The organism is Streptomyces sp. BK79, assembly GCF_044142145.1.
In the GTDB taxonomy this organism is placed as follows: Bacteria; Actinomycetota; Actinomycetes; order Streptomycetales; family Streptomycetaceae; genus Streptomyces.
The window spans coordinates 115344-341910 of the sequence record NZ_JBHVOC010000002.1 but is presented as its reverse complement, the minus strand read 5'-3'; the positions used below and the strand labels follow the sequence as shown (position 1 = coordinate 341910).

The 226567-nt window shown below is 71.8% G+C and carries 203 protein-coding genes, 6 tRNA genes and 1 riboswitch (2 of these 210 only partly in view); of the genes, 112 read left to right on the top strand and 97 right to left on the bottom strand.

The genetic code is table 11. From position 1 onward, the window contains the following. From ACFIF2_RS03600 to ACFIF2_RS03580, 5 genes are all read left to right on the top strand, one after another. Positions 1-665, top strand: the 3' portion of a protein-coding gene (locus tag ACFIF2_RS03600; protein WP_395570970.1) for a beta-N-acetylhexosaminidase. The gene continues 949 nt to the left of window position 1, outside the view; 665 of the gene's 1614 nt are visible here — the last part of the coding sequence; the start codon falls outside the window, past its left edge; it ends in the stop codon at positions 663-665. Positions 666-919: 254 nt separating this feature from the next. Then, a complete protein-coding gene (locus ACFIF2_RS03595; RefSeq protein WP_395570969.1) occupies positions 920-1813 on the top strand; it encodes an FAD binding domain-containing protein in 894 nt (297 codons plus the stop codon). Continuing rightward, positions 1810-3948 carry a 2Fe-2S iron-sulfur cluster-binding protein gene (locus ACFIF2_RS03590; RefSeq protein WP_395570968.1) on the top strand — a complete coding sequence of 713 codons (2139 nt, stop codon included), beginning with the start codon at positions 1810-1812 and terminating at the stop codon, positions 3946-3948. Before ACFIF2_RS03595 ends, ACFIF2_RS03590 begins: the two co-directional genes overlap by 4 nt. Then, positions 3945-6257 carry a xanthine dehydrogenase family protein molybdopterin-binding subunit gene (locus tag ACFIF2_RS03585; protein ID WP_395570967.1) on the top strand — a complete coding sequence of 771 codons (2313 nt, stop codon included), beginning with the start codon at positions 3945-3947 and terminating at the stop codon, positions 6255-6257. The genes ACFIF2_RS03590 and ACFIF2_RS03585 overlap by 4 nt, the downstream gene beginning before the upstream one ends. Positions 6258-6404: 147 nt before the next feature. After that, positions 6405-6977: an SUKH-4 family immunity protein gene (locus ACFIF2_RS03580; protein ID WP_395570966.1), complete on the top strand. Its 573-nt coding sequence runs from the start codon at positions 6405-6407 to the stop codon at positions 6975-6977. On the opposite strand, the gene ACFIF2_RS03575 is transcribed toward ACFIF2_RS03580, so the two are convergent. Then, positions 6949-7020: transfer RNA gene (locus ACFIF2_RS03575), tRNA-Cys, on the bottom strand. The genes ACFIF2_RS03580 and ACFIF2_RS03575 overlap by 29 nt on opposite strands. 205 nt (positions 7021-7225) lie before the next feature. Here ACFIF2_RS03575 and ACFIF2_RS03570 point away from each other — a divergent pair. From ACFIF2_RS03570 to ACFIF2_RS03555, 4 genes are all read left to right on the top strand, one after another. Continuing rightward, entirely contained in the window at positions 7226-8704 is a 1479-nt protein-coding gene (locus ACFIF2_RS03570) for an MFS transporter (RefSeq protein WP_395570965.1), read from the top strand. Positions 8705-8856: 152 nt separating this feature from the next. After that, positions 8857-10653 carry a DEAD/DEAH box helicase gene (locus ACFIF2_RS03565; RefSeq protein ID WP_395570964.1) on the top strand — a complete coding sequence of 599 codons (1797 nt, stop codon included), beginning with the start codon at positions 8857-8859 and terminating at the stop codon, positions 10651-10653. 303 nt (positions 10654-10956) lie between these two features. Next, positions 10957-11613: an IclR family transcriptional regulator gene (locus ACFIF2_RS03560; RefSeq protein ID WP_395570963.1), complete on the top strand. Its 657-nt coding sequence runs from the start codon at positions 10957-10959 to the stop codon at positions 11611-11613. 210 nt (positions 11614-11823) lie between these two features. Continuing rightward, positions 11824-12603 (top strand): S16 family serine protease, encoded by a 780-nt coding sequence (locus tag ACFIF2_RS03555; protein ID WP_395570962.1) that lies wholly within the window; start codon positions 11824-11826, stop codon positions 12601-12603. Between the two features lie 20 nt (positions 12604-12623). Here the strand turns inward: ACFIF2_RS03555 and ACFIF2_RS03550 are convergent, their stop codons facing one another. The 5 genes from ACFIF2_RS03550 to ACFIF2_RS03530 are packed head-to-tail and all read right to left on the bottom strand — an operon-like array spanning position 12624 to position 16900. Then, positions 12624-13619, bottom strand: coding sequence for a glycine betaine ABC transporter substrate-binding protein (locus tag ACFIF2_RS03550; RefSeq protein ID WP_395570961.1), 996 nt, complete (start codon positions 13617-13619; stop codon positions 12624-12626). Continuing rightward, entirely contained in the window at positions 13616-14458 is an 843-nt protein-coding gene (locus tag ACFIF2_RS03545; protein ID WP_395570960.1) for an ABC transporter permease, read from the bottom strand. The genes ACFIF2_RS03550 and ACFIF2_RS03545 overlap by 4 nt, the downstream gene beginning before the upstream one ends. Beyond that, the gene (locus tag ACFIF2_RS03540; protein ID WP_395570959.1) at positions 14455-15720 is read right to left on the bottom strand and encodes a betaine/proline/choline family ABC transporter ATP-binding protein; all 1266 of its coding nucleotides are present in this window, start codon (positions 15718-15720) and stop codon (positions 14455-14457) included. Before ACFIF2_RS03540 ends, ACFIF2_RS03545 begins: the two co-directional genes overlap by 4 nt. Beyond that, positions 15713-16360, bottom strand: a complete 648-nt coding sequence (locus ACFIF2_RS03535; protein ID WP_395570958.1) for an ABC transporter permease — start codon at positions 16358-16360, stop codon at positions 15713-15715. The genes ACFIF2_RS03540 and ACFIF2_RS03535 overlap by 8 nt, the downstream gene beginning before the upstream one ends. A gap of 39 nt (positions 16361-16399) precedes the next feature. Continuing rightward, positions 16400-16900: an Lrp/AsnC family transcriptional regulator gene (locus ACFIF2_RS03530; RefSeq protein WP_395570957.1), complete on the bottom strand. Its 501-nt coding sequence runs from the start codon at positions 16898-16900 to the stop codon at positions 16400-16402. A gap of 124 nt (positions 16901-17024) precedes the next feature. On the opposite strand from ACFIF2_RS03530, the gene hppD reads away from it, so the two are divergent. Continuing rightward, on the top strand, positions 17025-18170 hold the full coding sequence (gene hppD, locus ACFIF2_RS03525; protein ID WP_395570956.1) for a 4-hydroxyphenylpyruvate dioxygenase: 1146 nt from the start codon (positions 17025-17027) through the stop codon (positions 18168-18170). Between the two features lie 10 nt (positions 18171-18180). Here hppD and ACFIF2_RS03520 read toward each other — a convergent pair whose 3' ends face one another. Continuing rightward, positions 18181-19578 (bottom strand): tetratricopeptide repeat protein, encoded by a 1398-nt coding sequence (locus ACFIF2_RS03520; RefSeq protein WP_395570955.1) that lies wholly within the window; start codon positions 19576-19578, stop codon positions 18181-18183. Positions 19579-19675: 97 nt separating this feature from the next. Here ACFIF2_RS03520 and ACFIF2_RS03515 point away from each other — a divergent pair, with 97 nt between their 5' ends. After that, a complete protein-coding gene (locus ACFIF2_RS03515) occupies positions 19676-21112 on the top strand; it encodes an FAD-binding oxidoreductase (RefSeq protein WP_395570954.1) in 1437 nt (478 codons plus the stop codon). Between the two features lie 76 nt (positions 21113-21188). Here ACFIF2_RS03515 and ACFIF2_RS03510 read toward each other — a convergent pair whose 3' ends face one another. Continuing rightward, the gene (locus ACFIF2_RS03510; protein WP_395570953.1) at positions 21189-21608 is read right to left on the bottom strand and encodes an SsgA family sporulation/cell division regulator; all 420 of its coding nucleotides are present in this window, start codon (positions 21606-21608) and stop codon (positions 21189-21191) included. Positions 21609-21858: 250 nt separating this feature from the next. Here ACFIF2_RS03510 and ACFIF2_RS03505 point away from each other — a divergent pair, with 250 nt between their 5' ends. Together ACFIF2_RS03505 and ACFIF2_RS03500 are read left to right on the top strand one after the other, a co-directional pair. Next, positions 21859-23466, top strand: coding sequence for an RDD family protein (locus ACFIF2_RS03505; RefSeq protein WP_395570952.1), 1608 nt, complete (start codon positions 21859-21861; stop codon positions 23464-23466). Positions 23467-23644: 178 nt separating this feature from the next. Continuing rightward, the gene (locus tag ACFIF2_RS03500) at positions 23645-24421 is read left to right on the top strand and encodes an RDD family protein (protein WP_395570951.1); all 777 of its coding nucleotides are present in this window, start codon (positions 23645-23647) and stop codon (positions 24419-24421) included. Positions 24422-24483: 62 nt separating this feature from the next. Here ACFIF2_RS03500 and ACFIF2_RS03495 read toward each other — a convergent pair whose 3' ends face one another. Further along, the gene (locus ACFIF2_RS03495) at positions 24484-24768 is read right to left on the bottom strand and encodes a hypothetical protein (protein WP_395570950.1); all 285 of its coding nucleotides are present in this window, start codon (positions 24766-24768) and stop codon (positions 24484-24486) included. Between the two features lie 417 nt (positions 24769-25185). Between ACFIF2_RS03495 and ACFIF2_RS03490 the strand changes: the two genes are divergently transcribed. Both ACFIF2_RS03490 and ACFIF2_RS03485 read left to right on the top strand, forming a co-directional pair. Further along, entirely contained in the window at positions 25186-27537 is a 2352-nt protein-coding gene (locus ACFIF2_RS03490; protein WP_395570949.1) for an immune inhibitor A domain-containing protein, read from the top strand. 146 nt (positions 27538-27683) lie between these two features. Then, positions 27684-28028, top strand: a complete 345-nt coding sequence (locus ACFIF2_RS03485) for a hypothetical protein (protein WP_395570948.1) — start codon at positions 27684-27686, stop codon at positions 28026-28028. A gap of 50 nt (positions 28029-28078) precedes the next feature. Here ACFIF2_RS03485 and ACFIF2_RS03480 read toward each other — a convergent pair whose 3' ends face one another. Continuing rightward, positions 28079-28666 (bottom strand): nicotinamidase, encoded by a 588-nt coding sequence (locus ACFIF2_RS03480; RefSeq protein ID WP_395570947.1) that lies wholly within the window; start codon positions 28664-28666, stop codon positions 28079-28081. A gap of 160 nt (positions 28667-28826) precedes the next feature. Further along, entirely contained in the window at positions 28827-30182 is a 1356-nt protein-coding gene (locus ACFIF2_RS03475) for a nicotinate phosphoribosyltransferase (RefSeq protein ID WP_395570946.1), read from the bottom strand. A 109-nt stretch (positions 30183-30291) separates the two neighbouring features. Between ACFIF2_RS03475 and clpS the strand changes: the two genes are divergently transcribed. The 7 genes from clpS to ACFIF2_RS03440 all read left to right on the top strand — a co-directional run bounded on the left by clpS (position 30292) and on the right by ACFIF2_RS03440 (position 35165). Continuing rightward, on the top strand, positions 30292-30609 hold the full coding sequence (gene clpS, locus ACFIF2_RS03470) for an ATP-dependent Clp protease adapter ClpS (protein ID WP_395570945.1): 318 nt from the start codon (positions 30292-30294) through the stop codon (positions 30607-30609). Between the two features lie 41 nt (positions 30610-30650). Further along, on the top strand, positions 30651-31259 hold the full coding sequence (locus ACFIF2_RS03465; RefSeq protein ID WP_395570944.1) for a DUF2017 domain-containing protein: 609 nt from the start codon (positions 30651-30653) through the stop codon (positions 31257-31259). A 373-nt stretch (positions 31260-31632) separates the two neighbouring features. After that, the gene (locus tag ACFIF2_RS03460; RefSeq protein ID WP_395570943.1) at positions 31633-33060 is read left to right on the top strand and encodes an amino acid permease; all 1428 of its coding nucleotides are present in this window, start codon (positions 31633-31635) and stop codon (positions 33058-33060) included. 171 nt (positions 33061-33231) lie between these two features. Continuing rightward, positions 33232-33654: a Mov34/MPN/PAD-1 family protein gene (locus ACFIF2_RS03455; protein ID WP_063482172.1), complete on the top strand. Its 423-nt coding sequence runs from the start codon at positions 33232-33234 to the stop codon at positions 33652-33654. Between the two features lie 79 nt (positions 33655-33733). Then, positions 33734-33829: a putative leader peptide gene (locus ACFIF2_RS03450; RefSeq protein WP_310873142.1), complete on the top strand. Its 96-nt coding sequence runs from the start codon at positions 33734-33736 to the stop codon at positions 33827-33829. A 100-nt stretch (positions 33830-33929) separates the two neighbouring features. Beyond that, positions 33930-34208: a MoaD/ThiS family protein gene (locus ACFIF2_RS03445; protein ID WP_395570942.1), complete on the top strand. Its 279-nt coding sequence runs from the start codon at positions 33930-33932 to the stop codon at positions 34206-34208. Positions 34209-34214: 6 nt separating this feature from the next. Beyond that, complete coding sequence (locus ACFIF2_RS03440) at positions 34215-35165, top strand: PLP-dependent cysteine synthase family protein (protein WP_395570941.1); 951 nt, start codon at positions 34215-34217, stop codon at positions 35163-35165. Positions 35166-35169: 4 nt separating this feature from the next. Here the strand turns inward: ACFIF2_RS03440 and ACFIF2_RS03435 are convergent, their stop codons facing one another. Then, the gene (locus ACFIF2_RS03435; protein WP_395570940.1) at positions 35170-35640 is read right to left on the bottom strand and encodes a type II toxin-antitoxin system PemK/MazF family toxin; all 471 of its coding nucleotides are present in this window, start codon (positions 35638-35640) and stop codon (positions 35170-35172) included. Positions 35641-35843: 203 nt separating this feature from the next. Between ACFIF2_RS03435 and ACFIF2_RS03430 the strand changes: the two genes are divergently transcribed. Continuing rightward, on the top strand, positions 35844-36596 hold the full coding sequence (locus tag ACFIF2_RS03430) for an MBL fold metallo-hydrolase (RefSeq protein ID WP_395570939.1): 753 nt from the start codon (positions 35844-35846) through the stop codon (positions 36594-36596). A 67-nt stretch (positions 36597-36663) separates the two neighbouring features. Here the strand turns inward: ACFIF2_RS03430 and ACFIF2_RS03425 are convergent, their stop codons facing one another. Further along, on the bottom strand, positions 36664-37929 hold the full coding sequence (locus tag ACFIF2_RS03425; protein WP_395570938.1) for a PTS transporter subunit EIIC: 1266 nt from the start codon (positions 37927-37929) through the stop codon (positions 36664-36666). Between the two features lie 273 nt (positions 37930-38202). After that, on the bottom strand, positions 38203-39498 hold the full coding sequence (locus tag ACFIF2_RS03420; RefSeq protein WP_395570937.1) for a PTS transporter subunit EIIC: 1296 nt from the start codon (positions 39496-39498) through the stop codon (positions 38203-38205). A gap of 158 nt (positions 39499-39656) precedes the next feature. Here ACFIF2_RS03420 and ACFIF2_RS03415 point away from each other — a divergent pair, with 158 nt between their 5' ends. The 4 genes from ACFIF2_RS03415 to rdgB all read left to right on the top strand — a co-directional run bounded on the left by ACFIF2_RS03415 (position 39657) and on the right by rdgB (position 41977). Next, entirely contained in the window at positions 39657-39890 is a 234-nt protein-coding gene (locus tag ACFIF2_RS03415) for a glucose PTS transporter subunit EIIB (RefSeq protein ID WP_077801219.1), read from the top strand. Positions 39891-39996: 106 nt separating this feature from the next. Then, on the top strand, positions 39997-40737 hold the full coding sequence (gene rph / locus ACFIF2_RS03410) for a ribonuclease PH (protein WP_395570936.1): 741 nt from the start codon (positions 39997-39999) through the stop codon (positions 40735-40737). 195 nt (positions 40738-40932) lie between these two features. Then, on the top strand, positions 40933-41340 hold the full coding sequence (locus tag ACFIF2_RS03405; protein WP_395570935.1) for a hypothetical protein: 408 nt from the start codon (positions 40933-40935) through the stop codon (positions 41338-41340). 34 nt (positions 41341-41374) lie between these two features. Then, positions 41375-41977 carry an RdgB/HAM1 family non-canonical purine NTP pyrophosphatase gene (gene rdgB / locus ACFIF2_RS03400; protein WP_395570934.1) on the top strand — a complete coding sequence of 201 codons (603 nt, stop codon included), beginning with the start codon at positions 41375-41377 and terminating at the stop codon, positions 41975-41977. Positions 41978-42018: 41 nt separating this feature from the next. Here the strand turns inward: rdgB and ACFIF2_RS03395 are convergent. The 3 genes from ACFIF2_RS03395 to ACFIF2_RS03385 all read right to left on the bottom strand — a co-directional run bounded on the left by ACFIF2_RS03395 (position 42019) and on the right by ACFIF2_RS03385 (position 43204). Further along, positions 42019-42101 (bottom strand) — tRNA-Leu (locus tag ACFIF2_RS03395). A gap of 12 nt (positions 42102-42113) precedes the next feature. Then, positions 42114-42722: an HNH endonuclease signature motif containing protein gene (locus tag ACFIF2_RS03390; RefSeq protein ID WP_395571046.1), complete on the bottom strand. Its 609-nt coding sequence runs from the start codon at positions 42720-42722 to the stop codon at positions 42114-42116. Next, entirely contained in the window at positions 42620-43204 is a 585-nt protein-coding gene (locus ACFIF2_RS03385; protein ID WP_395571045.1) for an HNH endonuclease, read from the bottom strand. The genes ACFIF2_RS03390 and ACFIF2_RS03385 overlap by 103 nt, the downstream gene beginning before the upstream one ends. Between ACFIF2_RS03385 and ACFIF2_RS03380 the strand changes: the two genes are divergently transcribed. Then, entirely contained in the window at positions 43134-43316 is a 183-nt protein-coding gene (locus ACFIF2_RS03380; protein ID WP_395571049.1) for a hypothetical protein, read from the top strand. The two genes, ACFIF2_RS03385 and ACFIF2_RS03380, sit on opposite strands and share 71 nt — an antisense overlap. 82 nt (positions 43317-43398) lie before the next feature. On the opposite strand, the gene bcp is transcribed toward ACFIF2_RS03380, so the two are convergent. Beyond that, a complete protein-coding gene (bcp, locus tag ACFIF2_RS03375) occupies positions 43399-43866 on the bottom strand; it encodes a thioredoxin-dependent thiol peroxidase (RefSeq protein WP_395570933.1) in 468 nt (155 codons plus the stop codon). Positions 43867-43958: 92 nt separating this feature from the next. On the opposite strand from bcp, the gene ACFIF2_RS03370 reads away from it, so the two are divergent. The 3 genes from ACFIF2_RS03370 (at position 43959) to ACFIF2_RS03360 (ending at position 45157) form a co-directional block, all read left to right on the top strand. Further along, positions 43959-44291, top strand: a complete 333-nt coding sequence (locus tag ACFIF2_RS03370; RefSeq protein ID WP_395570932.1) for a DUF3618 domain-containing protein — start codon at positions 43959-43961, stop codon at positions 44289-44291. Positions 44292-44314: 23 nt separating this feature from the next. After that, positions 44315-44671, top strand: coding sequence for a GroES family chaperonin (locus ACFIF2_RS03365; RefSeq protein WP_395570931.1), 357 nt, complete (start codon positions 44315-44317; stop codon positions 44669-44671). A gap of 71 nt (positions 44672-44742) precedes the next feature. Next, a riboswitch (guanidine-III (ykkC-III) riboswitch) is annotated at positions 44743-44805 on the top strand. Positions 44806-44836: 31 nt separating this feature from the next. Next, on the top strand, positions 44837-45157 hold the full coding sequence (locus ACFIF2_RS03360; RefSeq protein ID WP_055417143.1) for a multidrug efflux SMR transporter: 321 nt from the start codon (positions 44837-44839) through the stop codon (positions 45155-45157). A gap of 12 nt (positions 45158-45169) precedes the next feature. On the opposite strand, the gene ACFIF2_RS03355 is transcribed toward ACFIF2_RS03360, so the two are convergent. Continuing rightward, positions 45170-47581 carry a transglycosylase domain-containing protein gene (locus tag ACFIF2_RS03355; protein ID WP_395570930.1) on the bottom strand — a complete coding sequence of 804 codons (2412 nt, stop codon included), beginning with the start codon at positions 47579-47581 and terminating at the stop codon, positions 45170-45172. 246 nt (positions 47582-47827) lie between these two features. On the opposite strand from ACFIF2_RS03355, the gene ACFIF2_RS03350 reads away from it, so the two are divergent. From ACFIF2_RS03350 to ACFIF2_RS03335, 4 genes are read left to right on the top strand one after another with little or no spacing between them, the layout of a single operon-like run. Next, positions 47828-48628 (top strand): ABC transporter permease, encoded by an 801-nt coding sequence (locus tag ACFIF2_RS03350; protein ID WP_395571044.1) that lies wholly within the window; start codon positions 47828-47830, stop codon positions 48626-48628. Further along, positions 48621-49472, top strand: a complete 852-nt coding sequence (locus ACFIF2_RS03345; RefSeq protein ID WP_395570929.1) for an ABC transporter permease — start codon at positions 48621-48623, stop codon at positions 49470-49472. The genes ACFIF2_RS03350 and ACFIF2_RS03345 overlap by 8 nt, the downstream gene beginning before the upstream one ends. Before the next feature lie 14 nt (positions 49473-49486). After that, positions 49487-50506 (top strand): ATP-binding cassette domain-containing protein, encoded by a 1020-nt coding sequence (locus ACFIF2_RS03340; protein ID WP_395570928.1) that lies wholly within the window; start codon positions 49487-49489, stop codon positions 50504-50506. 10 nt (positions 50507-50516) lie between these two features. Beyond that, positions 50517-51353: a DUF1707 domain-containing protein gene (locus tag ACFIF2_RS03335; protein WP_395570927.1), complete on the top strand. Its 837-nt coding sequence runs from the start codon at positions 50517-50519 to the stop codon at positions 51351-51353. Between the two features lie 398 nt (positions 51354-51751). Here ACFIF2_RS03335 and ACFIF2_RS03330 read toward each other — a convergent pair whose 3' ends face one another. Next, entirely contained in the window at positions 51752-53113 is a 1362-nt protein-coding gene (locus ACFIF2_RS03330; protein WP_395570926.1) for an SGNH/GDSL hydrolase family protein, read from the bottom strand. Between the two features lie 203 nt (positions 53114-53316). On the opposite strand from ACFIF2_RS03330, the gene ACFIF2_RS03325 reads away from it, so the two are divergent. The 3 genes from ACFIF2_RS03325 (at position 53317) to ACFIF2_RS03315 (ending at position 56706) form a co-directional block, all read left to right on the top strand. Next, the gene (locus ACFIF2_RS03325) at positions 53317-54684 is read left to right on the top strand and encodes a DUF445 domain-containing protein (protein ID WP_395570925.1); all 1368 of its coding nucleotides are present in this window, start codon (positions 53317-53319) and stop codon (positions 54682-54684) included. A gap of 82 nt (positions 54685-54766) precedes the next feature. Then, positions 54767-56299, top strand: coding sequence for an MFS transporter (locus ACFIF2_RS03320; RefSeq protein ID WP_395570924.1), 1533 nt, complete (start codon positions 54767-54769; stop codon positions 56297-56299). A 44-nt stretch (positions 56300-56343) separates the two neighbouring features. After that, positions 56344-56706 (top strand): VOC family protein, encoded by a 363-nt coding sequence (locus ACFIF2_RS03315; protein ID WP_395570923.1) that lies wholly within the window; start codon positions 56344-56346, stop codon positions 56704-56706. Positions 56707-56726: 20 nt separating this feature from the next. On the opposite strand, the gene ACFIF2_RS03310 is transcribed toward ACFIF2_RS03315, so the two are convergent. After that, positions 56727-57029 (bottom strand): hypothetical protein, encoded by a 303-nt coding sequence (locus ACFIF2_RS03310; RefSeq protein WP_395570922.1) that lies wholly within the window; start codon positions 57027-57029, stop codon positions 56727-56729. Between the two features lie 271 nt (positions 57030-57300). Here ACFIF2_RS03310 and ACFIF2_RS03305 point away from each other — a divergent pair, with 271 nt between their 5' ends. Next, positions 57301-58182: an alpha/beta fold hydrolase gene (locus ACFIF2_RS03305; RefSeq protein WP_395570921.1), complete on the top strand. Its 882-nt coding sequence runs from the start codon at positions 57301-57303 to the stop codon at positions 58180-58182. 133 nt (positions 58183-58315) lie between these two features. After that, positions 58316-58789, top strand: a complete 474-nt coding sequence (locus ACFIF2_RS03300; RefSeq protein WP_395570920.1) for a carboxymuconolactone decarboxylase family protein — start codon at positions 58316-58318, stop codon at positions 58787-58789. A 36-nt stretch (positions 58790-58825) separates the two neighbouring features. Here the strand turns inward: ACFIF2_RS03300 and ACFIF2_RS03295 are convergent, their stop codons facing one another. Both ACFIF2_RS03295 and ACFIF2_RS03290 read right to left on the bottom strand, forming a co-directional pair. Then, entirely contained in the window at positions 58826-60052 is a 1227-nt protein-coding gene (locus ACFIF2_RS03295) for a cytochrome P450 (protein WP_395570919.1), read from the bottom strand. Between the two features lie 408 nt (positions 60053-60460). Next, positions 60461-62044 carry a hypothetical protein gene (locus ACFIF2_RS03290; RefSeq protein ID WP_395570918.1) on the bottom strand — a complete coding sequence of 528 codons (1584 nt, stop codon included), beginning with the start codon at positions 62042-62044 and terminating at the stop codon, positions 60461-60463. A gap of 552 nt (positions 62045-62596) precedes the next feature. Between ACFIF2_RS03290 and ACFIF2_RS03285 the strand changes: the two genes are divergently transcribed. Next, positions 62597-63079: a helix-turn-helix domain-containing protein gene (locus ACFIF2_RS03285; protein ID WP_395570917.1), complete on the top strand. Its 483-nt coding sequence runs from the start codon at positions 62597-62599 to the stop codon at positions 63077-63079. 197 nt (positions 63080-63276) lie between these two features. On the opposite strand, the gene ACFIF2_RS03280 is transcribed toward ACFIF2_RS03285, so the two are convergent. The 3 genes from ACFIF2_RS03280 to ACFIF2_RS03270 are packed head-to-tail and all read right to left on the bottom strand — an operon-like array spanning position 63277 to position 64190. Continuing rightward, positions 63277-63573, bottom strand: a complete 297-nt coding sequence (locus ACFIF2_RS03280) for a DUF6247 family protein (RefSeq protein ID WP_395570916.1) — start codon at positions 63571-63573, stop codon at positions 63277-63279. A 42-nt stretch (positions 63574-63615) separates the two neighbouring features. Further along, entirely contained in the window at positions 63616-63858 is a 243-nt protein-coding gene (locus ACFIF2_RS03275; protein ID WP_395570915.1) for a DUF397 domain-containing protein, read from the bottom strand. Further along, the gene (locus ACFIF2_RS03270; RefSeq protein WP_395570914.1) at positions 63855-64190 is read right to left on the bottom strand and encodes a Scr1 family TA system antitoxin-like transcriptional regulator; all 336 of its coding nucleotides are present in this window, start codon (positions 64188-64190) and stop codon (positions 63855-63857) included. The genes ACFIF2_RS03275 and ACFIF2_RS03270 overlap by 4 nt, the downstream gene beginning before the upstream one ends. Positions 64191-64889: 699 nt before the next feature. Here ACFIF2_RS03270 and ACFIF2_RS03265 point away from each other — a divergent pair. From ACFIF2_RS03265 to ACFIF2_RS03245, 5 genes are all read left to right on the top strand, one after another. After that, on the top strand, positions 64890-69608 hold the full coding sequence (locus tag ACFIF2_RS03265; protein ID WP_395570913.1) for a sacsin N-terminal ATP-binding-like domain-containing protein: 4719 nt from the start codon (positions 64890-64892) through the stop codon (positions 69606-69608). Next, positions 69605-71122, top strand: coding sequence for an NERD domain-containing protein (locus ACFIF2_RS03260; RefSeq protein WP_395570912.1), 1518 nt, complete (start codon positions 69605-69607; stop codon positions 71120-71122). The genes ACFIF2_RS03265 and ACFIF2_RS03260 overlap by 4 nt, the downstream gene beginning before the upstream one ends. Further along, positions 71119-74298 carry a helicase-related protein gene (locus tag ACFIF2_RS03255; RefSeq protein ID WP_395570911.1) on the top strand — a complete coding sequence of 1060 codons (3180 nt, stop codon included), beginning with the start codon at positions 71119-71121 and terminating at the stop codon, positions 74296-74298. The genes ACFIF2_RS03260 and ACFIF2_RS03255 overlap by 4 nt, the downstream gene beginning before the upstream one ends. After that, on the top strand, positions 74279-76081 hold the full coding sequence (drmB, locus tag ACFIF2_RS03250; RefSeq protein ID WP_395570910.1) for a DrmB family protein: 1803 nt from the start codon (positions 74279-74281) through the stop codon (positions 76079-76081). Before ACFIF2_RS03255 ends, drmB begins: the two co-directional genes overlap by 20 nt. Positions 76082-76240: 159 nt before the next feature. Next, positions 76241-76429, top strand: a complete 189-nt coding sequence (locus tag ACFIF2_RS03245; protein WP_032767136.1) for a hypothetical protein — start codon at positions 76241-76243, stop codon at positions 76427-76429. Here the strand turns inward: ACFIF2_RS03245 and ACFIF2_RS03240 are convergent. Then, complete coding sequence (locus ACFIF2_RS03240; protein WP_395570909.1) at positions 76410-77075, bottom strand: very short patch repair endonuclease; 666 nt, start codon at positions 77073-77075, stop codon at positions 76410-76412. The two genes, ACFIF2_RS03245 and ACFIF2_RS03240, sit on opposite strands and share 20 nt — an antisense overlap. Before the next feature lie 301 nt (positions 77076-77376). On the opposite strand from ACFIF2_RS03240, the gene ACFIF2_RS03235 reads away from it, so the two are divergent. The 6 genes from ACFIF2_RS03235 to ACFIF2_RS03210 all read left to right on the top strand — a co-directional run bounded on the left by ACFIF2_RS03235 (position 77377) and on the right by ACFIF2_RS03210 (position 86061). Continuing rightward, entirely contained in the window at positions 77377-78657 is a 1281-nt protein-coding gene (locus tag ACFIF2_RS03235) for a DNA cytosine methyltransferase (RefSeq protein ID WP_395570908.1), read from the top strand. Positions 78658-78928: 271 nt separating this feature from the next. Next, positions 78929-81511, top strand: a complete 2583-nt coding sequence (locus ACFIF2_RS03230) for a Z1 domain-containing protein (RefSeq protein WP_395570907.1) — start codon at positions 78929-78931, stop codon at positions 81509-81511. Between the two features lie 23 nt (positions 81512-81534). After that, positions 81535-82524, top strand: a complete 990-nt coding sequence (locus ACFIF2_RS03225) for a PD-(D/E)XK motif protein (protein WP_395571043.1) — start codon at positions 81535-81537, stop codon at positions 82522-82524. Then, positions 82521-84401 carry a hypothetical protein gene (locus tag ACFIF2_RS03220; RefSeq protein ID WP_395570906.1) on the top strand — a complete coding sequence of 627 codons (1881 nt, stop codon included), beginning with the start codon at positions 82521-82523 and terminating at the stop codon, positions 84399-84401. The genes ACFIF2_RS03225 and ACFIF2_RS03220 overlap by 4 nt, the downstream gene beginning before the upstream one ends. Then, positions 84398-85300 (top strand): hypothetical protein, encoded by a 903-nt coding sequence (locus ACFIF2_RS03215; protein ID WP_395570905.1) that lies wholly within the window; start codon positions 84398-84400, stop codon positions 85298-85300. Before ACFIF2_RS03220 ends, ACFIF2_RS03215 begins: the two co-directional genes overlap by 4 nt. Beyond that, positions 85300-86061, top strand: coding sequence for a DUF6339 family protein (locus ACFIF2_RS03210; RefSeq protein WP_395570904.1), 762 nt, complete (start codon positions 85300-85302; stop codon positions 86059-86061). Before ACFIF2_RS03215 ends, ACFIF2_RS03210 begins: the two co-directional genes overlap by 1 nt. A gap of 81 nt (positions 86062-86142) precedes the next feature. Here ACFIF2_RS03210 and ACFIF2_RS03205 read toward each other — a convergent pair whose 3' ends face one another. The 3 genes from ACFIF2_RS03205 to ACFIF2_RS03195 form a co-directional block, all read right to left on the bottom strand. Further along, a complete protein-coding gene (locus ACFIF2_RS03205) occupies positions 86143-87432 on the bottom strand; it encodes a restriction endonuclease (protein ID WP_308408017.1) in 1290 nt (429 codons plus the stop codon). A 269-nt stretch (positions 87433-87701) separates the two neighbouring features. Then, on the bottom strand, positions 87702-88874 hold the full coding sequence (locus ACFIF2_RS03200; protein ID WP_395571042.1) for a serine hydrolase domain-containing protein: 1173 nt from the start codon (positions 88872-88874) through the stop codon (positions 87702-87704). Positions 88875-88946: 72 nt separating this feature from the next. After that, positions 88947-90290, bottom strand: coding sequence for a transcriptional regulator (locus ACFIF2_RS03195; RefSeq protein ID WP_395570903.1), 1344 nt, complete (start codon positions 90288-90290; stop codon positions 88947-88949). Positions 90291-90541: 251 nt separating this feature from the next. Here ACFIF2_RS03195 and ACFIF2_RS03190 point away from each other — a divergent pair, with 251 nt between their 5' ends. The 5 genes from ACFIF2_RS03190 (at position 90542) to ACFIF2_RS03170 (ending at position 93747) form a co-directional block, all read left to right on the top strand. After that, on the top strand, positions 90542-91036 hold the full coding sequence (locus tag ACFIF2_RS03190; protein ID WP_395570902.1) for an ATP-binding protein: 495 nt from the start codon (positions 90542-90544) through the stop codon (positions 91034-91036). Then, the gene (locus tag ACFIF2_RS03185; protein ID WP_051783696.1) at positions 91036-91344 is read left to right on the top strand and encodes a hypothetical protein; all 309 of its coding nucleotides are present in this window, start codon (positions 91036-91038) and stop codon (positions 91342-91344) included. Before ACFIF2_RS03190 ends, ACFIF2_RS03185 begins: the two co-directional genes overlap by 1 nt. A 155-nt stretch (positions 91345-91499) precedes the next feature. After that, the gene (locus ACFIF2_RS03180) at positions 91500-91667 is read left to right on the top strand and encodes a hypothetical protein (protein WP_158716767.1); all 168 of its coding nucleotides are present in this window, start codon (positions 91500-91502) and stop codon (positions 91665-91667) included. A gap of 89 nt (positions 91668-91756) precedes the next feature. Continuing rightward, on the top strand, positions 91757-92953 hold the full coding sequence (locus tag ACFIF2_RS03175) for a JmjC domain-containing protein (RefSeq protein WP_395570901.1): 1197 nt from the start codon (positions 91757-91759) through the stop codon (positions 92951-92953). After that, positions 92887-93747, top strand: coding sequence for an aldo/keto reductase (locus ACFIF2_RS03170; protein WP_395570900.1), 861 nt, complete (start codon positions 92887-92889; stop codon positions 93745-93747). Before ACFIF2_RS03175 ends, ACFIF2_RS03170 begins: the two co-directional genes overlap by 67 nt. On the opposite strand, the gene ACFIF2_RS03165 is transcribed toward ACFIF2_RS03170, so the two are convergent. The 3 genes from ACFIF2_RS03165 to ACFIF2_RS03155 all read right to left on the bottom strand — a co-directional run bounded on the left by ACFIF2_RS03165 (position 93735) and on the right by ACFIF2_RS03155 (position 96207). Further along, positions 93735-94574: a hypothetical protein gene (locus ACFIF2_RS03165; RefSeq protein ID WP_395570899.1), complete on the bottom strand. Its 840-nt coding sequence runs from the start codon at positions 94572-94574 to the stop codon at positions 93735-93737. The genes ACFIF2_RS03170 and ACFIF2_RS03165 overlap by 13 nt on opposite strands. A gap of 53 nt (positions 94575-94627) precedes the next feature. Further along, on the bottom strand, positions 94628-95086 hold the full coding sequence (locus tag ACFIF2_RS03160; protein WP_395570898.1) for an SRPBCC domain-containing protein: 459 nt from the start codon (positions 95084-95086) through the stop codon (positions 94628-94630). Positions 95087-95184: 98 nt separating this feature from the next. Further along, positions 95185-96207, bottom strand: a complete 1023-nt coding sequence (locus ACFIF2_RS03155) for an SEC-C domain-containing protein (protein WP_395570897.1) — start codon at positions 96205-96207, stop codon at positions 95185-95187. A gap of 181 nt (positions 96208-96388) precedes the next feature. On the opposite strand from ACFIF2_RS03155, the gene ACFIF2_RS03150 reads away from it, so the two are divergent. The 3 genes from ACFIF2_RS03150 (at position 96389) to ACFIF2_RS03140 (ending at position 98584) form a co-directional block, all read left to right on the top strand. Beyond that, positions 96389-96727, top strand: coding sequence for a DUF6412 domain-containing protein (locus ACFIF2_RS03150; protein ID WP_395570896.1), 339 nt, complete (start codon positions 96389-96391; stop codon positions 96725-96727). 102 nt (positions 96728-96829) lie between these two features. Then, positions 96830-97552: a YidC/Oxa1 family membrane protein insertase gene (locus tag ACFIF2_RS03145; protein ID WP_395570895.1), complete on the top strand. Its 723-nt coding sequence runs from the start codon at positions 96830-96832 to the stop codon at positions 97550-97552. Between the two features lie 174 nt (positions 97553-97726). Further along, the gene (locus ACFIF2_RS03140; RefSeq protein WP_395570894.1) at positions 97727-98584 is read left to right on the top strand and encodes a fumarylacetoacetate hydrolase family protein; all 858 of its coding nucleotides are present in this window, start codon (positions 97727-97729) and stop codon (positions 98582-98584) included. Positions 98585-98728: 144 nt separating this feature from the next. Here the strand turns inward: ACFIF2_RS03140 and ACFIF2_RS03135 are convergent, their stop codons facing one another. From ACFIF2_RS03135 to ACFIF2_RS03125, 3 genes are all read right to left on the bottom strand, one after another. Continuing rightward, positions 98729-99625: an LLM class F420-dependent oxidoreductase gene (locus ACFIF2_RS03135; protein ID WP_395570893.1), complete on the bottom strand. Its 897-nt coding sequence runs from the start codon at positions 99623-99625 to the stop codon at positions 98729-98731. 156 nt (positions 99626-99781) lie between these two features. Further along, entirely contained in the window at positions 99782-100240 is a 459-nt protein-coding gene (locus ACFIF2_RS03130; RefSeq protein ID WP_395570892.1) for a heme-degrading domain-containing protein, read from the bottom strand. Positions 100241-100260: 20 nt separating this feature from the next. Next, entirely contained in the window at positions 100261-101340 is a 1080-nt protein-coding gene (locus ACFIF2_RS03125; protein WP_395570891.1) for a Gfo/Idh/MocA family oxidoreductase, read from the bottom strand. 250 nt (positions 101341-101590) lie between these two features. On the opposite strand from ACFIF2_RS03125, the gene ACFIF2_RS03120 reads away from it, so the two are divergent. Next, positions 101591-102877, top strand: coding sequence for an ROK family protein (locus ACFIF2_RS03120; RefSeq protein ID WP_395571041.1), 1287 nt, complete (start codon positions 101591-101593; stop codon positions 102875-102877). Positions 102878-103033: 156 nt separating this feature from the next. Here ACFIF2_RS03120 and ACFIF2_RS03115 read toward each other — a convergent pair whose 3' ends face one another. Next, on the bottom strand, positions 103034-104527 hold the full coding sequence (locus tag ACFIF2_RS03115; protein WP_395570890.1) for a PQQ-dependent sugar dehydrogenase: 1494 nt from the start codon (positions 104525-104527) through the stop codon (positions 103034-103036). 348 nt (positions 104528-104875) lie between these two features. On the opposite strand from ACFIF2_RS03115, the gene ACFIF2_RS03110 reads away from it, so the two are divergent. The 13 genes from ACFIF2_RS03110 (at position 104876) to ACFIF2_RS03050 (ending at position 117527) form a co-directional block, all read left to right on the top strand. After that, complete coding sequence (locus tag ACFIF2_RS03110; RefSeq protein WP_395570889.1) at positions 104876-105655, top strand: hypothetical protein; 780 nt, start codon at positions 104876-104878, stop codon at positions 105653-105655. A gap of 181 nt (positions 105656-105836) precedes the next feature. Further along, positions 105837-106592 (top strand): GntR family transcriptional regulator, encoded by a 756-nt coding sequence (locus ACFIF2_RS03105; RefSeq protein WP_395570888.1) that lies wholly within the window; start codon positions 105837-105839, stop codon positions 106590-106592. A 141-nt stretch (positions 106593-106733) separates the two neighbouring features. Continuing rightward, positions 106734-107858 (top strand): TIGR03364 family FAD-dependent oxidoreductase, encoded by a 1125-nt coding sequence (locus tag ACFIF2_RS03100; RefSeq protein WP_395570887.1) that lies wholly within the window; start codon positions 106734-106736, stop codon positions 107856-107858. A gap of 8 nt (positions 107859-107866) precedes the next feature. Further along, the gene (locus ACFIF2_RS03095) at positions 107867-108598 is read left to right on the top strand and encodes an HAD family hydrolase (RefSeq protein WP_395570886.1); all 732 of its coding nucleotides are present in this window, start codon (positions 107867-107869) and stop codon (positions 108596-108598) included. Then, positions 108598-109662 (top strand): ABC transporter ATP-binding protein, encoded by a 1065-nt coding sequence (locus tag ACFIF2_RS03090; RefSeq protein ID WP_395570885.1) that lies wholly within the window; start codon positions 108598-108600, stop codon positions 109660-109662. Before ACFIF2_RS03095 ends, ACFIF2_RS03090 begins: the two co-directional genes overlap by 1 nt. After that, on the top strand, positions 109655-110524 hold the full coding sequence (locus ACFIF2_RS03085; RefSeq protein ID WP_395570884.1) for a 2-aminoethylphosphonate ABC transporter permease subunit: 870 nt from the start codon (positions 109655-109657) through the stop codon (positions 110522-110524). Before ACFIF2_RS03090 ends, ACFIF2_RS03085 begins: the two co-directional genes overlap by 8 nt. Then, a complete protein-coding gene (locus ACFIF2_RS03080) occupies positions 110511-111308 on the top strand; it encodes an ABC transporter permease (RefSeq protein ID WP_395570883.1) in 798 nt (265 codons plus the stop codon). Before ACFIF2_RS03085 ends, ACFIF2_RS03080 begins: the two co-directional genes overlap by 14 nt. Before the next feature lie 42 nt (positions 111309-111350). Further along, complete coding sequence (locus tag ACFIF2_RS03075) at positions 111351-112403, top strand: 2-aminoethylphosphonate ABC transporter substrate-binding protein (protein ID WP_395570882.1); 1053 nt, start codon at positions 111351-111353, stop codon at positions 112401-112403. Positions 112404-112522: 119 nt separating this feature from the next. Further along, a complete protein-coding gene (locus ACFIF2_RS03070; protein WP_395571040.1) occupies positions 112523-114004 on the top strand; it encodes an alkaline phosphatase family protein in 1482 nt (493 codons plus the stop codon). A gap of 264 nt (positions 114005-114268) precedes the next feature. After that, the gene (locus ACFIF2_RS03065; RefSeq protein ID WP_395570881.1) at positions 114269-115048 is read left to right on the top strand and encodes an HAD-IIA family hydrolase; all 780 of its coding nucleotides are present in this window, start codon (positions 114269-114271) and stop codon (positions 115046-115048) included. A gap of 111 nt (positions 115049-115159) precedes the next feature. Beyond that, positions 115160-115723 (top strand): hypothetical protein, encoded by a 564-nt coding sequence (locus tag ACFIF2_RS03060; protein ID WP_395570880.1) that lies wholly within the window; start codon positions 115160-115162, stop codon positions 115721-115723. Between the two features lie 2 nt (positions 115724-115725). Then, the gene (locus ACFIF2_RS03055; RefSeq protein WP_395570879.1) at positions 115726-116394 is read left to right on the top strand and encodes a class F sortase; all 669 of its coding nucleotides are present in this window, start codon (positions 115726-115728) and stop codon (positions 116392-116394) included. A 98-nt stretch (positions 116395-116492) separates the two neighbouring features. After that, positions 116493-117527, top strand: a complete 1035-nt coding sequence (locus ACFIF2_RS03050; protein ID WP_395570878.1) for a glycoside hydrolase family 6 protein — start codon at positions 116493-116495, stop codon at positions 117525-117527. A gap of 94 nt (positions 117528-117621) precedes the next feature. On the opposite strand, the gene ACFIF2_RS03045 is transcribed toward ACFIF2_RS03050, so the two are convergent. The 3 genes from ACFIF2_RS03045 to ACFIF2_RS03035 form a co-directional block, all read right to left on the bottom strand. Beyond that, positions 117622-119559, bottom strand: a complete 1938-nt coding sequence (locus ACFIF2_RS03045) for a galactose oxidase-like domain-containing protein (RefSeq protein ID WP_395570877.1) — start codon at positions 119557-119559, stop codon at positions 117622-117624. Next, positions 119556-121535: a glycosyltransferase family 2 protein gene (locus ACFIF2_RS03040; protein ID WP_395570876.1), complete on the bottom strand. Its 1980-nt coding sequence runs from the start codon at positions 121533-121535 to the stop codon at positions 119556-119558. The genes ACFIF2_RS03045 and ACFIF2_RS03040 overlap by 4 nt, the downstream gene beginning before the upstream one ends. A 282-nt stretch (positions 121536-121817) precedes the next feature. After that, positions 121818-121891, bottom strand: a tRNA-Lys gene (locus ACFIF2_RS03035). A gap of 197 nt (positions 121892-122088) precedes the next feature. Here ACFIF2_RS03035 and ACFIF2_RS03030 point away from each other — a divergent pair. The 3 genes from ACFIF2_RS03030 (at position 122089) to ACFIF2_RS03020 (ending at position 125363) form a co-directional block, all read left to right on the top strand. After that, the gene (locus tag ACFIF2_RS03030; protein WP_395570875.1) at positions 122089-123405 is read left to right on the top strand and encodes a peptidoglycan-binding protein; all 1317 of its coding nucleotides are present in this window, start codon (positions 122089-122091) and stop codon (positions 123403-123405) included. A gap of 57 nt (positions 123406-123462) precedes the next feature. After that, on the top strand, positions 123463-124617 hold the full coding sequence (locus ACFIF2_RS03025) for an SPFH domain-containing protein (protein ID WP_395570874.1): 1155 nt from the start codon (positions 123463-123465) through the stop codon (positions 124615-124617). 140 nt (positions 124618-124757) lie between these two features. Next, entirely contained in the window at positions 124758-125363 is a 606-nt protein-coding gene (locus ACFIF2_RS03020; protein WP_395570873.1) for a lytic polysaccharide monooxygenase, read from the top strand. A gap of 42 nt (positions 125364-125405) precedes the next feature. Here the strand turns inward: ACFIF2_RS03020 and ACFIF2_RS03015 are convergent. The 6 genes from ACFIF2_RS03015 to ehuB all read right to left on the bottom strand — a co-directional run bounded on the left by ACFIF2_RS03015 (position 125406) and on the right by ehuB (position 129624). Then, positions 125406-125479, bottom strand: a tRNA-Lys gene (locus tag ACFIF2_RS03015). A 122-nt stretch (positions 125480-125601) separates the two neighbouring features. Further along, a complete protein-coding gene (locus ACFIF2_RS03010) occupies positions 125602-126360 on the bottom strand; it encodes an IclR family transcriptional regulator (RefSeq protein WP_395570872.1) in 759 nt (252 codons plus the stop codon). 214 nt (positions 126361-126574) lie between these two features. Next, positions 126575-127360 (bottom strand): ectoine/hydroxyectoine ABC transporter ATP-binding protein EhuA, encoded by a 786-nt coding sequence (gene ehuA / locus ACFIF2_RS03005; RefSeq protein WP_395570871.1) that lies wholly within the window; start codon positions 127358-127360, stop codon positions 126575-126577. Continuing rightward, the gene (ehuD, locus tag ACFIF2_RS03000; protein WP_395570870.1) at positions 127350-128000 is read right to left on the bottom strand and encodes an ectoine/hydroxyectoine ABC transporter permease subunit EhuD; all 651 of its coding nucleotides are present in this window, start codon (positions 127998-128000) and stop codon (positions 127350-127352) included. Before ehuD ends, ehuA begins: the two co-directional genes overlap by 11 nt. After that, on the bottom strand, positions 127997-128698 hold the full coding sequence (ehuC, locus tag ACFIF2_RS02995) for an ectoine/hydroxyectoine ABC transporter permease subunit EhuC (RefSeq protein WP_395570869.1): 702 nt from the start codon (positions 128696-128698) through the stop codon (positions 127997-127999). The genes ehuD and ehuC overlap by 4 nt, the downstream gene beginning before the upstream one ends. Beyond that, a complete protein-coding gene (gene ehuB, locus ACFIF2_RS02990; RefSeq protein ID WP_395570868.1) occupies positions 128695-129624 on the bottom strand; it encodes an ectoine/hydroxyectoine ABC transporter substrate-binding protein EhuB in 930 nt (309 codons plus the stop codon). Before ehuB ends, ehuC begins: the two co-directional genes overlap by 4 nt. 107 nt (positions 129625-129731) lie before the next feature. On the opposite strand from ehuB, the gene ACFIF2_RS02985 reads away from it, so the two are divergent. Beyond that, on the top strand, positions 129732-130229 hold the full coding sequence (locus ACFIF2_RS02985) for a DUF3830 family protein (RefSeq protein WP_395570867.1): 498 nt from the start codon (positions 129732-129734) through the stop codon (positions 130227-130229). Here ACFIF2_RS02985 and ACFIF2_RS02980 read toward each other — a convergent pair. From ACFIF2_RS02980 to ACFIF2_RS02970, 3 genes are all read right to left on the bottom strand, one after another. Then, positions 130207-130698 carry a hypothetical protein gene (locus tag ACFIF2_RS02980; protein WP_395570866.1) on the bottom strand — a complete coding sequence of 164 codons (492 nt, stop codon included), beginning with the start codon at positions 130696-130698 and terminating at the stop codon, positions 130207-130209. The genes ACFIF2_RS02985 and ACFIF2_RS02980 overlap by 23 nt on opposite strands. A 16-nt stretch (positions 130699-130714) precedes the next feature. After that, complete coding sequence (locus ACFIF2_RS02975; RefSeq protein ID WP_395570865.1) at positions 130715-132097, bottom strand: amidase; 1383 nt, start codon at positions 132095-132097, stop codon at positions 130715-130717. Between the two features lie 61 nt (positions 132098-132158). Beyond that, positions 132159-133106 carry a D-2-hydroxyacid dehydrogenase gene (locus ACFIF2_RS02970; RefSeq protein ID WP_395570864.1) on the bottom strand — a complete coding sequence of 316 codons (948 nt, stop codon included), beginning with the start codon at positions 133104-133106 and terminating at the stop codon, positions 132159-132161. A gap of 186 nt (positions 133107-133292) precedes the next feature. On the opposite strand from ACFIF2_RS02970, the gene ACFIF2_RS02965 reads away from it, so the two are divergent. The 6 genes from ACFIF2_RS02965 to ACFIF2_RS02940 all read left to right on the top strand — a co-directional run bounded on the left by ACFIF2_RS02965 (position 133293) and on the right by ACFIF2_RS02940 (position 138191). Then, entirely contained in the window at positions 133293-134162 is an 870-nt protein-coding gene (locus ACFIF2_RS02965; RefSeq protein ID WP_395570863.1) for a decarboxylase, read from the top strand. Continuing rightward, positions 134159-134890, top strand: a complete 732-nt coding sequence (locus ACFIF2_RS02960; RefSeq protein WP_395570862.1) for an aspartate/glutamate racemase family protein — start codon at positions 134159-134161, stop codon at positions 134888-134890. Before ACFIF2_RS02965 ends, ACFIF2_RS02960 begins: the two co-directional genes overlap by 4 nt. 428 nt (positions 134891-135318) lie before the next feature. Further along, the gene (locus tag ACFIF2_RS02955; protein ID WP_395570861.1) at positions 135319-136890 is read left to right on the top strand and encodes a polysaccharide lyase family 1 protein; all 1572 of its coding nucleotides are present in this window, start codon (positions 135319-135321) and stop codon (positions 136888-136890) included. Between the two features lie 156 nt (positions 136891-137046). Next, positions 137047-137400 carry a hypothetical protein gene (locus ACFIF2_RS02950; protein WP_395570860.1) on the top strand — a complete coding sequence of 118 codons (354 nt, stop codon included), beginning with the start codon at positions 137047-137049 and terminating at the stop codon, positions 137398-137400. A gap of 112 nt (positions 137401-137512) precedes the next feature. Further along, complete coding sequence (locus tag ACFIF2_RS02945; RefSeq protein WP_395570859.1) at positions 137513-138127, top strand: bifunctional DNA primase/polymerase; 615 nt, start codon at positions 137513-137515, stop codon at positions 138125-138127. Next, positions 138118-138191: transfer RNA gene (locus ACFIF2_RS02940), tRNA-Lys, on the top strand. The genes ACFIF2_RS02945 and ACFIF2_RS02940 overlap by 10 nt, the downstream gene beginning before the upstream one ends. A 74-nt stretch (positions 138192-138265) precedes the next feature. Here the strand turns inward: ACFIF2_RS02940 and ACFIF2_RS02935 are convergent. Next, positions 138266-139624: a M6 family metalloprotease domain-containing protein gene (locus ACFIF2_RS02935; RefSeq protein WP_395570858.1), complete on the bottom strand. Its 1359-nt coding sequence runs from the start codon at positions 139622-139624 to the stop codon at positions 138266-138268. A gap of 302 nt (positions 139625-139926) precedes the next feature. On the opposite strand from ACFIF2_RS02935, the gene ACFIF2_RS02930 reads away from it, so the two are divergent. Further along, positions 139927-141882 (top strand): putative bifunctional diguanylate cyclase/phosphodiesterase, encoded by a 1956-nt coding sequence (locus tag ACFIF2_RS02930; protein ID WP_395570857.1) that lies wholly within the window; start codon positions 139927-139929, stop codon positions 141880-141882. Here ACFIF2_RS02930 and ACFIF2_RS02925 read toward each other — a convergent pair. Then, the gene (locus tag ACFIF2_RS02925; RefSeq protein WP_395570856.1) at positions 141858-142958 is read right to left on the bottom strand and encodes an LLM class flavin-dependent oxidoreductase; all 1101 of its coding nucleotides are present in this window, start codon (positions 142956-142958) and stop codon (positions 141858-141860) included. The genes ACFIF2_RS02930 and ACFIF2_RS02925 overlap by 25 nt on opposite strands. A gap of 193 nt (positions 142959-143151) precedes the next feature. Here ACFIF2_RS02925 and ACFIF2_RS02920 point away from each other — a divergent pair, with 193 nt between their 5' ends. Further along, positions 143152-143973 (top strand): hypothetical protein, encoded by an 822-nt coding sequence (locus ACFIF2_RS02920; RefSeq protein WP_395570855.1) that lies wholly within the window; start codon positions 143152-143154, stop codon positions 143971-143973. Between the two features lie 142 nt (positions 143974-144115). On the opposite strand, the gene ACFIF2_RS02915 is transcribed toward ACFIF2_RS02920, so the two are convergent. Genes ACFIF2_RS02915 through ACFIF2_RS02900 form a run of 4 tightly spaced genes read right to left on the bottom strand, consistent with a single transcriptional unit; the run spans position 144116 to position 149208 of the window. Then, positions 144116-145489 carry an AAA domain-containing protein gene (locus ACFIF2_RS02915; RefSeq protein ID WP_395570854.1) on the bottom strand — a complete coding sequence of 458 codons (1374 nt, stop codon included), beginning with the start codon at positions 145487-145489 and terminating at the stop codon, positions 144116-144118. Beyond that, entirely contained in the window at positions 145486-147084 is a 1599-nt protein-coding gene (locus ACFIF2_RS02910) for a hypothetical protein (RefSeq protein WP_395570853.1), read from the bottom strand. Before ACFIF2_RS02910 ends, ACFIF2_RS02915 begins: the two co-directional genes overlap by 4 nt. Continuing rightward, positions 147075-148319, bottom strand: a complete 1245-nt coding sequence (locus ACFIF2_RS02905) for a hypothetical protein (protein ID WP_395570852.1) — start codon at positions 148317-148319, stop codon at positions 147075-147077. Before ACFIF2_RS02905 ends, ACFIF2_RS02910 begins: the two co-directional genes overlap by 10 nt. Beyond that, on the bottom strand, positions 148216-149208 hold the full coding sequence (locus tag ACFIF2_RS02900) for a phosphatase PAP2 family protein (protein WP_395570851.1): 993 nt from the start codon (positions 149206-149208) through the stop codon (positions 148216-148218). The genes ACFIF2_RS02905 and ACFIF2_RS02900 overlap by 104 nt, the downstream gene beginning before the upstream one ends. Before the next feature lie 194 nt (positions 149209-149402). Here ACFIF2_RS02900 and ACFIF2_RS02895 point away from each other — a divergent pair, with 194 nt between their 5' ends. Continuing rightward, positions 149403-149999, top strand: coding sequence for a histidine phosphatase family protein (locus tag ACFIF2_RS02895; protein WP_395570850.1), 597 nt, complete (start codon positions 149403-149405; stop codon positions 149997-149999). A gap of 61 nt (positions 150000-150060) precedes the next feature. Here ACFIF2_RS02895 and ACFIF2_RS02890 read toward each other — a convergent pair whose 3' ends face one another. Next, a complete protein-coding gene (locus ACFIF2_RS02890) occupies positions 150061-151503 on the bottom strand; it encodes a hypothetical protein (protein ID WP_395570849.1) in 1443 nt (480 codons plus the stop codon). Between the two features lie 296 nt (positions 151504-151799). Here ACFIF2_RS02890 and ACFIF2_RS02885 point away from each other — a divergent pair, with 296 nt between their 5' ends. Both ACFIF2_RS02885 and ACFIF2_RS02880 read left to right on the top strand, forming a co-directional pair. Then, entirely contained in the window at positions 151800-152183 is a 384-nt protein-coding gene (locus tag ACFIF2_RS02885) for a hypothetical protein (protein ID WP_395570848.1), read from the top strand. A 134-nt stretch (positions 152184-152317) separates the two neighbouring features. Further along, on the top strand, positions 152318-153187 hold the full coding sequence (locus ACFIF2_RS02880) for a spermidine synthase (protein ID WP_395570847.1): 870 nt from the start codon (positions 152318-152320) through the stop codon (positions 153185-153187). Between the two features lie 75 nt (positions 153188-153262). Here ACFIF2_RS02880 and ACFIF2_RS02875 read toward each other — a convergent pair whose 3' ends face one another. Next, positions 153263-153859 carry a hypothetical protein gene (locus tag ACFIF2_RS02875; RefSeq protein ID WP_395570846.1) on the bottom strand — a complete coding sequence of 199 codons (597 nt, stop codon included), beginning with the start codon at positions 153857-153859 and terminating at the stop codon, positions 153263-153265. 120 nt (positions 153860-153979) lie between these two features. Here ACFIF2_RS02875 and ACFIF2_RS02870 point away from each other — a divergent pair, with 120 nt between their 5' ends. Together ACFIF2_RS02870 and ACFIF2_RS02865 are read left to right on the top strand one after the other, a co-directional pair. Further along, positions 153980-154744, top strand: coding sequence for a response regulator transcription factor (locus ACFIF2_RS02870; RefSeq protein ID WP_395570845.1), 765 nt, complete (start codon positions 153980-153982; stop codon positions 154742-154744). Beyond that, positions 154741-156150 carry a sensor histidine kinase gene (locus ACFIF2_RS02865; protein ID WP_395570844.1) on the top strand — a complete coding sequence of 470 codons (1410 nt, stop codon included), beginning with the start codon at positions 154741-154743 and terminating at the stop codon, positions 156148-156150. The genes ACFIF2_RS02870 and ACFIF2_RS02865 overlap by 4 nt, the downstream gene beginning before the upstream one ends. A 106-nt stretch (positions 156151-156256) precedes the next feature. Here ACFIF2_RS02865 and ACFIF2_RS02860 read toward each other — a convergent pair whose 3' ends face one another. The 4 genes from ACFIF2_RS02860 to ACFIF2_RS02845 all read right to left on the bottom strand — a co-directional run bounded on the left by ACFIF2_RS02860 (position 156257) and on the right by ACFIF2_RS02845 (position 161056). Further along, positions 156257-157696 (bottom strand): GH1 family beta-glucosidase, encoded by a 1440-nt coding sequence (locus ACFIF2_RS02860; protein WP_395570843.1) that lies wholly within the window; start codon positions 157694-157696, stop codon positions 156257-156259. Between the two features lie 100 nt (positions 157697-157796). After that, the gene (locus tag ACFIF2_RS02855) at positions 157797-158705 is read right to left on the bottom strand and encodes a carbohydrate ABC transporter permease (RefSeq protein ID WP_395570842.1); all 909 of its coding nucleotides are present in this window, start codon (positions 158703-158705) and stop codon (positions 157797-157799) included. A gap of 12 nt (positions 158706-158717) precedes the next feature. Then, on the bottom strand, positions 158718-159725 hold the full coding sequence (locus ACFIF2_RS02850; protein WP_395571039.1) for a carbohydrate ABC transporter permease: 1008 nt from the start codon (positions 159723-159725) through the stop codon (positions 158718-158720). Between the two features lie 5 nt (positions 159726-159730). Beyond that, positions 159731-161056 (bottom strand): extracellular solute-binding protein, encoded by a 1326-nt coding sequence (locus ACFIF2_RS02845; RefSeq protein ID WP_395570841.1) that lies wholly within the window; start codon positions 161054-161056, stop codon positions 159731-159733. Between the two features lie 364 nt (positions 161057-161420). Between ACFIF2_RS02845 and ACFIF2_RS02840 the strand changes: the two genes are divergently transcribed. Beyond that, entirely contained in the window at positions 161421-162476 is a 1056-nt protein-coding gene (locus ACFIF2_RS02840; RefSeq protein WP_395570840.1) for a LacI family DNA-binding transcriptional regulator, read from the top strand. A 119-nt stretch (positions 162477-162595) separates the two neighbouring features. On the opposite strand, the gene ACFIF2_RS02835 is transcribed toward ACFIF2_RS02840, so the two are convergent. The 4 genes from ACFIF2_RS02835 to ACFIF2_RS02820 all read right to left on the bottom strand — a co-directional run bounded on the left by ACFIF2_RS02835 (position 162596) and on the right by ACFIF2_RS02820 (position 165399). Beyond that, a tRNA-His gene (locus tag ACFIF2_RS02835) sits at positions 162596-162668 on the bottom strand. Between the two features lie 122 nt (positions 162669-162790). After that, the gene (gene orn / locus ACFIF2_RS02830; RefSeq protein WP_395570839.1) at positions 162791-163393 is read right to left on the bottom strand and encodes an oligoribonuclease; all 603 of its coding nucleotides are present in this window, start codon (positions 163391-163393) and stop codon (positions 162791-162793) included. Positions 163394-163492: 99 nt separating this feature from the next. Continuing rightward, positions 163493-164686 (bottom strand): helix-turn-helix domain-containing protein, encoded by a 1194-nt coding sequence (locus ACFIF2_RS02825; protein WP_395570838.1) that lies wholly within the window; start codon positions 164684-164686, stop codon positions 163493-163495. Between the two features lie 386 nt (positions 164687-165072). Beyond that, positions 165073-165399: a hypothetical protein gene (locus ACFIF2_RS02820; protein ID WP_395570837.1), complete on the bottom strand. Its 327-nt coding sequence runs from the start codon at positions 165397-165399 to the stop codon at positions 165073-165075. 298 nt (positions 165400-165697) lie between these two features. Between ACFIF2_RS02820 and ACFIF2_RS02815 the strand changes: the two genes are divergently transcribed. Then, a complete protein-coding gene (locus tag ACFIF2_RS02815; RefSeq protein ID WP_395570836.1) occupies positions 165698-166225 on the top strand; it encodes a universal stress protein in 528 nt (175 codons plus the stop codon). A gap of 159 nt (positions 166226-166384) precedes the next feature. Here ACFIF2_RS02815 and glmS read toward each other — a convergent pair whose 3' ends face one another. The 3 genes from glmS to ACFIF2_RS02800 form a co-directional block, all read right to left on the bottom strand. Continuing rightward, on the bottom strand, positions 166385-168202 hold the full coding sequence (gene glmS, locus ACFIF2_RS02810; protein ID WP_395570835.1) for a glutamine--fructose-6-phosphate transaminase (isomerizing): 1818 nt from the start codon (positions 168200-168202) through the stop codon (positions 166385-166387). Between the two features lie 30 nt (positions 168203-168232). After that, positions 168233-168490, bottom strand: a complete 258-nt coding sequence (locus ACFIF2_RS02805) for a hypothetical protein (protein WP_395570834.1) — start codon at positions 168488-168490, stop codon at positions 168233-168235. A 76-nt stretch (positions 168491-168566) separates the two neighbouring features. Then, a complete protein-coding gene (locus tag ACFIF2_RS02800; protein ID WP_395570833.1) occupies positions 168567-169454 on the bottom strand; it encodes a DUF4429 domain-containing protein in 888 nt (295 codons plus the stop codon). An 89-nt stretch (positions 169455-169543) separates the two neighbouring features. Between ACFIF2_RS02800 and ACFIF2_RS02795 the strand changes: the two genes are divergently transcribed. After that, the gene (locus tag ACFIF2_RS02795) at positions 169544-171154 is read left to right on the top strand and encodes a beta-N-acetylhexosaminidase (RefSeq protein ID WP_395570832.1); all 1611 of its coding nucleotides are present in this window, start codon (positions 169544-169546) and stop codon (positions 171152-171154) included. Between the two features lie 69 nt (positions 171155-171223). Here the strand turns inward: ACFIF2_RS02795 and ACFIF2_RS02790 are convergent, their stop codons facing one another. From ACFIF2_RS02790 to ACFIF2_RS02745, 10 genes are all read right to left on the bottom strand, one after another. Continuing rightward, on the bottom strand, positions 171224-173005 hold the full coding sequence (locus tag ACFIF2_RS02790) for an IucA/IucC family protein (RefSeq protein WP_395570831.1): 1782 nt from the start codon (positions 173003-173005) through the stop codon (positions 171224-171226). Then, positions 173002-173556, bottom strand: a complete 555-nt coding sequence (locus ACFIF2_RS02785; RefSeq protein WP_395570830.1) for a GNAT family N-acetyltransferase — start codon at positions 173554-173556, stop codon at positions 173002-173004. The genes ACFIF2_RS02790 and ACFIF2_RS02785 overlap by 4 nt, the downstream gene beginning before the upstream one ends. After that, positions 173553-174833, bottom strand: a complete 1281-nt coding sequence (locus ACFIF2_RS02780) for a lysine N(6)-hydroxylase/L-ornithine N(5)-oxygenase family protein (RefSeq protein ID WP_395570829.1) — start codon at positions 174831-174833, stop codon at positions 173553-173555. The genes ACFIF2_RS02785 and ACFIF2_RS02780 overlap by 4 nt, the downstream gene beginning before the upstream one ends. Further along, positions 174817-176259 carry a lysine decarboxylase DesA gene (desA, locus tag ACFIF2_RS02775; protein WP_395570828.1) on the bottom strand — a complete coding sequence of 481 codons (1443 nt, stop codon included), beginning with the start codon at positions 176257-176259 and terminating at the stop codon, positions 174817-174819. Before desA ends, ACFIF2_RS02780 begins: the two co-directional genes overlap by 17 nt. A gap of 179 nt (positions 176260-176438) precedes the next feature. After that, positions 176439-177299 (bottom strand): siderophore-interacting protein, encoded by an 861-nt coding sequence (locus tag ACFIF2_RS02770; RefSeq protein ID WP_395570827.1) that lies wholly within the window; start codon positions 177297-177299, stop codon positions 176439-176441. Between the two features lie 29 nt (positions 177300-177328). After that, the gene (locus ACFIF2_RS02765; RefSeq protein WP_395570826.1) at positions 177329-178375 is read right to left on the bottom strand and encodes an ABC transporter substrate-binding protein; all 1047 of its coding nucleotides are present in this window, start codon (positions 178373-178375) and stop codon (positions 177329-177331) included. Between the two features lie 142 nt (positions 178376-178517). Further along, the gene (locus tag ACFIF2_RS02760; protein WP_395570825.1) at positions 178518-179678 is read right to left on the bottom strand and encodes an acyl-CoA dehydrogenase family protein; all 1161 of its coding nucleotides are present in this window, start codon (positions 179676-179678) and stop codon (positions 178518-178520) included. 5 nt (positions 179679-179683) lie between these two features. Then, positions 179684-180631 carry a hydroxymethylglutaryl-CoA lyase gene (locus tag ACFIF2_RS02755; protein WP_395570824.1) on the bottom strand — a complete coding sequence of 316 codons (948 nt, stop codon included), beginning with the start codon at positions 180629-180631 and terminating at the stop codon, positions 179684-179686. After that, a complete protein-coding gene (locus ACFIF2_RS02750) occupies positions 180628-182559 on the bottom strand; it encodes an acetyl-CoA carboxylase biotin carboxylase subunit (RefSeq protein ID WP_395571038.1) in 1932 nt (643 codons plus the stop codon). Before ACFIF2_RS02750 ends, ACFIF2_RS02755 begins: the two co-directional genes overlap by 4 nt. A gap of 38 nt (positions 182560-182597) precedes the next feature. After that, on the bottom strand, positions 182598-184214 hold the full coding sequence (locus tag ACFIF2_RS02745; protein ID WP_395570823.1) for a carboxyl transferase domain-containing protein: 1617 nt from the start codon (positions 184212-184214) through the stop codon (positions 182598-182600). Positions 184215-184311: 97 nt separating this feature from the next. Between ACFIF2_RS02745 and ACFIF2_RS02740 the strand changes: the two genes are divergently transcribed. From ACFIF2_RS02740 to ACFIF2_RS02725, 4 genes are all read left to right on the top strand, one after another. Further along, a complete protein-coding gene (locus tag ACFIF2_RS02740; protein WP_395570822.1) occupies positions 184312-184911 on the top strand; it encodes a TetR/AcrR family transcriptional regulator in 600 nt (199 codons plus the stop codon). A 114-nt stretch (positions 184912-185025) separates the two neighbouring features. Continuing rightward, positions 185026-186183, top strand: a complete 1158-nt coding sequence (locus ACFIF2_RS02735; protein WP_395570821.1) for an acyl-CoA dehydrogenase family protein — start codon at positions 185026-185028, stop codon at positions 186181-186183. A 10-nt stretch (positions 186184-186193) separates the two neighbouring features. Then, the gene (locus ACFIF2_RS02730; RefSeq protein WP_395570820.1) at positions 186194-187066 is read left to right on the top strand and encodes an acyl-CoA thioesterase; all 873 of its coding nucleotides are present in this window, start codon (positions 186194-186196) and stop codon (positions 187064-187066) included. A gap of 5 nt (positions 187067-187071) precedes the next feature. Then, positions 187072-188052 carry a cation diffusion facilitator family transporter gene (locus ACFIF2_RS02725; RefSeq protein ID WP_395570819.1) on the top strand — a complete coding sequence of 327 codons (981 nt, stop codon included), beginning with the start codon at positions 187072-187074 and terminating at the stop codon, positions 188050-188052. Positions 188053-188094: 42 nt separating this feature from the next. On the opposite strand, the gene ACFIF2_RS02720 is transcribed toward ACFIF2_RS02725, so the two are convergent. Together ACFIF2_RS02720 and ACFIF2_RS02715 are read right to left on the bottom strand one after the other, a co-directional pair. Next, complete coding sequence (locus tag ACFIF2_RS02720) at positions 188095-188883, bottom strand: phosphatase (protein WP_395570818.1); 789 nt, start codon at positions 188881-188883, stop codon at positions 188095-188097. Positions 188884-188982: 99 nt separating this feature from the next. Then, positions 188983-190584, bottom strand: a complete 1602-nt coding sequence (locus ACFIF2_RS02715) for a helix-turn-helix domain-containing protein (RefSeq protein WP_395570817.1) — start codon at positions 190582-190584, stop codon at positions 188983-188985. Positions 190585-190794: 210 nt separating this feature from the next. Here ACFIF2_RS02715 and ACFIF2_RS02710 point away from each other — a divergent pair, with 210 nt between their 5' ends. The 3 genes from ACFIF2_RS02710 to ACFIF2_RS02700 are packed head-to-tail and all read left to right on the top strand — an operon-like array spanning position 190795 to position 194970. Continuing rightward, on the top strand, positions 190795-192264 hold the full coding sequence (locus ACFIF2_RS02710) for a sodium:solute symporter (protein ID WP_395570816.1): 1470 nt from the start codon (positions 190795-190797) through the stop codon (positions 192262-192264). A 52-nt stretch (positions 192265-192316) separates the two neighbouring features. Continuing rightward, positions 192317-193288, top strand: coding sequence for an agmatinase (gene speB / locus ACFIF2_RS02705; RefSeq protein WP_030969566.1), 972 nt, complete (start codon positions 192317-192319; stop codon positions 193286-193288). Further along, on the top strand, positions 193285-194970 hold the full coding sequence (locus ACFIF2_RS02700) for a thiamine pyrophosphate-binding protein (RefSeq protein ID WP_395570815.1): 1686 nt from the start codon (positions 193285-193287) through the stop codon (positions 194968-194970). The genes speB and ACFIF2_RS02700 overlap by 4 nt, the downstream gene beginning before the upstream one ends. A gap of 10 nt (positions 194971-194980) precedes the next feature. Here ACFIF2_RS02700 and ACFIF2_RS02695 read toward each other — a convergent pair whose 3' ends face one another. From ACFIF2_RS02695 to ACFIF2_RS02675, 5 genes are all read right to left on the bottom strand, one after another. After that, positions 194981-195790 carry an endonuclease I family protein gene (locus tag ACFIF2_RS02695; RefSeq protein ID WP_395570814.1) on the bottom strand — a complete coding sequence of 270 codons (810 nt, stop codon included), beginning with the start codon at positions 195788-195790 and terminating at the stop codon, positions 194981-194983. A 148-nt stretch (positions 195791-195938) separates the two neighbouring features. Further along, the gene (locus ACFIF2_RS02690) at positions 195939-198200 is read right to left on the bottom strand and encodes an ArnT family glycosyltransferase (protein ID WP_395570813.1); all 2262 of its coding nucleotides are present in this window, start codon (positions 198198-198200) and stop codon (positions 195939-195941) included. Between the two features lie 74 nt (positions 198201-198274). Next, positions 198275-198883: a hypothetical protein gene (locus ACFIF2_RS02685; RefSeq protein WP_395570812.1), complete on the bottom strand. Its 609-nt coding sequence runs from the start codon at positions 198881-198883 to the stop codon at positions 198275-198277. Positions 198884-198977: 94 nt separating this feature from the next. Next, positions 198978-199205 carry a DUF397 domain-containing protein gene (locus tag ACFIF2_RS02680; protein WP_395570811.1) on the bottom strand — a complete coding sequence of 76 codons (228 nt, stop codon included), beginning with the start codon at positions 199203-199205 and terminating at the stop codon, positions 198978-198980. Continuing rightward, positions 199198-199992 (bottom strand): Scr1 family TA system antitoxin-like transcriptional regulator, encoded by a 795-nt coding sequence (locus ACFIF2_RS02675; protein ID WP_395570810.1) that lies wholly within the window; start codon positions 199990-199992, stop codon positions 199198-199200. Before ACFIF2_RS02675 ends, ACFIF2_RS02680 begins: the two co-directional genes overlap by 8 nt. A gap of 162 nt (positions 199993-200154) precedes the next feature. On the opposite strand from ACFIF2_RS02675, the gene ACFIF2_RS02670 reads away from it, so the two are divergent. Next, a complete protein-coding gene (locus tag ACFIF2_RS02670; RefSeq protein ID WP_395570809.1) occupies positions 200155-200481 on the top strand; it encodes a hypothetical protein in 327 nt (108 codons plus the stop codon). After that, entirely contained in the window at positions 200478-200753 is a 276-nt protein-coding gene (locus ACFIF2_RS02665) for a hypothetical protein (RefSeq protein WP_395570808.1), read from the top strand. The genes ACFIF2_RS02670 and ACFIF2_RS02665 overlap by 4 nt, the downstream gene beginning before the upstream one ends. A 15-nt stretch (positions 200754-200768) precedes the next feature. Here ACFIF2_RS02665 and ACFIF2_RS02660 read toward each other — a convergent pair whose 3' ends face one another. Beyond that, positions 200769-201140: a hypothetical protein gene (locus ACFIF2_RS02660; protein WP_395570807.1), complete on the bottom strand. Its 372-nt coding sequence runs from the start codon at positions 201138-201140 to the stop codon at positions 200769-200771. 90 nt (positions 201141-201230) lie between these two features. On the opposite strand from ACFIF2_RS02660, the gene ACFIF2_RS02655 reads away from it, so the two are divergent. The 4 genes from ACFIF2_RS02655 to ACFIF2_RS02640 all read left to right on the top strand — a co-directional run bounded on the left by ACFIF2_RS02655 (position 201231) and on the right by ACFIF2_RS02640 (position 208047). After that, a complete protein-coding gene (locus tag ACFIF2_RS02655; protein ID WP_395570806.1) occupies positions 201231-202232 on the top strand; it encodes an esterase-like activity of phytase family protein in 1002 nt (333 codons plus the stop codon). A gap of 88 nt (positions 202233-202320) precedes the next feature. Continuing rightward, the gene (locus ACFIF2_RS02650) at positions 202321-206052 is read left to right on the top strand and encodes an ABC transporter ATP-binding protein (protein WP_395570805.1); all 3732 of its coding nucleotides are present in this window, start codon (positions 202321-202323) and stop codon (positions 206050-206052) included. A gap of 83 nt (positions 206053-206135) precedes the next feature. Next, positions 206136-206528 carry a hypothetical protein gene (locus tag ACFIF2_RS02645; RefSeq protein ID WP_395570804.1) on the top strand — a complete coding sequence of 131 codons (393 nt, stop codon included), beginning with the start codon at positions 206136-206138 and terminating at the stop codon, positions 206526-206528. 94 nt (positions 206529-206622) lie between these two features. Continuing rightward, the gene (locus tag ACFIF2_RS02640; RefSeq protein ID WP_395570803.1) at positions 206623-208047 is read left to right on the top strand and encodes a S28 family serine protease; all 1425 of its coding nucleotides are present in this window, start codon (positions 206623-206625) and stop codon (positions 208045-208047) included. Between the two features lie 52 nt (positions 208048-208099). On the opposite strand, the gene ACFIF2_RS02635 is transcribed toward ACFIF2_RS02640, so the two are convergent. From ACFIF2_RS02635 to ACFIF2_RS02625, 3 genes are all read right to left on the bottom strand, one after another. After that, the gene (locus tag ACFIF2_RS02635) at positions 208100-208768 is read right to left on the bottom strand and encodes a hypothetical protein (protein WP_395570802.1); all 669 of its coding nucleotides are present in this window, start codon (positions 208766-208768) and stop codon (positions 208100-208102) included. A 126-nt stretch (positions 208769-208894) separates the two neighbouring features. Beyond that, on the bottom strand, positions 208895-210742 hold the full coding sequence (locus ACFIF2_RS02630) for a glycoside hydrolase family 3 protein (protein ID WP_395570801.1): 1848 nt from the start codon (positions 210740-210742) through the stop codon (positions 208895-208897). A gap of 446 nt (positions 210743-211188) precedes the next feature. Continuing rightward, positions 211189-212127 carry a LysR family transcriptional regulator gene (locus ACFIF2_RS02625; protein ID WP_395570800.1) on the bottom strand — a complete coding sequence of 313 codons (939 nt, stop codon included), beginning with the start codon at positions 212125-212127 and terminating at the stop codon, positions 211189-211191. 111 nt (positions 212128-212238) lie between these two features. Between ACFIF2_RS02625 and ACFIF2_RS02620 the strand changes: the two genes are divergently transcribed. After that, positions 212239-213186: an EamA family transporter gene (locus ACFIF2_RS02620; protein ID WP_395570799.1), complete on the top strand. Its 948-nt coding sequence runs from the start codon at positions 212239-212241 to the stop codon at positions 213184-213186. Between the two features lie 14 nt (positions 213187-213200). Here ACFIF2_RS02620 and ACFIF2_RS02615 read toward each other — a convergent pair whose 3' ends face one another. Both ACFIF2_RS02615 and ACFIF2_RS02610 read right to left on the bottom strand, forming a co-directional pair. Further along, positions 213201-214001, bottom strand: a complete 801-nt coding sequence (locus ACFIF2_RS02615) for a sugar phosphate isomerase/epimerase family protein (protein ID WP_395571037.1) — start codon at positions 213999-214001, stop codon at positions 213201-213203. Between the two features lie 297 nt (positions 214002-214298). Further along, positions 214299-215345 (bottom strand): LacI family DNA-binding transcriptional regulator, encoded by a 1047-nt coding sequence (locus ACFIF2_RS02610; protein ID WP_395570798.1) that lies wholly within the window; start codon positions 215343-215345, stop codon positions 214299-214301. A gap of 215 nt (positions 215346-215560) precedes the next feature. On the opposite strand from ACFIF2_RS02610, the gene ACFIF2_RS02605 reads away from it, so the two are divergent. The 3 genes from ACFIF2_RS02605 to ACFIF2_RS02595 are packed head-to-tail and all read left to right on the top strand — an operon-like array spanning position 215561 to position 218732. After that, positions 215561-216712, top strand: coding sequence for a Gfo/Idh/MocA family protein (locus tag ACFIF2_RS02605; RefSeq protein ID WP_395570797.1), 1152 nt, complete (start codon positions 215561-215563; stop codon positions 216710-216712). Next, positions 216709-217869 (top strand): dihydrodipicolinate synthase family protein, encoded by a 1161-nt coding sequence (locus tag ACFIF2_RS02600; RefSeq protein ID WP_395570796.1) that lies wholly within the window; start codon positions 216709-216711, stop codon positions 217867-217869. Before ACFIF2_RS02605 ends, ACFIF2_RS02600 begins: the two co-directional genes overlap by 4 nt. Beyond that, a complete protein-coding gene (locus ACFIF2_RS02595) occupies positions 217866-218732 on the top strand; it encodes a sugar phosphate isomerase/epimerase family protein (protein ID WP_395570795.1) in 867 nt (288 codons plus the stop codon). Before ACFIF2_RS02600 ends, ACFIF2_RS02595 begins: the two co-directional genes overlap by 4 nt. 169 nt (positions 218733-218901) lie before the next feature. On the opposite strand, the gene rbsD is transcribed toward ACFIF2_RS02595, so the two are convergent. The 6 genes from rbsD to ACFIF2_RS02565 all read right to left on the bottom strand — a co-directional run bounded on the left by rbsD (position 218902) and on the right by ACFIF2_RS02565 (position 225516). Next, a complete protein-coding gene (gene rbsD, locus ACFIF2_RS02590) occupies positions 218902-219291 on the bottom strand; it encodes a D-ribose pyranase (RefSeq protein WP_395570794.1) in 390 nt (129 codons plus the stop codon). Next, on the bottom strand, positions 219288-220193 hold the full coding sequence (locus ACFIF2_RS02585) for a ribokinase (protein ID WP_395570793.1): 906 nt from the start codon (positions 220191-220193) through the stop codon (positions 219288-219290). Before ACFIF2_RS02585 ends, rbsD begins: the two co-directional genes overlap by 4 nt. 84 nt (positions 220194-220277) lie before the next feature. Continuing rightward, the gene (locus ACFIF2_RS02580) at positions 220278-222233 is read right to left on the bottom strand and encodes a substrate-binding domain-containing protein (RefSeq protein WP_395570792.1); all 1956 of its coding nucleotides are present in this window, start codon (positions 222231-222233) and stop codon (positions 220278-220280) included. Further along, positions 222223-223758 carry a sugar ABC transporter ATP-binding protein gene (locus ACFIF2_RS02575; protein WP_395570791.1) on the bottom strand — a complete coding sequence of 512 codons (1536 nt, stop codon included), beginning with the start codon at positions 223756-223758 and terminating at the stop codon, positions 222223-222225. The genes ACFIF2_RS02580 and ACFIF2_RS02575 overlap by 11 nt, the downstream gene beginning before the upstream one ends. Then, the gene (locus tag ACFIF2_RS02570; RefSeq protein WP_395570790.1) at positions 223755-224825 is read right to left on the bottom strand and encodes a LacI family DNA-binding transcriptional regulator; all 1071 of its coding nucleotides are present in this window, start codon (positions 224823-224825) and stop codon (positions 223755-223757) included. Before ACFIF2_RS02570 ends, ACFIF2_RS02575 begins: the two co-directional genes overlap by 4 nt. 202 nt (positions 224826-225027) lie before the next feature. Beyond that, the gene (locus ACFIF2_RS02565) at positions 225028-225516 is read right to left on the bottom strand and encodes a carboxymuconolactone decarboxylase family protein (protein WP_395570789.1); all 489 of its coding nucleotides are present in this window, start codon (positions 225514-225516) and stop codon (positions 225028-225030) included. Between the two features lie 172 nt (positions 225517-225688). Here ACFIF2_RS02565 and ACFIF2_RS02560 point away from each other — a divergent pair, with 172 nt between their 5' ends. After that, positions 225689-226567 carry the 5' portion of an RNA polymerase sigma-70 factor gene (locus ACFIF2_RS02560; protein WP_395570788.1) on the top strand. Its footprint extends 27 nt past the window's final position, so 879 of the gene's 906 nt are visible here — the first part of the coding sequence; it begins with the start codon at positions 225689-225691; its stop codon lies beyond the right edge, outside the window.

Here is a 226567-nt window from a genome sequence, read left to right as displayed (position 1 = left end):
GGCGGCGCTCGGCCACCGCGCAGGCGCGCATCGAGGAACTCGGGCTCGACGGCGAGGTCGGACTCCAGGCCTGGTTCGTCCGGCACTTCGACACCTGGCTCGCCGCACGCGGACGCCGGCTGATCGGCTGGGACGAGATCCTGGAGGGTGGGCTGGCCGAGGGCGCGGCCGTGTCCTCCTGGCGCGGGTACGCGGGCGGGATCGCCGCCGCGCGCGCGGGACACGACGTGGTCATGTGCCCCGAGCAGCAGGTGTACCTGAACTACCGGGAGGCGCCGGGCGAGGACGAACCCGTGCCGATCGGCTACGTGCGCACCCTGGAGGACGTCTACCGGTTCGAGCCGGTCCCCCCGGAGCTGACGCCGGACGAGGCCGGACACGTGCTCGGCACCCAGGCCAACATGTGGACCGAGGTGACGGAGGACCAGCGGCGGGTGGACTACCAGGTCTTCCCGAGGCTGGCCGCGTTCGCCGAGGTGGCCTGGAGCGCCCTGCCCGTCCCCGAGGAGCGGGACTTCGCCGCCTTCGAGCGGCGGATGGCCGCCCACTACCGGCGACTGGACGCCCTGGGCGTCGCCTACCGGCCGCCCGGCGGCCCGCTGCCCTGGCAGCGGCGGCCCGGTGTGCTCGGCCGTCCCCTTGAGGGACCGCCTCCGAACGAGTAGGGGGAATGCCCCCAAAACCCCACCGAAGAGTGGCAACTCTCGCTCATCGCGCCTCCGTCGGATTGTCGGAAGATTGCCGTTGATCCTGTGGGAAAACGGCACATCTCGCCTACGAGGTGGGCGAATGCCTCCTAGCGGACCCCCGCGTTCGGGCCCTGCGAAGATGTGCCAGAGTTGCCACGTCCGCCCTGTGAGGTCGTACCGTACGGCCACATGGGCGGGACCAGGTGGGACAGCGGGAAGGGGCAGTCGGTTTGACCACGCACGCACCGCAGGCGGCGCAGGCCGTCACGCTGCCCACGACACTGGACGAGGCGGTGGCGGCACTGGCCGCCATGCCCGCCGCCGTGCCGGTCGCGGGCGGTACCGACCTGATGGCCGCGGTCAACTCCGGGCAGCTCAGGCCCGCCGCGCTGGTGGGTCTCGGCCGGATCAGCGAGATGCGCGGCTGGCAGTACCAGGACGGTCACGCGCTGCTCGGCACGGGCCTCACGCACGCCCGCATGGGCCGCCCCGACTTCGCCGCGCTCATCCCGGCGCTCGCCGCCGCCGCGCGCGCCGCCGGACCGCCGCAGATCCGCAACGCGGGCACGCTGGGCGGCAACATCGCCTCGGCCGCGCCCACCGGTGACGCGCTGCCGGTGCTGGCCGCCCTGGAGGCGACGCTGATCATCGCGGGCCCGGGCGGGGCCCGCCGGGAGATGCCGGTCTCGCACCTGCTGGCCGGCATGGAGATGCTCCGCGCGGGCGAACTCATCGGCCACGTGCGCGTGCCGCTGCTGCACGCGCCGCAGGTCTTCCTCAAGGCGACCGGCCGGACCGGCCCGGGACGCGCGATGGCGTCCGTGGCGCTGGTCCTCGACCCCGCCCGGCGCGGGGTGCGGTGCGCCGTCGGTGCCATCGCCCCGATGCCGCTGCGGCCCCTGGAGGCCGAGCAGTGGGTGGCCTCGCTCATCGACTGGGACAACGGCCGCGCGATCGTCCCGGAGGCGCTGCACGCCTTCGGCGAGTACGTCGCCGCCGCCTGCATCCCCGACGCGGCCCCGGCCGAGGACGGCTCCGTACCGCAGCTCCCGCCGGCCGTACTGCACCTGCGGCGCACCGTCGCCGCACTGGCCCGACGAGCACTGGGGAGGGCGCTGTCGTGACCGACGACCAGCACGACGACCGGCACGGACAGGGCGCGCCCCCGAGCGGCGGCCGCTGGGACCCGCTGCCCCAGGGCGACTACGACGACGGCGCCACCGCGTTCGTGAAGCTCCCCGAGGGCGGCGTGGACGCGCTCCTCGCCTCCGCCGACAGCCCCCTCGCCGCACCCGGCCACGGCTACGTGCCGCCGCAGATCACGGTCACGCCCGCCACCACCGGCACCGACCCGGCGGCCACCGGCACCTGGGCGATGCCGTCCGCGCCCGTGGACGGCGGCCAGTGGCACGTCCCGGACGCGGGGCAGCAGCCCGCCGACCGGCCGGGGTACGCCGCGTACCCGCCGCAGGACCCCTACGGCGGGAGCGCGCCGTACGACGCGAACGCCGGTACGGCGCCGTACGAGGTGGGCGGCGACGCCGCGCCGTACGGCACCGACTCCGGGGCCGCGCCGTACGGTCAGGGCGCCGTTCAGGGCGCCGGTCAGGGCGACCGGTTCACCCACCTCGGGGCCACCGGCCAGTGGGACTTCTCCGGGGCCGCCGCCCCCGAGGGCGCGGGCGGGTCCGACGGCGCGGGCGGGCAGGACGCGACCGGGCAGGACGTGACCGGGCAGTGGTCCATCCCCGTCGCCGACGGCGACCTGCCGGACGAGTCGGGCGAGTTCACCCAGTCCTCCCTGGCCGAGCAGTGGGGCGGCACCGCGCCGGCCACCCTGCCCGGCGGCGCCCCGGCCCCCTGGGCGACCCAGCAGATCGGCCAGCCGTGGAGCGACCGCACGGCACGGGCCGCGCAGGCCGGTCCGGCGGACGCCCCGCCCGCACCCGGCGACGGTCCGTACGCGGAGGCGCCCGCGGAACCCACCGCGGCACCGACGGCCGACGAGACGGCGACCGACGAGACGGTGACCGGCGAGGGGGTGAGCGGCGAGCCGCAGGAGGCCGAGGAGGCCCCCGAGGGGCCCGGGGAGCCCTCGGCGCGGTCCCCCGAGGACGTCGCCGCGCAAGCCGCCCCCGAGGCCGCCGAGGAGCCCGTGGCGGCTCCGGCGCCGGACGCCTCAGGGGACGACGGCCGAGAGCAGGAGCAGGAGCAGGAGCACGGCCCGGAGCAGGCGCGGGAGTTCGCGCATGCCCTGGAGCCGGAGCCGGGGCACGACCCGGAGCCGGACCCGGGGCAGGACACGGCGGCGGAGCCCGACGACGGTCCGCGGACCGACCCCGACCCCGCCCCCGACCCCGGCGCCTCCGCCGAGCGGGCCCCCGCCGGCCCGCACGAGGAGCACCCCCTCGCCTCGTACGTCCTGCGCGTCAACGGCGCCGACCGGCCCGTCACCGACGCCTGGATCGGCGAGTCGCTGCTGTACGTGCTGCGCGAGCGGCTCGGCCTCGCGGGCGCCAAGGACGGCTGCTCGCAGGGCGAGTGCGGCGCCTGCAACGTGCAGGTCGACGGGCGCCTCGTCGCCTCCTGCCTGGTCCCCGCCGCCACCGCCGCCGGCAGCGAGGTGCGTACGGTCGAGGGCCTGGCCGCCGACGGACGGCCGTCGGACGTGCAGCGGGCGCTCGCCCGGCGCGGCGCGGTGCAGTGCGGCTTCTGCGTGCCCGGGATGGCGATGACCGTGCACAACCTCCTGGAGGGCAACCCGGCGCCGACCGAGCTGGAGGCCCGCCAGGCCCTGTGCGGCAACCTGTGCCGCTGCTCCGGCTACCGGGGGGTGTTGGAGGCGGTCCAGGAGGTCGTCGCCGAACGCGAGGCGCACACCGCCGCCGAGACGGACGGGACGGACGCGGACGAGCCCCGCATCCCGCACCAGGCGGGCCCGGGCGCGGGCGGCGTCAACCCGTCGGCCTTCGAGTCCCAGGGCCCGCCCGGCCCTCCGGAGACACCGGCACCGCACGCCCAGGACCCGAACGACCGGCCGTACGACGAGCAGCCCTACGACGAGCAGCCCTACGACGAGCAGCCCCACGACGAGCAGCCCCACGACGAGCAGCCGTACGAGGACCAGTCCTACGGCGACCAGTCGTACCGTGACCCGGCGTACGGCGAGTCGTACGAGGGCGAGCAGTACGACGACCGGCCCTACAGCGACCGCCCGTACGGCGACCAGCCCGACGGCCAGGACGGAGGCCAGGCGTGAGCAACGACGCCGCGACCGCAGAGGCCGCGGGAGCGACCGAGGCGGCTCCCGTCGCCGAGCCGATCCCGCACGGCATCGGCGCGTCCCTGCCGCCCGCCGACGCCCGCGCCAAGACGGAGGGCACCTTCCCGTACGCCGCCGACCTGTGGGCCGAGGGCCTGCTGTGGGCGGCCGTCCTGCGCTCGCCGCACCCGCACGCGCGCATCGTGTCCATCGACACCACCCACGCGCGCGAGATGCCCGGCGTCCGCGCGGTGGTCACCCACGAGGACGTGCCCGGCGCCCCGTTGCACGGACGCGGCCGGGCCGACCGCCCGGTGTTCGCCTCCGAGGTCGTACGCCACCACGGCGAGCCCATCGCCGCCGTCGCCGCCGACCACCCGGACACCGCGCGGATGGCCGCCGCCGCCGTCATCGTCGAGTACGAGGTGCTCGACCCGGTGACCGACCCCGAGCAGGCCTTCGAGGCGGAGCCGCTGCACCCCGACGGCAACCTGATCCGGCACATCCCGCTCAGGCACGGCGACCCGGAGGCGTCCGGCGAGGTCGTCGTCGAGGGCCTGTACCGCATCGGCCGCCAGGACCCGGCGCCCATAGGGGCCGAGGCGGGCCTCGCGGTCCCGCGCCCGGACGGCGGCGTGGAGCTGTACCTGGCCTCCACCGACCCGCACGGCGACCGCGACACCGCAGCGTCCTGCTACGGCCTGACACCCGAACAGGTGAAGATCGTCGTCACCGGCGTGCCCGGCGCCACCGCCGACCGCGAGGACCAGGGCTTCCAGCTGCCGCTCGGCCTGCTCGCGCTGAAGACCGGCTGCCCGGTGAAGCTGACCGCCACGCGCGAGGAGTCCTTCCTCGGCCACGTCCACCGCCACCCCACCCTCCTGCGCTACCGCCACCACGCGGACGCGGAGGGCCGGGTGGTGAAGGTCGAGGCGCAGATCCTGCTCGACGCGGGCGCCTACGCCGACACCTCCTCGGACGCCCTGGCCGCCGCCGTGGCCTTCGCCTGCGGCCCCTACGTCGTCCCCAACGCCTTCATCGAGGGCTGGGCCGTGCGCACCAACAACCCGCCCTCCGGCCATGTGCGCGGCGAGGGCGCCATGCAGGTGTGCGCCGCGTACGAGGCGCAGATGGACAAGGTCGCCAGGAAACTCGGCCTGGACCCGGCCGAGGTGCGGCTGCGCAACGTGCTCGCCACCGGCGACGTGCTCCCCACCGGCCAGACGGTCACCTGCCCGGCCCCGGTCGCCGAACTCCTCCAGGCCGTGCGCGACTTCCCGCTCCCCGCCCTGCCCAAGGACACGCCCGAGGACGAGTGGCTGCTGCCCGGCGGCCCCGAGGGCGCGGGCGAACCGGGCGCGGTGCGCCGGGGCGTGGGCTACGGCATCGGCATGGTGCACATGCTGGGCGCCGAGGGTGCCGACGAGGTCTCCACGGCCACCGTGAAGGTCCAGGGCGGCGTGGCCACGGTGCTGTGCGCGGCCGTCGAGACCGGCCAGGGCTTCACCACGCTGGCCCGGCAGATCGTGCAGGAGACGCTCGGCGTCGACGAGGTGCACGTGGCGCCCGTCGACACCGACCAGCCCCCGGCCGGGCCGGGCTGCCGGGGCCGCCACACCTGGGTGTCGGGCGGCGCGGTGGAACGGGCGGCCAAGATGGTCCGCACCCAGCTCCTCCAGCCGCTGGCGCACCAGTTCGGAATGTCCACCGAGCTGCTCCAGATCGCCGACGGCAAGATCACCTCGTACGACGGGGTGCTGTCGACCACGGTCGCCGAGGCGCTGGAGGGCAAGGAGCTGTGGGCCACCGCCCAGTGCCGGCCGCACCCGACCGAGCCGCTGGACGAGGCCGGTCAGGGCGACGCGTTCGTCGGCATGGCCTTCTGCGCGGTCCGCGCGGTGGTGGACGTCGACATCGAGATCGGCTCCGTGCGGGTGGTGGAACTGGCCGTCGCGCAGGACGTGGGCCGCGTGCTGAACCCGGCCCAGCTGACCGCCCGGATCGAGGCGGGCGTGACCCAGGGGGTCGGCATCGCGCTGACGGAGAACCTCCGCACCCCGCGCGGCCTGATCCGCCACCCGGACCTCACCGGCTACGCCCTGCCCACCGCGCTCGACACCCCGGACATCCGGATCGTGAAACTCGTCGAGGAACGCGACGTGGTCGCGCCCTTCGGCGCGAAGGCGGTCAGCGCGGTGCCGGTGGTGGCCTCCCCGGCGGCCGTCGCCTCGGCGGTGCGCGCGGCCACGGGACGCCCGGTCAACCGGCTCCCGATCCGCCCGCAGGCCGCGGTGGTCACCGCCTGACGCGGCACGGCCGTCCCGCGCGGGAAGCGACGGGTGGGTTCGCGGGGCGGGGGCGTTGTCAGTGGTGGCGCGTAGGCTGCGAAGCGGTGGGGACGACTGCCGCTCCCACCGGCCAGGGCTGGGTCGCGCACACACTCGGGGGAGACGATGCACGGGGTCACGACGGACATGACGACGCGGGCGCCGGCACGGGTGCCGTCGGGGCGCGGGACGCCGCTGCTGTGGACGTCGGCGGCCGTGATCGGCTGCCTGCTCCTGTCGGCGGGCCGCCGCACGGCGTCCGGCCTGGCCGTGGACCTGTCGTACCGCCTGCTGGTGGACGCGTTCGGCCGGGGCCGCGTGGTCCGTTTCGAGGACATCGACTTCCCCCCGGCCCTCACCCACGAGCCCACCCGCCGCTTCCTGCGCGAGACGGGCCTGCCGGAGCACGCGTTCCCGCTCGACACGGACGACGACGGGATACCGCTGCCGACCCTGGCGGAGCACTACGGCGACGGGGCACCGGACGAGCCGGGCGGCCACCTCGTCCGGCTGGGCCGCCTGCCCGACGGCAGCGATGTGGTCGTCGACGGCCCGACGGGCACGGTCCTGACCTGGCACCCGTGCGACGGGAGCCTGCGCCCCCTCACCCCGGACGTCTCGACCCTCGTCCTCACGCTGTGGCTGCTGCGCCGCGCGGGCGCGGCACCGGAGGCCGTGGCGGGATTCGAACCCGCGTAACTCGCTTTGCAGGCGAGCCCCTGAACCACTCGGGCACACGGCCGTGTTCCGCGTTCGGTCCGGTCGGTGCCGAACTCGGTGATCCGACCGTAGAGCGGCCAGGGAAAGGGGCTCAAGGCATCCGGGGGCACCGCAACACGACTGCCACGCCCCGTTCATGAACGGGGGCGGTCGTACGACCAAGGTCCCGGTCCCGTCCCGTCTCCCGACAGGGGTCAAACCGGCCTGCGGCCCTTACCCTGGCGACCATGACCGTCCCTGAACCGCGCGACACCGAGGTCGCCGACACCGCCGACACCGCCGACACCGCCGCCCCCGGCCCGAAGGCCGACCGCGCCGCGCCCGCCGCCGAGACCGTGCTGAGCAGCGCCTACCGGGCGCTGAGCGTCGGCATCGTCTCCGTCGTCGTCCTGATCGCGTTCGAGGCGACGGCGGTCGGGACGGCGATGCCGGTGGCGGCGCGGGAGCTGGACGGGGTGGCGCTGTACGCCTTCGCGTTCTCGGGGTACTTCACGACGAGCCTGTTCGGGATGGTGCTCTCGGGGCAGTGGTCGGACCGGCGGGGGCCGCTGGCACCGCTGACCGCCGGCATCACCGCCTTCGCGGCCGGGCTGGTGCTGTCCGGGACGGCCGGCGCGATGTGGCTGTTCATCCTCGGGCGGGCCGTGCAGGGGCTCGGCGGCGGGCTGGTGATCGTCGCGCTGTACGTCGTCGTCGGGCGGGCCTACCCCGAGCGGCTGCGGCCCGCGATCATGGCGGCGTTCGCGGCGGGCTGGGTCGTCCCGTCGATCGTCGGCCCGCTGGCCGCCGGCGCGGTGACCGAGCAGCTCGGCTGGCGCTGGGTGTTCGTCGGCATCCCGGTGCTGGTCCTGCTCCCGCTGGCGCTCGCGCTGCCGCAGATACGCAGCCGGGCGGCCGGACCGGTGGGCGGGGCGCAGGCGCCGGCGTCGTTCGACCGCCGGCGCATCCGCCTCGCCCTCGCCATCTCGCTGGGCGCCGGCCTGCTCCAGTACGCCGCCCAGGACCTGCGCTGGGCCTCGCTGCTGCCCGGCGCGGCGGGCGTGGCGCTGCTCGTCCCGGCCGTCCTCGGCCTGCTGCCGCGCGGCACCTACCGGGCGGTGCGCGGGCTGCCCTCCGTCGTCCTGCTGCGCGGCGTCGCCGCGGGCGCCTTCATCGCCGCGGAGTCCTTCGTCCCGCTGATGCTGGTCACGCAGCGCGGGCTCAGCCCCACGATGGCCGGGTTCTCGCTGGCCGCGGGCGGGGCGACCTGGGCCCTGGGCTCGTGGTTCCAGTCCCGGCCGCGCCTCGAACCCCACCGCGAGCGGCTGATGGCCCTCGGCATGACCCTGGTCGCGGCGGCCATCGCCACGGCTCCCAGCGTGCTGATCGACGCCGTGCCCGCCTGGACGGTGGCCGTCGCCTGGGGCTTCGGCTGCTTCGGCATGGGCCTGGTGATCTCCTCCACCAGCGTGCTGCTGCTCAAGCTCTCCGCCCCCGAGGAGGCCGGCAGCAACTCCGCCGCGCTCCAGATCTCCGACGGCCTGTCCAACGTCGTCCTGCTGTCGGCCGGCGGAGCGGCCTTCGCCGCCCTCGGAGGCGGCACGGTGAGCCACGGCGCCACGGAGGCGACCAGCTCCCACCCGGCGGCCTTCGCGGCGGTGTTCCTGCCGATGGCGGGGGTGGCGCTGGTGGGGGCGTGGGTGGCCACGCGGGTGCGGCAGCGGTGAAGCGGGCGCTTCCGGCGCTCCGGCGGGGCGGTTGTGACGTCCGTCCCACCCGGGGGTGACCCGCCCCGGTGCGGGCGCCGGCCGTGTCGGGGCGCCGGTAGGGTGGCCCGGTTGTCATACGTGGCCGAGCCGCTCTACCCCCTTCGGAGACCGTGACTACCACCGCCAGCTCCAGCACCTCGCACCACCTCTCCCCGGCCTTCCCCGGCCGCGCCCCGTGGGGCACCGCCAGCAAGCTGCGAGCCTGGCAGCAGGGGGCGATGGAGAAGTACCTCCAGGAGCAGCCCCGGGACTTCCTGGCGGTCGCCACCCCCGGTGCCGGCAAGACGACCTTCGCCCTGACGCTCGCCTCCTGGCTGCTGCACCACCACGTCGTGCAGCAGGTGACCGTCGTCGCGCCGACCGAGCACCTGAAGAAGCAGTGGGCCGAGGCCGCCGCGCGGATAGGGATCAAGCTCGACCCGGAGTACAGCGCCGGGCCGCTCAGCCGCGAGTACCAGGGCATCGCCGTCACGTACGCGGGCGTCGGCGTCCGCCCCATGCTGCACCGCAACCGCGTCGAGCAGCGCAAGACCCTCGTCATCCTCGACGAGATCCACCACGCCGGTGACTCCAAGTCCTGGGGCGAGGCCTGCCTGGAGGCGTTCGAGCCGGCCACGCGACGCCTCGCGCTGACCGGTACGCCGTTCCGCTCCGACACCAACCCGATCCCCTTCGTCACGTACGAGGAGGGCAACGACGGCATCCGGCGCTCCGCCGCCGACTACACCTACGGGTACGGTTCCGCGCTCGCCGACGGCGTCGTGCGCCCGGTCATCTTCATGAGCTACAGCGGCAACATGCGCTGGCGGACGAAGGCGGGCGACGAGATCGCCGCGCGGCTCGGCGAGCCGATGACCAAGGACGCCGTCAGCCAGGCCTGGCGCACCGCCCTCGACCCGCGCGGCGAGTGGATGCCGGCCGTACTGCGCGCCGCCGACCAGCGGCTCACCGAGGTCAGGAAGGCCATCCCGGACGCCGGCGCCCTCGTCATCGCCGCCGACCAGGACTCCGCGCGCGCCTACGCCAAGCTGATCCGCGAGATCACCGGCAGCAAGGCCACCGTCGTCCTGTCCGACGACACCGGCGCGTCGAAGAACATCGACGACTTCAGCGGCAGCACCGACCGGTGGATGGTCGCCGTCCGCATGGTGTCCGAGGGCGTCGACGTGCCCCGCCTCGCGGTCGGCGTGTACGCCACCACCATCTCCACCCCCCTCTTCTTCGCCCAGGCCGTCGGCCGTTTCGTACGGTCCCGGCGGCGCGGCGAGACCGCCTCCGTCTTCCTGCCGACCGTGCCCGACCTGCTCACCTTCGCCAACGAGATGGAGCGCGAGCGCGACCACGTCCTCGACAAGCCCAAGAAGGACGGCGAGGAGGACCCGTACGCCGAGTCCGAGAAGGAGATGGACGAGGCGAACCGGGAGCAGGACGAGGACACCGGCGAGCAGGAGCAGTTCTCCTTCGAGGCGCTGGAGTCCGAGGCGACCTTCGACCGGGTCATGTACAACGGCGCCGAGTTCGGCATGCAGGCCCACCCGGGGAGCGAGGAGGAGCAGGACTATCTCGGCATCCCGGGACTGCTGGAGCCCGACCAGGTGCAGCTGCTGCTCCAGAAGCGGCAGGCCCGGCAGATCGCGCACAGCCGCAAGAAGCCCGACGACGAGGCGGACCTGCTCGAACTGCCCGCCGAGCGGCGGCCGGTGGTCTCCCACAAGGAGCTGATGGAACTGCGCAAGCAGCTCAACAACCTCGTCGGCGCCTACGTCCACCAGAGCGGCAAGCCGCACGGCGTGATCCACACCGAACTGCGCCGCGTCTGCGGCGGCCCGCCCAGCGCCGAGGCCACCGCCGGGCAACTGCGCCAGCGCATCGACAAGGTGCGGGAGTGGGCCACGCGCATGAAGTGAGGGGCGGGGCGTGCGGGCCGCGCCGCGTGCGCTGTACGTATCGGGACAAACACAGGTAGTCCGCACCGGGCGTCGCCCGGATTCTGGACGGAGCCTTCCGCTGAGCGGACCTGGTCGCTACTGTCCCGCTACGCACACGCCCCGTGGCAGCGCCGCCGCGGAGCGCAGCCGTGAAGCGACTGGGCCCGGGCACAAGGCCGGGCCGTCAGCCGATCGGCGGCCTCTGAAGCGCGTCACTGACGGGACTCGGTGACGCATCCCCGCGAGGAGGGCCGCCGACCTCACCACTAAGGAGTGGGCGTCGTGACCGCGGAGACCTCTCAGACGCTCGACCGGGGACTGCGGGTCCTCAAACTGCTGGCCGATACGGACCACGGACTGACCGTCACCGAGCTGTCCCACAAACTGGGCGTCAACCGGACCGTCGTGTACCGGTTGCTGGCCACGCTGGAGCAGCACGCACTCGTACGCCGTGACCTGGGCGGACGCGCCCGGGTGGGGCTCGGGGTGCTGGGCCTGGGCCGCCAGGTGCATCCACTGGTGCGCGAGGCGGCGATGCCGGCGCTGCGGTCGCTGGCCGAGGACATCGGGGCGACGGCCCACCTGACGCTGGTGGACGGGGCGGAGGCGCTGGCCGTGGCCGTCGTCGAACCGACCTGGACGGACTACCACGTGGCGTACCGGGCGGGGTTCCGGCATCCGCTGGAGCGGGGGGCCGCGGGGAAGGCGATCCTGTCCGCGCGGCAGCAGGGGCAGCCCGCCGAGGGGGAGGAGCGGCCCGGGTACACCCTGACCCACGGGGAGCTGGAGGCCGGGGCCTGCGGGGCGGCGGCGCCGCTGCTCGGGGTGACGGGGGTGGAGGGCAGTGTGGGTGTGGTGATGCTGGCGGAGGTCGTGCCGGAGCGGGTGGGGGCGCGGGTGATGGACGCGGCGCGGGAGGTGGCGGAGGCGTTGCGGTGACGTCCCTGGGTTGTGCGGGGCGTGGGGGTGGGCCGGGGGTGGGATGCGCGGCCCGGCGTAACGGGGTGCCGCTGCGCCCACCCGTGCCGCCCCTGGGGGTACCTCCCAGGCCGTCCAGGCACTGGGGGAGGCACGACTGCCCGCAGCTACGGGGGTGGGGTGCGACTGCCCGCAGCTACGGGGGTGGATGCGTCGCGTTAGATTGACTTCGTGCTCTCTCGTCTCACGCGTCCCCAGGTCCTCGCCGTCTGTGCGGTGCCCGTCGTGGCGCTGCTCGCCACCGCCGTGTTCGCGCCGCTGCCGTTCTCCGTGGCGCGGCCCGGGCTGACGGCCGACGTGCTCGGGAAGAACCAGGGCGCCCCGGTGATCACGATCGAGGGGGCGCCGACGCACGAGACGACCGGGCAGCTGCGGATGACGACGATCGAGGCGACCGGCCCCGACGCGAGCGTCGGCCTCGGCGACGTGCTCGCGAGCTGGTTCGACACCGACCGTGCCGTGATGCCCCGCGACGCCGTCTACCCGAACGGCGACGGCGTCCAGGAGATCGAGGATTACAACGAGGAGCAGATGAGGGAGTCCCAGGACGCGGCGACCGCGGCGGCCCTGAACTACCTGCGGCTCGACGAGGACGACGTCGACGTCGAGCTGCGCCTGGAGGACGTCGGCGGCCCCAGCGCCGGCCTGCTCTTCTCGCTCGGCATCGTCGACAAGCTGTCCGCCGGCGACCTCACCGGCGGCAAGGTCGTCGCCGGCACCGGCACGATCACCACCGGCGGCAAGGTCGGCGCCGTCGGCGGTGTGCCGCTGAAGACGCAGGCCGCGCGGCGGGACGGCGCCACCGTCTTCCTGGTGCCGAAGGCGGAGTGCTCGGACGCGCGGGCGGAGCTGCCGCGGGGACTCCGGCTGATCCCGGTCACCACCCTGAAGGGCGCGGTCGACTCCCTGAAGGCCCTGGAGACGGGCAAGGGCGAGGTCCCCGCCTGCTGAGGCCGGGGGGCGGGCGCCGCTCAGCCGCCCTCCTTCACGAAGCCCTTCTCGACCATCCAGTCCAGCGCCACCTGGTGCGGGTCCTCCCCGTCGACGTCGACCTTCGCGTTCAGGGTCCGCGCCACGTCGTTGTCGAGCGCCTTGGTGACCGGGTCGAGGACATCGGCGATCGCCGGCCACTTCTTCAGGACGTCGGTGCGGACCATCGGCGCCGCGTTGTAGTTCGGGAAGAAGTGCTTGTCGTCCTCCATCACCGCCAGGTTCATCGACTTGATCCGCCCGTCGGTGGTGTACACCTCGCCGTAGGTGCAGGCGCCGTCCGCCGTCTGCGTGTAGATGATCCCGGTGTCCATGTCCGTGATGTTCCGGGCCGGGATGTCCATCCCGTATGCCTTCTCCATGCCCGGCAGCCCGTCCGCCCGGTTGGCGAACTCGACCTCCACGCACAGCGTCACCGCCGCCGGGTCGCGCTTGGCCAGCTCCGCCACCTCCGACAGCGTGTCGGTGCCGTACTTCTTGTGGTTGGCCTGGTTCATCGCCAGCGCGTAGGTGTTGTTGAGCCGGGCCGGCGGCAGCCAGGTCAGCCCCTTCCTCAGATCCTCGTCGCGCACCGCCACCCACTGCTCGTGCGGGTCGGGGATCGGCTCGCTGTGCCCGAGGTACGTGATCCAGGCGGTGCCCGTGTACTCGTACGTGGCGTCGGCGTCGCCGTTCTCCACCGCGGCCCGGGTGCCCACGGAGCCCTGGATGCCGGTCCGGTCGAGCACCTCCGCGCCGGCCGCCTGGAAGGCGATGCCCATGATCGCGCCGAGCACGAGCTGCTCGGTGAACTGCTTGGACACCACCGTCAGGTCGGCGCCCTCCAGCGGCCGGCCCTTGCCGATCGTGCCGGGCCCGACGTCGTCGACCATCGGGGAGCCGCTGGTCAGCCCGCACCCGGAGGCCGCCACCAGCAGCGCGGCCACCGCCGGCCACGTACGGCGTCCGCGGCCGCCGCGTCGGGAGCCCGTGCTCATGTCCGCACCTCCAGGCCGCGGGGCCGCAACAGCAGTTCGGCGAGCGAGGCCAGCCAGTCCACCAGCAGGGCGAGGGCGACGGTGAGGATCGAGCCCAGCACCAGCACCGGCATCCGCTGGCTGGTGATCCCGGTGGTGATGAGCACGCCCAGCCCGCCGCCCCCGCCGAAGACGGCCAGGGTCGCCGTGCCGACGTTGAGGACGAGGGCCGTGCGCACGCCGGCCAGGATCAGCGGGACGGCCAGCGGGAGTTCCACCCGGGTGAGCACGCCCAGCGGGGACATGCCGATGCCGCGGGCCGCCTCCAGCAGGGTCGGGTCGTTCGCCTTCAGGCCGGCGATGGTGTTGGAGAGCACCGGCAGGACGGCGTAGATGATGATGCCGATCAGGGCGGCCGTGCGGCCGATGCCGAGCCAGATCACCAGCAGTGCCAGCAGGCCGATCGCCGGGGTCGCCTGGCCCATGTTGGCGAACGCCATCGCCACCGGCGTGGCCCTGCGGAACATCCGGCGGGTGAGCAGGATGCCCAGCGGGATCGCGATGATCAGCACGAAGAAGGTGGAGATCACGGTCAGTTGGACGTGCTGCCACAGCGCCTTGGTGACCTGCCCGTCGGAGAGGGCGTTCTCGCTCAGCGCGTCCAGGTCGGCCTGCCGGAACCACAGCCAGGTCGCCAGCAGCAGGGCGACCAGGAGCGCGGGCAGGAAGGTCAGCTTCCGCCAGCCGACCCGCCGTCCCGTCGCCTCCGGGGACGCCGGGGCCGGCGGGTGCGGCTCGTACTCCGCCTCGTCCTCGTCCCGGCCGGAAGGATCAGGAGAAACGGAAGAAGAGGTGCTCACGCCCTGCCCCCCTCCCCTCCGGGACCGCCGTCGGTGAAGCCCTCCTGCTCGGCGTGGGTCTGCTCGGCCCGCGCCTCCTCCAGGTCGTGCTGGTGCTCCAGCGCGTCCAGCCGGTCGGCCTCCAGCAGGTCCTGCACGGAGTTCATCAGCGTCTCCATGTCGACGACGCCCTCGTACTCGCCGCGCCGCCCGGTGACCGCGACCCGCCCCGCGTTGTCGGTGAGGACCGCCTCCAGCGCGTCCCGCAGCGTCGCGTCCCGGGTCACCGTGTCGTGCACCAGCGTCCCGGCCCGCGCCAGCGAGCCCTTGGCCCGCATCAGGTCCCCGCGCCGCAGCCACTTGTAGGGCCGCCCGCGCCGGTCGAGGAGCAGGATCTCGTTGGTGCCGGCCGCCCGCAGGCGGTTGAAGATGTGCTGGAGCGGGTCCTCGACGGTCACCGTCGGGTAGTCGGTGATGCCGACGTCCCGCACCCGGGTCAGGTTCAGCCGCTTCAGCGCCGCGCCCGCGCCCACGAAGCCGGAGACGAAGTCGTCCGCCGGGTTGGTGAGGATCGCCTCCGGAGTGTCGAACTGCGCGATGTGGGAGCGTTCGCGCAGCACCGCGATCCGGTCGCCCAGCTTGATCGCCTCGTCGAAGTCGTGGGTGACGAAGACGATCGTCTTGTGCAGCTCGTGCTGGAGCCGGATCAGCTCGTCCTGGAGGTGGTCCCGGGTGATCGGGTCGACCGCGCCGAACGGCTCGTCCATCAGCAGCACCGGCGGATCGGCCGCCAGCGCCCGCGCCACGCCCACCCGCTGCTGCTGCCCGCCGGAGAGCTGGCGCGGATAGCGGCCGTGGAACTCCCCGGCGTCCAGCCCCACCAGGTCGAGCATCTCCTCCACCCGGGACCGGATGCGGGCCTTCGACCAGCCGATCATCTTCGGTACGAGGGCGATGTTCTGGGCGACGGTCATGTGCGGGAAGAGGCCGGAGGACTGGATCGCGTAGCCGACCTTGCGGCGGAGCTTCACCGGGTCGATGTCGGTGACGTCCTCGCCGTCGATGCGGATGCGTCCGCCGCTGGGCTCGATCAGCCGGTTGATCATCTTCAGGGTGGTGGACTTCCCGCAGCCCGAGGGGCCGACGAAGATGACCGTCTCGCCGGCCTTGATCTCCATCGACACGTTCTCGACGGCCGGCTGCGGATTGCCGGGATAGCGCTTGGTGAGCGACTCCAGCTCGATGGTCGCCCCGGTGGTGGCGAGGCCGCTGTTCTCAGACACGGATCCCCCTCGGAATGGTCAGCCGTCCGAGCAGGACGTACGCGGCGTCGAACAGCAGCGCCAGGACGATGATCCCGAGCGTGCCCGCGAGCACCTGGTTGAGGGCGTTCTTGCTGCCCAGCGAGGCGATCCCGCGGAAGATCTCGTTGCCGAGGCCCGGGCCGGAGGCGTACGCGGCGATGGCGGCGATGCCCATCAGCATCTGCGTCGAGACCCGGATCCCGGTGAGGATCGGCGGCCAGGCCAGCGGCAGCTCCACCCTCAGCAGCCGGGCCGGGCGGGACATCCCGATGCCCGTCGCGGCGTCCACCAGCGCCGGGTCCACCCCGCGCAGGCCGACGATCGCGTTGCGCACGATCGGCAGCAGCCCGTACAGGGTCAGCGCGGTCACCGTCGGCGGCACGCCCAGTCCCACGATCGGGATGAGCAGGCCGATCATGGCCAGGGACGGGATGGTCAGGATGGTCGACGTGGTCAGCGTCGCCAGGTTCCCCGCCCACTCGCTGCGGTAGGTGAGGACGCCGATCAGGACGCCGATCAGGGTCGCCACGACCATGCACTGGAAGACCGCGCTGGCGTGCTGGCCGGCGTCGGCGAGCAGCTGCTGGTGGCGGCTGGCCAGGAACTCCCAGAAGTTCACCGCCGCTCACCTCCGGGTCGGGCCGGCCCGGGGCCGGTCTCAGTCGCCGCTGTCGCCGATGGCGCCTTGCTCCTCGTCCCGGGCCGCCTGCTCCACCAGCGGGATGATCCGCAGCGGAACGGGGTTCTCCATGACGATCGCCGTGGCGGCCCGGACGATGCCATCAAAACCGACAACCCGGTCGATCACCCGCTGGAGATCGGCGTTCGAGCGGGCCACCAGCCGGCACAGCATGTCCCCGGTGCCGGTCGTGGTGTGCAGCTCCAGCACCTCCGGCACGGTCGCCAAGTGCGCCCGTACGTCGGCCCCTTGGCCCTGCCGGATCTCCAGCGTCGCGAACGCGGTCACCGGGTAGCCGAGCGCCGCCGGGTCCACCTCGGGACCGAATCCGCGGATGACTCCGTTCGACTGAAGCCGGTCGAGCCGCGCCTGCGCGGTGCCGCGCGCCACCCCCAGCCGCCGGGACATCTCCAGCACCCCGATCCGCGGCTCCCGCGCCAGCAGCCCGATGATCCGCCCGTCCAGCCGGTCGATCCCCATCCCGCCCCCTTCCGGCTGGTCATCCTGTACAGATCGCCCGTCCGTAGCGCCGTTTCACTGGTCAGGTTGCCCAGTGAATACGCAAACTATTGCGCACCTTGCAGACGCGGGAGACCCTGCGGCTATGACGCAGACCACACACCACACTCCCGACACCGCCCGGCAGGCCGACCCCTTCCCGGTCAAGGGAATGGACGCGGTCGTCTTCGCCGTGGGCAACGCCAAGCAGGCGGCGCACTACTACTCCACCGCCTTCGGCATGAAGCTGGTCGCCTACTCCGGACCGGAGAACGGCAGCCGCGAGACCGCGAGCTACGTCCTGGAGAACGGCTCCGCCCGCTTCGTGTTCACCTCGGTGATCAAGCCGTCCACCGAGTGGGGCGACTTCCTCACCCGGCACGTGGCCGAGCACGGCGACGGCGTCGTCGACCTCGCCATCGAGGTCCCGGACGCGCGCGCCGCCCACGCCTACGCCGTCGAGCACGGCGCCCGCTCGCTCGCCGAGCCGTACGAGGTCAAGGACGAGCACGGCACCGTCGTCCTCGCCGCCATCGCCACCTACGGCGAGACCCGCCACACCCTGGTCGAGCGCACCGGCTACGACGGCCCCTACCTGCCCGGCTACGCCGCCGCCGAGCCCATGGTCGAGCCGCCCGCCCAGCGCACCTTCCAGGCCGTCGACCACTGCGTCGGCAACGTCGAACTCGGCCGCATGAACGAGTGGGTCGGCTTCTACAACAAGGTCATGGGCTTCACGAACATGAAGGAGTTCGTGGGCGACGACATCGCCACCGAGTACAGCGCGCTGATGTCGAAGGTCGTCGCCGACGGCACCCTCAAGGTGAAGTTCCCGATCAACGAGCCCGCGATCGCCAAGAAGAAGTCCCAGATCGACGAGTACCTGGAGTTCTACGGCGGCGCCGGCGTCCAGCACATCGCGCTGAACACCAACGACATCGTCCAGACCGTCCGCACGATGAAGGCGGCCGGCGTCCGGTTCCTGGACACGCCCGACTCGTACTACGACACGCTCGGCGAGTGGGCGGGCGAGACGCGGGTGCCCGTGGAGACGCTGCGCGAGCTGAAGATCCTCGTCGACCGCGACGAGGACGGCTACCTGCTCCAGATCTTCACCAAGCCGGTCCAGGACCGTCCGACCGTCTTCTTCGAGCTGATCGAGCGGCACGGCTCGATGGGCTTCGGCAAGGGCAACTTCAAGGCCCTGTTCGAGGCGATCGAGCGCGAGCAGGCCAAGCGCGGCAACCTCTGACGTACGCCGGCTACGCGGGCGGGTCCTCCACCGAGGGCTCGCCCAGCTCGTCCAGCGCCCGCCGCGCCTCGGCCGCCCACAGCGGCGAGAAGTACGGGTTGATCACCAGCGCCTCCCGCAGGTGCCGCCGCGCCGGCCCGTACCGCTCCAGCTCCCGCTCGATCAGCCCCCGGTGGAACACGTACAGCGCGCTGCGCACCCCGCCGCCCTTGTCGCCGTCCGTCGCGATCTCGGCGAACTCCAGCGCCTCCTCGTGCGCACCGGTGCGGTGCAGCGCCCAGCCCAGCGCGTCGGCCACCGCGATCCCCGGCTGCCGTCCCCACTCCTCCCGCAGCAGCCGCACGGCCCGGTCCGGGTCCCCGTGGTCCGCCTCCAGGCGCCCGAGCAGCAACCGCTCGTCCACCCCGGCCGCCTCGGCGCCCCGCACCCGCTCCCGCAGCAGGTCGTACTGCACCCGCGCGGCCTGGTCCAGCCCCAGCGACTCGTACAGCTCGCCCAGCTCCAGCGCGTACTCCGGGCTCGGCCGCTTGGCCAGCGCCGCCCGGTACGCCGACAGCGCGTCCGTCGTCCGGCCCAGCGCCGCCAGCACCCGTCCCTGCCCGGCCTGCGCGGCCCGCTGGTCGGGGTCGGTGCGCAGCGCCTCCTGGAAGAACCGCAGCGCCTCCTCGCGGTCCCCGCGCTCGAACGCCAGCCGCCCGGCCTGCTCCAGGTACGCCGCCCGCTCGGCCGGCGCCCGGGCCGCCGCGGCCGCGTCGGAGATCCGCGCCGCCGCGTCCTCCCGCCAGCCCTTGTCCCGGTAGACGGCCGCCGCCCGCGCGCTCACGGCCGGCGTGCCCGGCCGCAGCTTCATGACCTTCTCCAGGGCCCGCCCCACGGCCTCGTCGTCGCCGAGCCCCGTGTAGGCGTCGATCAGCACCGCGTGCGCCGTCCACCGCTTCGGGGCGGCCTTCACCGCGCTCTCGCCCCACTTCTTCGCCGCCGGGAAGTCCCGCCGCGCCACCGCCAGCGCCGCCAGCCCCTCCAGCGCCTGCGGATTCCTCGCCGCCCCGACCTTCAGCGAGGTGCGCAGCGCCTTGTCGGCCTTCGCCCAGTTCGCCATGTCCGCCGTACGCCGCCCCTGTTCGACGTAGGCCGCGCCCAGCACCGCCCACGACGCACCGTCCAGCGGGTGGGCCCGCAGGTGCCGCTCCCGGTCACCGATCAGCACCGCCAGGTCCGGCAGCGCGGTCGGCACCCCCGTGGTCACCGCACCGCGCGCCAGCGCCGCGGGGCCGGGCGCGGGCGGGGAGGCGTCGCCCCCGTCCCACGGCAGCAGCACCAGCACCCCGCCGAGCACGGCGGCCCCGGCGACGGAGGCGATCAGCACCCGGTTCCGGCGGCGGGAGCGCCGCCCGCGTTCGATCTCCATGGCGCCTACTGTGCGCCCGTACGACAAGCACACCGCGGCTTGCGCCGGGTGCCGCCGACGGGTTCACACCGATGGCCCCGGGTGCGAACCTAAGATCATGAGCCGTATCGAAGCGCCTCGCGACGAGGACGACGCAGCCCGCGAGTCCGGCGCGGCCCCGGCGGCCGGCGGCCCCCTCGTCGACCGGCTGCTCGCCGGACTCCCCGCCGACTCCGTCCTGACCGACCCCGACGTCACCGCCTCCTACGCCAACGACATGGCGAGCTTCTGCCCGGCCGGCGCCCCCGCCGTGGTCGTCCTGCCGCGCACCGTCGAGGACGTCCAGCACGTCATGCGCACCGCCACCGAGCTGCGCGTCCCCGTCGTCCCGCAGGGCGCCCGCACCGGCCTGTCCGGCGGCGCCAACGCCACCGACGGCTGCGTGGTCCTCTCCCTGACGAAGATGGACCGCATCCTGGAGATCAACCCGGTCGACCGGGTCGCCGTCGTCGAACCGGGCGTCGTCAACGCCACGCTCTCCCGCGCGGTGAACGAACACGGCCTGTACTACCCTCCCGACCCCTCCAGCTGGGAGATGTGCACCATCGGCGGCAACATCGGCACCGCCTCCGGCGGCCTGTGCTGCGTCAAGTACGGGGTGACCGCCGAGTACGTCCTCGGCCTCGACGTCGTCCTCGCCGACGGCCGCCTGATGTCCACCGGCCGCCGCACCGCCAAGGGCGTCGCCGGGTACGACCTCACCCGCCTCTTCGTCGGCTCCGAGGGCTCCCTCGGCATCGTCGTACGGGCCGTGCTCGCGCTGCGGCCCAAGCCGCCCGAGCAGCTGGTGCTGGCCGCCGAGTTCGCCTCCGCGTCCGCCGCGTGCGACGCGATCTGCGCGATCATGGAGGGCGGACACGTCCCGTCCCTCCTCGAACTGATGGACCGTACGACCGTCAAGGCGGTCAACGACCTCGCCCACATGGGGCTGCCGGAGACCACCGAGGCCCTGCTCCTCGCCGCCTTCGACACCGCCGACCCGGCCGCCGACCTCGCCGCCGTCGGCGCCCTGTGCGAGGCGGCCGGCGCCACCCAGGTGGTCCCCGCCGACGACGCGGCCGAGTCGGAGCTGTTGCTGCAGGCACGGCGGTTGTCGCTCACGGCGCTGGAGGCGGTCAAGGGGACCACGATGATCGACGACGTGTGCGTGCCCCGGTCCCGGCTCGGCGACATGCTGGAGGGCATCGAACGCATCGCCGCGAAGTACGGCCTGACCATCGGCGTCTGCGCCCACGCGGGCGACGGCAACACCCACCCCACCGTATGCTTCGACGCCCAGGACCCCGACGAGTCACGGCGGGCCCGTGAGTCCTTCGACGAGATCATGGGCCTCGGCCTGGAACTCGGCGGCACCATCACCGGCGAGCACGGCGTGGGCGTCCTGAAGAAGGAGTGGCTGGCGCGGGAGATCGGCCCGGTGGGCCTGGAGATGCAGCGGGCCGTGAAGGACGTCTTCGACCCGCTGGGCATCCTCAACCCGGGCAAGCTCTTCTGACCCACGCGTTCCGCGCGGGGGTTCTCCGGGCGGCGTACGCGTTCCGCACGGCGGTTCCTCCGGTGCGTGCCGCGCCTCACCGGGCGAGCAGGTCGGCCAGCCCGTCGTCGAGGCCGAGCCGCCCGCTCTCCGTGCCCGGCGGCACGGCCCGCAGGGTCCGCTCCAGCCAGGCCGACACCTGCGCCGACGGCGCCTCCAGGAGGGCGTCCCCGTCGGGGCTGCTCAGCGCCATGAGTACGACGCTGCGGCCCTCCGCCTTCGACGGCCACACCCGCACGTCCCCGTGCCCGCACGGCCGGAACACCCCCTCCACCAGCAGGTCGCGGGCGAACGTCCAGTGCACCGGGTGGCCGGAGTCGATGTGGAAGGTGATGTGCACGGCGTAGGGGTCGTCCATGTAGTAGCCGAGCCTGGCCGGCACCGGCAGGCAGTGCTCGGGCGACAGGACGAGCCTCAGCTCCAGTTCGCGTTCGACGACCGTGGGGTTGGCGTGCATGGCGGGTGTCCTCTCTCGTACGGTCCGCACGGGCCGCCTGGAACGGGCCCGCACGAGTGAGAGCGGCCGGGGCCGTGAGCGTTACGCGGGTTCGCGGAACTTTTTTCCCGCCTCTGTCCCGCGAGTGAAGGTCATGCACGAGGTTGCCCGGAAAGGGGTGGGTCCTGCGGGACCGGCGGTGCGGATTGCGGCCGTCTGATAGATGTTGAGGCCCCCCTATCAACCCCCGAGCAGATACGGGACGACGGACATGAGCGCCCCAACCCCGGCCCCCGGCGACGACAGGCCCCGCGAAGGGTATTACCCGGACCCCTCCATTCCTGGATACGTCCGGTACTGGAACGGCGCCTCCTGGGTGCCGGGCACCAGCCGGCCCGCGCCCAAGGACGGCGAGCCGCTCGCGCCGCCGCCCGGCGCGCGGCCCTCCGTGGAGGAGACCGGCCCGCACTTCTTCGACGAGGACCCGGCCGAGGACCCGGCCGAGGCGCCGCCCGCCGCGTCCCCGAACGCCGGGCCCCAGCACGGCAGCCGTCCGGAGCCCGCCACGGCCTGGGGCGCCGACCGCGCCCACCCGGCCGGTCCCGCCGGCGCCCCGCAGCAGGGGGTGGCCTGGCCGGGTCCCGCCCAGGGCGCGGACCCGAGGGTCCCGCACGCGCGGAGCGCGGGACCGTCCGGGGGAGCGGCCCCCGCGGGTGGGGACGCGGGTGCGGGAGTGGTCGGCGGTGCCGACGGTGCCGGTGCCGGTGCCGGTGCGGGGGCAGGGGCGCAGGGGGCCGGGCGTGCCGGGGCGGCCGGCGGCGGCGCGGAGGGTGGCCGGCCCGCGCGGGGCGACGACGCCCGCGCCGCGCGGACGGACGCCGCGGCGGGCTCCGTGTCCGGACAGACGGAGGCCGGGTCGGGCAACACCTTCGTCTTCCGCCGCCCGACGGCCGGCCAGGGGGGCGGCGCCCGGACTCCCGAAGGTGCCGCCGAGGACGAGGGCACCATGACCTTCCGCGCCGTCCCCCCGCGCGCGGGCGGCCCCGGCTTCGGCGCGGGCAAGGCGGCCGCGGCCCGCGCCGCCGCCGCGCCCGCGGCCCCGTCCGGCCCGCAGCAGACGGGCGCCCCGGCCGGGCCGGGCGTTCCCCACCAGGGCGCCGCGCCTCACACCGCCGCGCCTCACACCGCCGGGCCCCAGCCCGCCGCCGCGTCCCAGCAGCCCGCCGCGCCTCAGCCCGCCGCCTCCGCCCCGGTCGCGGCCGGTCCCGGCGGCGGTCAGTCCTCCTGGGCGCAGCAGGTGCACCGGCTGGCCGGTGCCGGTGGCGAGGAGCAGCCCGTCGCGCCGTGGAAGCCGCCGGTGGAGGACGTCTTCCAGGCCGCCGCCCGGCGCCAGGCATCGGCCCGCCCGGCAGGGCTCGGCAAGCGGCTGGCCGCCCGGCTGATCGACACCGCCGTCCTCGCGGGCGTCACCGCCGTGGCCGCCGTGCCCCTCGGCACCAAGGCGGTCGACCACGTCAACGGCAAGATCGACGAGGCCAGGCTCTCCGGTGAGACGGTCACGGTCTGGCTGCTCGACGGCACGACATGCACGTACCTGGGCATCGTGCTGGCCGTCCTGCTGCTCTTCGGCGTCGTCTACGAGGCGCTGCCCACCGCCAAGTGGGGGCGCACCCTGGGCAAGAAGCTGCTCGGCCTGGAGGTGCGGGACATCGAGGCCCACGAGCCCCCGTCCTTCGGGGCGGCCCTGCGCCGGTGGCTGGTCTACAGCGTGCCGGGGCTCCTGGTCGTCGGGCTGGTCGGCGTCGTGTGGTGCCTGTTCGACCGCCCTTGGCGCCAGTGCTGGCACGACAAGGCGGCCGGCACGTTCGTCGCGGGCTGACCTCGCGGGCTCACGCAGTTTTCCCCGCTGCGGAGCGCGTCCACCGGAGCCGCCTCAAGGGGCGCGGGGAACAGCGCGACCGGCCTCCACCCCCGAGGGCGTCGGCCCGGAGGCACCCCGTACTCCGGACGGCCGCTCGCCGGATGCGTGACACGAGTGTTCGCGGTCGACTCGGGCCATGAGCAGCGAACCGCCCCCCGGCTCCGGCGGGCAGCCGCCGGAGGACGACCCCTTCAGGAAGCCTCCCCCGTCCCCCGGACCGGGCCCCGACCCCGGCCCCGGTTCCGGCGCCCCGCCCCCCGGCGGCGGCCCGTACGGCGCCCCGCCCCCCGGCGGCGGTGGTGGTGGTCCTTACGGCGCCCCGCCTCCCCCCGGCGGTGGTGGTCCCTACGACGCCCCGCCCCCCGGCGGCGGCGGCCCGTACGGCGCCCCGCCCCCCGGCGCCGGTGGCCCCTACGGCGGGGATCCTTACGGCGGCGGCCCCCACGCCGGTGATCCGCTCGCCGGCATGCCCCCGCTCGCCGACAGCGGCCGGCGCACGCTCGCGCGGATCATCGACATGATCCTCGTGGGCATCGTGGTCTGGCTGCTGAGCTGGGCCTTCGACGTCCAGGAGTACCAGGTGGACGGCGAGGACATCTCGGTCGGCAAGTCCTTCGGGCAGTCCCTGATCGCCGCCGTGCTCTACATCGCCTACGACACCTACCTGACCGCCAGGACCGGGCAGACCCTCGGGAAGAAGTGGCTGGGCATGCGCGTGGCCAACCTGGACAACGGCGCCACGCCCTCCGTGCAGACGTCCCTGATCCGCGCCCTGGTGCTGTGGATCCCGTTCGCCTTCTGCTGCGCCTGCGTCTGGACGGTCATCGCCGGAGGCTGGAGCTTCTTCGACCGCCCCTACAAGCAGGGCCTGCACGACAAGGCGGCCAAGACGGTGGTCGTCAGCGCCCGTTGAGACGGGTCAGGGCGAAGGCGCCGGGGTGGACGCGTCAGGGCGAAGGCGCCGGGCAGGACGCGTCAGGCGGCACGGCCCCGGGCCGGTTCGCCCGTCCCGGCGGAGACCCGGGCCGCGGGAACCGGCTCGCGGCCGGCGGCGGGCCGACGGGCCGGCACGGCGGTCACCGTGCGCGCCCTGGGCGCGGGGACCGTCACGGCGACCAGCAGCCCGAGGGCGAGCGCCGCGACGGCGATGACAGCGACTCCGGGACCCGAACTCGTCTGTGACAGCAGCAGCATGGCGAGCGTCGACATGATCACGGTGCACGAACCGTAGGCGAACTGTGCGGCGGTCGGACGGGGCATGGCCATCGTGTCCTCGGAAGACAATCTGGGGGTGAGTCCGGCTGTCGGCCTGGCTTTCCGCCGGCTTCCGGGCGTTCCGCCAAGCGACTCTAACCGGCTGTGTGCCCGAGTGGAACCAGGAGTAAGCACTACCTAACCGACAAGGCCGATGCACGGGGGGCGCACGGATTCATGACGTCCGGGAAGTGGACGGTCCCGCGCGCCTGTCGGGTGCCGCGCCGGCCCAGGGGCAGGTGTTCGTAAAGCGAACCTCGACTCCGCATAGTGCAGTTGTCCTGCTCAAGTCAAGGTCTGTCTTTTCCGGTGAACCTCTAGTCAAATGTCGTCACTTGACTACACGCGTTGATCACGTGTGCGCGGACTCTGCCCTGTCCTTGTCCCCCCATCCGCGCGCGTGGACGCGGGGGAGGAACTCAAGTGACCAGCAGATCCTGGACGTTCAGAACGGCGGCGACCACCGTCGCCCTGGCCGCCGCCACCGCCACGCTCTCCGCGGCGGGCGTGGCGCAGGCGGACTCGCCCGCCCGGCCGCAGGCCGTGGACCGGCACGACCCGCACCCCGCGAAGGGCACGCACTCCCACGACCTCAAGGGCCCGCTGAGCGACACCCAGGAGGCCCAGCGCGAGGAGGCCCTGAACCAGGTCATCTCCGGCAAGGCCTCGGTGAAGAAGAAGGACGGCTCGAACGTCGTCCAGCTCAAGGGCAAGAAGGGCGACAGCAAGTACGTCGAGCTGGGCCGGGAGAAGACCGACAAGATCTTCACCATCCTGGTCGAGTTCGGGGACAAGGTGGACAGCCGCTACGGCGGCGACCCGGGCCCGCTGCACAACCAGATAGCCAAGCCGGACCGCAGGACGGACAACTCGACGGCCTGGAAGGCCGACTACGACCAGCAGCACTTCCAGGACCTGTACTTCGGCTCCGGCGAGGGCGTCGACTCGGTCAAGACGTACTACGAGAAGCAGTCCTCGGGCCGCTACTCGGTCGAGGGCGAGGTCTCCGACTGGGTCAAGGTCCCCTACAACGAGGCGCGTTACGGCAACAACGCCTGCGGCGACACCAACTGCCCCAGCGTGTGGAACGTCGTCAGCGACGGCCTCAACGCCTGGGTCGAGCAGCAGAAGGCGGCCGGCCGCACCGACGCCCAGATCAAGGCCGACGCCGCTCGCTTCGACGAGTGGGACCGCTACGACTTCGACGGCGACGGCGACTTCAACGAGCCCGACGGCTACATCGACCACTTCCAGATCGTGCACGCCGGCGAGGACGAGTCCGCGGGCGGCGGCGCCCAGGGCACCGACGCGATCTGGGCCCACCGCTGGTACGCCTTCGGCACCGACGCCGGCGCCACCGGCCCCGAGCAGAACAAGCTCGGCGGCTCGCAGATCGGCTCCACCGGCGTCTGGGTCGGCGACTACACCATCCAGCCGGAGAACGGCGGACTCGGCGTCTACGCCCACGAGTACGGCCACGACCTCGGTCTGCCGGACCACTACGACACCGCGGGCGGCGACAACTCCACCGGCTTCTGGACGCTGATGTCGTCCGGCTCCTGGCTCGGCACCGGTCGCAACGAGATCGGCGACCTGCCCGGCGACATGACCGCCTGGGACAAGCTCCAGCTCGGCTGGCTGAACTACGACACCGCCAAGGCCGGCGTCGACTCCTGGCACAAGCTGGGCGTGGCGGAGTACAACACCAAGCACAAGCAGGCGCTGGTCGTGAACCTGCCGAAGAAGGCGGTCACCACCGAGATCGTCACCCCCGCCGAGGGCGCCATCCAGTGGTGGAGCGGCAGCGGCGACAACCTCAAGAACACGCTGAGCCGTTCGGTCGACCTCACCGGCAAGGCGAAGGCCGAGCTGACCTTCGACGGCTGGTACGACATCGAGGCCAACTACGACTACCTCTACACCGAGGTCTCCACCGACGGCGGCGCCAACTGGACCGCCATCGACGGCACGGTGAACGGCCAGCCGGTCCCGCGCGACGCCGCCGACAAGCCGGCCCTGCACGGCACCCTCGAAGGCCACCAGAAGTTCGCGTACTCCCTCGACGCCTACGCGGGCAAGAAGATCGACCTCCGCTTCCGCTACCAGACCGACGGCGGCGTGGCCCAGAAGGGCTTCACGGCCGACGCGATCTCGGTCACCGCGGACGGCCGGGCGCTCTTCACGGACAACGCCGAGACGGCGGACGCCGCTTGGACGGCCACCGGCTTCTCCCGGGTCGGCGCGTCCTTCACCAAGGACTACGCGCAGTACTACATCGCCGAGAACCGGCAGTACGTGTCGTACGACAAGACGCTGAAGACCGGCCCGTACAACTTCGGCTTCACCTCGCGCCCGAACTGGGTCGAGCACTACGCGTACCAGAACGGCCTGCTGATCTGGAAGTGGGACACCTCGCAGGCCGACAACAACACCAGCCAGCACCCGGGCACCGGTCTGCTCCTGCCGGTCGACTCCCACCCGACCGCGCTGAAGTACTCCGACGGCACCCTGATGCGCAACCGCATCCAGTCCTACGACTCGCCGTTCAGCCGCTACCGCACCGACGGCATGACGCTGCACAAGGGCGACGTGGCGACCTGGATCCCGGGCTCGAAGGGGGTGCCGGTCTTCAACGACCGCACCGGCGACTACTACGACGAGTCGAACCCGACCGGCGGCGTCAAGGTCACTGACACCAACACCAGGATAAAGATCGTCAAGGAGGCCAAGAACGGCTCGACGATCGAGCTGGAGGTCGGCCCCGCGGGCAGGTAAACAGCATCTGCCCAGGTCAGAGCATGATCGGCGGTGACCCCCTGGCGGGTCGCCGCCGATCCGTGTTTAGGTGCGTCCTGTGACGCTCTTATTGACACCCGGTCCGGCGTCCGGACCGGAACCGGCTGACACGGGGGTATGACCGCATGGCCGCAGGAGGCTTCTGCAAGCTGCCGAACGGCACGGTGGTGGTGGCACTGAACCTGCCCAGCCCCGCCGCCCCGGCCGGCGGCAGCGTGCGCTTTCTCGTCCACGCCCCCAACCGGGCGCGCGCCCTGACCAGGCTGCGCAACCTGGGGCTGCGGTCGGTCTACCTGCGGGGCAACGCCGCCCCGCCGACCCCGGACGAGATCACCGCGGTCCTGCACCACCCGGACGGGCTGATATGGCGCACCGCCCCCGTGGCCGGCGTCCCGGGCGGACCGGAACGCGCCCAGGAGCTGTGGCACCCGATCCGGGCCCTCCTCAGACGCCCGGCGCCGCAGACCTAGCGCAGACCCAGCGCGGTCGGGCGGGGCCACCGGGCACCGTCGGGCGGGGGCTACTGGACGACCGGCTTCCCGGACAGTTCCACCCCCGCCTCGCGCAGCTCCTGGAGCGCCCGCTCGGTGGTCTCCGGGGCCACTCCGGCGGTCAGGTCGAGCAGCACCTGCGTACGGAAGCCCTCGCGGGCGGCGTCCAGGGCGGTGGCCCGCACGCAGTGGTCGGTGGCGATGCCCACCACGTCGACCTCGTCGATCTCCCGGGCCCGCAGCCAGTCGGCGAGCCGGGTGCCGTTCTCGTCGGCACCCTCGAAGCCGCTGTAGGCCGCCGCGTACGCCCCCTTGTCGAAGACGGCGTCCACCGCGCCGGAAGCGACGGCCGGGGCGAAGTTGGGGTGGAAGCCGACCCCCTCCGTGCCGGCGACGCAGTGCGCCGGCCAGGAGTGGACGTAGTCGGGGTTGTCGGCGAAGTGGCCGCCCGGCGCTATGTGGTGATCGCGGGTGGCCACGACGTGGCGGTAGCCGGCGGGCGCCTGCCCGATCAGCTCGGTGACGGCGGCGGCCACGTCGGCACCGCCGGTCACCGCGAGGCTGCCTCCTTCGCAGAAGTCGTTCTGCACGTCTACGACGATCAAGGCGCGGCGCATGGGCGGTGTCCTTCGACTGGGTCGGCTGTGGGGTCGGGACGGTGGACGGGGACGGTGGACGGGGACGGTGGACCGCGACGGCCGGGACGGTGGTGGGGCCCCGGGGCCGGTGGGGGACGGGCGGGCGGCTGGTGCGGGGCCCGGTCGGGGCGCACCAGCTTTAGCTACCCGAGCCCCCGTGCGCGTACTCCGTCGGAATGACGGGTTCCCCCCGGGAGAGCTGCGTCGCGGACAGCGGGAGGTTCGCCCGCGCGGCCGCGTGCCGGTCCCGGGCGGCGTCCAGCGGCTCGCGGGCGACCACCTCCCCGCCCTTGACCAGCTGCACGAGGAGCTGCCGGTCGGCGAGGTCGTCGGGCACGGGCCCGGTGCCGATCACCTCGGCCTCGGCGTACCCGTCCGCGTCCAGCCGGCGGGCGGCCCACTTGCGTCCGCCGATCGAGGTCTTGCCGCCGCTGGACTTCTTCGCCACGGACACCAGGGGCGCCTCTTCGTCGGCGGAGTCACCGGACTGGGCGCGGGCGACGAGCTTGTAGACCATGGAGGCCGTCGGGTGCCCGGAGCCGGTCACCAGCTGGGTGCCGACGCCGTACGCGTCCACGGGCGCCGCCGCCAGCGAGGCGATGGCGTACTCGTCCAGGTCGGAGGTGACGACGATCTTCGTCTCCGTGGCGCCCAGCTCGTCCAGCTGCTGGCGCACCCGGTGGGCGACCAGCAGCAGGTCGCCGGAGTCGATGCGCACGGCGCCCAGCTCGGGCCCGGCGACCTCCACGGCCGTCCGCACCGCCTCGGTGACGTCGTACGTGTCCACGAGCAGCGTCGTGCCCCGGCCCATCGCCTCCACCTGGGCCCGGAAGGCGTCGCGCTCGTTGTCGTGGAGCAGCGTGAAGGCGTGGGCGGAGGTGCCGACGGTGGGGATGTTGTAGCGGAAGCCGGCGGCGAGGTCGGAGGTGGTCGCGAAGCCGCCGACGTAGGCGGCACGGGCGGCGGCCACCGCGGCCAGCTCGTGGGTGCGGCGGGCGCCCATCTCGATCAGCGGGCGGTCCCCGGCGGCCGAGGCCATCCGGGAGGCGGCGGCGGCGATCGCCGAGTCGTGGTTGAGGATGGAGAGGATCACCGTCTCCAGCAGCACGCACTCGCCGAAGGTGCCCTCGACCCGCATGACCGGCGAGCCCGGGAAGTACACCTCGCCCTCGGGGTAGCCCCAGATGTCCCCGCCGAAGCGGTACTCGGCGAGCCAGTCCAGGGTCTCCTCGTCGACGATGCCCTTCTCGCGCAGGAAGCGCAGGACGCCCGCGTCGAAGCGGAAGTTCTCCACCGCGTCCAGCACCCGCCCGGTGCCCGCGACGACGCCGTAGCGGCGCCCGTCCGGCAGCCGCCGCGTGAAGACCTCGAACACGCTGCGCCGCTCCGCCGTCCCCGCCTTCAGGGCGGCCCGCAGCATCGTCAGCTCGTACTGGTCCGTGAAGAGCGCCGTCGACGGGACGTCCACCGGCAGCCCAAGGTCCGCTGTGTTCATACGACGGATCGTACCCCCATTTCGTCAGTCTGACGATTTCGATCCCGGCCGGGTTCGCGTGGCGCCCGCCACAGGCCCGTTTGTGCGGGTGCCCCCCTGGGGTGGCAGCATGGGCCTTGTGACGGCAGCCGCACCCATGGAGATCGAGAAGACCGAGTCGGCGGAGGAGGTCTTCGCCGTACCCGAGCCCGACGTGCCCTGGGTGACGATCGTGCACAACGACCCCGTCAACCTCATGAGCTACGTGACCTACGTCTTCCAGTCGTACTTCGGCTACTCCAAGGACAAGGCCACCAAGCTCATGCTCGACGTCCACCACAAGGGCCGGGCGGTCGTCTCCAGCGGCTCGCGCGAGGAGATGGAGCGGGACGTCCAGGCCATGCACGGCTACGGTCTGTGGGCCACCCTCCAGCAGGACCGGAAATGACCCACGCCCGCCCGCAGGACGGAAGTAGCTGAATCACCTCCATGCCAGGACAGTTTCAACCGCTCCCCGGCGGCGGCGCGGCCGTCGCCCTCGACGACGTCGAGATCTCCATCATCCGGTCCCTGGCCGTGCAGCTCCTGGAGCTGATCGGCCCGGGCCCCGCCGAGGACGCCTCCGACGACCCGCTCGCCGAACTCTTCGCCGACGGCCCGAGTGAACCGCCCTCCGACCCGGTGCTGCGCCGCCTGTTCCCGGACGCCTACGGCGACCCCGGCGCCGCCCCGCAGGCCGCCGAGGCGGAGGAGCAGCGGGCCCACTCCGCCGAGTTCCGCCGCTACACCGAGAACGACCTGCGGGCCGGCAAGCGCGACAACGCGCTCGCGGTGATCCGCACCCTGGACACCCTCGCGTCGGCGTCGGCGGGCGAGGAGGGGGCGGTGCTCGAGCTGTCGCCCCAGGAGTCCCAGCAGTGGCTGCGCGCGCTGAACGACCTGCGCCTGGCGATCGGCTCCCGGCTGGAGATCACCGACGAGGACGACACCGATCTGCTCTACCGGCTCCCGGACGAGGACCCGCGCAAGCCGATGGTGATGGCCTACCTGTGGCTCGGCGGACTCCAGGAGTCGCTCGTCGCGACCCTCATGCCCTGAACGTCGCGACCGTTATGCCCTGAACCAAACGGTTCGATCACCCTCCGTGTCCGCTCAGCGGAGCCTCAAATCCGGATAACGATCCCGTCAAAACGACACCCATGTTTGCTCGCAAGGGCGTCTTTTGTCCGTTTATGACTATGGGACACGTCACAGGGCGCCTCTGTGATCAGCGCCGCGGTCGTGGTAAATCTTCACGACCGCCCGGCGAACACCACCCGAATGTTCGGCCGGGTGCGCCACCGAGCCGGCGGACCGCCGGCCAGGCACGAGCGGGACGTGAGGCCCGCTCAGCTCCATCATCCGGGGGGATCGAGACCCGATCCGAGGCCGACGAAAGGCCCGGGTCGGCATGGAGAAAGGCGCACCACACATGACCTCTGCGCAGGTCGACACGGAGAAGGCCCCCGAAGAGGGCTACGAGCGCGGACTCAACAGCCGCCAGGTCCAGATGATCGCGATCGGCGGCGCCATCGGCGTCGGCCTCTTCCTGGGCGCCGGGGCCAACATCGCCAAGGCCGGCCCCAGCATCATCCTCATGTACGCCATCGCGGGCGTGATCATCTTCTTCATCATGCGGGCGCTCGGCGAGCTTCTGCTCTACCGTCCCGTCTCCGGCTCCTTCGCCGAGTACTCGCGCGAGTTCCTCGGTCCCTTCTTCGGCTACTTCACCGGCTGGACGTACTGGCTGATGTGGGTGGTCACCGGCATGGCGGAACTCACCGCCGCCGCCATCTACATCCACTACTGGTTCCCGCAGATCCCGCAGTGGGTCTCCGCCCTGGTCTTCCTGGTCCTGCTGTTCCTGGCCAACCTGATCTCGGTGAAGCTGTTCGGCGAGATCGAGTTCTGGTTCTCGATGGTCAAGGTCACCGCCATCATCGGCATGATCGTGATCGGCGTGGGCGTGCTCACCCTCGGCTTCAGCCAGGCCGGCGACACCGCCGCCGTCTCCAACCTGTGGGCCTTCGACGGCTTCTTCCCCAAGGGCATCGGCTCGTCCCTGATGACCCTCCAGGGCGTCATGTTCGCCTACCTCGCCGTCGAGTTGGTCGGCGTCACCGCCGGTGAGTCGGAGAACCCGGAGAAGACCCTCCCCAAGGCGATCAACACCCTGCCCTGGCGCATCGCCCTCTTCTACGTCGGCGCCCTCACCGTCATCCTCGCCGTCGTGAAGTGGACCGAGTTCGCCGAGGGCGTCAGCCCCTTCGTGAAGGCCTTCGCGGTCATCGGCATCCCGGCCGGCGCCGGCATCGTCAACTTCGTCGTGCTCACCGCCGCCCTGTCGTCCTGCAACTCCGGCATGTACTCCACGGGCCGCATGCTGCGCACCCTGGCGGACAACGGCGAGGCGCCGAGGATCTTCAGCCGGCTGTCGTCGACCAAGACCCCCGCCATCGGCATCGGCATCTCGGTGATCTTCATGGGCATCGGCGTGGTCCTGAACTACGTCGTCCCCGAGAAGGCCTTCGGCTACGTCACCTCCATCGCCACCGCCGCCGGCATCTGGACCTGGCTGATGATCCTCGTCAGCCACGTCCGCTACCGCCGCAAGGTCGTCGCGGGCCAACTGCCCGCCTCCTCCTTCCCGGCGCCGGGCGGCTCGGTGTGCTCGTACATCGCCATCGCCTTCCTGCTCTTCGTCACCTGCCTCATCGCCTACGACGCCGACGCCCGCGTCTGCCTGTACGTGATGGCCGGCTGGGCCGCCGCCCTCGGCATCGGCTGGGCCGTGCTCAAGAGCCGCAACCCGGAGGTCACCGAGCGGCGCGGCGAGCCGGACCTGGAGAAGATCGTCTGACGGCCGGCGCCGTCGGCCGACGCTGACCAGCGCGTTCGCGCGCACCGTGGACGTCCGGCCGCACGGGGTGCTCGTGGCACCCGGCGCGGCCGCCGCTCAGGATGTCCGGCATATGGGCCGGTCCGTACCACCCACCGGTACGGACCGGCCCTTCTGCTTATCCTGGGCCGCATGCTGACCATCACCCAGGCCCTGTACGACCAGATCGTCGCCCACGCGCGCGAGGACCACCCCGACGAGGCGTGCGGCGTGGTGGCCGGTCCCGTGGGGGAGGGCCGCCCCGAGCGGTTCGTCCCGATGCTGAACGCGGCCCGCTCGCCGACCTTCTACGAGTTCGACTCGCAGGACCTGCTCAAGCTCTACCGCGAGATGGACGACCGCGACGAGGAGCCGGTGGTCATCTACCACTCCCACACCGCCACCGAGGCATACCCCTCCCGCACCGACATCACCTACGCCAACGAGCCCGGCGCCCACTACGTCCTCGTCTCCACGGCGGACACCGACGGCGCCGGAGACTTCCAGTTCCGGTCGTTCCGGATCCTGGAGGGCGAGGTGACGGAGGAGGAGGTCAAGGTCGTGGAGGCGTACTGATCCCGCACCGCGGACGGAAATCGTCCACGAGGTGAGATCACACTCCGGATGCCGGACCGGGAATCGATACGATGAGCGCATGGTTCTTCTCGACGTGAGTGAAAAGGCGCCGGGCACACTGCTCGTGGCGCGGCTGCACGTCGACCTGTGCAGGCTGAACAGCGCCATCTGTTGATCTTCCGCCGCCGCCGTACGGCCGTCGGCCGCGGCGGGCTGCCGTGTGCCGCCGCGCGCCCCACCGAACCCACGACACCTTCCGACAGGAGCCCTCAGCCATGGCCATCGAGGTCCGCATCCCGACCATCCTCCGCCAGTACACCGACGGCCAGAAGGCGGTGGAGGGCTCCGGGGACACCCTCGCCCAGCTCTTCGCCGACCTCGAGACCCGGCACCCGGGCATCCAGGCCCGCATCGTGGACGGCGACCAGCTGCGCCGCTTCGTCAACGTCTACCTGAACGACGAGGACGTCCGCTTCCTGGACGGCATCGACACCAAGCTGACCGACGGCGACAGCATCACGATCCTGCCGGCCGTCGCCGGCGGTATGGCCTGATCGCCGATGCGTTACGACTCCCCGCTGGCCGCGGTGGGCAACACCCCCCTGGTGCGCCTGCCGCGGCTGTCGCCGTCCGACGACGTCCGCGTCTGGGCCAAGCTGGAGGACCGCAACCCGACCGGCTCGATCAAGGACCGCCCCGCGCTCCACATGATCGAGCAGGCCGAGAAGGACGGCCGTCTCACCAAGGGCTGCACGATCCTCGAGCCCACCAGCGGCAACACCGGCATCTCGCTCGCCATGGCCGCCAGGCTCAAGGGCTACCGCATCGTCTGCGTCATGCCCGAGAACACCTCCCAGGAGCGCCGGGACCTGCTCGCCATGTGGGGCGCGGAGATCATCTCCTCCCCGGCCGCGGGCGGCTCCAACACCGCCGTACGGGTCGCCAAGGAACTCTCCGCCGAGCACCCGGACTGGGTGATGCTCTACCAGTACGGCAACCCGGACAACGCCGGCGCCCACTACGCCGGCACCGGCCCCGAGATCCTCGCCGACCTGCCCTCGATCACGCACTTCGTCGCGGGCCTGGGCACGACCGGCACGCTCATGGGCGTCGGCCGCTACCTGCGCGAGCACAAGCCCGACGTGAGGATCGTCGCCGCCGAACCGCGCTACGACGACCTGGTGTACGGCCTGCGCAACCTCGACGAGGGCTTCGTACCGGAGCTGTACGACGCCTCCGTGCTGACCACCCGCTTCTCGGTCGGCTCGGCGGACGCCGTGACCCGCACCCGGGAACTCCTCCAGCAGGAGGGCATCTTCGCGGGCGTCTCCACCGGCGCCGCCCTGCACGCCGCGATCGGCGTCGGGAAGAAGGCGGTCAAGGCCGGCGAGAGCGCCGACATCGTGTTCGTCGTCGCCGACGGCGGCTGGAAGTACCTCTCCACCGGCGTCTACACGGCGGCCACCACCGAGGAGGCCATCGAGACCCTCCACGGCCAGCTCTGGGCCTGAGCGCTCACCGGGCGAGGTGACGCACCTGGTCCCACAGGGCCGGGTCCACCTCGCCCACCCGGCGCCGGAAGTCCCGCACCGGCACCTGGCGCAGCTCGTCCGTCTCCAGGAAGCTCGTCCGCCCCCGCGCGTCCCCGACCGAGCCCGGCGGCAGCGTGATCACCCCGGCCCGCTCGTCCCGGTACCGGCTGGTGATCTTCGCGACGAGCGCGCGCCGCCCGCGTACCGAGATCACCAGACACGGCCGGTCCTTCGCACCCGGCGCGTCCTCGTACGGCACGTTCGCCCACCAGATCTCCGCCGGCCGCGGCCGGGCCGCCCGTCCCCGCGGCCCCGTGGGCCGTCCCGGCGGACGCCGGCCGCCGGCCGGCCGTGACCGGGACGGCCGCCGTCCCCGCCCCCAGCCGTCGACGACCACCGCGACGAACGCGAGCAGTACCACCGCCGCGAAGGCGAGCCACCAGGACGTGTCCATACGACGACGGTACCGGCGCACACCGCGCCCGCGCGCCCCCTCAACGTCCCCGCGCGCCCCTGGTCCAGCCGAACCGGTGACACCACAGGTGAGTTCGCCCACAACGGCCCCTGGTGGAGGAGCGACCCGAGGTTTCGCGCCTTACGCTCGACAAACCGCACGACCCCCGTCTCTCCACACGCGCCAGCGGAGGTTTCTGCTTCATGAAGCTCACCGTCGTCGGCTGCTCGGGGTCGTTCCCGTCCGCGGAATCGGCCTGCTCGAGCTACCTCGTCGAGGCCGACGGCTTCCGGCTGCTCCTCGACATGGGCAACGGCGCCCTGGGCGAGCTGCAGCGCCACTGCGGTCTCTACGACCTCGACGCGATCTTCCTCAGCCACCTGCACGCCGACCACTGCATCGACATGTGCGCCTACTTCGTGGCGCGCTACTACCGGCACGACGGCGGCCGCTGCGCCCCCCTGCCGGTCTACGGACCCGAGGGCACCGAGCACCGGCTCACCACCGCCTACGCCGACACCCCCTCCGCCTCCTCCATGAGCGAGGTCTTCGACTTCCACACGGTCAAGCCGTCCACCTTCGACCTCGGACCCTTCACCGTGCACACCGACCGCGTCGCCCACCCCGTGGAGGCCTACGCCATCCGCGTCGAGCACGGCGGCCGGTCGCTGACCTACTCCGGCGACACGGGAGTCACCCCCGTACTGGACGAACTCGCCCGGGACACCGACCTGTTCCTGTGCGAGGCCGCCTTCACGCACGGCAAGGAGGACATCCCCGCCCTCCACCTCAACGGCCGCGAGGCGGGCGAGACCGCCGCCCGCGCCGGCGCCCGCAGCCTCGTCCTCACCCACATCCCCCCGTGGACCGACCCCCAGGTCAACCTGGCCGACGCGCGCGAGGTGTACGACGGGCGGGTGGAGGTCGCCGCGGCGGGCGCGGTGTACGAGGTCTGACGCACGACGACGGAGGCGGACCCGGTCCAGGTGACCGGGCCCGCCTCCGTGCGAGGTGCGTGCGGGGCTACTTGCCCTCCGCCTTCTGCAGCTCGGCGATCTCCTCGTCCGACTCACGGCCGGGCGTGGGCAGGTTGAACTTGGTGATCGCGAACCGGAAGACCACGTAGTAGACCGCCGCGAAGCACAGGCCCACCAGGGCCAGCCCCCACGGGTTGCTCGCGATGCCCAGGTTCAGGAAGAAGTCGACCGCGCCGGCCGAGAAGCCGAAGCCGTCCTTCATGCCCAGCGCCCAGGTCAGTGCCATCGAGACACCGGTGAGCACCGCGTGGATGGCGTACAGCACCGGCGCGATGAACATGAACGTGAACTCGATCGGCTCGGTCACACCGGTGACGAACGACGTCAGCGCGAGCGAGAACATCATGCCGCCCACGACCTTGCGGCGCTCGGGGCGCGCGCAGTGCACGATCGCCAGGCAGGCGGCCGGCAGCGCGAACATCATGATCGGGAAGAAGCCGGTCATGAACTGGCCCGCGGTCGGGTCACCGGCCAGGAAGCGGGCGATGTCGCCGCTCTTGCCCTCGTACGAACCCGCCTGGAACCACGGGAAGGAGTTCAGCAGGTGGTGCATGCCGATCGGGATCAGCGCACGGTTGGCGACACCGAAGATGCCCGCGCCGACCGCGCCGGAGCCGACCAGCCACTCACCGAAGTTGTGCAGACCCGTGCCGAGCACCGGCCAGATGTAACCGAAGACGATGCCGAGGACCAGGCCCGCGAAGGCCGACAGGATCGGGACCAGGCGGCGACCACCGAAGAAGCCCGCCCAGTCGGGCAGCTTGGTCCGGTAGAAGCGCTGGTACAGCAGCGCGACGACGAGACCCATCACCACGCCGCCGAGGACCTTGGCGTCCACGGGCGCGTCCGTCATGACGACCTTGCCCTCGACGACCTGCGCCACCTGCGGGAGGTTCTTGTCCGTGAACGTGGCGAGCACGTTCTTGAAGACCAGGTAGCCGACGACCGCCGCGAGCGCCGTCGAGCCGTCCGACTTCTTGGCGAAGCCGATGGCGATGCCCACGGCGAACAGCAGCGCCATGTTGTCGAGGATGGCGTTGCCGCCGGCGGCCATGAACCCGGCGATCTTCGTCAGGAACTCGGGGAACTCCGGGCGGCCCAGCATGTCGGTGTTGCCGAGGCGCACCAGCAGAGCGGCGGCGGGCAGTACCGCGACCGGCAGCATCAGGCTGCGGCCGATGCGCTGCAGCACGGCCATCACGCCGGCGCCCTTCTTCTTCTCGGCCGCGGGCGCGGCACTGGGCGTGGTCACAACATCCTCCAGGGGGCAGGGCGCGCCGCCCGGTCGCACGGGAAGAAGGGGACGGCGTCGTCGCAGGTCTAAACCACTGAGTGGTGTAGACCTGTTGTAGCACGATGAAGGCCGCGTAAGGAACCCGCGATTCCGTGACCGGAGCACTACGCGCCGCGCCGGATCAAGTCCCCAGGCCACACCCCCGCGAGGGCGCGCCGAAGGCCCCCGGACCGGCGGTCCGGGGGCCTTCGTGAGACCACCCTCAAAGGGTACGTGAGGGACCCGAGAGGTCTACACCTTCGTGACGTCCTCCACCTCGTCCTCCGGCTCCCGCCCCGGCGTCTTCAGGTCGAACTTCGTGATCGCGAACCTGAAGACGGCGTAGTACACCACCGCGAAACACAGACCGATCGGAATGATCAGCCACGGCTTCGTCGCCAGGTTCCAGTTGATGACGTAGTCGATCAGCCCCGCCGAGAAGCTGAACCCGTCCTTCACACCCAGCCCCCACGTCACCGCCATCGACACACCCGTCAGCACCGCGTGCACCGCGTACAGCAGCGGCGCGATGAACAGGAACGAGTACTCCAGCGGCTCCGTGATCCCCGTCACGAACGACGTCAGCGCCACCGACAGCATCAGACCGCCGACCTCCTTGCGCCGGTGCGGCTTGGCGCAGTGCGTGATCGCCAGCGCGGCGGCCGGCAGCGCGAACATCATGATCGGGAAGAAGCCCGACGTGAACTGACCCGCGTTCGGATCACCCGCCAGGAACATGTTGATGTCACCGTGCACCACCGTGCCGTCCGGCTTCGTGTACGAGCCGAACTGGAACCACATCGGCACGTTCAGGAACTGATGCAGACCGATCACCAGCAACGCCCGGTTCGCCAGCCCGAACACACCCGCGCCCCACGCGCCCAGCCCCGTCAGCCAGTCGCTGAAACTCTCCAGCGCCTCACCGATCGGCGGCCACACCCACAGGCACAGCGCCGCGAACGCGATCGCCACGAACGCCATGATGATCGGCACCAGCCGGCGCCCGTTGAAGAAGCCCAGCCAGTCCACCAGCCTCGTGCGGTGGAACCGCTGCCAGAAGTACGCCGTCGCCAGCCCCATCACGATGCCGCCGAAGACACCCGGGTTCTGGAACGTGAACGCCGTCACCGTCCCCGACCCGTCGGTGAGCTGGCACCCGATCTGCGGAACCGCCCTCGACCCCTCCGGGCAGTCCTCCGGGAACTGCCGCAGCACGTTCCAGTACACGAGGAACCCCGCCACCGCCGCCAACGCCGTCGAACCGTCGGCCTTCTTGGCCATCCCGATGGCCACACCCACACAGAACAGCAGCGGCAGCCCCAGCGAACCGTCGAGCAGCGCCCCGCCCGCGCCCGTCATCACCTTCGAGACGTTCGTCCAGCCCAGCCCGTCGTCCCCGAAGACGTCCGGCTGCCCCAGCCGGTTGAGAATGCCCGCGGCGGGCAGGACCGCGATGGGCAACTGAAGACTGCGCCCCATCTTCTGCAGCCCCTGGAACGCCGTGTTCCATCGGGCCCGAGCGGGGCTGACCGCGCTGTCGGCACTCATCCGGTCTCCATCCGGTCGCCGGTACACTGGTGTAGACCAGTTGACAGACGGCTCAGCCGCCGTGACGCCATCATTCGGCACACACCGCATGACCGCTCGCGAAGATGGGCCAACTGTGGGTTACTGCGACAAAGCGGTCCGGATCAGGGAGAAGCAACATGGCCAGCAAGGCTGAGAAGATCGTCGCCGGCCTCGGCGGCATCGACAACATCGACGAGATCGAAGGCTGCATCACGCGCCTCCGCACCGAGGTCAACGACCCCGCGCTGGTCGACGAAGCCGCCCTGAAGGCCGCCGGCGCCCACGGCGTCGTCAAGATGGGCACCGCCATCCAGGTCGTCATCGGCACCGACGCCGACCCCATCGCCGCCGAGATCGAAGACATGATGTAACGCACCACCGAGCGCACCGCGCACCCGCGCACCCGCGCACCGAGGGGCCCTTCCCGCCGCACACCACGGGAAGGGCCCCTCCGCGCGTCCCGCTAGGCTCACCCGCATGTCACGCATCGACGGCCGCACCCCCCAGCAGCTCCGCCCCGTCACCATCGAACGAGGCTGGAGCAAGCACGCCGAAGGCTCCGTCCTCGTCTCCTTCGGCGACACCAAGGTCCTCTGCAACGCCTCCGTCACCGAAGGCGTCCCCCGCTGGCGCAAGGGCAGCGGCGAAGGCTGGGTCACCGCCGAATACGCCATGCTCCCCCGCGCCACCCACACCCGCGGCGACCGCGAGGCCGTCAAGGGCCGCATCGGCGGCCGCACCCACGAGATCAGCCGCCTCATCGGCCGCTCCCTGCGCGCCGTCATCGACTACAAGGCGCTCGGCGAGAACACCGTCGTCCTCGACTGCGACGTCCTCCAGGCCGACGGCGGCACCCGCACCGCCGCCATCACCGGCGCCTACGTCGCCCTCGCCGACGCCATTACCTGGGCCCAGACCACCAAGAAGCTGATCAGGCCCAGCCGCAAGCCCCTCACCGGCACCGTCTCCGCCGTCTCCGTCGGCATCGTCGACGGCACCCCGCTCCTCGACCTGTGCTACGAGGAGGACGTCCGCGCCGACACCGACATGAACGTCGTCTGCACCGGCGACGGCCGCTTCGTCGAGGTCCAGGGCACCGCCGAGGCCGCCCCCTTCGACCGCGACGAACTCAACACCCTCCTCGACCTCGGCGCGGCCGGCTGCACCGAACTCGCCGACCTCCAGCGCAAGGCCCTCGACACGGTCCTCGACAGGTAAAGGGGACACCAAGGGCGCATCGGGAAAGGCGGCCGGGACACGCAACTCGGCCGCCCGCCACGGCGTCCCTAGCAATACAGAGCAGGACAGCAGTACGGAAGCACCACGGGCGTACGGCCGACACACTCGCCGTACGCCCGACGCCGCACCGCACACGGGCCGACCGGCCCTGTCCCAAGGGGAGGACCGAGACCCATGGCCGCGAGCCGCCACCGCCGCCTTCGCCGCACCACCGTCACCGCCGCCACCGTGGCGGCCATCGCCCTGACGGCCGGACTCACCACCGGCTGCGACGCCGTCGACAAGGCCCTCGACTGCGTCCAGACCGCCGACGCCATCGCCGACAGCGTCACCGAGCTGCAGCAGGCCGTGGAGGCCGCCTCCAACGACCCGACACAGCTCGAGGAGTCCCTCGACTCCATAGACAAGAACCTCGACAAGATCGGCGACCGGACCGACAACACGGACGTCGAAAAGGCCGTCGACGACCTCGGCACGGCCATCGGGAACGTCCGCACCTCGGTCGAGAACGGCGACGAGACCCCCGACCTCAGCCCCGTCACCGACGCGGCGGGCGAACTGACGAAGGTCTGCACCCCGTAAGCGACGGGCATCGGGGATGCGGATACTGGACCCCATGACCCGCCTGATCCTCGCCACCCGCAACGCCGGAAAGATCACCGAACTGAGGGCGATCCTCGCCGACGCCGGTCTGCCCCACGACCTCGTCGGCGCGGACGCCTACCCCGAGATCCCCGACGTCAAGGAAACCGGCGTCACCTTCGCCGAGAACGCCCTGCTCAAGGCCCACGCCCTCGCCCGGGCCACCGGCCTGCCCGCCGTCGCCGACGACTCCGGCCTCTGCGTGGACGTCCTGAACGGCGCCCCCGGCATCTTCTCCGCCCGCTGGGCCGGCCGCCACGGCGACGACAAGGCCAACCTCGACCTCCTCCTCGCCCAGCTCGGCGACATCGCCGACGAACACCGGGGCGCGCACTTCGCCTGCGCGGCGGCCCTGGCCCTCCCCGACGGCACGGAACGCGTGGTCGAGGGCCAGCTGCGCGGCACCCTCCGCCACACCCCCGCCGGCACGGGCGGCTTCGGCTACGACCCGATCCTCCAGCCGGACGGCGAGACAAGGACCTGCGCGGAACTGACGGCAGCCGAGAAGAACGCCATCAGCCACCGCGGCAAGGCGTTCAGAGCACTGGCGCCGGTGGTACGGGAACTGTTGGGCTGACAAGTGAGGGCCGTCCATGGCGGACGGCCCTCACCGTGGGGTGCGGCCGATGGGAGTCGAACCCACATGGGCAAATGCCCCGAGGCACCTAAAACCTCTGCTTATACCATTCAGCAACGGCCGCATTGCGGCCATGCTACCGGTCGTCGGTCCTGTGCCTACCGCGGCCGCCGCGACACCAGGTGTCCGTGGAGGCGTGACAGTTGGGGCACAGCAGCCTCAGATTGGCAGCGCGATCATCGCTCCAGTCCCCGTTGACATGGTCGACTTCCAGCGTCATGGGCTTGCCGCGCCATTCCGGGCCGGTGCCGCATTCGGCGCACTCCTCGGGCAGGCCGATCTCGCGTAGCGCCCGGCGCAACAGCACGCTCCGCGTGCGCCGTTCACCGTCGTGTCTGACCAGGATGTGCTCGGCCCGCCTCAGCGGGGTCGTACCAGGCTCACCCCGTCGGTGCGCCTGGCCGAGGAAGTGCGCCGTCGAAAGGCCCTCCTCGTCGACCCAGCGGCGCAGCAGGGCTCGTTGCGTCCCGTTGTCGGGACGGCCCAGCTTGCGAAGAGTCGCCGCGACTGAGATGGATCCTGAGACCGCGGAGCGCAGATCCGCCGAGCTGGGGCGTGTACGCGTGTAGGGCAGGTAGTCGCTCATGGGCGGGTGCGTCCCTTGCCTCGCCCCCGGTAGGTGTCGGTCGCGGAGTGGCAGTTGGGGCACAGGAGCCGCAGATTCTGGAGACGGTTGTCCCTCCAGTTGCCGTCGACGTGATCGACCTCCAAAGGGAGCGACCGTCCTCGCCAGGTGGTGCCGGTATCGCACACGGCGCACTTTTCCTGTACACCCATGGCGGTCATCGCCCACTTGATCCGGTCGCTCGGAATGCGGCGCGCGCGGTCGGGCGGTTGCTCGATCAACAGCCCTTCCGGCGTTCGGGGCCGCCAGGGCTTGCCCTTGCGGGAGGACGCCCTGAAGTGCGACGTGTCGATGCCGTACGCCTTGATCCGGCGGCTGATGTGCGTGTGATGTCCGCCGACCACCTCCAGCCCGAGACGCCGCAACACCTCGCACATGTTGGTGGAGGCCGAAACCGCCTCCTGAAGGATCTCCCTGGTCCACTTCACCCCCTCGCGCTGGAAGTGGGACACGTCCACCCCGAGCTTCCTCATGCGCCCGAGCACGTACCGTCGCGTCGAGCTCTTCGGGTCCACCCCCAACCGCACCAACGCCTCCGACAACGTCCGCGCCCCCCGGGCCGCCTCCTCCAGCCGCTCCCGGCTGTACGCACTGCTCCCCATCGAAACCGTCCCCTCCGTACCGGCCACCCGTTCGTGGCTTCGTACGGAGTAACGAACCGGTTATCGGACAGTCACGCACGATAAACGGAAGGGGCCGTACCGGTCGTGCGGTACGGCCCCTGTGAGGACGGGTCTCAGATGCCCAAGTCCTTGATGATCTTGGCTACGTGGCCCGTCGCGCGGACGTTGTACAGGGCTCGTTCGACGGTGCCGTTCTCGTCGACGACGATCGTGGAGCGGATGACGCCCAGGTAGGTCTTGCCGTAGTTCTTCTTCTCGCCGAAGGCGCCGTACGCGTCGAGGACCTTCTTGTCCGGGTCGGCGAGGAGGGTGACCTTCAGGGACTCGGTGTCGCGGAACTTGGCCAGTTTCTCCGGCTTGTCGGGGGAGATGCCGATGACGTCGTACCCGGCGCCGGCCAGCAGTTCCAGGTTGTCCGTGAAGTCGCACGCCTGCTTCGTGCAGCCGGGGGTAAGCGCGGCGGGGTAGAAGTAGACGATGACCTTGCGGCCCTGGTGGTCGGAGAGGGACACCTCGTTGCCGTCGGCGTCCGGGAGGGTGAAGGCGGGGGCCGGGTCCCCGGGCTGGAGTCGCTCGCTCATCGATCCAGCGTAACCGGGGGTCCTGACAGTGCGGAGCAGCGAGTAGCTGACAGACTGTCCGGGACAGTGTCGGAAGACTTCGGAGGCGTACGGTGGCGGACACGTCGGACATCAGAACCCCGGCGCAGATCGAGGCGGACATCAAGCGCCGCCGCGAGGTGCTGGCCGAGACGCTCGACGAGCTCGGGATGCGGGTGCACCCCAAGACGATCGTGGGCGACGCGAAGGCCAAGGTCGCCTCCAGCGTCGATCACACGCTCGGGCGGGCCTACGTCCAGGTCAATCGGGTGGTCAGCGACGTGAAGTCGCAGTTCGTGGACGAGGAGGGCGCGCCCCGGCTGGAGCGGGTCGTGCCCGTCGCGCTGGTCGTGGTCGGGGTCGTGGGGCTGCTCGCCCTGGGCGGTACCCGGCGGCGCGGGCGCTGAGCCGGGGCAGGTAGGTTCAGGGCGTGAGCGCCAAGAGAAACGAGCACAGTTCCCCGGACGACAAGCTGCCCATCCGGATGCTGCACGACCGCGTCCTCGTGCGGCAGGACACCAGCGAGGGCGAGCGGCGTTCCGGGGGCGGGATCCTGATCCCCGCCACGGCGGCGGTCGGCCGGCGGCTGGCCTGGGCCGAGGTCGTCGCGGTGGGGCAGAACGTGCGGACGGTGGAGGCGGGCGACCGGGTGCTGTACGACCCGGAGGACCGCGCGGAGGTCGAGGTGCGGGGCACGGCGTACGTGCTGATGCGCGAGCGCGACCTGCACGCCGTGGCCGCGGACCGGTTCGAGGGGTCGGAGGATACGACCGGGTTGTATCTCTGATCTCTGAAACAGGGTTCGCAGAGCGCCAAAGGGGTCGGTGACCGAGGTCACCGGCCCCTTTCCCATGGTTTTGCTACCTTGGAGGGACCCCGACGAGACGCGCCGTACCGGGCTGAAGGAAAAGACGACGCACCCCGTTCAGTTCGCTACACGGAGGTGCCTGTCATGGCCTGGGTTCTGCTGCTCGTCGCCGGTCTGCTCGAGGTCGGCTGGTCGATCGGGATGAAGTACACGGACGGTTTCACCCGTCTCGTGCCCTCTCTGTTCACCGGCGCCGGGATCGTCGCCAGCATGGTGCTGCTGTCGTACGCGGCCCGGACGCTGCCCATCGGTACCGCCTACGGCGTGTGGGTGGGCATCGGGGCGGCCGGTGCGGCGGTGCTCGGCATGGTGGTGCTGGGGGAGCCGGTGACCGCCGCCCGGATCTTCTTCATCTGTCTGCTGCTGGTCGCCGTCGTGGGTCTGAAGGCGACCTCCGGGCACTGACCCGCCGCGCGGTCACTGGCGGCGGGGGATGACGGGGATGCCGGAGGCCGTCCCCCCGGTGCCGTCGTCACCGCCGCCGCCCGCGCCGGCCGTGTCGCCGCCGCCCTCGGTGGCGCCGCCGTTGGAGGAGTCGTCCTCGCCGCCGTCGCCGCCGCCGGTGGGGCCCGGCTCGGTGCTGGCGCCGCCGGAGGTGGGGCCGTTGGTCCCCGGGTCGGCGGTGTCGTCGCCGCCGGTGTCGCCCGGCGGGGTGCTGGAGCCGCCGCCGGTGCCGCCCGGGGTGGTCTCGCCGCCGGTGTCCTCGTCGCCGCCCGGCTCGTCGCCGGTGTCCGCGCCGCCGCTCTCGTCGCCCGTGCCGGGTTCGTCCGAGGAGTCGTCGGACGGGGACGCGGTGACGTCGGCGCCGGTCTGGAGCTGGAGGTCGAAGCCGCTGACCGGCTCGCCCTTCAGGGCGTCGCGGGTGTACTGGCCCCAGATCTCGGCGGGCGCGCCGCCGCCGTTGATGCGGGGCAGGCCCATCGCGCCGTAGAGCGACTTGTGGGCGGCGGTCTCGGGGTCCTGGCCCATCACCGCGATGACGGTGGCGAGTTCGGGGGTGTAGCCGGCGAACCAGGCGGCGGTGTCCTCCTCGGCGGTGCCGGTCTTGCCGGCGGCGGGGCGGCCCGCGGCCTGGGCGGCGGTGGCGGTGCCGTTCTGGACGACGCTGCGCAGGACGGAGGTGGTGGTGTCGGCGGCCTCGCGGCTGACGGCCTGGTGCTCGCGCCGCTCGGGCAGCTCGACCTCGTGCTTGCCGTCCTTCATGACCTTCTCGACGAAGGTGTACGTGCCGTGCCGGCCGTGGTTGGCGAGGGTGGCGTACGCCTCGGCCATGTCGAGGGGGCTGGCGGTGGCGACGCCGAGGGCGATGGAGGGGGAGGGGGTCAGCTCGGGGGTGTTCTTGGACAGGCCGAGGTCGATCGCGGTCTGCTGGACCTTGTCGGAGCCGACGTCGACGGCCATCTGGGCGTAGACGGCGTTGATGGACTTGTCGGTGGCCTCGCGGACGGTGACGTCGCCGTAGTCGCGGTGGTCCTCGTTCTCGGGGGCGTAGCGGCCGCCGCTCCAGCCCTGGACGGGGCGTTCGCTGGTGCCGTCGTAGGTCGTGTTCGGGTTGATGGTGCGGCCGTCCTGCGTCTCGGCGTGGTTCTCGACGGCGGAGGTGAACACGAAGGGCTTGAAGGTGGAGCCGACCTGGAAGTCCCGGCGGGTGGCGTTGGGCGTGTACTGCTTCACGTAGTCGATGCCGTTGTACATCGCCACGACCTTGCCGGTCCTCGGGTCGACGGAGGCGCCGCCGGCGCGGACGTAGGAGTCGACCTTCCGGTCCTTGTCCAGCTTGGACATCAGCTTGTCGTCGACGGCCTCGACGAAGGCGTCCTGCTTGTCCTTCTGGAGGGTGGTGGTGATGCGGTAGCCGCCGCGGTCGAGTTCCTCCTCGGCGACGATCTCGTTCTCGACCAGGTAGTTCTTGACGATGTTGACGACGTAGCCGCGCTGTCCGGACATGCCGGTGGAGACGGTGTTCTCCTTGGGCATGGGGAACTTCTGCGCGGCGCGTTCGGCGGGGGTGAGCCAGCCCTTGTCGACCATGCCGTCGAGTACGTAGTTCCAGCGGGACTGGGCGGCGCCCTTGTTCTCGGGGTGGGCGACGACGTCGTACTGGCTGGGGGCGTTGAGCAGGGAGGCGAGGTAGGCGCCCTGGGCGGCGGTGAGGTTCTTGGCGTCGATGCCGTAGTACGCCTGGGCGGCGGCCTGGATGCCGTAGGCGCCGCGGCCGAAGAAGCTGGTGTTGAGGTAGCCCTCGAGGATCTCGTTCTTGCTCTTCTCGCGGTCGAGCTTGATCGAGATGAAGAACTCCTTCACCTTGCGGGTGACGGTCTGCTCCTGGGCCAGGTAGTAGTTCTTGACGTACTGCTGGGTGATCGTGGAGCCGGACTGCTTGCCCTCGCCGGTGGCGGTCTTCCAGCCGGCGCGGACCATCGCCTGGGGGTCGATCGCGGACTCGGTGTAGAAGTCGCGGTCCTCGGCGGCCAGGACGGCGTGCTGGGCGTCCGCGGAGATGCGGGCGAGGGCGACGCTCTCGCGGTTGACCTCGCCGTCGCGGGCGAGGACGCTGCCGTCGGCGTACAGGTAGACGTTGGACTGCTTGGTGGCGAGCGCGTTGGCGGCCGGGATCTGGACCAGCTGGTAGCCGAGGAAGAAGCCGCCGATCAGCAGCAGGACGCCGACGACGAAGGCGCTCAGCGTCATGCGCCAGGTCGGGATCAGCCGGCGCCATCCGGTGCGCCTGGGCCTCTTCGGCTTCTTCGCCGTTCCCTCGCCGGCCGCCTGGGGCTCTCTCGGCGCCCAGCCCTGGTCCGGCTGCTGCGGCTGCGGCTCGTCGCTCATCTCGTGCACGGACTCCTGTTTCGCTTCGTACGGTTCTTCGCGCCGTACGGTCTGGTCTCGTACGGTCTGGTCTCGTACGGTCTGGTCTCGTACGGCCTCGTACGCTTCTGCGCCCTCAGGAGAAGACTCTCGCACCGGGCGTTCCGTTCCCACTCGGCGGCGCTCCCGTGAAATTGCTTGGCACGGGCGGTGTCCGTCGCACTAGGCTCCTGCGCTTCGGTGCCGATCGGTGGAGGGGGCGGGTTCGTGGGCTCGGGGCGGTTGTACGCGGCCGTCGCGGCGGGGGGATTCCGACGGTACGCGACGTATCGGGCGGCCACCGCCGCCGGGGTGTTCACCAACACGGTGTTCGGGCTGATCCTGGTCTCCACCTATCTGGCCCTGTGGGACGAGAAACCGCAGCTCGGGGGTTACGACCAGGCGCAGGCGGTGACGTTCGTGTGGCTGGGGCAGGCGCTGCTGGCGGCGCTGGCGATCGGCGGCGGCGGGTTCGAGGACGAGCTGATGGAGCGCATCCGTTCGGGTGACATCGCCGTCGATCTGTACCGTCCGGTGGATCTCCAGCTGTGGTGGCTGGCGGCGGACGTGGGGCGGGCGCTGTTCCAGTTGCTGGGGCGGGGCGTGGTGCCGTTCGTGTTCGGATCGTTGTTCTTCCCGATGGCGCTGCCGGGTGAGGCGTCCACGTGGGTGGCGTTCGCGGTGGCGGTGCTGCTGGGGGCGCTGGTGGGTTTCGCGCTGCGGTATCTGGTGGCGCTCTCGGCCTTCTGGCTGATGGACGGCACGGGGGTGACGCAGATGGCGTGGCTGGCGGGGCTGTTCTGTTCGGGGATGCTGCTGCCGCTGAACGTGTTCCCGGGCGGGCTCGGCGAGGTGGTGCGGGCGCTGCCGTGGTCGTCGCTGCTCCAGGCGCCCGCGGACGTGCTGCTGGGGGAGGCCGATCCGCTGGGGACGTTCGTCTTCCAGGGGGCGTGGGCGGTGGCGCTGCTGGCGGTGGGGCGGCTGGTGCAGTCGGCGGCGACGCGTCGGGTGGTGGTGCAGGGTGGCTGAGACGGCGGGGGCGACCGAGTGGGCGCGGCCGCGCGGGCGGGTCGTCGAGGGGGTGCGCGCGTACGGGCTGATCGCCGCGATGTGGATCCGGTCGACGATGGCGTACCGGGTGTCCTTCGCGCTGACGACGTTCGGGAACTTCGCGATGACCGCGCTGGACTTCGTGGCGATCCTGCTGATGTTCTCCCGCGTCGACGCGCTGGGCGGCTGGTCGCTGGCGGAGGTGGCGTTCCTGTACGGGCTGTCGGGGGTCTCCTTCGGGCTGGCCGACCTGTCGATCGGCTCGATGGAGCGGCTGGGGCGCCGGGTGCGGGACGGGACGCTGGACACGCTGCTGGTGCGTCCGGCGCCGGTGCTGGCGCAGGTGGCGGCGGACCGGTTCGCGCTGCGCCGGCTGGGCCGAGTGGTCCAGGGGCTGCTGGTGCTGGGGTACGCGCTGGTCGTCGTGGACGTCGACTGGACGGCGGCGAAGCTGCTGCTGATGCCGGTGATGCTGCTGAGCGGGGCGGGGATCTTCTGCGCGGTGTTCGTGGCGGCGGCGGCGTTCCAGTTCGTGGCGCAGGACGCCTCGGAGGTGTCCAACGCGTTCACCTACGGCGGTACGACGATGCTCCAGTATCCGCCGACGGTGTTCGCGCCGGACCTGGTGCGGGGGGTGACGTTCGTGGTGCCGCTGGCCTTCGTGAACTGGCTGCCGGCGGGCTTCGTGCTGGAGCGGCCGTTCCCGCTGGACCTGCCCGGGTGGGTGGCGTTCACGCCGCCGCTGGTGGCGGTGGCCTGCTGCGGGCTGGCGGGGCTGGCGTGGCGGGCGGGGCTGCGTTCGTATCGGAGTACGGGGAGTTGAGGGAGTTGGGGACGATGGCCGGGGTGGACACCGCGGGGCCGGACGCCGCGGCCTTCATCGAGCTGGACGGGGTGGAGAAGGTCTTCGACGTACGCAAGAGGACCGGCTTCCTGAAGCGGGAGCGGCGGCGGGTGCGGGCCGTGGACGGGCTGTCGTTCACCGTGGCGCGCGGTGAGATGGTCGGCTACATCGGTCCGAACGGCGCCGGGAAGTCGACGACGATTAAGATGCTCACCGGCATCCTGACGCCGAGCGGCGGCCGGCTGCGGGTGGCCGGGATCGATCCGTCCCGGGAGCGGACCCGGCTGGCGCACCGCATCGGGGTCGTGTTCGGGCAGCGTACGACGCTGTGGTGGGACCTGCCGCTGATCGACTCCTACCGGCTGGCGCACCGCATGTACCGCATCCCGGACGCCCGTTACCGGGAGAACCTGGACCGCTGCGTGGAACTCCTGCGGCTCGGGGAGCTGCTGGACGTGCCGGTGCGGCAGTTGTCGCTGGGGCAGCGGATGCGCGGTGACATCGCGGCGGCGCTGCTGCACGATCCGGAGGTGCTCTACCTGGACGAGCCGACGATCGGCCTGGACGTGGTCTCGAAGGCCAAGGTGCGGGACTTCCTGCGGGACTTGAACGCGGAGCGCGGCACCACGGTGCTGCTGACCACGCACGACCTCCAGGACATCGAGCAGCTCTGCTCCCGGGTGATGGTCATCGACCACGGGCGGCTGATGTACGACGGTGCGCTGGCGGGGCTGCACGAGGCGGGGGAGAGCGAGCGGACGCTGGTGGTGGACCTGGAGCGGGAGTTGCCGCCGATCGAGGCGCCGGAGCCCGCCCGGGTGGTGCGGGTGGAGGGGCCCAGGCAGTGGCTGGCGTTCCCGGCGACGGCGTCGGCGGCGGGGCTGGTGGCGGGGATCGCGGACCGGTATCCGCTGGTGGACCTGTCGGTGCGGGAGCCGGACATCGAGCAGGTGATCGCGAAGATGTACGCGGAACGCACGGAGCGCGTAGTGCCGGGCGCACCTACCTCGTAGGCTGCTGTACATGACCGACGACGCCCCGGAACTCCGCGCATCCGACGCCGACCGTGAACGAGTCGCCGAGGTCCTCAGGGACGCCCTCGCGGAGGGCCGTCTGGACATGACCGAGTTCGAGGAGCGGCTGGACGCCACGTACAGCGCGCGGACCTACGGGGAGCTGGCGCCGATCACCCGGGACCTGCCGGTCGGCGGGGAGGGCGCGGCGCCCAGGGTGTCGATGACCAAGCGGCCGGCGGCCTCGGGGGAGTGGTCGGGCCGGGTCACGGGCGGCGAGGGGTCGTCGACGTGGGCGGTCGCGGTGATGTCCGGGTTCCAGCGCAAGGGGCACTGGACGGTGCCGAGGCGGTTCAACTCCTTCGCCTTCTGGGGCGGCGGGGAGATCGACCTGCGGGACGCGAACTTCGCGGACGGCGAGGTCGTGATCAACTGCGTGGCGATCATGGGCGGAATCGACGTGATCGTGCCGCCGGGTGTCGAGGTGGTGGTCCGCGGCGTCGGCGTCATGGGCGACTTCGACCACCGGGAGTCCGGCGTCCTGGGCGACCCGGGTGCCCCGCGCGTGATCGTGACGGGCTTCGCCTTCTGGGGTGGCGTCGGTGTGCGCCGCAAGGTGACGCGGGCGGAGAAGCTGCGGATCAGGGAAGAGCGCCGGCAGGAGAAGCTGGACCGCAAGGCCGCGCGGGGGGAGCTGCGCTCCTCCGTCCGGGACGACGTGGCCGACGCCCACCACCGGATGCTCGACGGACACCGGGACATGCTCCGCGAGCACCGCGACGAACGCCGCGAGCAGCGCGAACTGCGCCGCGAGGACCGCGACCGGCGCAGGCGGGGCGAGGACTGACGGTCCCGGGGCCCGGACGCCTGGGCGCGGCGTGGTGCGCGGGGGCGTGGGGCTGGGGCGCTGGGGAGTTTGGGTGCGTTCCCCGTTGGGCGTATGGCGGGGCGTTCCCTGCCGGGAGCCGGGAGCCGGGAGCCGGGAGCCGGGAGCCGGGAGCCGGGAGCCGGGAGCCGGGCTTGGTGCCTGCGCGCTGGGCGCGTGGGCGCGTTTTGCCGTCGGGCGCGTGATGCGGGGCGTGCAGCGGTGCGTCCCTGCCGGGCGCGGCCCATCGGGGCGGTCGGGCAGCCCTCCCCGGGGGCTCCGCCGTCAGCCGGGCCGGCCGGGCAGCCCACGGGGCTCCGCCCTCCGCCCGGCCCGTCCGCCCGGGGGCCGATGGCGCCGTCGCCGACGGGGTCGCCCCGTTACAGCTGGACCGGTGCCGCGCCCTTCAGGTCGTCCAGGTCGAGGTAGCGGCCCATCCGCGCGTACCCCTGGTCGCTGGGGTGCAGGTGGTCGCCGCTGTCGTACTCGGCGCGCAGGCGGCGCGGGTCGTAGGGGTCGCGCAGCGCCTTGTCGAAGTCGACGACCGCGTCGAAGAGGCGGCCCGAGCGGATCTCCGCGTTGACCTCCTGCCGCATGGTCTCGCGGGCCTGCGTGTAGCCCTTGTAGCCGCCGAACGGCATGATCGTCGCGCCGACGACCTTCAGCCCCCGGCCGTGCGCCTGCTCGGTCATGGTGCGCAGGCCGGCGAGGAGCGTGTCCCGGTCGGCGAGGCGCGGGCTGTTCAGGATGTCGTTGACGCCGAGGACGATGACGACGGCCTTGACGCCGGTGCGCCCGAGCGCGTCCCGCTCGAAACGGCTCAGCGCGCTCGGGTTGTCGGCGGGCCGGCCCGCCCGGGAGGTCAGGACACGGTTGCCGCTGATGCCCTGGTTGACGACGCTGTAGCGGGGGGCGTCGCGCCCGTCCCCGGCCGCCTCGTGCAGCCGCTCGGCGAGGACGTCGGTCCAGCGGTGGTTGGCGTTCGTCTCGGAGCCGAAGCCGTCGGTGATCGAGTCGCCGATCGCGACGACGGTGCCGTCGGCCTCGTGGCTGAGCACGTCCAGCGCCGTCAGGTAGCGCCAGTACGGCGTCTCGGTCGTGTACGCGACGGCGGTGACGTCCGAGGTGTGGTCGCCCTCGGCGAGGTAGCTGATCTGCTGCGCGCGCGGGTGGTGGGTGACCGGGCCGGACGGCACGGGGGAGTACGTGGTGACCAGGACGTCCGCGCCGTACGGGACGGCGATGCGGGCGATGTCGCTCATCACCTGCCCGCCGGCCGGGATGACGACCTGGGGGCTGCCGCCGAAGGTGAGCCGGCGCATCGTGCCGGCGAGCGCGGCGGCCGTGCCGGGGCCGTCGGCCAGGGCGATGGAGGCGTGCGTGACGGTCAGCGGGGACTGCCCGTAGAGGTTGGACAGGGTGATCCGCGCGCTCGTGCCGGCGATGCCGGCGTGCACGACGTTGCGCACCGAGCGGCCCGCCATGCCGGTCGTCTCGGTGCCGGGCTCGGCCGCGGCGGGGGAGGCGGACCAGGCGCCGACCCAGGAGCCGGTGGAGGCGGGGGCGGCGTCGCCCCGGAAACGGCCGCTCGCGAGCGGTGCGCGGTCCTTGGTGCCGTCGTCGGCGGACGCTCCGGCGTATATGGCCGCGGAGATCGCCACTATCAAGGTGACGATCGCCGCTAGCAGGGCACGGTGCTTGGTGGGAGGCACCCCCGCACCTCCGTCACGACCCCGGGTCATGCTGTGCTGTTCTCCTCGGGCGAGGGGAGCCCCAGGATCAGGCTCCGGTCCGATCAACCCATGATGCGTCATGGGCCGGGGAAAGGCCGTACGACCCCCGGGCGTTCCCCCTCCCGGACAGACGCCGGGAACTTGTGTTCCGTTCCGGGAGTCGGTCAGGAAGGGACAATGTGTGGGCGACGCAACAGTGAACGGTGGAGTGGATGGAACGCGTGAAGGCCGAACTACCTGACGGTTCCGGGCCGACCGGGGAGGGCGCCGGGGCGGGCGGAGGGCGCGGCGCGCCCGGTGCCGTCCGCGACCGTGCCATGACGTCGTTCAGCGCGGCCGACGAGGAGAAGCGGCGCGGCGTGCGCCGTATGAAGCTCACCGCGACGGGCCTGCTGCTGTTCGTCGCCGTGGTGTACGTCCTGGCCGAATGGGCCGCCCACCGGGGCGCGGGCGCCTGGGCGGGCTACGTGTCCGCCGCCGCCGAGGCCGGCATGGTCGGCGCGCTCGCCGACTGGTTCGCGGTCACCGCCCTGTTCCGCCACCCGCTCGGCCTGCCCATCCCGCACACCGCGATCATCCCGAAGAAGAAGGACCAGCTGGGCGTCTCGCTGGGCGAGTTCGTCGGCGAGAACTTCCTCTCCGAGGACGTCGTACGCCAGCGGCTGCGGGCCGTCGGCATCGGCAGCCGCCTCGGCGCCTGGCTCGCCGTGCCCGAACACACCGACCGGGTGACGGCCGAGCTGTCCGCCGCCCTGCGCGGCGCCCTCACCGTGCTGCGCGACTCCGACGTGCAGGCGGTCGTGGGGGAGGCGATCACCCGGCGGGCCGACGCCCAGGAGATCGCCCCCGGCATCGGCAAGCTGCTGGACCGGATCGTCACCGACGGCGGCCACAAGCGCGCCGTCGACCTGATCGTCTCCCGCGCCCACGACTGGCTGATCCTGCACGGCGACTCCGTGATGGACGCCGTCCAGGGCGGGGCGCCCGGATGGACGCCCCGGTTCGTGGACAAGAAGGTCGGCGAGCGCGTCTACAAGGAGCTGCTGCGCTTCGTCACCGAGATGCGCGACATGCCCGCCCACCCGGCGCGCGGCGCCCTCGACCGCTTCCTCGGCGACTTCGCCTCCGACCTCCAGTCCGACACGGAGACCCGCGCGCGCGTGGAGCGGCTGAAGACCGAGGTGCTGGGCCGCGGCGAGGTCCAGGACCTGATCGCGTCCGCCTGGACGGCCGTACGGTCCATGATCGTCTCGGCGGCGGAGGACGAGCGCAGCGAGCTGCGGATGCGGGTGCGGGCCTCGCTGCTGTCGCTGGGTGCCCGGATGGCCTCCGACGCCAGGGTGCAGGGCAAGGTCGACACGTGGGTGGAGAGCGCCGCGGTGTACGTGGTGACCACCTACCGCAAGGAGATCACCTCCCTGATCACGGACACGGTGGCGAGCTGGGACGCCGAGCACACCACGAAGAAGATCGAGGCGAACATCGGCCGCGACCTCCAGTTCATCCGCATCAACGGCACGGTCGTCGGCTCGCTGGCCGGGCTGCTGATCCACACGGTCTCCCGCATGCTGGGGGCGTAGCCTCCCGGGCGCGGCGACGCGGCGGGCGTGTCCCGGTCCGTCCAGGGCACAAGGGAGGCGTTCGCTCGACGGAGAGGGAGCCATGACAGCAGATTCGTCGTCCTCGGCCGCGGTGCCCGCCTCCACCGGAACCGTCACCACGGCCGTCCCCGCCCGCCTGGACCGCCTGCCCTGGTCACGATGGCACTGGATGATCGTGATCGGCCTGGGCACGGTCTGGATCCTGGACGGCCTGGAAGTCACGATCGTCGGCAACGTCGCCGGCCGCATCGCCGAGGACGGCAGCGGCCTCGACATCAGCTCGGCCCAGATCACCGGCCTCGCCGCCGCCCTGTACGTGGCGGGCGCGTGCTGCGGGGCCCTGTTCTTCGGCTGGCTGACGGACCGCTACGGCCGCAAGAAGCTGTTCATCACGACGCTGGTCGTGTACCTGGCGGCGACCGCGCTGACCGCACTGTCCTTCGAGTCCTGGTGGTTCTTCCTCTTCCGCTTCCTCACCGGCTTCGGCATCGGCGGCGAGTACGCGGCCATCAACTCCGCGATCGACGAGCTGATCCCGTCCCGCTACCGGGGCCGGGTCGACCTCATCATCAACGGCAGCTACTGGCTCGGCGCGATCGGCGGCGCGCTGCTGTCCATCGTGATGCTGGACACCGACATCTTCCCCAAAGACCTCGGCTGGCGGCTCAGCTTCGCCCTCGGCGTGGTCCTCGGCCTGGTCATCCTCCTCGTACGGCGGCACGTCCCGGAGAGCCCGCGCTGGCAGTTCATCCACGGGCAGGGCGAGAAGGCCGACGGGCTCGTGACCTCCGTCGAACAGGAGATCGAGCGGGAGAAGGGCGAGAAACTGCCGCCGCCGGCCGGTGAGATCACCATCCACCAGCGCAAGAGCATCGGCTTCGGCCTGATCGCGAAGACCGTCTTCGGCCGCTACCCGCGCCGCGCCGTCCTCGGCCTGTCGCTCTTCATCGGCCAGGCCTTCCTCTACAACGCCATCACCTTCGGCTTCGGCACCATCCTCATCACCTTCTTCGACGTGCCGACCGGCTCCACCGGCTACTACTTCGCCGTCATCGCCGCCGGCAACTTCATGGGCCCGCTTCTGCTCGGCCACCTCTTCGACACGGTCGGCCGGCGCATCATGATCTCCAGCACCTACCTGCTCTCCGGCATCCTGCTCTTCGGCACGGCGTACCTCTTCGACCGCGGCTCGCTCACCGCCACGACGATGACCGCCTGCTGGTGCGTGGTGCTGTTCTTCGCCTCGGCGGGCGCCTCCAGCGCGTACCTGACGGTCTCCGAGATCTTCCCGATGGAGACCCGCGCGATGGCCATCGCCTTCTTCTACGCCCTCGGCACCGCCGCCGGCGGCATCAGCGGCCCGCTGCTCTTCGCCGACCTCACCGAGTCCGGCGTCGTCGCCGACACGGTCCTGGCGTTCCAGATCGGCGCCGGGCTGATGTGCGCGGCCGGCCTGGTCGCCGCCTTCCTGGCGGTGAAGGCGGAACGCCGGTCGCTGGAGGACATCGCGGAGCCGCTGTCGGCGGTACGGGCGGACGCGGCGGCCCCGGCGAAGTCGGCCGGAACCCCGGGCTCCGGCACGGCGGGCGCGTAACGTCGGTCCGTACGTCCGTCATTCCGTCCGGGAGGAGCCGCCCCATGACCGTCCGCAGGATCGTGCCCGACCTCAAGGTCCGGGACGGGGAGCAGCTCCGCGCGAGCAGCGACTTCTACGGCCTGCTGGGGCTGGAGGAGGTCATGGCCATGGGCTGGGTGACCACCCTCGCCTCCCCCGCCAATCCCACGGCCCAGATCAGCCTGTTCACCGAGGAACGCACCGCGCCGCTCGTCCCCGACCTCAGCGTGGAGGTCGAGGACGTGGACGCGGTGTACGCGCGGGTGACCGCTTCGGGAGCGGAGGTCGTACGGGAGTTGCGGGACGAGGAGTGGGGCGTACGCCGCTTCTTCGTCCGGGACCCGGGCGGCCGGGTGGTCAACGTACTGACGCACCACCGGACCTGAGCCCCGCCCGGGACGGACGCTCAGGCCCTCCGGTCGGCGACCGCCCACGAGGCCAGGGCGACGGCGCCCGCGACACCGAGGACGGACGGCCAGGCGCCCACCTTCCTGGCCAGCGGGTGCGACCCGGCGAAACCGGCGACGTACGCCGCCGTCAGCGCGCCCGCCGCCTTCTCGCCGGCCCGCGCCCGCCACTGCCGCGCGGCCGCGGCGCCCGCGACGGCGAGGACGGCCCCGCCCAGCTCCCGCTTCTTCGTCCACCGGGCCACGCCGTACCCGCCGACCAGACCGCTCGCGGCGACCACCGCGCTCGGAACCCTCGCCATGTCTGCCTCCTGTCGCACCGACGGGTGCACCGACGGACGAGCCGACGGGGATACCGACGGGCGGGCCGGCGCACCGATCAACCGCAGCCGAGGCTAGCCCCCGCCGGGCGGGGCTCCCGCCCCGGGGTGAGGACCGGCCCGCCGCCCCGCCGGCGGCCCGAACCGCTCCACCGGCCGAATCCGCCGCCCTGCCCGTGACGCTCCCGGGTATGCGCTCAGTTAGGAACCACGACGGACGGTGAACGTACGAACCGAGGGAGCTGGAAGCGACATGAGCACGCAGAGCCCGGACACGGGCCGCACCCGCGCCCGGCCGGTCCTGGTGGACGGAGCCCGCCTGGCCTGCTGGGAGTCGGGACCCCCCGACGCCGAACCGGTCCTCCTCCTGCACGGCTACCCCGCGGACCACCAGTGCTGGCGCCACCAGGTGCCGCCCCTGGCACGGGAACACCGCGTCATCACCCCCGACCTCCTTGGGTGGGGAGACTCCGACCGCCCCCTGCACCTGCCCTTCGACTACGACACCGAGGTCGCGCGGCTCGGCCGGCTGCTGGACGCCCTGGAACTCGACTCGGTGAACCTGGCCGGCCACGACTACGGCGGCTTCCTTGCCCTGGGCTTCGCCCAGCGCCACCCCGAGCGCGTACGCCGGCTGGCCCTCCTCAACAGCCGCGCCCATGCCACGTTCACCCGCCCGTGGTACGCCGCCTTCAGTCTGCTCGGCCTCCTCGCCCGCACGCCCGCCCTCCGGCCGGCGGCGACGCGTGTGCCGTACGCCGCCCTCCACCGCCGGGCGCTCGTGCCGCTGGTCCGCGCGGGCCACCTCGACGCGGAACTCCTGCACACCTACGTCGACTGGATGGACACGGCACAGGGCCGCGGCTGGCTGCTCCACTACTTCCGCGACTACCGCACGCGGGTCCGCCCCGAACTGCGCCGGCGCCTGCGCGACATCGCCTGCCCGACGGCGGTCGTCTGGGGCCGCGAGGACCCTTACCTGAGTCCGACGATCGCGACCGAGCTGGCCGCGTCCGTCCCCGGCGCCGAACTGACGATGCTGGACGGCACCGGCCACTGGGTGATGGACGAACGCCCGGCCGAGGTGACGGCGGCACTGGAACGGCTGCTGTCCCGAGCCACTCCGACGGCGTGAGACGCAGGTCACACCGTACGACTTCCCGGGTCTGTCACATCGCGTCCGCGCGCTCCGTCGTAGCTGTGTACGGCCAAGAACGAACCGCCGGCAACGGCTGACCGGCACGATGACCACGACGGAGGAACCCACCATGGAAGCTCGTCTCGACCTGTTCACCAACCCGACCGCGGGCAAGCTCGTGCGGCACTTCAACTCGGCGGGCAAGGTCGTGTCGGACTCGACGCTCCCGGCCGCGGTCCAGGAGCTGGTGAAGATCCGCGCCAGCCAGATCAACGGCTGCGGCTTCTGCCTCGACATGCACACCAAGGACGCCGCGAAGGCGGGGGAGACCGCGCTGCGGCTGAACCTGATCGCGGCGTGGCGGGAGGCGAAGGTCTTCACCGACGCCGAGCGCGCCGCCCTGGAACTGACCGAGCAGGGCACCCGCATCGCCGACGCCGCCGGCGGCGTCACCGCCGAGGCGTGGGCCCAGGCGGCGAAGCACTACGACGAGGAGCAGCTGGCCGCCCTGGTGGGCCTGATCGCCCTCATCAACGCGTACAACCGCGTGAACGTCATCCTCCAGAACCCGGCGGGCGACTACGAGCCGGGCATGTTCGGCTGACGCCCCGGGTCCCGCCGCGCGCCCGCCGCCCGCCGTTCAGCGGGCGTGCAGCAGGACCGGGAGCCGCTGGTGGCCGTTGCTGATCAGGGACGGCACGGGCGGCAGCTCCCGCGCCGGGTCGGCGAGGCGGAGGTCCGGGAAGCGGCCGAAGAGGCTCTCCAGCGCGAGGGTGACCTCCATGCGGGCCAGCGGCGCGCCCAGGCAGTAGTGGACACCGTGACCGAAGGCCAGGTGGTCCTTGACCACGCGGGTGGCGTCGAAGGTGTCGGCGTCCTCGTGCCAGTCGGGATGGCGGTTGGCGGCGGCGTACGAGGCCAGGATGGCCTCCCCGCGCGCGATGGTCCGCCCGTCCGGCAGGGGGATGTCCGTGACCGCGTACCGCAGCGGCAGATGCTTGACCGCCGGTTCGTGGCGCAGCGTCTCCTCGACCACGTCCGCCCAGGTGACCACGCCCTCGCGGACCAGTTCGAGCTGGTCGGGGCGGGTCAGCAGGGTGTGGGTGGCCTGGTCGATGACGTTGACCGTGGTCTCGTAGCCGGCGCTGATCATCAGCAGCAGGGTGTCGCGCAGCTCCTGGGAGGAGAGGCTGGCGCCGTCCCCCTCGTCGTCCCGCGCGGCGATGAGCAGGGACGTCATGTCGTCGCCCGGGGTGGCGCGTTTGTCGGCGATGAGCTGGTCCATGACCTCGTACAGGCGCACGGTGTTGGCCTGCGCCTCGGCCCGGTCCAGGGTGGTGTCGAAGACACCGTCCACGAGGGCCCGGAAGCCCTCCCGCCGGTCCTCGGGCACGCCCATGAGGTGACCGATCACGGCGATGGGCAGCGGATAGGCCAGCTCCTGCCGCAGATCGACCGGTTCGCCGGCGGGGAGGTCCGCGAGCCGGTCGACGAGTCCTGCCACCGTCGCCTCGACGGCCGGCCGCATCGCGTCGACCCGGCGGGCGCTGAAGGCCGGCGCCACCAGCCGCCGCAGCTTGCGGTGGTGGGCCCCGTACGCGGTGAACATGTTCTCCACCGCCACCCACAGGGCGAGCGGCCAGGTGCCGACCACCTCACCGTAGGCGGGCCAGTGCGCGCGGGCGTCCTTGGAGACGTCCGGGCTGGTGAGCAGGTGCTTGAGGAGGACCGGGTCGCTGACCGACCAGACCCGGACCCCGAGGACGTCCACGGGGGTGGCCGGGCCGCGCTCCCGCAGGGCGCGGTGCTCGGCGTGGCGACCGGCGCCGGTGGGGTCGAGGACGAGGGCGGGCTGCTGGGTCGCCATGGCCTGGCTCCTTGGGGTGCGGCTCGCGGAGTCGGCGACGCGCACGCGAGGCGGAACGGACCGTGTGCCGACCCGGCCCGCCCCTCCAACTCCCTTGTCCGCGAGCGGTGTTCGCTTGCGGCGTCAGGAAGTGGACCATACCGCCGGCGCCCGGCGCGCGCTCACGGGTCGTGCCGGCCTCGGGACGATGGGCCAGAACCGGCCGGGTTTTGACGCGAAAGGAGGCCCCGGCGGGTCACCGCGGGTTACCCCGGGTCACCGCGGGCCCGTGGACAGCGGGTCTCCCGATTCGTGGGCGGCCGGCCTCCCGGTTCGTGGGCGGCGGGCCTCCCGATTCGTGGATGACCGGCCTCCCGGTTCGTGGACGGCGGGCCTCCCGGATCGTGGACGGCGGGCTTCCCGGTTCGCTCACCCGGAGGCCAGCTGTTCCGCGATCTCCTGGATCCAGCCCGCGGTCTTCGACGGATCGTTGAGGCTCGCCACCCAGGCGTCCTGCTCCAGCTTGTGGTCGGCGGGGCCCGCCTTGAGCGCGACGAGCAGGGCCATGCCGGACTGCCGCATCTCCTCCGTCGTCCCGCCGCTGCCGGGGATGTCGGGGCCCGCGGCCAGGGCGTAGATCTCGCGCGCCATGGCCTGGCGTTCGCCCTTCGACACCTTCTTCCAGAACTTCAGGGCGTGCTTCAGCGACTCCGAACGGGACGCCGCCTCCGCCGGGGTCTCGCCCTGCGGCGCCCAGCGGTCGGGGTGGCGGACCTCTTCGTAGCGCTTCGTGGCGGCGCGCAGCGCCTTGTACAGGGTGGCGCCGAGGACGAGTCCGGCCCCGGCCCCGGCGAGGCCCCATCCGACCGGGTTGCTCGCCAGGCCGGCCGTCCCCGCCGCCACCGCCGTCACGACGCCGGCCGCGGCCTTGGTGGACTCGCCCAGCGCGCCGCCGACCGTCTCCTTGCCGATCTTGGTGAGCTGCTTCTTCTTCGCGTACCCCTGCGCCGTGCTCAGCTTCTCCACGTCCCGTTCGGCGCGCTGGAGGGTCTCGGCGGCGTCCCGGGCCTCACCCATCGCCTCCCAGGCGGCGTCGACGGCCTCGCCGATCAGCTCCAGCCGCCCCTCGCCCTCATGTTTCCAGTACGCGTCCAGCGCGACGTACGCCTCCGCGGCGGCCCAGTCGGCCTGCTCCCGGGACTCGTTGAGGCGGGCCAGCGACGCGGCGTGGACGAGGTGCGGATCCCCCAGCTCCTTCACCTTGTGATACTTGCGGGCGGCGCCCCCGATGCGGAACACGGCCCGGGCGCTCTTCAGCGCGGCGACGGAGGCGCTGGCGATACCGCTCGCCTCGGAGGCGACCGCGGCGTCCGCCGCCTTCTGGATCTTGGTCACTTCCTTGGCGATGGCGGCACTGTAGGCCCCCGAACCGGCGGCACCGACGACCGCGTCCGTCCCCTTGGTCCTGGCCTTCTTGTTCGCCGTGTGATGGCCGGCACCGGTCCCGTGCTTCCGGGCGTCCTTCATGTTCTTGTACGCGTCCATGCCGCTGACCACCGTTCCGGTGGCCTCGGTGAGGAGGTTCCCCGACGCGGCGGAGGTCCCCGAGGCGGCGGCGGAATGCTTGAGCCCCTCGTTGGCCGCGGCGGCGGCCTGCTGGCTGAAGCCGGCGTTGGCGGGGGTCTGGACGCCCTTGATGAAGGTGTCGATGGGCTCGAGATTCTTCTTGAACCGGTCGAGTAGCCCGGCGATCCGGTCGCGGTAACTCTTCCTCTCCGCCCCGGCGGACGCGCCCTGGTTCTCCGCGCCCCCGCCCTCCGCCTCCCTGGCACGCTGCACCGCCGCGGTCGCCGCCCGGTTGCCGACGCGGGCCTGCATCCCCAGCAGGGCCCGCTCCGCCGACGTCGCGGACGACCCCCCGACCCGGCCCCCCTCCCGCCGCTGCCGCGCCGCGGCCAGCGTGGCGACGGACGGCGATGCCGAGGTGCGGTCGACCGGGGTGCGGGTGCTCATGGACGTACCTCTCCTGCGCCGGACCGAGGGAGGCGACGGTAGCGGGGGGTGGCTAACGGGAGGGGGGCGGTGGGGAAACTTCGTGGGGATGGTGGGGGGCGTGTTGTGGTGGGAGCGGGACCTGATCTCCGCTCCAGGAGACCTCAACCGCCGAAAGCCCGCCACGACGGCGGGAGCGCGGGACGATCACCCGTCACGTGTGCCACCCGAGCCCCGGACCGGCACAAGCCACGCTTCCTCGTTGATCGCGCGCCTCACGCCCACCCGACGGCTGAGCCCGGTGCCCCGCCGACGCTGCCAAGGGGCGGAGGTACGGCGGGCCACTTCACCTATTAAGACGCGTCAGGGAGGGCAGGCCGCTGACCTGCGGAATCGGTGAGGCTATGTTCCAGTTTTGGATTCGCCCATTCAGGACTGAATAGATCTCCTAAGCTATGCACCACAGAATCAGCCGACGCAGCACTGGCTCTTTCCAGTCAGCGCTGCATGCTTTCCATTCACCCTTGGGAGTACTCTGTGCGTGCGGCCCGGCGAGTGACCCGGATCGAGACCGTGAACAAGCGGACGGGTGAGGTGAACGACTTCACTCTGCACTCGTCGGTCTCGGCCGCGCACGGTCTCTGGTTCAGGGGAGGTGGCTTCACCACCATGGGATACGCGGCTCACAACGCCCTGGCGGACGCGGACCTCAGCGTCAGCGCGTACAAGCTGTTCCACAAGATGTGCGCCCTCCAGAACCGCAAGGACCACGGCCTCGTGCTCATCGAGAGCCAGTCGAAGTTCGCCGAGCAGGTGGGGATGTCGCAGGCATCCGTCTCGCGCGGCCTCAAGCAGCTCGCCGACCACGGCTTCATCTACGCCGATGGCCGCAACTGGCGTATCAGGCCCGACTTCGTCTTCAACGGGAACGGCGCGGCGCAGGGCGAGGCCGTTCGCAACATCCCCGCCGGCACTCCCGACCCGTACGCCGGTGGGCGCACGGACCTCACCGTCATCGAGGGCGGGGGCGAGGAGCAGGCCGACGGCCGGGCGTGACGCGCCGCCGCCCCGCGTCATGAGGTCTGCGGAGCTACTCTTGCGTACCTCTATGCCGTCCTGCAGGCGAAGGCCCAGCAGCACTCCGAGTCGAGGCACCAGCTCCAGCTCCCGCCGCAAGGTCTCCAGTGCCTGCTCCGCGCCGAGATCCTTCGCCCGTTGAGCCGCTCGCGCCGTCACGACAGCGATGACACCGGTCATTCGCCCCGCGCCTCCCGCTTCAACCGCGCAGTCAGGTCGATGCCCTCCTGGAGGGCGATGTCGAAGTCCGGGTCCTGATAGAGGCGGATCCTGCCCCGGTAGTCGACGATCACCGTGGCCACGGCCTCGAGGTCCGTCTCCGTCGATGCTTCGAGCGCCCGCTGGAGATCGGCCTCGAAGCTCTCCCTGTCGCCGGGAAAACCGTGCCCGGAGCGCAGAGCGGCTCTTATGTCGCCGATGGTCCTCAACGGCAGCGATGCAGGAACACCGGTCTCCGCGTGCTGGGCGCTCACGATCATCCGCTCCTCGGTCTCCTCGGTTCTGCTTGGAGTCTCCTACAGGTCCTGGCAGGCTGCGGGTCCGATCCGACGCCTCACGCCCTGCCCCACGGCACGTGTGAAGGCGCGCCATGCCGGTGCCCTCACCTCGGTGATCACCTGGTAGCCGATCTTCGTGTCGCGCACGAACACCAGGTCATCGACAGGGGCGCGCTCGACGCATTCACCTCCCGTGCCATTGCTGTAGGAGGACTTGATCCACGTGCGTGGCGGCTCTGCGCCACCGATTTCACTGTTCACCGTGAGTGTTCCTTCACGTGTTCCAGTTGAGCCCGCATCCGTGCTCGATCGCCGAAGACTCTGCGTACGGCCCTCAAGCTCACGACGAACCAACAGTCCGGCCCTCGAGCCCTTGAGCATCGTCTGCCGTTCCATCCTGACGCGTACGGCCCGGTCGATGTCCTAGAGCGACATGCAGGAGCCGCAGTGTGGAGTTTGCGGATGTACGCCCTCGGTCTTGAGGAGTCCGGGCAGGACTTCGCACCGGTACTGTCCGCGGTGTGGCGGCGGGCCCCGGCCTCGGACGCCTTGGCGTCTTCCCGGGACTTGTACGTGTCGCTGCCACTTACCACGGCGCCAACGGCCTCCGTGAGCAGGTTCCCCGACGCGGCGGAGGTCCCCGAGGCAGCGGCGGAGAGCTTAAGCCGGTCGTTGACCGTGGTGGCGGCCTGCTGGGTGAAGCCCGCGTTGGCGGGGATCTGGACGCCTTACCACGGACGTCCGTGCCGGGGTGCGGTGAACCGGGGTGCTCATGGATGCGCCTCTCCCGGACCGGACCGAGAGAGGGGCAGGTGACGGGGCCAGCGGACGGGGGGCGGGGAGCTTTTGCTGGTGCTCGGGATACGTGTTCTCATCCCGTGACCAAGACAGGAGTCGCTCTTGCCTGGCTTCATCCGGTTCCTGCCCTGCCCGCGCGAGCACTTCCACGCCTGCGACGGTTGGGTACGTCCTCCCACTTGAGTCGACCTCAAGTGTTACTGAGCCACTGGCATCCTGGAACTCGCTGAGTGACCGTGGACACCGACCCGTGATGTACCTGCGCCTTACAAGTTGTGGAGATTTGACGTAGGTTCTTAACCCCCTGCCTCGGAGACTGATCCAGTGATAACTGGTCGGGTTGTCAGTGGATGCGTCTACAGTCCGTGGCAGGTCGGCGGTGTGGTGCGTGACACATCGTCGGTGAACATGGTGATCGACGTTTCAGGAGCCATGCAGATGCGGCTTTGGCAGTGGTGCGTTGCTGTGTGAGCGGGGGGGGCGGTGTAAGCGTGGTGACGAATCGAGCCGGTTGGATTCCCGACGAGCGTCTGGTTCGCGAGGTCGACGACCTCTTCGAGCGGGCTACCAACTCGTATCGTGCTAACTCGAACCTGATCGCAGAACATGCCAATCAGGAGGAGTCCATCCGAGTCGGCGGTTACTCGAACCGCACGCTACTGGAGCTGGTTCAGAACGCGGCCGACGCGATGTCGGGAGCCGTCGAGCACGAGGAGGGGGCCGGGCGGGTCGAGATCGTCCTCGACCTCGATCGCCAGACCCTGTACTGCGCGAACGCCGGGCGTCCGTTTTCGCGTAGCGGCCTCACCACGCTCGCCCACGCGCACCTCAGCGGTAAGAGAGGTGATGAGATCGGGCGCTTCGGACTCGGGTTCAAGTCGGTGCTCGCGGTCACCGACGCTCCGCAGGTGTTCAGCCGGTCGATCGCCTTCGAGTTCAACTCTCCCAAGGCGAAGGCGGCGCTCGCGGCGATCGCCCCCATCTCCAAGAGGCTGCCGGTCCTGAGGACCCTGACGCGGATCGATGCCGACGCCGAGTTCGCCGAGGACCCGATCCTGGCCGAGCTGGCGGAGTGGGCGGTGACGATCGTCAGACTGCCGCATGCGTCGAGGTTGGAGAACCTCCGGAAGGAGATCGAGGAATTCCGCTCCGAGTTCCTCCTTTTCGTCAACTCGGTGCGCGAGGTCCGGCTCCGGGTCGTCGGTTCCGACGCCGACTTCGTGACGAGCCACGTGTCGCGTGACCTCGGTGACGGTAGGTTCCGCATCGAGCGCCCCGACGGTGACCACGACGAGTGGTACGTCGAAAACCGGATGCACGCACCCAGCCCCGAGGCGCGGACCGAGGTCGGTGAAGCGGTGTCGCGTGACCGGATGAAGGTCACCGTCGCCGTGCCGGCACGGTTCGCCCAACTGAGGACGGGCGAGTTCTGGTCGTATTTTCCGCTCCAGGACAGGACGTCGGCGTCCGCCCTCTTCAACGCCCCTTGGAGCGTCAACGACGACCGCACCACGCTGCTCGCGAACACGTACAACCGGGAGATCCTCGTGACTCTCTCCGGGATGTTCCTCGACATGTTGCCGAAGGTCTCGTCCGTCGACGATCCTGCGGCGCACTTGGACTACATGCCTGCACGTGGTCGCGAGACCCACTCGTTCGGCGATGAGATCCTCTGCGCTCATATCCCGCAGCTCGGATGCGAAAGGGCTCTGATCCCCGACGCTGCAGGTGCACTGCGCACGCCGCCGGAGCTTCGTCCTCTCGACTTCCGCGTCAGCGAGGCGTCCGAGCGCGACCACGAAGAGTGGATCAGGTCGCCCCACACCAGCGACGATGTGCCGCACTGGCGTTGCTACGCCAGCAATCAGCGTATGACCCGTCTGCGGACGCTTTACGTGTGCAGTGTCTCCTCCGCCTTCGTCGACTCGCGGCCGAGGGATGAGGCGAAGGCGCTGGAGAAAGTACGCAAGAGAGGCGTCCTGTCGTGGCTGCGCGAGTGGGCGGAGGGGACCGACACGGCCTCTGCCGCGAAGGCGCTCGACTTCGTGCTGCGGAATCCCAAAGTCGACGGCATCGGATCCGCGAAGGTCATACCCACGACCGACGGCATGAAGTCCGTCAAGGATCGCGGTCAGGTCTTCCTCCATCGTGTGGAGGGCATCGAGGTCGCAGGATCGTGCTTCGTCGATCCGGATCTTCTAGCCGTTCCCGGCGTCGAGAAGAAGCTCGGTGACAGGGGTTTCCGGGATCTGGACCCGCTCGCGATGTTCGAGGCCAGGATGGCCAAGCTGTCGCCGGAGTCGGAGGACGACGAGCTTGCGAAATTCTGGGACGCGGCCATCGACGTGCCCATCGCGCAGGCGCAGAAGGTCGTGGCGGGCAACAAGACGGGTGTCCTCAAGGTTCCGACACGCGACGGCGGCTGGGCGGCGCCCGAGTACGTGCTGGACGTCGACGGACTCGGTGACGGCATTGCCGACCGAGTGTTGGACAGGACGACGTGCGTTCCCCAGGTCGCCCATGCAGCAGGCGTCATCACAGAACCTGTGGCTTCGTACTCGGTCGAAGACGAGGTCCATTTCGACGACTACTGCCAGTACGTCCTGGACGAGCTGAACCGGAGGCTGGGGCCCGGGGAGCGCCCCGTCGAAGAGGTCGAGTTCGATAGGGGCGATGGTCCGGGTCCGTTCTCGGCGCTCCTGATGCTGAAGGAGACGGAGGCGCCCGAGGGTATCCGCGAGCATTGGACGGAGAGGCTGCTCAGGCTCGACGAGACGGGGCACTGGCTTTGCACGGACGTCGACACGAGCCTCACTCATCGGGTCGTCTCCCCCGTGCGATGGGCGGTGGGCCAGGCCGGCCTGCTGAAGTCGACCCGCGGTTACCTGGCTCCGGGGCACGTCGTTTCCGCGTCGCTCGTCGAGTACGAGGCCCTGCTGCCTCTCTTCCGCGGACCGCGCCACGTCGAGGACGCGCTGGCACTGCCGAAGGCACTGGACGAAGTCCCGGCGGAAGTCATGCGCGAAGCGCTCCTCGCGGAGGTCACCAAGCCGATCAAGAACGGGGCCTTGACGGGGTTCGTCCTCACTGCCGGCAGGATCGCATTCCCGGAGGGGCGTCCGGCACTCATCCCCGCCAGGGTGGGACGTGTCATCGAGGCGAGGCGACCCGACGCGGTGTACTTGGCGACGACGGAGGAGGAGCGCGCGTTCCTCAGCATGAGGCAGAAGCCGTACCTCAAGGCGGACCCGGACGAAGCGGAGCTGCTCGTCGAGGCGGTCGGATGCCGCCGGTTCGAGGACAGCTTCTCTTTCTCGCTGTTGGTCGACGGCCGGCAGGGCGAGGAGCGCGTCATCGACTTGTACGCCGGGCTGCGTTCGACGTTCGTCGAGGACAAGGTCGTGAACGCGACCGTGGCGAAGGCCGTCCAGATCACGAAACGCGTGACCACCGAGGACGGCGTCGAGGACCAGACGCTCGAGTGGCATCTCGAGGGGCTGACTCTTGTGGTCCATGCCGACCTCGACGAAGAGCGCGTTCTGCAGATCGTCAACGGCGCGTTCGACCTGCGTCTGTCGAACGCCGAGCTGAACAACATCCTCCGAGCACGTGCAGACCAACGTCTGGAGGAACAGCGGCAAGCCGCCCGGGCTGCAACCGGTGATGCGGAGCGCCTGGAGATCTTCTTCGGCGACGACACGCTGAAGGAGTGCCTGCCGAAGGGGCTCTGGCAGGCACTCGAAGGGCAGGGCCTGGTGGACGACTCCACGTCCGTTGCGGAGCTCTTCCTGACGGTCTACGGCAGCGACTCGATCAGATTCCTCAAAGATCAATTCAGCGTCGAGGGGTACACGGACGTTCCCACGGCGTGGGCGGGGGGAGCGTCGACCGTCGCCTGGCTCCGGAAGATGGGATTCGGCACCCAGTATGCCGGACGCCGCAGTCGGCACCAGGACGAGGAGTTCGTCGTGCCCGGTGCCGTGAGGCTCAACCCTCTGCACGATTTCCAGAAGGAGATCAGCCGGGAGCTGAAGGAGGTTCTGACGTCCCGGGAAGCGGACGGGCGCGCACGCAAGGGCATGGTGGAACTTCCGACGGGAGCCGGAAAAACTCGCGTCGCCACCGAAACCGTGCTGCGGCTCTTCGTCGACGGCGACGTGAGCGGAACCGTGATCTGGATCGCGCAGTCGGAGGAGCTCTGCGAGCAGGCGGTGCAGACGTTCGAGACCGTCTGGCGATGGCTCGGCGACGAGCGTCCGTTGACCATCGGCAGGCTCTGGAACTCCAACGTGGTCCACGAGCCCGACACCGAGTTCAGCGTGGTCGTGGCCACCGACGCCAAGCTCGACAGGGTTGCCGACACCCCCGAGTACGAGTGGCTCAGTCGCGCGTCCGCGGTGTTCATCGACGAGGCGCACCGGGCGGGCGGGTCGAAGATGTACACGAAGATCCTCAGGTGGCTCGGAGTCGACGGCCGTAGCTGGGAGCGGCCTCTGGTGGGCGTCTCGGCCACCCCGTTCAAGGGGAAGAGCGACGTCGTCACCAAGCCGACGGAGGAGCTGGCGGCCCGCTTCGGCCACCACATCATGAGGGCCTTCGGAGGCAACGCCTACGAGGAGCTGTCGAAGAGGGGCGTCCTCGCGCGGGTTCGACACGAGGTGCTGAAGGGCGTGGACGTCGCGCTGAAGCCGGATGAACTCGAGCAGGTGCAGTCGTGGCGCAAACTCGAGCCCAAGGTTCTCGACCGCATCGGGCGGGACCAGGCCCGCATGCGGATCCTCGTGGAGGACATTCTTCGCCGGGACCCGGAATGGCCGATCCTCGTGTTCACTCCGAACGTCCTGTCCGCCCAGGTCCTCGCCGCCACGCTTCGTTACCGGCAGGTCGCGGCCGAGGCGGTCAGCGGCCAGACCGGACGGCAGGCACGCCGTGACGTAATCGAGAAGTTCAAGAAGGGGGAGATCCGGGTCCTGGCCAACTGCGATCTGTTGATCCAGGGCTTCGACGCACCGGGTGTCCGGGCCCTGTACATCGCGAGGCCGACGTTCAGCCCCAGCGCGTACATCCAGATGGCCGGCCGCGGGCTGCGCGGACCCGCGAACGGCGGCAAACCGGAGTGCCTCATCGTGGACGTCGCCGACAACTTCGGGGCGGTCAACGATTTCCTGGGATACCGCGCGTACGAAGACCTCTGGCGAAAGCAGGGAGCATGATCCTGGTACCGGATCTCGCCGACGTCGAGACGACGACCACCAGCAACGCCGAACGGCGGGTGGCGCGACTACTGCGGGCGATCGACGGGCCCCACGGGGCGGTCGCCTTCCACTCGGTGAAGCTGCGGAGTCATGCCGTCAAGCAGCAGGGGGAAGCCGACTTCGTCGTGCTCTGGGACGGTGTCGTCGTCATCGTCGAGGTCAAGGGCGGGGGCGTCAGGAAGTACGACGGCGTCTGGTACTCGATCGACCGCCACGGTGACTGGAAGAAGCTGCGCGAGTCCCCGATGGACCAGGCGCAGTCGGCGATGTACGCGTTGCGCGGCATTCTTCAGGAGGAAGGCGTCGGTTGGTTCGCGACCGAGGCCGTCGCCCTCACCCCCGACATCGACGCGCCTCCGGCCGCGGTCGAGTGGAAGGGGAGCCACTGGTGGGCCAGGGACCAGATGACCATCGCGGCGATGACGGAAGCCTTCGAGAAGGTCGCCGATGAGGCCAGGACCGCACCCTTCGGAGTCAGGATCGCTCGGTCCGAGACCCTGCGGGCGCGCCTCTTCGGCGAGTTCACGCGGATGCCCGTTATCGATGCACAGCGGGGCGCCGTCCTGGAGGAGCAGAACCGGGCGACCGAGGGGCAGGCACGGGTCCTGGCCGCGCTCTCCCGAAACCCGAGGATGCTCGTCTTCGGCGGTGCGGGCACCGGAAAGTCCCTGGTGCTGGTGGAAGGCGCGAAGCAGGAGGCGGGCGAGGGAAAGTCGGTTCTCATCACCTTCCACTCACCCGCCCTCGTCGACTTCTTCGGTCCGCGGATCGAGGGCAGAGACATCGATCTTCTTCCGTTCGCGGACTTGTCAGGTGACAAGCAGTACGACGTCGTCTTCGTCGACGAGGCGCAGGACCTTATGAACGCCGAGGGTATGGACGCACTGGACTCCGTGATCCGCAGGGGTCGCGAGGGCGGTCGGTGGAGGATGTTCCTGGATCCGAACAACCAGGCGCGCGTCGACGGCGAATTCGACCCTGATGTCTGTGAGCTGGTCCAGCAGGAGGCGCTCCAGTACGACCTGGACCGGAACGTCCGCAACACCCGGGCGATCGTCCACGTCGTGCAGGAATACCTGGGCGCCGACGTCGGAGACCCGGGCATCGTCCACGGTGACCGAGTGGAATGGCGGTGGTCCGATGAGACGGCCGACGTCGACGCGGCGGAATCCGTGGCCCGGGACCTCGTCGCGGACGGCGCCCGTCGTCAAGACATCTGGATCATCAACGTCTCCGAGGGCACCGAGCCTTATAGAAGCGAGGCCGGGTTCCTCGTGACGAACCCGCGGTTCGCCAAGGGGCTGGAAGCAGAGCACGTCATCGTCTGCGGCCTGCCCCGTGAGTACGACGATCGGGGCCTGGCCGCCTTCTACGTGGCAGTCACGAGGGCGCGGGTCACGCTCCACGTGATCGCGTCCAAAGAAGACAAGAAGCGGCTCCAGGCTCTTCTTCGGAAGCAGGTCTGCAAGTGAACCTCACCGTGGCTCAGAAGAAGGCCCTGGAACACCTTCGAGAGTCCTACGTAGGGCCCGAGGCGGGCGATGACGAGGTCACGACGAACCTGCCTCACCGGCAGTACGCCGTCGGCATGCTGTTCCCGGTCGAGGCCGGGAATCGAGGGACTCACGGCGGCGGAGACACGGACGAAGACGTTTCCGCCGACGTCCCGGACGGCGAGGTGGAGGAGAGCGGCGCCGGGGTCCCCCTGGCAGAGGACTGGAGGCCCTCGTCCGTCGCGATCTCCTTCGTCACCGACGGCGATTCCGTCGACGTCGACTTCTCGTGCGGCACGTACGCCGTCGTCGACGGGGACGGGCCACCCGGATGGCGGCGTACTCCGTTCTCCGCCGGCGTCATCGAGCTCCGGCGGGAGAAAAAGATTGAGCGCCTGTCCGTGGGGGGTGTTTCGGTCGAGGTCGGATCGCGCTGGCGAGTCTTCGGGGGAAACTCGTTGGTCACCGTCCATGTACGGGTTCTGACCGAGTCCACGGGTGACGACCGTCTCGACATCCCCGGGATGCTGTTCCAGGTCCGTCTGGCCGTCACTCCGCCCGCTGGTGCAGAGATCCTGGAGTACGACACGACGCGTTCGTTCGACGCCGATCCGGAAGCCGCCGAGCTGCGTCTGCGGTACCGCAACCGAAAGGTCTACGCGGTCGGGCATGGAATGGCCGCGGACTGGGAGTTCACGGCTGGCCGTTGCACACGGATCTTCCTCGAACCCGTCCCGGCGTTCGTGGTGCCCGCCGTCGAGACCACGGGGTTCGACGAGGGGACGGCCGAAGCCGGGGCCTTGGAGCTGAGGCACCTCCAGCAGATCGACGAGGACCCCGGAGCGGTACTGCAATCGTTGGACGCCTTCGTCGAGGCGTTCGCCGGCTGGGCTTCCCGGCAGATGGAACGGGCGGAAGCGTTCGGCGACGACAAAGCCGTGGCCGTCCGTATCGCCGAACGTTCGGAGAACACGGTCGGCAGGATGAAGAAGGGCGTCGATCTCCTCCGGTCACCGGAACAGCAACATCTCCGAACGGCATTCTCACTCGGCATGGCCGCCATGCGCCTTCAGATGCGGCAGGGGGCGATCAACCGTGGGGAGCCGGAGGACCAGGTGCGGGAACCGGAGTGGCGGCCGTTCCAACTCGGCTTCCTGCTAGTCTCGCTGGCTTCCACCGTTGACGAGAGGCACGAGGACCGGGGACTCGTCGACCTCATCTGGTTTCCGACCGGTGGTGGTAAGACGGAGGCATACCTGGGTCTCGCCGCGATCGAGGTCTTCCGCCGACGGCTCGACCACGGTACGGCCGGTGGGGGAACCGCCGTCATCACCCGCTATACCCTGCGGCTCCTGACCGCTCAGCAATTCCAGCGGGCCGCGGCATTGGTCTGTGCGATGGAGAGGTTGCGGGCCACGGACGGCCGGGCGAAGGGGATGGCGCCCTTCTCGATCGGTCTGTGGGTCGGCAACGAAGTCACCCCCGGTACGCGTGGAGAGGCGCGTGACGCGCTCAAGCGTCTTCAGAAGGCGGCGCGTCCGGAAGAGGCGAACGAGTTCCAGGTCGAGAGCTGCCCGTGGTGTTTGACGCCGATGGTGCCGAAGCTCAGGAGCGACAAGCCGCATGACTACGGCATGCGTCTGGTAGGACCGGACGTCGTACTCCATTGCGTCGACGAGTCGTGCGAGTTCACCGACGGGCTTCCGCTCGCGGTCGTCGACGAGGTGCTGTACGAGGAACCGCCCACGATCCTGCTGGCCACCGTCGACAAGTTCGCACGTCTTCAGTTCAAGCCGGAAGCCGGGAGGCTGCTCGGTCTCGGGACCATTTTCAAGCAACCGTCCCTGATCATTCAGGATGAGTTGCACCTGCTCTCGGGGCCGCTCGGGACCACCGTCGCCGTTTTCGACGCGGTGATCCAGCTCCTGCTGAGCCGGTCGGGGGTCAGCCCCAAGATCGTGGCTTCGACGGCCACCATCCGCGCGTCCGAGGAACAGGTGGGAGGGCTCTACGGACGAAAAGTCGCCCTGTACCCGCCGTCGGGGCTCGACGACGACCGGACGTTCTTTTCCCGCCCCGTCGAGAGCGGAGAAGGGCGTCTCTACGTCGGTTTGATGCCGCAGTCGGTCTCGCAGCCGTCGGCCGTCATCGCCGCCGTCACCCCCATGGTGGAGATGCCGGAGGCACTCGCCGCCCGCGCTCCGTCCGCCGCGCCACGGGACGCGTACTGGACACTGGTCATGTACCACAACAGCCTCCGCGAGCTCGGGCGTACCGGAACGCTGGTCGTCGACGACGTCAACGGCCGTCTGGAGCCTCGTGCCGAAAGGCTCGGTTTCCCGCTGCGTCCCGTCAGGGCCGGAAAGGTCCTCGAACTGACGAGTCGCCGCGGAGCGGAGGAGCTGCCGAACGACCTCCGTGCGCTCCGGATCGGGGTCGACGATTCGTCGGACGCCGTGGACGTGGTCCTCTCGTCGAACATGCTCTCCGTGGGCATCGACATTCCGAGGCTCGCGCTGATGCTCATGGTGGGGCAGCCGAAGACCACGGCCGAGTACATCCAGGCCACCAGCCGTGTCGGGCGGGGAGACACGCAAGGCGTCGTCGTCACGCTGTTCCGGTCGAGCAGGGCCCGCGACCGATCGCACTTCGAGACCTTCCGCGGTTATCACGAGGCTCTTTACCGGAGCGTAGAGCCCACGAGTGTCACGCCGTGGTCGTTGGCCTCGCGCAACCGCTCGCTCGCGGGCGCACTCGTGGCGCTGTTGAGGCAGTCGTTCAGCGCGCTCGCCCCGAACGACGCCGCGGGTCGGCTCGACCTCGGGGACGACAAGATCCGCGAAGCGGTCGACCGACTCGTCGACGGGTTTCTCGGTTACGTGACGCGCGCCGACGGTCTCGAAGCGGAGGAGACGCGCTCTGCGGTGGGCAGCCTTCTAAGGGATTGGGACCGGCGGGCGGCACAGGCACGCGAGGCGGACGAGCCGCTGTACTACCAGCGCACGAAGAAGGATCAAGCAGCTCTGTTGAAGAGGTTCGGTCAGCCCGGAGAAGGGTGGCTCGTCGGAGACTCGATGAGGTCTGTGGAGCCAAACGTGGCGGTCGAGGTCCAGGAGCCGCAGGAGGAGGTGCACCGTGGAGAAGATCAGGCATGACCTGCGCCTCTCCGAGACGATCTCGCCGTTCGGTGTGGGAGCGATCGTCGACGTCCGGGGTGAGTCGCTCATGGCGCCGGACACGTCCTGGTGGGACAAGAGATTCGCCCATGAGATCAGCTGTGAGCGTCTGATGGCGCGCCTCGGTGCCGGCGTCCTCAGGCAACCGCCGGAACATGCGGGTCGCGCCGGCAAGGACACTCCCGCGTTGCCCTACTGGCGCTTTCCCGCTTGGCGGTTCTGCGAACGCTGCGACAACCTCTCGAAGCTGACCGGGAAAAAGAAAGGTAAGTGGAGTAACGCCTGTGAGTGTGGCGGCGTGCTCGTACCGATGCGCTACATCGCCGTCTGTGAGAAGGGCAGCCACGCCCAGGACGTCAACTGGTTCAAGTGGGCGCATCGTGGGCGCGGGGCGAGCCTGAGCGAAGCGGTCCGTTTCTGCCGCGATTACAAGGCGCTCAGGTTCCACAAGCTGGCCACCCGTGGCGAAGGTCTCGCGGCGTTGGTGGTGAAGTGTTATGGATGCGGAAACGAGCGCAGGCTCGCGGAACTCGTGACGAAGGGGGCTCTGCACCGGGACGGGATCCGTTGCGCGGGGCGGCAACCCTGGGAGCCGGAGGACTCCGTCAAGAAGCCCTGCCCGTACGAGCTGGTCGCCGTTCAGCGCGGTGCCACGGGCAACTACATCGCCGAGAGGATCTCGGCTCTCGACATACCGGAGGAACGTCCGCAGTCCGCGGAGGCGTCCGACAAGATCCGCGGACACGTGTTCTTCGAGAAGGTGGTGACGGACAACGGCGGGCCCCTGTCGGAGCAGGTGGCGGAGTGGATCGCCGACGATCTCGGAGTTATGCCGGAAACCGTCCTCGCCGTGGCGGCGGGGGAGGAGACCGCACCGGACGAGATGCTGCTCGATCTCAAGGATGGTGAGTGGGCGGCGTTCCTGAAGAAGCTGGACGGTGGACGCGACGGTTCGGGAAGCGACTTCGTCGTCGACGGACGAAGCCTCGGAGGCGTCACAGGACCGCAGAGTCTGCTCGGCAAGATCAGCGGCATCGGGCAGGTGCGCAGGGTCCGTGAGGTCCGTGCTCTACGAGGATTCCGGCGTCATGACGCAGAAGCGGCGATGATCAGCGTTGATCTGGGCTCGGACCAGCGGCGTTGGCCCACCTACCCGGCGATCGAGCTGTTCGGGGAGGGGATCTTTCTGCGGTTCGACGAGCGGAAGCTCGCCGAGTGGGAGGCGCAACCGGAGGTGGAGGCACGCGCCGGCATTCTCAAGGAGCGCAGGGCCGACTCTCCCTGGGCCGGCCGCCTCGACATGCCGGAACCCAGGTACATCGCCCTGCACACGCTGGCGCACCTGCTTATCCGGCGACTGGCGTTCGCAAGCGGTTATGCATCCGCCGCGCTGCAGGAGCGGATCTACGCGAACTCCGACCGTACGGACAAGACCGCCGGGATCTTGATCTACACCGCGGCGGGGGACGCTCAGGGGACCCTCGGCGGCCTCGTCAGACTCGGGGCCCCCGAGAAGTTGATCCCGCTCCTGGTGGCCGCTCTGGACGACGCGGATATCTGTTCCAACGACCCGGTCTGCATCGAGAGCGATCGGCAGGGAGCCTCGCAGCTGAACCTATCGGCCTGCCACGGTTGCTCCCTGGTGAGCGAGACTTCCTGCGAAACCGGAAACCGGCTGCTTGATCGACAGCTGGTGCTGGGCGGAAGCGATGTGAGGGGACTCTTGGACGATGTTCTGGCGGAGGTCCGACAGCCAAGTTGATGTGGCGGCCGTCCTGTGACGCGCAACGTAGGACGGGCTGTAGTGGCTCGTTGCGGTTTGCGAACCCGTGCAGAGCGACTACGGGGTCTGGTCACTCTGGATGCGCCTGCCGCCCCAGGAGGAACAACGGGGGTGGGAGCGGCGTGCGATCCTGGCGGCATGATCCGAGAACCGGCTGAGGCCCTGGTGCGTGAGGACGGCTCCGTAGAACTTCCCATGGGGATTCTCGTCGAGGCCGGCCTGGCCCCCGGCGCCCGGCTCCTCGCCTACAGCGACGGAGACGGGCGGATCGTACTGCGAAGGGAGGTGGACGCCCTGGACGATCTACTCAACGGCCGTCCGCTCTGAGCACACGGGCGGTGCGTTCTTCTTTGGACTCCTCCAGTCCGAGTCGTACGAGGGCGGCCGCATCGTCGATCGGCGTGTGCTCCCAGACTCGGACCACGAACCAGCCGTGTTCCACCAGGAGGCGGTCCGTCTCTCTGTCACGGCTCTTGTTGCCTTCGATCTTCGACACCCAGAAGTCCCTGTTCGTCGATGGGATCGACCGGTGAGTGGAGCACCCGTGCCAGTAACAGCCGTCCACGAACACCGCCACCTTGTGCTTGGTGAAAAGTACATCCGCGGTTCGGCGCAACGTGGCCACCGGCCTGGCGTTCACCCTGAAGCGCAGCCCTTCCCGATGCAGAGAGGAGCGGAGCCTGAGCTCGGGCTTGGTGTCGCGTGCTCGATTAGAGCGCATCGACGCCCGGGTACCGCTCGACGAGGCCCAGGAGTTCCCTATCTCCTCCGCCACCAGGAGCCCGGCTTCGTCGGCCAGGAGCCAAGCGGCACGAAGGTTCGCACTCCGGGTGGGATGGTCCACTTCGCCGAGGAAGTATCGGCGTCTGCGTCCTGCGACAGCCCATTCGAGTCTGGCGACGACGTGCCCCGTCCTTCGAGACTCGGTCAGGACGACGGTGGCGGGTACTTTGACGCCGGACTCGTCGCTCACGAAACGCTTGGCGTGACCTCCGGCGGCCCGATCCTGTTCACGTTTGCGATCAGTCCTCGTCATGTCGGCCCTTGGGCGCCAAGCGCGGGAGGGCGGGCGGTCGGCAGAGGTGCGCCGTCGGCTCGCGGGGCCGTCGGATGATCCGCGTGAAGGGTGCCCAAGGTCCACTCCTCGAGCTTAAGGTGCTGCATGACCTGATCGAGCAGTCCGAAAGGACCTGATTGGGGGCCGGCGCGAAACGCTGTTGAGCTGTAGAGTCGGGAGATTGCCTTCCGGCCTGGTGGCCGGCTACAGTGCGCCAATGCGCCAACCACACAATGAAGTCGACGCCTCCGAAGTGGAGGCGGGGGATCCCTGTCTCGCTCCGCTGAGGACGATCGACCTCTTCGCCGGCTGCGGTGGGCTGACGCAGGGCTTCGTGGACGCGAGGTACGGCGGTCGTACGGTGTACCGGCCCGTCGCAGCTGTCGAACTCGATCGAGCAGCGGCGGCTACGTACGCGGTAAACTTTACGGACAAGTTCGGGGCGCATATCTACCAAGGAGATATCGCGGACTGGGTCGACAGGCCCGGAGGACTCCCGGACGCCGACATCGTGTTGGGCGGTCCGCCCTGCCAGGGGTTTTCGAGGCTTGGAAACCAAGATCCGAACGATGCGCGCAACCAGCTTTGGCGCCATTATCTGGATGTGGTTTCAACCGTCCGGCCGATGGCTTTTGTTATGGAGAATGTCGACGCCTTCAGGAATTCTCCCGAATTCGAACTTTTGCGCAGAGAAGTGCGTGATGGGGGTGCTCTCTCTGAGTACTTCATCTACGATGATCTCCTCAATGCTGCCGATTATGATGTCCCGCAACGACGCTTTCGTGCGATCGTCGTCGGAATCCGTAGAGATCTACGATCCGCCGCGGACTCGAATCGTCTAATCGATGATCTGACGGACATGGAACTACAGGCTGCGCTCATCCCTACTCCGGCTGCCGGGCCCGAACGCACCGTATGGCAGACGATTTCCGACCTCGTGCTGCGGAAGCTCTCTACCGATCTACCCACCCGCGAGGTGTCCGCGAACGGGCGTAAGATCGCCGGCCCGTTCCGTATGGACGAGCTTCATCTACGCCGAAACGGCATAAAGCCGATCTCCATGGCGCGCTATCGTTCCATTCCCGAGGGGGGAAACCGGTTCGACATCCCCTTCGAGTTGCTTGCGCCTTGTTGGAAGAAGCACAAGAGCGGTTCGGCCGACGTCATGGGGCGACTGTACCGAGACAAGCCGTCGGTCACCATCCGTACGGAGTTCTTCAAACCGGAGAAGGGTCGTTACCTGCACCCGTGGCTGCATCGGCCCATCACGCACCTGGAAGCGGCCAGACTGCAGGGCTTCCCGGAGTCGTTCCAATGGTGCGGAAGCAGGAGCGACATCGCACGGCAGATCGGTAACGCCGTGCCCGTCGGCCTGGGACGGGCCATCGCCGAGCACCTCGCCCCGCTGCTACTCGCTCAGCGGGACCTTCAGGCAACGACCACGGTGAAAGCTCCCCGTCCACCGAAGCGGCGACGAAAGCTGGCGGCGGCTGCCTGATCGGTCCTGCGCAGAACGTTCGGTGACTCCGTACGGGGAACTTCCCGCATCCGGGCCCGGATGCCGGTGCGCGCGGATATAGACTTGTTTCATTGGACACCGACGCCGAGGCCTCAGCCGTTGATTCACCTAGGGGAGGGTGAGCGGTGGTGGCCGTGGCCGACCTGACGTCCGCGGCCGACGGGCGCGCGGGTCGGACGCCGCTCGTATGGCGGTCGACCTGTAGGCCACCCCTACGATCGCGGTACGCCGTGTATCCGAGGGGTGGGGCTTGCAGGAGTTCGAGGATCAGTACGAGGCGTTCAAGCGCCTGATCAAAACGCACACGCCCGAACAGGCGTTGGCGACGATCAAGCTCTTCGGTATGTCCGACGAGCTCGCCAAGCGCATTGCGGAGCGTCATCAGCAGGAGACCATCGCCGTCCGCGAGAAGCGGGAGCCCGGTTCCGTCGTCCGGAACAACCGTGAGACTTGGTACGTCGGCCCCCAGGACGACGACAGGTGCTGGCCCGCTCTCAGGAACCTGCTGGCGAAACAGTCGTGGGACGAGGACAGCCTGCGCGGCCTCGACTCCGCTTCGACCAAGGTCGTTTCTATGCTCGACCACCCCCTAGAGAGCGCCTTCTCTACCAGAGGGCTGGTCGTCGGCTACGTGCAGTCGGGTAAGACCAGCAACTTCACCGCGCTCATCGCGAAGGCGGCCGACGCCGGATACAAGTTCTTCATCGTCCTCGCCGGCGTCCACAACGGGCTGCGATTGCAGACCCAGCTCCGACTCGAGCGGCAGCTCGTGGAGCCGGTGATAGACCAGTGGCACCCGCTCACCGGTCGCGTCGGGGACTTCGAGCCTCCCGCGGGCAACCCGGCGGCCTTCTTCGGCGACAAGAGTCAGCAGCACGTCCTTTGCGTGATCAAGAAGAACGTGCCCAGGCTGCGGAAGCTCAAGGCGTGGTTGGAAAAGGCGCCCGACTACCTGCGCAACTGCCCGACACTGATCATTGACGATGAGGCCGACCAGGCGAGTGTCGCGTCACGTAGCACCAATCCGCTGATCCGGGAGATCATCGATCTGTTCCCCCGCGGGGGATACGTCGGTTACACCGCCACGCCCTTCGCCAACCTGCTGATCGACCCCGCCGCCAAGGACCTCTATCCGGAGGACTTCGTCGTCAATCTGCCGAAGCCATGCGGACACTTCGGCACCGAGGTTCTGTTCGGCCGGGACGCTTTGGACGGCGAGGACCCCCAGGAGGTACCGGACGGATACGACATGATCCGCACGGTCCCTGACGAGGAGGTGCCCCTCGTTCGACCGGGACGAGACGAGATCGAGGGGTTCGTACCCGAGATCAGCGGTGCCTTGAGGACGGCAGTCCTGTACTTCTGGCTCGTCACGGCCGCCCGACGGGTGCGTGGTACGGGGGTTCCCCACTCCACGATGCTCATCCACACGAGTGTCAGCACCGTCGTCCACGAGAGCTTCGAAAGGCCCTTGGAGGCGTTTCGCAAGCGGACGACGGGGTGGCTCGATGCCGCGGACGGGGAACTGCTCGAGGAGCTGAGGCGGCTCTGGGAGGCCGAGATCGCCCGTGTCCCCGGTAACGAGCCGGACCTCGGGGAGACGCCCGTTCCCTTCGACGCTCTCCTTCCGTTGCTGGCCGGTGTGGTGGACGACTGTCGCATCATCCTGGACAACTCGAAGAGCGTGAAGCGATTGGACTACGAGGCCGGCCCGGTCGTCGCCATCGCCGTGGGCGGCAACACTCTGTCGCGTGGCTTGACCCTGGAAGGGCTCGCCGTCAGTTACTTCGTGCGAAACGCCACGACGTACGACTCTTTGCTGCAGATGGGCCGCTGGTTCGGCTTCCGCGAAGGGTACGCAGACCTGCCGCGCATCTGGATGACGGACGGGATGCGCGACTGGTTCAGGCACATCGCCACCGTCGAGTCGGAGATGCGTCGGGACATCGATGTGTACATGGTCGAGGACAAGACGCCCAGGACCTTCGCCGTCCGCATGCGGACCCACCCGTCACTCCGTATCACGGCGGCGGGCAAGATGCGGGACGCGGTGAAGGCGAGTGCGGCGTACGGAGGGCAGCGTGTGCAGACCCGCTACTTCCGTACGCGGGACGCCGAGTGGTTGCGGGCCAACCGGCAGGCCGCCCACGACCTCGTCGACCGCTCCCTGCGATTGGCGGGAGCCCGACACCAGGACAACGGAATGCAGGGCAGGCACATCCTCCGAGGTGTGCCCTACGACATCATCTTGGACTTCCTCGACGAATACCGCTTCCACGGCAAGTCGTTGGAGTGCGACGCGGGTCTGTTGCGCAGTTACGTAGAGCGTCGGGTGCGGTCCGGGGGCGGCGGTTCGCTGAAGCGCTGGAACGTGGCGATCATCGGCAATCCGCTCAGCGATGATCCGGAAAAGCGGTACGAGTTCGGCCCCGGGCTCGCCGTGGACCGCGTCATCCGAGCGAAGCTCGGCGAGAGCGGAGGCGACGCCGCCGACATCAAGACCCTGATGAGCCGTCGCGATGCCGGCGTCGATCTCGACCTCGGTGCGCTGACGGAGATCAACGAGGCGGCGCTGAAGAACGCCAGGCGCGAGCAGGCGCCCGACACCGCGTTGCTGACCCTGTACCCGATCGACGCTCTATCGCCGTCACCGACGAACCGCGAGAGGCGTGCCCCGCTCGATGCCGTCGACCACGTGATCGGCGTCGGTCTGGTCTTCCCGATGCCTCGGGGTGAGGACAGTGAGGTGGAGTACTACAGCGCCGACCTGTCCCGCGTACAGGACGACGAGGAGGAAGACCTGTCGTTGCTCTTCGAGGAGGACGGCAGTTGAGCGGGGGCGCCGATCTGCGGCGTGTGCTCGACCGGCACTGGGCCGAGTTGGATCTCGCCCCACTCGGCCCAGGAGCTGCTCTCAGGACCTCTCCGCTCCCCGTCGTCACCGAGCACGGGGCGGTCGCTGCGGCTACCGACGGTGACTCGTTGCGTCACTTGCTGATCCCCCTCCGGGGACGTCGACGTATCCTCACCGGGCGGATCGGCGGAACACTCCGCGTCATGGAGCGGGCGTTGCAGGACGACGAGACCTACGGACGTTTCGCGGATATCGTCTGCACCCGCAGGGATCTCGACGACGTCTTCACGGGGCTGTGCGCCGACGTCCTCGTGGCACTGGAGGCGGACGGGCGGCAGCCCTACCGCACTACGCTGGCGGTGGTGAACCGTTGGCGTCAGCTCTTCAGCGGCATACCCCGCACGCTCACCGAGACGCAGGAGATCGGCCTCATCGGCGAGTTGTCGGTCCTCCTCCGCCTGCTCGTCAAGGACCCGGGCGCCGTGAGGTGGTGGACCGGCCCCGAGGGAGGACGGCACGACTTCTCCGACGGCCTCCGCGCCGTGGAGGTGAAGAGCACGCACACGACCTCGGAGCGTAGGACTTTCGACGTCCACAGACTCGACCAGCTGGAGGCACCGCAGGACGGTCGTCTGATGCTGGCCTGGCAGCGGTTCGAAAAGAGCCCACGGGGGCAGACCGTCGGTGAGCTCGCCGCGGAGGCGGCCCGGATGTGCGACGACGAGTCGGAGCTGTGGCTTCGACTGGCACGTGTCGGCTATCGGCACGGACAGACGGACGACGAAGGCGCACTGCGCGTGTCACCGCTTGAAGAACGTTGGTACGAGGTCGACGCGGCCTTCCCCCGCCTCACGGCGGCTTCGCTGACGGAGCCGGTACCCGACGCACTCCTGGACGTTCGCTACACCGTCGACCTGGCCGGTGTCCACTCGCCGGTGCTGGACGACGCGGCCGTGGATGCCTTCCTCGACGAGCTGGGGTGGACGCCATGAGCGCGGAATCCCCGCGTTGGTCGTCCGAGCCCTACGCCCCCGGCGGCGGAGGGACGGCCGAGGGTGCCTTGAAGAACCTCGACGGCACCGAGCTCGACCCGCTGACACTTCTGGTGAGGGAGTCGGCTCAGAACAGCTGGGACGCACGAACCGGGGACGGTCCGGTGAACTACCGAGTGGAACTGCGCACCCTCGGACCCAGTGAGGCTCCGGTGTGGCGCGAACTCCTGGCCGCGGGCGCGCCTCAGCTTCGACACCTCAAGCTCCGGGCCTCGCTGGCACGTCCCGCCCCGCGCATCCTGACCGTGACCGACACGGGGACGAGGGGACTGGGCGGACCCACCCGCGCCGACGTCGCGGTTCCCGGGCAGTCGGACTTCGCGTCGTTCGTCCGCAAGACCGGCAGCTCCAGCAAGGTCACCGGCCGTGGCGGCACCTACGGTTTCGGGAAGGCGGTTTTCCACCTCCTCTCCGCATCGCACACGGTGATCGTGCACACGCGCTGTCGGGTGGACGACCGATTGGAGACCCGACTCATCGGGTGGGCGGTCCACGAGAGCTACACCGTGGAAGGCGACGACGGTGCGAAGACGTTCACCGGCCGCCACTTCTGGGGAAGGGTCCGCCGCGGTTACGTCGAGCCGCTGGTCGGGGATGAAGCGGACGAGGTCGCCGGAAGTCTCGGCCTGAACTCCCTCCCCGACGGCGACACCGGGACCTCCGTCGCGATTCTCGACCCGGTCTTCGGCGAACGCGACGACGCCGAGGCCATGAGGTGGATCGTCGACGCGATGGTCTGGAACCTTTGGCCGAAGATGCTCCCGGAGGGAGGAGACGCCCCCATGCGCTTCTCCGCCCACCACGAGGGCCTGGCCGTCCCCGTTCCCAGGCCGTCGGAGGTGCCCCACCTGCGACCGTTCGTCTGGGCCTACGACGACATGACCCGTCTCGTCGAGCACAAGTCCATGGGGCGCGTCCTCGGCCGACTCGGTATGCGGAAGTTCATCTCCCCTCAGGGAAGGCCCCCTCGGGTGGCGCAGGAGGCGGGTATCGGGGACCGGCTTCACCACACGTGCCTCATGCGGCCGGTCGACCTGGTGGTGAAGTACCTCGAAGGTCCCCCCTTCTTCGAGGAGAGCGGGGGTTACGCCGCGGTCTTCCGTGCCGACGCCGCAGTGGACCGGATCTTCGCGGCGGCGGAGCCCGCATCGCACGACGCCTGGTTGGTGGACAAGCTCAGTGGCGACGACCAGCGCCTGGCCAAGCACGCCCTCCGGAAGATCAACGACGCCATGAAGGAGGCTTCCGGGCCGGCCCGGGTGGCGAACGAGGCGGGCGAAGGCGTCTCCCTCGCGGGGATGAGCCGACTCATGGCTGGACTCATGGCGGGTACGGCGGGGGAGGGGGCGGAGGCAGTTTTCGCCGCGGGTACGACGCCCCCGGGGGGTTCCTCGGGCGCCGGACGGGGCTCCGGAGGGCCAGCCGGAGCCGGTGGGATCCCCGGTCCCAGAGGAGGATCGAGCGTCCCCTCCGATCGCAGGCGCGTTCTGTACGACGGAGCCCCCGAACACGACGTGGTGGAGGGTGAAGCCGTCATCGTCCAGCGATTCACCCTGCCCGACGCGGGCTCCTACGTCGTCCACGGTCGCCCCGCCGTCGCGTTGGGCGATGGACGCGGTGTCGAGACGGAGCCGCCCATCGGAGCGTCGATCCCCACGGTGCTGGGATGGCGTGCGGGGAGCGGACCCGTGACTGACGGGTCCTCGTTGCACACGGTGGGCGGTGACGGCACGGTCTGGTCGCTGGTCGTCCGGCCAGCCCCCGACACCATGACCGAGGTGACGGTCGTGGCCGAGGCAGGGGGTGACGATCGGTGAATCGTCGCGCCTACCCCTATCGCAGCGCGGCCGTCGGGTCGGTGACGATGTCCGAGTGGTCCCTCAAGTCCGAGGACGGGGAAGCCGTTCCGCTGCCCTCCTTCATACCCGACTGGGACTTCCAGAGAGACCTGTCCCTCGAGACGGTGGTCGAGGTCGACCTCGACGCAGTCAGGGCTTCGGCCGGACTCCCATACGAGGCCGAGCTCGCCCTCTCCGCGATCTGGAGTTCCACCGGCAGCGGCCTCCGGCGACTGGCCCACCGAATCACACTGCACGGTGGGGGCACCCGATCGGCACAGCTCTCGTTCACCGTGATCGGACGCGACAGCGGCGGCCGATTGTCCCTCGACACCCAACTGGTTCTCGCGAAGGCCCTGGACAATCCGGATCCGACCGGCCCCCGACGCGCGGGGTCCGTGCTCTGGCAGCACCGGGCCGGGGTGCGGCTGCAGGGCGACGCGTCGCAGTTCCCCATGGCCGTGGTCGACTTCAAGAGTGCTGGCTACCCGGAGAACGCTCCCTGGTACCTCGACGTCGGTCCGAACCTGGAGGCGGCGACGATGGGCGCCGTCGTGCTGCTCGTGAACAGCGGCACGCCGGTCGTGCTCAACGCGCTTCGCCGCGCGGAGAAGGCGTCATACGCGGAACGGCTCATCCAGTCCGCCGTCCGACAGGACGTCGTCCGCCTGATGATCGAGCGGGCCGTGTCCGACGAAGAGCTGACGGACTCGTCCCGGTTCGAGCCGGACACGCTCGGTCACACACTGCTCGGCCTTCTGCGTACCTTCCTCCCCGGTACATCCCTCACCTCCCTGCGCATGACACGTCGCACTGATCCGGCGCTCTTCTCGGCGAAGATCCAGCACGCCGTCGGCCTCTTCTCCAAGGAAACGTGATGGTCCACCTGTATCCGCGGCTTCTGCCCGCGGCCGCGGCCAACCTCCGGGAGGAGTGCCTACACCGTTCCGTCGAGTATCTGCGTGATCGTTCGGCTCTCTCCCACCCGGCCATGTTCTACGCGGCCACCGGCGGGTCCCGTCTTCCCGAGCGGAGCCTCGGCTCCCTACGCGAGGCGGTGCTCGCGTGCGCCACCGAACGCGGCTATCCCGCCAAACCCGGCAGGAGGCAGGCGGCGGGTTTCGACATCGACGTGGCGACGGTCCTCCACCGAGACTCGGGCATCGTTCCGGCGGAGGCGGTCGCGGGTGACCTCTGGGCCTTCCTCTCCCTCGTCGTCCTGCCGGACGTGTCCGCGTGGAGATTCGCGGACCTGCATCGCGACCGGGTGCTGGGGACCGACGTCACACGCCACGTCTTCGGCCGGCTGTGGTGGCGAGCACACCTTCTGTACGACGAGGACGGAGGGAGGGAGGACCTCTACGCCTCGTTGTCCGTGCTCAACGAGTCGGACTTCGACCAGATCTACGCCCGACGCACCTCGATCGGCGGGAGCCCGCATCTGGTGCGGGCGATCGTCAGGGTGTGGCAAGCGCTCGACGTTCCGCCCAACGCGGAGAGGCGGGTACTCCGCGATTTCCTCATGCGTGTGCTCAGGCTCAACGCCTTCATCTCCTTCGACTCGCTGCCGGCGGAAGTACTCGACGAGGAGCTGGAAGGCGTGTTCCGGGAGTCGCTGTCCGTGGTGGCCGGAGGGTGAATCCCCGAGTGCCGTCAGGCGCGTTCACCCTGGAAGAAGAGCTGCCGGGGTTCACCGTGCGTAAGGACGGCCGGTGGCCGGCTACTGCAGCAGGATTTCCTCGGGGCGTCGGTTCGTGATCGCGACCTCCCGTCCGGCGAGGACGTGCTCGATGCACGCCGCCAGGTCGCCGCCGTGGTCGTCCCTGGCCATGCTCCGCAGTTCCGCGACCAGGCTCGTGCCGTTGAGGAGGATGATCGGATACTGATCCTCCACCATCTCGGTCTGTGCCGACTCGGAGTAGGCGCCGGTGGTGACGTAGACCCCGATCCACCCGCGTCGGAGCCGGGCTACCACCCGGGCGATCTGCTCCGCCGTGATGAGTGTGTCGGGTTTGACGCACTTCGCCTGCCCGAGCACGACGAGGCTCGTGCCCGCCAGGCCGCTTCCGCCGCCGAGGTCGAGACGTCCGACGAAATCGGCTCCGCCGTCACCCGACCGACGTGTGAGCCAGCCTTCCACGTACCCGTGACCCGCCCCACGCAGTACACGAGCCGCCACCGCGGCGGCCAGAGCCTCGAAGTCGTGCTTGCGGCCGTCGAAGTACTTGTAGATCGTTTCCAGGTCCGCCGCTTCACCACTGCCTGGCTTCGGGCGCTGATCACGCACCTTGGCCACCTGAGCCCGGGCGACCCGGCGACGCAGTCCCGGGAGGGCCGAGGAACCGTGCTTGACCCACTCCCGCCATGCCCGTGGCGCGAGGTCGAGTGCTTGAGCGTGGGACACGCCCTTGTCCCTGCGGGCCCCGATCCATTCCCAGTCGACCGTGTCGTCCTCGGAGGTCAGGTCGATGAGGGCGATGTCGTAGACGTAGTTCACGAACGGGGTGTGCTCGCGGCCTCCCCATTGCACCAACCGTTCGGTCCGCTCGATGACGCCGAGCCCACAGAACGCCACATGGCCCTTTGGCTTGCCGTTCCGGGGCACTGCGCGGAACAGCAGCAGCGGCGTGGCGGCGGCTCGTTCATCGGCGGTACGCCCCTGGTGGTCGGTGAAGGCGTCGAGTAGGGCGGCGTTGCCGGTGGTCGTGCCGGGCGGAACGCTCGAACCGGCCTTGTGATCGCCGAAATAGCGGACGTGGCCGTTGTCCATGTCGAAGACGTCGTGCCAAGGCGTCTGCTCGGTGCCGGCCTTCCAGGGACTGGAGCGGATGAGGATCGCCGGGCGCCGTATGCCGTCGGGGGTGGAGACCTTGGCCATCCCGTTGATGCCGGCTTCCAGAAGAGCCCGTTTGTGGCCCGACGAGTGCGTCACGTGGTGGAAGTTCGGGAAGCCGTCGAGCGACTCCGGCTTCGGGTCCTTGCCGCTCGCGTAACGGTAGACCTGTCCCACCCGCAGCTTCCCACCCACAGCCGGCCCTCTCCCTGGACTCGCTCCCTTATGCGTCATCACGACAGTAGCGGCGGGTACTGACAGAGCGGTGTGCTTGCTCCGGGGCCGAGGCTCTCGGAGGTTCCCGCCGGCGGCAGACGGGCGCGCTACGGCGATGCCCGGCTGACGCAGGTCGGGTCGAAGGGCGGTGCCTGGCGTCCATCGTCCCGGGTGGCCAAGCGGATGCCCGAAGAATCTCCCGCGGTCTCACCGCCAGGGACGCCGACCGACTACGCGAGAGCCTCGCGCACCGTCTCGACCAGGGAGGACGCACGCACATCGTCGATGCCCCCGACGATGTTGTTCATCGCATACCCGAAGCCGACATCGTGCTCCGGATCGGCGAAGGCGAGCGACCCTCCTCGACCCGTGTGGCCGAATGAGCTTGACCCCAGCATCGGGTTGCTCTCGGTGGGCAGCATGTACCCGGCGCTGAAGCGGCTGGGAATCAGCATGACCTGATCTTTCCCGCCGGCCTGCTCCTCGGCCGCCGACGCCAGGACGGCCGAGGAGAACAGGCGCACGCCGCCCACCTCACCGATCAGCGCGGCGTACATGCGGGCAAGCGCGCGGGCCGTACCGATGCCATTGGAGGCCGGGAGCTCCGCGGCCTGTACCTCCGGTGAGTCGAAGTCGATCGCGGCTGGGTCGGTGACCGCGTAGGCCCGGTTGCTGAATGAGTTCGGGTCCCGCCAGGCGGCGACCTGTTCGCGGAGTTCTTCGGGGACCGACTCGGCGGGCAAGGTGGTGAGATCGACGTCTGGCCGCTGGTACGCCATGCGGCTGACTCGGTCGCGTTCGCCGGCGGGCAGGCCGATGAAGAAGTCCAAGCCCAGTGGAGCCGCGATCTCGTCGGCGAAGAAGCGTCCCGGCGAGCGACCGGATACTCGTCGGATCACCTCGCCGACCAGCCAGCCCCAGGTCCGGCCGTGGTAGCCGTGCGCCGTACCCGGAGTCCAAAGGGGGCGTTGAGCGGCCAGTGCCTCCGCCATCGGGTGCCAGGCCAGCGCCTCCTTCAACGGCACTGGGTGATCCAGCGCGACCAGGCCGGCCTGGTGGGACAGGAGCCAGCGCACGGGGATGTCCGCCTTGCCGTTCGCGGCGAACTCCGGCCAGTACTTCGCGACGGGTGCGTCCAGGTCGAGCGCTCCGCGCTCGACCAGCATGTGAACGGCGGTAGCGGTCGCCCCCTTGGTCGCCGAATAGACCAGTTGTAGCGTGTCCCGCGTCCAGGGACGGCCGGTTTGGGCGTCGGCCACGCCTCCCCACAAGTCCACCACCGGGTGGCCGTTCCTGTACACGCACACCGCCGCGCCGAGGTCGCCGTGCCGGGTGAAGTTCTCCGCGAACGCCGCCCGTACCGGCTCGAATCCGGGTGCCACCTCGCCGTAGATCATCGTCATGTCGGCCATCCTGGCAGTCTCGCAGCCGTCCTCACGGAGACCGGCTCTTCCCCGGTGGTCAAGTAGTCGACCTCAGGCGGCGACGGACAGTTCCAGTAACCGTTCGCGGAACTCGCGGACGGAGGGTACTGACCTGTGTGGCTCCAGCTTCGTGGAGAACTCTCTGAGGCGGTCCAGGGCCCGAATGGAGCTGACGCTGTCCTCCAGGAGCGCGGCGCCGTAGTTCGCGGCGTCCAATGCCCCCTCCAGGTCACCGCCGGCGAGCCGCGCCTCGGCGAGACGGCTCGACCGTACCGCCTTGTCCCGGGGAGCAGCTTTCGTCACGGAAGTCTCCAGGGAACTGGTCGCGCGCTCCAGCTGCCCCGAACGCAACAGCACCTTCCCCTCGGTCGACCGCAGCTGTGCCTCACCGAACCAGTCGAGCCAGTCGGGGTTGTCGTCCGTCCCCCTGTGCTCCCACAGCGAGGTGGCACGGTTGAGGGCCGTGCCCGCCTCGCGGTGCGCGCCGTCTCGTGAGAGGGCCTCCGCCTTGTGCAGGTAGAGGAACGACCGGGTGCAGGGCGACAGGGAGTGTGGCGCATTGTCGATTGCGGTCGAGACGAGACCGACACGCTCGGCGGTGCGTCCCGCCTCGGAGACGTGCACCCCCATCTCCGCGAGGATGAAAGCGCCGAAGGCGTCGTCGCCGGTGGTGCGGGCACTGCGCAGGGCGCCGACGTAGTAGCGCTGGCCCGCGGAACGTAGGCCGGCGTCGTAGGCCATCCAACCGGTCAGGTGCGACACCCGGGCCGCCAGCGCGTACAGCCGGATCCTGACCGCGTCGGTGTAACGGCCACCGCCGAGGAGACCGGTGACCAGAGCCAGGTCGCCTCGCGCCTGTTCCAGCAGTCGAGCACCGCCGAGCTGGTCGTCGAGTGTGCGGAGAGTACTGATGCGCTGCTCGATCGTCGAGACCATCGTGTCCGTGACCCGGTCACCGTTGAGCGCCGCGGCCATGGCGGAGGGCGCCTCCACCCAGCTCGCCGCAAGACTGTTCAGGGCGGCTCCCGTGATGGTGAGGAAGCCTCTGCGATCCATCCGTCCACTCCCGACCAGATCGGACAACGCCTCGACGGTACCGGCCTCCGTCCACGGGGCGGTGAGCCCGGTCACCTCCCAGACGGGGAGCCAGCGGGGCCACCCCTCCGCGCGCGCCTGCTCGTACGGCACGCCCAGCAGGTCTGCGAGGACGCGCTGGGCGTCCGCGTCCGGCTCCTGGCCCTGTGCCCATTTCCATACAGTCGTCCGGTTGGTTGCGAGCGGGAGACCGAGCTTCCTCCCGTGCTCCTGCATGAGCCGGGCGAATTCGGCCTTGCCCCACCCGCGCGTCTGGAGGAGGAAGGTCAGCGGGTGGACTGCTAACGGCTCGGTAGGCACGTCATCACTCCTGTCGTCCGCTCAAGGCGTAGTTGGAAGGCTACTTCCCGTGTCCGAGTACGGGGAGGGCGTCCCCGGCAGAAACCCCCTAGAAACGTTCCGGTGGGCCGAGACGCGCCGTTGACTGGGTATCAGCCGTCGGCGAGCGAACTCGGTTGGGCGCTCGCGGAGAGGCTCCTCAGATCGGCGGTTCCATTCCCGCGTCCCCGTCGGGGATGGAACCGCTCTCCAGCTCTTCGGAGGCGTCCGCCATGCCCACGCTCGTCCATCGGTTCGTCCTCACGGGTACCGCATCCGAGGTGCCCCCGGCTCGACGCGAGATCGTCGACAAGGTGCGCGCATGGGGTGTGCCACTGGACGAGGAGACCGCCGACGCTATCCGACTGGTCGCCTCCGAACTCCTGACCAACGCCGTCGTCCACGGGACGGGGCCGATCACCGTCGGGCTGTCCGGCCGACCCGGCCGCTTGGTCATCGACGTCCTGGACGGCCACCCGGCGGTCCCGCGGAGCCGTTGTGCACAAGCGGACGACGAGAACGGGCGCGGCTTGGCGTTGGTCCGGCTACTCGCGACGCGCTGTGCCTGGGAGTCCGTCGGCCCCGGTAAGCGGGTGTGGGCGGAGATGGCGCTGCCCATGGCGGTGGAGGTGGGCCCTGCCGAAGCCGGGCCGCGCGACTTATCCGCGATGCGGGCCGAGGGCCGGGTCGGACCCAAGCCTGAGTCGCCGCGGTCGGCAGTCGCGTGATGGGAAGGCACGCAGTGCGAGCGGGTCCGCTGCCGGACCGCGACGTGGTCTTCCGCCCCACCCGCCGCGACATCGACCCCGTCACCGGGGAGCCGACGGCGTATGCCCTGTGGGACCGGCACGGATGGCAGGAGCACGGCGAGTGCTGGCTGTGGTGTGGCCGCGACGACGTCGAGGTGACGTGGATCGGGCCCGTTCGGTCGAGCGGCATACACGCGGATCTCTTCGCGTGCCGCGCATGCCTGTACGAACTGGACCAGCGCGTCCTGGAGGCCAACATGCGCCGGGACGTGGCCGTCCTCCCGTGAGCAGCCGAGCCGCCTGGCCGTAGGCGCAGAGCTGCGGCTCACCGTGCCACCCGATAGACCGGCGCCTCACGGAACCCGTCTCCCCCAGGGCCGTGAGGCGGCCATGACCTCCCGCCGGGCCCCTGGTGGGAGACCCGAAGAGGAAGGAGCACGAGGTGGAAGAGCGCACGGCGTCACAGCCGGCCCGTAGCGGCCTGCTGATGGCGGTCGAAGAGCTGACCGCCGTGCACGACCGGTACGACGGTCTCCGTTCCGACAACTCCGGAAGTTCCGGCGACGCGCCGTGGCCGGGCGGCGACGGCAACCTGCACGACGGCGAGTAGGTACGCACGAGCGGCTGGGGCCGTCACGGATGGCCGTGCCGGCCCCAGCCGTGTCCGCATCAGGTGACCACACCGTTGGAGGCACAGCGATGGAACATCGGTTGATCGAAGCGATCGAGACGGCACTCGGGTGGGGTGGGGCCGCGGAGCTGGGCAAGGGCTTCGCGCGGGGCGAGCTGGACGACTCCGCACTGCTCTCCCGCCTCCTGACCCCCAACCGGCTGCTCGACATCGCCATGCGCAGAAGCCTGAACCGCCCCCAGTTCCGGTGTTTCCAGAACGGCGTGGAGGTGCACCCCGCCGTCTACTACACCGACAGCGTCAGCCCCCGAGGCCAGAGCATCCCCATGGTCAACATGCGCAGCCTCGGGAACCTCCAGCGAGACGGCGCGACGCTCATCCTCGACCAGGCCAACGTCTTCGACCCGACGATGGAGGTCGCGTGCCGAGCGCTGCAGTGGTGGTCCCAGGAGCGTGTTCAGGTCAACGCGTACCTGACGACGAACGACGCCGCCGGATTTCCCCTGCACTGGGACGACCACGACGTCCTGATCGTGCAGCTCGCAGGCGAAAAGGAATGGGAAGTGCGAGCCGCCTCCCGCAAGGTCCCCATGTACCGGGACTCCGACCCCAACAACACCCCGAGTGACGAGATTATCTGGTCCGGCGTGATGAGGACGGGCGACGTCATGCACATCCCCCGAGGCCACTGGCACCAGGCGACCCGGACCGGCAGCGGCTCGGGGAAGAGCCTCCACGTCACCTTCGGCATCACGAAACGCACCGGCGCCAATTGGCTCGCCTGGCTTGCCGATTGGTGCCGCGAGCGCGAGATCTTCAGGCACGATCTCGACCGCTGGCGAGGTCCCGACGGCGCGTCTCTGACCGAGGCCGCGGCGACACTGCTCGACGCGCGCTCCCCGGCCGACTACTTGGTCGCGTACGAACAGGAGACGACACTGCCTCGGCACGTGCCGTTTCTCGACATACTCGGGCCGCTCGACGCCGTGGTGTGCACCACCCACTTCCCTCCGCGGATCCGGGAGAGCGGGGAGACCGTCGACGTCTTGGCCGCGGGGAAGAAGCTGACCCTCGCGGCCAAGGCTTTGCCGGCGCTGCGTCTGCTCTTGAGCGGTAGGCCGGTCGTGCTGGAACACGCCGTGGCCGTAGTCGGGGCCGACGCGGCAGAAGTCGCCGGGATCCTGGTGGAGGAGGAGCTGTGCGCGGTCCTGACCCCCGAGTTGTCCTCGGGCTACACCGGTCTCGTCACGAGCGCCGGCTCCTGACCGGAGCGCTGGATCTGGGCGTCACCGCGCTCGACACCAGCACCAACTACTTCGGCTTCCGCTCGCACCGGATCCTGGCCGGGATCGCCGATGACCTGCTGCCGAAGTTCACGGTCTCCACGAAGGTCGGTTACTTCCCAGGGCACGGTGGGGCGGAGCACTCACTGGATCCCCTACGGCTGACCTCGGCCGTGGAAGACCTGGCCAAGGACCTCGGTCGGGAGCCGGATCTGGTGTTCCTGCACAACCCGGAACATTCGCTCCGGGAAACTGGCCCGCACCACAAGGAGGCGCTCGCCGCGGCGTGTACCGCCTTGGAGGACGCCACAGAGAAGGGGCTGTGCGCTGCATGGGGCGTGGCGTCGTGGGATCCCTCCCCGCTGCTGAGTCTGGTCGACGTGACCGTGCCGAGGCCGTCGGTTCTCATGGTCCGCGCCGGCTTGCTGGTCGGTGCGAAAACGCTGGACGCATCGGACACCCTCGTCGACGCGTGGGACCTCAATCGCGGTGAGGTTTGGGGCATGAGCGCCTTCGGGGGCAGCACGAGTGCCCCTGTGTGGGACAAGGTCGACCCGCGCCTCTTCCTTCAGGACGGCGGCCGGTTCTCCCCCGTCCAGGCGGCGTTCAGGACCGCCTACCACCTACCGCGAGTCGCCTCCATCACTGTGGGCACCGACGAACCGGCTCACCTGGGGGAACTCCTCGGAGCCTTGGCAGGCCAAGTGGAGGAGCGGACCGTCCAGGAGTACCGCAGACTCCTCCGCGTCCGCATCGCACGTGATCAGCCTGTCTGAAGCTCCTTGATGATCTGCTCGGCCATACGCCGCGCGGGCTCCAATCGAGGATCCTCCGGGTGCGCGTACGGTCCGAGGATCTTCGAGCAGACAAACAGCGTCATCAGCTTGCCGTCCCGACTTTCGAAGTCCTGTCGACGCTCCTGCCGTACACGGTCGGCCAGAGACGGAATGGCGAGCGAACTCCCCCATAGAGAGGCGGAGTCCAACCCCTGCGGAGCGTTTCCCCAGTCCTCCCAGTCGAAGAGAGTGAACACCGGCGCTGTCACGTTGGCCCAGTTCAGGTCCGCATGGGCTGGCACCCAACGCTGGACGGTTGTATCGAAGTCGCTGGAAAAGACAGTCCGAATGGACTCGGTGACCGACCTTTGGTTGATGGTCTCGGTATCGGGTGTAGCGACCCGCCCGGTCCGATGCGCTGCCAGCGCTCCCAGGGAGGTGTTCAATCCATCCCACCACTCGTTCGGGATCTCGGGGGCCTCGCTCAGAATGGCGTTACCGACGGGAGGGGCCGGCAGGAGGTCGGTCTCGTCGGCCCGCCACATCGCCGGGGCGTTCGTGTCCCGCCAGACCATGCATCCCCGCCATGTCGGCTGCGCGACGCCATGCAAGCGGGAGGCGCACTCCGCGCCGTTCCAGCCTTGATCGGTGATCTTGTCGAGCAGCCGTCGTTCGACACGGACCCAAGTCTTATGGTTTGTCCGAGCGCCCACGGACCGGCGCTTGCGTACCACCGTGTCCGGGAGGAAACGCACCTGAAGAGACCGCGCGACGCGGTCCAGCACCTCGTCGACCGGCTGTAAACGGAGGTCAACAGCCTGGCTCATGGACTTGGTAGCCGGTGATCCGGTAAAAGGCGATGCCCTGTGACGTGCCCCCTTCATTCAGCCCTCCGCCCGTCCTTCAGGAACGTCTCCAGCCCGTCCAGCAGCATCCCGCTCCCTTGTTCCGCCATGTCCCGTTCCTCTGCCGTGTCGCAGGTCTGGGTGAGGGTGAGCACGGTGTTGCGGGGGCCTTCCTCAGCGAGGTTCACGGTCATCAGGGTCGGGTCGGGGCGGCCCGGGATGTCCATGCCGAGGACGAGGTGGCGGGGCTCGTCGACCTCGACGTAGGAGCCGGTCAGGGGGAACTCGGCGCCGTCGGGGGTGCGCATCGTGGACTTCCAGGCGCCGCCGGGGCGGACGTCGAGTTCGACGGAGCCGGGGGCGGCGTGGGCCCACTGGGCGTACTGGTCGGGGGTGGTCCAGGCCTGCCAGACGCGGGCCGCGGGGGCGTCCAGGGTGCGGGTGAGGGTGTAGGAGTAGCCGTCGGCGGGGGCGGAGGTCTGCTCGGTGCTCATGTCGGTCGGTCTCCTCGGAATGGTGAGGGGCCCGGCGCTTCGGGTTCCGCGCCGCGCTGTCGTACCGGTAGACGTCCGCCCGCGCGGGAACTCATCGGTCAGCGGCCGTGGCACTCGCCGTACGGCTGGTCAGAACCGCACCAGCACGCCGCCCCCCGCTGCGGAGGCCACGCCACCGCGCGTCCCCGGGCCGCCAGGGTCGTCGCGTACTGGGGGAGGAGGGCGGGGTCGGCGGGGGACGCGTGCTCCGAGGCGGCGAAGGCCTCGTAGGAGGGGACCGTGCCCCGGACCACGCCCAGGTTGGGGGTGCCGGAGGAGGCCAGCTCGCGCAGGGCGGACTCTATGGTCGCCAGGTGCTCGTCGTAGGACGGGTACTCGGCGGACAGGGGCGGGTACGCCTCCAGCAGTTCCGTCAGTTCGTCGGCCGGCCAGTGGAGCATCGCCACCGGGAAGGGCCGGGACAGGGCCTCGCGGTAGGCGCCCAGCTCGGCGCGCAGGCGGGAGATCTCCGCCTCCAGGTCCGCCGGGTCGTTCGAGCCGAGGGACCAGACGCGCTTGGGGTCGTGCAGCTCGTCCAGGGAGACCGGCATGGTGTGGAGGCTGTCGGCCAGGGTGTCCCACTCGTCGTGGGGCAGGCCCAGCATCCGGCGGACGCGGTGGCGGCCGTAGAGGAGGGGGTGGGTCGTGTACGGGGGTTCCGGGACGTCCGTCAGGAGCAGGCGGGCGCCCTCGGTGAACGTCTCGTGCGCCGCCTCCAGCTCGTCGTGGGCCTCCAGGGCCTCGGCCACGATCACCCAGGGGGCCGGGTCGCGCGGTGCCGCCGCGCGGACGCCGTCGATGATCGCCCGGGCCTCGGCCTCGTGGTCGTACTCCCACAGGTTCGAGGCCTTGAGGGCGCGGACCAGGGACGGATTCTCCAGACCGGAGGGGCCGGCGTCGGACGGCGACAGCAGGCGGTCGTAGAGCTTGGTCGCGGCGGGGCGGTCGCCGGACAGTTCCAGGTGGGCCGCGGCGCGCAGGAGCAGGGCCTCGGTGTCCTCGGGGTAGAGGCCGGCGGTCCGCTCCAGGCGTGCCGCCTCGGCGGCGTGGTCGACGTTCTCGGCGGGCGTGTCGGGGCGCATGGGTGACACCGTACTGCCGGGAGGTGACGAAGGTGAGACACCGGGGGCGGCGGGGGCCCGGGCCGGGTGGGGGTGCCGGGCGGGGTCCGCTCGCGGCCTGCGGTGCCCGTACCGGGTGTCGTAGGGCTCCTGTATAACTGGGGCGAACGCGCGCACGAGAGGACGGGAGGGGGAGCCGCCGATGAGCCGTGACCGAGCCGCCCCGCGTCCCCCGTACGCACCGGGCCTCCTGCGGCACGTGCTCGTGCTGCTGCTCGTGCTGCTTCCCGTCGCGCTCGTCGACGTCGGCAGCCTCTCCGCCACCGTCGCGCTCGCCGCGACCGCCGCGGTCGGTTCGGCGCTCGCCGTCTGCGCCGTCATCGCCGCCCGCTGCGTGCCCGCCGTGCCGCCCACGAGGGTGCGCACGGCCATCAGGGACCGGGACCTGCGGACGGCCTTCCTGCCCCAGCGCGATCCCGACGCCCGAGGCCGCCGCCGGCCCCGAGCACCCGGACACGCCCTCCCGGCGACCGCCGCGTAGGGCACACCCCCTCAGTCAGAGGTACGCCCCGCGCGGGTCGTGTCGTCATGCCGCCGTTCCCTCACCCCGGCACGACGAGACCCCCGGAGGGCTCACCCACCCATGTCCGTTTTCGCCAGCCTGGTCGACGGCCTTGCCGACCTGCTCCAGCCGCTGTTCGGCGCGTCCGCCGCGGCCGCCGCCATCGTCCTGTTCACCGCCCTCGTACGGCTCCTCGTCCACCCCCTGTCCCGGGCCGCCGCACGCGGGCAGAAGGCGCGGGCCGCGTTGCAGCCGAGGATCGCCGAACTGCGCCGCAAGCACGCCAGGAACCCCGAGAAGCTCCAGCGGGCCGTCCTCGACCTGCACGCCGCCGAGAAGGTGTCGCCGCTGTCGGGGTGCCTGCCGAGCCTGTGCCAGCTGCCCGCCTTCTTCCTCCTCTACCACCTGTTCTCCAGCTCCGAGATCGGCGGACGGGCCAACGGACTGCTCGCGCACCAACTCCTCGCCGCCCCCCTCGGCGGACGGTGGGCGGACGCGCTCGGTGACGGCGGGGCGTTCGGGGGCGCCGGGCTCGTGTACGTCGCGCTGTTCGCGTTCGTCGCCGGGGTCGCCGCCTTCAGCTACCGGCTCACCAAGCGGACGATGGCCCGGCAGCCGATGGTGCCGGCCGGCGGCGCCGACGCCGGGGAGCAGGTGCCGGGGCTCGGCGCGATCACAAAGGTGATGCCGTTCATGTCCTTCTTCACGCTCGTCACCGTGGCCGTGATGCCGCTGGCGGCCGCGCTGTACGTCGTCACCAGCACGACGTGGAGCGCCGTCGAACGGGCGGTCCTGTACCGCTGAGCGCCGGGCCGGCCGCGCCTCCCGCGCCCGTGGTTACGGTCCAGTACGTGAACGGGGTATTGCGGAGTGGAACCCGACCTTGGACGATCGAACAGTCCTCCGATGGATCGCGTTACTGCCGCATCCAGATCGCACTCATCGGGCGGGCTGCCCGCGATCGAGGAGTTGGGGATCATGAAGCTGTTGCGAGTCGGTACGGCGGGGTCGGAGCGACCCGCGCTGCTCGACGCCGACGGGACCCTGCGAGACCTGTCGGGCGTGGTGGCGGACATCGACGGGGCGCTGCTCGGCGACGACGCCGCGCTCGGCCGGGTACGGGCCGCCGCCGAAGCCGGTGACCTGCCCGTCCTGGACGCCACCGGGCTGCGGATCGGACCGCCCGTGGGGCGCGTCGGCAAGATCGTGTGCATCGGGCTCAACTACCACGACCACGCCCGCGAGACCGGGGCCGAGCCGCCCGCCGAGCCCGTCGTCTTCTTCAAGGCGCCGGACACGGTGGTCGGGCCCCACGACACCGTGCTCGTGCCGCGCGGGTCGGTCAAGACCGACTGGGAGGTGGAGCTGGCGGTCGTGATCGGGCGTACGGCCCGCTACCTGGACTCGGCCGAGCAGGGGCTCGCGTGCGTCGCCGGGTACGCGGTCGCGCACGACGTGTCCGAGCGGGAGTTCCAGATCGAGCGGGGCGGGACCTGGGACAAGGGCAAGAACTGCGAGACGTTCAACCCGCTGGGCCCGTGGCTGGTGACCGCCGACGAGGTGCCCGACCCGCAGCGGCTGTCGCTGCGCCTGTGGGTGAACGGGGAGCTGAAGCAGGACGGGACGACGGCGGAGCAGATCTTCCCGGTGGGGGAGGTCGTGCGGTACGTCAGCCAGTTCATGGTGCTGCGCCCAGGTGACGTCATCAACACCGGGACGCCGGCGGGGGTGGCGATGGGGCAGCCGGAGCCGAAGCCGTATCTGCGGGCGGGTGACGTGGTCGAGCTGGAGGTCGAGGGGCTGGGGCGGCAGCGGCAGGAGCTGAAGAGCGCGTAGGCGCTCCGCTGGGGGGAGGGGAGGGGAGGGGAGGGGCGCCGGGGAGCGCGGTTCGTTGTCGGCCGCGGGTCGGTTGTGGCTGGGCGCGCCCGCGCGGCGGAGCCGCACATGTCACTGCCCCGCGCCCCTTTCAGGGGCGTCCAGTCACGTCAGTAGTGAAGCGAGTCGGCGCCAGCCCTCCCTCGGGAGGCGGGTCATGTCGTCCTCCACCAGTTGGAGGGCGACGTGGTCGGCGCCCGCGTCGTGGAAGGCGTCGATGCGGGCGCGGATCGTGGTCTCGTCGCCCCACGCGAAGACGGCGTCGATGAGGCGGTCGCTGCCGCCGCCGGCGACGTCCTCCTCGGTGAAGCCCAGGTTCAGGAAGTTCTTGGTGTAGTTCGGCAGCCTCAGGTACATCGCCAGGTAGGCGCGGGCCGTCGCGCGGGCGCGGGACGGGTCGGAGTCCAGGACCACCTTGAACTCCGGGGCCAGCAGCGGGCCCTCGCCGAGGCGCTCGCGGGCCTGCGCCGTGTGCTCGGGGGTGACCAGGTACGGGATCGCGCCCGCCGCCCGGTCCCGGGACAGCTCCAGCATCTTCGGGCCGAGCGCCGCCAGCACCCGGTGACCGGCCCGCAGGCCCGCCTTGTCGAGGTCGTCGAGGTGGCCGACCATCGTCGAGTACGGGCGGTGGTACCCCTCCACCCGCGGACCGTGGCTCACGCCGAGGCCCAGCAGGAAGCGGCCGGGGTGGGAGACCTCCAGCTCGGCGAAGCGGGCCGCCGTCTCGGACGCCGCGTGCTCCCAGATGCTCTGGATGCTGGTGCCGACGACGATCCGCGACGTCGCCTCGATCAGCGGGGCGGCGTGCCGGGCGTCGCTGTTGCCACCCAGCCACAGGGCGCCGTATCCGAGCCGCTCCAAGTCGGCGGCGGCCTCGGCACGTTCGGAACCGCCTGACGGACCATCAGGGCGCAGTAGGGCGGTCCAGACGCCGTACCGTCCGACCGACTCCTTCAGGGAGTGCTGCGGAGTGTGCTGCGGGGAAGCCGTCGCGTCGTTCATCGGTCGTGATCCCTCCGGTGGGCGCCGTGATCATCCTGCGTACCTGCGTGCCAACCACAGGTACCCGCCGGCGATTCCCGAGTACGCCATCCGCCCCCGATCGGGGCCGATCGGGGGCGGGGCGGGGCCGTACGACGCCGTACGGGACCGTACGGGCTACTCGCCCAGGAACCGCTCCAGCGCCTCGACCACCAGCCGGTGGTCCTCCACCTGCGGCAGCCCGGACACCGTCACCGAGCCGACCACTCCGACGCCGGCCACCGTGACCGGGAAGGAGCCGCCGTGCGCGGCGTACGCGTCGGGGTCCAGGCGCGAGGACTCCTCGAACGTCGTGCCCTTGGCCCGGAACCGGCAGCCCACCAGGTACGACGCGGAGCCGTACCGCTCCACCACCCGGCGCTTGCGGGCGATCCAGGCGTCGTTGTCGGGGGTCGAACCGGGCAGGGCGGCGTGGAAGAGCTGCTGCCCGGCGCGGTGGATGTCGACGGCGACCGGCGCCTCGCGCTCCCGGGCCAGCTCGACCAGGAGCGAGCCCAGCGCCCAGGCGTCGTCGTTCGTGAACCGGCGGAAGACCAGGCGGCGTTCCTGCTCCTCCAGCTCCTCCACGGTCGGCACGGGTGCTCCGGCAGCGGGGCTCACAGGGTCACCACCACGGCGTCGCGGGCGGACCGGCGGGCCGCCTCCAGCACGTCCAGGGCGGCCGCCGCCTCGCGGGCGTCGACCGGGTTCGGGCCGCCCTTCAGCAGGGCCTCGGCCACCGCAGCGTAGTAGGCGGGGTAGTCGCCCGGGACGGTCTCCTGAACGTGTCCGCCGCCGGTCACCGGGGACTCCCCGGAGCCCACGCGGCCCCACAGCGACTCGTCCTCCTCGCCCCAGCCGGGGCCGGGCCGCTTGCCCTCGCGCAGCGCCGCCTCCTGCGGGTCGAGGCCGTGCTTGACGTAGCCGGCCTTCGAGCCGAGGACGCGGAAGCGGGGGCCGAGCTGGGCGGCGGTGGAGGAGACGTAGAGGTGGGAGCGGACGCCGCCCGCGTGCGTGATCGCGATGAACGTGTCGTCGTCCGCCTCCGCGCCCGCGCGCCGGACCAGGGCCTCGGCGTACACCTGCGTGGCGGGGCCGAAGAGGACGAGCGCCTGGTCCACGACGTGGCTGCCGAGGTCGTACAGGAGACCTCCGATCTCTGCCGGGTCGCCGGACTCGCGCCAGCCGCCCTTCGGCTGGGGCCGCCAGCGCTCGAAGCGGGACTCGAAGCGCCATACGTCGCCCAGCGCGTCCTCGGCGATGAGCCGCCGCAGGGTCAGGAAGTCGTTGTCCCAGCGGCGGTTCTGGAAGACGGAGAGCAGCAGGCCGCGCTCCTCCGCCAGTGCCGCCAGCTCCCGGGCCTCGGCCGCCGTGCCCGCGACCGGCTTGTCCACCACGACCGGCAGACCGGCCTCCAGGGCCCGCTTCGCGAGCGGCACGTGGGTCTTGTTCGGGGACGCGATCACGATCAGGTCCAGCTCGGTGGCCCGGTCGAACAGCTCGTCCGGCGTGGCGACCGTCCGCACGTCCGGGAACTCGTCGCGGGCCTGCCGCTGCCGCTCGGGCCGGGAGGTGACCACCGTGTCCAGGGCCAGGCCCTCGGTGGCGGCGATCAGCGGGGCGTGGAAGACGGAGCCCGCGAGGCCGTAGCCGACGAGGCCGACGCGCAAGGGGGTGCCGGGGGGAGTACCAGTCATACGTCCACTTTCGCAACGCCGTTGCCAAAGTGCAAGCGCGGGGGACAATGGGGGCGTGAACAGCACGAACGGCGGAGGCACGGAGACGGGCGCGAGCCCCGCGGAGAGCGGCGGCGGCACGGAGGGCGGCGGCGCCACGGGGGGCGCGGAAAGCACGGAGGGTGCGGCGGCGGACGGTAGGCGCGGCGCGGTGGACGGCGGTGCGGGGGCCGCGGCGGGCGGCGGTGTACGGGACGAGGCGGGCGGCGGGGTGCGGGGCGCGGTGGGCGGAGGAGTACCGGGCGCGGCGGGCGCTGCCCACCTGCTCGCGCCGCGCAGTCACAACACCGCCCTGGTGCTCGACCTGCTGCGCACCGCCGGTGCCGAGGGCATCAGCCGGCTCGAACTCGCCGAGCGGACCGGACTCACCCCGCAGGCGGTCAGCAAGATCACCGCCCGGCTCCGCGCGGACGGCCTCGCCGCGGAGGCCGGCCGGCGCGCGTCCACGGGCGGCAAGCCGCGCACGGTCCTGCGCCTGGTCCCGGGGGCCGGGCACGCGCTGGGCGTCCACCTGGACCGGGACGAGCTGCGGGCGGTGCTGGTCGAACTCGACGGCACGGTGGTGGCGCAGCGGCGTGCCCCGCTGGACCTGGGCGCGGGCGCGGACGCCGTGGTGGAGGGGGTGGCGCGGGCGGCGGAGGAGCTGGCCGCCGATGCCCTGCGACCGTCGGGCGATGCCCTGCGAGCGCCGGATGGCGCCACGCGATCGTCGGACGGCGCCCTGCGGCCGTCGGGCGATGCCCTGCGGCCGTCGGACGATGCCCTGCGAGCGCCGGGCGATGCCCTGCGAGCGCCGGCCGGCGGCCTGCGCGCCGCTCCCACCCTCCTCGGGCTGGGCGTCGCGCTGCCGGGGCCGCTCGACCACGTCCGGGGCGTGCTGCACCGGGTCACCGGTTTCCCAGAGTGGGACGGCTTCCCGCTGCGGGACGCGCTGGCGCGGCGCCTGGACGTGCCGGTCGTCGTCGACAAGGACACCAACGCGGCGGCGCTCGGCCTCGCGGTCGCGGGCGAGGGGGCCCGGGGAGGCGCGGGCTCCTTCGCCTACCTGCACCTCGGTACGGGCCTCGGCGCCGGTCTCGTGATCGGCGGCGGCGTGCACCGGGGCGCGCGGACCGGCGCCGGGGAGTTCGGGCACCAGGTGATCCAGCTCGACGGACCGCCCTGCACCTGCGGCGCCCGCGGCTGCCTGGAGGCCCTGTGCCTCGGTGCCGTGGCCCGCGGCGACCTCGACGAGGCGGCCAGGGTGCTCGGCGCGGGCGCCGCGAACCTCGCCGGACTGCTGGACATCGACCTGGTCCTGCTCGGCGGCCGTACCGTCGCCGCCGCGCCCGAGGCCTTCGTCCAGGGGGTCGGCGCCGTGCTCGACGCCCGGGCCCGGCGCGAGGGCGGCCAGGGCGGCGGCGTACCGGTGCGGCTCGCGCCGGGCGGGACGCGCGGGGTCGCGGAGGGCGCGGCCCAGCTGCTGCTGGCGCCGCTCTTCGGGCGGGGGGACGCCTGACGCGGGGCGCCTCGGCCTCGCGTCAGGCCCTCTCCGGGGCGGCCTGCGCTTCCTGCCCGGCCTCCGCGCCCGGCCGGCCGGCCTCCGGTTCCGGCCGGGCCTTCGGTTTCGGCCCGGCCTCCGCGCCCGCCCCGCGTTCCACCCCGCCCGCTCGGCTCACGAGCCGATGGCGCACGCGTCCCCGTTGAGCGTGAAGCGCGGTGGCGGTGACGCGTCGCCCGTGTGCTCGGCGAGGTAGCCCAGGGTGACGCTCGCCCCCGGCGCGAGCGTGGCGTTGTGCGGGGCGTTGACCGCCGAGACCGTGTTGCTCCCCTGGGTCAGCGTCGTGTTCCAGTCGGACACCACGGTCTGCCCGAGGGACAGCGGGAACGCGAGCGTCCAGCCGTTCACCGGGGTGCCGCCGGTGTTGGTGACGGTGAGGTCGACCGTCGTGCCGGTGCCCCAGGCCGTCACCGCGCGGTCCACCCGGCAGGTCGGCTCCTCCCGCTGGAACGACACCCGGTGCAGGCCGCCGGGCAGGTCGTTGACCACGTAGAACTCCCCGTCGACGGTCGTCCCGATCGACGTCACCTGGGTGGGCATCTTCCCGATCTCGGCCTGCTCGTAGCCGCCCCGGCCGTCGGGGCGCAGCGCCCAGACGGTGGACGAGCAGTAGTCGGTGGCGATGTACGTACCGCCGGCCAGGTCGGCGTAGTCCCGGCCCCGGTAGACGTGACCGCCGATGACCGAGCAGCCTCCGGTGTAGGGGGAGTAGGTGAAGACCGGCTCGGTGTACCGGGCGTCCGGGTCGCAGTCGCCGCCCTCGAACCTTTCCAGGCCCTCGTAGCAGGACCAGCCGAGGTTCAGCCCGCCCCGGCCGGGGGCGAGGTGGTCGATCTCCTCCCAGCGGCCCTGGCCGACGTCGCCGATCCACAGCGACCCGTCGGCGCGGTCGAAGGAGAAGCGCCACGGGTTGCGCAGCCCGTACTGCCAGATCTCCGCCCGGGCGCCCGGGGTGCCGGCGAACGGGTTGTCGTCCGGGACGCAGTAGGCGAGCGGGGCGCAGGCGCGGCGCACGTCGATGCGCATGATCTTGCCCAGCAGGGTGTCCAGCCGCTGCCCGGCGTCGAAGGGGTCCCCGGAGCCGCCGCCGTCGCCGATGCTCCAGTACAGGTTGCCGTCGGGGCCGAAGGCGAGCTGGCCGCCGTTGTGGTTGCTGTACTCGGCGTGCGGCTGGGCGAGCAGGGGTTCGAGGCGGGCCTCGTCGAGCCGGTAGCGGGCGAGGGTGACCGCGCCGTCGGGCAGCGCCGTGTACGCCAGGTACAGGTCCTGGCTGTCGGCGAAGTCGGGCGGCAGGGCGATGCCGAGCAGGCCGCGCTCGTTGCCCGACTCGTCCACGGCCGAGGTGATGTCGGCCAGCGGGGCCGGGGCCAGGCCGGTGTCCGGGTGGTAGACGCGGACCCTCCCGGACTTTTCGGTGATGAACAGCCGGTCCGTTCCGTCGTCGGGGGCGGTGACGGCCGTGGGCCGTCTCAGTCCGGAGGCGACCTGCGTGGTGGTGGCCCGGAGCGACGGCAGGGGGACGGGGGCCGCGTCCGTCGCGGCGGGCGTGGGCGTGGGCGCGGCCGCGGCGGGTGAGGGGGCGAGGGTGCCGAGCAGGAGGGCCGACACCGCCAGGAGGAGGGTGCTCAGGAGGAGCGTCCGGCGCTGTATTGCATGTATATGACAAGTCAGGGGTCGGCGCATCGGAATCATGAAAGTCCCTTCCGTGGGTGTGGGAGCGCTCCCGCTCCTCAGGCTGGGGCCCACCGGGCGGAGCGGCAACGCGCGATCGCGCCACTTTCCCGCCGTCTGGCGCGAACGGTGCCGTGCGGCGCCCTGACCGGGCCGCCAGGTATGCCCGGTCCGTCGGCGGGCCCCGACCGTGCCGCCGGCCGGGGGACGCCTGTCCGCCGTCCGGGCGTCATGGCTCGAATGGCGGTGCCACCGCCCGCGATCCGTCGGCACGCTCATGTGCTTATGCGACTGTTCACGCCCGCGTCCCCCCGCCTGGTGGCGGCAGCCGCCCTCCTCGCCGCCGCCTCGACGGCCGTCCCCGCGTACGCGGACCCGGCCCCGCTGCCCGCCTGTACGGCCCCGGACGACCACACCTTCCCCCTCACCACCCGTATCCACGGCGGCCCCGCCGGTTACCAGGCCGGGGGCGGCTACGGCACCTGGAACCTGGAGCTGACCAACACGACCTCCCGCACCTGCGAGGGCATCCACCCGGTCGTCGTCCTGTATGACGAGCACCGGGCCCTGGAGCCTTCGCAGCCCCGCCTGGAGTTCTACGACGGGGCCCGGCCGCACGCCGTGGCCTTCGAACGGACCGACCGCGACGAGCTGGTCGGGGCGTTCGGCGAGGGCGGCGGAAGCGGCGGCTTCCCCGGCTTCACCGTCGGCCCCGGCAAGACCCTCACGGTCAAGGTGCGGCTGGCGCTCGCCTCGGACGCCGTGCCGGGCGAGGTCACCGCCAACGCGGCGGTCGTCCAGCGCCGCGGCGGCGACGGTGAGTGGATCGGCCAGTCGAACGACTACCGCTTCCGCATCGGCTCCGGCGAGTCGCCCGCGCCGGGGGACACCGACCCCGCCACGCCCTCCGTCGCCGCCACCCCGGACGGCGGGGGCACCGGCTTCCCCTTCGCCGAGGAACTGGCCGGCACCGGTCTGGGCAGGGTGGAGGCCGCCCTGGGGGCCACCGCCCTGCTCCTCGGCGCCGGCGCCACGGCCGTACTGCTGGCCCGCCGACGCCGCTGACGTCCGCGCCGGTCGCGGGGCGACCCGGGACACCCCGCGCCCCCCCGGGTCAGCCCGCGCCCCCCCCGGGTCACCCCGAGCCCCCGGGTCACCCCGAGCCCCCGGCCACCCCGCGCCCCCGGCCACCCCGCGCCCCCGGCCACCCCGCCGCCCCGCCACCCCCATCTGCGACGATCCCTGCGTGGACTACCCGAACGACCAGGCCCCGGGCGCCCCCGTCCGCTCCGGGATCCCGGAGCACGGCCGCGTGCCGAAGTACTACGCCGTCAAGGCGCGGATCGACCGTCTGGTCGGCGAGCTGGGGGAGGGCAGCGCCATCCCCACCGAACGGGACCTCGCCGAGCGGTACGAGGTCGCCCGCGAGACCGTGCGGCAGGCCCTGCGCGAACTCGTCCTGGAGGGCAAGCTGCGCCGGCAGGGGCGCGGCACCGTCGTCGCGGGCCCCAAGCTGGAGCAGCCGCTGTCGCTGGCCAGCTACACCGAGGGCGTCCGGCGCCAGGGCCGTACCCCCGGCCGTGCGCTCGTCACCCTGGACCGCTTCCCCTGCCCCGACGCGCTCGCCGCCGAGACCGGCCTCACGCGCGGGGAGCCCGTCTGGCACCTGGAGCGCGTGCTGCTCGCGGACGACGAGCGGGTCGGCCTGGAGAGCACGTACGTCGCCGTGGCCCGCATCCCGGACCTGGACACCGCGTTCGACCCGGACTCGTCCTTCTACGCGCACCTCGCCGAGCAGGGCATCGCCTTCGGCGACGCCGACGAACGCATCGAGACCGTGCTCGCCACTCCGCGCGAGGCCCTCCTCATCGGCACCCCGCCGGCCCTCCCGATGCTGCTGATCCACCGCGTCTCCCGGGACACGGGGGGCCGTCCGCTGGAGCGCGTGCGGACGCTCTACCGCGGCGACCGCTTCTCCTTCACCACCCACCTGCGCGGCTGAAAATCGCCCTCGCGGACCCCTTCACACGCCCCGCTCGGATCACGAAAAGGTAACGGGTCTAGCCCAAACGTGTCGGCCAGTTCACCCTCTCGTTGTCAGCCGGATTCTTCCGGTTCCCCGATGACAAGGAGTGTGGCGGTCGTGAGAGTGATAGTCGTCGGAGCCGGCGTGGTGGGCACCATGCACGCCTGGCACGCAGTGAACCGCGGCCACGAGGTCGTACAGATCGAGCGCGAGACCGAGGCGCGCGGCGCCTCCCTGCGCAATTTCGGCCAGATCTGGGTCAGTGGCCGTGCGAGTGGAGAGGAACTGGAGACCGCGCTGCGGGCGCGGGAGCTGTGGGAGGAGATCGGCGGCCGGGTCCCGGCGCTGGGCTTCCGCCCGAACGGCTCCCTGACCCCGCTCCGCGGCGACCTGGAACGCGCCGTCGCCGAGGCGGCCGTCGCCCGCCCGGACGCCGCCGCCCGCGGCCACAAGCTGCTCACCCCCGGTGAGGCGCGGGCCCTGAACCCGGCCCTGCGCGGCGAGTTCGACGCCGCCCTGTACTGCGAGCGCGACGCGGCCGTCGAGCCGCGCACCGCCCAGCTCGCCCTGCGCGCGGAACTGAGCAAGTCCCCGCGCTACACCTTCCTGCCCGGCCGCGAGGTCCGCGACGTCATCGGCGAGAGGGCCGTCCGCGACGACCACGGCGACACGCACACCGGCGACGTCGTCGTCCTGTGCACGGGAGCCTGGCTGGGCGGCCTGGTGCGCGAACTGGCCGGACCCGACCTGCCCGTGCGCCGGGTCCGGCTGCAGATGATGCAGACCGACCCCCTCGGCGAACCGCTGACCACCTCGGTCGCCGACGCCGACAGCTTCCGCTACTACCCCGCCTACGGCTCGCCCGCCCTGGACGAGCTGAACGCGCGGCAGCCGCAGCCGGCCACGGCGGCGGAGCACAAGATGCAGCTGCTGATGGTGCAACGCGCCGACGGCGGCCTGACCATCGGCGACACCCACGAGTACGAGCACCCCTTCGCCTTCGACACCCTCGAAGACCCCTACGAGCACCTCACCGGCGTCGTCGAGTCCCTCCTCGGCCGTCCGCTGCCGAGGATCCGCCGCCGCTGGGCCGGGGTGTACGCGCAGTGCACCGACAAGAGCCGCGTCGTGCACCGCCAGCGGGTGCGCGACGGCGTGTGGCTGGTCACCGGGCCCGGCGGGCGCGGCATGACCTGCTCACCCGCGATAGCCGAGACCACCGCGAACGAACTGGGCTGGTGAAACCCCCTATGACCACCCCCGCGACCACCGCCGCGACCACCCCCGTGGTCCCCACCGACATCCGCCTCGTCGTCCTCGACATGGCCGGTACCACCGTCGCCGACGGCGGCCTCGTCGAGCGCGCCTTCGACACCGCCGCCCGCGACCTGGGCGTCGAGCCGGGCACCCCGGACCACGCCGAGAAGCTGGACTACGTCCGGGCCACCATGGGCGAGTCCAAGATCTCCGTCTTCCGGCACCTGTTCGGCGACGAGGACCGTGCCCAGCGCGCCAACGCCGCCTTCGAGAAGGCGTACGGCGAACTCGTCGACGGCGGTCTCATCGCCCCGCTCCCCGGCGCCCGCGAGGCCGTCGAGGAGCTGACGGCCGACGGCCGCACCGTCGTCCTGACCACCGGCTTCGCCCGCGTCACCCAGGACGCCATCCTGGACGCGCTCGGCTGGCGGGAACTGGTGCCGCTCACCCTGTGCCCCGCCGACGCGGGCGGGCGCGGACGGCCGTACCCGGACATGGTGCTGGAGGCGTTCCTGCGCACCAAGGCCGCCGACGGCGTCCACCAGGTCGCCGTCGTCGGCGACACCTCGTACGACGTGCTCAGCGGTGTCCGGGCCGGCGCCGGCCTGGTCGCCGGGGTGCGCACCGGGGCCCACGGCGACGACGCCTTCCGCGAGGCGGGCGCCGGCCACGTGCTGGACTCCGTCGCCGGCCTGCCCGCCCTCCTGCGGGGAGCGGCCGGCTGATGAGCACCGCAAGCAGCGGCATCCGCTTCGACTCGGTCACCGTCGCCTACGACGGCAACGTCGTCCTGGACGCCCTCGACCTCACCGTCGAACCGGGCGAGGTCATGGCGCTGCTGGGGCCGTCCGGATCCGGCAAGACCACCGCGCTGCGGGCGGTCGCCGGGTTCGTACGGCCCGCCTCGGGGCGGGTGTTCCTCGGTGACCGCGACGTCACCGACCTGCCCCCGCACCGGCGGGGCATCGGCATGGTCGTCCAGCAGTACGCCCTGTTCCCGCACATGCGGGTCGAGGACAACGTCGCCTTCGGGCTGAAGGCCCGCAAGGTCGCCAAGGCCGAGATCCGCACCCGGGTCGCCGAGGCGCTGGAGATGACCGGCATGGGCGCCTACGCCCGCCGCTACCCCCGCGAACTCTCCGGCGGCCAGCAGCAGCGCGTCGCCATCGCCCGCGCCCTCGCGATCCGCCCCGACGTCCTGCTCCTCGACGAGCCGCTGTCCGCGCTGGACGCCCAGCTCCGCTCCGGGATGCTCGCCGAACTGGCCCGCCTGCACCGCGAACTGCCCGACGTGTCGATCCTCTACGTCACCCACGACCAGGTGGAGGCGCTGACCCTCGCCGACCGGATCGCGGTCATGGACAAGGCCCGCCTGCAGGCGTGCGGCACGCCCCGGGAGCTGTACCGGGCGCCGGCCAACGAGTTCACCGCGTCCTTCGTCGGCAACGCGAACCTGCTGCCCGTGACGGTGGGCGCCCAGGGAGTGGCCTTCGGCGGCGCCGAGATCAAGGTCGACACGGCGGACGCCGCGCCGGGCGCCTTCGCCACCCTGTGCGTACGGCCGCACCTCGTCGGACTCGGCGACGGCCCCAACCGGCTCACCGGCACCGTCGGCGAGATCCAGTGGCGGGGCGCCACCCACCGGCTCTACGTCGACGTGGACGGCCACCGCGTCATGGCCGACCTGCGCGAGCTGCGGGAGCCGCCCGCCCACGGCGACGAGGTCACCCTGCACTTCGCCCCGGACGACGCGGTGCTGCTCACGGCCGAGGTGGGTGGACATGGCTAGCGCGACGATCAGCACCCCGGCCGGGACGGAACGGGCCCGGCCGGGGACGCCCGCCTGGGTGTGGGCCCTGCCCCCCGTGGCCCTCCTCGCCCTCGTCTTCCTCTACCCCCTCGCCCTCGTCGTCCAGCAGTCCTTCCAGCCCGACACCGGCGGCACCTCCCTGGAGCCCTACGCCGACGTCTTCGCGTCGGGGGCGTTCCGCGAGGCGCTGTGGACCACCGTGTGGCTGGCGGTGGCCGCCACCGTCGGCTGCCTGGTGCTCGGGTTCGCGCTCGCGCTGGTCATCGCCTTCGTGCCGTTCCCGGGGGCGAAGGCGGTGGCCCGCTTCATCGACGTCTTCCTGTCCTTCCCGTCCTTCCTGATCACGCTCGCCCTGCTGTTCATCTACGGCACGGTCGGCATGGCCAACGGCGCGTGGACCGACGTCACGGGCGCCGCCCAGGGGCCCTTCCAGTTCCTGACCACGCCGTGGGGCGTCCTGCTGGCGGAGATCACGTACTTCACGCCGTTCGTGATGCGCCCGCTGCTCGCCGCGTTCTCGCAGCTGGACACCGGGCAGCTGGAGGCCGCCAGTTCGCTGGGCGCCCGCGCGCCGCGCATCATCCGGCGGATCATCCTGCCGGAGGCGCTGCCCGCCCTCGCGGCCGGCGGCAGCCTGGTCCTCGTCCTGTGCCTGAACGAGTTCGGCATCGTGCTCTTCACCGGCGCCAAGGGCGTCACGACCCTGCCGACGATGGTCTACGGCAAGGCGATCCTGGAGTCCGACTACCCGGGCGCCTGCGTGGTCGCCGTCGTCAACGTCCTGATCTCCGTGGGCCTCTACGGCCTCTACCGGGTGGTGAGCCGCCGTGCTGGTGCATAACCGCGGGGCGAGGTGGGTCGTGTGGGCCCTCTTCCTGCTCCTCTCCCTGCCCCTGTTCGCCCTTCCGCTCCTCGTCGTCCTCGCCGCCTCGTTCGCCACGAACTGGTCCAGCGTCCTGCCCTCCGGCTTCACCACCGCCCACTACGAGGCGGCGACCCGGGGCGAGGCCCTCCAGGCGCTCACCACCAGCCTGGTCACCGCCCTCACCGCCAGCCTGCTGGCCCTGGCCGCCGGCACCTGGGCGGCGCTCGCGGCGGCGGCGCTCGGCAAGCGGTCCCGCAAGGTGCTCGACGCCCTGTTCGTGCTGCCGGTCGCCGTGCCCTCCGTCGTCGTCGGCCTCGCCACCCTGGTGGCCTTCTCCCAGCCGCCGATGCTGCTCAACGGCACCCGCTGGATCGTGATCATCGCCCACTCGGTGCTGGTCACCGCCTTCGCCTACCAGTCCGTGTCCGCGGCGATCACCCGCCTCGACCCGGCCTACGAACAGGCCGCCGCGTCCCTCGGCGCCTCCCCGGCGTACGTGCTGTGGCGGGTGCGGCTGCCGCTGCTGCTGCCGTCCCTGACCGCCGCCGCCGGCCTCTGCTTCGCCCTGTCCATGGGCGAGCTGAGCGCCACGATGATGCTCTACCCGCCCGACTGGACCCCGCTGCCGGTCCTGATCTACGCCTCCACCGACCGCGGCGCCCTGTTCACCGGTTCCGCCATCGCCGTCGTCCTGATGGCGGCGACCCTGCTGGTGCTGCTCGCCGTCTCCCGGATCCGCACCCGCGCCTCCTACCGGTAACCACCCGCTCCCGCCCCTGCCACGCAAGGAGTTCACCTCGCCATGCGCAAGAACGCCCTCAAGCCGATCGCCGCCCTCGCCGTCCTCGCCGCCGCGCTGACCGCCTGCTCCGGCACCTCCGCCGCCTCCGACGAGAACGTCGTCACCGTCTACAGCGCCGACGGCCTCAAGGGCGAGAACGGCGACGGCTGGTACGACCAGGTCTTCAAGGACTTCGAGAAGGAGACCGGCATCAAGGTCGAGTACGTCGAGGGCGGCTCGGGGGAGATGGTGCAGCGCGCCACCCGCGAGAAGCGCAACGCCCAGGCCGACGTACTCGTCACCCTGCCGCCGTTCATCCAGCAGGCCGATACCAAGGGCCTGCTCCAGAAGTACTCCCCGAAGGGCGCCGACCAGGTCAGCGGCGCCGACAAGGCCGCGAACGGCACCTGGACCGCCGTCGTCAACAACTACTTCGGGTTCATCCAGAACAAGAAGGAGCTGAAGCAGGCCCCCGCCACCTGGGAGGACCTGCTCGACCCGAAGTACAAGAACAAGCTCCAGTACTCCACCCCCGGCGTCGCCGGCGACGGCACCGCCGTCCTCATCAAGGCCATGCACGACTTCGGCGGCGAGAAGCCCGCCATGGAGTACCTGAAGAAGCTCCAGGCCAACAACGTCGGCCCGTCCGCCTCCACCGGCAAGCTCGCCCCCAAGGTCGACAAGGGCGAGCTGCTGGTCGCCAACGGCGACGTGCAGATGAACTTCGCCCAGTCCAAGTCCATGCCGAACCTCGGCATCTGGTTCCCGGCCCGCGAGGGCGGCAGGCCCACCACCTTCGCCCTGCCCTACGCCGCCGGCCTGGTCACCGACGCCCCGCACAGCGAGAACGGCAGGAAGCTCCTGGACTTCATGCTGAGCCAGAAGGCGCAGCGGCAGGTCAGCGAGATCGGCGGCGGCTTCGCGGCCCGCCAGGACGTCAAGGCCACCGACGCCAACGCCGTCGCGCTCACCAAGCTGATGGACGGCGTCGAGGTCTTCGAGCCCGACTGGGCCGACATCGAGAAGAACCTGACCTCCTACATCGACTCCTGGAAGTCGGCCACCGGCAACTGACCGGCCGGCTCCGGCCCCCGCCCACCGCACCGCCCCTGGCACCACCACCGGGGGCGTTGCCATGCCCTGCCCGCACGCCCTCACCCCGTCCCGCACCGGAGGACCACGTGTCGCACCGCATGTCCCGCCGCTCCCTGCTCCTGTCCGCCGCCGCCCTCGCGGCCACCGCCGGCCCCCTCGCCGCCACCGCCCGCGCCGCCGCCAGGACCCCCAAGGTCCTCGTCATCGGCCTCGACGGCGCCCTGCTCACCCGCATCAAGGACGCCACCGCACCGCATCTCGACGCCCTCATGGCGGCCGGCCTCACCGCCCCCAGCAGCATCTACGCGAACCCCCTGGCGCCCACCGTGTCCGGACCCGGCTGGTCCACCCTCATCACCGGCGTCTGGCCCGACAAGCACAACGTCAAGGACAACTCCTTCACCGGGCACAAGCTCGCCCAGTACCCCGACTTCCTCACCCGGATCGAGACCGCGAAGCCGTCCCTGTCGACGTACGCCGTCTCCTCCTGGGCCCCGATCACCGACACGATCTTCTCCCCGAAGGCCGACACCCGCGTCTCCACCCCGGGCGCCGAGTACGACACCGGCACCACCTCCCGCGCGGTCGCCCGGCTCAGGGACGCGGACCCCGACGCGGTCTTCGTCCAGCTCGACAACATCGACCACGCCGGGCACAGCCACGGTGCCGCGAGCCAGGTCTACCTGGACGCCGTCCGCACCGCCGACGCCCAGGTCGGCCAGATGGTGAACGCGGTGAAGTCCCGCGCCTCGTACGCCGCCGAGGACTGGCTGATCATGGTCACCGCCGACCACGGCCACACCGACGCCGGCGGCCACGGCGGCTCCACCCTCGCCGAACGCCAGACCTTCCTGATCGCGACCGGCCCCACCCTCGCCCCCGGCTCCGTCCGGTACGACGTGAAGATGCCGGACGTCGCCGCCTCCGCCCTCGCCCACCTCGGCATCGCCATCGACCCGGCGTGGGACCTGGACGGCCGCCCCGTCCAGCAGCCCCAGCCCGACGACTTCGACGCCCTGCGCGCGCGGCTGACCGCACGCACCGACGAGACCGGCATCCCCGCCACCGTCCTCGGGTACACCCACACCCCGCCCGCCGGCTGGTCCGTCGACAACTCCGCGATGGGCACCGGCGGCGTCACCGAATGGCGCGGCTGGTCCTTCACCACCGACGAGTTCTGGACCGCCGCCCAGCGCGACCAGGCCCGCGAGTCCAACGTCCGCGCCCGCGGCGTCTTCGCGGTCGCCGACGGCGACGAGTGGCAGGACCGGACCTTCACCGGCACCTTCGACTCCACCCTGGTCAGCCCGGCCTACCCGGTCACCGGAGGCCGCACCGCCACGCTGACCTACACCACCTACTACCGCCACGAGTCCCCGCAGAAGGGCGAGGTCCTCGTCTCCTACGACGGCGCCGCCCCCGTCACCGTCCGCACCTACACCGCCGACGTGCCCTCCCGCACCGAGACGGTCACCCTCCAGGTCCCGTCCGGAGCGAGCACGGCCCGCGTCCGCTTCCGCTACACCGGCGGCAACAACTGGTACTGGGTGATCGACGGGGTTCGTCTCACACAGTCCTGACCAGGGCCTGCCTTTCGGATCATGCCGGGGTCGCGGGGTCTGGCACGCGCATCTGCGGCGTTGTCGTCGGTTGCCAGGGCTCCGCTCTGTCGCCCTCCTCCGCCTTGCAGCCGCACGCACCAGACCCCGCTCGAGTCGGCCAGGAGGTGCCGTAGATCGGAGCCGGCCTGATCCGAAAGGCAGGCCCTAGGCTGGGGGGCGTCGGTACGCCGTGGTTCCGGCGCCCCGCCCATGCCCCACCGCACGCCAGGGAGTTCGTTGCACATGGCAGACCGCAAGCCCGTCGAGTCGTGGCTCACCGACATGGACGGCGTCCTCATCCACGAGGGCGTGCCGATCCCCGGCGCCGACGCCTTCATCAAGAGGCTCCGCGAGTCCGGCAAGCCCTTCCTGGTGCTCACCAACAACTCGATCTACACCCCGCGCGACCTGCACGCCCGGCTGCGGCGCATGGGCCTGGAGGTGCCGGTCGAGTCCATCTGGACCTCGGCGCTGGCCACCGCCAAGTTCCTGGACGACCAGCGGCCCGGCGGTTCGGCGTACGTCATCGGCGAGGCCGGCCTGACCACCGCCCTGCACGACATCGGCTACATCCTCACCGACCACGAGCCCGACTACGTGGTCCTCGGCGAGACCCGCACCTACTCCTTCGAGGCCATGACCAAGGCGGTCCGGCTGATCAACGGCGGCGCCCGCTTCATCTGCACCAACCCCGACGAGACCGGCCCCTCCACCGAGGGTCCGCTCCCGGCGACCGGCGCGGTGGCCGCCCTGATCACCAAGGCGACCGGCAAGCAGCCCTACTTCGCGGGCAAGCCCAACCCGCTGATGATGCGCACCGGCCTCAACGCGATCGGCGCCCACTCCGAGACCAGCGCGATGATCGGCGACCGCATGGACACCGACGTGCTGGCCGGCATCGAGGCGGGGATGCAGACCTACCTCGTCCTCACCGGCCTGACCCGGCCCGAGCAGGTCGAGCACTTCCCGTACCGCCCCTCCAAGGTGGTCGACTCGATCGCCGACCTGGTCGAACAGGTCTGAGACCGGTAAACCCGGCATCCCCCGGTATGACCCGTTCGGAGCAGTGGGGCCCCCGCGCAGGATGCGGGGGCCCCTGACGCGGGGGAGCCTCCAGGTAACTGGAGGTACACGATGGGCTCACTGAAAGTCACTCTCTGTGCCGGTGCCGCGCTCGCCGCGGCCCTCGCACCGATCGCGCCGATCGCTTCGGCCGCGCACGCGGTGGACGGGGGAGGCGTCTCGGTGTCTCCGTCCGCACCCGCCCCCGGCAGCGACGTCAGGCTCCGCGTGGCCGACTGCACCGAGAAGACGGCCGTCGTCGGGTCGGCGGCGTTCGTCTCGGACGTGAAGCTCTCCCTGTCGGCTTCCGACGGCGTCCTCGTCGGGGCGGGCACCGTCCGCTCCACCGTGACGGCCGGCGCGTACACCGTGCGGGTCAGGTGCGGGGACGAGGCCCGCGAGGGCACCCTCACCGTCGGACAGCACCGGCACCCCGGCGCCCACGCCTCGCCCGTAGCCCCCGTCGACGCGGGCGGCGGCGGCACCGCACGGCTGGCCGCCGCGGACACCCGGGACGAGGCCCGCCCCGAGCCTCCCGGCACGGCGCACACCGTGACCGGCCTGGTCCTCGCGGGCATCGCCGCCGTCGCCGTCGCGCTGCGCGGCGTCCGCAGCCGGAGCCGCGGGACGGACTGACCATGTCACGACAGGACCGGCCCACCGTCGGCCCGGGCCGCCTGGTGACCGGCACCGCCTGGGTGGTGCTGCTCCTCGGGCTCTGGCTGTGGGGCCGCGAGGCCACCGACGTGCGCGAGGGCATATCCCGGCCGGCCACCGGCGACATGGCGGCGGCCGGCCGGCCCCCCGACGTACCACTGCCACCCGCCCTGGAACCCCTCGGCGCGGCCGCCCCGCAGCGGCTCGACATCCCCGGACTCGGCATCCGGGCACCGGTCGTGGCCCGCGGCCTCGACGCCAAGGGCGCGATCGAACCGCCGCCCTTCGACCGGCCCGGCTCCGTCGGCTGGTACGCGGCCGGAGTGGCCCCCGGAGCCGCCGGGACCGCGCTGATGGTCGGCCACGTCGACACCGAGACCCGGCCCGCCGTCTTCTACGAGGTCAGCACCCTGGAGCCCGGCGAGACGATCCGCGTGCTCCGCGACGACGGCGAGCGGGCCGAGTTCACCGTCGACGACGTCCAGGTCCTCACCCGCGACGGCTTCGACGCCCAGCAGGCCTACGGGCCCCGCACCACGGGCCGGGCCGAACTCCGCCTGATCACCTGCGGCGGCACCTTCGACCGCGCCACCGGCACCTACACGGCCAACGTGGTGGTCTCGGCGTATCTCACCGGCACCGGTTCCTGAGCGGCCCTGGGGCGGGTGCGCCGGTGCCCGGGGCCCTCGTGGGTGCCGGAGGCGTATGTCAGGATTGAGCCTTGGAACAGTGCACCCAGGGGGGTCGGATGTACGGCAGCAGGGGGGCCGGAAGCATGGTGTCCACGAGGCGGGCGACCGCGGTAGCGCTGGGGGCGGCGCTGCTGCTCGCGGGCTGCTCCTCGTCGTCGGACGGCGAGGGCGGGGACCAGGAGAAGAACGCGGGCGCCGGGATAACGCAACAGCCCAAGGAGGCCGACCCGTTCTGGGTCAATCCGGACGGCAACGCGGCCCAGCAGCTGGCGGCCCTGGAGAAGTCGGACAAGAAGGACCAGGCGGAGCAGATCCGCAAGATCGCCCAGCAGCCCACCGGCGAGTGGATCAGCCCGGAGAACCCCGAGGAGCAGGCCCGCGGCTTCACCGAGGCCGCCGACAAGGCCGGCCGCACCGCGCTGCTCGTCCTCTACAACATCCCGCACCGCGACTGCGGCCAGTACTCGGGCGGCGGCGCCGCCGACGGCGACGCGTACCGCGCCTTCGTCGACGGGGTCGCCAAGGGCATCGGCGACCGCTCCGCCACGGTCGTCCTGGAACCGGACGCGGTCCTGCACCTGGTGGACGGCTGCACCCCGGAGCAGTTCCACGAGGAGCGCTACGACCTCCTCAAGGGCGCCATCGGCAAGCTCACCGCGCTGAAGAACACCAAGGTCTACCTGGACGCGGGCAACGCCGGCTGGGGCAACCCCGACCAGATCTTCGAGCCGCTGAAGTGGGCGGGCATCGACCAGGCCGACGGCTTCTCGGTCAACGTCTCGAACTTCTACACCACCGAGGACTCCATCGCCTACGGCAAGGAGCTGTCCGCCAAGGTCGGCGGCAAGCACTTCGTCATCGACACCAGCCGCAACGGCAACGGGCCCTACACCGAGGGCGCCCCGGACGAACGCTGGTGCAACCCGCCGGGCCGCGCCCTCGGCGAGACCCCGACGACGAAGACCGCCGACCCCCTCGTGGACGCCTACCTGTGGGTCAAGCGCCCCGGGGAGTCGGACGGCGAGTGCAAGGGCGGCCCGAAGGCCGGCGAGTGGTGGCCGGAGTACGCCTTGAAGCTGGCGCAAGGATAGACGCCCCAGGGGCGCGGGGAACTGCGCGATCAACCACAACGCTCCCCGCGCCCGACGACACACCCGCGGGAGCGCTACGGCCCCCGCGGGAGCGCTACGGCACCCGCACCCACTGCGCCTTGGAGGGCGTCCCCTCCCCGTCCGTCACGAACATCATGTACCAGCCCGCCTGGACGAGGTTCTTGTTCTCCGGCACGGTCACCGTCAGCTTGTCCCCGTCGGCCTTGAAGTCCAGCGCGATCGACCGCTGGTCCACGTCCGTGACGTGCGTGGAGGCGCTCGGCCGGATCAGCCGCACCTTCTTCACCGAAGCCGCCGCCCGGGACGTGAACGTCCCCGACTCCCCGCGCGCGATGGTCTGCGGCCCCCCGGAGAGGTCCGGCCGGGAATCCCGGTACAGGTACGGCGGCGTGTAGATCTCGATGCGCTGCTCGAACTTGCCCGGCTTGGTGTTGGCCTTGTCGGCGTAGAGCGAGTCCGACCCGAAGAACATCAGACGCCCGTCGGGCAGCAGGATCGAACCGGAGTGGTAGTTCCGGCCGACCAGCGGATCGGCGACCCGGTCGAACTCGTTGGTGTCCGGGTGGTACAGCCGGGCCTCGAGGATGTTGGAGTCGCTGCGGCCCCGGTAGTCCTCCGAACCGCCGGAGACCAGCACGCTGTCGTCGGGCAGGATCGAGGCCTGCGGGTAGCGCGTGCCCTTGTCCATCGGCGGCCCGTCCACGAACTTCGGGTCGTCCGCCTTCAGGTCGACGATCCGGGTCTTCTCGCTGGACAGCTTGGACTCGCCGACCCCGCCCCCGCCGATCACCATGTACTTCTCGTCCTGCGCCGGCGGCAGCAGCAGCGAGTTGGCGGTCTCCAGCATGTCGGCGTCGCTCAGCCCGGGGACCTTGGTGAACTCGTTGGTCTCCACGTCCCAGACGCCCGGGTCGCGGCCCACGTCGTCGGGGCCGTAACCGGCGTTCGCCCCCGAGTAGAAGACCTTGCCGTTCTGCATCAGGAACAGCGCCGGGTACGTCGGGAACTGGCGGACCTTGTCGGTGTAGGTCCACTTCTTGGTCTCGGGGTCGTAGATCTCGTTCTTGCCCGGGACCAGCTGGCCGATGTCGTCGAGGCCGGAGACGCTGAGGATCTTCCCGTCGCTCAGCGTGGTGAGCGTCGGGTACCAGCGGGCCTCGTGCATCGGATCGACCTTGATGTACTTCTCGGCGACCGGGTCGAACTCGAAGGCGTCCCGGATGCCCTGGAAGTCCTTCTTGTCGAGGGCGAGCTTCTGCGCGATGCCGTACGTGTTGCGGGCGTCGTCGCCCGACAGTCCCTCGACGGTGTAGTTGTCCTGGGTGCCGGTCTCGTACTGCCGGCCGCTCTTCTGCGCCTCGACGTAGATCCGGCCGAGGCCCGGGTCGTTGCGCAGGAACTCGCCGGTCGCCTTGTCGAAGACCTTCTTGGCGCGGGGCACCAGCACCGGGTCCTTGGAGACGAACGTCTTGCCGTTCTCCTTGCCGGTGAACCTCGTGCCCGCCGGCAGCGTGATCGGCTCGTCCGGGTTCTCGTTGTGCACGATCATCAGGCCGCCGGCCTTGGTGACGTCACCCTTGAGCTTCTCGTACCGCTTGGTGCCGCCCGCGATGAGCAGGTTGCCGTTGGCGAGCTGGGTGTGGCCGGTGCAGAACAGGTCGGTGGGCGTCGGCACCGTCTTGATGGTGCCCTTGACCGGGTCCCAGATCCGGGTGTCGAACTTCTTCGCGTCGAAGTTGTCCTGGTTGTTGCCCGACCCGGCGACGAGCAGCACCTTGCCGGTGCGCAGCAGCGCCGCGTGGATGGTGTTCTGCCGGTACTTCTCGGGAAACTCGATGATCTCCCACTTGCCGTTGGCGGCCTTGTACTCCGGCTGGTCGATCTTGTACTGGTGGTATTTCTCGGTTCCGAAGCGGTAGAGCCACGGCCCGTTCATCCCGGCCAGCGCTACTACCACCGCCGTGCCTATCGCGAAGCGACGGGCGCGGCGGCGGCCGGCACGGTCTTTCATTCCTTACGTCCCCCAAGTCCACCAAGGGCGATCTGCATGGTCTGGTCGTTGCCCCCGTCGGCGGGAGCCGCCCAGCTGGGCTTCTGCTGCGGCGCGTGCGGCGCGTACGCCTGGTCGGGCGCCTGCTGCTGCGCCGGGACCCGCGGCGCGGGCTCCTCCGTCGCGGCCGGCGGCCGCTTCTTCGCCTTCCGCATCTCGTGACGCCAGGCGAACATCGGCGAGGCGGTGATCAGCAGGGCGAACGTCGCCCAGATGATCATCGCGGGGTGCGAGTGGCCGAAGACGAAGCCGGCCGTGATCGAGCCGGCGAAGATCACGATGAAGTACCAGTGGTACCGGAAGGTCCCGAACCAGGTGTCCGGGCTGGCGGAGTCGCCCTTCGGCGTCACCACGAACTTGCTCTTGCGGCGCAGCACCGAGTCGATGAGGGCCTTGGCGTACAGCGGCGCCGACAGCGCGGACATCACCATGCCGGCCACCCCGCCGGAGCCCTCGGGCTCGTGCGGCGAGACGTTGTGGCGGCGGTTCCAGACGTACAGGCCGATCTGGAGGGCGGAGGCGTTGCCGTAGAGCATCAGCCAGACGGCCGGGTCGATGTTGACGCCCGAGGCGCCCAGGCCCAGGAACAGGCAGCAGCTCAGCGCCGCCAGGATCCAGTTCAGGGCCGACATCGGGTAGAAGATGATCATCATCGTGTAGTTGAAGAGCTTGCTCGGCGGCAGCGAGTACCAGCCCTTCCAGTACTGCTTGAGGATCGTCTCGTACGTCCCTCGCGACCAGCGCATCTGCTGGGTGAAGAAGTCCGTCCAGGCGTTCGGGCCCTCGCCGACCGCGAGCACGTCCGGCGTGTAGACCGAGCGCCACTTGCGGCCGGTGGCCGGGTTCCTGTGGCGGTGGATCTCGAAGCCGGTCGCCATGTCCTCGGTGATCGAGTCGTACAGACCGCCGATCTGCTTGAGCGCGCTGATGCGCACCGCGTTCGAGGTGCCCACGAACATGGGGGAGCCGTAGCGGTTGCCCGCGCGCTGGATCAGGGCGTGGAAGAGGAACTGCTGAGACTCGGCGGCCTTGGTGATCGGGTTGTCGTAGTTGCCGTAGACCTGCGGGCCGATGACGAAGCCGACGTCCGGGTCGCGGAAGAAGCCGAGCATCCGCTCCAGGTAGTTGGGCAGCGGCACGTGGTCGGTGTCGACCGAGGCGAAGAAGTCGTAGGCGTCGCCGTGCGCGTCGAGCCAGGCGTTGTAGTTGCCGTGCTTGGTCTTGGCGCGGTGCGGGCCCTTGGGCATGTTCCACTTCGCGACGCCCTTGCGGGAGAAGTGGCGCACGCCGAGGCGCTCGCAGACCGCCTTCACCTCGGGGTCGTCGCCCTCGTCGAGGAGCCAGACGTGCATGACACCGCGGTGGCGGATCTTCACGGCCGCCTCCAGGGTCTTCGTCACCATCTCCAGCGGCTCCTTGCCGGGCACGAAGGAGGTGAGGAAGGCGACCCGGGTGCCGGTCTCGGGCACCACCGGGACCGGGTCCCGGGCGACCAGCGTCGCGTGCGCGTTCGACAGCACGTTCAGGCAGCGGAACAGCTCGATCAGGCCGATCGACACGAGCATCACGATGTCGAGCGTGGGCAGCCAGTCGAAGGCCGGGTAGTCGCGCTCGGTCCAGTGCGTGGGCTGGAGCAGCCACACCAGCAGCACCACCGACAGCAGCGGCGCCGCGGCCAGCATCAGGGCGACCCGGATGCGGTGCGGCTCCTGCGAGATCAGCGAGCGGTACTGCACCTGGTACGGCTTGTGCGGGTCGGGCTGGGTGAGGGGGCCCGCGAGGCGGCTGTAGTGCTCGTAGTCGTACCGCGGCAGGGTCTTCTTTATCCGGCGGAACGAACCGGTGTTCCAGGTCCGGTGCGAAGGCACCCGGAGCTGGGTGGTCTGGGACGGGTCCTGGTCGTGGTCCTGCCCGGCGCCCGTCGGCGTCGACGTCATGAGTCATCCCCCCACACGCGCGTCACGCGTGTTTCGTCGCTTACTTCGTCCGCTCCGGTCCCCCTCGACCTTCACGCACGTCACAGTGGTGGGTTGCTGTCACCACGGCATCCACACCTTATATAGACATGGAACGGCGACCCCCGGTTGCATGATGCCCCCCTCGGCATCCGGCCCCCCAACCGGACCAGGGTTCTACGGCGTTCCTCATGATCGCAAGATGCCCGTGGACCGGGCACGCCGAAGGCCCCCCGTGTGCTACGGGGGGCCTTCGACCGTCGGTGCGCCGCCAGGGACTCGAACCCCGGACCCGCTGATTAAGAGTCAGCTGCTCTAACCAACTGAGCTAGCGGCGCCTGCTGACCTGCACAACTCTACCCGATCCCGGACGGTGCTCCGGACCGCCCGCGAGCCGCCCCGGCGGGTGCGGGTGAGGCCGGGTACATCATTCGGACCGTCAACATGCGCGGGAAGAAGACAGTTGAGAAACTGACCGACATGTACCGAAGTGCACCGCCGCGGACATTTTCACCGGGAGTGTGAGGGGAATCGCATGGAGGCTCCCGTATTCGAGGAGATCGATCCCGCGAGCGACTGCGACTGTCCCGGTTGCCGTCACTGGCGCCGGGTCCTGCCGCATTCCCGGGCCGGCCGCGCCCTCGCCCATCCGGCGGCCCACCGCGCGCTGATCGTGGCCACCGCCGCGGCCTCCGCGCTCGGCGCCGGCCAGGCGGCGGCGGCCCCGGCCGCCGCCTGGCACCCGGCGGACCGGCCGGGCGTCCCCGCGGGCGACCCGCCCGACACCCCGCAGGGCCCCCGGGCCCCGCTGCACGGCCCGGCGGGCCAGCCGGCGACGCCCCCGGCCGGCACGGCACTGGCCGCGATCACCCGTACGGAGATCATCGACCGGGCCAGGACCTGGGTCACCGCGAAGGTGCCCTACAGCATGACGGCCTACTGGTCCGACGGTTACCGGCAGGACTGCTCAGGCTACGTCTCGATGGCCTGGAAACTGCCCACGAACGAATGGACGGGCAGCCTCGGCGCCTTCGCCGACCGCATCACCAAGGAGGAACTCCAGCCCGGCGACATCCTGCTGTTCCACAACGCGGCCGACCCCCAGAAAGGCTCTCACGTGGTGATCTTCGGCGGCTGGACGGACGCCGCGCGCACCGCCTACACGGCCTACGAGCAGACCCCGCCCCACGCCCGGAAGCTCGCCACCCCCTACGCCTACTGGAGCGACTCGGCCAAGTACCTGCCCTACCGGTACAAGGGACTCGCGCCCGGATCGACCGGCTCCACCGGATCGACCGGCACGAGCGGCACCGCCAACGGGGCGCCGGCCGCCACGGCCTACCCGGGGGCCGCCTCCTTCGGACCCGGCGCGCGGGGCGAGCACGTCACCCGGCTGGGCCGGATGCTCGCCGCCCGCGGCGCCGCACGCTTCTACGCCTCGGGGCCCGGTCCGCGCTGGACGGAGGCGGACCGCAGGGCGACCGAGGCGTTCCAGCTGGCCCAGGGCTGGCGGGGCCGGGACGCCGACGGACTGCCGGGGCCGGGGACCTGGCGGCTGCTGGTGACCGGCCGGGGCGAGGACGTCACCGCCGCGCCCCCCGCCTCGCACGGGGTGGCCGGCTACCCGGGACGCGCCATGTTCCGGCCGGGCGCGAACAACCCGTACGTCACCCGGCTCGGCAGGCAGCTGGTGAGGAAGGGATTCGGCACGCACTACACGACCGGACCGGGTCCGCGCTGGGGCGAGGCGGACCGGCGGGGCGTCGAGGCCTTCCAGCGCGCCCAGGGGTGGCGCGGCGGGGCGGCGGACGGCTACCCGGGCCCGGAGACCTGGCGGCGGCTCTTCTCCTGACCGTCCGCCCGGTGATCACCCGTTCATGACGCATCTGGCGCGGAGGCTGGAGCACGCATGAGTACGACCTCTTCCACGAACCCGGACACCGAGCCGCCGGCCGCCGTGGGGCCCGGAGCCCTCGACGCGGCGGCGGAGGCGGGCCACCGGCCCGCCCGGCTCATCCACAACGAGGCCACCACCGAGATCCCCGTCCACCTGCTGTTCCGCGACGACCCCGCCCCGGCGCCCGTGCCGCTGCGGCCCGCGGTCGTCGCCCGCCGGCAGGGCACGGGGGAGCAGCCCCGGACCCGGCGCCCGGTCACCGCGCGCGCCCGCCCGGTGCCGAGCGTCGACCCGGAGCTGACGGAGCGTCCGGCGCGGGTGCTGCCGGGCGCCGCGGGCGTGGCCGCCGGCGCCTGCGGGGCGGCCGGCTGCGCGGTCACCTCCTGGTGGGCCGGGCTGGTGCCGCCGCTCGCGGCCGAGGCGCTGGGGCTGCCGGCGTTCGGAGGCGCCGGGCTCGGTCCCGCGCAGTGGGCGGCGTACGCGGCGGCCGGGGCGCTGGGGCTGTTCGGGTTCGGCGGGCTGGCCCGGGGCCGGACCGGACGGGCCTGGGTGCTCGGTCTGTTCGGCCGCTACCGGGGCACCGTGCGGCGCACCGGCCTGATGTGGGTCAACCCGCTGCTGCTGCGCCGCCGGGTGGACGTGCGGCTGCGGCACTGGCGCAGCGAGCCGATGCCCGCGGCGGACGGCAGCGGGGTGGCGCTGAGGGCGGTGACGCTGGTGGTGTGGCGGGTGCGGGACACCGCGAAGGCCACGCTGGGCGTCGAGGACCACGAGACGTACCTGCGCGCGTGCGTCGAGGCGGCGCTCGCCCGGGTCCCGGTGGAGCCGCTCGGCACGGTCCGCAGCTCGGCGGACGTGGCCGGGGAGACGCTGACCCGGCTGGTGGCGGCGGACGCGGCGCCGGTCGGCCTGGAGGTGTTCTCGGTGCGGCCGGTCCGGGTGGAGTACGCCCCCGAGGTCGCCGCCGCGATGCACCGGCGCCGGATCGCCGCGCTGGACGCGGCGCAGCGGGCCAGCGTGCTCACCTCGGTCGTGGACTCGGTGGAGGACACGGTGACCCGGCTGACCATGCGCGGGCTGGTCGAACTCGACGACTACGAACGCAAGGTGCTGGTGAAGGACCTGACGGTGGCGTTCTGCGCGGGGCGGGGGGACACCGGGGCCTGACCGGGGCGCGGGCCGCCCGGGACCGGGGCGCGAGCGGGTTCGGTGATTGGTATGGACATGTTCAACTGACGGCAATAATCTGAACTTGGTCTAGACCTGCACGGCTCACTGAACCTCCCCCACGTCACAGGAGCAGCAGTATGCGCACACGGACCAAGTTGTATGCCGCCGCGGTCGGCATGGCGACCACCGGAGCCCTCGTGCTCTCGTCCGGTGGGGCCACCGGCCACGGCTACACCGACCTGCCGGTCAGCCGCCAGAAGGTCTGCCAGAACGGCACCGTCAGCGGCTGCGGCTCCATCCAGTGGGAGCCGCAGAGCGTCGAGGGGCCCAAGGGCTTCCCGGCCGCCGGACCGGCCGACGGGAAGATATGTTCCGCGGGCAACGGGCCGTTCGCCGCGCTCGACAGCCCCAACCAGCCGAACGGCCAGGCCTGGCCGACCACCAAGGTGAACGGCGGGCAGAGCTACAGCTTCCGCTGGCAGTTCACCGCCCGGCACGCCACGACCGACTTCCGGTACTACGTCACCAAGCCGGGCTGGAACCAGAACCACGCCCTGTCCCGGTCCGACCTGAACCTCACCCCGTTCTTCACCGTGCCCTACGGCGGCAAGCAGCCGCCGGCCACGCTCTCCCACAGCGGCACGCTGCCGTCCGGGCTGAGCGGGCACCACGTGATCCTCGCGGTGTGGACGGTCGCCGACACGGGCAACGCGTTCTACGCCTGCTCGGACGTCACGTTCTGAGACGGGAGAAGGCCCCTCGCCTGGGCGAGGGGCCTTCTTCTGTGCGCCGCCAGGGACTCGAACCCCGGACCCGCTGATTAAGAGTCAGCTGCTCTAACCAACTGAGCTAGCGGCGCGTGACTCCCGCCGTCCGCTTCCCGCGGCCGGCGACGACGAAAATACTACCTGGTTCCCAGGGGTGCTCCCGACCATTCACCCGGCGGCCACCTCCGGGCCCCGCGGACACCCCGGGCGCCCTCTAGATCGCCAGGGACAGCAGGACCGGCGTCGCGCTCCGGTTCAGCTCGTCCGCGGCCTGGCGCAGCCGGTGGGCGTGCTCGACCGGCAGGGACAGGGCCAGGCAGCCCACCGAGGAGCCGGCGGTGATCGGGACGGCCGCGCAGACCGTGCCCACCGCGTACTCCTGGAGGTCCAGCACCGGCACGGTGGGCGGCTGGGACTCCAGCCTGGACAGCAGCAGGCGGTCGCTCGTGATCGTGCGCGAGGTCAGCCGGGCCATCTTGTGCCGGGCGAGGTGGTCGCGGCGGCCGGCGTGGTCGAGCTGGGTCAGCAGGCTCTTGCCGACCGCGGTGGCGTGCGCCGAAACGCGGAAGTCCACCCACTCGTTCACCTTGGGCGTGGCGGGACCGTCCGCGTACTGGGTGACGCTCACCTCGCCGTCGACGTACCGGCTGATGTAGACGGCGGCGCCCACCGAGTCGCGCAGCCGGTCCAGGGTGTGCTGGAGCTTCTCGCGCAGCGCCTCCTCGCGGCCGTGCGCCGAACCCAGGCGGGCCAGGGCCTCTCCGGTGACGTACGCGCCGTCGGCGGTCTGCTCGACGTAGCCCTCGCGGCGCAGCATGCGCAGGAGGGCGGTCAGCCGCTCCCCGTCGAGGGCGGTGTGCCGGGCGAGCTCGGTGTCGGTCACTCCGGTCGGGTGCCGCGTCACCGTCTCCAGGACGCGCAGGGCGTCCTGGGCCGAGTGGTGCGGCGCGGTCGGCTGGTGCTGCAGCGCCACGGTGGTCTCCCCCTGCGCTTGGCTGGTAGGCCCCTGCCCCTGTCCCTGCCTGTGCCCCCGGTGCGGACAGCGGATTCCTTCACGATAGCCGCCAAGAGGGCCGGTGGGAGGGGGTGTTGGCCAGATTTCGAAGCCCTCAGCTGCGACGCTGACCCGCTGGCATATGCCGTCGGCGTGCCCCAACGCGCCGACCTCGGGCGTTGGGGCGGCGATGTCACAGCACCGCGCTGAGGAACTCCCGGGTCCGGTCGTGCTCCGGCTCGCTGAAGATCTTCTCCGGCGGACCGGCCTCGATGACCCGGCCCGAGTCGAACATCAGGACCTGGTCCGAGATGTCCCGGGCGAAGTTCATCTCGTGGGTCACGCAGAGCATCGTGATGTCCGTGCTGCGGGCGATGTCCCGCAGCAGGTCGAGGACGCCGGCGACCAGCTCCGGGTCCAGCGCCGAGGTCACCTCGTCGAGCAGCAGCACCTTCGGCCGCATCGCCAGCGCCCGGGCGATCGCCACGCGCTGCTGCTGGCCGCCGGAGAGCTGGGCCGGGCGGGCGTCGCACTTGTCGGCCAGGCCCACCATGTCGAGCAGCCCCTTGGCCCGCTCCACCGCCTCGTCCTTGGACATGCCGAGCACCGTGACCGGCGCCTCGGTGATGTTGCGCAGGACGCTCATGTTCGGGAACAGGTTGAACTGCTGGAACACCATCCCGATCTGCTTGCGGACCTCGCGGCGCTCCTTCTCGCTCGCCGGGAAGAGCTGCTGCCCGTCCACGGTGATCGTGCCCTCGTCGGGCTTGAGCAGCGTCATCAGCAGCCTGAGGATCGTCGTCTTGCCCGACCCGGACGGGCCGATCAGCGTGACGTGCTTGCCGGCGTCGACGGAGAAGTCCAGGTGGTCGAGGACGGTGTTGTCGCCGAACCGCTTGGTGACCTGCTCCAGGCGGATCAGCTCGCCGGTGCTGCGCTCGGGGCTCTTCTCGGGATTGGGGAGAGTGTCAGTGGGCAAGGCGTCGCTCCAGGGCTCGCAGGGCAAGGGAGGCCAGGTAGGAGATGACGATGAAGGCCACGCCGATCACCGTCAGGGGTTCGGTGAACTGGAAGTTCTGCTGCGAGAACAGCCGCGCCTCGCCGAGCATCTCCAGCACCGTGATCGCCATCAGCAGCGGCGTGTCCTTCAGCATGGAGATCACGTAGTTGCCGAGGGCCGGCACCACGCGGCGGATCGCCTGCGGCAGGATCACGGCCGTCCAGGTCCGCTTCAGCGGCAGGTTCAGCGCCGTCGCGGCCTCCCACTGGCCGACCGGCACCGCCTCGATGCCGGCCCGGTAGACCTGCATCGTGTACGTCGAGTAGTGCAGCCCGATGGCGAGCACACCGGTGGTGAGCGCCGAGGCGGTCACGCCCCACTCGGGCAGCACGTAGAACAGGAAGAAGAGCTGCACCAGCAGCGGAGTGTTGCGCACGAACTCGGTGACCGCGCCGACCGGCCAGGTCACCCAGCGGGACGGCACCCGCATCAGCAGCGCCCACACCAGGCCGAGGACGAAGGAGACCAGCGACCCGAGGACCAGGATCTGCAGGGTGACCAGCAGACCGTCCCAGAAGTGCGGCATGAAGTCGGAGACCGCGCTCCAGTCCCAGTTCACGACACACCACTTCCCTCGGGCACGCGCACGGCGGCCGCCGTCTTCTTCGGGGCCTTGCCGACGCCCGCCTTCAGCTTCTTCTCCAGGCCGCGCATCACCCGCGTGAGCAGGAACGCGATCACGAAGTAGATCAGCAGGATGTACGTGTAGATCTCCGCGCTCTCCTGCAGCGCCAGGCGCACCAGGTTGCCGCTGAACGCGAGGTCGCCCATGCCCATGATCGACACCAGGGCGGTGCCCTTGAGCAGCTCGATCAGCAGGTTGGAGAAGGGCGGGATCATCTCCGGCACCGCCTGCGGCAGCAGGATCAGTCTCATCCGCTGCCAGGGCGTGAAGCTGAGGGCGATGCCGCCCTCCTTCTGCGCCGGGTCGACGGCGCCGAGCGCGCCGCGCACGATCTCGGAGCCGTATGCCCCGTAGGTCAGGCCCAGCGCGAGCGTGCCCGCCCACATCGGCACCAGCTGCCAGCCGAAGGCCGGCGGCAGCACGAAGAACACCCAGAAGATCATCACCAGCGCGGAGGTCCCGCGGAACACCTCGGTGTAGACGCCCGACAGGAAGCGGACGATCCACAGCCGGTGGGTGCGCGCGACGCCGATCACGAAGGAGACGGCCGTCGCCAGCAACGAGCTGAAGAAGAGCAGCTGGAGCGTGACCCAGACACCCTGGAGTACGAGTTCCCACAGTCCCGAGGTCATCCGCCGCACAGCTCCTTCGCGGTCAGATCGGTCATCTCGTTCTCGGTGAAACCGAAGGGCTTGAGGATCCGCAGCAGTTCGCCGCTCTTCTTGAGCTTGTGCAGCTCGACGTTGAAGGCGTCGCGGAGGTTGGTCTCGGTCGGCCGGAAGGCGAAGCCGCCGCCGTCGACGTGCGGTTCGCCGTCGACGATCGGTGCGAACGCTTCGGTCACCTCGGCCTTGCCGGACTTCTTCACCACCTCACGGGTGGTCAGCGCCGTGCCCGCGAAGACGTCCACGCGCCCGGACTCGACCGCGTTGAGCCCGGCCACCTGGTCGGGGACGATCAGGATGTCGTCCTCCTCGTACCCGTGCTCCACCGCGTAGGCGATCTCGGCGTAGCCGGTGCCGGTCGCGAACTTGGCCTTCTTCTTGACGACGTCCTCGTAGTTGCGCAGACCCATCGGGTTTCCCTTGCGCACGATGAACGCGTCGAGCATCTGGTAGTCCGGGTCGGAGAAGATGACCTGCGCGCAGCGGTCGGGGTTGATGTACATCCCGGCCGCCACGACGTCGAACTGCTGCGACGCCAGACCCGGGATGAGGGAGCCGAACTCCGTCGGCACCGGCTGCACCCGGTCCACCCCGAGCCGCTTGAAGATGACCTTCGCCAGCTCCGGCGCCTCGCCGGTCAGCTCACCGTCCCTGTCGATGTACCCGAAGGGGATCTCGCCCGCGATGCCGAGCCGGGCGACGCCCTGTGCCCGGAGCCGGTCGAGGAGGTCACCGCCCTCGACGTCGGACGCGGTGGCCACCCGCGAGCAGCCGGCGGCCCCCAGCGCGCCGAGCGCCGCGACCCCCGCGAGCAGCGACCGGCGCGTGGGCCCGGCCGTCCCGGACCTTCGGTCGGATATACCCCCTGGAGGGGTTCTGTGTGGTGGAGCCATGGGCGCGCAGCTACCCGAAGCCCAGGAGGTTATGCCGATCTTTTTCAGTCCGATACGCAGGCCCGGCACCCTTGACCCGGGCGGCCCGGGGCACTGCCATGGAGGGCATGGCTGATCGCTACATCGAAGTGTCGCTGGTCAAACGCGGAATCACGTGCACGGCCCAACTGCTGGACGACCGGGCCCCGCTCACCTGCGCGGCGGTCTGGGACGCGCTTCCCCTCGGCGGCGACGTGTACCACGCCAAATACGCCCGCAACGAGATCTACGCCCTCTTCCCGCCCTTCGCGGCATCCGAACCACCGCTGGAGAATCCGACGGTGACGCCCATTCCGGGCGACCTGTGCTATTTCGCCTTCGCGGGCGCCGAGTTGGGCACCAAGGCGTACGGCTACGACCGCGAGGTCCGCCCGGGCACCACGCTCGTCGACCTCGCCCTGTTCTACGAGCGCAACAACCTGCTGCTCAACGGCGACGTCGGCTGGGTGCCCGGCACCGTCTGGGGCCGCGTCACCGAGGGCCTGGAGGAGATGGCCGACGCCTGCAACGACCTGTGGCGCACCGGAGCGGCGGGGGAGACGCTCAGCTTCCGTCGGCGGGCCTAGCCGACGTCACGGAGAAACCCTCACCGCCGTACAACGACTCGTACTCCACCTCGATGACGAGCCGCCGGTCGAGCAGGCTCCAGAACTCCTGGAGCCGGCCGGCGTCGTCCCCGTCCAGGCTCACCAGGAACGTCTCCTGCCCGGCGAGCACGACGGAACCCGCCCGCAGGGAGTACGACTTCGGCCACAGGCCGGGAGAGAAGAGGATCTCCTTGACCTCCCGGCTCCACTCCCCGGCCACCACGCCGTCCAGCAGCACCGCGCTGCGCGTCACGACGGCCGGCCCCAGCCCGGCGTTGACCAGCTTCAGGCCGACCAGGCCGTCCTGCCGTATCCGCCGGATCTGCAGCAGCGGCCGGACCGACTGCCGGTTGTGCAGCCGGGTCGCCCTGGTCTGCGCCCAGCTGACCCAGAGCGACCCCAGCGCGATGACGGTGGCCGCGGCGGCGACGACCGTCTCCGCGCTCACCCGGCTCTCCGTACCGTCACGAGGCGGCACCCGCCTCGTACAGCGCGTGGGCCGCCCGCAGGACCAGGTCGTCGCGGTGGCGGGCGGCGACGAGCTGGAGCCCGACGGGCAGCCCGTCCCCGTCCGTCCCCACCGGCACCGTCGCCGCCGGCTGCTGCGTGAGGTTGAACGGATAGGTGAACGGCGTCCACCCCGTCCACCGCCGCAGTCCCGACCCCTTCGGCACCTCGGCCCCCGCCTCGAACGCCGTGATCGGCAGCGTCGGCGTGACCAGCAGGTCGTACGCCTGGTGGAAGCGGCCCATCCGCCGGCCCAGCTCCATCCGGACGTCGACCGCGGCCAGGTACTCCAGCGCCGAGTACCGCGCCCCCGCCCCGACGATCTCCCGCAGCCCCGGGTCGAGCAGCGCCCGCTGCCCCGCCTTCAGATGCTGCACCACGCGCGCCGCCCCGCTGAACCACAGGGTGTGGAAGGCGTCCACCGGGTCCGCGAAGTCCGGGTCGGCCTCCGTCACGTACGCGCCCAGCTCCGCCAGCCGCTCCACCCCCCGGCGCACCGCCGTCGCCACCGCCCCACGCACCGCCACCTGCCCGCCGAGCGAGGGCGAGTACGCCACCCGCAGCCCCCGCACCCCTTGCGCCAGGGCGTCGGTGTACGACCCGGGTGCGGGCCCCAGCGCCGACCAGTCCCGGGCGTCCGGGGTGCCGATGACGTCCAGCAGCAGCGCCGCGTCCGCCGCGTCGCGGGTCATCGGGCCGACGTGCGCGAGGGTGCCGAACGCGCTCGCCGGGTAGAGCGGCACCCGGCCGTACGTCGGTTTCAGGCCGAAGATCCCGCAGAAGGACGCCGGGATGCGCACGCTGCCCCCGCCGTCCGTGCCGAGCGCCAGCGGCCCCGCCCCGCGTGCCACGGCCGCCGCCGCGCCCCCGCTGGAGCCGCCCGCCGTGCGGCTCGGGTCGTGCGGGTTGCGGGTGACGCCGGACAGCGGCGAGTCCGTGACGCCCTTCCAGCCGTACTCGGGCGTCGTCGTCTTGCCGAGGAACACCGCGCCGTGCTCGCGCAGCCGGGCGACGGAGGGCGCGTCCTCGTCCCAGGGCCCGTCCGGCGAGACGGCCCGGGAACCGCGCAGGGTCGGGTGGCCCCGCGTCAGCAGGATGTCCTTCACCGTGACCGGCACCCCGTCCAGCCGTCCGCACGGCTCCCCGCGCCGCCACCGCTCCTCCGCCCGCCGTGCCCGGTCGAGCGCCTCCTCGCCGGTCAGCCGGACGAACGCGTTCAGCTCCGGCTGGATCCGCTCGGCCCGCTCCAGGGCCGCCCGGGTCACCTCGACGGGGCTGAAGTCGCCCTCGCGGTAACCGTCGACGAGCTGGACCGCGGTCAGCTCGGTGAGGTCGGTCATGCACCCTCCCGCTGTCAGGGGCGTCGATGTCCGGGCCCGGAGCCCGGGACCTGGTGGGACGTCAGTGTCCGGGCACGTATCCGCGCTTCTTGTCGACGACGTTCGCCAGCGGACCGCCGGCCGCCCAGCTCTCGAACAACTCCACGAACTGGACGCCCAGTTCGTCCCGCCAGCCGACCGTGTCCCCGCTCATGTGCGGCGAGACGATCAGGCCGGGCACCGTCCACAGCCGGCTGTCGGGCGCCAGGGGCTCCTCGCTCAGCACGTCGAGCGCGGCCCCCGCGATCCACCGCCGGGTCAGCGCCTCGGCGAGGTCGTCCTCCACGACCAGCTGGCCCCGCCCCACGTTCACGAACCGCGCGGAGGGCTGCATCATCCCGAACCGCCGCGCGTCGAACATGCCGCGCGTGTCGTCGGTGAGGGGCGCCGCCGCCACCACCCAGTCGGCGCGGGCCAGCAACCGGTCCAGTTCGCCCGGCCCGTGGACGCCGGGGCGGGCGGTGCGGCCGACCAGCGCGGTGGTGATGCCGAGCGCCTTCAGCGTCCGCGCGATCGCCCGCCCGATCGGCCCGGACCCCACCACGCAGGCGCGCGTTCCGGCCACCCGCAGCGACTCGCGGTGCCGCCAGGTCCGCTCGTCCTGCAGCCGCAGCGTCGTCGGCAGGTCCTTGGCCATCGCCAGGACCAGCGCGGCGACGTACTCGGCGATCGGCTGGTCGAAGACGCCGCGCGCGTTGGTCACCACGGTGTCCGACGCGGCCAGTTCCGGGCACATCAGGTGGTCCACGCCCGCGCTCGCCGTGTGCACCCAGCGCGGGCGCGGACCGCCGCCGGGCCACGCCTCCCGTACGGCGGGCGAGGTGAAGTCCCACACGAGCAGCACGTCGGCGTGCGGCAGCCGGTCGGCGAGGGTCGCCTCGTCGGCGTGCTCGATCCGCGCCCGGCCGGTCAGCCGGCCCAGGCGGGGGAGGGGCTCGGCGTCCAGGACGAGGAGCGTGGGCAGGGTCATCGGCAGCCTGTCTCCGGTGGGTCGACGCGGGGCGGATCAGGTGGTGACGGTGAACTTAACCGGCTGTTGACCTGGGAGTGACGCGGGCGGATTGACCACGCTCGCACCCCAACCTACCTTCGTCAACACGGCCGTGCGTAACGGTGCGTTGTCCTCCCCTCTCCCAGTGTGAGGCCGGTGCGTGCCATGGACATCTCCTTTCTCGGCGGACCCGCTCCGCAGCGCGGGGTCGGCGTGGTCGCCCCGTTCGACTTCGCACTCGATCGCGAGCTGTGGCGATGGGTGCCCGACGACGTCTCCCTGCACATGACCCGCACCCCCTTCGTACCGGTCGAGGTCAGCCTCGACCTCGCGCGCATGGTCAGCGAGCACGAGACCCTCGGGGAGGCGGTGCGCACCCTCAACGCCATCGCGCCCGAGGTCGTCGCCTACGCCTGCACCTCGGGCAGCTTCGTCGGCGGCATCGCCGGTGAACGCGCGATGTGCGAGGCGATGACCTGGGCGGGCGCGGTCCCGTCCGTGACCACCTCCGGCGCGCTGCTGGACGCGCTGACCGAGCTGGGCGTACGCCGGGTCGCGCTGGTGACCCCGTACACCGTCTCCGTGACCCGGGCGCTGGAGGCGTACGTCGCCGAGGCCGGCGTCGCGGTCACCGGCTGCGCCTTCATGGGGCTGACCCGGCACATCTGGAAGGTCCCGTACCGCGACGTGGCCGACATGGCACGCCGGGCGGTACCGCGTCCCGGGGCGGCGGACGCCCTGTTCATCTCCTGCACCAACCTGCCCACCTACGACGTCATCCCGCAGCTGGAGGCCGAGCTGCGCATCCCGGTGATCTCGGCCAACCAAGTGACGATGTGGGCAGCGCTGCGCCGACTGGGTACCCGTGCCGTGGGGCCGTATCAGGCGCTGACCGATCCGTCCGCGCGGACCGGTCCCGCCGTGCCGGGGCCCGCCGGTCCCGCGGTGGCGGGTCCGGTCGGCCCCCCGGTGGCGGACCTGCCGGGCGTCGCGGACGGCCCGGACACGGAACAGCAGCAGGAAGGGTGGACATGACAGCACTGGGATTCCTGTACCCGGGCCACTCCGGCGAGGACGACTATCCACGCATCGAGCAGCTCCTGGGCAGCGACATCCGGGTGGACCTGGTGCACACGGACATCGGCGAGGACGCGCACCGGGTCGACGCGCTGCGCGAGATGGGCGCGCCGTCGCGGCTCGCGGCGGGCGTCGAGGAGCTGCGGCTGGCCGGCGCCGACGCCGTGGTGTGGGCGTGCACCAGCGGCAGCTTCGTGCACGGCTGGGAGGGCGCCCAGGAGCAGGTGCGCGCCCTGGCCCAGGCGGCGGGCATGCCGGCCTCCTCGACCTCCTTCGCCTTCGTGCACGCGGTGCGGGAGATCGGGGCGCGGCGGGTGGCGATCGGCGCGACCTACCCGGACGACGTGGCCCGGCTCTTCGCGGACTTCCTGAGCGCGGCCGGCGTCGAGACGGTGGACGTCGTCAGCTCCGGCGTCATCACGGCGGCCGAGGTCGGCACGTGGACCGAGGCGGAGGTGCTGGCCCTGGCCCGCGCCGCCGACCGCCCCGAGGCGGAGGCGGTGCTGCTCCCGGACACCGCCCTGCACACGGCGGCCCACATCCCGGCCCTGGAGAAGGAGCTGGGCAAGCCCGTCCTGACCGCCAATCAGGTCACCGTCTGGGAGGGGCTGCGCCTGGCGGACCGCCGGGTCAACGCCCCCGAGCTGGGCGCGCTGTTCACCCGGGAGCCGGTGGTGCAGGTCTGAGCCGGGGCGGCGGGCGGCCGCGACACGGAAGAACCCCGGTTCCGCGAAGGCGGAGCCGGGGTTCTCGTCGAGCGCTGGGCAGGCCTTGCACCTGCATTTCCCCACGGGAAGTGGGGCGTCTTTCCTTGGACCACCAACGCACTGCCGTCCGCCGGGGGTTGGCCCCCCGCGAGCTGGCAGGATGATCGTATCGCAGCTTCGCCCGGAGTGCACATCGGCGCCGCCGCGCCGGGGTGAACGTCCTTCTCGCGCACCCTTAGCGTTCACACACATGTCCGGTGATCGTCATTCTGAACCTGTCCGATCCCTTGTCAGCCCCCTGGCGTCACCCTATTCTCACGGCGGGAAAGCGCTTTCCGCCCTGTCGGATTGACATGATCGCGACAAGGCGTTCGTTCCGGCACGTGAAGGCGAAGGGGAGACCGACGATGAGACGACCAGTCGCGCTGCGACTCCACGCGGCGCTGGGCACGCTGGCCCTCGCGGCCGCGACCGGTGTGGTGCTGACGCTGCCCGGGGAGGCGGCCGCGGCCGGCGGCGCCACCGGCTACGCGACCCAGAACGGCGGCACGACCGGCGGCGCGGGCGGACAGACCGTGCGGGCCACCACCGGAACCGCGATCCACCAGGCCCTGTGCGGCCGGGCCAGCAGCAGCACCCCGATCACCATCCAGGTCGAGGGCACCATCAACCACGGCAACACCACCCAGGTCTCAGGCGGCAGTTGCAGCACCGCGGCCGACAAGATCGAGCTGAAGCAGATCAGCAACGTCACGATCGTCGGGGTCGGCGGCGGTGCCGTCTTCGACCAGCTGGGCATCCACATCCGGGACTCCAGCAACATCATCATCCAGAACGTGACGGTCCGGAACGTCAAGAAGTCGGGCTCGCCCACCTCCAACGGCGGCGACGCCATCGGCATGGAGAGCAACGTCCGCAACGTATGGGTGGACCACACCACCCTGGAGGCGTCGGGCGGCGAGTCGGAGGGCTACGACGGCCTGTTCGACATGAAGGACAACACCCAATACGTGACTCTGTCGTACAGCGTCCTGCGCAACTCCGGCCGCGGCGGCCTGATCGGCTCCAGCGAGAGCGACGTGTCGAACGGCTACGTCACCTTCCACCACAACAAGTACGAGAACATCGACTCCCGCGCGCCCCTGCTGCGCGGCGGCGTCGCCCACGTCTACAACAACCACTACGTGAGCCTCAACGAGTCGGGCATCAACTCCCGCGCGGGCGCGAAGGCGAAGGTCGACAACAACTACTTCGAGGACTCCAAGGACGTCCTCGGCACCTTCTACACCGACGCGGCCGGCTACTGGCAGGTCAGCGGCAACATCTTCGACAACGTGACCTGGTCCGAGCCCGGCGAGGACACCAACCCCGCCGGCCCCGACCCGAAGTCCAACACCACGGTCTCCATCCCCTACTCCTACGACCTCGACGACGCCTCCTGCGTGCCGGACGTGGTGAACAGCACGGCGGGCGCGGGCAAGGGCCTGCGGGTCTCGGACGGCAACTGCTCGCCGCAGACCCCGACCCCGGGTCCGACCAACCCCACCCCCACCCCCACCAACCCCACCCCGACCCCGACCGGCCCGACGCCCGGCCCGACGGACCCGCCCACCGGGACCAACCTCAGCCTCGGCGCCGGCGCCGACGGATCCAGCAAGGCCGACGGCACCAGCTACGGCAACGTCCGTGACGGCAACATGGGCACCCACTGGTCGCCGGCCGGTTCGACCGGCTCGATCTCGGTCAAGTGGGGCTCCGCCACCACCGTCGGCAAGATCAACATCCGGGAGGCGGCGGGCTCCGAGGGCACCATCGGCGCCTACCGGGTCCTCAACCCCGCCACCGGCGCCGTCCTGGCCACCGGCAGCGGCGCGGGCGTGATCAGCTTCGCGCCGGTCTCGCTGGAGAAGGTCACCTTCCAGATCACCGGCGCCTCGGGCACCCCGAAGGTCGCCGAGTTCGAGACCTACGCCCGCTAGCGCGCGCGGCACCCGTCCCACCCGGCGTCCGGCCCGTCGATCCACGGGCCGGACGCCCACTTGCGCGGGCGCGGGACAATGGACGGTGGCCCACTCCACCGGGGTGCCCCCGCCCCGCGCGAGGGAGGCCGTCGTGACGTACGAGGAGGAGAAGACATGGCGGAGCCCGCGCCGCGTCGGAACGAACCGCGGCTACGCCCCGCGCCCCTGCTCTTCGAGCCGGCGGAGGCGGCCGCCGATCCGGAGCACTTCTTCGACCTCGAGTCGATCGACGACCCCCGCGCGCTGCTCGACCGGGCGACGGAGCTGACCCAGGCCTTCCGGGCCGCGGCGGACCGGGCGATGGAGTTCCAGGCGATGGCGGCCGCCCAGCTGGCCGATCCGCGCCGCTTCGACCGGCTGACCACCGCGGACATCGCCGAGCGCGCCGAGTGGACCGAGGACTACGCCAAGAAGATGGTGGAGTTCGGGCGGGACCTGATGCGCGGCGGCGAACAGGCTTCCGACTAACCGGTCCGCATATGCCACGCGGGTGGGCAAGATACCTCCTGCCCGCCCTTCCTGTCCCGGTTTCCCGCAACCCAGCGGAGCGGACCCCTCACGCACGGTAGATGTATGCGGCATGAGCAGCAGCACGCACCACGTCTTCCGCACCGCCGCCCCCCGCGCCTCGGAGGTCACCGCCGAGGGCGCCGCCTGGCTGGCCTCGGCGGGCGCGTACCCGCGCAGCACGCTCGCGCTCTGGGAGGAGCGCCCCGACCTCCCGGTCGTCCTGCCCTGCGGCTCCGCGTTCGACGTGGTGAGCGTCCCCGCGGTCTTCGGGCGCCGGATGCTGGACCGGATGTGGGACGAGGGGCCGGGCTCGGGCCCGGTGGCCGAGTTCCGCGGCCGGATGCTGCTGTTCGCGGCGCCCGGCACGGCCCAGCGGCTGCCGTCGCTGCTGGAGTGGGAGGAGTGGAGCGCGCGCGGACGGCGGGGCGGCCGTACGGGGACGGTGCCGGCGCTGCTGTGCCACGGCGCCGGGGACGCGGTGACCGTGCCGCCCCCCGTGGGCGTGGCGCCCGCGCGTTCCGGCTCCCGCTGGCTGGTCGCCCCGGACACCCGCCGGCCGTGGCTGCCGGGCCCGGAGATCCTGCTCTGGGCCGCGGTGCGGGCGGCCCGCGCGGCGGTGCGGATTTCGATTTTTCCTCCCGCCGACCAGGATGCTAAGGTCTACGACGTCAGCAGGCGCCGCTAGCTCAGTTGGTTAGAGCAGCTGACTCTTAATCAGCGGGTCCGGGGTTCGAGTCCCTGGCGGCGCACAGACAACGAAAGGCCCCTCGCTCAGGTGAGGGGCCTTTCGCGTGCTCCAAAGCGCCGGGTGGGGCGCCGGGGCTCACCCCGGCGTGATCTGCACCGTCCACGCGCCCGACACCGTCCGCCCCTCCACCTCCACCCGTACGCCCTCCCCGGGCACCGTGAAGCTCTCGCCGAGGGCGACCGGGGCGTCGGCCAGCGGCGGGTAGACCGAGTCCTCCCAGCAGGCCTCCGTCCGGGGGTGGGCGTCGACCACCTCGACGGGCCCGCCCCCGGACTGAGCCCCGCTGCGCACCCGGTACACCAGCACCCCCGCCCGGCAGGCGGCGGCGTCGTTGCCGACCGGACCCCGCGCCTCGAACGCGAGCACGCTGTCCGGGCCCGTGCGCACGACCGCCAGCTTCGTGCCGCGCCCGAGACCGAAGGCGGGCGCCCCGGCCGCGCCGGCCACCTCCACCCCCGGCCCCGCGCCCAGCGGCTCCAGCGTCAGCCGGGTGGGCCCGCCGCCCCGCACGCACGCCACCTGCCGGGGCTCCAGCCAGCCCAGCTTCCACTTGTGCCAGCCGAACAGATCCGGCGCCAGTCCGAACTGGCTGCCCATCAGGTCCCAGTCGCCGACGTGGGTGTCCCAGTCGCCCTCGCCGTCCGCGGGCCGGTGGTACAGGTCGGGCAGGTCGAAGACGTGCCCCGTCTCGTGGGCCAGGACCAGCCGGTCCGGCGGATGGTTCTCGAAGACGGTCACGACCCGCCGGATGTCGGTGCCGTCGGCCCGCATCGGGGTGTCCAGGTTGACGACCTTCGTGGCGTCGGAGTCCACGCCGGGCGCGTCCGGGTCGGCGACGAAGTAGACGATGTCGTAGCGGGAGAAGTCGACGTGCCGGTCGGCGGCGGCGAGCGCGTCGCGCAGGTAGGCGGCCCGGTGCGCGGGGCTCCAGTCGCGCTGTATGTCGTACGCCGTCGACGGGCGCGGCATCGGGATCCAGTCGGGCCGCGGATGCGGGCGGAGCGTGAACGTGCCGTAGGAGGCGCGCTGGAAGAAGCGGGTCGTGGCCGGGAAGTGGTCGGCGGCCAGCTCGGCCGGCCCGGTCAGCGGCTGGGAGTCGGGGAAGGACAGGAAGACCATCACCGCGTCCAGGGAGCGGGCGGGCCGGGGATAGGCGGCGTTCCAGGTGTCCAGGCCCTCGGAGTGGTGCACCTCGGTGCGCTGGAGCGCGCAGGGCTTTGGGGAGAAGGGCTCGGCGACGGAGGGGGCGGTGACCAGGGAGGTCGCGGCCAGCGCCGACATCGTCGTGCACAACGCCGCCGTGCTGCGCAGGCGGGGCCGGGCCGTGCCCGCCGTCCGCGGGCCCGCCCAGAGCGCCTTGAGGGCCTCCCGGGGAAGTCGCCTCAGGGGGAGCTGGCGCGGCACGGGGACCTCCGGGTGCGGTTGACGGGACACCGCACCCAGCTTGTGCATGATTGTCGTACTGCGCCCTGTTTGTCTGCACCGGATGGGTGAGCCGCCCGGAATTTCGCCGGAAGCCTCCCGGCCGTCCTCCGCATGACACTCACGGAACGTCACAACTGGTCGGGGGCATGAAGAACCCGTCCAGGTGTGAGCAGAAACGATCTGCCGGAGGGGTCACTCGGTCCCGAACGCGGAACGGCGGCTGGAAGGGCCCTGTGCCAGCCTCTATGATCGGCACACTTTCCTGCACGAACAGAGCACGAACAGAGATCGAGGCACTGCGGGAGCGAGCGGTGAACGGAACCTCCGAAGGGCCGGCGCCCGTGGCAGACCTCGACCGGTCGGCCGTCACGGAAAGTGACAACGAACTGGCTCCTCGTACGCCGGGTGCGGGGTCCCCGACCTATCGCTCGGCGTTCACGGCGGCCCCCCTGGCCATGGCCGTCGTCGACTCCGACGGCCTGGTCGTCAGCGCCAACGACACGCTGGGCGCCCTGCTCGGCACCGACCCGGCCGCGCTGACCGGCCGCCCCGCGGCCGACCTCGTCGACCTGGGCTCCGACGCGGGCACCTGGCACGCCTACCGGGAGGTGCTGCGCGGCCGCAGGAACCGGCTGCGCTGCACCCGGCACCTGAAGGGGGCCGACGGGCACTCCTTGTGGGCGCAGGTCACCGTCGAGCCCCTGACCGAGTCCGGCGCCGGGTCGGCGTCCGAGTCCGGAGCCGCGCCCGGGTCCGGAGCCGCGTCCGGAGCCGGGTCAGGGTCCGCGTCCGGCCTGCTGCTGTCGGTCGCCGACATCAGTGCCCGGCGGGAGCTCCAGGCCCGGCTGCGCCACCTCCAGATGCACGACCCCGTCACCCGGCTGCCCAACCGCGCGCTGTTCTTCGAACGCCTGACGGCCGCGCTGGAGGCGGAGTCGTACGAGCACGGCGGCACCGGCCGGATCGGCGTGTGCTACCTCGACCTGGACGGCTTCAAGGCCGTCAACGACACGCTCGGCCACCGCGTCGGCGACCGGCTGCTGGCCGCCGTCGCCGAACGCCTCACCCGGTGCGCCGAGGGGGCCGCCCACGCCCGGTCCGGCGCCCCGCTGGTGGCCCGGCTCGGCGGCGACGAGTTCGCCCTCCTCGTGGAGGACTCCACGGGCACCGACCAGCTCGCCGACCTGGCCGAATCCGTCCTGGCGGCCCTCCAGGCGCCCTTCGAGCTGTGCGACCGGCGGCTGTCGGTCACCGCGTCGGTCGGCGTCGTCGAGCGGCACACCGCCGGCACCACCCCCACCGCGCTGATGCAGGCCGCCGACACGACCCTCTACTGGGCCAAGGCCGACGGCCGGGCCCGCTGGACGCTCTTCGACCCCGAGCGCAACGCGAACCGCATGACCCGCCAGGCCCTCGCCGCCACCCTGCGCCCCGCCATCGAGCGCGGCGAGTTCGCCCTGGAGTACCAGCCGCTGGTCGGCATGGAGGACGGCCGGGTGCGGGGCGTCGAGGCGCTCATCCGCTGGAATCATCCTCAGTTCGGCGTACTGGCGCCGAATCGGTTCATCGCACTGGCGGAGGAGGACGGTTCGATCGTTCCCCTCGGCCGCTGGATCCTGCGCACCGCCTGCCACCAGGCCCGGCGCTGGCAGCTGGCCCACCCGGACGACCCGCCGATCTTCGTCAGCGTCAACGTGGCGGTCCGCCAGGTCTGGGACTCCGACCTCGTGGCGGACGTGGCGGCGACGCTGGAGGAGACGGGCCTGGCCCCGCACCTGCTCCAGCTGGAGCTGACCGAGTCGGCGGTGATGGGCTCGGCCGGCCGCCCCCTGCAGGCCCTCAAGGCGCTCAGCGACATGGGCGTCCACATCGCCATCGACGACTTCGGCACCGGCTACTCGAACCTGGCCTACCTCAGCCGGCTGCCGGTCTCGGTCCTCAAGCTGGACGGCGCCTTCGTGCGCGGCTTCCAGTACGACGGGGTCCGCGACGCCGGGGCGGACGCGGGCCCCGACGCGGCCGTGGCGAACCCGGCCGACGAGGTCATCGTCGAGGCGATGGTCCAGCTCGCCCACCGCCTCGGCCTCACCGTCACCGCCGAGTGCGTGGAGACCTCCGCCCAGGCGACCCGGCTGCGCCGCATCGGCTGCGACACCGGTCAGGGCTGGCTGTACTCCCGGCCGGTGGCGCCGGACCGCATCTCCGCGCTCCTCGGTTCCGCCGGGCCCGGAACCGCCGGGGTTCAGGCTGGCGTCGGCAACCCGTAGGCGTCGGCGATCAGCTCGTAGGAGCGCAGGCGGGCGTCGCCGCCGTGGGCGTTGGCGGTGAGCATCAGCTCGTCGGCACCGGTGCGCTTGTGCAGGTCGTCGAGCCCGGCGCGGACCTCGTCGGCGGTCCCGTGGATCACGTTGGCGTTCCAGGACTGGACGAACTCCCGCTCCATCGGGCTGAAGTCGTACGCCTCCGCCTCCTCGGGCGTCGGCACGAGACCGGGGCGCCCCGTCCGCAGCCGGACCATGTTCAGGGCGGCGGCCAGCACCTGCCGGCGGGCCTCCTTCTCGTCGTCGGCCGCGAGCGCGGAGACGCCGATCAGGGCGTAGGGCGCGTCCAGGACGGCGGACGGCCGGAACGACTCCCGGTACAGGTCCAGCGCCGGGATCGTGTTCTGCGCCGAGAAGTGGTGCGCGAAGGCGAAGGGCAGCCCGAGGGTGCCGGCCAGCCGGGCGCTGAAGCCGGAGGAGCCGAGCAGCCACACCGGCGGCCGGTGCGCCGACTGCACGCCCCCGGGGGAGGTGGCCTGCACCGGGCCTGGGACGGCGTGGATGCGCCGGTAGGGGTGCCCGTCGGGGAAGTCGTCGTCCAGGAACCGGATCAGCTCGGCGAGCTGCTGCGGGAAGTCGTCGGCGCCCTCGTTCAGCCGGTCGGTGCGGCGCAGGGCGGCGGCGGTGGCCCCGTCGGTGCCGGGGGCGCGGCCGAGGCCGAGATCGACGCGGCCCGGCGCCATCGCCTCCAGCGTCCCGAACTGCTCCGCGATCACCAGCGGCGCGTGGTTCGGCAGCATGACGCCGCCCGACCCGAGCCGGATGCGGTCGGTGTGGGCCGCGAGATGGGCCAGGATCACCGCCGGCGAGGAGGACGCGACGCCGGGCATCGAGTGGTGCTCGGCGACCCAGTACCGGTGGAAGCCGCGCGTCTCCGCGAGGCGGGCGATGTCCACGCTGGTGCGCAGCGCGTCGGTCGCGGTCCGGCCGGCGCCGACGGTCACCAGGTCCAGTACGGAGAGGGGGACGGGCGCGGTGCCCTGGGCCGTGCCCCGGATCTCCTCTGCGGCGTCTGCGGCCATGGTGCGGTGCCTCCTGTGTCGTGACGTGCGCTGCGGTTCGCTGCGCGACGTAACAGGAGGCGGCCTCCGGTTATTCCCGGGGCATCCCGCGACCGGAGGTTCACCCCCCGTACATCCGGAGGGGCGCGGGTGATTCGTAAGATCATCGCGTACGGGCGGTGCCGCGTGCCCGACCATGACCCCTGGAGTCCACATGCGCCGTCCGCTTCTCCTCGCCGCTGCCGCCGCGCTGCTGTGCGGCGGCTGTGCCACGGCCGCTCCGGAGAAGGACGAGAAGCCCGCGACGGCACCCTCGGCCTCCCTGTCCTCGGCCTCCCCTTCCGCGGACCCCGCCGCCGCCGTACGGGCCGCCGTCACCGCCGTCGGCGGGCAGACGGCCCGGACCGAGCAGAAGGTGGAGATCGAGGGCGAGGGCGACACGTACGTGCTCACCGTCACCGGCGGCTTCGACTTCGCGAAGGACCGGGGGCGGCTCGCGGTCGACTTCCCCGGGGGCGCCATCAGCCACACCGACGAGGTCTTCGCGGACGGCAAGATCTACGTCAGTGAAGGGGCCGGCCTCGACGAGGGCAGTTGGGGAGTGATCCCCCGCGAGGAGGCGGAGGCCCACTACCTGCTGCGCGCTCCCCTCAACGACCCGGAGCACGTCCTCGGGCAGATCTCCGAGATGCGCCAGGTCCGCCGCGAGGGCGAGGAGACCGTCCGGGGCGTGCGCACCGTGCACTACCGCGGCGTGCTCGACCACGAGACCCTCACCCTGCGGATGGCCGAGGACGTGCGGGAGAAGACGCGGGAGGCCCGCGACCTGCTGGGCAGCGACCTGCCGGTCTACGCGGACGCGTGGGTGGACGACCGGGGGCGCCTGGTGCGGACGCGTACCGCACTCGATGTGCCCGGTGTCGGGGTGACGGTGACCATGGACCTCTCGGACTTCGGGAAACCGGTGCGCACGACGGTCCCGAGGCCCGAGGACGCCCTCCCGGTCAGCGGCTTCAGCGGCGTGCTGCTGGGCTGACCGCCCCGACCGCCCCTGGTCGACCGCGCGGTTACGGCGCGACGTCCTCCAGCGTCCGGCCGCTCGTCCGGCGGGTGGGGTGTCCGGCGGGTGGGGCGTCGGGCTGGTGGCCGGTCCGGCGGTGCGGCCCCCGGTGGCCCGGTCAGGGCTGCCACGGCACCCGGTGTTCGGCCAGGTGGGCCAGTACCGCGTGGTTCGCCTCCCAGCCGTCCGGGAACTTCACCAGCGTGCCCAGCTGGACCGGCTCCGTGGACGGGAAGTCGTCCAGCAGCTCGTCCACTCCCTCGCGGCAGACCACGATGCACGCGTGCCGGTGCCGGGAGGCGAGGACGCACAGGCGGCCCGTCTCCAGGTGGAAGGCGGTGGCGTCGGGGCGGCCGGAGAGCGGGTGCAGGACGACGGTGACGTCGTACTCGCGGCCCTGGAGCCGGTTCGCCGTGTCGACGGTCACCTCGGTCACCCCGAGGGCGGCCAGCGCGGCCCGTACCGCCGCCGCCTGGTCGCGGTGCGCCGTCCCGACGGCGACGCGGCCGGCGGTCAGGGGGGCGGGGTCGGGGGAACGCTCGGACGTGGCCGCGCCTTCGCGGTCCAGGAGCCGCCGGACCACTTCCGCCACCGCCCGCACCGCCTCCGGGTCGGTGCGCGGGGTGTGCCCGGCGGGCAGCTCCAGCAGACCCCAGCCCGAGCGCGCGGCCTCGTCGATCACCCGGTCGGGACCCGAGCCGTCCGACGCCACGGCGAAGGCCAGACTCCGGTCGCCGTGGCCCGTGCCGCTGCGGAACGGCGTGAACGGGTAGAACGCGTCGGAGACCAGCGGGGCCGCCGACGCCGGGAGCCGCCACGACACCGGCAGCCGGTGCTGCGGCAGGCCCGGGTTGTGCGCGAGGAGCGTGGTGACCGCGGACGCCGACGGGTCGTACGACAGGCCCGCCCACTGCTCGCTGCCCACCGTCGCGAACGGGTCCAGCTGCCCCGGGTCGCCCACGAACAGCGCCCGCTCGAACAGCCCGGCGACCGCGAGCAGCGCGTCGGAGCGCATCTGGTACGCCTCGTCGACGATGGCGTGCCGCCACGGCTCGTCCACCGTGACGTGCGCCCACTTCGCGGCGGTGGACAGGACGACGGCCTGCCCGGCGAGGTCGGCGGCCTTCGCCGACTTGCGGACGTTGTCCAGGGCGTCGAGCGCCTTGTCGTACGGGTCGGCGTCGCTGCTGTGCAGGCGGCCCACCGGCAGGTCGGGGTTCTGCTCGGCGAGGCGCAGGACCAGGTCGTCGACCTGGGCGTTGGTCTGCGCCACGACCATCAGGGAGCGGCCGGCCTCGGCCAGCTCCAGCGCCGCGCGGACCACGAGCGTGGACTTCCCGGCGCCGGGCGGGGAGTCGACGACGACACCGCGCTCGGTGCCGTGCAGGGTGTCGTGGAGGATCGCGGAGGTGGCGCGGGCCGCCTCCGCACCCGGGTCGAAGGCCGGCTCGGCGGACCGCCCGACGGGCGCGGTGGTGGTCTCGGCGGTCACAGGACGTCCTCCTCCGTCTGGGCGTCGGCGGGCTCCGGGACGGCGGCCGTCTCGCCGGGCGGCCCGCCGTGCGTCCACGGGGTCTGCTCGGGGTCGGGGAGCTTCGCGCCGCCGCGCTGCTCGTGCTCGAAGAGCGTGAAGCAGAGCCGGTCGCCCTTCTCCGGCACCGAACCGGCCTCGGGCTCCTTGCCGCGGCCCATCCTGTCCACGATCCGCAGCACGAGGATCCCCTCGTCCTCCTGCCCGACGAACTCCGCCGCCTGCGGTTTGCCGTCCAGCGACCGGTACACCTTGACCCGCTCGCCCAGGTGCGGGCGGTCGTCCGTGCGGACCGTGACCAGCGGACGCGGGCTCGGCCGCTTGCTCTCGCTGTACGCCATCACCACGTCGACGACCTCGCCGGCGAACGCCTCCCCGGACAGCCGCCGCCCGGCCATCACCAGCGGGTCGTCCAGAGCCTCCTGCGCCTCCAGCCGGGCCTGCTCCCGCTCACGGGTGGCGAGCTTGTTCGCCGCGGTCACCGCGTCGTCGCGGCGCGGCTGCGGGGGCTCGCCGGCCAGGACGCGGTCGCGGTGGGAGGTGAACGACCAGCGGTCCCGGGTCCACCGGTCCCCGACGTGCGCCCCGGCGGGCAGCTCCCGCAGCAGGTCCAGGCCCCGCCACACCGCGTCCCAGGTGGGCCGCGTACGGCTCTCGACCAGGGCGCGGATCTCCCGCTCGGCCGCGGTCAGCGCGCCGAGCCGGTCGTCGGCCTCCACACCGTCCTCGGCGGTCCGCAGGGCGGTGCGGGCCCGGTCGTAGCGCTCGATGGCGGGGGCGAGCAGCTTGTTGTCGAAGGCCGGGTCGGTCGCCGGGCCGGCGGGCGGGCACAGCAGCTGGCCGTCGGCGTCGCGGGCCAGTTCGGCGCGACGGGCGGCCTCGGCGCCGGTCAGGTCCGCGTCCTGCGGGGCGATCCACGCGAGCAGCGCGCCCAGGTGCTGGTCCTCCAGCGTGGACTGACCGGTCGCCCAGTGCCGGCCCAGCAGGTCGGTCATGGCGAGCAGCAGCGAGGAACCGGGCACGCGGGCCCGCTCGCCGTAGTGGGTCAGCCAGCGGCCGAGCAGCGGAACCCTCGGCGGCGCGGGGTGCGCGGCCTCCGGGTCCTGCTCCGCCGTGCGCCGGAACCGCATGGACCGGCCCAGCAGCCGGACGAAGTCGACGCCCGCGCGGCTCGGCACGATCAGCTGCGCGGCGTCCGCGCACAGGTCGACCTCGACCTTGACCCGCTTGCCCGTCTCCGGGTCGGTCTCGGTGCGTTCGGCGGCCTCGACGGCGTCCGCGTGGGCCTCGACGTGCGGCAGCACGACGTCGGCCAGCTGGGCCAGGAACGCGAAGCGCAGGTCGCGGTCGCGGGGCTGCGGGACGACCAGCAGGTGGGGCGCGTCCCGGTCGGTGCCGACCAGGGCGCCGAGCGGGGCGCCGGCCTCACCGGCCGTGATCAGCGGTACGAGGACGAGCGGCCGGTCGGACAGGTGCCGGTGCCGGACGGTGGCGGCGGGCTGGGCGCGGCCGGTGCGCACGGCCTCCAGCCGGGCGAGCGTGGTGATCAGCGACACCCCGCCACCCCGCTCCCCGTCCCGGCACCGACGGCGGCGGCGCCGGCCGTGGCGAGGGCTTCCGCGCGCAGTTCCGCCGCCCGGCGCAGGGCCGCCACCGCCGGGTCGTCCGGGTCGCCGGCCTCCCCGCGGGCCGCGGCGAGCACGTCCTCGACCGTGGACAGGCCGCCCAGCTCCGCCCGCACGGGTCGGCCGAGCGCCGTCACCGCGCCGGCCTCACGGGAGCGGGCGCGGCAGTGGAAGGCCAGCTCGCAGGCGGACAGGCACTCGGGCGCGTACGTCGCCGGGACCGCCTCGACCGCGGCCGTCAGCTCCGGGGCGGGCAGCTCGGGGGAGAAGCACAGGCCCTCGGGGAGCGCGTCGGCGATGTCCTCGATCCGGGTCAGCCGGGCCAGCTGGCGGTCGGTGACCGCGCGCTGCTTGCGTACGTCGACGGCGGAGGCGGTGGGCAGGTTGGAGAAGTCCTTGGGGCAGACGAGGAGCACGCGGTGACGCACGCGCGGGGCGGGATCCAGCCGGGCGGCGACCCGCTCCAGGGCCAGCACGTACACCGCGGCCTGCCGCGCGGCGGCGCCGACCTTCGCCGGGTCGGCGGAGCCGTCCAGCATGGGGAAGGACTTGATCTCCACGACCGTCCAGCCGCCGTCCGGGTGCACCACCACCGCGTCCGGCTCGAGGAAGGCGGGGGAGCCGGCGACGTCGAGGGCGAGCATCGGGTGGTCGAGGAGCGTCCAGGTGCCCGGTGCCGCGGCGCCGCCGGGGACGGTGGGAGCCGTCGCCTCCCGCAGGGCCAGGGCGGTGCGGGCCGCGCGCCCCTCGGGGCCGGTCGCGGAGAGGTCGGGCACGTGCGCGGCGGTGGGCGGCTCGGCGCCCGGGTCCAGCTTCTCGTGCACCAGCCGCAGCAGCTCGGCCCCGCCGTCCGCCTTGACCCGCGCCTCGAAGGCGTTGCCCCGCGTGAACGCGAACTGCGACTGTCCGAAGACCGACGGGGAGCCCAGCGCGCTCGCCAGCGACGCCTTGTCCACCCCGGCCCCGTCGAGGATCGCGCGCCGGCGGCAGCCCGGGTTGGCGGCGAGGGCGGCCAGGGCCCGCGCGTCCAGCGCCTTGGCCGGTACGTCGGGACCGCGCAGCTCAGCGAGCCGGTGCCGGAGTCTCGTCCCCCGCGTCCGAGGGGGAGGGGTCCGGCTCGGCTCCCGCTGTGAACCGCTGCTCGCGCTGCCGTGGAAATCGCTCACCCGCGGAAGTCTGGCATCCGCCACTGACAATCGGGGAACCAGCGACCTGCGGGGCGGATGCGGCGGCCGCGTCCGGGGCCGGTGCGACGGCCGCGGCGGAGGCGCGTCGGGTGGTGAACCGCACCCGCGTCCGCACCCGGTCGGCGGCCCTCAGGACGAACGGCGTCAGCAGCAGTCCCGCGCCCATCACGGCCGCGCCCGCGACCGCGTCGAGGAAGTAGTGGTTGGCGGTGCCCATCACCACGATCGTGGTCACCAGCGGATAGACGACGCCGGCCACCTTGGCCGCGCGGGTGCCGCCGTAGCGCCACAGCATCACGCCGCACCACAGGGACCAGCCCACGTGCAGGCTCGGCATGGCCGCGTACTGGTTGGTCATCCCGCCCAGCCCGCGCGGCGCGCTCGCCTCGCCGCCCCACCAGCCGTACGAGCTGTACTGGGCCATCGTGTCGACGAAGCCGTGTCCGGCGTCCAGCAGCCGGGGCGGGCAGGTGGGCAGCAGGGTGAAGCCGATGAGTCCTATGAAGGTGGACGTCATCAGCCAGGTGCGGGCCGCCCGGTAGCGCACGGTGCGCGAGCGGAAGATCCATATGAGGAGCGCGGGGGTGACCGCGTAGTGCAGCGACGCGTACCAGAAGTCGGCCGGTATGCCGATCCAGGGCTCGCGGGTGAAGAGGCGGTTGAGCGGGTGCTCCGCGTTGAGGAAGAGCGCCTTCTCTATCCGCAGGATGGCCAGGCCGTGGTCGACCGCGTCGGACACGTCGCCGCGCACGAGGAGGCGGCCGGCGGAGTAGCAGGCGTACACGAGGACGATGAGCGGCAGCTCGGTCCACCAGCGCAGCCGAGTCGTCGGGGCCGCCTCGGTGCCCGGTGTCTCGGTGTGCGGCAATCCGATCGCCCTCCCCCTTCACTCTCGCGCGCGCCTGATCTGACACGGACGTGACACTCTACGGCCTTGGCGCGCCCGCTTCACGGGGCGCCCTCGGCCCTGATAGACGCCCGGATCGCCCCCCGGGTTGCCCGTCGCGGGGGTGCGCGATGATGGAGGGGTCCCTCCGACATTTCTCCCGGAAAGGCCCCTTCATGGCACCGCGCATCCTGCTGGCCCGGCACGGACAGACCGAGTGGTCACTGTCCGGAAAGCACACCGGCAGGACCGACGTGCCGCTCCTGGAGGAGGGCCGGCGCGGTGCCAAGCTGCTGGGCGAGCGGCTGCACCGGGCGCCGCTGGACGGACTGCCCGGCGTCGAGGTGCGCACCAGTCCGCTCTCCCGCGCGCGGGAGACCTGCGAACTCGCCGGCTTCGGTGAGCGCGCGACCGACTGGGACACGCTGATGGAGTGGGACTACGGGGCGTACGAGGGCATGACGCCGGACGAGATCCAGGCCGTCCGCCCCGGCTGGCTCATCTGGCGGGACGGGGTCCCGGAGGGGGAAGGTCTCGCGGACGTCACCGCGCGCGCGGACGAGGTCGTCGCGTGGGCGCGGGAGGCGGACCGTGACGTCCTGGTCTTCGCCCACGGGCACATCCTGCGGTCGATCGGGGCGCGGTGGCTGGGACTGCCGCTGGACTTCGCGGCGCGGATACGGCTGAACCCGACGTCGCTGTCGGTGCTGGGGTGGGCGTACGGGGAACCGGCGCTGGAGAACTGGAACGACGTGGGGCACCTGGTGGGCTGACGCGGTGCTCCCCGCGCCCCCTGGACGCGGCGTTCAGGTCGCCGCCCTCCCCGGGCGCCCCCTAGGCCGGTCTGGGCAGGGCGGCGTGGCGGTCCAGGAAGGTGGAGACCCCCGAGGCGCGGCGGTGGGGGAGCAGGACCCGGGCCGTGGCCGCGAGCATCGTGTGGATGCGGGAGGACTGGACCTCGCCGAGCAGGTCCAGGACCCGCAGGCCCGCCCCCGCCGCTTCGTCGGGACGGCCGCCGCGGGCGAGGTCGTCCGCCAGTTCCGCCGAGTACAGCGCGAGGTTCCGGGTGAAGTGCCGATCCTGGAGCGCCGCCGCCCGGCGTGCGTGCCGGGCGGCCCGGGGCCAGTCGCCCAGGGTGGACCAGCACTGGGCCTCCAGCCCTTCCAGCTCGGCCTCGCCGTAGAAGCTCATCCACTCGGGGTCGGCGTCCGAGCCGCCCCGCCCGAAGTAGGCCTGCGCACGGGCCAGTGCCTGCTCGCAGCCGACGCGGTCGGCGAGCCCCGCCCAGCCGCCCGCCTCGCGCAGCGCGAGCAGGGACAACAACCGGGCCGAGCCCAGCGGGCGGGCGGCGCGCTGCGCGGCCTGGGCCGCCCGTACCGCCTCGCGCGGGCGGCCGGCGTCCCGGGCCAGGAAGGCCATGTTGCAGAAGGCGTGCGCCTCCAGACCCGGGTCGCCGGTCATGCGGGCGGTGGCGAGGGCCTCCGCGTAGTGCGAGCGGGCGTCGTCGAAGCGCCCGGAGTCGTGTGCCAGCCAGCCCACCGAGATCGCCAGCTCCCCGGCGCCCGCGTACAGCCGGTCCGCCGTCGCCTGCCGGGTCGCGCCCGCGTCCAGCAGCGCGTACGCGGTGCGCAGCGGGGTCGCCGCGCGCCGGTACAGACCGTCCGCGCCGTGCCGGTCGTCGAGCAGCCGGATCCGGCGGACGGCCTCTTCGAGCGCGCCGGCGTCGCCCGCCCCGGCCCGGCGCACGGGGTGCCCGGCCGCCGCGGCGTCGAGGGCGAGGCCCAGGGGGCCCAGCGAGGCGGCCACCGTGGCACCGCTCGTCATGAATGCGCGACGCAGCACGTCGCTCTCCTCGTTGTCGTCCTGCTTGTCGTACGGGTCCTGCGGGTCCTGCGGGTTCTGCGGGTCCTGCGCTTCGTGCGTGTGCTCCTTGTCATACGGCTCACCCGCCTCCCCTGTCTCACCTGCGGCGGGGACCGGTGCCCGGCGTCCGCGTACCGACGAGCGGGGCGCGAACCCCAGGTCGGTGAGCGTGCGGCCGGGGAACATGTGGAGGAACACCCGCTCGTACGCGTAGTTGGGGCAGCGGATCTCGCCCGCCTCGACCCGGCCGACGTAGCGCGCGTCACAGCTGACCCGCTCGCCGATCTCCCGCGCGGCCCTGCGCACCGCCGCCGCGAACTCGGCCGGCGAGCGTGTCCCGCGCAGGCGCCGGAAGGCGAGGTTGGGCCGCGGTGGCCGGTCGGAGGGGGCGGAGGTCAGCGTTGACGACACCATGGCCGGGTCCTCTCGTGCGAACCGTCGAACCATGCCGGGACAGGGGCGCTTCGGGGGATTCCTCCGTCTGTCGCCCTTGTGTCCGGCGGGCAAGAACGTACCGGCTGTGACGGAGTGGCCACGCAGTGTTTGGCTACAAACCGGATATCTCATCCACGATCTGCCATGAAGTGCCATCCTTTGCGGCGGACTTGTGCCGTAGCCGTTGACAGTCCGTGGCGTTGGACCCTGTGGACCGGGAGGCCCCCGACTCCCGACCCGCTCGTCCAAGGAGGAGTTCCGTGGTGGAGGCCGGGATGGAGACCAGTCGGATCAGTGATCCCCCCTGCGACGCCTGTGACGTCGTCACCGTGCCGACCCGGCAGGGTCTGGAAGCGGTCGACATCCTCAGGCGGGGTGCCGGTGAGGCGGTGGGCCCGGTGATCCACGACGACGGCTGCGACACCCTCGGATTCCTGGTGCCCCCGGGTACGGCCGCCGCCTGGGACGTGCCGGGGAGCACCTGCACGGAGACCGACGGCCGCGGGCTCCGGCTGGACCTGGCACCCGAGCCTCCCGTCGCCGGCTCGGACTGGCTGCTGCCGCCGGGCGAGGCGGACCTGGCGACCGACCCCGCCGTCCTGCGCGCCGCGCTGGGCGAGGCGGCCCGGCTGATCGAGGCCGCGGACAGCTGCCGCTGAGCCGACGGGCCGCCGGGCCGCCGGGCCGCCGAGCCGACGGCAGCCGGGCCGACCGTGCCGGGTGGCTCCGGCGTGCGGCGTCCGGAGTCCGGCGTCCGGCGTCCGGCGTACGCCGATGGTCCGATAATGGGCCGATGGGAAAGTCCAGGAACCCCCGCCGCGGGCGCGCTGCCGCCGAGACCGTCGTCGAGAACGTCGACGGCGGGCGCGCCGAGCTGATCCCCGACCGGGAGCGGCCCCGGGCCTGGACGCTGCTGATCGACGGTGCCCCGCAGTCGCACGTCGACCTCGACGATCCGGCGTACCTGGCCTTCGAGTACCAGCGCCGCATCGGGCACGTCATCGACCTGGCCGCCCCGACGGGCAAGCCCGTCCAGGCCGTGCACCTCGGCGGCGGTGCCTTCACCCTCGCCCGCTACGTCGCCGCCACCCGCCCCCGCTCCACCCAGCAGGTGGTCGAGCGGGACGCGGCCCTGGTCCAGCTGGTCCGCCGGGAGCTGCCCCCGGACCCCGGCGCGCGGATCCGGGTGCGCTCCACCGACGCCCGCGCCGGGCTGGCCAAGGTGCCCGACGGCTGGGCGGACCTGGTCGTCGCGGACGTGTTCAGCGGGGCCCGCACGCCCGCCCACCTGACGTCCCTGGAGTTCCTCGACGAGGTGCGGCGCGCCCTCGCGCCCGGCGGGGTCCTCGCCGCCAACCTCGCCGACGGGCCGCCGCTCGCGCACCTGCGCGGCCAGATCGCCACCGCCGCCGCCCGCTTCCCGCACCTCGCCCTCGTCGCCGACCCGGCCGTGCTGCGCGGCAGACGCTTCGGCAATGCGGTCCTGGTCGCCTCCGACCACCCGCTGCCCGTCGCAGAACTCACCCGCCGCGCCGCCTCCGACCCCCAGCCCGCCCGCGTGGAACACGGGCGCGCGCTGACCGACTTCACCGGCGGCGCCGTACCCGTGACGGACACGGCGGCGGTCGCCTCCCCGGCACCCCCGGCCTCCGTCTTCCGGTGACGCCGTGATCCGGGGGCGTCGTGACCCAGTGACGCCGTGATCCAGGGGCGTCGTGGGCCCCGGGGCGCCGGCGGCTCAGTAGCTGCCGATCTCCACCCGCGGCGGCCCGTCGTGCCAGGTGCAGAACACGGACACGCGGTCCCCGCCGGAGGTGAACTCCACCCGGATCCAGGACTCCGTCTTCCACACCTGCATCGACCAGCCCGCGCCCGGTGTCGCCGACACCAGGGACGCGGAGGACGGACCGAGGTCGAACACCGCGCGACCGCCGTCCGTGTCGTAGCTCCTGACCCGGCCGGACGTGGCCGGGGAGTCGTCCGCCGGGCCCTCGGGAGCGGTGGACGGCGCGGTCCGCGACGGGGAGGGAGCCGGCGCGCGTGGGGTCTCGCTCGGCGCCGGCGACGGACTCCCCGACGGCGACGGCCGCCGGGTGGACGACGCCCGTGACTCCGAGCCGTCCGCCCCCGCCGCGTCCTCCGCGCCTTCCGCGCTCGCGGAGCCGTCCGCGTCGCGCGCGTCCCGCACGGACGCGTCGCCCGCCGTGATGGGCAGCGCGCGGGGCGCGTCGTAGGCCGTGCCCGTCATCACCGTGTGGACACCCCACCACGACAGCGTGACCGCCGCGCCGGTGGCGAGCAGCCAGGCCAGTACGTGTACGAGTCCTCTGCGCATCGCGGGCCATACTGCCCCACGCGTCCCACACGTGTCGCCCGAACCCCTCTGGAAGGGGGCCGGTCCGGAGTTGTCCACAGGCCCGCACCGCTTTCCGGCGCATGGCGTACGGTGCCGCCCATGGCAAGTGTGCTCGTGGTCGAGGACGACCAGTTCGTACGCTCGGCGCTCATCCGGCACCTGACCGACGCCGCGCACACCGTGCGCAGTGTGGGTACGGCGCTGGAGGCGCTGCGCGAGGTCGCCCATTTCCGTTTCGACGTGGTGATCCTGGACCTCGGACTGCCCGACCTGGACGGTTCCGAGGCCCTGAAGATGCTGCGCGGCATCACCGACGTACCGGTGATCGTCGCCACCGCCCGGGACGACGAGGCGGAGGTCGTACGGCTGTTGAACGCGGGCGCCGACGACTACCTCACCAAGCCGTTCTCCGTCGAGCACCTGTCGGCCCGGATGGCGGCCGTCCTGCGCCGCGCCCGGTCCGGGCCCGCCGAGGCGGCGCCGTCCACCGTCATCCGGGTCGGCGGCCTCACCGTCGACCCGCTGCGCCGGCAGGCCGAACTGGACGGTAACCGGCTCGACCTGACCCGCCGTGAGTTCGACCTGCTCGCCTTCCTGGCCGGCCGTCCGGGCGTCGTCGTCCCCCGCAAGGAGCTGCTCGCCGAGGTCTGGCAGCAGTCCTACGGCGACGACCAGACCATCGACGTCCACCTGTCCTGGCTGCGGCGCAAGCTCGGCGAGACCGCGGCCCGGCCGCGCTATCTGCACACCCTGCGCGGAGTCGGCGTGAAGCTCGAACCGCCCACGGAACCGCCCGCCGGGCCACCCACGCAGCCGTCCGCCGGGCCGTCCGCCGGTCTTCCCGGAGCGGAGCCGCCGCGATGAGGTGGGCCCTGGTCAAGGTGTCGCTCGCGGTGACCGCGATGGTCGTGGTCGCCTTCGCGGTGCCGCTCGGGCTGGTCATCCGGGAGATGGCCCGGGACCGCGCCTTCTCCAACGCCGAGCGGGAGGCGGCGGCCGTCGCCCCGGCGCTGTCCATCACCACCGACCGCGAGCAGCTGGAACGCGTCGTCGCCTCCGCCGGCTCGGACACCGCGATGGCCGTGCACATACCGGCGTCCGGTGGGGAGGGCGATGCGACCGACCTCGGCCGGCAGCGAGCCACCGACGAGGACATCGCCGCCGTACGGGAGATGGGCCGCGCCTCCACCACAGAGGTGCGCGGCGGCTCCACGCTGCTCCAGCCCGTCGCGCTCAGCTCCGGCGAGATCGCGGTCGTCGAGGTGTACGTCCCCGAGTCCGAGGTCACCAACGGCGTCGGCACGGCCTGGGCGGTGCTCGCCGCGGTCGGCGCCGCACTGATCGTCGGCTCGGTCGCCGTCGCCGACCGGCTGGGCCTGCGGATGGTGCAGCCGGCCCGGCGCCTGGCCGACGGCGCGCACGAGCTGGGGGAGGGGAAGCTCGGCGCGCGGGTGCCGGAGGAGGGGCCGAACGAACTGCGCCTCGCGGCGGCCGCGTTCAACTCGATGGCGGACCAGGTGGTCCAACTCCTGGCCAACGAACGGGAACTGGCCGCGGACCTGTCCCACCGCCTGCGCACCCCGCTGACCGTGCTGCGGCTCAACGCGGCCTCGCTCGGGGACGGACCGGCGGCCGAGCAGACCCGGGCCGCCGTGGAGCAGCTGGAGCGCGAGGTCGACACCATCATCCGTACCGCCCGGGACGCCAAGCCGCAGACCGCCGCGGCCCCTCCCGGCGCCGGGTGCGACGCGGCCGAGGTGGTCCGGGAGCGCATGGCGTTCTGGTCCGCGCTCGCCGAGGACGAGGGCCGCAAGTGGCGGGTGGCCGGCGCCGACCGCCCGGTGCGCATACCCGTGGCCCGCGCCGACCTCGCCGCGTCCCTGGACGCCCTGCTCGGCAACGTCTTCCGGCACACCGCCGAGGGCACCGCCTTCGCCGTCGACCTGCACAACGGCGAGGACGCGGTGATCGTCCTCGTGTCCGACGCCGGCCCCGGCATCCCCGACCCCCAGGCGGCGATGGCCCGCGGCCGGGGCTCGGGCAGCGACGGGTCGACCGGGCTCGGCCTGGACATCGTGCGCCGGCTGGCGGAGTCGACCGGCGGGGACGTACGCATCGGTGCCTCCGTGCTCGGCGGCACCGAGGTGCGGATCTGGATCCAGCTCGACGGGCGGGCGGCGCCCGCGCGGCGCGGGCACCGGGGGACCGTCCGGCGCCGCCGCGGCCCCCGGCTGGTCGCCGGCTTCAACCGGTCCCGGTCCCTCCCCTGACCGCGCACGCAGGAGGGGCGCGGCACCCCCCGTGGCATGCCGCGCCCCCCTCCTCGCCCCCGTACCGGCGCCCCGCCTCGCTCGCCCGGGCAGGGCGGCCGGCCGCCTACTCCGCCGAATCCACCGGCGGCAGCGTCCCGGTGCGGGCCGCGCGCCCGTACCACAGGGCGCTGGACTTCGGGGTGCGCTGCTGGGACGCGTAGTCGACGTACACCGCGCCGAACCGCTTCTCGTAGCCGTAGGCCCACTCGAAGTTGTCCAGCAGGGACCACAGGTAGTAGCCGCGGACGTCGGCGCCGTCGGCGATGGCCCGGCGGACCGCCCGCAGGTGGCCGTCCAGGTAGGCGACCCGCTCCGGGTCGTGCACCGTGCCGTCCGCGCCGGGCTTGTCGTCGTAGGCGGCGCCGTTCTCGCTGATGTACAGCGGCAGTCCGGGGGCCTCACGGTGGTAGCGCATGATCAGCTCGTGCAGGCCGGTCGGGTCGACGGTCCAGCCCATCTCCGTACGCTCGCCCGGCGGCTGGTGGAACGCCACGTCCTCGGCGGCCGGCCACGGCGAGTGGTCGCTCTCGCCGTGGCCGTCGGCGCGCGGGGCGCGCGAGTCCGCGTCGGCCGCCGACACCACGGTGGGCGTGTAGTAGTTGAGGCAGACCGCGTCCAGCGGCTGGCGGATCAGGCCCAGGTCGCCGTCCTCGACGTACGACCAGTCGGTGACCGGCGCCGTCGCCTCCAGCAGTGTTCGCGGGTAGGCGCCGTGCAGGATCGGGCCGTGGAAGACGCCGCCGGACAGGTCGTCGATCTTCTGCGCCGCGGCCAGGTCCGCCGGGTTCTGCGACAGCGGACGCACGACGGAGGTGTTGAGGCTGATCGCCACCGAGTTGCGGGCCGGCATCACCGAACGCAGCGCCACCGTGCCCAGGCCGTGCGCCAGGTTCAGGTGGTGCGCGGCGCGCAGCGAGGCCGCCGGGTCGGTCCGGCCGGGAGCGTGCACTCCGGAGGCGTAGCCCAGGAACGCCGCGCACCACGGCTCGTTCAGCGTGATCCACTGCTCCACGCGGTCGCCGAGCGCCTCGCCGACGATCTGGGCGTACTCGGCGAACCGGTACGCGGTGTCCCGCTCGGGCCAGCCGCCCGCGTCCTCCAGCTCCTGCGGCAGGTCCCAGTGGTAGAGGGTGACGGCCGGCTTGATCCCGGCGGCCAGCAGCTCGTCGACCAGACGGCGGTAGAAGTCCAGGCCGCGCTGGACGGCGGGGCCCCGGCCGGTCGGCTGCACCCGGGGCCAGGAGACGGAGAAGCGGTAGGCGCCCAGCCCCAGCTCCTTCATCAGCGCCACGTCGTCGCGGTAGCGGTGGTAGTGGTCGACAGCGATGTCGCCGTGGTCGCCGCCGGCCGTCTTCCCCGGCGTATGGCTGAAGGTGTCCCAGATCGAGGGGGTACGGCCGTCCTCTCGCACCGCGCCCTCGATCTGGTACGCCGAGGTCGCGGCGCCCCACAGGAAGGCGGGGGGGAAGGTCACCGGCGTCACCGGCGTTGCGGACTCAAGCATGGAAGCGCTCCCATAGCGGGTCGGGAAAGACCGACGCGTAGTGATGACGAGGGGGGAAGGCGGGGCCGGGGCGGCGGTGACCCGGCCCCCGATGGAGAGGTCAGCCCTTGACGGCGCCCTGCATGATGCCGCCCACGATCTGCTTGCCGAAGATCGCGAAGACCAGCAGCAGGGGCAGGGTGCCGAGCAGCGCGCCGCCCATGATCAGGGCCTGGTCCGGGGTGAAGCCGCGACCGAGGCCCGCCACCGCCACCTGCACGGTCGGGTTGCCGTTCTGGGTGAGCACCAGGAACGGCCACAGGAAGTCGTTCCACACCTGCACGAAGATCAGCATGCCCAGCACGGCCATCGCGGGCCGCGCGGCCGGGAACACCACGTGCCACACCACGCGCCAACTGCTGGCACCGTCCACGCGCGCCGCCTCGATGATCTCGTCCGGCAGCGCCTGGAGCAGGTACTGCCGCATGAAGAACACACCGAACGCGCTGACCAGCGACGGGAAGATCACCGCCTGGAGCTGGTCGGTCCAGTCCAGCTTGGCCACCATCATGTACAGCGGGATGATGCTCAGCTGCGGCGGGATCATCATCGTGCCGACCACGATCAGCATCAGCGCGTTGCGGCCCCGGAACTTCAGCTTGGCGAAGGCGAAGCCGGCGATCGTCGACAGGAAGACGACGGTGACCGCCGAGATCCCCGCGACGATCGTGGTGTTGAGGATCGCCTCGCCCATGTTGGCGTCGGACCAGGCGATCTCGATCTTGTCGAAGAGGTTGCCGCCGAACCAGAACGGCGGCGGCGTCTGGGCCAGCCGCTGGTTGTCGCGGGAGGCGGCGATCGCCGTCCACACCAGCGGGAACAGCGACCCGATGGTGAACAGCACGAGGATGATGTACGCGATCGGACCGGCGTGCAGCTGCCCGCCGGCCCGGGCGGCCTTGGACCGCGGGCCCCGCCGGGGCGGCTCGGGCACCGGGTCCGCCGGGGGTTTCGTCAGGGTCGTCGTCACGGCCGGTTCTCCTTAACTACTGGCGCGCAGCCGGCGCGAGATGACGTAGTTGACGATCCCGATCACGATGAGGATCAGGAACATCGTCCAGGCGATCGCCGAGGCGCGGCCCAGGTGCTGGTTGACCCAGCCCTGCTCGTACAGGTAGAGGCCGAGCGTCTGGAACTGGTGCTGGGAGCCGCCCGACGCGCCCTTGTTGGCGTCGAACAGCAGGGGCTCACCGAACAGCTGCGAGGCGCCGATGGTCGACACGACGACCGTGAACAGGATCGTGGGGCGCAGCTGGGGCAGCGTGACGTGGATGAACTGCCGCCACCGGCTGGCACCGTCCAGCGCCGCCGACTCGTACAGGTCCTGCGGGATCGCCTGCATCGCCGCCAGGTAGATCAGCGCGTTGTAGCCGGTCCAGCGCCAGATGACGATGGACGAGACGGCGATCTGGGACGGCCACTTGTCGTTCTGCCAGTCGATCTTGTCCAGGCCGACCAGGTCCATGGCCCAGTTGATCATGCCGTAGTCGCGGCCGAAGAGCAGCACGAAGACCAGCGAGGCGGCGGCGATCGACGTCGCGTACGGCGCGAGCATCACGACGCGGTAGAAGGTGGAGCCGCGCAGCTTGTAGTTGAGGATGTGCGCCAGGCCCATCGCCATCATCAGCTGCGGCACCGTCGAGATGATCCCGATGGTCAGCGTGTTCTTCGCGGCGTTCCAGAAGAACTCGTCGTCGAAGATGCGGGTGAAGTTGTCCAGGCCCGCCCACTGCATGTCGGTGGGCGCGGTCAGCTCCACCGTGTGCAGCGAGGCCCAGCCGGTGTAGATCAGCGGGAACAGGCCGAACGCGGCGAAGAGCAGGAAGAAGGGGGAGACGAACGCGTACGGGCTCCAGCGCAGGTCCCGCTGCCAGCGGCGGGACAGCCTGGCCCGCTTGCGCTCCACCTGGGCGGATGCCCCGGAGGGCGGGCCGCCCGGGGCCGCGCCCCCCTTCGCGGGGGGCGCGGCGGTGTCGTGCCGGGTGGTCATTCCGGTCACTTCTCCAGGTTGTTGTCGATGGTCTTGGTGGCGTTCTCCCAGGCCTCCTCGGGCGACTTGCCCTGGGTGACGAGGATGACGCCGTTGTCCGTCAGACCCTGCTGGATGATCTGGTCCTTCGGGCCGATCACCTGGGCCGGGATGGACTCGGCGGCCTTGGCGAAGATGGAGCCGATCGGCGAGTCACCGGTCATCTCGTTCTTCGCGCCCGTGACCTGCGGCAGCTTGTACGCGGCCGGGGCGCTCGGGAAGCTGCCCTGCACGGCGAACAGCTTGGCCTGCTGCTCCGGCGCGGTCAGCCAGGCGACGAACTTCTGCGCCTCCTCGACGTTCTTGCCGCTCTTGGGCACGCCCAGGAAGGAGCCGCCCCAGTTGCCGGACTTCGGCGCCGCGGCCACGTCCCACTTGCCGGCCGCGTCGGGCTGCGACTTGCCCTTGATGGTGCCGATCATCCACGGCGGGCAGGCGACGGTGGCGAAGAGGTTGTTGGAGATGGTCTGTTCCCAGGCGGGCTGGAACTGGGTCTGCGCCTGGACGAGGCCCTTCTCGGCGGCCTCCGCGGTCAGGTCGAAGGCGTCCTTGACGGCGGGGTTGGTCTTGTAGACGACCTTGCCGGAGGCGTCGTAGAACTTCTCCTCCTCACTGCTGAGGATGGCGTTGATCAGGCCGCCGGGGGAGTCCATGAAGTAGGTGTCCTTGCCGGCACCCTTCTTGTACTTCTCGCCGGCCTCGACGAACTTCTTCCAGTCGCCGGCCCACAGCGCGCCGACCTCGTCGCGGTCGGTGGGCAGGCCCGCCTTCTCGAAGAGGTCCTTGCGGTAGCAGATGGCCATCGGGCCGATGTCGGTGCCGAGGCCGACCGCCTGGCCGTCCTTGGTGACGCCCTGCTTCCACTTCCAGTCCAGCCAGCTGCTGGGCTGTACGCCCTCGACCTTGGCCATGTCCACGAACTTGTCCGCCTGGGTCTCGACGACCTCGGCGATGTTGCCGACCTCGATCGCCTGGACGTCCTGGAGGCCGCTGTTCGTGGTGAGGTGGTTGACCAGAGCGGGGTAGTAGTTCTCGTTCCGCTCGGTGACGGTCTCCTCGATGTTGATGTCGGGGTTGAGCTTCTCGTACTCCTCGTAGAGGCCCGCCTCCTTGAAGCCCATGGTGCCGAACAGGCCGAGGGTGATGGTGGTCTTGCCGCTGCTGTCGCCCGACGACGTGCTGTCCTCGTCGTTGCCGTCGTCGGCACAGCCGGCCAGCAGCCCGGCGCCCAGCGACGCGACGGCCGCGATGACCACCGCTCTGCGGGCGGATCGTGTACGTGCTGCTCGCATTGCGTCCTCCTGTTGCCCTGACGTGCCGACCCCCCGGCCAACTACATGGTTGGACCCGCTGCTTCATGTGGTTCGTTCGACGCTGCGGCTCGGGCGGGGAACGTGCGGGATGTGTAAGTGCCAGGTAGTGTGGGAGCGCTCCCACAAGTGATGTGTTGAAGAGTCGTCGGTCCGGGCGGGGGTGTCAAGGGAGCGGACGCGACGAAGTGCGTTCAGTTATCGGCCTGTTAACTGGACGCTACGGACGGCGTGCGGAGACCTCCGCGCGAGGGGTGGCGGACCCGGAGCCGGTCATTACACCCGACCGGCCTGTTAAATTCCAGGCCAGCCGCAGAGTGCGGGGTGTCGACGGGAGGCGGAGCCGATGGCAGGCCACGGAGCGCGGGGGCGGAGCGGTGGCCGGCCCACCCTCGAAGAGGTGGCGGTCCGGGCGGGCGTCGGCCGCGGCACGGTCTCCCGGGTGATCAACGGCTCGCCCCGGGTGAGCGACGCGACCCGGGCGGCCGTCGAGGCGGCGGTCGCGGAACTCGGTTACGTCCCGAACACGGCGGCCCGCGCGCTGGCCGCCAACCGCACGGACGCCATCGCCCTGGTGGTGCCCGAGCCGGAGACCCGGTTCTTCGCGGAACCGTACTTCTCGGACATGCTGAAGGGCGTCGGCTCCGCGCTCTCCGACACCGAGATGCAGTTGCTGCTGATCTTCGCGGGCAGCGACCGGGAGCGGCGGCGGCTCGCCCAGTACCTGGCCGCCCACCGGGTGGACGGCGTCCTGCTGGTCTCGGTGCACGCCGACGACCCGCTGCCCGACCTGCTGGCACAGCTGGAGATCCCCGCGGTGATCAGCGGCCCGCGCTCGGCCGCGGAGTCGCTGGCGTCCGTGGACTCCGACAACTACGGCGGCGCCCGCTCGGCCGTCGAGCACCTGCTCTCCCGCGGACGCCGCAGCATCGCCCACATCACCGGCCGCCTCGACGTGTACGGCGCCCAGCGGCGCGTCGACGGCTACCGCGAGGCCCTGCGCGACGCGGGGCACGCGCCGGACGAGCGGTTGATCGAGGCGGGGGACTTCAGCGAGGAGGGCGGGCACCGCGCGATGGTGGAGCTGCTGCGCCGCCGCCCCGACGTGGACGCGGTCTTCGCCGGCTCGGACGTCACGGCGGCCGGCGCGCGGCAGGCCCTGCGGGAGGCGGGCCGGCGCATCCCGGACGACGTGGCGCTGGTCGGCTACGACGACTCGGCCATAGCCCGGCACATGGATCCGCCGCTGACCAGTGTGCGGCAGCCCATCGAGGAGATGGGGCGCGCGATGATCGACCTGCTGCTGGCCGAGATCGCGGACCGCCGTCCGGCGGCCTCACGGGGGCTGGAGCGGCATCAGGTGGTCCTGGCGACGGAACTGGTGGAGCGGGCGTCCTCGTGACGGGACGGCGGCCCGGGCGCGCGTGATCCGGGCCGCCCGGCCCCACCGGGCACGGCACACCGCCCCGGAACGCCGTCAGCCGGTGACCTTCTCTTGAAGGTCACCGGCTGACGGATCAGGGTGAGTGACGGGACTTGAACCCGCGGCATCCTGGACCACAACCAGGTGCTCTACCAGCTGAGCTACACCCACCAAGGCCGGTTGTCGAATCCCGCGTGGCGGGGTTCCCCGACCGGCTGAGAAAAAGTGTACAGGGTCCGAAGGGGTGCTCGCGCACGCGTTTCGCGACGCCGCTCCCCGGCGGGCCGGCGCCGCTACTGGGCGGGCAGGACGTGCTTGGCGGCGATCGCCTTCGCGGTCTCGGAGTCGGGGCCCGGCTGCGGGACGAAGACGGCTTCCCGGTAGTAGCGCAGCTCGGCGATCGACTCGCGGATGTCGGCGAGCGCGCGGTGGTTGCCGTTCTTCTCGGGACTGTTGAAGTAGGCCCGCGGGTACCAGCGGCGGGCCAGCTCCTTGATCGAGGAGACGTCGACGATCCGGTAGTGGAGGTAGTCCTCCAGCGTGGGCATGTCCCGCAGCAGGAAGCCGCGGTCGGTGCCCACGGAGTTCCCGCACAGCGGGGCCTTGCCGGGCTCCTTGACGTGCTCCTTCACGTACGCCAGCACCCGCGCCTCGGCGTCCGCCAGCGTCGTGCCGCCGTCGAGCTCCGCGAGCAGGCCGGACGCGGTGTGCATCTGACGCACCACCTCCGGCATCGTCTCCAGGGCCCGCGCGGGCGGGCGTACGACGATGTCGACACCGTCACCGAGGATGTTCAGCTCGGAGTCGGTGACGAGGGCGGCCACCTCGATGAGCGCGTCGTCGGACAGCGAGAGGCCGGTCATCTCGCAGTCGATCCACACCATGCGATCGTTCATGCGGACACCCTACGGCCGACGTCGGCGGTCCGGTCCCCCGGCGTCGGTGTGGGCCTCCACGCCGGACGGGCTGAGATGCCCGTCCGGCGTTTCGCGGGTTCACGGCGCGCTGCGCTGCCCCGGCAGGCTCCCGGCCGCCGCCGGCATCGGGGCGGCCGTGCGGCGGGTCTGGAACGGCACCGCGCCGTCCGGTGACACGGCGGCCGGCTCCGGGGCGGCGGGGGAGCGGGCCGGCCCCGCCAGGCCGGCGTCCGGGTCCGCCTGCCGGTCGCCCTGGGGGCGGCGGGCCCGGTACGCGGCCCGGTAGGCCGCCGGGGACGAGCCGAGCTGGCGGCGGAAGTGCCCGCGCAGGGCCACCGGCGAGCGGAAGCCGCAGCGGCCCGCGACCTCGTCCACCGAGTAGTCGGACGTCTCCAGCAGCCGCTGCGCCTGGAGCACCCGCTGGGTGATCAGCCACTGCAGCGGCGCGCTGCCCGTCAGCGAACGGAACCGGCGGTCGAAGGTGCGGCGGCTCATGTACGCCCGTGCCGCCAGCGTCTCCACGTCGAACTGCTCGTGGAGGTGCTCCAGCGCCCAGGCGACGACCTCGGCCAGCGGGTCGGCGCCGATCTCCTCCGGTAAAGACCTGTCGAGGTAGCGCTCCTGGCCGCCCGAGCGGCGCGGCGGGACCACCAGGCGGCGGGCCAGCGCGCCGGCCGCCTCGTTGCCGTGGTCCGTGCGCACGATGTGCAGACACAGGTCGATGCCGGCCGCCGTGCCCGCCGACGTGAGCACGTCGCCGTCGTCCACGAACAGCTCGCGCGGATCGACGTGCACCGACGGGTAGCGCTTGGCCAGCGTCGGCGCGTACATCCAGTGGGTGGTCGCGGGGCGGCCGTCGAGCAGGCCCGCCGCGGCCAGGACGAAGGCGCCGGTGCACAGGCCGACGATGCGGGCACCCTCCTCGTGCGCCCGGCGCAGCGCGTCGAGCGCGTCATCGGGCGGCGGCGAGGTGATCGACCGCCAGGCCGGCACGACGACCGTCCCGGCCCGGGAGATCGCCTCCAGCCCCTGGGGCGCGGTGAGTTCGAGGCCCCCCGTGGTCCGCAGCGGGCCCTCCTCGCCGGCGCACACCAGCAGTCGGTAACGCGGCACGCCGGCGTCCTGGCGGTCGATCCCGAACACCGACAGCGGTATGGAACTCTCGAAGATGGGGCCGCCGCTGAACAGCAGCACCGCGACGATCTCCTTGCGGCGTCGCCCGGAGAGCTTCCGGGCCGCGGCTTCCGGCGCGGCGGTGGAGTCGTGGCTCATCCTGCTAAGCCCCCCTTTGTGGTCGCGGCGCCCTGATCCCTTCGGGTCTGTCGCTCCAACACGTTTCCCCTCGGTCCTGCACGAGTCCCCCGCCGTAGACAGTCAAGATCGAATCTACTGTGTCCCGTCGCGCCACAGTGGCCGGTTCGGCACTTGGGACATTGTCGACATGGCAACTTGGCGTGAAGCAGTCGATCACGAAGCGTTGCACTCTGGGGCGCCGCAGGGAAGTGCGCCTTGTCGGGGTGGCCAATCCACGTAGGGTGCGCGGGGTCCCCGATGCCCTGTCCGTGCAGGTGGAACGGGGGATGGGGGGTGGTGGGGGCCGGGGATGAGCCACCCTGGGAAGTTGGCTGAAAAGAGGCGCACGCGTGCGCGGAAACCGGTCAGTCGACCGGTGTGTTTTCCGCTGTGTGACGTCCACCCCTATGGGCGCCCCTGCCCGCCGGGGGACCGGCCCGGTGCCGGCGGCCGGGCCGCGGCCCGGGATCCGCGCCGGGCGGCCGGGCGGCGAGGCGCTCGGAGCGGCGCAGCAGCACACGGCACGCGCCGGTGACCGCGGCCAGACCGAGGGCGGTGCCGGCGGCGCCGGCGAGCGAGGTGCCGCACCACAGGAGGACGACCGGGACCAGGAAGCAGCTGAAGGCCGCCCAGCGGACGAGGTCGGTCACACCGTCCCGGGGCGGGGCGGCGGGCTGGCGGGGTCCGGACATGCGTGCTCCCTGGGGCCGGCGGCAAGGGGATCAACGCCCGGGGGGCCGGGCGGTCACGACCGGTCACGGACAGTTGAATCCCGCGCAAACCGCCTGTACAGCGCAGCAACCATTGCGTTACGGGCGCCCCCTCGGGCATGCTCCGGGGAACCCGCGGCGGACCGTACGCGGGATCCGGGCGAAGGAGGCGTGGCGCCGTACCCTTGGGGGTATGGGGTTGGGAAGACCATTCCCGGACACACAGAAGCTCCGCCGCCCACTGTTGTCCCCCATAGAGGATAAAAACGCCGAGACAGCCATGGCCGGTCACGAATTCTTCGAACCCGCGGACCGCAAGCGGCCCGTCGCCGAACCTACGGCGGCCGAGCCCCTGGCGGCCGGAGAGCCACGCCAGTCGTGCGACCCAGCCTTCAAGCACGGTGTCGTCGTCGGCTTCGACGGCTCCACATCAAGTGAGCGTGCCCTCGCGTACGCCATCGGCATGGCTCGCCGGCTCGCTTCGGGCCTGGTGATCGTGCACGTCGCCAACCGGCTGCCCACCACGGTGTGGGCCGGCTGCGAGCCCCCCGTCTTCGTCGACGTGCCGGACCACCGCACCGAGGTGCTGGGGCTGGAGCTGGCGTGCGCGGACTATCTCGCCGAGGTGCCCTGGATCCTGGTCGAGCGCGGCGGCGACATCTGCCACGAACTCGAAGAGGTGGGGCGGGAGTACGAGGCGGACGCCATCGTCGTCGGCTCCAGCCACGGTCTGGTGGGGCGCCTGTTCGGCTCGGTCGCCGGCCGGCTCGCCAAGCGGGCGCAGCGGCCCGTGGTGGTCATCCCGTAGCCGCCTCGGCGGCCTGAGGCGGTCCTGCTGCTCGCGGTCGCCCGGTACGCGGCGACGGCGGTTCTGGCGCACCGGCACACGGGTGTCTCGCGACGCGCCGCGGACGGCCCCCCACGTGTTGGTGGCACATGTGGGGGGCCGTCCGGTTGATCGGTCGCCCTACTCCACCGTCACCGACTTGGCGAGGTTGCGGGGCTTGTCGATGTCCCGGCCGAGGGCCAGGGCCGTGTGGTAGGCGAGGAGCTGGAGCGGGATGCCCATCAGGATCGGGTCCAGCTCGTCCTCGTTCTTCGGGACGACGATGGTGTGGTCGGCCTTCTCCTGCTCCTGGTGGGCGACGGCGAGGATCTGGCCGCTGCGGGCCTTGATCTCCTCCATCGCCGCGCGGTTCTTCTCCAGCAGGTCGTCGTCCGGCACGATCGCGACCGTCGGCAGGGCCGGCTCGATCAGGGCGAGCGGGCCGTGCTTCAACTCGGAGGCCGGGTACGCCTCGGCGTGGATGTAGGAGACCTCCTTGAGCTTCAGGGAGGCCTCACGGGCGACCGGGTAGCCCCGGACGCGGCCGATGAAGAGCATCGAGCGGGCGTCGGCGTACTGCGCGGCCAGCTTCTTGACGTCCTCCTCCTGCTTCAGCATCTCCTCGATCTGCGCGGGCAGCTTGCGCAGGCCCTCGATGATCCGCTTGCCGTCGCGCACCGACAGGTCGCGGGTGCGGCCCAGGTGCAGGGCGAGCAGCGCGAAGGCGACGCAGGTGTTGGTGAAGCACTTGGTGGAGACGACGCACACCTCGGGCCCGGCGTGCACGTACATGCCGCCGTCGGCCTCGCGGGCGATCGCCGAGCCGACCACGTTGACGATGCCGAGGACGCGGGCGCCCTTGCGCTTCAGCTCCTGCACGGCGGCCAGCACGTCGTACGTCTCACCGGACTGGGAGACGGCGATGTACAGGGTGTCGGGGTCGACGACCGCGTTGCGGTAGCGGAACTCGGAGGCGGGCTCGGCGTCCGCGGGGATGCGGGCCAGCTCCTCGATCATCTGGGCGCCGATCTGGCCGGCGTGGTACGAGGTGCCGCAGCCGAGGATCTTCACGCGGCGCACGGCGCGCGCGTCGCGGGCGTCCAGGTTGAGGCCGCCGAGGTGCACGGTGGAGAAGCGGTCGTCGATCCGGCCGCGCAGGACGCGGTCCACGGCCTCGGCCTGCTCGTGGATCTCCTTGTGCATGTAGGTGTCGTGGCCGCCCATGTCGTAGGAGGCGGCCTCCCACTCCACGGTGGTGGGCTCGGCGGTGGTGCGGGTGCCCTCGGTGGTGTACGTGCGGAAGTCGTCCGCCTTGAGGGTGGCCATCTCGCCGTCGTCGAGGGTGACTATCTGCCGGGTGTGGGCGACCAGCGCGGCGATGTCCGAGGCGACGAACATCTCCTTCTCGCCGATGCCGAGGACGACCGGGGAGCCGTTGCGGGCGACGACGATGCGCTCGGGGAAGTCGGCGTGCATCACCGCGATGCCGTACGTGCCCTCGATGACCCGGAGGGTCTCGCGGACCTTGTCCTCCAGCTTCTCGGCCTCGGAGCGGGCGATGAGGTGGACGAGGACCTCGGTGTCGGTCTCGGAGAGGAACTCGACGCCGTCCGCCTGCAGTTTGCGGCGCAGGTCGGAGGCGTTGTCGATGATGCCGTTGTGGACGACGGCGACCTTGTTGTCGGCCGACATGTGCGGGTGGGCGTTCACGTCGGACGGGGCGCCGTGGGTGGCCCAGCGGGTGTGGGCGATGCCGGTGGTGCCCTTGAAGCGTGCCGGGACCTTGGCCTCCAGGTCGCGGACCCGGCCCTTGGCCTTGACCATCTTCAGGCCGGCCGCCTTCGGGGACGTGACGACGATGCCCGCCGAGTCGTAGCCGCGGTACTCCAGGCGCTGGAGGCCCTCCAGGAGGAGGGGAGCGACGTCACGCTTGCCGATGTATCCGACGATTCCGCACATGTATACGTAAACCTGTCCCTCTTCGGCTTCTCAGCCGTAGACGATGCGGCGCAGCTGGCGGAGCGACAGCTCCGGCGGTGCGACCGCCCGGTATTTCAGTTCCGCCGCGATCCGTTCGAAGATCGTCGCGTTGACCAGGCCCTGGGCCTGGAGCTCGCGGTGGCGGCGACGGACGAATTCCTCGGTCGTCTCGTCGAAGTAGGCGAGCACGTCCTGGACCACACGCAGCGCTTCGCCCCGGCTCAGGGGGGTGGAGCGCGTCAGATGATCAACGAGTTCGTCGTGCACCCGGTAGATCCTGGAGTACGGGTGAGGGATTCGCAAGAATCCTGCCCGATTTCGGGCAGGGCTCTCGCGGCGGCCCCTACATGCGCTTCAGCACCGCCTGCTTGGCCAGGGCGAACTCCTCGTCCGTCAGCACCCCGGAGCGGTGCAGTTCGCCCAGCTCCCGCAGCCGCCGCAGCAGCGCGTCGTGATCGTCCTCGGCGGCGGCCGGGGCGGCGGCGGGCGGCGCGCCCTCGGCCGGCCTCGCGTCCGCCAGGGCCGCATGGGCGGCCGGGTGCGGCAGGCGGGCCTGCACGGCCGCGGCCACCAGGGCCATCAGCGGGTCCTTCTTGAAGCCCCACAGCTCCACCGCGTTGGGGTCGTACTTGGGCGGCGCCTTGGTCGACGCGCCGCGCACGGTGAAACGGAGGTGCCCGTTCTCCAGGCCGACCGACGGCTGCCACTTCACCGCGACGATGTCCGACAGGGGGAGGGTGCGCGTGCCGGCGGCCGACTTGGCCTCCTCCGTGTTCCACTTCCACTCCAGCCGCACCCGCTCCCCGTCGAAGCTCGCCACGCCGTCCCCGGCGGACACCGAGAGCGGCACCGAGGGCCCGGGCAGCAGGTAGGCGTCCACCGGGCCGGAGGGAACCTGGTCCAGCAGCAAGGCGTTGCGCACCTCGTCCACCAGATACTCGGCGACGCCGTACCGGTCGGGCTCCACGGTCAGCTGGTACGGGTCGTGCGGCTCGGTCAGCCGGCCGGCGGCCACGTGCAGCAGAGGATCGGCGCCGTCGCGCAGGCGCAGCCGCAGCCGCCCCGACTTCTTGCCCTGCTCGAACGATATGCCCGCCAACGCGGCCAGCGGGACGAGCAGTTCACCCAGCTCCCGGCGGAGCAGACCGACGTTCTTGTCCCGTCCGGGAGTCAGCCGCAGGGTGTCGCCGTCGAAGACCCACGTTCCGTCCTTCTGGATGATTTCCGCCATGCGGGGATTGTTCCACCGCTTCTGCGCACGGCGGTTGTGAGGGAGAGTGGTCAACGCCCATGGTGAGCACCAAGGTGAAGGGAGCGCACGTGAGACCTGTTCGACGGCACCACAGAACGACTCCCCGGCTGACCCGGATTCTGGGATCGCTGCTGCTGGTGGCGGCGATCGGCGCCATGACCACCGGCGCGGCACCAGGCCGGACGACGGCGACGACGACCCCCCTGGACCAGGTGATCCCGGCCCCCGCCTCGGTCGACCCGGGCGGCGCGCCCTACCGCATCACCCGCGGCACGCACATCCGCGTCGGCGACTCGCGCGAGGCCCGCCGCGTCGGCGACTACCTCGCGGACCTCCTGCGGCCCGCCACCGGCTACCGACTCCCCGTCACCTCCCAGGGGAACGGCGGCATACGGCTCCGCCTGGCCCAGGGCCCCTACGGCGACGAGGGCTACCGCCTCGACAGCGGCCGCGACGGCGTCACCATCACCGCGCGCGAGGCGGCCGGCCTCTTCCACGGCGTCCAGACCCTCCGTCAGCTCCTGCCCGCCGCCGTCGAGAAGGACTCCGTGCAGCCCGGTCCCTGGCTGGTCGCGGGCGGCACCATCGAGGACACCCCGCGCTACGGCTGGCGCGCCGCCATGCTGGACGTCTCCCGGCACTTCTTCACCGTCGACGAGGTCAAGCGCTACATCGACCGGATCGCCCTCTACAAGTACAACAAGCTCCACCTGCACCTCAGCGACGACCAGGGCTGGCGCATCGCCATCGACTCCTGGCCGCGCCTGGCCAGCTACGGCGGCTCCACCGAGGTCGGCGGCGGCCCCGGCGGCTTCTACACCAAGGACGACTACAAGGAGATCCTCCGCTACGCCGCCTCCCGCCACCTGGAGGTCGTCCCCGAGATCGACATGCCGGGCCACACCAACGCGGCCCTCGCCTCCTACGCCGAGCTGAACTGCGACGGCGTGGCGCCCCCGCTCTACACCGGCATCAAGGTCGGCTTCAGCTCGCTGTGCGTCGGCAAGGAGATCACCTACGACTTCGTCGACGACGTCGTGCGCGAGATCGCCGCGCTCACCCCGGGCCGCTACCTCCACATCGGCGGCGACGAGGCGCACTCCACCCCGCACGAGGACTTCGTGACCTTCATGGACCGCGTGCAGCCCATCGTCGCGAAGTACGGCAAGACGGTCGTCGGCTGGCACCAGCTGGCCGGCGCCACGCCCGCCGAGGGCGCGCTCCTCCAGTACTGGGGCCTGGACCGCACCGGCGACGCGGAGAAGGCCCAGGTCGCCAAGGCCGCCCAGAACGGGGCCGGGCTGATCCTCTCCCCGGCCGACCGGACGTACCTGGACATGAAGTACACCAAGGACACCCCGCTGGGTCTGTCCTGGGCGGGCTACGTGGAGGTGCGGCGGTCCTACGACTGGGACCCGGCCGCCTACCTGCCGGGCGCGCCGGCCGCCGCGGTCCGGGGCGTCGAGGCGCCGATGTGGACGGAGACTCTGGAGACCCCCGACCAGCTCGACTTCATGGCCTTCCCGAGGCTGCCGGGCGTCGCCGAGCTGGGCTGGTCCCCGGCGAAGACCCACGACTGGGACACGTACAAGGTGCGGCTCGCCGCGCAGGCCCCGCGCTGGGAGGCGCTGGGCATCGACTACTACCGCTCGCCGCAGGTGCCCTGGCCCACGGGCTGACCCGCGACGCCCGACGGGCACCCCGGAGGACCGTCTCCGGGGTGCCCGCCCGTCTGTGCGGGGCCGTCGCTAGCGGCCCGCGATCGGGTTCTTCAGGGTGCCGACGAGCTGGAGCGCGCCGGACGGGTCCGCGAGGTCCACCATCTGCTCGTTGTTGCGCAGCTGGAGCCGGTTGAGGCAGGACAGGGAGAACTCGGGCGCGAACATGTCGTACCGGTCGAACTTGTCCGCCAGTTCCGGCACCGACTCCTGGTACTCCCGGGTGACCTCGGCGACCGTGCGCCAGAAGTCGTCCTCCGTCACGATCCCCTCCTCGGCGAGGTTCGCGGCGAGGAAGCGGAAGAAGCAGTCGAAGACGTCCGTGAAGATCGACAGCAGCTTCTTGTCCTCGGGCACCTCGACCGCGATCCGGGAGACCTCCGGCGGCAGCACCGCGTCCGGGTCCATCACCGCGATCTCCTCGGCGATGTCCTTGTAGACCGCGCGCCGCACCACCCCGTCCTCCAGGACCAGGATCACGTTCTCGCCGTGCGGCATGTAGACCAGGTCGTAGGCGTAGAAGCTGTGCAGCAGCGGGACGAAGTACGCCCGCAGGTAGTGCCGCAGCCACTCGGTGGGCGCGAGTCCCGACCGCTCGATCAGCGCGCCCGCGAAGGAGGCGCCCTGGTGGTCGACGTGGACGAGGGAGGCCATGGTGGCGAGCGTCTCGCCGTCCCTCAGGGACGGCACCGGGCTCTCGCGCCACAGCGCCGCCAGCATCTTGCGGTACGGCGAGTAGCGGTCGGTGGCCTGCTCGTACTCCAGGTGCCGGTAGCCGACGGCGGCCCGCTCCCGGATGATGCTCAGCCCCGTCGACTTCAGCACCGGGTCGCTCTCGATGAGCTGCGCCAGCCAGTCGTTGATGGCGGGGGTCGCCTCCATGTACGCCGCCGACAGGCCGCGCATGAAGCCCATGTTGAGGACGGACAGGGCCGTCTTCACGTAGTGCTTCTCGGGGTGCGAGGTGTTGAAGAAGGTGCGGATGGACTGCTGGGCCAGGTACTCGTCGTCGCCCTCGCCGAGGCAGACCAGGTGCCCGCGGGCGACCTCGGCGGCGAAGGTGACGGTGAGCTTGTTCCACCACTGCCAGGGGTGGACCGGGATGAACAGGTAGTCGGCCGGGTCCAGGCCCCGTTCGCGCAGGACGCCGTGGAAGCGGTCGACGGTCGCCTCGCCCAGCTCGTCGCGCACGAAGGACTCGTACTCGATGCCCACGCCCGCCGTGAACGCCGCCCGGGAGCGGTGCGCGGCCAGCCACACCAGCCGGACGGGGCTCGCGGTCTCGGGGGCGTACGACAGGTACTCGTGGATGCCGAAGCCGAGCCGTCCGTTGTTGGCGACGAAGCAGGGGTGGCCCTCGGTCATGCCGGTCTCGACGGCCTGGAAGTCGCTCCGGGCCAGTTCGGCGGAGGTGAGCTTCGGCTTGGTGAGCTTGTAGCAGGTGCCGGAGAGGGTGGAGGAGACCTCCTCCAGGTAGACCGGCAGGATCGCGTCGCTCAGGCCCAGCGACTCCTTCAGCTCGACGAAGAAGTCCAGCGCGGCGAGCGGCAGCTCGGTGCCGTCGCGGTGGCGGGTGATCGAGGCGGCGTCCACCTGCCAGTGGTCCAGGGCGCGGACGGTGGCGGTGAAGCGGTACTCGGTGGTGCCGTCGTCGGAGCGGACGACGTACGTGTCACCCGTGTCACCCGTGGACCGTTCCGGTGTGAGCAGCCGCTCGTGGGTGAACTCGGCCAGGGCCTTGCGGACCAGGAGGCGGTTGGCCTGCTCCCAGCGCTCGGGGGAGAGGTGGGCGACGGCGTCGGCGAGGCTCATGCGGACACCGCCTTCTCGAACTGCTCGCGGGTGCAGAAGCTCAGCAGCGCCTTCTTCTCCGGCTTCTGGATCTCGCGCTCGGGCACGAAGCCGACGGCCGCGTTCAGGGCGTGGACGGCCTTGTTGTCGATGTCGGGCTCGACGACGACACGGGCGGTCGCCGGGTCGGCGAACAGCTCGGCCATGACGGCGGTGATCACGGCGCGGGTGAAGCCGTGCACGGGCCGATCGGTGGGGGCGACCAGGAAGTGCATGCCGACGTCGCCCGGCTCGGGTTCGTACAGGCCGGTCAGCTCGCGGTGGACCGGGTCGTACTTCTCCATCAGGAAGGCGGGGACGCCGTCGTGCAGGCCGAGGTAGGCGTGGTGGTGCTCGTCGGCGGCTATCTCCATGTACGCCCGCTCGACGTCCACGAGCGTGGCGTCCTGCATCATCCAGAACGCGGACTTGGGGTGCGTGACCCAGTCGTGCAGCAGGCCGGCGTCCTTCAGGGGGTCGAGGGGGCGGATGGTCAGGGCGCCGAGCCCGGCGGCCGTGGTGGGGGTGGTCATACGCTGAACTCCTGGAACGCGATCGACTTCTCGACCGGGTAGTACTCGGTGCCGAGCAGCTCTCGGATGATGTAGCTGTTGCGATAGGCACCCATGCCCAGATCGGGGCTGGTGATGCTGTGCGTGTGGACACCCGCGTTCTGCAGGAACACGCCGCTTCCCGTGACGTCGACGGCGTAGTTGCGGGCCACGTCGAGGTTGCCCCGGGAGTCGTAGCGCAGCCGCTCCCGGACGGGCTTGAGGAACTCCGGCTCGGCGTACCGGTAGCCGGTGGCCAGGATCAGCCCCTGGGTCTCGATCTCGAAGTCCGTGCCCCGCTCCTCCTGCCGGAAGCCGAGGGTGTACGTGCCGTCCGCGTACCGGGCGTCGGTCAGGGCCGAGTTGGTGAGCAGGCGGGTGGGGACGGGGCCGCCGAGTCTCTTCTGGTAGAGCAGGTCGAAGATCTCGTTGATCAGATCGCCGTCGATGCCCTTGAACAGGCCCTTCTGCTCGGCCGTGAGCCGGTAGCGGGTGTCCTCGGGCAGCGCGTGGTAGTAGTCCACGTACTCCGGTGAGGTCATCTCCAGCGTGAGCTTGGTGTACTCGAGGGGGAAGAAGCGCGGCGAGCGGGTCACCCAGTTGAGCTGGTAGCCGTGGACGTCGATCTCGCCGAGCAGGTCGTAGTAGATCTCGGCGGCGGACTGGCCGCTGCCGACCAGCGTGATCGACTCCTTCTTCACCAGCTCCGCCCGCCGCTGCACGTAGCGCGAGTTGTGGAGGAAGTCGCCGGACAGGCCCCGGCAGGCGTCCGGGATGTGCGGCGGGGTGCCGGTGCCGAGGACCAGACGGCGGGCGCGGTAGGTGTCGCCGCCGGTCGTGGCGACGGCGTACAGCTCCTCGCGCTCGTCGTACGTCACCTCGGTGACCGTGGTGGAGAAGCGGACGCTGCTCAGTTTGTTCGCGGCCCAGCGGCAGTAGTCGTCGTACTCGACGCGCAGCGGGTAGAAGTTCTCCCGGATGTAGAACGAGTAGAGCCGGCCCTTCTCCTTCAGGTAGTTGAGGAAGGAGTACGGGGAGGTCGGGTCGGCGAGGGTGACCAGGTCCGACATGAACGGGGTCTGGAGGTGGGCGCCCTCCAGGAACATGCCGGCGTGCCACTCGAAGTCCGGCTTGGACTCCAGGAAGACGCCGTTCAGCTCGGCGATGGGCTCGGTGAGGCAGGCGAGGCCGAGGTTGAAGGGGCCGAGGCCGATCCCGACGAAGTCGTACGTCGTGGTGGACTCAGGAAGCGCGGTCAAGGGACTCTCCCAGGTACTGCTCGGCGTGGCCGGCGATCAGGTCGAGGACGGCGGCGATGTCGGCCGTGGTCGTCTCGGGGTTGAGCAGGGTGAACTTCAGGTAGTGGCGGCCGGCCACCTTGGTGCCCGCGACCACGGCGTCGCCGGAGGCGAACAGGGCCTTGCGGGCGTACAGGTTGGCGCGGTCGATCTCGGCGGGGTCGGTGACGGCCGCCGGGATGTAGCGGAAGACCAGCGTGGACAGGCTCGGCCGGACGACCACGTCGTAGCGCGGGTCGGCGGCGAGCAGCTGCCAGCCCTCGGCGGCCAGGTCGCACACCTCGTCGAACAGCTGCCCGATGCCGTCGGCGCCCATCACGCGCAGCGTCATCCACAGCTTGAGCGCGTCGAAGCGGCGGGTGGTCTGGAGGGACTTGTCCACCTGATTGGGGATACGTTCCTGCACCATGCGGCGCGGGTTGAGGTACTCCGCGTGGTAGGTGGCGTGGCGCAGCGTGGCCGCGTCCCGCACCAGCACGGCGGACGAACTCACCGGCTGGAAGAAGGACTTGTGGTAGTCCACGGTGACCGAGTCGGCGCGCTCGATGCCGGCGATGCGGTCCCGGTACTTCAGGGAGGCGAGCAGTCCGCAGCCGTAGGCCGCGTCCACGTGCATCCACACGCCGTACTGCTCGCACAGCCCGGCGATCTCCGGCAGTGGGTCGATGGAGCCGAAGTCGGTGGTGCCGCCGGTGGCGACGACGGCCATGGGGACCAGGCCGTCAGCCGCGCAGCGCTCCAGTTCGCGGGCGAGGGCGACGGTCTGCATCCGCTTGTCGTGGTCGACGGGGATGGTCACGACGGCGTCGGGGCCGAGGCCGAGCAGTTTCGCCGACTTCTTCACGCTGAAGTGGCTGACCTTGGAGGCGAACACGCGCAGTTTCGTGAAGTCGTCGCTCTTGGCCTCCTCGCGGGCCAGCAGCAGCGCCTGGAGGTTGGACTGCGTGCCGCCGGAGGTGAAGACGCCGTCGGCCGCCGGGCCGAGACCGATGCGGGCGGTCGTCCAGTCGATCAGCTTCCGCTCGATCAGGGTGCCGCCGGCCGACTGGTCCCAGGTGTCCAGGGAGGAGTTGACCGCGGACAGCACCGCCTCGCCGAGCACGGCCGGGATGACGACCGGGCAGTTGAGGTGGGCGAGGTAGCGGGGGTGGTGGAAGTAGACCGCGTCGCGGAGGTAGACGTCCTCCAGCTCGTCGAGGACCGCGGCCGTGTCGTGCAGGGGCCGGTCGAGGTCGATCGCGTCGATGCGGGGAGAGAGGGCGTCGACCGTGACGCCGGTGAACGGGCGGTCGGTGGTGGCGATTCTGGCGGCCACCCGCTCGACTCCTTCGGTCACCGAGCGGCGGTACTGCTCCGCGGTGGCGTCGTTGAGCAGGTGCGAGCGCATGTGGGGGTCCTCCGGTGGGGACGGTCCGAGAGGGACGGGAGAGGGCGGGCGCCCTCGCTTCGACTTAGGTTAGCCTAACCTAAGTCACTCAGATCAAACGCGTACCGGTACGTGACTGCCGTCACTTACGCCTCAACTAGCCCGCGCAGGGGACGAGTTGAGGAGGACGGTCCGATGTCTCAGCCCTGCTCGCGCAGTTGTTCCTCCGTCAGGCCCTGTCGCCAGTAGCCGACGAAGGTGACGCGGCGGCGGTCGACGCCGCGTTCGCCCACGAAGTGCCGGCGCAATTGCTTGACGCGGCCGGACTCGCCGGCGATCCAGACGTACGGGTGCTCGGCGGGCGGCAGTTCGGCCGCGCGGAGGGCGGCGAGGGTCGTCGCGGGGCCGTCACCGGAGTCCTTGACCAGCCAGGTGACCTCGGCGTCCGCGGCGGTCGCGAGGCCCTGCACGTCCTCGGCGTGCGGCACCTCCAGCCACACCCGGGCGCGGGTGCCGGCCGGCAGTGCCTCGACGATGGCGCAGGCGGCCGGGACGGCGGTCTCGTCGCCCCAGATCACCACCAGGTCGGTGTCCTCGGGCGGCCGGAAGCGGATCGCCCGGTTGTCGGCGACCGCCGGGCCGATCAGCAGCACCCGGTCGCCGGGAGCCGCGCCGGCGGCCCAGCGGGCGGCGGGGCCGGCCTGGACCGGCGACTCCGGTTCGACGCCGTGCAGCACGAAGTCGATGTCGATCTCGGCCGTGTCCCCGTGGGCGTCCCGGCGCAGGGCGCGCAGGGTGTACGAGCGCATCACCGCCCGCACGTCGTCGGGCAGTTCACGCCAGCCCTGCCACCACCCGTCGCCCAGCTCGACGGGCACGGCGGGCTCCGGCTGGCCCGGGTGCGGCAGGAACAGCGACAGGGACTGGTCCCGCCCGTCGGAGTGGAAGGCGCGCAGGTCGGGCCCGGCGAAGGTGACCCGGGCCAGGGACGGGCCGAGCCGCCTCGTCCGTACGACCTGGAGGGAGAAGAAACGGAACGGGGCGGCCACGGCCGTCGTCATGAAGGGCTCCGGGAGGGAGAGGGGGAGGGTCAGCCGACCTTCTTGGCGTTCTCGATCGCCTCGGCCAGGTTGTCGAGCAGCGGCGTGCACTTGTCGTAGGACAGGATCGGCTCGGGGGAGCGGGCGATGACCTGGCCGGCCTTGACCGCGGGGAGCTGCTTCCAGGTGCCCTCGGTGATGTCCGCGGGCTGGATGGTGGAGGCGCGGTCGTCCATGATGATGATGTCGGCCGGGTACTTGTCGGCGTTCTCCCAGCTCAGGGACTCGAACCAGCCACCGGTGGCCTTCTTGGCCGCCTCCGAGGGCTCGACGAAGTTCACGCCGAGGGCCTTGTAGTACTCCAGGTCGACCGAGAGGTTGGTGCCGGAGACGTAGAAGAGTTCGGCGCTCGCGGAGCCGGCCAGCACCCGGATCTCGGGCTTGGCCTTCGCGGCGGCGCGCAGCCGGGCGGCGGCCTTCTCGAAGGCGGCCTTGGCGTCGGTGACCTTCTTGGCCTTCATGTCCGCGCCGAGCGACTCGGCCAGCTCCCACATGCGCTGGAGCGGCTGGGTGAGCTGGCGGTCGAAGACGGAGATCGCGACGCTCGGGGCCAGCTTGGCGATCTTGTCCTTGGAGTCCTCCGGGACGGACCACAGGGTGCCCGCGGTGTCGAAGGTCGTGGTGATGAGCACCTCGGGCACGAGGGCGGCGTACTTCTCGACGTTGAGCTTGCCCCACTCGTTGCCGAGCACGGTCACCTTGTCGACGTCGAGGTCGCCGGCCTGGACGTCGGGCTTGCCGTCCTTGGTGGTGGTGGGACCGAAGACGCCCTTGACCTGGACGCCGTAGTCATGGAGGGCGGCGGCGACACCGGTGAAGGCGACGATGTTCGCCGGCACCTTGTCCAGCTTCACGGTGGTGCCGCGGTCGTCCTTGAAGGACCAGGGGCCGGACTTGGCGGCGCCCGTGTCCTTGCCGCCGTCGCCGCTGTTCGCGTCGTCGTCACCGCAGGCCGCGAGCACGGCACCGAGGCCGAGGGCACCGCCTGCGGCGAGGATTCCACGGCGGGTCGGACGGGTAGCTCTGGCGTTGAACATGGCGTGGCTGCTTTCGAACGGTGCGGAGCATCCGCGGGACAAGTCGAAGGTAGGTTAGCCTAACCTCAGATCTTGTCCAGAGGGTGGCCCCGCGGAGCGCCGGGGCGGAGCCGGCACAGGCCCCGCCCGAGCGGCCCGCGCCTCAGCTCACCAGGCCCAACTCCCGCGCGATCAGCATCCGCTGGACCTCGCTGGTGCCCTCGCCGATCTCCAGGATCTTCGCGTCCCGCCACATGCGGGCCACGGGGTACTCGTTCATGAAGCCGTAGCCGCCGTGAATCTGGGTGGCCTCACGGGCGTTGTCCACGGCCACCGTCGACGAGTACAGCTTCGCCAGGGCCGCCTCCTTCTTGAACGGCTCGCCCGCCACCAGCCGGGAGGCCGCGTCCCGCCACGCCAGCCGGGACGTGTGCGCCTTCATCTCCATGTCGGCGATCTTGAACTGGATGGCCTGGTTGGCGCCGATCGGCCTGCCGAAGGCGTGACGTTCCTTCGCGTACTTGACGGACTCGTCCACGCAGCCCTGCGCGAGCCCCGTGCCCAGCGCGGCGATGGCGACGCGCCCCTCGTCGAGGATGCGCAGGAACTGCGCGTACCCGCGGCCCTGTTCGCCCAGCAGGTTCGCCGCCGGGACCCGGACGTCGGAGAAGGACAGCTCACGGGTGTCCGACGCGTTCCAGCCGACCTTCGAGTACGGGGCGGCCACCGTGAAGCCCGGGGTGCCGGACGGGACGATGATCGCCGAGATCAGGGGCCGGCCGTCCGGCTTGCGTCCGGTGACCGCCGTGACCGTCACCAGACCCGTGATGTCCGTGCCCGAGTTGGTGATGAAGCACTTGGTGCCGTTGATGACCCACTCGTCCGTCGCCTCGTCGAGGCGGGCCGTCGTCCGCGTCGCCCCCGCGTCCGAGCCGCCGTCCGGCTCGGTCAGACCGAAGGCGCCCAGGATCTCGCCGGAGCACAGCCGGGGCAGCCACGTCCGCTTCTGCTCCTCGGTGCCGAACAGGTGGATCGGCATCGCGCCCAGCGAGACGCCCGCCTCCAGCGTGATGGCCACCGACGAGTCGACCCGGGCCAGTTCCTCCAGGGCGATGCCGAGGGCGAGGTAGTCGCCGCCCATGCCGCCGTACTCCTCCGGGAAGGGCAGGCCGAACAGGCCCATGCGGCCCATCTCCCGCACGATCTCGTACGGGAACTCGTGCCGCTCGTAGAAGTCGCCGATCTTGGGCGCCACGACGTCGTGGGCGAACTCCTCGACCGTGCGGCGGAGTTCGTCAAGTTCGGGGGAGAGGTGGTGGTCCATGGCTGTCACTGCTCCTGGTGGGAGAGGGCGCGTACGGTGCGGGACGGGCTGGGTCGGCCCAGGTGGGCGGCCATCCAGACGCTGGTGGCGACGAGACGGCCGAGGTCGACCCCGGTCTCGATGCCGAGGCCGCGCAGCATCCACACGAGGTCCTCGGTGGCGAGGTTGCCGGTGGCGGACTTGGCGTAGGGGCAGCCGCCCAGGCCGCCGGCGGAGGCGTCGACGGTCCGCACGCCGTGCCTGAGGGCGGTGCAGGTGTTGGACAGGGCCTGGCCGTAGGTGTCGTGGAAGTGCACGCCGAGCGCGTCCACGGGGACGCCGGCGCCGGTGAGGGCGGTGAGCAGGGCGCTCACGTGGCCCGGGGTCGCCACGCCGATCGTGTCGCCCAGGCTCAGCTCGTCGCAGCCCATGTCCAGCAGGGCGCGGCAGACCCGCACCACCTGCTCGACGGGGACCGCGCCCTCCCACGGGTCGCCGAAGCACATCGACAGGTAGCCCCGGACGTGGACGTCCGCGTCCTTCGCCCGCGCCACCACCGGCTCGAACATGGCCAGCGCCTCGTCCACCGTCCGGTTCAGGTTGGCCTTGGCGAAGGACTCCGTGGCACTGGCGAAGACCGCGACCCGGCGGGCGCCGAGCGCGAGGGCGCGGTCGAGGCCGCGTTCGTTCGGCACCAGGACGGGCAGCTCGACCGGCAGGTCGGCGACGGCGGGGAACAGCTCCTCCGCGTCCGCCAACTGCGGCACCCACTTGGGGTGCACGAAGCTCGTCGCCTCGATGGTCGTCAGGCCCGTGCCGGCCAGGCGGCGGACGAACTCCGCCTTCACCGCCACCGGCACGGTCGCCTTCTCGTTCTGGAGGCCGTCGCGCGCGCCCACCTCGTGGATGCGGACGCGGGCGGGCAGTCCTTCGGCCGGTACGGCCATGGGCAGGCCCAGCTCGGGGGCGTTCACGACGTCTCCTCCTCTACCGGGGCGATGACCGCGAGCACCTGGTCCATGGCGACGGTCGTGCCCGGCGCCACGTCCAGCTCGGCGACGGTGCCCGCGTGCGGGGCGGAGATGACGTGCTCCATCTTCATCGCCTCCACCACCAGCAGGCTCTGCCCGGCGCTCACCTCGTCGCCGACGGCGACCTTCACCACCGTCACCGTGCCCGGCATCGGCGCGGTCAGCGAGTCGGCGCCCGCGTGGGCGGCGCCCGAGAGGGAGGCGGCGACCGGGTCGTGGTCGCGCACGTGCCAGGCGTCGCCGTCGCGGCCGAGCCAGTCGGCGGCGCGGTGGAAGGTGTGCCGGACGCCGTCCACCGTCACCGACACGCGGTCCTCGGTGACGGTGTGCGTGCCGCGCGGGGTGTGCTCCACCGGGTCGGTGACCCGCAGGTGGAAGGCGACCGGCTTCGGCTCGCCGCCCATGCGCCAGCCGCTGGGCACCGAGAACGGGTCCGTCCAGCCGTCGCCGCGCGGACGCAGCGCGTCCAGCCGTACGGCCGCCGCCGCCTCGTACACCTCCTCCGGCACGTCGGTGGCGACCAGGGAATCGACCTCCCGCTCCACCAGCCCCGTGTCCAGCTCGCCCGCCACCACCGCCGGGTGCGCGAGCAGCCGCCGCAGGAACCCGGCGTTGGTCTGCACGCCCAGTGTCACTGTCCGGGCGAGGGCCGCCCGCAGCTTGCGCAGGGCGGTGGCGCGGTCGGGGCCGTACGCGATCACCTTGGACAGCATCGGGTCGTAGAGGCTGCCGACCTCGGTGCCCTCGCTGAGCCCGGAGTCGGTGCGCACGCCGTCGCCCTCCGGCTCGTGCAGCCGCAGCACCGTGCCGCCGGAGGGGAGGAAACCGCGCGCCGGGTCCTCCGCGCACAGGCGGGCCTCGATCGCGTGCCCGGTCAGCCGTACGTCCTCCTGCGCGAACCCGAGCCGCTCGCCCGCCGCCACCCGCAGCTGCCACTCCACCAGGTCCAGGCCCGTGACCAGCTCGGTCACCGGGTGCTCCACCTGGAGGCGGGTGTTCATCTCCATGAAGTAGTACTGCGAGGGGTCCTCGCCCGGCACGATGAACTCCACCGTGCCCGCGCCCCGGTAGCCGCAGGAGCGGGCCGCCTGCACGGCCGCCTCGCCCATCGCCGCACGGGTCGCCTCGTCGAGCAGGACGCTCGGCGCCTCCTCGATGACCTTCTGGTGCCGGCGCTGCAGCGAGCACTCGCGCTCGCCCAGGTGCACCACGTTCCCGTGGCCGTCGGCCAGGACCTGGATCTCGATGTGCCGGGGCCGGTCGATCCACCGCTCCACCAGCAGCGTGTCGTCGCCGAAGGAGGCGCGCGCCTCGCGGCGGGCGGCGGCGATCTCGTCGGCGAGCAGGGCCTCGTCCCGCACCAGCCGCATGCCCTTGCCGCCACCACCGGCCGACGGCTTCAGCAGCACCGGCGTCCCGATCTCGCGGGCGGCCTGCGCGAGCTGCGCGTCCGTCAGGCCGCTGCCGCTGGAGCCGGGGACGACCGGCACCCCGGCCGCCTGCACCGTCTCCTTGGCCCGGATCTTGTCGCCCATCAGGGCGATGGCGTCGGCGGGCGGCCCGATGAAGACCAGCCCCGCCTCCTCGCAGGCCCGCGCGAAGCCGGCGTTCTCGGCGAGGAAGCCGTACCCCGGGTGGACGGCCTGCGCCCCCGTCCGGGCGGCGGCCTCCAGCAGCCGCTCGACGGAGAGATAGCTCTCCGCCGCCGGCGCCGGACCGATCCGTACCGCCTCGTCGGCCTCCCGCACGTGCCGCGCGTCCGCGTCGGCGTCGGAGAAGACCGCCACCGAGCGCACGCCCATCGAACGCAGGGTCCGGACGACACGCACCGCGATCTCACCGCGGTTGGCGACGAGCACGGTGTCGAACATGCGTGGCGTCTCGTTCGTGTTCTGCATGGGTCCCCTCCTCACATCCGGAAGACGCCGAACTGGGGGTCGCCCAGTGGCGCGTTGGCACACGCGGTCAGGGCCAGTCCCAGCACCTGCCGGGTGTCGGCGGGCTCGATCACCCCGTCGTCCCACAGGCGGGCGGTCGCGTAGTAGGCGTTGCCCTGGTGCTCGTACTGGGCGCGGATCGGCGCCTTGAAGGTCTCCTCCTCCTCGGCCGGCCACTCCTCCCCGCGCGCCTCCAGCTGGTCCCGCTTGACCGTGGCCAGCACGGACGCGGCCTGCTCGCCGCCCATGACGGAGATCTTGGCGTTGGGCCACATCCACAGGAAGCGCGGCGAGTACGCCCGTCCGCACATCGAGTAGTTCCCGGCGCCGTACGACCCGCCGACCACCACCGTCAGCTTCGGCACCCGGGTGCACGCCACCGCCGTCACCATCTTGGCGCCGTGCTTGGCGATGCCGCCCGCCTCGTAGTCCTTGCCGACCATGAACCCGGAGATGTTCTGCAGGAACACCAGCGGGATGCCGCGCTGGTCGCACAGCTCGATGAAGTGGGCGCCCTTCTGGGCCGACTCGGCGAACAGGATGCCGTTGTTGGCGACGATGCCGACCGGGTGGCCGTGGACGCGGGCGAAGCCGGTGACGAGGGTCTGCCCGTACTCGGACTTGAACTCGGCGAACCGGGAGCCGTCCACCACCCGCGCGATGACCTCGCGGACGTCGTAGGGGGTGCGGGAGTCGACCGGGACCACGCCGGACATCTGCTGCGGGTCGACCTTGGGCTCGACGGCGGGCTCCACGCCCCACGGGAGCGCGCCGCGCTCGGGCAGTGTGGAGACGATCTGCCGCACGATCCTGAGCGCGTGCGGGTCGTCCTCGGCCAGGTGGTCGGTCACCCCGGAGACGCGGGAGTGCACCTCGCCGCCGCCCAGCTCCTCCGCCGTGACCACCTCGCCGGTGGCCGCCTTCACCAGCGGCGGGCCGCCCAGGAAGATCGTCCCCTGATTGCGGACGATCACCGCCTCGTCGCTCATCGCCGGGACGTACGCCCCGCCCGCCGTGCAGGAGCCGAGGACGGCGGCGATCTGCGGGATGCCGGCGCCGGACATCCGGGCCTGGTTGTAGAAGATCCGCCCGAAGTGCTCGCGGTCGGGGAAGACCTCGTCCTGCATCGGCAGGAAGGCGCCCCCGGAGTCCACCAGGTACAGGCACGGCAGCCGGTTCTCCAGCGCCACCTCCTGCGCCCGCAGGTGCTTCTTCACCGTCATCGGGTAGTACGTGCCGCCCTTGACGGTCGCGTCGTTGGCGACGATCACGCACTCCCGGCCGCTGACCCGGCCGATCCCGGCGATCACGCCGGCCGCCGGGGCCTGTCCGTCGTAGAGCCCGTCGGCCGCGAGCGGCGCCAGCTCCAGGAACGGCGAGCCCGGATCGAGCAGCGTGTCCACGCGGTCGCGCGGCAGCAGCTTGCCGCGCGCGGTGTGCCGGGCCCTGGCCCGCTCACCGCCGCCGAGCCGGGCCGCGGCGAGCTTGGCGCGCAGCTCCTCCACGAGGACGCGGTGCGCCTCCTCGTTGGCCCGAAAGGCCTCGGACGCGGGATCCGCCGCCGTCGTCAGCTCCGGTGCCTCGTGCATCCTGCGGTCCCCTCACCCAGTGATCGACCAGTTAATGAGCGTTAACGCATTTCCCTCAGGTTAACGACCGCTAACCTCCCTGTCTAGAATCGATCCCATGGCCACGAGAACCGACGCCCCCACCCGCCGCGAGCAGATCCTCAAGGAGGCCGCCCGGCTCTTCGCCGAGCGCGGCTTCCACGGCGTCGGCGTCGACGAGATAGGCGCCGCGGTCGGCATCAGCGGCCCCGGCCTCTACCGGCACTTCGCCGGCAAGGACGCGATGCTCGCCGAGCTGCTGGTCGGCATCAGCGACTCGCTGCTGACCGGGGCGAAGCGGCGGCTGGCGGAGGCGGACGGGGTGACCGGTCCGGAGGCCGTCCTCGACTCGCTCATCGAGGGTCACATCGACTTCGCGCTCGACGACCGCCCGCTCATCACCCTGCACGACCGGGAGCTGGACCGCCTCCGGGACGCCGACCGCAAGATGGTGCGGCAGTTGCAGCGCCAGTACGTCGAGCTGTGGGTCGGGGTGGTGCGCGACGTCTATCCGGGGGTGGCGGAGCCGAACGCCCGCTCGGCGGTGCACTCGGTCTTCGGCCTGCTGAACTCCACCCCGCACCTCGGCCGGCCCGGCTCCCTGCCGGGCCGCACGACGACGGCGGCGCTGCTGCACCGGATGGCGCGGGGGGCGTTCGCGGCGGTGGCCGCCGACTGAAAAGGGTGGGGGAGTGACGAGGGTTACCCACGCCCCGCTCTGGACGCTCCTCCCTACCCGCCGGTACGGTGAAGTCTGAGCAAGCGCTTAGATACGTACCTTGGAGGTGGCGCGGTGCGCCGTACGGTGTTCAACGAGGACCACGAGGCGTTCCGGGAGACCATCCGCGCCTTCATCGAGGCCGAGGTCGTCCCCGTCTACGACGAGTGGTTCGCCGCGGGCCAGGCGCCGCGCGAGTTCTACTACAAGCTCGGCGAGCTGGGCATCTTCGGCATCAACGTGCCCGAGGAGTTCGGCGGCGCGGGCATGGACAGCCACAAGTTCGAGGCCGTCCTCTACGAGGAGACCGCCCGCGCGGGCGTCCAGTTCGGCGGCTCCGGCGTGCACGTGCTGCTCGCCCTGCCGTACATCAAGATGCTGGCCACGGACGAGCAGAAGAAGCGCTACCTGCCGAAGTTCGTCACCGGTGAGGAGATGTGGGCCATCGCGATGACGGAGCCGGGCACCGGTTCCGACCTCGCGGGCATGAAGTCCACCGCCAAGCTCTCCGAGGACGGCACCCACTACGTCCTCAACGGCGCCAAGACCTTCATCACCGGCGGCGTGCACGCCGACAAGGTGATCGTCTGCGCCCGCACCGCCGCGCCCACCGCCGAGGACCGCCGTCACGGCATCTCCCTGTTCGCCGTGGACACCAAGTCCGAGGGCTACTCGGTCGGCCGCAAGCTGGACAAGCTGGGCCTGCGCACCTCCGACACCGCCGAGCTGGCCTTCGTCGACGTCAAGGTGCCCGTCGAGGACCTGCTCGGCGAGGAGAACAAGGGCTTCTCCTACCTCGGCCACAACCTGGCCTCCGAGCGCTGGGGCATCGCCTTCGGCGCCTACGCCCAGGCCGCCGCCGCCGTCCGGTTCGCCAAGCAGTACGTGCAGGACCGCACCGTCTTCGGCAAGCCCGTCGCCGCCTTCCAGAACACCAAGTTCGAGCTGGCCGCCTGCCAGGCCGAGGTGGACGCCGCCGAGGCCGTCGCCGACCGCGCGACCGAGGCCCTGGACGCCGGCGAGCTGACCCCCGCCGAGGCCGCCAGCGCCAAGCTGTTCTGCACCGAGGTCGCCCACCGCGTCATCGACCGCTGCCTCCAGCTGCACGGCGGCTACGGCTACATGAACGAGTACCCGATCGCCCGTCTGTACGCCGACAACCGCGTCAACCGCATCTACGGCGGCACCAGCGAGGTCATGAAGATGATCATCGCGAAGAACATGGGCCTGTGACCCTCGGGGCATGAGCGAAGCACTCCAGTCCCTCCTCGACCTGCTCGACCTCGAGCGGATCGAGGAGGACATCTACCGCGGCCACTCCCGTTCCGCCGTCGTCCCCCGGGTCTTCGGCGGGCAGGTGGCCGCCCAGGCGCTGGTCGCCGCCGGACGCACGGTCCCCGCGGATCGGCTCGCGCACTCCCTGCACGCGTACTTCCTGCGTCCCGGCGACCCCGGCGCGCCCATCGTCTACAACGTCGACCGGCTGCGCGACGGCCGCTCCTTCACCACCCGCCGCGTGGTCGCCGTCCAGCACGGCAAGCCGATCTTCGGCCTGTCGGCGTCCTTCCAGACGTACGAGGACGGCCTCGACCACCAGGCCCCGATGCCGGCCGCCCCGGACCCGGCGACCCTCCCCACCGGCGAGGACCGGCTGCGGAGCTATCCGCACCTGCCCGCCGAGACCGTGGAGCGGTTCCTCGAGGCCCGCGCCGCCGTCGACCTGCGCTACGTCGACGACCCGCCGTTCGGTGACTTCGGCACCCCGCGCGAGCCGCACTCCCAGGTGTGGTTCCGCACCAACGGCAAGCTGTCCGACGACCCCCTGCTGCACGTCGTCCTCGCCACCTACGTCTCCGACATGACCCTCCTCGACTCGGTGCTCCTCGCGCACGGCCGGGGCGGCTGGGCCGTCGGGGACGTCGTCGGCGCCTCCCTGGACCACGCGATGTGGTTCCACCGGCCCTTCCGCGCCGACGAGTGGCTGCTGTACGACCAGCAGTCGCCGTCCGCGTCCGGCGGCCGCGGCCTGGGCCAGGCCCGGATCTACACCGAGGACGGAAGGCTGGCCATCTCGGTCATCCAGGAAGGCGTGGTGCGCGTACCTCGGGAACACTGAGGGGCATGGCGGAACCTGCGCGCGGGAAACGAGAGGCGAACGGCGGCGAGAGCACCTTCACGGTGCTGGTCGCCGCCTTCGCCAATCTGGGCATCGCCGTCGCCAAGGCGGTGGCCGGCGTGATCAGCGGATCCAGCGCGATGCTGTCGGAGGCCGCGCACTCGGTCGCCGACACCGTCACCGAGGTCCTGCTGCTGACCTCCCTCAAACGCAGCGCACGCCCCGCCGACGAGGACCACCCCCTCGGCCACGGCCCCGAGCGCTACATCTGGGCCCTGCTCGCCGCCGTCGCCACCTTCGTAGGCGGCGCCGTCTTCTCCCTCTACGACGGCGTCCACACCCTCACCCACGGCGAGGAACCCGGCGACCCGCTCATCGCCTACCTCGTCCTCGCCGTCGCGTTCCTCCTGGAGGGCTACTCGCTGCGCACCGGCCTGAAGCAGGCGCGCGGCGAGGCCCGCCGCCACAAGGTGCCCTTCGGGCGCTACCTGCGCCGCACCCCCGACACCGCCGTGAAGGCCGTCGTCATGGAGGACTCCGCCGCCCTGGCCGGTCTGCTGCTGGCCGCGGGCGGACTGCTCGGCGGGCAGCTCACCGGCTCCGGCGGCTGGGACGGCGTCGCCTCCCTGTGCATCGGCGCCCTGCTGCTGTACGTCGCCTGGGTGCTGGGCCGCTCCAACGCCGAGTTCCTCATCGGCCGCCCGCTGCCCCGCACCGTGCGCGAGCGGATCCGCGCGGAACTGATGGGCGTCGAGCACATCGAGGCCGTACTGGAGCTGACCACCCTCGTGCAGGGGCCGCGCGAGGCACTGGTCGCCGCCAAGGTCGACTTCCGGGACGTGGCGACGGCGGCGCAGATCGAGTGGGCGTGCGAGCGGGCCGAGCAGCGGCTGCGCGAGGAGTTCCCGGTGATCCGCCGGGTCTACCTGGACCCGACGCCCGGGTTCGCGCAGCGCCGCTCGGAAGGGCTCAACCCCTGGCCGTGACGGCGGGCGGGCTGAGGGGCAAGGTGCTACTTCGGCAAGGGGCTACTTCAGCCCCGCCTCCGCCAGCAGGTACGCCGTCATCGGGTCGTAGTGGCGCGGGCTGACCACGTGGTCGTCCAGCGGCACCGCGACCTGGAGGGTGCCCTCGGACTCGGCGAGGAAGAGCGCCGGGTCGTTGCAGTCGGCGTAGCCGACGGAGTCGACGCCGTGCTGACCGGCGTACCCGGCCCAGCCGTGGTCGGCGACCACCAGGTCGGGCAGCGGGCGGCCCGCGCGCTCCAGGCCGGTCAGGATGGCCTTCATGGGCTCACCGGAGTGTGTGTGCCACAGCGAGGCGCCGTGCTCCAGCACCGCCACGTCCGCGAACTGCTGGACGTATCCCTCCTCCGTGGCCAGCCCCTCCGGGATCACGACGATCTCGCAGCCCGCCGCCCGCAGCGCGTCGGCGGTGGCCCGGTGCACGTCGAGCAGGCCGCCCGGATGGCCGGTCGCGAACAGCACCCGCTGCCCGCCGTCGGCCGCCTTGCGCAGCCGGCCGGCCATGCGCTCCAGCGCGGCCACCGTCAGCTCCGGGTCGATGGTGTCCTGGCCGTACCGGTACTCCGGGTCGTCGTTGACGCCGACCCGCTCCGCCATCACCGCGAGCACGTCCTGCTCGTCGGTCCAGCGGTCGCCCAGCTCCAGGCCGAGCCAGAAGCCCCGGTCGCCGTTGGCGAGCTTGCGGTAGTGGGAGAGGTTGTTCTCGCGGGGCGTGGCGACGTCGCCCGCGATGCGCGTTCTGACGAGGTGTTCGGCGAGTTCGGCGCGGCTGGGTGTCCCGGGTATCGGCATGGCTCCATTGTGGGGCAGCCGCCACGCGGCGTCTTCGGCATGTCACCCGCTGGGACACGGGTCACGCCGCCTGCGTCTCCCGCTCGTTCACCCGCTCGTTCAGGTGCGCCGCAGCGCGAACCACAGCTCCATCCGCACGTCCGGGTCGTCGAGGTCGGCGTCGAGCAGGGCCGCGCAGCGGGCGATGCGCTGCCGGACGGTGTTGCGGTGCACGGACAGGGCGACGGCGGTGCGGTCCCAGCTGCCGTGCAGGGAGAGCCAGGCGCGCAGCGTCTCGGTGAGCGCCGGCACGGCGGCGACGGGTTCGAGCAGGGCCCGCGCGTGCGCCTCGGCCTCGCCGTCCGGCACGAGGTCGGCGAGCGCGGGCCGCCCGCCGTGCCGGACCACGGGCGCGCGCGTGGCCCTGGCCCTGGCCAGCGCACGGGCCGCCTGGGCGTCGCCCGCCGCCCACTCGGCGGGGGTGACGGGCGCGCTGACGCCGAGCGTCCAGCCGGACTGCGGCGCGGGTCGGGGGTCGGCGGTGCCGCCGGGTCCGGTGGACGCGGCGGCCGTCCCGGAGGCGCCGGCCCGCGCCCGCGGCTCGTCCCCGGCAGCCGCCCCCGCGTCGGGGTGCGGTCCGGCCGGGACGAGCACCCGGACGACGTCGCCGGCCGGGTCGACCAGCGGGGAGCCGAGGGCCGCGCCCAGGGCGGAGGCGGCGACCGGGTCGGGGGAGCCGGTGGTCGGGCGGGCGTGTACGACGTGCCAGCGGGCGGCACCCGCGCCGTCCCCGTCCCCGGCACCTCCGCCGAGCAGGGGTGCCACCTCCTCGGGCCGGGCGCCCAGCAGCAGCCGTACCAGCGCCGAGGAGCGGGCCGCGCCCGTGCCGCTCTGGTGCTCGCCGGTGAGCAGCGAGAGCAGGACCGCGGCGACCGACGCGATGGTGTGGTCCCCGGACTCCCGGTGCGGGGCCGCCACCCCGAGGACGAAGCCCTGCCCCGTGCCGAGGGCGTACGCGGCGAGCCGGGTGCCGGCGACGGTGTCCGTGGCGGTGGCGGTGGCGGAGGCGTGCGTGGTGACGAACCGGGCCAGCTCCGCCAGCGCCCGCCGCACCTCACCGCCGGGCTCCCGCCCCGCCGCCGCGATCCGGGCGCCCCGCGGCCCGTACAGCACCGCCCGTCCGTCGAGCCGGGCGGCCAGCCGGCGCAGCACCGACGGCACCGGGTCCGGCCGGGAGGCCGCCGCGGCCAGCGCCTGCTGGGCCTCGGAGACCCGGCGCAGCTCGGCCATCCGGGCCTGCGCCATCAGCCGCCACACCGCACGGGCCACGCCCGAGAACGTCGTGCGCGGCGGCACCTCCAGCAGCGGCAGCCCGTACGCCTCGCACGCCGCGACCAGCGCCCTCGGCACGGTGTCGTGCACCGGCGCCACACCGAAGCCGAGTGCCGCGCCGCCCGCCGCGACGATCCGCGCGACATAGTCGTCGAAGTAGGTCCCCGAGCCCGCCGCCTCGGGGATGTGCACGCCCGCCGTCAGCAGCAGGTCGCCGCCCAGCAGGTACGGGAAGGGGTCGGACATCTCCGAGGTGTGCGCCCCGTGGATCGTCACCCCGGCCGGCGGCGGTCCGGCCAGCAGGCGCAGGCCCAGGTCCTCGCGGGCCAGCAGGGCCGCGAGCGACACCGGGGGAGTGGGAGGCGTCGGCGGAACGGCCGATTCCTGCATGGTGGACGATCCCTCCATCCGAGCGGTCCCGAATGGATGAAACGTACACTTCGCAGTCGCTTTTCAGCCACCTAGTGTCAACCTCGACCGGCGGCCGCGGGTACGGGCGGATGTCCCCGCGACCAGCCACCGGGCACATCCCACCGGACAGCACACCGGACACCACACCCACCGCACGACACGCCACCGACACAGGCGAAGGAGGCCCCCATGGCCGTCGACTACATCGTGATCGTCGTCTATCTCGCCGGCATGCTGGCCATGGGCTGGTGGGGCATGCGCCGCGCCAAGTCCAAGAGCGAGTTCCTCGTCGCCGGACGGCGTCTCGGCCCCGCCATGTACTCCGGCACCATGGCGGCGATCGTCCTCGGCGGCGCGTCCACCATCGGCGGCGTCGGCCTCGGCTACCAGTACGGACTGTCCGGCGCCTGGATGGTCGTCACCATCGGCCTCGGCATCCTCGCCCTGTCCGTCTTCTTCTCCGCCCGCATCGCCCGGCTGAAGGTCTACACCGTCTCCGAGATGCTCGACCTGCGCTACGGCGGCCGGGCGGGCATCATCTCCGGCGTCGTCATGTGGGCGTACACCCTGATGCTGGCCGTCACCTCCACCATCGCCTACGCGACGATCTTCGACGTCCTCTTCGACGTGAACCGCACCCTCGCGATCGTCCTCGGCGGCTCGATCGTCGTCGCCTACTCCACGCTCGGCGGCATGTGGTCCATCACGCTCACCGACATGGTGCAGTTCGTGGTGAAGACCATCGGCGTGCTGCTCCTGCTGCTGCCCATCGCGGTCGTCAAGGCCGGCGGCTTCAGCGAGATGAAGGCCCAGCTGCCCACCGAGTACTTCGACCCGCTCGGCATCGGCGGCGAGACGATCTTCACCTACGTGCTGATCTACACCTTCGGCATGCTCATCGGCCAGGACATCTGGCAGCGCGTGTTCACCGCGGGCAGCGACCGCACCGCCAAGTGGGGCGGCACCGTCGCCGGCACCTACTGCCTCGTCTACGCCGTCGCCGGCGCGATCATCGGCACGGCGGCCAAGGTGCTCTACCCGAAGCTCGCCAGCCCCGACGACGCCTTCGCCACCATCGTCAAGGACGAGCTGCCGATGGGCGTGCGCGGCCTCGTCCTGGCCGCCGCCCTCGCCGCGGTGATGTCCACGTCCTCCGGCGCCCTCATCGCCTGCGCCACCGTCGCCAACAACGACATCTGGTCCCGGCTGCGCGGCGTGATGCGGAAGACGGACGCGGGGGAGGAGCACGACGAGGTCAAGGGCAACCGCGCCTTCATCCTCGCCATGGGCGTCGCGGTGATCCTCATCTCCATCGCCCTCAACGACGTAGTCGAGGCCCTCACCGTCGCCTACAACCTCCTCGTCGGCGGCCTCCTCGTCCCCATCCTCGGCGGACTGCTGTGGAAGCGCGGCACCGCGCAGGGCGCCCTCGCCGCCGTCGCCGTCGGCGGCGTCGCGGTCGTCGGCCTCATGGCGGCCTACGGCATCCTCGCCAACGAGCCCGTCTACTACGGCCTCCTGGCCTCCCTCGCCGTCTACGTGGCCGTCTCCCTGGCGACCCGCCCCACCGACGAGGCGACCCTCACCGCCTGGCGGGAACGCCTCGCCGGCCGGGCTCCCGAACCCCAGTCCGAACCGGCTGTCCCGGCTCCCCAGTAGAGTCGGACAGCGGCAGTACATACGCGACGAAGCGTAAGAAGGAAGGCAGTACATGAGCAGCAACGAGACGCCCCGCGGCCCCGTCGACTCCTCCCGCGTCCCGCGGTACGCGGGTCCCGCGACCTTCGCCCGGCTGCCCCGCCTGGACGAAGTCGGCACGGCCGACGTCGCCGTGGTGGGCGTCCCGTTCGACTCGGGCGTCTCCTACCGGCCGGGAGCCCGCTTCGGCGGCAACGCCATCCGCGAGGCCTCCCGCCTGCTGCGCCCGTACAACCCGGCCCAGGACGCCTCCCCCTTCGCCCTCGCCCAGGTCGCCGACGGCGGCGACATAGCCGTCAACCCGTTCAACATCAACGAGGCCGTCGAGACCGTCGAGGCCGCCGCCGACGACCTCCTCGGCACCGGCGCCCGCCTGATGACCCTGGGCGGCGACCACACCATCGCCCTGCCGCTGCTGCGCTCGGTCGCCAAGAAGCACGGCCCCGTCGCCCTGCTCCACTTCGACGCCCACCTGGACACCTGGGACACCTACTTCGGCGCCGAGTACACCCACGGCACCCCGTTCCGCCGCGCCGTCGAGGAGGGCATCCTCGACACCTCCGCCCTCTCCCACGTCGGCACCCGCGGCCCCCTGTACGGCAAGCAGGACCTCACCGACGACGAGAAGATGGGCTTCGGCATCGTCACCTCCGCCGACGTCTACCGGCGCGGCGCCGACGAGGTCGCCGACCAGCTCCGCCAGCGCATCGGCGACCGCCCCCTGTACATCTCCATCGACATCGACTGCCTGGACCCCGCCCACGCCCCCGGCACCGGCACCCCCGAGGCCGGCGGCATGACCTCCCGCGAACTGCTGGAGATCCTGCGCGGCCTCGCGTCCTGCAACCTCGTGTCGGCCGACGTCGTCGAGGTGGCCCCCGCCTACGACCACGCCGAGATCACCTCGGTCGCGGCCTCCCACACCGCGTACGAACTGACCACGATCATGTCCCGCCAGATCGCCCAGGAGAAGGCAGCGAAGTGACCCACGACCACGACCTGGTACTCCGTCCGACCGCCGCCCAGACGGAGGCCGCCCTGAACCCTCCCGGCGGCCGCAACGGCGGAGACCTGGTCGTGGAGAGTCTGGCCGCGCTCGGCGCGACCACCGTCTTCGGCCTGCCCGGCCAGCACGCCCTCGGCATGTTCGACGCGCTGCGCCGCTCCGACCTGCGCTACATCGGCCTGCGCGTGGAGAACAACGCCGGTTTCGCGGCCGACGCCTACGGCCGCGTCACCGGCGAGGCCGCCCCGCTGCTCCTGTCGACCGGCCCGGGAGCCCTCACCTCCCTCGCCGCGCTCCAGGAGGCGCGGGCGGCCTCCGCCCCCGTCCTGGCGATCAGCAGCCAGGTCCCGACGGCCGGCCTGGGCGGCGGACGCCACGGCTACCTGCACGAACTCCCCGATCAGGCCGCCTCCTTCCGGGGTGTGGTGAAGTCCGTCCACACGGTCCGCACCCAGTCCCAGATCCCGTCCGCCATCGCGGCGGCCTGGACGTCGGCGCTGACCGTCCCGCACGGCCCGGTGTGGGTGGAGATCCCGCAGGACGTGCTCCTGTCCGAGACGCCGATCCCGGTGGTGACGGGCGGCGACACCTTCCCCGAGGAACTGCCCCCGCGCCCCGAACTCACCGCGGTCGCCGCCGACCTGCTCTCCCGCGCCGAACGCCCCGCGATCATCGCGGGCGGCGGAGTCGTCCGGGCGGACGCGTCGAGGAAGCTGCGGCAGCTCGCGGAACGCCTCCAGGCGCCCGTCGTCACGACCTTCGGCGGCAAGGGCGCGTTCCCCTGGACGCACCCCCTGTCCCTCCAGTCCTGGCTGGAGGACCGCCACACCACGGACTTCCTGGAGGACGCCGACGTCCTCCTCGTCGTCGGCTCGGGCCTCGGCGAACTCTCCTCGAACTACCACACGTTCAAGCCGCGCGGCCGGGTGATCCAGATCGAGGCCGACCTCGGCAAACTGGAGTCCAACCACCCCGCCCTCGGTGTCCACGCCGACGCCCGGCTCGCCCTCCAGGCCCTGCTGGAGACGGTGGACGAGCGCACCGACCCCACCGCCCCCGAGCGCGTACGCGAGGTGCTGGACAAGGTCCGCGAGCGCATCGCGTCCCAGGGACTCACCCTGGAGCAGGACGTGCTGGCCGCCGTCCGCGCGGCGCTCCCGGCCGGCTCCCCGTCCTTCTGGGACATGACCATCCTGGCCTACTGGGCGTGGTCGGCCTTCGACGCCAAGGCCCCCAACACCATGCACTCCGCCCAGGGCGCCGGCGGCCTCGGCTACGGCTTCCCGGCGGCCCTGGGAGCCGCCGCCGCGGACCCCACCCACCCCGTCCTGGCGGTCTCCGGCGACGGCGGCGCCCTGTACTCCATCGCCGAACTCGCCACCGCCCGCCAGTACGACCTGAACGTCACCTGGCTCATCGTCGACGACGGCGGCTACGGCATCCTGCGCGAGTACATGACGGACGCCTTCGGTCAGCCCACGGCGACGGAACTGACCCGCCCCGACTACGTGGCCCTCGCCGAGTCGTTCGGGGTGCCCGGAGTGCGTACGTCACCTCAGACGCTGGAGGCCGACCTGGCGAAGGCCCTGGCCGCACCGGGGCCCTCGGTGGTCGTCCTCCCCGCCGTCCTGCGGATGTTCGCGCCGACGCACCTCGGCTGAGGCGAGGCGGCTACCAGATCGCCTCGACCCACTCGGGGTGGTCGACGAACGGGTTGCGGTTGTGCTGGTAGGAGTCGTGGATGACCTGGTTGCGGCGCTCCTCGAAGGCGTCCGGCGGGTCCTGGTCGTTCCACTCCTTCAGGACCGACAGCCGGCCGTGCAGGGGCACGCTGCCGTTGGTGACGGCGTCGTTGGGCTCCAGGTCGGGCCAGCTGTCGCCGCCCTCGTAGCGGACGGCCATGTAGAGGATCATGCGGGCCACGTCGCCCTTGACGGCGTCACGCGGCTCGAAGGAGTCGGAGTCGGTGAGGCTGCCGCCGGAGTTGGTGAAGCCGCTGCCGCCGTTGTCGAAGTCCTTGTTGCCACGGATGCTGTTGACCTGTACGTCCTCGGGACGCAGATGGTGCAGGTCCGTACCGGGGCCGGCCGAGGTGCCGAAGTCGCCGTGGGACTGCGCCCACACGTGCTCCCGGTTCCAGTTGCCGGTGTTGCCGCCGTTCAGCGTCTTGCTGCGGGAGATCCCGGAGTAGAGCAGCTTGACGTTGCCGCTGTTGTCCGGGTCCTGATCGGTGACCTTCAGGGCTTCCCAGACGGCCGAGTACGAGAGCCTGGTCTGGTCGCTGATGATGGTGTGGAGCGACGACTTGAGGCTGTCCCCCGTCTTGCCGATCGCGTCCTCGTAGTAGGTCTCGTCGTAGTCCGCGGCCGTGGTGCGGGCCGTGGCCGTGGTCGCGGTCAGTGAGGGGGCGGCGAGGCCGGCGAGGACGGCGGCCGTGGCGAGCGCCACCGCTTTCCGGCGCCGGGTGCGTATCGCGATCATGTGGGGTGTCCGATCTACGCGGGTGGAGTGGAGCGGTGGATCGAGCGTGACATGGACATGTGGGAGGCGGGGTGTACGCCGCGTGTCGATTGCGTGACGAGGGCCCCGGCCGTGGTGGCCGGGGCCCAGGTGGGGGATGGGGCGGGGATCAGTCCAGGTCGGAGGGGTCCAGCCGGTAGATGCCCGAGGAGGTGCCGGCCGAGGAGGACGTGCCGCCGTACTCGCTCGCCGCTACGGCCGTACCGTGCTCCCGCACCCACTGGGTCACCTCGGAGGAGGTCCCGGAGCCGCCGCCCATGCCTCCTCCACCGACCTGGACGTAGTGCAACTCGCCCTTCTTCACGAGGTTCTTGAGGCTGGCCAGGGTCATCGCGTTGTCGCTGCCCGACCAGCCCCACATGGAGATCACGGGTTCACCGCTGCTGAGGATGAGCTGGGCGGCGCTCTGCGAACCGGACACGGCCAGCAGCCACTTGGCGCCGTCCTGGTGCTTCTTGAGGTAGGCGACCAGTTCCGCGCTCGCGCCGCCCATGCCGCCGCCTCCGCCGAAGCCGCCGGTACCGCCCGGCTGTCCGCCCGCGTCCGTGCCCGTGCCCGTGCCTGCGTCCGCGTCCGTGCCCGCATCCGCGTCCACGTCCGTGCCCGTGGTGTCGTCCGTGTCGGTGTCGTCCGAGTCCGTGCTGCCGGTGCCCGTGTTGCCCTGCGGTGGGGCGCCGTTCGGGGGCGTGCCGGTCGTACCGCCCGCGCCGCCGGGAGCCGCTGGGCCGTAACCGCCGTCGCCGCCTCGGCCGTTCTGCGGCGGCTGCCCGCCCGAGGCACCGCCACCGTCCCCGCCGCCAGGACCGCCGTCCCCGCCGCCCTGGGCCCCGCCCCGACCGCCGCCCGGGCCGCCGATGCCGCCGCCCGTCGTCGGGCCGGCCGTCGGGTTGGTGCCGCCCATGCCGCCGCCCGAACCGGATGGCACCGACCAGGCGTACGCCGCCGGACCGGCCACCCCGGCGACGACGGCCGCCGCGACGGACACCGCCAGCAGCCGCACCCGGCGCCCCGAACGGAAGGCGAGCAGTCCCGCGATGGCCAGCGCCATGACCACCGCGATCGTCGGCCACAGCCAGGAGTTCCAGCCGGCGGCGCGGCGCAGCAGCACGATCGCCCAGACCCCGGTGACGCCGAGACCGAGCGGCAGTACCCACACCCAGCGCCGGTCGGCCCGGAAGGCGCGCAGCAGCATGACCCCGCCGCCCCCGCACAGTGCCGCGATGCCCGGGGCCAGCGCGGTCGTGTAGTACGGGTGCATGGTGCCCTCGGCCATGCTGAAGGTCATGTAGTGCAGGACCGTCCAGCCGCCCCACAGCACCAGCGCGGCGCGCGTGAGGTCGGTGCGGGGCGCCCGGCCGCACAGCACCAGGCCGCCGACGAGCGCGAGGCCCGCGAAGGGCAGCAGCCAGGAGATCTGGCCGCCGAGGACGTCGTTGAACATCCTGCCGATCCCCGCCGCGCCCGAGAAGCCGCCTCCTCCGCCGCCCCCGCCACCGCCGCCCATGGTGCCGTCGTTGCCGAGGATCCGGCCGAGGCCGTTGTAGCCCAGGATCAGGTCCCAGGCCGTGCCGTCCGTCGAACCGCCGATGTACGGCCGCTCGGAGGCGGGCACCAGGGACACCGCCGCCGCCCACCAGAAGCTCGAGACGGCCAGGGCGACGGCGGCGAGCACCAGGTTCCTGATCCGCTTCGGCCGGCCGAGGTCCGTGGCGTACAGGTACACGACGAAGACGGCGGGCAGCGCGATGTACCCCTGGAGCATCTTCGTGTTGAACGCCAGCCCGAAGCAGGCCGCCGAGCCCAGCAGGGGCAGCAGCCGCCCGCCGCGGACCGCGCGCAGGCCGAGGGCCGCCCCGCCCACCATCAGCAACACCAGCAGCGTGTCGGGGTTGTTGTCCCGGTTGATGGCGACCGTGATCGGGGTCAGCGCCAGCACCAGCGCGGCGACCGCCGCCGCGCCGTGCCCCCACACCCGCTTCACGGAGCCGTGCAGGATCCAGATCGTCGCGAGCGCGGCCACGATCAGGGGCAGCATCATCTGCCAGGTGCCGTAGCCGAGGAGGCGGCACGACAGGCCCATGACCATCAGGGCGAGGGGTGGCTTGTCGACGGTCAGGAAGTTCCCCGCGTCCAGCGAGCCGAAGAACCACGCCTTCCAGCTCTCCGTTCCGCTGAGCACGGCGGCGCTGTAGAAGCTGTTCAGCCCGGCCCCGGACAGGTTCCAGGAGTACAGGACCGCCGCCAGGGCGAGGATCGCCAGCAGGGCCGGGCGCGACCAGCGGGGCGCGCCCGGTGCGGCGGAGGACGGGGCGGCGGGGGACGGTACGGGCGGCTCGGCGGCCGCGTGCGGTGGAGCGGTGGCAGATGTCACCGCACCACCGTGTCCACGGCCGATGGGCGAGGACTGTGCTCCGACTGGGGGTCAGCTGTGAATCCGGGCCGGGTTCAGCCGGCGCCGGCCCACGGGGCGAGCAGGTCGCGCAACAACCCGGCGAAGGCGCCGTCCAGGGTCTCCTCCCGTTCCTGGTCGCCGACGGCTTCGGGACACAGGGCGGCGGGACGGGCGATCCACATGATCTTCCAGGGCCTGGAGTACAGCGCGGCGTCGCTCCACACCCCGCCGTGCGGGGCGAGGGGGTGCAGCAGGTCGCTTACGCGTTCTGTCACCACCCGCACCAAGGGGCCCTCGGTCGCCGTGTGCGCCCGGGAGAGCACCGTGGGGGAGGTGCGGGCGACGGCCGCCGTCGTCGGATGGCGCCGGACCACGCGTACGACCTGCGTCAGATGCGCGACGATGCCCGGAACGGTGCCGTCGCTGGGATGCGTGCGGCCCGCGACGTCGAAGGCGTCCGCGAGGTCGACCGCCAGCGCGCGCACGTGAAGCGCGGAGGCGGTCTTCCAGTTCGAGTAGAGGAAGTTGCGCGACGTTCCGCAGGCGCGGGCGATGGCGGTGAGGGACGTGTCCAGACCGTCGGTGCGCATGAGGGTGCGCACCGTGCTGATCACATGGCCGGTGCTGAGAGGGTCGCGGTCGTGCCAGAAGGGCGGGCTCATGGCCCTATGGTCGGGAGAAAGCGTGAGCAGTTGGGGGTGGAATGCCACTGGGGCGCTCGGATGAGCGAATGGAGGACAGATGAGGGGGGTGTGTTCACGCTTTTGAGGGAGAGGGGGCTTCCTTGAGGGCCGTGACGAAGGACGCCCACCCGCCGACCGAGAAAACCACCGCCGGCCCCGCCGGCACCTTCGAATCACGCACGGGCACGCCACCGGGATACCCGTCCACCACCTCCACACAACTCCCGCCCTCACTATTGCTATGAGTTGAACGCCGCCACCCTTCCAGCACGGCAGCGTTCGGGAAGCTGTGGTCAGTCATGGCGTCCGTAGTCCTTCGCAACATCTCTGAGCAGGGCCAGTGAGTCCCTGAGTGACATGGAGTCGCTCAATGCGAGAGCGTAACGAGTCTCGAACTCTCGTACCACGGACGGGGAATCGTGCAGTTTCCCGACTCCCAGGCCCTCGGTGTACGCCACGGGCGGCTGGTCCTCGAACCGCATCAGCGTGAGCATGCCGTCCATCAAGGGGTGGAAGCCGATGTCCTGGGGGAGGACGTGCACGCGGATGCGCCCGCGCTCGACCAGGCGTGCCAGGTGTGTCACCTGTTCCGCCATCACGGCAGGGCCGCCGACGACTCGACGCAGTACGGCTTCGTCCAGGAGCGCCCATAGTGCCGGACCTCCCGAAGCGTCGAGCACCTTCGCGCGCTCGAGCCGTGTGACAACGAGCCTGTCACATTCCTCTTCACCCAGGCGGATGAAGGACGTGCCCAGAATCGCTCGCATGTATGCCTCGGTCTGGAGAAGGCCGGGCACGTACGACAAGGCGAACTCCTGGATGGAGACGGCTTGCTGTTCGAGCTGCCGCGCCACCTCGAAGTACTCGGCGACCGCGACCTCCTCCTCCGGAAGGAAGCTGCTCAGTACATCTCCCGTGTTCAGGGCTTGGTCCAGCCGCCGCGCGTCCTCCTTGGACGGCACCCGGCGCCCCGCCTCGACGTGGGCGATGTGCGACCGCGTCATGATGGCCAGCTCGGCCAACCGCTGCTGCGTCAGACCCGCCGCCTCACGCTGCTGCCTGAGCCAGTCGCCGTAGATGCTGCTCATCCGTTCGACTCCCGTGTGACAAAGGCGCCGTCACATCCGCACCCCTGGCGAGCCTAGCTCCGGCCATCTCACTCTGTACGCGTATCGCTACGGATAGCGAGACCCCCGCGACCGTCGCACCGGTCCGGGGGCATGGCCACCGACCACCACGGAGTCGACGACATGCGTCACCGTATCGCCCGCCTCGCCGGGCTGTCCCTGCTTCCGCTGCTCGACCTCCTGCTGCCGGGCTCGGGTCGGCGCCGCCGACGGCGACCTTCATGGCCGGCGCCCACCGCACCCCCGTTCCCCGCTGATGTCACCGCCCGCCGCACCGGCACGCCCGCGCTGCGCGGCGAGGAGAACGCCCTGGTCCGCCCCTACCTCCTTGCCCACGAACGGCGCGAGGAGGCCCGCCGGCAGCGGTCCCGGCGGCTGGTGCTGTGGTGCGCGGTGCACGGCATCGACCTCGGGCCGAGGGTGATCCACGGGGTGGAGGTGGCACGGTGAGCCCCGTCCCGCGCCCGGCACGGCTGCTGCCCTGGGCGGGTGCCGAGGGCAAGCCCTGCTACCTGCTGTCCGACGGCGACGGACCGCTGTCCCGGATGGCCGATGCCGTCGAGCGCACCCAACTGAGCATGGCGGAGGACCTGCTGGACCACGCCGCCGACCTGCTCGCCGACCCGCGGGCGACGCCCGACCAACTCCGCTTCCTGCTGGCCCGGATGTGCGAGGCGCTGACGGACGTGCACCGCGTCGCGCGGAGCCGGGGCGGGCGGTGAACCGAACGCGGGCCGTCAGTCGACCAGTTCGGGAAAGGTCTCCTTGAGGGAGGTGAGCTGAGCGCGGTGTCCGGCGTTGAAGGCGGCCAGTTCCGGTGGGCTGAGGTTCTTGTCGAGGGCGACGGCCTGCGAGGGGATCAGCGCCGGCAGGGCGCGGAACACCTCGCTCGCCGCCTTCGCGTGCCGGCCCTTCTGGACGGCGGTCACCAGGGCGTCGAGGAGATTCAGTTCCAGATCCTGGATCCACTTGCGCGGGCGGTCCTTGCCACCGAACGTGTCCTCGACGGACGGCTTGGGAGCGTTGGAGTCGACGAGGAACTTCAGCACCCGCAGCGTCGCGTACAGCCGTCCCGCCACCCGCTGTCCGCTTTCCCTCTGGTCTGGCATGGCTCATTACTTGCCAGACAGACCCTCTTGAACCCTGCCTTTCGAGAAGCGGCCACCTTCCGGCCACCCCCGCGCCCTAATCTCCCGCCCATGCGCCCGAGAACCCTCCGTACCGCCCTCGCCACGCTCACCACGGTCCTCGCCGCGGCCGGCTGCCTCACCGCCGCCGGACCGGCCGCCGCCGCGCAGGACGCGCGGGAGAAGCCGGCAGGAAACGCGTGCTCGCCCGCCGTCTCCCTCACCGGCTACTGGGACGCCCTCGACGGGACCACCCACGACGGCACCTACGTCGGCAACCTCTCCGCGCTCGCCGGAGACCGGCGCGGTACCGTCGCCGCCCTGTCCGACCGTTCCTCGCTCTTCCGGCTGGACGCCCGCACCCTGGAGCCGCGGGACGTGGTCCCGCTCGCCGACGAGAGCGGCGCGGCCCTCGACGCCGAGGGATTGGTCGCCGACCGGGACGGCACGTACCTCGTCGCCTCCGAGACCGAGCCGTCCGTGCGCCGCTACTCCCGCACCGGCACGCTCCTCGACCGCCTCCCGGTGCCGGACGACCTGCGCACCGCCCCCGCCGGCCGCGCGCGGGCCAACGGCAGCTTCGAGGGGCTCACGCTCCTGCCCGGCGGCCGGACGCTGCTCGCCTCGATGGAGTACCCGCTCGCCGGTGATCCCGCCGACCTGGTCCGCTTCCAGACCTGGCAGCGGACGGGGCGCGGGGACTTCCGGCCCGGCGACCGGTACGCCTACCGGACGGACACCGGTCTCGGCGTCTCCGAGGTGACCGCGGCCCCCGACGGACGGCTCCTGGTCCTGGAGCGGGGCTTCACCGCCGGCGTCGGCAACACCGTCCGGCTGTACCTGGCCGAGCGGCGCGGCACGGCGTACGGCAAGCGCCTCCTCGCCGATCTCGCCGCCTGCCCCTCCCTCGGCGCCCCCGCCGGCCAGCCCCAGCCCAATCCGCTCCTCGACAACTTCGAGGGGATGGCCGTCACCGGCCGGAGCAAGGGCCGTACGGAGGTACTGATCGTCAGCGACGACAACCAGAACGCCGTGCAGACGACCCGCTTCCTGTGGCTGCGGGTGAGCGCCTGATTGTTGCGGCGGGATGAAATCCCCGCTCGCCCGCGTTGGTGCCTTCCGGTAGATCAGGTGAGCAGGACGACCGACCGGAGGACACGGCGTGGACGCGCAACGGGGATGGGCACGACGACTGGCGGGGTACGCCTGGCGCCATCCCAAGGACGTCGTCCTGGCGCTCGGCGCCTCGCTGGGCGGCATGGCCGTCATGGCCCTGGTCCCGCTGATCACCAAGGTGATCATCGACGACGTGATCGGCACCAAGACCAGGGACATGGCCGTCTGGGCCGGTCTGCTGATCGGCGCCGCGGTCGTCGTGTACGTCCTGACCTACATCCGCCGCTACTACGGCGGCCGGCTCGCCCTCGACGTCCAGCACGACCTGCGCACCGACATGTACGGGACGATCACCCGGCTGGACGGGCGGCGGCAGGACGAGCTGTCCACCGGGCAGGTCGTGGGGCGGGCGACCAGTGACCTCCAGCTGATCCAGAGCCTGCTGTTCATGCTCCCGATGACCATCGGGAACGTCCTGCTCTTCCTGATCTCCCTGGGGATCATGGCGTGGCTGTCCCCGCCGCTCACCCTCGTCGCGCTGGCCGTGGCGCCCGCGCTGTGGTTCATCGCCCGCCGCAGCCGCACCCGCCTGCACCCCGCCACCTGGTACGCCCAGGCCCAGGCCGCCGCCGTCGCCGGGGTGGTCGACGGCTCGGTCAGCGGCGTACGCGTGGTGAAGGGCTTCGGGCAGGAGGAGCAGGAGACCGGCAAGCTGAGGGAGGTCGGCCGCAAGCTCTTCGCCGGGCGGCTGCGGACGATCCGGCTGAACGCCGTCTACACCCCCGCCCTCCAGGCCGTGCCGGCCCTCGGCCAGGTCGCCATGCTCGCCCTCGGCGGCTGGCTGGCCGTGCGCGGGAACATCACGCTCGGCACCTTCGTCGCGTTCTCCACGTACCTCGCCCAGCTCGTCGGCCCGGTCCGCATGCTCGCCATGGTGCTCACCGTCGGCCAGCAGGCCCGGGCCGGCACCGAACGCGTCCTGGAACTGATCGACACCGAGCCCGCGATCGAGGACGGCACCAAGACCCTGCCCGCCGACGCGCCGGCCACCGTCGAGTTCGACGACGTCTCCTTCGGTTACGCCGCCGAGCAGGGCGGGACCAGGCCCGTCCTGGACGGTCTCTCCTTCGAGATCCGGGCGGGCGAGACCCTCGCCGTCGTCGGCTCCTCCGGTTCCGGCAAGTCCACCGTCTCCCTGCTCCTGCCGCGCTTCTACGACGTGACGCGCGGCGCGGTCCTGGTCGGCGGCCACGACGTGCGCGAGCTGACCCTCGACTCGCTGCGGGCCGCCATCGGGCTGGTGCCCGAGGACTCCTTCCTCTTCTCGGACACCGTGCGCGCCAACATCGCGTACGGCCGTCCGGACGCCACCGACGAGGAGGTCGAGGCCGCCGCGCGGGCCGCGCAGGCGCACGGGTTCATCAGCGAGCTGCCGGACGGCTACGGCACCACCGTCGGCGAGCACGGCCTGACCCTGTCCGGCGGCCAGCGCCAGCGCGTCGCGCTCGCCCGCGCGATCCTCACCGACCCCAGGCTGCTGGTCCTGGACGACGCCACGTCCGCCGTGGACGCCCGCGTCGAGCACGAGATCCACGAGGCGCTGAAGGAGGTCATGCGGGGGCGCACCACGCTCCTCATCGCCCACCGCCGCTCCACCCTGGGCCTCGCCGACCGCATCGCCGTCCTCGACCGGGGCCGCCTCGCCGACCTCGGCACCCACGAGGAACTCCAGGAACGCTCCGCCCTCTACCGGCGGCTGCTGACCGACCCCGACGAACTGGGCGGGGTCTCGCCCGGCCACGCCCGTCCCGCGGAGCCGGCCGAGGACACCTCGGTACGCGACGAGCTGGACGCCGAGTTCGACGCCGAGCGGGGCGTCACCCCGCGGCTGTGGACCGGCGACCGCACACCGAAGGACACCGCCCTCGCCGGCACCCCGGCCACCCCGGAGCTGCTCGCCCAGGTCGACGCGCTGCCCCCCGCGGACGGGACGCCGGACATCGACGAGGCGCGGGCCGTCGAGCCCGAGGAGTCGTACGGTCTGCGGCGGCTGCTGCGCGGCTTCCGCGCGCCGCTGCTGATCAGCCTGGCCCTGGTCGCCGTGGACGCCGGCATGGGGCTGCTGCTGCCCGTGCTGATCCGGCACGGCATCGACGACGGCGTCACGCAGGCCGCGCTCGGCGCGGTCTGGGCGGCCACGCTGCTGGGGCTGCTCGCCGTAATCGCCCAGTGGACGGCGCAGACCGGCGAGATCCGCATGACCGGCCGGACCGGCGAGCGGATCCTGTACGCGCTGCGGCTGAAGATCTTCGCGCAGCTCCAGCGGCTCGGCCTCGACTACTACGAGCGCGAGCTGACCGGCCGGATCATGACCCGGATGACGACGGACGTGGACGCGCTGTCGACGTTCCTCCAGACGGGCCTGGTCACCGCCTTCGTCTCCGTCGTCACCTTCTTCGGCATCATGGTCGCCCTGCTGGTCATCGACGTGGAGCTGGCGCTCGTCGTGTTCGCGACGCTGCCGCCGCTGATCATCGCCACCTACTTCTTCCGCAAGGCCAGCGTGAAGGCATACGAACTGGCCCGGGAGCGCGTGTCCACGGTCAACGCCGACCTCCAGGAGTCGGTGGCGGGGCTGCGGATTGTGCAGGCCTTCCGGCGCGAGCACGAGGGCGGGCGGCGGTTCGCCGAGCGCAGCGACGGCTACCGGCAGGCCCGCATCAAGGGACAGTGGCTGATCTCGGTCTACTTCCCGTTCGTGCAGCTGCTGTCCTCGGGCGCCGCCGCGGCCGTGCTGGTCGTCGGCGGCGGGCGGATCGACGAGGCGACGCTGACGACCGGCGCGCTGGTGGCGTACCTGCTCTACATCGACCTGTTCTTCGCGCCCGTCCAGCAGCTCTCCCAGGTCTTCGACGGCTACCAGCAGGCGACCGTCTCCCTGGGCCGCATCCAGGAGCTGCTGCGGGAGCCGACCTCGACCAAGGCCCCCGAGAAGCCGCTCGACACGGCGTCCCTGCGCGGCGAGATCACGTTCGAGGACGTGCACTTCAAGTACGGGGACGATGAAGAAGCCCTCACCGGCATCGACCTGCGCATCCCCGCCGGGCAGACCGTCGCCTTCGTCGGCGAGACCGGCGCGGGCAAGTCGACGCTGGTCAAGCTGGTGGCCCGGTTCTACGACCCGACGGGCGGCCGGGTCACCGTGGACGGGCGGGACCTGCGCGACCTCGACCTCACCGCCTACCGGCACCGGCTCGGCGTCGTCCCCCAGGAGGCGTACCTCTTCCCGGGCACCGTCCGGGATGCCATCGCCTACGGCCGCCCGGACGCCACCGACGCCGAGGTGGAGGCGGCGGCGCGGGCGGTCGGCGCCCACGAGATGATCGCCACGCTGGAGGGCGGCTACCTCCACGAGGTCGCCGAGCGGGGCCGCAACTTCTCCGCCGGGCAGCGGCAGCTGATCGCGCTGGCCCGCGCCGAACTGGTCGACCCGGACGTCCTGCTCCTCGACGAGGCGACCGCCGCCCTGGACCTGGCCACCGAGGCGCAGGTCAACCAGGCCACCGACCGCATCGCGGGCCGCCGCACCACGCTCGTCGTCGCCCACCGGCTGACCACGGCCGCCCGCGCGGACCGCGTCGTCGTCATGGACGCCGGGCGGGTCGCCGAGGACGGCACGCACGACGAACTGCTGGCGCTCGGCGGACGGTACGCGCGCCTGTGGCGCACCTTCGTCGGGGCCGCCGAACCGGAGGAGCCCGTCGGCGCGACGCGGTGACCCTCACGCAACCGTGCGACGGGTGCCGTGCGTCCGTACATCCGTACATCCGTACGGCGGGGAATGGGACGGAGGCGACCGCGGTGGGTCGGGGTGGTGCGGGGACACGACGGCGGCTGGCGCTCGGCACGGCCGTGCTGACCGCGGCGGGGCTGCTCGCCGTGGCGGTGCCGCAGGAGGGGCAGGCCGCCGCGGCGTGCCCGGGCCGCAAGGTGCGCACGCTGCCCTTCGCCACGGGCTCCGTCCTCGTCTACAGACGCGGCGGCCACGTCTGCGCCGTCACCGTGCCGAAGAAGCCCGGCACCAAGCGGCAGATGTCCGTCAGCGTGCAGGCGCGCGGCGGCCGCCCGGTGGTGGACTCGGGGCGGTACGCCTACCGGGCCGGGCCGGTGACCGTGCACGTCGGCACGCGCTGCGTGTGGGTGAAGGGCAAGGTCTCCCGGGGCTCGGTCAGCTCCGGCTGGATCCTGTGCTGAACCGGCTCGTCGCGGCCAATTGCCCATCTCCCCTGGTGTGCGGGTGACTTGCTCCGATAGCTTCCGGCGCACATCCGTTTCACAGGGAGGGTGCATGCGCAAGGCGCTCAGATGGCTGTTGGCGCTCGTGGTGCTCATAGGCACCGCCGGCACGGCGGGGGCGGCCACCGCCGCCGAGCCGAAGGCCGTCGACATCAAGGACAGGCTGCTGTCCATACCGGGCATGAGCCTGATCGAGGAGAAGCCGTACACCGGCTACCGCTTCTTCGTCCTCAACTACACCCAGCCGGTCGACCACCGGCGCCCGTCCAAGGGCACGTTCCAGCAGCGGATCACCGTGCTGCACAAGGACGTGAGCCGCCCGACGGTCTTCTACACCGGCGGCTACAGCGTCTCCACGACCCCCAGCCGCCGCGAGCCGACGCAGATCGTGGACGGCAACCAGGTCTCCATGGAGTACCGCTACTTCACGCCGTCCCGGCCCGAACCGGCCGACTGGTCCAAGCTGGACATCTGGCAGGCCGCCAGCGACCAGCACCGCATCTTCAAGGCGCTGAAGCCGGTCTACTCCGAGAACTGGATCTCCACCGGCGGCTCCAAGGGCGGCATGACCGCCACGTACTACGAGCGCTTCTACCCGCGTGACATGGACGGCGTCGTCGCCTACGTCGCCCCCAACGACGTCGTCAACCGCGAGGACTCGGCCTACGACCGCTTCTTCGCCCGCGTCGGCACCGAGGAGTGCCGCGACCGCCTCAACGGCGTGCAGCGCGAGGCACTGGTGCGCCGGGAACCCCTGAAGGAGAAGTACGCGGCGCACGCGGCCGAGAACGGCTACACCTTCGACACCATCGGCAGCCTGGACCGCGCCTACGAGGCCGTCGTCCTCGACTACGTGTGGGGCTTCTGGCAGTACAGCACCCTGAAGGACTGCGCGAGCATCCCGGCCGACGCCAAGAACGCGACGAACGACGAGATATGGAACTCCGTCGACACGATCTCCGGCTTCTCCTTCTACACCGACCAGGGCCTGGCCCCGTACACGCCGTACTACTACCAGGCGGGCACGCAGCTGGGCGCGCCGACGATCCACTTCCCGCACATCGAGAAGAAGTACATCCGCTACGGCTACCAGCCGCCGCGCAACTTCGTGCCCCGGTCGATCCCGATGAGGTTCGAGCCGTGGGCGATGCGGGACGTCGACACGTGGGTGAAGCACAACGCCCGGCAGATGCTGTTCGTGTACGGCGAGAACGACCCGTGGGGTGCCGAGCCCTTCCGTCTGGGCCACGGCGCGCGTGACTCGTACGTCCTGACCGCGCCCGGCATGAACCACGGCGCCAACGTCGCGGGCCTCGTGCCCGACCAGAAGGCGTTCGCCACGGCCCGCATCCTGGACTGGGCGGGCGTCGCCTCCGCCACGGTGCGGGAGAACCCGTCGGCGGCCAGGCCGCTGGCGTCGTTCGACGCGAAGCTGGACAAGCGGGACGTGCAGCGCGAGCCGGCGCTGCGCCCGTAGTCCCGGCATGACCGGAGGCCGTGCCCGGCCGTCACCGAGCCGCTGCCCCGGCTCACAGTGGCCGGGCGCAGCCCACCGGCCGTTCGCCGCCCAGGCGGACGTAGAGGCCGGTCGAGGCGGGGCAGTCCGTGCGGACGGCGACCGCCTCGACCACCTTGAACTGCGGCTTCCGCTTCCCCTCGCCGTCGCACGCGGTCTCGCGGACCTTGCCGCCGCCGGCGTCGTAGACGCAGTCGCCAACGATGGTGCGCGGCCCGCCCCCGCCGCCCGGGTCGCCGGGGTGCGGCGGCAGGAGGGCGCGCATGCAGGCGTACCCCTGGGGGACGGCACCGTCGCCGTCCTCGTCGGCGGAGGGGCGCTGCTCGCTGATGTGCAGGACGAAGTCGGTGGTGGCGGGGCACGGCGGCCCGTCACCGGCCCGCCCGTCCTCCCGGGCCACGACCCGGGCCGCCGCCCGCTCGCTGTCGCACGGCACCTCGGTGAAACTGACCGTGCCGAACGAGCTGCACTCGTCGATCGCGAGGAACACCGCCCCGTAACCGGACGGCCGCACGGCCGCCGTGACGGAGCCGGACACGGCCTCCCCGGCCGGCGTCCCGTCCCCGTTCACACCGCCGCTGTCCGCGCCCGCCGGGCCCGCCGGACTCTGGCACCCCGTCAGCAGCACGGCGCCCAGCGCCGACAGGGCGCAGAGCACCCCCGCGGCCCGTCTCTCGCGCATCGCCATCCCCCCGGATCCCCGGGTCCAGCGTGACCCGCCGCGGCGGGCCACGCCAGACGCGCGGGGTGCATTGCGCACGGGTGACGGGGGCGCGCCCCCGGCGCGTGGCGTAGCCCGCGCTACGCCCTACGACCGGTAGCCGAGCCCGTGCCCGAGGGGGTACAGCACCGTCGCCGGATCGTCCGCCCGCACCACCGGCACCGGCAGCCTGCCGCGCGGCCGTACCCGGCCGGCGATCACCCGGGCCGCCGCCCGGACCTCGACGTCGGTCCACGAGTAGGCGGCCAGGAAGGCGGGGACGCCGGGCAGCTGGGCCACGTCGTACGGATTGCGGACGGCGACCGCGACGACCGGCCTGCCGGTCTCCAGCAGCCGGGCGACCAGCGTGCGCTGGCTGCTGCCCGCCGTGACGTTGTACGTGGCCACCACCACCGCGTCGGCGTCCCGGGCCGCCGCGACCGCGCGGTCGATGACGGCGGCGGACGGCGCGGTGCCGGTGGACAGGGCGGTGGCCGTGAAGCCCAGCCCCGCCAGCTCGCCGGCGAGGACACCGGTGGGCGGCCCGGTCGTGCCCGACGGGGAGGCGGGGTCGGCGCCGACGACGAGCACCGTGCCGTGCTCCTCGCGCGACAGCGGCAGCAGCGACCCCTCGTTGACCAGCAGCGTGGTGGTTCGCTCGGCGATCCGGTCCGCCGCGGCCAGGTGCGCCCGGGTGCCGACGGTGCGGTCGACGTCCCGGCGGCTGGTGTACGCGTCCCGGAACAGCCCCAGCTTCGCCTTCAGCCGCAGCACCCGCAGGATCGATTCGTCGAGCCGCGCCTCGCTGAGTTCGCCCTCGCGTACGGCGGTCAGGACGGCGTTCCAGGCGAGGTCCAGGTTGGGCGGGTTGAGCAGCTGGTCGACGCCGGCCTTCAGCGCGAGCACCGGCACCCGTTCGTCGCCGTACTTGGTGCGGACGCCCTCCATGCCGAGGGAGTCGGTGACCACGACCCCGTCGTAGCCCAGCTCCTCGCGCAGGATGCCGGTGAGGATGGGGCGGGAGAGGGTCGCGGGGTCACCGGAGTCGTCGAGCGCCGGGACCACCAGGTGGGCGGTCATGATCGCGTCGATGCCGGCTGCGATCGCCGCGCGGAAGGGCGGCGCGTCCAGCTCCTCCCACTGCGCGCGGCTGTGCGTGATCACCGGCAGCCCGGTGTGGCTGTCGGTGGCGGTGTCGCCGTGCCCCGGGAAGTGCTTGGCGCACGCGGCCACCCCGGAACGCTGATACCCCGTCACCTCGGCGGCCACCAGCCTCGCCACCGCCTCCGGGTCGGCGCCGAAGGAGCGGACGCCGATCACGGGGTTGGCCGGGTTGACGTTCACGTCGGCGACGGGGGAGTAGTCCTGGCGGATGCCCATCGCGTGCAGCTCGGCGCCCGCGACCTTGCCGAGGGTGCGGGCGTCGGACGCCGAACCGCCGGCGCCGACGGCCATCGCGCCGGGGAAGAGGGTCGCCGGCTCGCCCACGCGAGCCACTATCCCGTACTCCTGGTCGGTGGAGACGAGCACCGGCAGGCCGCGCGGCAGCTCCAGGGAGGCCCGCTGGATGCCGTTGGACAGGTCGGCGATCTGGTGCGGGTCGCGGGTGTTGTGGGCCCAGGCGAAGTAGATGATCCCGCCGACCCGGTACTTGGCGACCAGCTCGGCGGCGGTGCGGACGCCGATCTCCTTGAGGTTGGCGTCGATGTCGGCCTGGTCGGGGGCGGTGGCGGAGTGGCCGTACACCCGCGACACGAAGACCTGTCCGACCTTCTCCTCCAGCGTCATGCGGGAGATGAGGGCGCGGAGTTTCTCGTCGTCGGGCCTGCGGCCGTCGGCGTACGCCGTGCCGCCGCCGGCCGCGAGGGCCGCGGTGACGACCGCGGTGGCGGCGAGGACGGTACGTCTGGAGGGGTGTGCGGTGCTTCCCGTGCCGGCCGTGCTGCTGTGGTGCACGTGCGCTCCTTCCGGAGTGATCCGCGGGGGAATCGCTGGAGAGGTGCTGAAGGAAACTTCCAAGGAGTCACCAATATCCGGGAAGTTTCTGCCAGTCAAGGGAGCGCACAGGAGTCGCCCGAAGCGGCGCCGACGCACCTCGGGGGCCGCCGCCGGCGCCAGGGAGGGGAGGGCGCCGGCGGCGACGCGCCGCCGGGCGCGGTGCGGCTGGAGAGGGTGGTCGGCGATCGCGGCCGGCAGGCGAGGCCGACACCGCACCGCGAAGACTCGTCCGGCGACGTGCGGATTGGACGACGCGGACGGGGACCGGGTTCCCGGTTCGCGCGGCTTTCCCGAAGTCGGTACGGGCGGGACCACGGGGACGCGCGGGGCGGGGCCGCGCGGGCCGGGGCCGGGGCGCGGCGGGGCCGGGGCACGGCGGGGCCGGGCGCGGCCGGCGGGGGCGCTCAGGCGGCCTCGGCAGGGGCGGCGGGGGCGGTGTGGGCCGAGACGTCCGGCCAGTGGGCCCGCAGGGTGCGTACGGTCTCCGCGATCGCCGGCCGGCGTGCCGCGCCCGCCCGCCACAGCGCGTACAGCCGCCGCACGGGCATCGGATCGAGCGGCACCTCCACCACACCGGCGGGCAGCGGCCCCCGCCCCAGCCGGGGGATCAGCGCGATCCCCAGCCCGGCCGCGACCAGGGCGACCAGCGTCGGGTTCTCGTCGGCCTGGTGGACGATGTCCGGCTCGTGCCCGGCGCCCCGCAGCGTCCGCAGCAGCCAGTCGTGGCACACCCGCCCGGGCGGCTGGCAGATCCACCGCTCGCCGCCCAGCTCCGAGCGCCGTACGCCGTCGCGCCCGGCGAAGCGGTGCCCCTCGGGGACGAGCAGGTCGCACAGGTCCTCCCCGATGGCCGCCTGCTCCACCCCGGCCGGGGCGGGCAGCGGGGCGATGTCCCAGTCGTGCGCCACCACCAGGTCGACCGCGCCCTTCGCCACCAGGTCCACGGACAGGTGCGGGTCGACCTCGGTGAGCCGGGTGTCCAGGGCCGGGTGCCGGCGGGCGAGATCGGCCAGTACGCCCGGCATCAGCCCGCGCGCCGCCGACGCGAACGCGGCCACCGTCAGCCGCCCCGCCGGCACCCCGCGCCGCTCCTCCAGCCGGGTCTCCGCCCGCTCCACGAGCGCCAGCAACTCGCGCGCGGCGGCGGCCAGTTGCCACGCCTCGTCGGTGAGCCGCACCCCGCGCCCCTCCCGTTCCAGGAGGACGGTCCTGGTCTCCCGCTCCAGCTTGGCGATCTGCTGGGACACGGCGGACGGCGTGAAGCCCAGCGCGGCGGCGGCCGCGCCGACGGTGCCGTGCACCGACACGGCGTGCAGGGCACGAAGACGCTGAAGGTCGAGCACGACACGGCTCCCTGGACTCGATCGGCGAGCGGCATTCGTTAGCCGCGCTTCATCCAACCATGCAGCAATCATCGCTGGTGCTTCACGGTCACCGGGCGCGATCCTCGACGCATGCGACCTTCCCACCTCTTCCTCGCCGTGCTCGTCGCCGCCGTCTGGGGCGTGAACTTCACGGTCATCGAGATCGGCCTCGACCACTTCCCGCCGCTGCTCTTCTCCGCCCTGCGCTTCCTGGCGGCGGCGCTGCCGGCCGTCTTCCTCGTGGGCCGTCCGAAGGCCGCCTGGAAGTGGATCGTGGCGGTGGGCCTGGTCCTGGGGGTCGCGAAGTTCGGCCTGGTGTTCGTCGGCATGGACGCGGGCATGCCGGCCGGCCTGTCGTCCCTCGTCCTCCAGGTCCAGGCGGTGTTCACGGCGGTGATCGCGGCGGTGATGCTGGGCGAACGCCCCACCGGCCTCAAGGTCCTGGGCATGGCGGTCGCGCTGGCCGGCATCGGCGTGGCCGCCGTCGACGAGGGCGCCTCGGGTCCCCTCGGCGCCTTCGCCATGGTCATCGGCGCGGCGGCCGCGTGGGGCCTGTCCAACGTGCTGACCCGCAAGGCGTCCCCGCCCGACGCCCTCAACTTCATGGTGTGGGTGTCCACCGTCCCCGTACTGCCGCTGCTGGCCCTCTCCCTCCTCACCGAGGGCCCGTCCCGGGACCTGGCGGCCCTGCGCGGCCTGGACTGGCAGGGCGCGGGCACGATCGTCTTCGTCGCCTGGGTCTCGACGGTCTTCGGCTTCGGCGCCTGGGGCTGGCTGCTGCACCGCCACCCCGCCTCCACCGTGGCGCCGTTCTCGCTCCTGGTCCCCGTCTTCGGCATGTCGTCGGCCGCCCTCTTCCTGGGCGAGTCGGTGACCCCGCTGCGCTGGTGCGCGGCCGCGCTGCTGGTGGGTGGGGTGGCACTGACGACCTTCGCGCCCGTGCGCCGCGGCCGGACCCGGGTGCTGCCGGACGGTGTCCCGGCCGACCCGGCAGGCGTGGGACGGCCCCCGGCACGGGCGGAGGAATCCGTGCGGTGACGTCCCGGCCGGGGTCAGGCCGCGTCGCTGAGCAGCCGCGCCAGGTGCTCGCGCCCCGCGTCCAGCAGTCCGGGCAGCGGGGCGGCGGCCTCGTACCACCGCTTCTCGTACTCCCAGCACAGCCAGCCGTCCCAGCCGTGGCGGGAGAGGACGTCCACGCACTCGGTGAGCGGCAGCACGCCGGCGCCCAGCGGCAGCGGGGTGGTGTCCTCGGCGGAGGCGATGTCCTTCACCTGCACGTACCCGAGGTGCGGGGAGAGGGCCGCGTACGAGTCGGAGGGCTGCTCGCCGCCCAGCCAGGTGTGCATGACGTCCCACAGGACGCCGACCTGACGGTGGCCGACCAGGCCGGCGACGCGCATCGCGTCCGCGCCCGTGCGGTGCGAGTCGTGGGTCTCCAGCAGGATGCGCACACCGGCGTCGGTGGCGTACTCGGCGGCGGTGCCCAGCCGCCGGGCGGCCGTCGCGTCGGCCTCCTCGGCGCTCTGCTCCGTGCCGCCGCCGGGGAAGACCCGGATGTACGGGGCACCCAGGTCGCGGGCCAGGTCGAGCAGGCCGCGGATCTCGGCGAGCACCGCGTCGTCGTCGCCCGGCGCGGCCACCCGCGGGTACCCGGCCAGACCCAGCAGCTCGACCCCCGCGTCCTTGAATCCGGCCGCCACCGCGGCCCGCTCGTCGGGGGTCAGGCCCGGGTGCACCGGTTCCTCCGGGTGGGCGCGCAACTCGACACCGTGGTAGCCGTGCGCGGTCGCGAGCGCCAGCACGTCGGCCAGGGGCATACCGGGGACACCGAGGGTGGAGAACGCCAGCTTCATGGTGACGGAGAGTACCCCCGCCACGGAACCGCACTCCTTTTCACGGTCACGGTGTCGCCGAGCACGCCCCGTGCGCCCACCGCCGCCCGCTTCCCGACGCCGGCCGGCATCACCCAGCCCGCCCGCTTGTCCACGCCGGCCGGCATCGATCAGCCCGTCCGGTGTTCGAGGACGAGGCCGTTCAGGCCGACAGCGGGGGCCAGGGGCGGCGGCCCCCGGCGACACCCGCACCGGCACACGGCACACGGCACACGGCACACGGCACACGGCACACGGCACCACGATTCCCACGGTGCCCTACCCCCGAGGCCCCCCGGAGGACCCCCGTACCATCAACTCCCCCCGCACCGTCGCGATCCCCCCGGGCGGCGCCTCCTCCCGCCCCATCGCGATGCGCCCCGCCCGCGCCCCCGCCTCGGCGAGCGGCAGCCGGACCGTCGTCAGCGCGGGTACCGCGTCGATGCTGAACGGCAGGTCGTCGAAGCCGGCCACCGACACGTCGCCCGGGATGCCCCGCCCCGAGTCGCGCAGCGCCGCGCACGCGCCCAGCGCGACGGAGTCGTTCGCGGCGACGACCGCCGTCAGGGACGGGTCCCTGCGCAGCAGCTCGAGCGTGGCCTCGTACCCGGACTGCCGGTCGTAGCGGCCGTGGACCGTCCAGCGGGGGTCCTCCTCGATGCCGTGCGCGGCCAGCGCCGCGCGGTGGCCCTCCAGCCGGTGCCGGGTCGTGGTCCGCTCCTCGGGCCCGGCGATGTAGCCGAGCCGCCGGTGGCCGAGCCCGATCAGGTGCTCGGTCAGCTCCCGGCCGCCCCCGCGGTTGTCGAAGGTCAGCGCGATCGCCCCGGTCCCGGGAGCCGGCGGCCGCCCGCACAGCACCACCCGCGTCCCCGCCTCCGCCAGCTTCCGCAGCTTCGCCGCCACGGCCGCCTGGTGCGCCGCGTCCTCCATCGCCCCGCCGGTCAGCACGACGGCCGCCGCCCGCTGCCGCTGGAGCAGCGTGAGGTAGGTCAGCTCGCGCTCCGGGGAGCCGCCGGTGTTGCAGACCACGGCGAGTCTCTCGCCGCCGGCTCTGCCGCCCGGCCCGCCGATCTCGGACTGGATCGCGCCGGCCATGATCCCGAAGAAGGGGTCGGCGATGTCGTTGACCAGGATCCCGACCAGGTCGGACGTCGCCGCCGCCAGCGCGCTCGCGGGGCCGTTGAGCACGTAGTCCAGTTCGTCGACCGCCTTGAGCACCCGCTCGCGGGTGGATGCGGCCACGGGATAGTTCCCGTTGAGCACGCGCGACACCGTCGCGGGGGAGACCTGGGCGCGGGCCGCCACGTCCGCCAGGGTCACCGTCATGTCCTCGTCCTCCGCCTCACGCCTGTGCCGTGCGCCGTCTCGGCCGTCCCGGGTGACCTTACGACCGTCACCCGCCGTTGTTCGCCCCGTCGAACAACTCGCCCGGAACACGGTCTTGTCCAGACCACCGTCCACAGGCTAGCTTCGTAGCGTATAGAAAGCGCTTGCTGCATGGTTGAACTCCTCCTCGCATTGCTCGTACCGAAGGGAATGACGTGACACGCAAGACGGTGCGTATCGCCATGAACGGTGTGACCGGGCGCATGGGCTACCGCCAGCACCTCGTCCGCTCCATCCTGGCCCTGCGCGAACAGGGCGGCCTCGCCCTCGGCGACGGCACCGTGCTGTGGCCGGAGCCGGTCCTGGTCGGCCGCCGCGAGCACGCCCTGCGGGCGCTGGCCGACCGGCACGGCCTGGAGCACGTCTCCACGGACCTGGACGTGGTCCTCGCCGACCCCACCGTGGACATCTACTTCGACGCCCAGGTGACCTCGGCCCGCGAGGAGGCGATCACGAAGGCGATCGCCGCGGGCAAGCACGTCTACACCGAGAAGCCGACGGCCACCGGCCTCGACGGCGCCCTGGAGCTGGCCCGCCTGGCGAACGCCGCCGGCGTCAAGCACGGCGTCGTCCAGGACAAGCTCTTCCTCCCGGGTCTGCTCAAACTCAAGCGCCTCATCGACGGCGGCTTCTTCGGCCGGATCCTGTCCGTGCGCGGCGAGTTCGGCTACTGGGTCTTCGAGGGCGACTGGCAGGACGCCCAGCGCCCCTCCTGGAACTACCGCGCGGAGGACGGCGGCGGCATCGTCGTCGACATGTTCCCGCACTGGGAGTACGTCCTGCACGAGCTGTTCGGCCGCGTGAAGTCCGTGCACGCCCTCGCCACCACCCACATCCCGCAGCGCTGGGACGAGAACGGCAAGCCCTACGACGCCACCGCCGACGACGCCGCGTACGGCGTCTTCGAACTGGACGGCGGCGCGATCGCCCAGATCAACTCCTCCTGGGCGGTGCGCGTCAACCGCGACGAACTCGTCGAGTTCCAGGTCGACGGCACCGAGGGGTCCGCCGTCGCGGGCCTGCGCAACTGCCGCGTCCAGCACCGCAGCGCCACGCCCAAGCCGGTCTGGAACCCGGACATCCCCGCCACCGAGGTCTTCCGCGACCAGTGGCAGGAGGTCCCCGACAACCAGGACTTCGACAACGGCTTCAAGGCCCAGTGGGAGCTGTTCCTCAAGCACGTGTACGCCGACGCGCCCTACCACTGGGACCTGCTGGCCGGCGCCCGCGGCGTCCAGCTCGCCGAGCTGGGCCTGAGGTCCTCGGCCGAGGGCCGCCGCCTCGACGTCCCGGAGATCGCCCTGTGACCCTCCACCTGCCGGACGCCGACGGCACCGTACGCGCCTACGAGCCCCGCACCGACCCCCTCGCCCTCGGCACGGGAAGCGCTTTCACCTCCCGTACGGTCTTCTCGGCGGCGCACGTCGTCGCCGACCCGTACGCGGACACCACCCCCGACGGCCCCGCCGCCGTCGACTGGGACGCCACCCTCGCCTTCCGCCGCCACCTGTGGTCCCACGGGCTCGGCGTCGCCGAGGCGATGGACACCGCCCAGCGGGGCATGGGCCTGGACTGGGCCACAGCCGCCGAGCTGATCCGCCGCTCCGCCGCCGAGGCGAGGACGTGCGGCGGCCGTATCGCCTGCGGCGTCGGCACCGACCAGCTGACCACGACCACCGGCACCACCCTCGCCGAGGTCCGGGCCGCCTACGAGGAGCAGCTCGCCGTCGTCGAGGAGTCGGGCGCCCAGGCCATCCTGATGGCCTCCCGCGCCCTGGCCGCGACCGCGCAGGGCCCGGACGACTACCTGGAGGTCTACGGCCACCTCCTGCGCCAGGCCGCCGAACCGGTCGTCCTGCACTGGCTCGGCCCGATGTTCGACCCGGCCCTGCAGGGCTACTGGGGCTCGTCGGACCTCGACGCGGCGACGGACACCTTCCTGGAGGTCATCGCCGCCCACCCCGACAAGGTCGACGGCATCAAGGTCTCCCTCCTGGACGCCCGGCGCGAGGTCGACCTGCGCCGCCGCCTCCCGCAGGGCGTGCGCTGCTACACCGGCGACGACTTCAACTACCCGGAGCTGATCGCCGGGGACGAGCAGGGCTTCAGCCACGCCCTGCTCGGCATCTTCGACCCGCTGGGCCCGCTGGCCGCCGAGGCGGTGCGCGTCCTGGACACCGGGAACACGGAGGGCTTCCGCGCCCTCCTCGACCCCACCGTCGCGCTCTCCCGCCACCTCTTCCAGACCCCCACCCGCTACTACAAGACGGGCGTGGTGTTCCTGGCCTGGCTCGCGGGCCACCAGAGCCACTTCACGATGGTCGGCGGCCTCCAGTCGGCCCGCTCGCTGCCGCACCTCGCCCGCGCCTACGAACTCGCCGACCAACTGGGCCTGTTCCCCGACCCGAAGACGGCCGAGGAGCGGATGCGGACCCTGCTGTCGCTGTACGGAGTGGACCAGTGAGCGATCTCGCGCGTTTCAGCGTCAACCAGATGACGGTCAAGCAGCTCTCCCTGCCCGAACTGACCGCCGCCTGCCGCGAGCTAGGCGTCGGCAACGTCGGACTGTGGCGCGAACCGGTCCAGGCGTACGGCGTCGAGGCGGCGGCCAAGCTGGTCCGCGACGCGGGCCTGACCGTCACCACCCTGTGCCGCGGCGGCTTCCTCACGGCGACCGACGCCGGCGAGCGGGCGCGGGCCCTGGCCGACAACCGCCGGGCCGTCGACGAGGCCGCCGCCCTCGGCACCGACACCCTGGTCCTGGTCTCGGGCGGTCTCCCGGCCGGCGACAAGGACCTGCGCGCCGCCCGCGAACGCATCGCCGACGCGCTCGCCGAGCTGGCCCCGTACGCCGAGGAGCACGGCGTGCGCCTCGCCATCGAGCCACTGCACCCGATGTACGCCGCCGACCGCTGCGTGGTCTCCACCCTCACCCAGGCCCTGGACCTCGCCGAACGCTTCCCGGCGCACCAGGTCGGCGTCACCGTCGACACGTACCACATCTGGTGGGACGACCGGGCGCCGGCGCAGATCGCCCGGGCCGGGGCGGGCGGCCGGATCCACACCTTCCAGCTCGCCGACTGGACCACCCCGCTGCCCGAGGGCGTCCTCAACGGCCGCGGTCAGATCGGGGACGGCGCGATCGACATGCGGGAGTGGCAGGGGTACGTGGAGGCGGCCGGATACACCGGCGCGATCGAGGTCGAGCTGTTCAACGAGGGGCTGTGGGCGCGGGACGGGCGCGAGGTCCTCGCCGAGACGGCCGCGCGGTTCGCCGCACACGTGGGGGGCGGGGGCGGAGGTGCGGGCGCGGGCGCGGAGAAATAAATTCCGGTAACCCGTGCAACCGTTGCGCGGCCTGACGGGTCGTACATGGCATCAGGACACCCCGGTGGGGGATCCGGGGGGATCGCGGGGGTTCTGATCGGGGAGGGAAAAGGGGAGGGAAGCCCGAGGGGGTCCGGTCGACGACCGGACCCCTTCGAAGCTTTTCCCGTCAGAAGAAGACCCCGCAGCGCAGCAGTACGTTCGCGTACGGGCGGGCCTCGCCGGTGCGGACGATCAGGCGGGCGCCCGCCGACAGGGCCTTCAGACGCTCGTGCGGGACCAGTTCGAGCGCGGGGCAGCGCTCGTCGAGCAGGGCGGCGGCCTCCGGGTTGGCGTCCCGCACCTCCGTCGCCGCCGTCGCGCCCTCGATCACCAGCTCCTCCAGCAGGCCGTCCAGGACCTCGGCGAACGACGGGACCCCGGCACGGAAGGCCAGGTCGACGACGCGCGGCCCGTCGGGGACGGGCATGCCCGCGTCGCAGACCAGCACACCGTCACCGTGTCCGAGTCCGGCGAGGGCCCCGGCGAGCCGGCGGTTGAGTATCCCGGCCTTCTTCACAGCGCCTCGGCCTCCGCGGCCGTCGGGTACGACTCCTGCGCCCCGGGCTTCGTGACGGCCGCCGCGCCGACCCGCGCCGCGTACGCCGCCGCCTCGACGAGCGACTCGCCCGTGCCCAGCCGCCACGCCAGCGCCGCGGTGAACGCGTCGCCCGCGCCCGTGGTGTCCACGGCGTCCACCTTCACCGACGGCACCCGGCGGACCCCCTCGGCCGCCGACGCCACCAGCGCGCCCTCGGCACCCAGGGTCACGACCACCGAACGCGGTCCCTTGGCCAGCAGGACGCGGGCCCAGTCCTCGGGGCGCTCGCCCACGTGGGCGTCGCCGAGGATCACCTTGGCCTCGTGCTCGTTCACGATCAGCGGGTCGCAGGCCGCCAGCACCTCCCCCGGCAGCGGGCGCGGCGGCGACGGGTTCAGCACGAACCGGCTGCCCGGCGCCAGACTCCGGACCACCTCCACCACCGTCTCCAGCGGGATCTCCAACTGCGTGGAGACCACGCGGGAGGCGTGGAAGAGGCTCGCGGCGGCCCGGACGTCACCCGGGGCGAGGCGGCCGTTGGCGCCGGGCGAGACCACGATGCTGTTGTCCCCCGACGGGTCGACGGTGATCAGCGCGACGCCGGTCGGCGCCCCGCCCACCAGCACGCCGACCGTGTCGACGCCGGCCGCCCGCTGCGAGTCCAGCAGCAGCCGGCCGTGGTCGTCGTCGCCGACCCGGGCCAGCAGGGCCGTACGGGCGCCGAGCCGGGCGGCGGCGACCGCCTGGTTCCCGCCCTTGCCGCCCGGGTGGACGGACAGGTCGGAGCCGAGCACCGTCTCCCCGGCCCCCGGCCGCCGCTCGACACCGATCACCAGGTCGGCGTTGGCCGACCCCACGACCAGGAGGTCGTAGTCGTACATGAATCGCTCTCCGATCCGAGTGCACCCGGGTTGCGTCCCAGTTGCGTCCGAGTGAGCCCCAGCGCGTGCGCCGCCCTGCCCGTGTCAGCCCTCGAAGCCGGCCACGTTCTCCTTGGTGACGACCTTCACCGGCACCTTCACCATCTTCTCCGTCTTCTCGCCGTCGGCGGCGCGCAACGCGTTCTCCACGGCGATCCTGCCCAGTTCCCTGGGCTGCTGCGCCACGGAGGCGAACAACGTGCCCGCCTGGACCGCCTTCAGCCCGTCGGGCGTGCCGTCGAAGCCGACGACCTGCACGGACTTCCCGGCCTTGGAGCCCAGCGCCTTGATCGCGCCGAGCGCCATCTCGTCGTTCTCCGCGAAGACGCCGTCGATGTCGGGGTGCGCCTGGAGCAGGTTGGTCATCACGTCCAGGCCCTTGGTGCGGTCGAAGTCCGCGGGCTGCTTGGCGACGACCTTGATGCCCGGGTACCGCTTGAGCCCGGCCGCGAAGCCCGCCCCGCGCTCCCGGCTGGCGGAGGTGCCGGCCTGGCCCTGGAGGATGACGATGGTGCCCTTGCCGCCGAGCTTGTCGGCGAGCGCCTTGGCGCCCAGCTCACCGCCCTCGACGTTGTCGGAGGCGACCAGCGCGGACGTGTCGGCCTTGTTGACGCCGCGGTCCACGGCGATGACGGGGATGTCGTCCTTGTTCGCCGAGCGCACCGAGGGGCCCGCGGCGTCGGAGTCCACCGGGTTGACGATGATCGAGGACAGGCCCTCGCTGGTGAAGTTCTGCAGCTGGTTGGCCTGCTGGGAGGCGTCGTTCTGGGCGTCCGTGACCGTGAGGTCCACGCCCAGCTTCTTCGCCCGCTCCTCGGCCCCGTCCCGGATCTGCACGAAGAACGGGTTGTTGAGCGTCGACAGCGACAGGCCGATCTTCTGGGTCTTCCCGTCCGACGACCCGCTGTGCAGCAGCGAGGTCGCGCCGACCACGGCGACGGCGACGACGGCCGCGACGACGTACGTCAGTGCCTGCCTGCCCCGGTTCCCCCCGCCGGACGTCCCGGCCGCCGGCGTGGTCGCGCCCGCCTTGCGCCGCAGCGTGTCCAGCAGCACCGCGAGCGCGATGACGACACCGATGACGACCTGCTGCCAGAACGCGGAGACCGACAGCAGGTTGAGGCCGTTGCGCAGCACCGCGAGGATCAGCGCGCCGATCAGCGTGCCCGACGCCTTGCCGGTACCGCCGGCCAGCGACGCCCCGCCGATGACGACGGCGGCGATGGCGTCCAGCTCGTAGCCCTGCGCGGCCTGCGGCTGCGCGGAGGAGAGCCGGGAGGCGAGGACGATACCCGCGGCGGCGGCGAACAGCCCGGAGAACGCGTAGATGGCGAGCTTCTGCCGCTTCACGCGCAGCCCGGACAGCCGCGCGGCCTCCTCGTTGCCGCCGATGGCGTACATGGAGCGGCCGATGTAGGTGCGTCCGAGGACGAACGCGGTGATCAGCCCCATCACGATCATCACGAGCACCGGCACCGGCAGCCACCCGCCGAGCGTGTCGCCGAGGTGGGAGACCGAGTCCGGGAAGGCGATGGGCGAGCCCTGCGAGATGACCAGCGACAGACCGCGCCCCACCGACAGCATGGCGAGCGTCGCGATGAACGGCGGCAGTTTCCCGTACGAGATGAGGAAACCGTTCACCAGGCCGCACGCGATGCCGGTCGCGACGGCCAGCAGCACCGCGAGCACGACGGGCACCCCGGCCTCGGTCGCGCTCCACGCCAGCACGGTCGCCGACAGCGCGGCGACCGAGCCGACCGACAGGTCGATGCCCGCCGAGACGATGACGAAGGTGACGCCGAAGGCGAGGATCGCGGTGACGGCGGCCTGGACGCCGACGTTCAGCAGGTTGTCGGCGGTCAGGAAGTCCCCGGACAGCGCCGACATGGCGACGACGAGGACGATCAGCGCGGTCAGCGCGCCGTTCTCCAGCAGCAGGCGGCGCACGCCGCCCGAGGCGCCCTGCGCGCCCGGCTTGCCCTTGAGCGTGTCAGTGGCCACGGGAGGCCTCCGTTCCGGTTTCGTCGGTGTGGGGGGTGCTGACGGCGAGCGCCATCACGGCGTCCTGCGTGGCCCGCTCGGCGGGGAGTTCGCCGGCGACCCGCCCCTGCGCCATGACCACCACCCGGTCGCTCATGCCGAGCACCTCGGGCAGGTCGCTGGAGATCATGAGCACGGCCGCACCGGCCGCCGTCAGCTCGTTGATCAGCTGGTAGATCTCGACCTTGGCGCCGACGTCGATGCCGCGCGTCGGCTCGTCGAGGATGAGCACCTTCGTGTCGGCCAGCAGCCACTTGCCGATGACGACCTTCTGCTGGTTGCCGCCGGACAGGGTCCGCACGTGCTGCCCGAGCCCGGCCATCCGCACGCCGAGCTGCCCGGCGATCCGCCCGGCCGCCTCGTGCTGTCCCTTGAGGTCGACGAGCCCCGCGCGGGCGGACGACTTCAGCGTCACCAGCCCGAGGTTCTCCTCGACGGACGCGTCGAGGACGAGTCCCTGCCCCTTCCGGTCCTCGGGCACGAGCCCGATCCCGGCGGCCATCGCGGCGTTCACGTCGTGCCGCCGCAGCGGCGCGCCCGCGACGTGCACGGTCCCCGAGTCGTACGGGTCGGCGCCGAACACCGCCCGCACGACCTCGGTCCGCCCGGCGCCGACGAGACCCGCGATGCCGACGACCTCACCGGCCCGCACCTCGAACCCGACGTCGTGGAAGACCCCGTCCCGGGTCAGCCCCTCGACCCTGAGCAACGGCTCGCCGGCGCCGGTGCGTTCACGCGGGTACTGCTGCTCGATCGACCGCCCGACCATGAGCCGTACCAGCTCGTCCTGAGGGGTGGAGGCGGGCACCTGTCCGACGCTCCTGCCGTCCCGGATGACGGTGACCCGGTCGCCGAGGGCGGCGATCTCCTCCAGGTGATGCGTGATGAACACGATCCCGACGCCGTCCTCGCGCAGCCGCCGCACGATGGCGAACAGCTTCTCGACCTCCTCTGAGGTCAGTACGGCGGTCGGCTCGTCCATGATGAGCACGCGCGCGTCCAGGCTGAGCGCCTTGGCGATCTCGACCATCTGGAGCCGGGCGATGCCCAGTTCACGGACCCGCGCCCGCGGGGAGACCGTGACCCCCACCCGCTCCAGCAGCACCTGGGCGTCGGCTTCCATCCTCTTCCGGTCGATCATCCCGAACCGGCGCGGCTGGCGTCCCAGGAAGATGTTCTCGGCGACCGTCAGGTCCGGGACGAGGTTGAACTCCTGGTAGATGGTGGCGATCCCGAGCCGCTCGGAGTCCTGCGCACCGTGGATGCGCACCTCCTCGCCGCCGGCCAGGATCCGCCCGGCGTCGGGGGTGTAGGCGCCGGAGAGCATCTTGATGAGGGTGCTCTTGCCCGCGCCGTTCTCACCGAGCAGCACGTGCACCTCGCCCCGGCGCAGGTCGAAGTCGACGCTGTCGAGCGCGACGACGCCGGGGAAGGTCTTGCGGATGCCCTCGATGCGCAGCAACTCGTCCGGACTGCGGCTGCTCACGGCGTACTCCTTCGTACGGGGGAGGGGGACGGATCCTGCGGGGCGGGATCTCGCGGGGTGGGATCGTGCGGGGTGGCGGCCTCGCCGCACGACCGGCGCACGACGAGCCGCGCCGGGAGGGTGACGGACTCGCCCGCCCGCCCCGCGATCCGGTCGACCAGCGCGCGTACGGCGGCCCGCCCGAGGTCGCCCGTGGGCTGGGCGACCGCGGTGATCGGCGGGTCGGTGTGCACGAACCAGCGGATGTCGTCGAACGCGGCGAGCGCGATGTCCTCGGGGACCCGCAGCCCGCGCGCCCGTACGGCGTCCAGCGCGCCGAGCGCCATCAGGTTGTCGGCGGCGAAGACGACCTCGGGCGGTTCGGGCAGGTCGAGGAACCCCTCGGTGACCCGCCGCCCGCTCTCCGCCTGGAAGTCGCCCTGGCCGATGTAGGCGTCGGGCAGCGGGAGCCCGTAGGCGCCCAGCGCCTCGCGGAAGGCGTCCACGCGCTCGCGGCCGGTCGTGGTGGCGGCGGGCCCGGCGATGATCGCGAGCCGCCGGTGCCCGAGTCCGTGCAGGTGCGCGACCAGGTCCCGCACCGCCGCCCGCCCGTCCGACCGCACCACGGGCACGTCCACGCCGGGGATCCACCGGTCGACGAAGACCATCGGCGTCCCGGCCCGCGCGGCGTCCAGCATGCGCGGGGAGCCGCCGTCGGTGGGCGAGACCAGCAGCCCGTCGATACGGCGGTCCAGCAGCGTCGTGACGTGGTGGTCCTGGAGGTCGGGCCGCTCGTCGGCGTTGCCGATGATGACGCTGTAGCCGAGCGCGCGGGCCTCCTCCTCGACGGAGCGGGCCAGTTCGGTGAAGTACGGGTTCATGACGTCGCTGATGACCAGGCCGAGCGTGCGGGTCTGGTCGGTGCGCAGCGACCGGGCGACGGCGTTGGGGCGGTAGCCCAGCGTCTCGACGGCGGCCAGCACGCGGGCGCGGGCGGCGGCGCTGACCGACGGATGACCGTTGAGCGCGCGCGAGACCGTCGCGACGGAGACACCCGCCTCGGCGGCGACGTCCTTGATGCTCGCCATCGTCGTTCCACCTCCTCGTGGAATCGATTACACGGAGGATTGGAAACGATTACACGGGCGGATGGCAAGAGGGGAGCCAGGGGCCGCAACCCAATCGTGACCGAAGGCTCCGGTGTCCGGACCGGACACGGCGGCGGCCCGGCCCGGGGTGGTGGAAGACCCCGGGCCGGGCAGGAAGCAGGCCGGAAACGGTCGCCGCGGCTCAGTCGCCGAGCGCGGCCGTGAACATCCCCGCCTCGTAGGAGCCGCCCTTCTGGTGCGTGATCACGGCCATCCGGTTGGCCGCGTTGATGAGGGCGACCAGGCAGACCAGCGCGGCGGTCTGGTCGTCGTCGTAGTGCTTGCGTACCCGCGCCCAGGTCTCGTCGGACACGCCCTGGTGGGCGTCGGCGAGCCGGGTGCCCTCCTCGGTGAGCGCCAGCGCGGCCTGCTCGGCCTCGGTGAACACCGTGGCCTCGCGCCAGGCGGCGACCAGGTGGAGCCGCACCGCGCTCTCACCGGCGGCCGCCGCCTCCTTGACGTGCATGTCGACGCAGTGACCGCAGCCGTTGATCTGGCTGGCGCGCAGCGACATCAGCTCCTGCGTGGACCGCGGCAGCGACGACTGGTGGAGCACCATGGCGGTGCCCGCGAACCGCTTGGCGAACCTGCCGCCGATCTCGTTCTCGAACAGGTTGAATCGGGAGTCCATGATCTGGTCCTCGCTCTCGGTGCCTCAGTGACGAACACGAGACGCCGACGGCCCGCCCCCTGTGACGGCCCACCGACGTGACGTGGACCACCGGCGTCGGGTGTCACACGGCGGCGACGGCCGGTGTCCCGTGCGCGTGACACCGCCCAGACCGAACGAACGGGAGAAGCCGGTGACCAGCGAGCCCAGTGGACACGAACGGGACGGCGCCACCGAGACCTTCGTCGCCCACCGCAACCTGCTCTTCACCGTCGCCTACGAGATGCTCGGTTCGGCCGCCGACGCGGAGGACGTCCTCCAGGAGACCTGGCTGCGCTGGGCGGACGTCGACCTCGCCACGGTGCGCGACCGGCGCGCCTACCTGGTCCGCATCACCACCCGCCAGGCGCTCAACCGGCTGCGCACCCTCGGCCGCCGCAAGGAGTCCTACGTCGGCTCCTGGCTGCCCGAGCCGCTGCTCACCACGCCCGACGTGGCCGAGGACGTCGAGCTGGCCGACAGCGTGTCGATGGCGATGATGCTGGTCCTGGAGACGCTGACGCCGACCGAGCGGGCGGTGTTCGTGCTGCGCGAGGTGTTCGACCTCGGTTACGACGAGATCGCCGAGGCCGTCGACAAGAGCCCCGCCGCCGTCCGGCAGATCGCGCACCGGGCCCGCGCGCACGTCGCGGCCCGCCGGCCGCGCGGCGCCGTCTCCCGCGCCGAATCGCGGTCCGCGCTCGCCGCCTTCCAGCGGGCCGTGGAGACGGGCGACCTCCAGGGCCTGCTCGGCATCCTCGCGCCGGACGTGGTCCTGCTGGGCGACGGCGGCGGCATCAAGCAGGCGGTGCTGCGGCCGGTCACGGGGGCCGACAAGGTGGCCCGCCTCGTGCTCGGCGGCCTGGTCAAGCAGTCCGCCGCGGTGTCGCTGGGACCGGCCCAGGTCAACGGCTACCCGGCCCTGGTCGTGCACCTCGACGGCGAACTCGACACCGTGGTCGCGGTCCGCTTCGACGACGGCCGCATCACCGGCCTCTACGCCGTCCGCAACCCCGAGAAGCTGGCGCACATG

Excerpts from the sequence above, each read along its gene's own strand:
- ACFIF2_RS03580 (WP_395570966.1), top strand. The coding sequence starts at position 6,405 with ATGCACGGGGTCACGACGGACATGACGACGCGGGCGCCGGCACGGGTG.
- ACFIF2_RS03570 (WP_395570965.1), top strand. The coding sequence starts at position 7,226 with ATGACCGTCCCTGAACCGCGCGACACCGAGGTCGCCGACACCGCCGAC.
- ACFIF2_RS03550 (WP_395570961.1), bottom strand. The coding sequence starts at position 13,619 with ATGAGCACGGGCTCCCGACGCGGCGGCCGCGGACGCCGTACGTGGCCG.
- ACFIF2_RS03530 (WP_395570957.1), bottom strand. The coding sequence starts at position 16,900 with ATGGGGATCGACCGGCTGGACGGGCGGATCATCGGGCTGCTGGCGCGG.
- hppD (WP_395570956.1), top strand. The coding sequence starts at position 17,025 with ATGACGCAGACCACACACCACACTCCCGACACCGCCCGGCAGGCCGAC.
- ACFIF2_RS03520 (WP_395570955.1), bottom strand. The coding sequence starts at position 19,578 with ATGGAGATCGAACGCGGGCGGCGCTCCCGCCGCCGGAACCGGGTGCTG.
- ACFIF2_RS03515 (WP_395570954.1), top strand. The coding sequence starts at position 19,676 with ATGAGCCGTATCGAAGCGCCTCGCGACGAGGACGACGCAGCCCGCGAG.
- ACFIF2_RS03510 (WP_395570953.1), bottom strand. The coding sequence starts at position 21,608 with ATGCACGCCAACCCCACGGTCGTCGAACGCGAACTGGAGCTGAGGCTC.
- ACFIF2_RS03505 (WP_395570952.1), top strand. The coding sequence starts at position 21,859 with ATGAGCGCCCCAACCCCGGCCCCCGGCGACGACAGGCCCCGCGAAGGG.
- ACFIF2_RS03500 (WP_395570951.1), top strand. The coding sequence starts at position 23,645 with ATGAGCAGCGAACCGCCCCCCGGCTCCGGCGGGCAGCCGCCGGAGGAC.
- ACFIF2_RS03495 (WP_395570950.1), bottom strand. The coding sequence starts at position 24,768 with ATGCCCCGTCCGACCGCCGCACAGTTCGCCTACGGTTCGTGCACCGTG.
- ACFIF2_RS03485 (WP_395570948.1), top strand. The coding sequence starts at position 27,684 with ATGGCCGCAGGAGGCTTCTGCAAGCTGCCGAACGGCACGGTGGTGGTG.
- ACFIF2_RS03480 (WP_395570947.1), bottom strand. The coding sequence starts at position 28,666 with ATGCGCCGCGCCTTGATCGTCGTAGACGTGCAGAACGACTTCTGCGAA.
- ACFIF2_RS03475 (WP_395570946.1), bottom strand. The coding sequence starts at position 30,182 with ATGAACACAGCGGACCTTGGGCTGCCGGTGGACGTCCCGTCGACGGCG.
- clpS (WP_395570945.1), top strand. The coding sequence starts at position 30,292 with ATGGGCCTTGTGACGGCAGCCGCACCCATGGAGATCGAGAAGACCGAG.
- ACFIF2_RS03465 (WP_395570944.1), top strand. The coding sequence starts at position 30,651 with ATGCCAGGACAGTTTCAACCGCTCCCCGGCGGCGGCGCGGCCGTCGCC.
- ACFIF2_RS03460 (WP_395570943.1), top strand. The coding sequence starts at position 31,633 with ATGACCTCTGCGCAGGTCGACACGGAGAAGGCCCCCGAAGAGGGCTAC.
- ACFIF2_RS03455 (WP_063482172.1), top strand. The coding sequence starts at position 33,232 with ATGCTGACCATCACCCAGGCCCTGTACGACCAGATCGTCGCCCACGCG.
- ACFIF2_RS03450 (WP_310873142.1), top strand. The coding sequence starts at position 33,734 with ATGGTTCTTCTCGACGTGAGTGAAAAGGCGCCGGGCACACTGCTCGTG.
- ACFIF2_RS03445 (WP_395570942.1), top strand. The coding sequence starts at position 33,930 with ATGGCCATCGAGGTCCGCATCCCGACCATCCTCCGCCAGTACACCGAC.
- ACFIF2_RS03440 (WP_395570941.1), top strand. The coding sequence starts at position 34,215 with ATGCGTTACGACTCCCCGCTGGCCGCGGTGGGCAACACCCCCCTGGTG.
- ACFIF2_RS03435 (WP_395570940.1), bottom strand. The coding sequence starts at position 35,640 with ATGGACACGTCCTGGTGGCTCGCCTTCGCGGCGGTGGTACTGCTCGCG.
- ACFIF2_RS03430 (WP_395570939.1), top strand. The coding sequence starts at position 35,844 with ATGAAGCTCACCGTCGTCGGCTGCTCGGGGTCGTTCCCGTCCGCGGAA.
- ACFIF2_RS03420 (WP_395570937.1), bottom strand. The coding sequence starts at position 39,498 with ATGAGTGCCGACAGCGCGGTCAGCCCCGCTCGGGCCCGATGGAACACG.
- ACFIF2_RS03415 (WP_077801219.1), top strand. The coding sequence starts at position 39,657 with ATGGCCAGCAAGGCTGAGAAGATCGTCGCCGGCCTCGGCGGCATCGAC.
- rph (WP_395570936.1), top strand. The coding sequence starts at position 39,997 with ATGTCACGCATCGACGGCCGCACCCCCCAGCAGCTCCGCCCCGTCACC.
- ACFIF2_RS03405 (WP_395570935.1), top strand. The coding sequence starts at position 40,933 with ATGGCCGCGAGCCGCCACCGCCGCCTTCGCCGCACCACCGTCACCGCC.
- rdgB (WP_395570934.1), top strand. The coding sequence starts at position 41,375 with ATGACCCGCCTGATCCTCGCCACCCGCAACGCCGGAAAGATCACCGAA.
- ACFIF2_RS03380 (WP_395571049.1), top strand. The coding sequence starts at position 43,134 with ATGCGCCCGAGCACGTACCGTCGCGTCGAGCTCTTCGGGTCCACCCCC.
- bcp (WP_395570933.1), bottom strand. The coding sequence starts at position 43,866 with ATGAGCGAGCGACTCCAGCCCGGGGACCCGGCCCCCGCCTTCACCCTC.
- ACFIF2_RS03360 (WP_055417143.1), top strand. The coding sequence starts at position 44,837 with ATGGCCTGGGTTCTGCTGCTCGTCGCCGGTCTGCTCGAGGTCGGCTGG.
- ACFIF2_RS03355 (WP_395570930.1), bottom strand. The coding sequence starts at position 47,581 with ATGAGCGACGAGCCGCAGCCGCAGCAGCCGGACCAGGGCTGGGCGCCG.
- ACFIF2_RS03340 (WP_395570928.1), top strand. The coding sequence starts at position 49,487 with ATGGCCGGGGTGGACACCGCGGGGCCGGACGCCGCGGCCTTCATCGAG.
- ACFIF2_RS03335 (WP_395570927.1), top strand. The coding sequence starts at position 50,517 with ATGACCGACGACGCCCCGGAACTCCGCGCATCCGACGCCGACCGTGAA.
- ACFIF2_RS03330 (WP_395570926.1), bottom strand. The coding sequence starts at position 53,113 with ATGACCCGGGGTCGTGACGGAGGTGCGGGGGTGCCTCCCACCAAGCAC.
- ACFIF2_RS03325 (WP_395570925.1), top strand. The coding sequence starts at position 53,317 with ATGGAACGCGTGAAGGCCGAACTACCTGACGGTTCCGGGCCGACCGGG.
- ACFIF2_RS03320 (WP_395570924.1), top strand. The coding sequence starts at position 54,767 with ATGACAGCAGATTCGTCGTCCTCGGCCGCGGTGCCCGCCTCCACCGGA.
- ACFIF2_RS03315 (WP_395570923.1), top strand. The coding sequence starts at position 56,344 with ATGACCGTCCGCAGGATCGTGCCCGACCTCAAGGTCCGGGACGGGGAG.
- ACFIF2_RS03310 (WP_395570922.1), bottom strand. The coding sequence starts at position 57,029 with ATGGCGAGGGTTCCGAGCGCGGTGGTCGCCGCGAGCGGTCTGGTCGGC.
- ACFIF2_RS03305 (WP_395570921.1), top strand. The coding sequence starts at position 57,301 with ATGAGCACGCAGAGCCCGGACACGGGCCGCACCCGCGCCCGGCCGGTC.
- ACFIF2_RS03300 (WP_395570920.1), top strand. The coding sequence starts at position 58,316 with ATGGAAGCTCGTCTCGACCTGTTCACCAACCCGACCGCGGGCAAGCTC.
- ACFIF2_RS03295 (WP_395570919.1), bottom strand. The coding sequence starts at position 60,052 with ATGGCGACCCAGCAGCCCGCCCTCGTCCTCGACCCCACCGGCGCCGGT.
- ACFIF2_RS03290 (WP_395570918.1), bottom strand. The coding sequence starts at position 62,044 with ATGAGCACCCGCACCCCGGTCGACCGCACCTCGGCATCGCCGTCCGTC.
- ACFIF2_RS03260 (WP_395570912.1), top strand. The coding sequence starts at position 69,605 with ATGATCCTGGTACCGGATCTCGCCGACGTCGAGACGACGACCACCAGC.
- ACFIF2_RS03245 (WP_032767136.1), top strand. The coding sequence starts at position 76,241 with ATGATCCGAGAACCGGCTGAGGCCCTGGTGCGTGAGGACGGCTCCGTA.
- ACFIF2_RS03235 (WP_395570908.1), top strand. The coding sequence starts at position 77,377 with ATGCGCCAACCACACAATGAAGTCGACGCCTCCGAAGTGGAGGCGGGG.
- ACFIF2_RS03220 (WP_395570906.1), top strand. The coding sequence starts at position 82,521 with ATGAGCGCGGAATCCCCGCGTTGGTCGTCCGAGCCCTACGCCCCCGGC.
- ACFIF2_RS03210 (WP_395570904.1), top strand. The coding sequence starts at position 85,300 with ATGGTCCACCTGTATCCGCGGCTTCTGCCCGCGGCCGCGGCCAACCTC.
- ACFIF2_RS03200 (WP_395571042.1), bottom strand. The coding sequence starts at position 88,874 with ATGACGATGATCTACGGCGAGGTGGCACCCGGATTCGAGCCGGTACGG.
- ACFIF2_RS03190 (WP_395570902.1), top strand. The coding sequence starts at position 90,542 with ATGCCCACGCTCGTCCATCGGTTCGTCCTCACGGGTACCGCATCCGAG.
- ACFIF2_RS03185 (WP_051783696.1), top strand. The coding sequence starts at position 91,036 with ATGGGAAGGCACGCAGTGCGAGCGGGTCCGCTGCCGGACCGCGACGTG.
- ACFIF2_RS03175 (WP_395570901.1), top strand. The coding sequence starts at position 91,757 with ATGGAACATCGGTTGATCGAAGCGATCGAGACGGCACTCGGGTGGGGT.
- ACFIF2_RS03165 (WP_395570899.1), bottom strand. The coding sequence starts at position 94,574 with ATGAGCCAGGCTGTTGACCTCCGTTTACAGCCGGTCGACGAGGTGCTG.
- ACFIF2_RS03160 (WP_395570898.1), bottom strand. The coding sequence starts at position 95,086 with ATGAGCACCGAGCAGACCTCCGCCCCCGCCGACGGCTACTCCTACACC.
- ACFIF2_RS03155 (WP_395570897.1), bottom strand. The coding sequence starts at position 96,207 with ATGCGCCCCGACACGCCCGCCGAGAACGTCGACCACGCCGCCGAGGCG.
- ACFIF2_RS03150 (WP_395570896.1), top strand. The coding sequence starts at position 96,389 with ATGAGCCGTGACCGAGCCGCCCCGCGTCCCCCGTACGCACCGGGCCTC.
- ACFIF2_RS03145 (WP_395570895.1), top strand. The coding sequence starts at position 96,830 with ATGTCCGTTTTCGCCAGCCTGGTCGACGGCCTTGCCGACCTGCTCCAG.
- ACFIF2_RS03140 (WP_395570894.1), top strand. The coding sequence starts at position 97,727 with ATGAAGCTGTTGCGAGTCGGTACGGCGGGGTCGGAGCGACCCGCGCTG.
- ACFIF2_RS03135 (WP_395570893.1), bottom strand. The coding sequence starts at position 99,625 with ATGAACGACGCGACGGCTTCCCCGCAGCACACTCCGCAGCACTCCCTG.
- ACFIF2_RS03125 (WP_395570891.1), bottom strand. The coding sequence starts at position 101,340 with ATGACTGGTACTCCCCCCGGCACCCCCTTGCGCGTCGGCCTCGTCGGC.
- ACFIF2_RS03110 (WP_395570889.1), top strand. The coding sequence starts at position 104,876 with ATGCGACTGTTCACGCCCGCGTCCCCCCGCCTGGTGGCGGCAGCCGCC.
- ACFIF2_RS03095 (WP_395570886.1), top strand. The coding sequence starts at position 107,867 with ATGACCACCCCCGCGACCACCGCCGCGACCACCCCCGTGGTCCCCACC.
- ACFIF2_RS03090 (WP_395570885.1), top strand. The coding sequence starts at position 108,598 with ATGAGCACCGCAAGCAGCGGCATCCGCTTCGACTCGGTCACCGTCGCC.
- ACFIF2_RS03085 (WP_395570884.1), top strand. The coding sequence starts at position 109,655 with ATGGCTAGCGCGACGATCAGCACCCCGGCCGGGACGGAACGGGCCCGG.
- ACFIF2_RS03075 (WP_395570882.1), top strand. The coding sequence starts at position 111,351 with ATGCGCAAGAACGCCCTCAAGCCGATCGCCGCCCTCGCCGTCCTCGCC.
- ACFIF2_RS03070 (WP_395571040.1), top strand. The coding sequence starts at position 112,523 with ATGTCCCGCCGCTCCCTGCTCCTGTCCGCCGCCGCCCTCGCGGCCACC.
- ACFIF2_RS03065 (WP_395570881.1), top strand. The coding sequence starts at position 114,269 with ATGGCAGACCGCAAGCCCGTCGAGTCGTGGCTCACCGACATGGACGGC.
- ACFIF2_RS03060 (WP_395570880.1), top strand. The coding sequence starts at position 115,160 with ATGGGCTCACTGAAAGTCACTCTCTGTGCCGGTGCCGCGCTCGCCGCG.
- ACFIF2_RS03055 (WP_395570879.1), top strand. The coding sequence starts at position 115,726 with ATGTCACGACAGGACCGGCCCACCGTCGGCCCGGGCCGCCTGGTGACC.
- ACFIF2_RS03050 (WP_395570878.1), top strand. The coding sequence starts at position 116,493 with ATGTACGGCAGCAGGGGGGCCGGAAGCATGGTGTCCACGAGGCGGGCG.
- ACFIF2_RS03045 (WP_395570877.1), bottom strand. The coding sequence starts at position 119,559 with ATGAAAGACCGTGCCGGCCGCCGCCGCGCCCGTCGCTTCGCGATAGGC.
- ACFIF2_RS03040 (WP_395570876.1), bottom strand. The coding sequence starts at position 121,535 with ATGACGTCGACGCCGACGGGCGCCGGGCAGGACCACGACCAGGACCCG.
- ACFIF2_RS03030 (WP_395570875.1), top strand. The coding sequence starts at position 122,089 with ATGGAGGCTCCCGTATTCGAGGAGATCGATCCCGCGAGCGACTGCGAC.
- ACFIF2_RS03025 (WP_395570874.1), top strand. The coding sequence starts at position 123,463 with ATGAGTACGACCTCTTCCACGAACCCGGACACCGAGCCGCCGGCCGCC.
- ACFIF2_RS03020 (WP_395570873.1), top strand. The coding sequence starts at position 124,758 with ATGCGCACACGGACCAAGTTGTATGCCGCCGCGGTCGGCATGGCGACC.
- ehuC (WP_395570869.1), bottom strand. The coding sequence starts at position 128,698 with ATGACCTCGGGACTGTGGGAACTCGTACTCCAGGGTGTCTGGGTCACG.
- ehuB (WP_395570868.1), bottom strand. The coding sequence starts at position 129,624 with ATGGCTCCACCACACAGAACCCCTCCAGGGGGTATATCCGACCGAAGG.
- ACFIF2_RS02985 (WP_395570867.1), top strand. The coding sequence starts at position 129,732 with ATGGCTGATCGCTACATCGAAGTGTCGCTGGTCAAACGCGGAATCACG.
- ACFIF2_RS02975 (WP_395570865.1), bottom strand. The coding sequence starts at position 132,097 with ATGACCGACCTCACCGAGCTGACCGCGGTCCAGCTCGTCGACGGTTAC.
- ACFIF2_RS02970 (WP_395570864.1), bottom strand. The coding sequence starts at position 133,106 with ATGACCCTGCCCACGCTCCTCGTCCTGGACGCCGAGCCCCTCCCCCGC.
- ACFIF2_RS02965 (WP_395570863.1), top strand. The coding sequence starts at position 133,293 with ATGGACATCTCCTTTCTCGGCGGACCCGCTCCGCAGCGCGGGGTCGGC.
- ACFIF2_RS02960 (WP_395570862.1), top strand. The coding sequence starts at position 134,159 with ATGACAGCACTGGGATTCCTGTACCCGGGCCACTCCGGCGAGGACGAC.
- ACFIF2_RS02955 (WP_395570861.1), top strand. The coding sequence starts at position 135,319 with ATGAGACGACCAGTCGCGCTGCGACTCCACGCGGCGCTGGGCACGCTG.
- ACFIF2_RS02950 (WP_395570860.1), top strand. The coding sequence starts at position 137,047 with ATGGCGGAGCCCGCGCCGCGTCGGAACGAACCGCGGCTACGCCCCGCG.
- ACFIF2_RS02945 (WP_395570859.1), top strand. The coding sequence starts at position 137,513 with ATGAGCAGCAGCACGCACCACGTCTTCCGCACCGCCGCCCCCCGCGCC.
- ACFIF2_RS02925 (WP_395570856.1), bottom strand. The coding sequence starts at position 142,958 with ATGGCCGCAGACGCCGCAGAGGAGATCCGGGGCACGGCCCAGGGCACC.
- ACFIF2_RS02920 (WP_395570855.1), top strand. The coding sequence starts at position 143,152 with ATGCGCCGTCCGCTTCTCCTCGCCGCTGCCGCCGCGCTGCTGTGCGGC.
- ACFIF2_RS02895 (WP_395570850.1), top strand. The coding sequence starts at position 149,403 with ATGGCACCGCGCATCCTGCTGGCCCGGCACGGACAGACCGAGTGGTCA.
- ACFIF2_RS02890 (WP_395570849.1), bottom strand. The coding sequence starts at position 151,503 with ATGGTGTCGTCAACGCTGACCTCCGCCCCCTCCGACCGGCCACCGCGG.
- ACFIF2_RS02885 (WP_395570848.1), top strand. The coding sequence starts at position 151,800 with ATGGAGACCAGTCGGATCAGTGATCCCCCCTGCGACGCCTGTGACGTC.
- ACFIF2_RS02880 (WP_395570847.1), top strand. The coding sequence starts at position 152,318 with ATGGGAAAGTCCAGGAACCCCCGCCGCGGGCGCGCTGCCGCCGAGACC.
- ACFIF2_RS02875 (WP_395570846.1), bottom strand. The coding sequence starts at position 153,859 with ATGCGCAGAGGACTCGTACACGTACTGGCCTGGCTGCTCGCCACCGGC.
- ACFIF2_RS02870 (WP_395570845.1), top strand. The coding sequence starts at position 153,980 with ATGGCAAGTGTGCTCGTGGTCGAGGACGACCAGTTCGTACGCTCGGCG.
- ACFIF2_RS02865 (WP_395570844.1), top strand. The coding sequence starts at position 154,741 with ATGAGGTGGGCCCTGGTCAAGGTGTCGCTCGCGGTGACCGCGATGGTC.
- ACFIF2_RS02860 (WP_395570843.1), bottom strand. The coding sequence starts at position 157,696 with ATGCTTGAGTCCGCAACGCCGGTGACGCCGGTGACCTTCCCCCCCGCC.
- ACFIF2_RS02850 (WP_395571039.1), bottom strand. The coding sequence starts at position 159,725 with ATGACCACCCGGCACGACACCGCCGCGCCCCCCGCGAAGGGGGGCGCG.
- ACFIF2_RS02845 (WP_395570841.1), bottom strand. The coding sequence starts at position 161,056 with ATGCGAGCAGCACGTACACGATCCGCCCGCAGAGCGGTGGTCATCGCG.
- ACFIF2_RS02840 (WP_395570840.1), top strand. The coding sequence starts at position 161,421 with ATGGCAGGCCACGGAGCGCGGGGGCGGAGCGGTGGCCGGCCCACCCTC.
- orn (WP_395570839.1), bottom strand. The coding sequence starts at position 163,393 with ATGAACGATCGCATGGTGTGGATCGACTGCGAGATGACCGGCCTCTCG.
- ACFIF2_RS02825 (WP_395570838.1), bottom strand. The coding sequence starts at position 164,686 with ATGAGCCACGACTCCACCGCCGCGCCGGAAGCCGCGGCCCGGAAGCTC.
- ACFIF2_RS02820 (WP_395570837.1), bottom strand. The coding sequence starts at position 165,399 with ATGTCCGGACCCCGCCAGCCCGCCGCCCCGCCCCGGGACGGTGTGACC.
- ACFIF2_RS02815 (WP_395570836.1), top strand. The coding sequence starts at position 165,698 with ATGGCCGGTCACGAATTCTTCGAACCCGCGGACCGCAAGCGGCCCGTC.
- glmS (WP_395570835.1), bottom strand. The coding sequence starts at position 168,202 with ATGTGCGGAATCGTCGGATACATCGGCAAGCGTGACGTCGCTCCCCTC.
- ACFIF2_RS02800 (WP_395570833.1), bottom strand. The coding sequence starts at position 169,454 with ATGGCGGAAATCATCCAGAAGGACGGAACGTGGGTCTTCGACGGCGAC.
- ACFIF2_RS02790 (WP_395570831.1), bottom strand. The coding sequence starts at position 173,005 with ATGAGCCTCGCCGACGCCGTCGCCCACCTCTCCCCCGAGCGCTGGGAG.
- ACFIF2_RS02785 (WP_395570830.1), bottom strand. The coding sequence starts at position 173,556 with ATGACCACCCCCACCACGGCCGCCGGGCTCGGCGCCCTGACCATCCGC.
- desA (WP_395570828.1), bottom strand. The coding sequence starts at position 176,259 with ATGCGCTCGCACCTGCTCAACGACGCCACCGCGGAGCAGTACCGCCGC.
- ACFIF2_RS02770 (WP_395570827.1), bottom strand. The coding sequence starts at position 177,299 with ATGACGACGGCCGTGGCCGCCCCGTTCCGTTTCTTCTCCCTCCAGGTC.
- ACFIF2_RS02765 (WP_395570826.1), bottom strand. The coding sequence starts at position 178,375 with ATGTTCAACGCCAGAGCTACCCGTCCGACCCGCCGTGGAATCCTCGCC.
- ACFIF2_RS02760 (WP_395570825.1), bottom strand. The coding sequence starts at position 179,678 with ATGGACCACCACCTCTCCCCCGAACTTGACGAACTCCGCCGCACGGTC.
- ACFIF2_RS02750 (WP_395571038.1), bottom strand. The coding sequence starts at position 182,559 with ATGTTCGACACCGTGCTCGTCGCCAACCGCGGTGAGATCGCGGTGCGT.
- ACFIF2_RS02745 (WP_395570823.1), bottom strand. The coding sequence starts at position 184,214 with ATGCACGAGGCACCGGAGCTGACGACGGCGGCGGATCCCGCGTCCGAG.
- ACFIF2_RS02740 (WP_395570822.1), top strand. The coding sequence starts at position 184,312 with ATGGCCACGAGAACCGACGCCCCCACCCGCCGCGAGCAGATCCTCAAG.
- ACFIF2_RS02730 (WP_395570820.1), top strand. The coding sequence starts at position 186,194 with ATGAGCGAAGCACTCCAGTCCCTCCTCGACCTGCTCGACCTCGAGCGG.
- ACFIF2_RS02725 (WP_395570819.1), top strand. The coding sequence starts at position 187,072 with ATGGCGGAACCTGCGCGCGGGAAACGAGAGGCGAACGGCGGCGAGAGC.
- ACFIF2_RS02720 (WP_395570818.1), bottom strand. The coding sequence starts at position 188,883 with ATGCCGATACCCGGGACACCCAGCCGCGCCGAACTCGCCGAACACCTC.
- ACFIF2_RS02715 (WP_395570817.1), bottom strand. The coding sequence starts at position 190,584 with ATGCAGGAATCGGCCGTTCCGCCGACGCCTCCCACTCCCCCGGTGTCG.
- ACFIF2_RS02710 (WP_395570816.1), top strand. The coding sequence starts at position 190,795 with ATGGCCGTCGACTACATCGTGATCGTCGTCTATCTCGCCGGCATGCTG.
- speB (WP_030969566.1), top strand. The coding sequence starts at position 192,317 with ATGAGCAGCAACGAGACGCCCCGCGGCCCCGTCGACTCCTCCCGCGTC.
- ACFIF2_RS02695 (WP_395570814.1), bottom strand. The coding sequence starts at position 195,790 with ATGATCGCGATACGCACCCGGCGCCGGAAAGCGGTGGCGCTCGCCACG.
- ACFIF2_RS02685 (WP_395570812.1), bottom strand. The coding sequence starts at position 198,883 with ATGAGCCCGCCCTTCTGGCACGACCGCGACCCTCTCAGCACCGGCCAT.
- ACFIF2_RS02680 (WP_395570811.1), bottom strand. The coding sequence starts at position 199,205 with ATGACTGACCACAGCTTCCCGAACGCTGCCGTGCTGGAAGGGTGGCGG.
- ACFIF2_RS02675 (WP_395570810.1), bottom strand. The coding sequence starts at position 199,992 with ATGAGCAGCATCTACGGCGACTGGCTCAGGCAGCAGCGTGAGGCGGCG.
- ACFIF2_RS02670 (WP_395570809.1), top strand. The coding sequence starts at position 200,155 with ATGCGTCACCGTATCGCCCGCCTCGCCGGGCTGTCCCTGCTTCCGCTG.
- ACFIF2_RS02660 (WP_395570807.1), bottom strand. The coding sequence starts at position 201,140 with ATGCCAGACCAGAGGGAAAGCGGACAGCGGGTGGCGGGACGGCTGTAC.
- ACFIF2_RS02655 (WP_395570806.1), top strand. The coding sequence starts at position 201,231 with ATGCGCCCGAGAACCCTCCGTACCGCCCTCGCCACGCTCACCACGGTC.
- ACFIF2_RS02640 (WP_395570803.1), top strand. The coding sequence starts at position 206,623 with ATGCGCAAGGCGCTCAGATGGCTGTTGGCGCTCGTGGTGCTCATAGGC.
- ACFIF2_RS02635 (WP_395570802.1), bottom strand. The coding sequence starts at position 208,768 with ATGCGCGAGAGACGGGCCGCGGGGGTGCTCTGCGCCCTGTCGGCGCTG.
- ACFIF2_RS02620 (WP_395570799.1), top strand. The coding sequence starts at position 212,239 with ATGCGACCTTCCCACCTCTTCCTCGCCGTGCTCGTCGCCGCCGTCTGG.
- ACFIF2_RS02615 (WP_395571037.1), bottom strand. The coding sequence starts at position 214,001 with ATGAAGCTGGCGTTCTCCACCCTCGGTGTCCCCGGTATGCCCCTGGCC.
- ACFIF2_RS02610 (WP_395570798.1), bottom strand. The coding sequence starts at position 215,345 with ATGACGGTGACCCTGGCGGACGTGGCGGCCCGCGCCCAGGTCTCCCCC.
- ACFIF2_RS02585 (WP_395570793.1), bottom strand. The coding sequence starts at position 220,193 with ATGTACGACTACGACCTCCTGGTCGTGGGGTCGGCCAACGCCGACCTG.
- ACFIF2_RS02570 (WP_395570790.1), bottom strand. The coding sequence starts at position 224,825 with ATGGCGAGCATCAAGGACGTCGCCGCCGAGGCGGGTGTCTCCGTCGCG.
- ACFIF2_RS02565 (WP_395570789.1), bottom strand. The coding sequence starts at position 225,516 with ATGGACTCCCGATTCAACCTGTTCGAGAACGAGATCGGCGGCAGGTTC.